Origin of the sequence: Promicromonospora sp. Populi, assembly GCF_041081105.1 — a bacterium.
In the GTDB taxonomy this organism is placed as follows: Bacteria; Actinomycetota; Actinomycetes; order Actinomycetales; family Cellulomonadaceae; genus Promicromonospora.
On sequence record NZ_CP163528.1, the window covers coordinates 2,682,637 to 2,913,322 of the forward strand.

The 230,686-nt window shown below is 71.5% G+C and carries 195 protein-coding genes, 1 tRNA gene and 1 pseudogene (2 of these 197 running past the window's edge); 85 read left to right on the top strand and 112 right to left on the bottom strand.

What is annotated here, in order from left to right:
- From AB1046_RS12140 to AB1046_RS12215, 16 genes are all read right to left on the bottom strand, one after another.
- Positions 1–32 carry the 5' end (the start) of a F0F1 ATP synthase subunit B gene (locus AB1046_RS12140; RefSeq protein ID WP_369369570.1) on the bottom strand. 571 nt of this gene lie to the left of the window's left edge, so the window shows 32 of its 603 coding nt (coding positions 1–32); its start codon is at positions 30–32; its stop codon lies beyond the left edge, outside the window.
- On the bottom strand, positions 32–274 hold the full coding sequence (locus tag AB1046_RS12145) for an ATP synthase F0 subunit C (RefSeq protein WP_369369571.1): 243 nt from the start codon (positions 272–274) through the stop codon (positions 32–34). The genes AB1046_RS12140 and AB1046_RS12145 overlap by 1 nt, the downstream gene beginning before the upstream one ends.
- Positions 275–396: 122 nt before the next feature.
- Positions 397–1,236 (bottom strand): F0F1 ATP synthase subunit A, encoded by an 840-nt coding sequence (gene atpB / locus AB1046_RS12150; RefSeq protein ID WP_369375673.1) that lies wholly within the window; start codon positions 1,234–1,236, stop codon positions 397–399.
- Between the two features lie 191 nt (positions 1,237–1,427).
- Positions 1,428–1,886 carry a hypothetical protein gene (locus AB1046_RS12155; protein ID WP_369369572.1) on the bottom strand — a complete coding sequence of 153 codons (459 nt, stop codon included), beginning with the start codon at positions 1,884–1,886 and terminating at the stop codon, positions 1,428–1,430.
- Positions 1,883–3,124, bottom strand: a complete 1,242-nt coding sequence (locus AB1046_RS12160; protein WP_369369573.1) for an MraY family glycosyltransferase — start codon at positions 3,122–3,124, stop codon at positions 1,883–1,885. The genes AB1046_RS12155 and AB1046_RS12160 overlap by 4 nt, the downstream gene beginning before the upstream one ends.
- A complete protein-coding gene (locus AB1046_RS12165) occupies positions 3,121–3,834 on the bottom strand; it encodes an L-threonylcarbamoyladenylate synthase (protein ID WP_369369574.1) in 714 nt (237 codons plus the stop codon). The genes AB1046_RS12160 and AB1046_RS12165 overlap by 4 nt, the downstream gene beginning before the upstream one ends.
- Positions 3,835–3,938: 104 nt before the next feature.
- Entirely contained in the window at positions 3,939–4,880 is a 942-nt protein-coding gene (gene prmC, locus AB1046_RS12170; RefSeq protein ID WP_369369575.1) for a peptide chain release factor N(5)-glutamine methyltransferase, read from the bottom strand.
- Positions 4,881–4,967: 87 nt separating this feature from the next.
- Positions 4,968–6,056, bottom strand: a complete 1,089-nt coding sequence (gene prfA / locus AB1046_RS12175) for a peptide chain release factor 1 (RefSeq protein ID WP_369369576.1) — start codon at positions 6,054–6,056, stop codon at positions 4,968–4,970.
- A 165-nt stretch (positions 6,057–6,221) separates the two neighbouring features.
- Positions 6,222–6,440: a 50S ribosomal protein L31 gene (rpmE, locus tag AB1046_RS12180; RefSeq protein ID WP_020017644.1), complete on the bottom strand. Its 219-nt coding sequence runs from the start codon at positions 6,438–6,440 to the stop codon at positions 6,222–6,224.
- Between the two features lie 135 nt (positions 6,441–6,575).
- Entirely contained in the window at positions 6,576–8,513 is a 1,938-nt protein-coding gene (gene rho / locus AB1046_RS12185; RefSeq protein WP_369369577.1) for a transcription termination factor Rho, read from the bottom strand.
- Positions 8,514–8,798: 285 nt separating this feature from the next.
- Positions 8,799–9,815, bottom strand: a complete 1,017-nt coding sequence (gene thrB / locus AB1046_RS12190; protein ID WP_369369578.1) for a homoserine kinase — start codon at positions 9,813–9,815, stop codon at positions 8,799–8,801.
- Positions 9,815–10,927 (bottom strand): threonine synthase, encoded by a 1,113-nt coding sequence (gene thrC / locus AB1046_RS12195; protein ID WP_369375675.1) that lies wholly within the window; start codon positions 10,925–10,927, stop codon positions 9,815–9,817. The genes thrB and thrC overlap by 1 nt, the downstream gene beginning before the upstream one ends.
- Before the next feature lie 13 nt (positions 10,928–10,940).
- On the bottom strand, positions 10,941–12,239 hold the full coding sequence (locus AB1046_RS12200; protein WP_369369579.1) for a homoserine dehydrogenase: 1,299 nt from the start codon (positions 12,237–12,239) through the stop codon (positions 10,941–10,943).
- A 232-nt stretch (positions 12,240–12,471) separates the two neighbouring features.
- Positions 12,472–15,432 (bottom strand): preprotein translocase subunit SecA, encoded by a 2,961-nt coding sequence (gene secA, locus AB1046_RS12205; protein WP_369369580.1) that lies wholly within the window; start codon positions 15,430–15,432, stop codon positions 12,472–12,474.
- A gap of 248 nt (positions 15,433–15,680) precedes the next feature.
- Complete coding sequence (locus AB1046_RS12210; RefSeq protein ID WP_369369581.1) at positions 15,681–17,351, bottom strand: cation:proton antiporter; 1,671 nt, start codon at positions 17,349–17,351, stop codon at positions 15,681–15,683.
- Positions 17,352–17,376: 25 nt separating this feature from the next.
- Entirely contained in the window at positions 17,377–18,639 is a 1,263-nt protein-coding gene (locus AB1046_RS12215) for a winged helix-turn-helix domain-containing protein (RefSeq protein ID WP_369369582.1), read from the bottom strand.
- A 100-nt stretch (positions 18,640–18,739) separates the two neighbouring features.
- On the opposite strand from AB1046_RS12215, the gene AB1046_RS12220 reads away from it, so the two are divergent.
- Together AB1046_RS12220 and raiA are read left to right on the top strand one after the other, a co-directional pair.
- Positions 18,740–19,534, top strand: coding sequence for a ComF family protein (locus AB1046_RS12220; RefSeq protein ID WP_369369583.1), 795 nt, complete (start codon positions 18,740–18,742; stop codon positions 19,532–19,534).
- Between the two features lie 241 nt (positions 19,535–19,775).
- Positions 19,776–20,450 (top strand): ribosome-associated translation inhibitor RaiA, encoded by a 675-nt coding sequence (gene raiA / locus AB1046_RS12225; RefSeq protein ID WP_369369584.1) that lies wholly within the window; start codon positions 19,776–19,778, stop codon positions 20,448–20,450.
- Positions 20,451–20,542: 92 nt separating this feature from the next.
- Here the strand turns inward: raiA and AB1046_RS12230 are convergent, their stop codons facing one another.
- From AB1046_RS12230 to mtrA, 3 genes are read right to left on the bottom strand one after another with little or no spacing between them, the layout of a single operon-like run.
- Complete coding sequence (locus AB1046_RS12230; protein ID WP_369369585.1) at positions 20,543–22,270, bottom strand: LpqB family beta-propeller domain-containing protein; 1,728 nt, start codon at positions 22,268–22,270, stop codon at positions 20,543–20,545.
- Positions 22,270–24,018 carry an MtrAB system histidine kinase MtrB gene (gene mtrB, locus AB1046_RS12235; RefSeq protein WP_369369586.1) on the bottom strand — a complete coding sequence of 583 codons (1,749 nt, stop codon included), beginning with the start codon at positions 24,016–24,018 and terminating at the stop codon, positions 22,270–22,272. Before mtrB ends, AB1046_RS12230 begins: the two co-directional genes overlap by 1 nt.
- Positions 24,018–24,698: an MtrAB system response regulator MtrA gene (mtrA, locus tag AB1046_RS12240; protein ID WP_369369587.1), complete on the bottom strand. Its 681-nt coding sequence runs from the start codon at positions 24,696–24,698 to the stop codon at positions 24,018–24,020. Before mtrA ends, mtrB begins: the two co-directional genes overlap by 1 nt.
- 157 nt (positions 24,699–24,855) lie before the next feature.
- Here mtrA and AB1046_RS12245 point away from each other — a divergent pair, with 157 nt between their 5' ends.
- From AB1046_RS12245 to AB1046_RS12260, 4 genes are all read left to right on the top strand, one after another.
- Positions 24,856–26,274 carry a sensor histidine kinase gene (locus AB1046_RS12245; protein WP_369369588.1) on the top strand — a complete coding sequence of 473 codons (1,419 nt, stop codon included), beginning with the start codon at positions 24,856–24,858 and terminating at the stop codon, positions 26,272–26,274.
- A 26-nt stretch (positions 26,275–26,300) separates the two neighbouring features.
- Complete coding sequence (locus AB1046_RS12250; RefSeq protein ID WP_369375677.1) at positions 26,301–26,957, top strand: response regulator; 657 nt, start codon at positions 26,301–26,303, stop codon at positions 26,955–26,957.
- Positions 26,958–27,174: 217 nt separating this feature from the next.
- Complete coding sequence (locus AB1046_RS12255; RefSeq protein ID WP_369369589.1) at positions 27,175–28,119, top strand: hypothetical protein; 945 nt, start codon at positions 27,175–27,177, stop codon at positions 28,117–28,119.
- On the top strand, positions 28,116–29,486 hold the full coding sequence (locus AB1046_RS12260) for a glycosyltransferase (RefSeq protein ID WP_369369590.1): 1,371 nt from the start codon (positions 28,116–28,118) through the stop codon (positions 29,484–29,486). Before AB1046_RS12255 ends, AB1046_RS12260 begins: the two co-directional genes overlap by 4 nt.
- Here AB1046_RS12260 and AB1046_RS12265 read toward each other — a convergent pair.
- From AB1046_RS12265 to AB1046_RS12290, 6 genes are all read right to left on the bottom strand, one after another.
- Positions 29,393–30,745, bottom strand: a complete 1,353-nt coding sequence (locus AB1046_RS12265; protein WP_369369591.1) for a DUF58 domain-containing protein — start codon at positions 30,743–30,745, stop codon at positions 29,393–29,395. The genes AB1046_RS12260 and AB1046_RS12265 overlap by 94 nt on opposite strands.
- An 11-nt stretch (positions 30,746–30,756) precedes the next feature.
- Positions 30,757–31,698, bottom strand: a complete 942-nt coding sequence (locus AB1046_RS12270; RefSeq protein WP_369375679.1) for an AAA family ATPase — start codon at positions 31,696–31,698, stop codon at positions 30,757–30,759.
- Between the two features lie 161 nt (positions 31,699–31,859).
- Positions 31,860–33,140, bottom strand: a complete 1,281-nt coding sequence (locus AB1046_RS12275; protein ID WP_369369592.1) for a DUF4350 domain-containing protein — start codon at positions 33,138–33,140, stop codon at positions 31,860–31,862.
- Positions 33,137–33,817, bottom strand: coding sequence for a DUF4129 domain-containing protein (locus AB1046_RS12280; protein ID WP_369369593.1), 681 nt, complete (start codon positions 33,815–33,817; stop codon positions 33,137–33,139). The genes AB1046_RS12275 and AB1046_RS12280 overlap by 4 nt, the downstream gene beginning before the upstream one ends.
- 1 nt (position 33,818) lies before the next feature.
- A complete protein-coding gene (locus AB1046_RS12285) occupies positions 33,819–35,012 on the bottom strand; it encodes a hypothetical protein (RefSeq protein WP_369369594.1) in 1,194 nt (397 codons plus the stop codon).
- Positions 35,013–35,122: 110 nt separating this feature from the next.
- Positions 35,123–36,112: a stage II sporulation protein M gene (locus AB1046_RS12290; protein WP_369369595.1), complete on the bottom strand. Its 990-nt coding sequence runs from the start codon at positions 36,110–36,112 to the stop codon at positions 35,123–35,125.
- Between the two features lie 53 nt (positions 36,113–36,165).
- Between AB1046_RS12290 and AB1046_RS12295 the strand changes: the two genes are divergently transcribed.
- Complete coding sequence (locus AB1046_RS12295) at positions 36,166–36,993, top strand: RDD family protein (RefSeq protein ID WP_369369596.1); 828 nt, start codon at positions 36,166–36,168, stop codon at positions 36,991–36,993.
- Between the two features lie 34 nt (positions 36,994–37,027).
- Here AB1046_RS12295 and AB1046_RS12300 read toward each other — a convergent pair whose 3' ends face one another.
- Complete coding sequence (locus tag AB1046_RS12300; protein ID WP_369369597.1) at positions 37,028–38,236, bottom strand: acyltransferase family protein; 1,209 nt, start codon at positions 38,234–38,236, stop codon at positions 37,028–37,030.
- An 83-nt stretch (positions 38,237–38,319) separates the two neighbouring features.
- On the bottom strand, positions 38,320–39,333 hold the full coding sequence (locus AB1046_RS12305; RefSeq protein ID WP_369369598.1) for an alpha/beta fold hydrolase: 1,014 nt from the start codon (positions 39,331–39,333) through the stop codon (positions 38,320–38,322).
- Between the two features lie 218 nt (positions 39,334–39,551).
- Here AB1046_RS12305 and AB1046_RS12310 point away from each other — a divergent pair, with 218 nt between their 5' ends.
- Complete coding sequence (locus AB1046_RS12310) at positions 39,552–40,736, top strand: glycosyltransferase (RefSeq protein ID WP_369369599.1); 1,185 nt, start codon at positions 39,552–39,554, stop codon at positions 40,734–40,736.
- Between the two features lie 97 nt (positions 40,737–40,833).
- On the opposite strand, the gene AB1046_RS12315 is transcribed toward AB1046_RS12310, so the two are convergent.
- On the bottom strand, positions 40,834–42,162 hold the full coding sequence (locus AB1046_RS12315) for an Nramp family divalent metal transporter (RefSeq protein ID WP_369369600.1): 1,329 nt from the start codon (positions 42,160–42,162) through the stop codon (positions 40,834–40,836).
- Between the two features lie 71 nt (positions 42,163–42,233).
- On the opposite strand from AB1046_RS12315, the gene AB1046_RS12320 reads away from it, so the two are divergent.
- The 5 genes from AB1046_RS12320 (at position 42,234) to AB1046_RS12340 (ending at position 45,605) form a co-directional block, all read left to right on the top strand.
- Positions 42,234–42,674 carry a hypothetical protein gene (locus tag AB1046_RS12320; RefSeq protein ID WP_369369601.1) on the top strand — a complete coding sequence of 147 codons (441 nt, stop codon included), beginning with the start codon at positions 42,234–42,236 and terminating at the stop codon, positions 42,672–42,674.
- Complete coding sequence (locus AB1046_RS12325) at positions 42,671–42,868, top strand: helix-turn-helix transcriptional regulator (RefSeq protein WP_369369602.1); 198 nt, start codon at positions 42,671–42,673, stop codon at positions 42,866–42,868. Before AB1046_RS12320 ends, AB1046_RS12325 begins: the two co-directional genes overlap by 4 nt.
- Before the next feature lie 118 nt (positions 42,869–42,986).
- Positions 42,987–44,795, top strand: coding sequence for a gamma-glutamyltransferase family protein (locus AB1046_RS12330; protein WP_369375681.1), 1,809 nt, complete (start codon positions 42,987–42,989; stop codon positions 44,793–44,795).
- Between the two features lie 92 nt (positions 44,796–44,887).
- Positions 44,888–45,247, top strand: coding sequence for a YidH family protein (locus tag AB1046_RS12335; protein WP_369369603.1), 360 nt, complete (start codon positions 44,888–44,890; stop codon positions 45,245–45,247).
- 13 nt (positions 45,248–45,260) lie between these two features.
- Positions 45,261–45,605: a DUF202 domain-containing protein gene (locus AB1046_RS12340; protein WP_369369604.1), complete on the top strand. Its 345-nt coding sequence runs from the start codon at positions 45,261–45,263 to the stop codon at positions 45,603–45,605.
- 24 nt (positions 45,606–45,629) lie between these two features.
- On the opposite strand, the gene AB1046_RS12345 is transcribed toward AB1046_RS12340, so the two are convergent.
- The 5 genes from AB1046_RS12345 to AB1046_RS12365 all read right to left on the bottom strand — a co-directional run bounded on the left by AB1046_RS12345 (position 45,630) and on the right by AB1046_RS12365 (position 49,710).
- Complete coding sequence (locus AB1046_RS12345) at positions 45,630–46,133, bottom strand: HIT family protein (RefSeq protein WP_369369605.1); 504 nt, start codon at positions 46,131–46,133, stop codon at positions 45,630–45,632.
- A gap of 16 nt (positions 46,134–46,149) precedes the next feature.
- Positions 46,150–46,707 (bottom strand): PIN domain-containing protein, encoded by a 558-nt coding sequence (locus tag AB1046_RS12350; RefSeq protein ID WP_369369606.1) that lies wholly within the window; start codon positions 46,705–46,707, stop codon positions 46,150–46,152.
- The gene (locus AB1046_RS12355; RefSeq protein ID WP_369369607.1) at positions 46,707–47,144 is read right to left on the bottom strand and encodes a helix-turn-helix domain-containing protein; all 438 of its coding nucleotides are present in this window, start codon (positions 47,142–47,144) and stop codon (positions 46,707–46,709) included. The genes AB1046_RS12350 and AB1046_RS12355 overlap by 1 nt, the downstream gene beginning before the upstream one ends.
- A gap of 257 nt (positions 47,145–47,401) precedes the next feature.
- Positions 47,402–48,982 carry an amidohydrolase gene (locus AB1046_RS12360; protein ID WP_369369608.1) on the bottom strand — a complete coding sequence of 527 codons (1,581 nt, stop codon included), beginning with the start codon at positions 48,980–48,982 and terminating at the stop codon, positions 47,402–47,404.
- Complete coding sequence (locus AB1046_RS12365) at positions 48,979–49,710, bottom strand: FMN-binding negative transcriptional regulator (protein ID WP_369369609.1); 732 nt, start codon at positions 49,708–49,710, stop codon at positions 48,979–48,981. The genes AB1046_RS12360 and AB1046_RS12365 overlap by 4 nt, the downstream gene beginning before the upstream one ends.
- Positions 49,711–49,810: 100 nt before the next feature.
- On the opposite strand from AB1046_RS12365, the gene AB1046_RS12370 reads away from it, so the two are divergent.
- Complete coding sequence (locus AB1046_RS12370) at positions 49,811–52,057, top strand: acyltransferase family protein (RefSeq protein WP_369369610.1); 2,247 nt, start codon at positions 49,811–49,813, stop codon at positions 52,055–52,057.
- Positions 52,058–52,100: 43 nt separating this feature from the next.
- The gene (locus tag AB1046_RS12375) at positions 52,101–53,165 is read left to right on the top strand and encodes an acyltransferase family protein (RefSeq protein WP_369369611.1); all 1,065 of its coding nucleotides are present in this window, start codon (positions 52,101–52,103) and stop codon (positions 53,163–53,165) included.
- On the opposite strand, the gene AB1046_RS12380 is transcribed toward AB1046_RS12375, so the two are convergent.
- Positions 53,125–55,218 carry an acyltransferase family protein gene (locus AB1046_RS12380; protein ID WP_369369612.1) on the bottom strand — a complete coding sequence of 698 codons (2,094 nt, stop codon included), beginning with the start codon at positions 55,216–55,218 and terminating at the stop codon, positions 53,125–53,127. The genes AB1046_RS12375 and AB1046_RS12380 overlap by 41 nt on opposite strands.
- A gap of 196 nt (positions 55,219–55,414) precedes the next feature.
- On the opposite strand from AB1046_RS12380, the gene AB1046_RS12385 reads away from it, so the two are divergent.
- A complete protein-coding gene (locus tag AB1046_RS12385; protein ID WP_369369613.1) occupies positions 55,415–56,932 on the top strand; it encodes a S8 family serine peptidase in 1,518 nt (505 codons plus the stop codon).
- A gap of 77 nt (positions 56,933–57,009) precedes the next feature.
- Here AB1046_RS12385 and cysN read toward each other — a convergent pair whose 3' ends face one another.
- The 3 genes from cysN to AB1046_RS12400 are packed head-to-tail and all read right to left on the bottom strand — an operon-like array spanning position 57,010 to position 60,122.
- Positions 57,010–58,326 carry a sulfate adenylyltransferase subunit CysN gene (gene cysN / locus AB1046_RS12390; protein WP_369369614.1) on the bottom strand — a complete coding sequence of 439 codons (1,317 nt, stop codon included), beginning with the start codon at positions 58,324–58,326 and terminating at the stop codon, positions 57,010–57,012.
- A complete protein-coding gene (cysD, locus tag AB1046_RS12395) occupies positions 58,326–59,228 on the bottom strand; it encodes a sulfate adenylyltransferase subunit CysD (RefSeq protein WP_369369615.1) in 903 nt (300 codons plus the stop codon). The genes cysN and cysD overlap by 1 nt, the downstream gene beginning before the upstream one ends.
- A gap of 3 nt (positions 59,229–59,231) precedes the next feature.
- Entirely contained in the window at positions 59,232–60,122 is an 891-nt protein-coding gene (locus AB1046_RS12400; RefSeq protein WP_369369616.1) for a 3'(2'),5'-bisphosphate nucleotidase CysQ, read from the bottom strand.
- Positions 60,123–60,361: 239 nt separating this feature from the next.
- Between AB1046_RS12400 and cysC the strand changes: the two genes are divergently transcribed.
- The gene (cysC, locus tag AB1046_RS12405; RefSeq protein WP_369369617.1) at positions 60,362–61,702 is read left to right on the top strand and encodes an adenylyl-sulfate kinase; all 1,341 of its coding nucleotides are present in this window, start codon (positions 60,362–60,364) and stop codon (positions 61,700–61,702) included.
- An 89-nt stretch (positions 61,703–61,791) separates the two neighbouring features.
- Here the strand turns inward: cysC and AB1046_RS12410 are convergent, their stop codons facing one another.
- A complete protein-coding gene (locus AB1046_RS12410; RefSeq protein WP_369369618.1) occupies positions 61,792–62,778 on the bottom strand; it encodes an ABC transporter ATP-binding protein in 987 nt (328 codons plus the stop codon).
- Complete coding sequence (locus AB1046_RS12415) at positions 62,771–63,760, bottom strand: ABC transporter permease (RefSeq protein ID WP_369369619.1); 990 nt, start codon at positions 63,758–63,760, stop codon at positions 62,771–62,773. The genes AB1046_RS12410 and AB1046_RS12415 overlap by 8 nt, the downstream gene beginning before the upstream one ends.
- Before the next feature lie 164 nt (positions 63,761–63,924).
- On the opposite strand from AB1046_RS12415, the gene AB1046_RS12420 reads away from it, so the two are divergent.
- Entirely contained in the window at positions 63,925–64,998 is a 1,074-nt protein-coding gene (locus AB1046_RS12420) for a hypothetical protein (protein WP_369369620.1), read from the top strand.
- Entirely contained in the window at positions 64,995–66,218 is a 1,224-nt protein-coding gene (locus AB1046_RS12425) for a DUF6716 putative glycosyltransferase (protein ID WP_369369621.1), read from the top strand. The genes AB1046_RS12420 and AB1046_RS12425 overlap by 4 nt, the downstream gene beginning before the upstream one ends.
- A 101-nt stretch (positions 66,219–66,319) precedes the next feature.
- Here AB1046_RS12425 and AB1046_RS12430 read toward each other — a convergent pair whose 3' ends face one another.
- From AB1046_RS12430 to AB1046_RS12440, 3 genes are all read right to left on the bottom strand, one after another.
- Positions 66,320–67,363 (bottom strand): glycosyltransferase family 2 protein, encoded by a 1,044-nt coding sequence (locus tag AB1046_RS12430; RefSeq protein WP_369369622.1) that lies wholly within the window; start codon positions 67,361–67,363, stop codon positions 66,320–66,322.
- Positions 67,364–67,568: 205 nt separating this feature from the next.
- Entirely contained in the window at positions 67,569–68,462 is an 894-nt protein-coding gene (locus AB1046_RS12435; RefSeq protein WP_357449041.1) for an N-acetylneuraminate synthase family protein, read from the bottom strand.
- 57 nt (positions 68,463–68,519) lie between these two features.
- Positions 68,520–69,764: an NTP transferase domain-containing protein gene (locus tag AB1046_RS12440; RefSeq protein ID WP_369369623.1), complete on the bottom strand. Its 1,245-nt coding sequence runs from the start codon at positions 69,762–69,764 to the stop codon at positions 68,520–68,522.
- A gap of 228 nt (positions 69,765–69,992) precedes the next feature.
- Between AB1046_RS12440 and AB1046_RS12445 the strand changes: the two genes are divergently transcribed.
- Both AB1046_RS12445 and AB1046_RS12450 read left to right on the top strand, forming a co-directional pair.
- Positions 69,993–72,125, top strand: coding sequence for a polysaccharide pyruvyl transferase family protein (locus AB1046_RS12445; protein WP_369369624.1), 2,133 nt, complete (start codon positions 69,993–69,995; stop codon positions 72,123–72,125).
- 55 nt (positions 72,126–72,180) lie between these two features.
- Complete coding sequence (locus tag AB1046_RS12450; protein WP_369369625.1) at positions 72,181–74,091, top strand: glycosyltransferase; 1,911 nt, start codon at positions 72,181–72,183, stop codon at positions 74,089–74,091.
- Between the two features lie 97 nt (positions 74,092–74,188).
- Here the strand turns inward: AB1046_RS12450 and AB1046_RS12455 are convergent, their stop codons facing one another.
- Both AB1046_RS12455 and AB1046_RS12460 read right to left on the bottom strand, forming a co-directional pair.
- Entirely contained in the window at positions 74,189–75,535 is a 1,347-nt protein-coding gene (locus tag AB1046_RS12455; RefSeq protein ID WP_369369626.1) for a polysaccharide pyruvyl transferase family protein, read from the bottom strand.
- 106 nt (positions 75,536–75,641) lie between these two features.
- Positions 75,642–76,577, bottom strand: coding sequence for a hypothetical protein (locus tag AB1046_RS12460; protein ID WP_369369627.1), 936 nt, complete (start codon positions 76,575–76,577; stop codon positions 75,642–75,644).
- Between the two features lie 105 nt (positions 76,578–76,682).
- Between AB1046_RS12460 and AB1046_RS12465 the strand changes: the two genes are divergently transcribed.
- Entirely contained in the window at positions 76,683–77,969 is a 1,287-nt protein-coding gene (locus AB1046_RS12465) for a SpoIID/LytB domain-containing protein (protein ID WP_369369628.1), read from the top strand.
- Positions 77,970–77,982: 13 nt separating this feature from the next.
- Here AB1046_RS12465 and AB1046_RS12470 read toward each other — a convergent pair whose 3' ends face one another.
- Together AB1046_RS12470 and AB1046_RS12475 are read right to left on the bottom strand one after the other, a co-directional pair.
- Positions 77,983–78,204: a Trm112 family protein gene (locus AB1046_RS12470; RefSeq protein ID WP_369369629.1), complete on the bottom strand. Its 222-nt coding sequence runs from the start codon at positions 78,202–78,204 to the stop codon at positions 77,983–77,985.
- Positions 78,201–79,673: a phosphomannomutase/phosphoglucomutase gene (locus AB1046_RS12475; RefSeq protein ID WP_369369630.1), complete on the bottom strand. Its 1,473-nt coding sequence runs from the start codon at positions 79,671–79,673 to the stop codon at positions 78,201–78,203. The genes AB1046_RS12470 and AB1046_RS12475 overlap by 4 nt, the downstream gene beginning before the upstream one ends.
- Positions 79,674–79,790: 117 nt before the next feature.
- Between AB1046_RS12475 and manA the strand changes: the two genes are divergently transcribed.
- Positions 79,791–81,059 (top strand): mannose-6-phosphate isomerase, class I, encoded by a 1,269-nt coding sequence (gene manA, locus AB1046_RS12480; protein ID WP_369369631.1) that lies wholly within the window; start codon positions 79,791–79,793, stop codon positions 81,057–81,059.
- A gap of 19 nt (positions 81,060–81,078) precedes the next feature.
- Here manA and AB1046_RS12485 read toward each other — a convergent pair whose 3' ends face one another.
- The 4 genes from AB1046_RS12485 to AB1046_RS12500 form a co-directional block, all read right to left on the bottom strand.
- Entirely contained in the window at positions 81,079–81,441 is a 363-nt protein-coding gene (locus tag AB1046_RS12485; RefSeq protein ID WP_369369632.1) for a DUF3499 domain-containing protein, read from the bottom strand.
- A gap of 165 nt (positions 81,442–81,606) precedes the next feature.
- Positions 81,607–82,443 carry a UPF0104 family protein gene (locus AB1046_RS12490; RefSeq protein ID WP_369369633.1) on the bottom strand — a complete coding sequence of 279 codons (837 nt, stop codon included), beginning with the start codon at positions 82,441–82,443 and terminating at the stop codon, positions 81,607–81,609.
- A gap of 44 nt (positions 82,444–82,487) precedes the next feature.
- Positions 82,488–83,609: a glycosyltransferase gene (locus AB1046_RS12495; RefSeq protein ID WP_369369634.1), complete on the bottom strand. Its 1,122-nt coding sequence runs from the start codon at positions 83,607–83,609 to the stop codon at positions 82,488–82,490.
- On the bottom strand, positions 83,609–84,667 hold the full coding sequence (locus AB1046_RS12500; protein ID WP_369369635.1) for a glycosyltransferase family 2 protein: 1,059 nt from the start codon (positions 84,665–84,667) through the stop codon (positions 83,609–83,611). Before AB1046_RS12500 ends, AB1046_RS12495 begins: the two co-directional genes overlap by 1 nt.
- A 151-nt stretch (positions 84,668–84,818) precedes the next feature.
- Here AB1046_RS12500 and AB1046_RS12505 point away from each other — a divergent pair, with 151 nt between their 5' ends.
- A complete protein-coding gene (locus AB1046_RS12505; RefSeq protein WP_369369636.1) occupies positions 84,819–86,474 on the top strand; it encodes a glycosyltransferase family 39 protein in 1,656 nt (551 codons plus the stop codon).
- 1,309 nt (positions 86,475–87,783) lie between these two features.
- Here the strand turns inward: AB1046_RS12505 and AB1046_RS12510 are convergent.
- Positions 87,784–89,451, bottom strand: coding sequence for a DUF2142 domain-containing protein (locus AB1046_RS12510; protein ID WP_369369637.1), 1,668 nt, complete (start codon positions 89,449–89,451; stop codon positions 87,784–87,786).
- A gap of 151 nt (positions 89,452–89,602) precedes the next feature.
- Between AB1046_RS12510 and AB1046_RS12515 the strand changes: the two genes are divergently transcribed.
- Positions 89,603–90,184 (top strand): metallopeptidase family protein, encoded by a 582-nt coding sequence (locus AB1046_RS12515; protein ID WP_369369638.1) that lies wholly within the window; start codon positions 89,603–89,605, stop codon positions 90,182–90,184.
- Positions 90,185–90,206: 22 nt separating this feature from the next.
- Here the strand turns inward: AB1046_RS12515 and AB1046_RS12520 are convergent, their stop codons facing one another.
- The 3 genes from AB1046_RS12520 to AB1046_RS12530 form a co-directional block, all read right to left on the bottom strand.
- Positions 90,207–91,823 (bottom strand): DUF5719 family protein, encoded by a 1,617-nt coding sequence (locus AB1046_RS12520; protein ID WP_369369639.1) that lies wholly within the window; start codon positions 91,821–91,823, stop codon positions 90,207–90,209.
- Entirely contained in the window at positions 91,820–95,245 is a 3,426-nt protein-coding gene (locus AB1046_RS12525; RefSeq protein WP_369369640.1) for a glycosyltransferase, read from the bottom strand. Before AB1046_RS12525 ends, AB1046_RS12520 begins: the two co-directional genes overlap by 4 nt.
- Before the next feature lie 76 nt (positions 95,246–95,321).
- Positions 95,322–95,666, bottom strand: coding sequence for a WhiB family transcriptional regulator (locus AB1046_RS12530; protein WP_369375683.1), 345 nt, complete (start codon positions 95,664–95,666; stop codon positions 95,322–95,324).
- Between the two features lie 285 nt (positions 95,667–95,951).
- Between AB1046_RS12530 and AB1046_RS12535 the strand changes: the two genes are divergently transcribed.
- The 3 genes from AB1046_RS12535 to AB1046_RS12545 all read left to right on the top strand — a co-directional run bounded on the left by AB1046_RS12535 (position 95,952) and on the right by AB1046_RS12545 (position 99,659).
- Positions 95,952–96,692 carry a TIGR03089 family protein gene (locus AB1046_RS12535; protein WP_369369641.1) on the top strand — a complete coding sequence of 247 codons (741 nt, stop codon included), beginning with the start codon at positions 95,952–95,954 and terminating at the stop codon, positions 96,690–96,692.
- A gap of 88 nt (positions 96,693–96,780) precedes the next feature.
- On the top strand, positions 96,781–98,088 hold the full coding sequence (locus AB1046_RS12540; protein ID WP_369369642.1) for an LCP family protein: 1,308 nt from the start codon (positions 96,781–96,783) through the stop codon (positions 98,086–98,088).
- Between the two features lie 2 nt (positions 98,089–98,090).
- On the top strand, positions 98,091–99,659 hold the full coding sequence (locus AB1046_RS12545; RefSeq protein ID WP_369369643.1) for an LCP family protein: 1,569 nt from the start codon (positions 98,091–98,093) through the stop codon (positions 99,657–99,659).
- A 21-nt stretch (positions 99,660–99,680) separates the two neighbouring features.
- Here the strand turns inward: AB1046_RS12545 and purE are convergent, their stop codons facing one another.
- The 4 genes from purE to AB1046_RS12565 form a co-directional block, all read right to left on the bottom strand.
- The gene (gene purE, locus AB1046_RS12550; RefSeq protein WP_369369644.1) at positions 99,681–100,190 is read right to left on the bottom strand and encodes a 5-(carboxyamino)imidazole ribonucleotide mutase; all 510 of its coding nucleotides are present in this window, start codon (positions 100,188–100,190) and stop codon (positions 99,681–99,683) included.
- Positions 100,187–101,362 carry a 5-(carboxyamino)imidazole ribonucleotide synthase gene (locus AB1046_RS12555; RefSeq protein ID WP_369375685.1) on the bottom strand — a complete coding sequence of 392 codons (1,176 nt, stop codon included), beginning with the start codon at positions 101,360–101,362 and terminating at the stop codon, positions 100,187–100,189. Before AB1046_RS12555 ends, purE begins: the two co-directional genes overlap by 4 nt.
- Before the next feature lie 101 nt (positions 101,363–101,463).
- Positions 101,464–102,819, bottom strand: coding sequence for a sensor histidine kinase (locus tag AB1046_RS12560; protein WP_369369645.1), 1,356 nt, complete (start codon positions 102,817–102,819; stop codon positions 101,464–101,466).
- Positions 102,820–102,823: 4 nt separating this feature from the next.
- Positions 102,824–103,507, bottom strand: coding sequence for a response regulator transcription factor (locus tag AB1046_RS12565; RefSeq protein WP_357483004.1), 684 nt, complete (start codon positions 103,505–103,507; stop codon positions 102,824–102,826).
- 152 nt (positions 103,508–103,659) lie between these two features.
- On the opposite strand from AB1046_RS12565, the gene AB1046_RS12570 reads away from it, so the two are divergent.
- Together AB1046_RS12570 and AB1046_RS12575 are read left to right on the top strand one after the other, a co-directional pair.
- Positions 103,660–105,189: a sensor histidine kinase gene (locus AB1046_RS12570; RefSeq protein ID WP_369369646.1), complete on the top strand. Its 1,530-nt coding sequence runs from the start codon at positions 103,660–103,662 to the stop codon at positions 105,187–105,189.
- Positions 105,186–105,890, top strand: coding sequence for a response regulator (locus AB1046_RS12575; protein ID WP_369369647.1), 705 nt, complete (start codon positions 105,186–105,188; stop codon positions 105,888–105,890). Before AB1046_RS12570 ends, AB1046_RS12575 begins: the two co-directional genes overlap by 4 nt.
- Before the next feature lie 7 nt (positions 105,891–105,897).
- Here AB1046_RS12575 and AB1046_RS12580 read toward each other — a convergent pair whose 3' ends face one another.
- Positions 105,898–108,546: an FtsX-like permease family protein gene (locus AB1046_RS12580; protein WP_369369648.1), complete on the bottom strand. Its 2,649-nt coding sequence runs from the start codon at positions 108,544–108,546 to the stop codon at positions 105,898–105,900.
- 55 nt (positions 108,547–108,601) lie between these two features.
- Positions 108,602–109,369, bottom strand: a complete 768-nt coding sequence (locus AB1046_RS12585) for an ABC transporter ATP-binding protein (protein WP_369369649.1) — start codon at positions 109,367–109,369, stop codon at positions 108,602–108,604.
- Positions 109,370–109,742: 373 nt separating this feature from the next.
- On the opposite strand from AB1046_RS12585, the gene AB1046_RS12590 reads away from it, so the two are divergent.
- On the top strand, positions 109,743–112,964 hold the full coding sequence (locus AB1046_RS12590; protein WP_369369650.1) for an FtsK/SpoIIIE domain-containing protein: 3,222 nt from the start codon (positions 109,743–109,745) through the stop codon (positions 112,962–112,964).
- On the opposite strand, the gene AB1046_RS12595 is transcribed toward AB1046_RS12590, so the two are convergent.
- Positions 112,912–113,169, bottom strand: a complete 258-nt coding sequence (locus AB1046_RS12595) for a hypothetical protein (protein WP_369369651.1) — start codon at positions 113,167–113,169, stop codon at positions 112,912–112,914. The genes AB1046_RS12590 and AB1046_RS12595 overlap by 53 nt on opposite strands.
- 451 nt (positions 113,170–113,620) lie before the next feature.
- On the opposite strand from AB1046_RS12595, the gene AB1046_RS12600 reads away from it, so the two are divergent.
- Positions 113,621–113,869, top strand: coding sequence for a WhiB family transcriptional regulator (locus tag AB1046_RS12600; protein WP_369369652.1), 249 nt, complete (start codon positions 113,621–113,623; stop codon positions 113,867–113,869).
- A 117-nt stretch (positions 113,870–113,986) separates the two neighbouring features.
- On the opposite strand, the pseudogene AB1046_RS12605 reads toward AB1046_RS12600, so the two are convergent.
- A pseudogene (locus AB1046_RS12605) lies at positions 113,987–115,472 on the bottom strand (sensor histidine kinase).
- Between the two features lie 169 nt (positions 115,473–115,641).
- Between AB1046_RS12605 and AB1046_RS12610 the strand changes: the two are divergent.
- The 7 genes from AB1046_RS12610 (at position 115,642) to AB1046_RS12640 (ending at position 123,994) form a co-directional block, all read left to right on the top strand.
- Entirely contained in the window at positions 115,642–116,166 is a 525-nt protein-coding gene (locus AB1046_RS12610) for a DUF2505 domain-containing protein (RefSeq protein WP_369369653.1), read from the top strand.
- Between the two features lie 298 nt (positions 116,167–116,464).
- Entirely contained in the window at positions 116,465–117,805 is a 1,341-nt protein-coding gene (locus AB1046_RS12615) for an ABC transporter substrate-binding protein (protein WP_369369654.1), read from the top strand.
- A gap of 154 nt (positions 117,806–117,959) precedes the next feature.
- Positions 117,960–119,282 carry an ABC transporter substrate-binding protein gene (locus AB1046_RS12620; protein WP_369369655.1) on the top strand — a complete coding sequence of 441 codons (1,323 nt, stop codon included), beginning with the start codon at positions 117,960–117,962 and terminating at the stop codon, positions 119,280–119,282.
- A 161-nt stretch (positions 119,283–119,443) separates the two neighbouring features.
- Complete coding sequence (locus tag AB1046_RS12625; RefSeq protein ID WP_369369656.1) at positions 119,444–120,469, top strand: carbohydrate ABC transporter permease; 1,026 nt, start codon at positions 119,444–119,446, stop codon at positions 120,467–120,469.
- Positions 120,466–121,383 carry a carbohydrate ABC transporter permease gene (locus AB1046_RS12630; protein WP_369369657.1) on the top strand — a complete coding sequence of 306 codons (918 nt, stop codon included), beginning with the start codon at positions 120,466–120,468 and terminating at the stop codon, positions 121,381–121,383. The genes AB1046_RS12625 and AB1046_RS12630 overlap by 4 nt, the downstream gene beginning before the upstream one ends.
- Positions 121,380–122,972 (top strand): GH1 family beta-glucosidase, encoded by a 1,593-nt coding sequence (locus tag AB1046_RS12635; protein WP_369369658.1) that lies wholly within the window; start codon positions 121,380–121,382, stop codon positions 122,970–122,972. Before AB1046_RS12630 ends, AB1046_RS12635 begins: the two co-directional genes overlap by 4 nt.
- A 29-nt stretch (positions 122,973–123,001) precedes the next feature.
- Positions 123,002–123,994: a LacI family DNA-binding transcriptional regulator gene (locus AB1046_RS12640; RefSeq protein ID WP_369369659.1), complete on the top strand. Its 993-nt coding sequence runs from the start codon at positions 123,002–123,004 to the stop codon at positions 123,992–123,994.
- Positions 123,995–124,003: 9 nt separating this feature from the next.
- Here the strand turns inward: AB1046_RS12640 and AB1046_RS12645 are convergent, their stop codons facing one another.
- A complete protein-coding gene (locus tag AB1046_RS12645) occupies positions 124,004–127,486 on the bottom strand; it encodes a bifunctional proline dehydrogenase/L-glutamate gamma-semialdehyde dehydrogenase (protein WP_369369660.1) in 3,483 nt (1,160 codons plus the stop codon).
- A 109-nt stretch (positions 127,487–127,595) separates the two neighbouring features.
- Between AB1046_RS12645 and AB1046_RS12650 the strand changes: the two genes are divergently transcribed.
- Positions 127,596–128,360, top strand: coding sequence for a helix-turn-helix domain-containing protein (locus AB1046_RS12650; protein WP_369369661.1), 765 nt, complete (start codon positions 127,596–127,598; stop codon positions 128,358–128,360).
- Positions 128,361–128,388: 28 nt separating this feature from the next.
- Here the strand turns inward: AB1046_RS12650 and AB1046_RS12655 are convergent, their stop codons facing one another.
- The gene (locus tag AB1046_RS12655) at positions 128,389–129,180 is read right to left on the bottom strand and encodes an ABC transporter permease (RefSeq protein WP_369369662.1); all 792 of its coding nucleotides are present in this window, start codon (positions 129,178–129,180) and stop codon (positions 128,389–128,391) included.
- Positions 129,128–130,144 carry an ATP-binding cassette domain-containing protein gene (locus AB1046_RS12660; RefSeq protein ID WP_369369663.1) on the bottom strand — a complete coding sequence of 339 codons (1,017 nt, stop codon included), beginning with the start codon at positions 130,142–130,144 and terminating at the stop codon, positions 129,128–129,130. The genes AB1046_RS12655 and AB1046_RS12660 overlap by 53 nt, the downstream gene beginning before the upstream one ends.
- A gap of 91 nt (positions 130,145–130,235) precedes the next feature.
- Here AB1046_RS12660 and AB1046_RS12665 point away from each other — a divergent pair, with 91 nt between their 5' ends.
- From AB1046_RS12665 to AB1046_RS12690, 6 genes are all read left to right on the top strand, one after another.
- Complete coding sequence (locus AB1046_RS12665) at positions 130,236–130,994, top strand: TetR/AcrR family transcriptional regulator (protein ID WP_369369664.1); 759 nt, start codon at positions 130,236–130,238, stop codon at positions 130,992–130,994.
- Positions 130,991–131,491, top strand: a complete 501-nt coding sequence (locus AB1046_RS12670; protein WP_369369665.1) for an AAA family ATPase — start codon at positions 130,991–130,993, stop codon at positions 131,489–131,491. Before AB1046_RS12665 ends, AB1046_RS12670 begins: the two co-directional genes overlap by 4 nt.
- 40 nt (positions 131,492–131,531) lie before the next feature.
- On the top strand, positions 131,532–131,798 hold the full coding sequence (locus AB1046_RS12675; RefSeq protein WP_369369666.1) for a type II toxin-antitoxin system Phd/YefM family antitoxin: 267 nt from the start codon (positions 131,532–131,534) through the stop codon (positions 131,796–131,798).
- A complete protein-coding gene (locus AB1046_RS12680) occupies positions 131,795–132,199 on the top strand; it encodes a PIN domain-containing protein (protein WP_369369667.1) in 405 nt (134 codons plus the stop codon). Before AB1046_RS12675 ends, AB1046_RS12680 begins: the two co-directional genes overlap by 4 nt.
- 357 nt (positions 132,200–132,556) lie before the next feature.
- Positions 132,557–133,864: a Glu/Leu/Phe/Val dehydrogenase gene (locus AB1046_RS12685; RefSeq protein WP_369369668.1), complete on the top strand. Its 1,308-nt coding sequence runs from the start codon at positions 132,557–132,559 to the stop codon at positions 133,862–133,864.
- Between the two features lie 141 nt (positions 133,865–134,005).
- Positions 134,006–134,950 (top strand): putative protein N(5)-glutamine methyltransferase, encoded by a 945-nt coding sequence (locus AB1046_RS12690; protein WP_369369669.1) that lies wholly within the window; start codon positions 134,006–134,008, stop codon positions 134,948–134,950.
- A 109-nt stretch (positions 134,951–135,059) separates the two neighbouring features.
- Here AB1046_RS12690 and hemQ read toward each other — a convergent pair whose 3' ends face one another.
- From hemQ to AB1046_RS12705, 3 genes are all read right to left on the bottom strand, one after another.
- Positions 135,060–135,809 (bottom strand): hydrogen peroxide-dependent heme synthase, encoded by a 750-nt coding sequence (hemQ, locus tag AB1046_RS12695; RefSeq protein ID WP_369369670.1) that lies wholly within the window; start codon positions 135,807–135,809, stop codon positions 135,060–135,062.
- A gap of 34 nt (positions 135,810–135,843) precedes the next feature.
- Positions 135,844–136,998: a ferrochelatase gene (locus tag AB1046_RS12700; protein WP_369369671.1), complete on the bottom strand. Its 1,155-nt coding sequence runs from the start codon at positions 136,996–136,998 to the stop codon at positions 135,844–135,846.
- Between the two features lie 133 nt (positions 136,999–137,131).
- Positions 137,132–138,010: a LysR family transcriptional regulator gene (locus AB1046_RS12705; protein ID WP_369369672.1), complete on the bottom strand. Its 879-nt coding sequence runs from the start codon at positions 138,008–138,010 to the stop codon at positions 137,132–137,134.
- 72 nt (positions 138,011–138,082) lie between these two features.
- Between AB1046_RS12705 and AB1046_RS12710 the strand changes: the two genes are divergently transcribed.
- The gene (locus AB1046_RS12710) at positions 138,083–139,354 is read left to right on the top strand and encodes an MFS transporter (protein WP_369369673.1); all 1,272 of its coding nucleotides are present in this window, start codon (positions 138,083–138,085) and stop codon (positions 139,352–139,354) included.
- A gap of 1 nt (position 139,355) precedes the next feature.
- On the opposite strand, the gene AB1046_RS12715 is transcribed toward AB1046_RS12710, so the two are convergent.
- Together AB1046_RS12715 and ald are read right to left on the bottom strand one after the other, a co-directional pair.
- The gene (locus tag AB1046_RS12715; RefSeq protein ID WP_369369674.1) at positions 139,356–140,513 is read right to left on the bottom strand and encodes a glycerate kinase; all 1,158 of its coding nucleotides are present in this window, start codon (positions 140,511–140,513) and stop codon (positions 139,356–139,358) included.
- A gap of 26 nt (positions 140,514–140,539) precedes the next feature.
- Complete coding sequence (gene ald, locus AB1046_RS12720) at positions 140,540–141,658, bottom strand: alanine dehydrogenase (protein WP_369369675.1); 1,119 nt, start codon at positions 141,656–141,658, stop codon at positions 140,540–140,542.
- 68 nt (positions 141,659–141,726) lie between these two features.
- Here ald and AB1046_RS12725 point away from each other — a divergent pair, with 68 nt between their 5' ends.
- Complete coding sequence (locus AB1046_RS12725; RefSeq protein ID WP_369369676.1) at positions 141,727–142,644, top strand: LysR family transcriptional regulator; 918 nt, start codon at positions 141,727–141,729, stop codon at positions 142,642–142,644.
- A gap of 40 nt (positions 142,645–142,684) precedes the next feature.
- Here AB1046_RS12725 and AB1046_RS12730 read toward each other — a convergent pair whose 3' ends face one another.
- Together AB1046_RS12730 and AB1046_RS12735 are read right to left on the bottom strand one after the other, a co-directional pair.
- The gene (locus AB1046_RS12730) at positions 142,685–143,152 is read right to left on the bottom strand and encodes a MarR family winged helix-turn-helix transcriptional regulator (RefSeq protein WP_369369677.1); all 468 of its coding nucleotides are present in this window, start codon (positions 143,150–143,152) and stop codon (positions 142,685–142,687) included.
- 183 nt (positions 143,153–143,335) lie between these two features.
- Positions 143,336–144,097, bottom strand: coding sequence for an isoprenyl transferase (locus AB1046_RS12735; protein WP_369369678.1), 762 nt, complete (start codon positions 144,095–144,097; stop codon positions 143,336–143,338).
- Between the two features lie 375 nt (positions 144,098–144,472).
- Between AB1046_RS12735 and AB1046_RS12740 the strand changes: the two genes are divergently transcribed.
- Positions 144,473–145,144: a hemolysin III family protein gene (locus AB1046_RS12740; protein WP_369375687.1), complete on the top strand. Its 672-nt coding sequence runs from the start codon at positions 144,473–144,475 to the stop codon at positions 145,142–145,144.
- Positions 145,145–145,155: 11 nt separating this feature from the next.
- Here AB1046_RS12740 and AB1046_RS12745 read toward each other — a convergent pair whose 3' ends face one another.
- Genes AB1046_RS12745 through mca form a run of 3 tightly spaced genes read right to left on the bottom strand, consistent with a single transcriptional unit; the run spans position 145,156 to position 147,261 of the window.
- A complete protein-coding gene (locus AB1046_RS12745) occupies positions 145,156–145,992 on the bottom strand; it encodes a carbon-nitrogen hydrolase family protein (RefSeq protein WP_369369679.1) in 837 nt (278 codons plus the stop codon).
- On the bottom strand, positions 145,985–146,377 hold the full coding sequence (locus AB1046_RS12750; RefSeq protein WP_369369680.1) for a hypothetical protein: 393 nt from the start codon (positions 146,375–146,377) through the stop codon (positions 145,985–145,987). The genes AB1046_RS12745 and AB1046_RS12750 overlap by 8 nt, the downstream gene beginning before the upstream one ends.
- Complete coding sequence (gene mca, locus AB1046_RS12755; RefSeq protein ID WP_369375689.1) at positions 146,374–147,261, bottom strand: mycothiol conjugate amidase Mca; 888 nt, start codon at positions 147,259–147,261, stop codon at positions 146,374–146,376. Before mca ends, AB1046_RS12750 begins: the two co-directional genes overlap by 4 nt.
- Positions 147,262–147,459: 198 nt before the next feature.
- On the opposite strand from mca, the gene AB1046_RS12760 reads away from it, so the two are divergent.
- Positions 147,460–147,957 carry a DUF4307 domain-containing protein gene (locus AB1046_RS12760; protein WP_369369681.1) on the top strand — a complete coding sequence of 166 codons (498 nt, stop codon included), beginning with the start codon at positions 147,460–147,462 and terminating at the stop codon, positions 147,955–147,957.
- Positions 147,958–148,161: 204 nt separating this feature from the next.
- On the top strand, positions 148,162–148,644 hold the full coding sequence (gene greA, locus AB1046_RS12765) for a transcription elongation factor GreA (RefSeq protein ID WP_369369682.1): 483 nt from the start codon (positions 148,162–148,164) through the stop codon (positions 148,642–148,644).
- Positions 148,645–148,715: 71 nt separating this feature from the next.
- Here the strand turns inward: greA and AB1046_RS12770 are convergent, their stop codons facing one another.
- The 4 genes from AB1046_RS12770 to AB1046_RS12785 all read right to left on the bottom strand — a co-directional run bounded on the left by AB1046_RS12770 (position 148,716) and on the right by AB1046_RS12785 (position 153,115).
- Positions 148,716–150,095: an RNA polymerase sigma factor gene (locus tag AB1046_RS12770; protein WP_369369683.1), complete on the bottom strand. Its 1,380-nt coding sequence runs from the start codon at positions 150,093–150,095 to the stop codon at positions 148,716–148,718.
- Positions 150,092–150,442 carry a YciI family protein gene (locus AB1046_RS12775; protein ID WP_369369684.1) on the bottom strand — a complete coding sequence of 117 codons (351 nt, stop codon included), beginning with the start codon at positions 150,440–150,442 and terminating at the stop codon, positions 150,092–150,094. The genes AB1046_RS12770 and AB1046_RS12775 overlap by 4 nt, the downstream gene beginning before the upstream one ends.
- Positions 150,443–150,551: 109 nt before the next feature.
- Positions 150,552–151,802 (bottom strand): threonine ammonia-lyase, encoded by a 1,251-nt coding sequence (gene ilvA / locus AB1046_RS12780; RefSeq protein ID WP_369369685.1) that lies wholly within the window; start codon positions 151,800–151,802, stop codon positions 150,552–150,554.
- A gap of 38 nt (positions 151,803–151,840) precedes the next feature.
- Positions 151,841–153,115, bottom strand: a complete 1,275-nt coding sequence (locus AB1046_RS12785; RefSeq protein WP_369369686.1) for an AI-2E family transporter — start codon at positions 153,113–153,115, stop codon at positions 151,841–151,843.
- A 202-nt stretch (positions 153,116–153,317) separates the two neighbouring features.
- Here AB1046_RS12785 and AB1046_RS12790 point away from each other — a divergent pair, with 202 nt between their 5' ends.
- From AB1046_RS12790 to AB1046_RS12800, 3 genes are read left to right on the top strand one after another with little or no spacing between them, the layout of a single operon-like run.
- The gene (locus AB1046_RS12790) at positions 153,318–155,663 is read left to right on the top strand and encodes a M6 family metalloprotease domain-containing protein (protein ID WP_369369687.1); all 2,346 of its coding nucleotides are present in this window, start codon (positions 153,318–153,320) and stop codon (positions 155,661–155,663) included.
- The gene (locus AB1046_RS12795; protein WP_369369688.1) at positions 155,660–156,121 is read left to right on the top strand and encodes a hypothetical protein; all 462 of its coding nucleotides are present in this window, start codon (positions 155,660–155,662) and stop codon (positions 156,119–156,121) included. Before AB1046_RS12790 ends, AB1046_RS12795 begins: the two co-directional genes overlap by 4 nt.
- Positions 156,118–156,666, top strand: coding sequence for a TlpA family protein disulfide reductase (locus AB1046_RS12800; RefSeq protein WP_369369689.1), 549 nt, complete (start codon positions 156,118–156,120; stop codon positions 156,664–156,666). Before AB1046_RS12795 ends, AB1046_RS12800 begins: the two co-directional genes overlap by 4 nt.
- 2 nt (positions 156,667–156,668) lie before the next feature.
- Here the strand turns inward: AB1046_RS12800 and AB1046_RS12805 are convergent, their stop codons facing one another.
- The 3 genes from AB1046_RS12805 to AB1046_RS12815 form a co-directional block, all read right to left on the bottom strand.
- On the bottom strand, positions 156,669–157,130 hold the full coding sequence (locus tag AB1046_RS12805) for a PucR family transcriptional regulator (RefSeq protein ID WP_369369690.1): 462 nt from the start codon (positions 157,128–157,130) through the stop codon (positions 156,669–156,671).
- Positions 157,131–157,222: 92 nt separating this feature from the next.
- Positions 157,223–157,831: a YdeI family protein gene (locus tag AB1046_RS12810; RefSeq protein ID WP_369369691.1), complete on the bottom strand. Its 609-nt coding sequence runs from the start codon at positions 157,829–157,831 to the stop codon at positions 157,223–157,225.
- Positions 157,832–157,841: 10 nt separating this feature from the next.
- Positions 157,842–158,621, bottom strand: a complete 780-nt coding sequence (locus AB1046_RS12815) for a metallophosphoesterase (protein ID WP_369369692.1) — start codon at positions 158,619–158,621, stop codon at positions 157,842–157,844.
- Between the two features lie 126 nt (positions 158,622–158,747).
- On the opposite strand from AB1046_RS12815, the gene AB1046_RS12820 reads away from it, so the two are divergent.
- The 5 genes from AB1046_RS12820 (at position 158,748) to AB1046_RS12840 (ending at position 166,024) form a co-directional block, all read left to right on the top strand.
- Positions 158,748–159,749: a hypothetical protein gene (locus tag AB1046_RS12820; protein WP_369369693.1), complete on the top strand. Its 1,002-nt coding sequence runs from the start codon at positions 158,748–158,750 to the stop codon at positions 159,747–159,749.
- Entirely contained in the window at positions 159,746–160,339 is a 594-nt protein-coding gene (locus AB1046_RS12825; RefSeq protein ID WP_369369694.1) for a hypothetical protein, read from the top strand. The genes AB1046_RS12820 and AB1046_RS12825 overlap by 4 nt, the downstream gene beginning before the upstream one ends.
- 109 nt (positions 160,340–160,448) lie before the next feature.
- Positions 160,449–161,051, top strand: a complete 603-nt coding sequence (locus AB1046_RS12830; RefSeq protein ID WP_369369695.1) for a pentapeptide repeat-containing protein — start codon at positions 160,449–160,451, stop codon at positions 161,049–161,051.
- A 121-nt stretch (positions 161,052–161,172) separates the two neighbouring features.
- A complete protein-coding gene (locus tag AB1046_RS12835; RefSeq protein WP_369369696.1) occupies positions 161,173–163,719 on the top strand; it encodes a glycoside hydrolase family 2 protein in 2,547 nt (848 codons plus the stop codon).
- 130 nt (positions 163,720–163,849) lie between these two features.
- Positions 163,850–166,024, top strand: a complete 2,175-nt coding sequence (locus AB1046_RS12840) for an alpha-galactosidase (protein ID WP_369369697.1) — start codon at positions 163,850–163,852, stop codon at positions 166,022–166,024.
- 92 nt (positions 166,025–166,116) lie between these two features.
- On the opposite strand, the gene AB1046_RS12845 is transcribed toward AB1046_RS12840, so the two are convergent.
- The 3 genes from AB1046_RS12845 to AB1046_RS12855 all read right to left on the bottom strand — a co-directional run bounded on the left by AB1046_RS12845 (position 166,117) and on the right by AB1046_RS12855 (position 168,668).
- Positions 166,117–166,671, bottom strand: coding sequence for a hypothetical protein (locus AB1046_RS12845; RefSeq protein ID WP_369369698.1), 555 nt, complete (start codon positions 166,669–166,671; stop codon positions 166,117–166,119).
- A 568-nt stretch (positions 166,672–167,239) separates the two neighbouring features.
- A complete protein-coding gene (locus tag AB1046_RS12850; protein WP_369375691.1) occupies positions 167,240–167,539 on the bottom strand; it encodes an LPXTG cell wall anchor domain-containing protein in 300 nt (99 codons plus the stop codon).
- Positions 167,540–167,678: 139 nt separating this feature from the next.
- Positions 167,679–168,668 carry a LysR family substrate-binding domain-containing protein gene (locus AB1046_RS12855; protein ID WP_369369699.1) on the bottom strand — a complete coding sequence of 330 codons (990 nt, stop codon included), beginning with the start codon at positions 168,666–168,668 and terminating at the stop codon, positions 167,679–167,681.
- Between the two features lie 136 nt (positions 168,669–168,804).
- Here AB1046_RS12855 and AB1046_RS12860 point away from each other — a divergent pair, with 136 nt between their 5' ends.
- The 3 genes from AB1046_RS12860 (at position 168,805) to AB1046_RS12870 (ending at position 172,699) form a co-directional block, all read left to right on the top strand.
- Entirely contained in the window at positions 168,805–169,206 is a 402-nt protein-coding gene (locus tag AB1046_RS12860; RefSeq protein ID WP_369369700.1) for a DUF5997 family protein, read from the top strand.
- A complete protein-coding gene (locus AB1046_RS12865; protein ID WP_369369701.1) occupies positions 169,203–170,615 on the top strand; it encodes a class I SAM-dependent methyltransferase in 1,413 nt (470 codons plus the stop codon). The genes AB1046_RS12860 and AB1046_RS12865 overlap by 4 nt, the downstream gene beginning before the upstream one ends.
- Before the next feature lie 86 nt (positions 170,616–170,701).
- Entirely contained in the window at positions 170,702–172,699 is a 1,998-nt protein-coding gene (locus tag AB1046_RS12870; protein WP_369369702.1) for an adenylyl cyclase, read from the top strand.
- 61 nt (positions 172,700–172,760) lie between these two features.
- On the opposite strand, the gene AB1046_RS12875 is transcribed toward AB1046_RS12870, so the two are convergent.
- Complete coding sequence (locus tag AB1046_RS12875) at positions 172,761–173,162, bottom strand: FKBP-type peptidyl-prolyl cis-trans isomerase (protein WP_369369703.1); 402 nt, start codon at positions 173,160–173,162, stop codon at positions 172,761–172,763.
- Positions 173,163–173,222: 60 nt separating this feature from the next.
- Positions 173,223–174,134 carry a LysR family transcriptional regulator gene (locus tag AB1046_RS12880; RefSeq protein ID WP_369369704.1) on the bottom strand — a complete coding sequence of 304 codons (912 nt, stop codon included), beginning with the start codon at positions 174,132–174,134 and terminating at the stop codon, positions 173,223–173,225.
- A gap of 83 nt (positions 174,135–174,217) precedes the next feature.
- On the opposite strand from AB1046_RS12880, the gene AB1046_RS12885 reads away from it, so the two are divergent.
- Positions 174,218–175,195, top strand: a complete 978-nt coding sequence (locus tag AB1046_RS12885; RefSeq protein WP_369369705.1) for a DMT family transporter — start codon at positions 174,218–174,220, stop codon at positions 175,193–175,195.
- 68 nt (positions 175,196–175,263) lie between these two features.
- On the opposite strand, the gene AB1046_RS12890 is transcribed toward AB1046_RS12885, so the two are convergent.
- Positions 175,264–176,607 (bottom strand): RNA polymerase sigma factor, encoded by a 1,344-nt coding sequence (locus AB1046_RS12890; RefSeq protein WP_369375693.1) that lies wholly within the window; start codon positions 176,605–176,607, stop codon positions 175,264–175,266.
- A complete protein-coding gene (locus tag AB1046_RS12895; protein ID WP_369369706.1) occupies positions 176,604–177,026 on the bottom strand; it encodes a YciI family protein in 423 nt (140 codons plus the stop codon). The genes AB1046_RS12890 and AB1046_RS12895 overlap by 4 nt, the downstream gene beginning before the upstream one ends.
- A gap of 178 nt (positions 177,027–177,204) precedes the next feature.
- On the opposite strand from AB1046_RS12895, the gene AB1046_RS12900 reads away from it, so the two are divergent.
- Positions 177,205–179,244 (top strand): glycoside hydrolase family 15 protein, encoded by a 2,040-nt coding sequence (locus AB1046_RS12900; RefSeq protein WP_369369707.1) that lies wholly within the window; start codon positions 177,205–177,207, stop codon positions 179,242–179,244.
- Positions 179,245–179,329: 85 nt separating this feature from the next.
- On the opposite strand, the gene AB1046_RS12905 is transcribed toward AB1046_RS12900, so the two are convergent.
- Complete coding sequence (locus AB1046_RS12905) at positions 179,330–180,232, bottom strand: Bax inhibitor-1/YccA family protein (protein WP_369369708.1); 903 nt, start codon at positions 180,230–180,232, stop codon at positions 179,330–179,332.
- 221 nt (positions 180,233–180,453) lie between these two features.
- Here AB1046_RS12905 and AB1046_RS12910 point away from each other — a divergent pair, with 221 nt between their 5' ends.
- A complete protein-coding gene (locus tag AB1046_RS12910; RefSeq protein WP_369369709.1) occupies positions 180,454–181,407 on the top strand; it encodes an ABC transporter ATP-binding protein in 954 nt (317 codons plus the stop codon).
- Complete coding sequence (locus tag AB1046_RS12915; protein ID WP_369369710.1) at positions 181,404–182,282, top strand: hypothetical protein; 879 nt, start codon at positions 181,404–181,406, stop codon at positions 182,280–182,282. Before AB1046_RS12910 ends, AB1046_RS12915 begins: the two co-directional genes overlap by 4 nt.
- A 41-nt stretch (positions 182,283–182,323) precedes the next feature.
- Here AB1046_RS12915 and AB1046_RS12920 read toward each other — a convergent pair whose 3' ends face one another.
- A complete protein-coding gene (locus tag AB1046_RS12920; RefSeq protein WP_369369711.1) occupies positions 182,324–186,226 on the bottom strand; it encodes an efflux RND transporter permease subunit in 3,903 nt (1,300 codons plus the stop codon).
- Between the two features lie 141 nt (positions 186,227–186,367).
- The gene (locus tag AB1046_RS12925; RefSeq protein WP_369369712.1) at positions 186,368–187,603 is read right to left on the bottom strand and encodes an MFS transporter; all 1,236 of its coding nucleotides are present in this window, start codon (positions 187,601–187,603) and stop codon (positions 186,368–186,370) included.
- A gap of 60 nt (positions 187,604–187,663) precedes the next feature.
- On the opposite strand from AB1046_RS12925, the gene AB1046_RS12930 reads away from it, so the two are divergent.
- The 4 genes from AB1046_RS12930 (at position 187,664) to AB1046_RS12945 (ending at position 189,930) form a co-directional block, all read left to right on the top strand.
- Positions 187,664–188,155 carry a MarR family transcriptional regulator gene (locus AB1046_RS12930; RefSeq protein ID WP_369369713.1) on the top strand — a complete coding sequence of 164 codons (492 nt, stop codon included), beginning with the start codon at positions 187,664–187,666 and terminating at the stop codon, positions 188,153–188,155.
- A 98-nt stretch (positions 188,156–188,253) separates the two neighbouring features.
- Complete coding sequence (locus AB1046_RS12935; RefSeq protein ID WP_369369714.1) at positions 188,254–188,469, top strand: hypothetical protein; 216 nt, start codon at positions 188,254–188,256, stop codon at positions 188,467–188,469.
- A gap of 41 nt (positions 188,470–188,510) precedes the next feature.
- On the top strand, positions 188,511–189,215 hold the full coding sequence (locus AB1046_RS12940; protein ID WP_369369715.1) for an ArsR/SmtB family transcription factor: 705 nt from the start codon (positions 188,511–188,513) through the stop codon (positions 189,213–189,215).
- Positions 189,216–189,327: 112 nt separating this feature from the next.
- The gene (locus AB1046_RS12945; RefSeq protein WP_369369716.1) at positions 189,328–189,930 is read left to right on the top strand and encodes a ClpP family protease; all 603 of its coding nucleotides are present in this window, start codon (positions 189,328–189,330) and stop codon (positions 189,928–189,930) included.
- A 41-nt stretch (positions 189,931–189,971) separates the two neighbouring features.
- Here AB1046_RS12945 and AB1046_RS12950 read toward each other — a convergent pair whose 3' ends face one another.
- A complete protein-coding gene (locus tag AB1046_RS12950; protein WP_369369717.1) occupies positions 189,972–190,466 on the bottom strand; it encodes a helix-turn-helix domain-containing protein in 495 nt (164 codons plus the stop codon).
- Positions 190,467–190,641: 175 nt separating this feature from the next.
- On the opposite strand from AB1046_RS12950, the gene AB1046_RS12955 reads away from it, so the two are divergent.
- The 3 genes from AB1046_RS12955 to AB1046_RS12965 are packed head-to-tail and all read left to right on the top strand — an operon-like array spanning position 190,642 to position 193,860.
- On the top strand, positions 190,642–192,885 hold the full coding sequence (locus tag AB1046_RS12955; RefSeq protein WP_369369718.1) for an excinuclease ABC subunit UvrA: 2,244 nt from the start codon (positions 190,642–190,644) through the stop codon (positions 192,883–192,885).
- Between the two features lie 10 nt (positions 192,886–192,895).
- A complete protein-coding gene (locus AB1046_RS12960) occupies positions 192,896–193,411 on the top strand; it encodes an NAD(P)-dependent oxidoreductase (RefSeq protein ID WP_369369719.1) in 516 nt (171 codons plus the stop codon).
- On the top strand, positions 193,408–193,860 hold the full coding sequence (locus tag AB1046_RS12965) for an NAD-binding protein (RefSeq protein ID WP_369369720.1): 453 nt from the start codon (positions 193,408–193,410) through the stop codon (positions 193,858–193,860). The genes AB1046_RS12960 and AB1046_RS12965 overlap by 4 nt, the downstream gene beginning before the upstream one ends.
- Positions 193,861–193,904: 44 nt before the next feature.
- On the opposite strand, the gene AB1046_RS12970 is transcribed toward AB1046_RS12965, so the two are convergent.
- From AB1046_RS12970 to eno, 6 genes are all read right to left on the bottom strand, one after another.
- Positions 193,905–193,978 (bottom strand) — tRNA-Leu (locus AB1046_RS12970).
- Between the two features lie 149 nt (positions 193,979–194,127).
- Complete coding sequence (locus tag AB1046_RS12975; protein ID WP_369369721.1) at positions 194,128–195,585, bottom strand: NAD(P)/FAD-dependent oxidoreductase; 1,458 nt, start codon at positions 195,583–195,585, stop codon at positions 194,128–194,130.
- 148 nt (positions 195,586–195,733) lie between these two features.
- A complete protein-coding gene (locus AB1046_RS12980) occupies positions 195,734–196,684 on the bottom strand; it encodes an exopolyphosphatase (RefSeq protein WP_369369722.1) in 951 nt (316 codons plus the stop codon).
- A gap of 37 nt (positions 196,685–196,721) precedes the next feature.
- Complete coding sequence (locus AB1046_RS12985; RefSeq protein WP_369369723.1) at positions 196,722–197,222, bottom strand: DUF501 domain-containing protein; 501 nt, start codon at positions 197,220–197,222, stop codon at positions 196,722–196,724.
- A gap of 40 nt (positions 197,223–197,262) precedes the next feature.
- Complete coding sequence (locus AB1046_RS12990) at positions 197,263–198,096, bottom strand: septum formation initiator family protein (protein ID WP_369369724.1); 834 nt, start codon at positions 198,094–198,096, stop codon at positions 197,263–197,265.
- Positions 198,097–198,280: 184 nt separating this feature from the next.
- Entirely contained in the window at positions 198,281–199,561 is a 1,281-nt protein-coding gene (eno, locus tag AB1046_RS12995) for a phosphopyruvate hydratase (protein WP_369369725.1), read from the bottom strand.
- A 297-nt stretch (positions 199,562–199,858) separates the two neighbouring features.
- Between eno and AB1046_RS13000 the strand changes: the two genes are divergently transcribed.
- From AB1046_RS13000 to AB1046_RS13040, 9 genes are all read left to right on the top strand, one after another.
- Positions 199,859–201,352, top strand: coding sequence for an ABC transporter permease (locus AB1046_RS13000; protein WP_369369726.1), 1,494 nt, complete (start codon positions 199,859–199,861; stop codon positions 201,350–201,352).
- Between the two features lie 24 nt (positions 201,353–201,376).
- Positions 201,377–202,054, top strand: a complete 678-nt coding sequence (locus tag AB1046_RS13005; RefSeq protein ID WP_369369727.1) for an ABC transporter ATP-binding protein — start codon at positions 201,377–201,379, stop codon at positions 202,052–202,054.
- Positions 202,055–202,253: 199 nt separating this feature from the next.
- Positions 202,254–203,876 carry an ABC transporter substrate-binding protein gene (locus AB1046_RS13010; RefSeq protein WP_369369728.1) on the top strand — a complete coding sequence of 541 codons (1,623 nt, stop codon included), beginning with the start codon at positions 202,254–202,256 and terminating at the stop codon, positions 203,874–203,876.
- A gap of 107 nt (positions 203,877–203,983) precedes the next feature.
- On the top strand, positions 203,984–204,988 hold the full coding sequence (locus AB1046_RS13015) for an ABC transporter permease (protein WP_369369729.1): 1,005 nt from the start codon (positions 203,984–203,986) through the stop codon (positions 204,986–204,988).
- 6 nt (positions 204,989–204,994) lie between these two features.
- Positions 204,995–205,924 carry an ABC transporter permease gene (locus AB1046_RS13020; protein ID WP_369369730.1) on the top strand — a complete coding sequence of 310 codons (930 nt, stop codon included), beginning with the start codon at positions 204,995–204,997 and terminating at the stop codon, positions 205,922–205,924.
- Positions 205,921–207,012, top strand: a complete 1,092-nt coding sequence (locus AB1046_RS13025) for an ABC transporter ATP-binding protein (RefSeq protein ID WP_369369731.1) — start codon at positions 205,921–205,923, stop codon at positions 207,010–207,012. Before AB1046_RS13020 ends, AB1046_RS13025 begins: the two co-directional genes overlap by 4 nt.
- Positions 207,005–208,174, top strand: a complete 1,170-nt coding sequence (locus AB1046_RS13030) for an ABC transporter ATP-binding protein (protein ID WP_369369732.1) — start codon at positions 207,005–207,007, stop codon at positions 208,172–208,174. Before AB1046_RS13025 ends, AB1046_RS13030 begins: the two co-directional genes overlap by 8 nt.
- Positions 208,171–208,884 carry a type 1 glutamine amidotransferase gene (locus tag AB1046_RS13035; protein ID WP_369369733.1) on the top strand — a complete coding sequence of 238 codons (714 nt, stop codon included), beginning with the start codon at positions 208,171–208,173 and terminating at the stop codon, positions 208,882–208,884. The genes AB1046_RS13030 and AB1046_RS13035 overlap by 4 nt, the downstream gene beginning before the upstream one ends.
- Before the next feature lie 28 nt (positions 208,885–208,912).
- A complete protein-coding gene (locus tag AB1046_RS13040) occupies positions 208,913–209,716 on the top strand; it encodes a serine hydrolase (RefSeq protein WP_369369734.1) in 804 nt (267 codons plus the stop codon).
- Between the two features lie 91 nt (positions 209,717–209,807).
- Here AB1046_RS13040 and AB1046_RS13045 read toward each other — a convergent pair whose 3' ends face one another.
- Positions 209,808–211,025 (bottom strand): kynureninase, encoded by a 1,218-nt coding sequence (locus AB1046_RS13045; RefSeq protein WP_369375695.1) that lies wholly within the window; start codon positions 211,023–211,025, stop codon positions 209,808–209,810.
- 226 nt (positions 211,026–211,251) lie between these two features.
- On the opposite strand from AB1046_RS13045, the gene AB1046_RS13050 reads away from it, so the two are divergent.
- Entirely contained in the window at positions 211,252–214,647 is a 3,396-nt protein-coding gene (locus AB1046_RS13050; RefSeq protein ID WP_369369735.1) for a discoidin domain-containing protein, read from the top strand.
- 89 nt (positions 214,648–214,736) lie between these two features.
- Here the strand turns inward: AB1046_RS13050 and AB1046_RS13055 are convergent, their stop codons facing one another.
- The 7 genes from AB1046_RS13055 to mfd all read right to left on the bottom strand — a co-directional run bounded on the left by AB1046_RS13055 (position 214,737) and on the right by mfd (position 222,849).
- Positions 214,737–215,615, bottom strand: coding sequence for a hydrolase (locus AB1046_RS13055; protein ID WP_369369736.1), 879 nt, complete (start codon positions 215,613–215,615; stop codon positions 214,737–214,739).
- Positions 215,608–216,468 carry a tryptophan 2,3-dioxygenase gene (gene kynA / locus AB1046_RS13060; protein WP_369369737.1) on the bottom strand — a complete coding sequence of 287 codons (861 nt, stop codon included), beginning with the start codon at positions 216,466–216,468 and terminating at the stop codon, positions 215,608–215,610. The genes AB1046_RS13055 and kynA overlap by 8 nt, the downstream gene beginning before the upstream one ends.
- Before the next feature lie 21 nt (positions 216,469–216,489).
- Positions 216,490–216,837, bottom strand: coding sequence for a HipA domain-containing protein (locus AB1046_RS13065; protein WP_369369738.1), 348 nt, complete (start codon positions 216,835–216,837; stop codon positions 216,490–216,492).
- Positions 216,813–217,742, bottom strand: a complete 930-nt coding sequence (locus AB1046_RS13070) for a type II toxin-antitoxin system HipA family toxin (RefSeq protein WP_369369739.1) — start codon at positions 217,740–217,742, stop codon at positions 216,813–216,815. Before AB1046_RS13070 ends, AB1046_RS13065 begins: the two co-directional genes overlap by 25 nt.
- Before the next feature lie 14 nt (positions 217,743–217,756).
- Complete coding sequence (locus AB1046_RS13075) at positions 217,757–218,059, bottom strand: helix-turn-helix transcriptional regulator (RefSeq protein WP_369369740.1); 303 nt, start codon at positions 218,057–218,059, stop codon at positions 217,757–217,759.
- A 169-nt stretch (positions 218,060–218,228) separates the two neighbouring features.
- Positions 218,229–219,137 carry an ABC transporter substrate-binding protein gene (locus tag AB1046_RS13080; protein WP_369369741.1) on the bottom strand — a complete coding sequence of 303 codons (909 nt, stop codon included), beginning with the start codon at positions 219,135–219,137 and terminating at the stop codon, positions 218,229–218,231.
- Between the two features lie 118 nt (positions 219,138–219,255).
- Positions 219,256–222,849 (bottom strand): transcription-repair coupling factor, encoded by a 3,594-nt coding sequence (mfd, locus tag AB1046_RS13085; protein ID WP_369369742.1) that lies wholly within the window; start codon positions 222,847–222,849, stop codon positions 219,256–219,258.
- A 157-nt stretch (positions 222,850–223,006) separates the two neighbouring features.
- On the opposite strand from mfd, the gene AB1046_RS13090 reads away from it, so the two are divergent.
- Positions 223,007–224,122, top strand: coding sequence for an acyltransferase family protein (locus tag AB1046_RS13090; protein WP_369369743.1), 1,116 nt, complete (start codon positions 223,007–223,009; stop codon positions 224,120–224,122).
- A gap of 167 nt (positions 224,123–224,289) precedes the next feature.
- Complete coding sequence (locus AB1046_RS13095; RefSeq protein WP_369369745.1) at positions 224,290–225,918, top strand: Coagulation factor 5/8 type domain-containing protein; 1,629 nt, start codon at positions 224,290–224,292, stop codon at positions 225,916–225,918.
- Positions 225,919–225,997: 79 nt separating this feature from the next.
- Here the strand turns inward: AB1046_RS13095 and pth are convergent, their stop codons facing one another.
- From pth to glmU, 5 genes are all read right to left on the bottom strand, one after another.
- Positions 225,998–226,603 (bottom strand): aminoacyl-tRNA hydrolase, encoded by a 606-nt coding sequence (pth, locus tag AB1046_RS13100; RefSeq protein ID WP_369369746.1) that lies wholly within the window; start codon positions 226,601–226,603, stop codon positions 225,998–226,000.
- 181 nt (positions 226,604–226,784) lie between these two features.
- Positions 226,785–227,390, bottom strand: a complete 606-nt coding sequence (locus AB1046_RS13105; RefSeq protein ID WP_369369747.1) for a 50S ribosomal protein L25/general stress protein Ctc — start codon at positions 227,388–227,390, stop codon at positions 226,785–226,787.
- Positions 227,391–227,593: 203 nt separating this feature from the next.
- Positions 227,594–228,799, bottom strand: a complete 1,206-nt coding sequence (locus AB1046_RS13110) for a glycosyltransferase (RefSeq protein WP_369369748.1) — start codon at positions 228,797–228,799, stop codon at positions 227,594–227,596.
- A 109-nt stretch (positions 228,800–228,908) separates the two neighbouring features.
- Positions 228,909–229,892, bottom strand: a complete 984-nt coding sequence (locus AB1046_RS13115) for a ribose-phosphate diphosphokinase (protein ID WP_369369749.1) — start codon at positions 229,890–229,892, stop codon at positions 228,909–228,911.
- Positions 229,892–230,686: the end of a bifunctional UDP-N-acetylglucosamine diphosphorylase/glucosamine-1-phosphate N-acetyltransferase GlmU gene (gene glmU, locus AB1046_RS13120; protein ID WP_369369750.1), read on the bottom strand. The gene runs 840 nt beyond the window's last position; only the last 795 of its 1,635 coding nucleotides appear in the window; its start codon lies off the right edge, out of view; its stop codon occupies positions 229,892–229,894. The genes AB1046_RS13115 and glmU overlap by 1 nt, the downstream gene beginning before the upstream one ends.

The following is a 230,686-nucleotide window of genomic DNA, read 5'->3' on the forward strand; positions in this document are numbered from 1 at the left end:
ACGACACCGGCAGCGCCCGAGAGCGCCGCCATCACGCCGGGAGTGCGGGGAAGAGGAAGCCGGCAACCAGGCCGAGGAGCGCGAGCACCTCGACGAACGCGACACCCAGGAACATCGTGGCGCGCAGCTGGCCGGCGACCTCAGGCTGGCGAGCCATGCCCTCGATCGTCTTGCCGATGAGGATACCGAGGCCGATACCAGGGCCGGTTGCGGCGAGGCCGTAGCCGACAGCGTTCAGGTTACCGGTGACCTCGGCGAGAGTGGTGACGTCCACTTGCGTCTTCCTTCCGTTGGGCGCCGAACCGGTCGGTACGGCGTCGCATGGTGTGCGGAGGCGCTGGTGCGCCCGTCGCGGGTTTGCCAGGTGAAGCTATGAAGCGTCGCCTGGAGGGGCTGTCAGTGCCCCTCCTCCAGCGACATGTTGATGTAGACCGCGGCCAGCAGCGCGAAGATGTACGCCTGCAGGAACGCGACCAGAAGCTCGAACAGGGTCACGAAGATGCCCGCCGGGAACGTGAGGACCCCGAAGACCATCAGCCCGGTGCCTGCCGAGTCCACGACGAAGAACTGCGTGGCGGCGAAGCAGAGCACCAGCATGATGTGGCCGGCGACCATGTTGGCCACGAGTCGCACCATCAGGGAGCCCGGACGGATGATCAGGATCTGCAGCAGCTCGATCGGCGTCAGGATGAAGTAGATCGGCCACGGCACACCGGGCGGGAACAGGTTCGCCTTGAGGTAGCCGCCCAGACCGTGCTTGCGGATGCCGACGGCCCAGTAGGTGACGAACACCCAGAGCGCCAGGAGCAGCGGCACACCGATCCGTGAGGTGGCAGCCAGGTTCAGCCCCGGGATCACACTCGTGAGGTTGAACGCCAGGATGGTGACGAAGATAGTGGTGAGCATGGGGATAAAACGCTTCGCGTTCTCCTTGCCCATGATCTCTTCGCCGATCTGCACCCGGACGAAGTCCAGCACATACTCGACCCCGGCCTGGAACCGGCCCGGCACGACCTTCGCCCGGCGCGCGGCGATCACGAAGATCGACAGCAGCACCAGCGTGGCGATGATGCGGATGATCCAGATGCGGTCGATCTGGAAGATGGTGCCCTCGAAGAGGATGGCCGACGGGAAGAAGTCGGTGATCGACGGCGTGTGGAAGCCGCCCTCACCCTCGTGGCCTTCAGTGGCGGCGAGGATTACGGACGTCGCGTACGTGGACAGGAGAACTCCCAGGTGGTCATTAGGCCCCGCGCGCGTATCCGCAATGTGGCGGAACGGGCGCGCCGTCGGGCCTGGCCGTCATGGATTCGTCGTAAGCCTAACCCATGTCGGGTGCGACTTTGGCCGTAGAACCGCATGACGCGGCCCCTTGTGATGTATTGCGCAATCCCGCGCGGGGTCACGGAGCGACCCAGACGGTGCGGTCAGGCCTTGGCGTCGGGCTGGACGTACGGGACCCGGCCGTCGCGCACCGCGCGGTAGTCGAGCACGGCGGAGCCGATGGCGCCGATCAGCACGACCGCCATGAGCACCCAGCGGTCGTAGAAGTCCTGCCGGGACAGCACGGCGAGCACCGCGACCAGGAAGACCATCTTGACGAGCCAGCCGCCCATCACGACGGCGCCCATGCTCACGGCACCCTTGCCGACGGTGAGCATCATGGAGACCACGGTGGCACCGGAGAACACGCCCGCCAGGGCCGCTCCGACCAGGGCCCCCCACACGCCCGGCAGCCCGGCGACGAAGTAGCCGATGACCGACCCAAGCACCGCGAGGACACCCACCAGGATCAACCCGTCCCGGGCCGCGGTACGCAGCATCGCGCGCTCGGCGACGATGGTGTCGTTCTCAGGCTGCGGCACGACGGGGTTCTGCTCGGTCATTCGACGGTCTCCTTGGTCTTTGGGATGCCGCCCTGACGAGCGGCGCCCTGCGGCGCAGCGCTCTGCGCGACGGGCTGCAGGGGCGGCCCGGCCACGGCGGCGGCGGGCACCCTCGGGGTCTGGCCGGAGAGCGCGACGTCGTCGTCCAGGAACCGCCCGCGGTGGCGCAGCGGGCCGAGGGTGGCCAGCAGCGCAAGCACCACGAACACCCCGGTCCAGACGAGCACGATCTCCCAGTCCCACTGCACCAGCGCCGCGGCGCTGAAGGCGAACACCGCGGTCCACACGTACAGGATGACGACGGCGCGGCGGTGGGAGTGGCCCAGGGCCAGCATGCGGTGGTGCAGGTGCATGCGGTCGGGCGCCATGGGCGACTTGCCCGCGGCCAGCCGCCGGATCACCGCGAGCCCCATGTCGAGCAGGGGCAGCATGAGCACCGCCACCGGGAGCAGCAGCGGGATGAACGCGGGCAGAGCCTGCGCGCCGGACATGAGTCCCGGCGGGATGTTCCCCGTCACGGTGATCGCGGCGCCCGCCATCACCAGGCCGATCAGCATCGACCCGGCGTCGCCCATGAAGATGTGCGCCGGGTGGAAGTTGTGCGGCAGGAACCCGATGCACACCCCCACCATCACGGCGAGCATGAGCGAGGCGATGCTGGCGTAGTTGTCCGGCGAGCCCAGCTGGGTGAGCCCGTAGGTGTACAGGAAGAACGCGGTGCCGCCGATCGCGACGATGCCCGCGGCCAGCCCGTCGAGGCCGTCGACGAAGTTCACCGCGTTCATGGCGATCACGATCACCAGGACGGTCACCACGAGCGACATGCGCGACGAAGTGATGGTCACGCCCGCGATCGGCATGGTGATGAGCTGGACACCCTGCAGTGCCATGAAGCCGGCCGCCAGCACCTGGCCGGCGAGCTTGGTGATCCAGTCGAGGTCCCACTTGTCGTCGGCCCAGCCGAGCGCGCACACGATCGCGGCGCCGCCGATGATGCCCCACGCCTGGGGATCCTCGAACACCTCCGCCAGGAACGGCATCTGCGAGGCCAGCAGGACCGGCACGATGATGCCGATGAGCATGGCGAGACCGCCGAGGCGGGGCGTCGGCACCGAGTGCACGTCGCGGGCCCGCACGGCCGAGATGGCGGAGGTCTTGAGCGCGACCCAGCGGGCGAACGGTGTGGTCAGGAACGTGACCGCGGCGGCCACGAGCATCAGGAGCAGGTACACCCTCACTCGTCGTCCTCCGCAGCCCCGGCCGGGGGCTCGCTCGGGTCGTCCTCCGGCTTCACCGGGAGTCCTTCGACGTCGGCTACCTCGCGCAGCGCCGCCAGCGTCACGGCACCCTCGCGGACTACCCGCAGCGTCTCGGCGGTCGCGTCCACGATCGTGGAGGCGACGCCGCCCGGCGCCACGCCCCCGTCGAGGTAGACGGCCACGGAGTCGCCGAGCTGACGCTCTGCGTCCTCGACGTCCAGCGCGGCCGGGCTGCCCGACTTGTTCGCGCTGGAGACGGCCAGCGGGCCGGTGCGCTTGAGCAGGGCCAGCGCGGCGGGATGGTCCGGCATCCGCAGGGCGACGGTGCCGCCCGTGTCGCCGAGGTCCCACTGCAGCGACGGCTGCGCGCGCAGGATGATCGTGAAACCGCCCGGCCAGAAGGCCTCGACGAGCCGGCGGGCGTCGTCGGGCACGTCGGTGGCGAGCCCGTCGAGGGTCGCCACCTCCCCCACCAGGACCGGCGGCGGCATCTGCCGGCCGCGGCCCTTGGCCGCGAGCAGGGCAGCCACCGCCGGCTCGTCGAACGCGTCGGCACCTATGCCGTACACGGTGTCGGTGGGCAGGACGACTAGGCCACCACGGGAGATCGCATGAACCGCCTCGTCGATCGCGGGTCCCCACGTCTGCGGGTCGGTGGCGTCGAGCACGGGATGCACAGGCACACTCACGCGCGACAGTCTTTCACGATCCGGCGGCTGCGCCCGCACCAACCAGCGATCCGGTCGGGATCCGCTCGGGTGGCCCGCTCAGGTGGCCCGATCAGGTGGCCCGGTCAGGGGATCCGGCGTGCTACCACCATGCGGGGCCGGCCCGTGAGGTCCTTGCGCGTCTCGGGCTCGCCGAACACCGGCCGTCCGTCGGCGTCGCGAGCGGCCGCGACCATCGCGCGCGCCGCCTCCGCCTGCACCTCCGCGTGCTCCATGACGTAGAGCCCGCCGGGCCGCAGCAGCCGGGCGGCCGCGTCAGTGATGCCGCGCGGCACCTCCAGCCCGTCCGGTCCCAGCCCGTACAGCGCGACGGCCGGGTCGTGCTCGGCGACCTCCGGGTCCACGGGCACGGCGTCCGGCGGCACGTACGGCGGGTTCGAGACGACGACGTCGGCCGTCCCGTCGATCCCGTACAGCGCGGTGCGGGCGTCGCCCTTGACGAGCCGCACGATCCGCTCGGGCGGCGGCTCCGGGCTGGCGCCCGGGTCCAGGCCCGCGGCGACGGCGCTGGCGGCGTCGACGTTGCGCGCCGCCCAGGCGTGCGCATCCTTGTCGAGCTCGACGGCGTGCACCCGCGCGCCCGGCACCTCCGTGGCCACGGCCAGCGCGATGGCCCCGGACCCGGTGCACAGGTCGACGACGACGGCAGCCGAGCCGCCGCGCTCACGGTTGACCCTGACCGCCTCGTCGATCGCCGCCTGCGCGACCTCCTCCGTCTCGGGCCTGGGCACAAAGACCCCCGGGCCCACCGCCAGCTCGAGATGCCGGAACGGCGCGACCCCGGTCAGGTGCTGCAGGGGTTCGCGCGCGGCCCGCCGGGCGATCAGGCCGGCGTAGACGAGCGCCACGTCGTCGGGCACGTCATGTCCCAGCACGAGCCGCCGTCGCAGCTCACCCCGATCCACGCCGAGCGCATGCGCCAGCAGCACCTCCGCGTCGAACTGGGGGGACGCCACCCCGGCCTCGACCAGCTCCTCGTGGGCCCACTTCAACAGCTGCTCGCTCACCGCGTTCCTCCCGCCACGACAAAAGCCTGCCCGACCGCGCCGAAAGCCGCCAGACCCGCCACCGAACCGGTAGTCCGAGGCAGTCCCTCAGACACCGGACGCAGCTGCCAGCCGGGCGGCCTCGTCGGCGTCGATCGCCGACCGCACGACGGGACCCAGGTCGCCGTCCAGCACCTGGTCGAGGTTGTACGCCTTGTAACCGGTGCGGTGGTCCACTATCCGGTTCTCGGGGTAGTTGTACGTGCGGATGCGCTCGGACCGGTCCACGGTGCGCACCTGAGAGCGACGCAGCTCGGCGGACTCGGCGGCCGCCGCCTCGGCCTGCGCGGCGAGCAGCCGGGCACGCAGCACCCGCATGGCCTGCTCGCGGTTCTGCAGCTGCGACTTCTCGTTCTGCATCGAGACGACGATCCCCGACGGCAGGTGCGTGATGCGCACCGCGGAGTCCGTGGTGTTGACCGACTGCCCGCCCGGGCCGGAGGAGCGGTAGACGTCGATGCGCAGGTCGTTCTGGTCGATCTCGAGCTCTCCCGGGTCGTCGACCTCGGGGAACACGAGGACCCCGGCCGCCGACGTGTGGATGCGGCCCTGGGACTCCGTGACCGGCACCCGCTGGACGCGGTGCACACCGCCCTCGTACTTGAGGCTGTGCCAGACCCCGTCCTCGGGACCCTGGACGTTCCTCGCCTTGACGGCGACCTGCACGTCCTTGTAACCCCCGAGATCGGACGCGGTGGCCTCCAGCAGCTGCGTGGACCAGCCCTGCTGCTCCGCGTACCGCAGGTACATGCGCAGCAGGTCGCCGGCGAACAGCGCGGACTCCTCGCCGCCCTCGCCCGCCTTGATCTCGAGGATGACGTCGCGGCCGTCGTCGGGGTCGCGGGGCACGAGCACGCGGCGCAGCTTCTCCTCCGCCACCGCCTCGGCCTCCTTGAGGCTGGGCAGCTCGGCGGCGAACGACGCGTCCTCGGTGGCCAGCTCGGCGGCGGCCTCGGCGTCGTCGTGCGCCTGCTCCCATGCGCGGTAGGCGCCCACCACCTGGTTGAGCTCGGCGTAGCGCCGGCCCAGCGTGCGGGCGCGGCCGGGATCGGCGTGCACGGCGGGGTCGGCAAGCACGGCCTCGATCTCAGCATGCTCACTGACCAGCGCCCCAACCCCGACAAACGCTTCGCTCACGGACTCTCTCCTTGGTTGTGGGCGCGATTCTTGCGAGTTTCTGTCCGTCTCAGGCGCAAGGATCGCGCCCACAACAAACCCGTGGGAAAGCAGCAGCGCCGGTGGTCTCGGTCCCGACTGCCCCTGGAGAGGTTGTCGGGCCGGACCACCGGCGCTGCGAGGTCGCTACTTGTCGGCGTCCTTCTTGCCGTAGCGCGCCTGGAACCGGGCCACGCGGCCACCGGTGTCCATGATCTTCTGCTTGCCCGTGTAGAACGGGTGGCAGGCGCTGCAGACGTCCGCGCTGATCTTGCCGGACGTCTCGGTGCTGCGCGTGGTGAAGGTGTTACCGCAGGTGCAGGTGACCTGGGTGACGACGTACTCGGGGTGGATTCCAGCCCTCATGTTGCTCCTTGGTGAGATGCCGCTGGGTCGCCCTGCAGAACCGCAGAGACGTGAACCAGCGAGCCAACCGATCATTCTGCCACTACCTCACCCGTGCGGGCGAGGGAGACTGGTGTGACGTGGGTCAGACGGACCTCAGACGGTCTCGCCCACGTTCTCGTCCTCCGTCAGACCGCCCGGCGTCGTCTTCTGCACGTGCAGCAGGAACTCGACGTTGGTCTTGGTCTTCTTGAGCTGCCCGAGCAGCAGCTCGGCTGCCTGGGTCTGGTCGAGCGCGCCCATGACGCGGCGCAGCTTGTAGACGATCGCGAGCTCGTCCTTCGACATGAGGATCTCCTCGCGCCGGGTGCTCGAGCCGTTGACGTCGATCGCCGGGAAGATGCGCTTCTCGGCCAGGGACCGCGAGAGCCGCAGCTCCATGTTTCCGGTGCCCTTGAACTCCTCGAAGATCACCTCGTCCATCTTCGAGCCGGTCTCGACCAGGGCCGTCGCGAGGATGGTCAGCGAGCCGCCGTCCTCGATGTTGCGGGCGGCGCCGAAGAACTTCTTGGGCGGGTAGAGCGCGGCGGCGTCCACACCACCGGACAGGATGCGGCCCGACGCCGGGGCGGCCAGGTTGTAGGCGCGCGACAGGCGGGTGATGCCGTCGAGCAGCACCACGACGTCCTGGCCCAGCTCCACGAGGCGCTTGGCGCGCTCGATCGCGAGCTCCGCGACCAGCGTGTGGTCGGAAGCGTGGCGGTCGAACGTCGAGGAGATGACCTCGCCCTTGACCGAGCGCTCGAAGTCGGTGACCTCTTCCGGCCGCTCGTCCACCAGCACGACCATGAGGTGGACCTCAGGGTTGTTGAGCGAGATCGCGTTGGCGATCTGCTGCATCATCAGCGTCTTGCCGGCCTTGGGCGGCGCGACGATGAGGCCGCGCTGGCCCTTGCCGATCGGGGCGACGATGTCGATCACGCGGGGCGTGAGCTTGGTCGCCTCCGGGTTCTCCAGACGCAGGCGCTCCTGCGGGTACAGCGGCGTCAGCTTGGTGAACTCGGGGCGCTCGCGCGCCTCCTCCGGCGTCATGCCGTTCACGGAGTCCAGGCGCACCAGGGCGTTGAACTTGTTCACGCGGGAGTTCTTGGTGCCGGCCGGCTGGGGCGGCGGCTCTTCGCCGTCGCGCGGCTGGCGGACGGCGCCGACGACGGCGTCGCCGCGGCGGAGGCCGCCCTTCTTGACCTGGTTCAGCGACACGTACACGTCGTTGTTGCCCGGCAGGTAGCCCGAGGTCCGCACGAACGCGTAGTTGTCGAGGATGTCGAGGATGCCGGCGACGGGCAGCAGCACGTCGTCGTCACGCACCTCGACGTTCTCGAGACCCGCGACGTCCGGCCCCTGGCGACCGCGGCCGCGCTTGCGGTCCCGGCCCCGGTCCCGGCCGCGACGGCGGCGCGAGTTGCGGTCCTCTTCGAGCTCGGCGGCGTTGCGGTCCGCGGTCCGGTCGGTGGTGCGCTCCACGTTCCGGTCGGCGGTGCGCTCCGCGGTGCGGTCGGCAGTACGGTCGGCAGTACGGTCGGCGGTCCGGGTGTTGCCCCGCTCCGCGTTGGCACCGCGCGCGCTCTGCCGGCCGTTGACGGACTGGCCGTTGCGGCCCTTGTCCTCGCCGGCCTTCTCGGCGCCCTCGGGGGCAGCCTGGCCGCGGCCGGAGCGGCGTCCGGCACCCTGCTCACGCGGGGCGGCGACGGCGTCGGCGAGCTGGGCCAGGCGAGCGGCCTTGTCGGCATCCGTGCTCGCGTCGGCGCGCACACCCGAGGTGGCGACCTCGGCGGCAGCGACCGGCACCTCGGCACGGGCGGAAATGTCGTTGTTCGCGGGCAGCTCCACGGCGGAGGCGGCACGGACGGGACGCTTCGTCGCGCCGCCCGTCTTCTCGCGGATCGTGTCCACGAGGTCGCTCTTGCGCATCCTGGAGGTGCCCTTCACGCCAAGGTCTCCGGCGAGTGCCTGGAGCTCGGCGAGGCGCATGCCGCTCAGCGATCCGGCCGTACGGCCGGTAGCTGAAGCAGCGTTTTCTGTGGTGTCTGTCACGAAGGACCCTTCCCCCTCGAACTGCGGCTGGTCGCGTGATCGCGGGCCGCGGGATGATGGGCGCCCGGCTCGATGTGGCCGAAGCGCGGAAAACCTCGCATCAGTGGTACGACGACGACGGCAGACGGGGGCGTTGTCTACGTTCTCGCGAGATGCGGTGGCCGTTGTTCACGGCCTGCTACGGGCACGGCTGAGCGGCAGAGACGTTACTGGATTAGGTGGTTGAGAACCGAAGTTCAGTCCGAGTTCCCGCCACCATGGCTCAGGACGTGCGATCCCGAAGGTTCACTGCATACTACCACCCCGTACTGCTGGCGATCCTGGTACAACCCGACTCGCGGTAGCACCTGACGGACCGGACGATAGCGCACCTGTGTTTCCGGAAATTCTCCGGGCTCGTGCACCCGTCAGGTCGATCCCTGGGCTCATCCGTCGCCAGCCGGCGGTCTCGTCCACCAGGTCGGCCAGGACGGCATCCCGGCGCTCCCTGTGCTCCGGCCCGGCGAGCACCAGGACGGTGGGCCCGGCACCCGAGACGGTGGCCGGGACGCCGGCGTCCCGCAGGGCCCGCATCAGCTCGCTGGACGCCCCGAGCACCGCCGCGCGGTAGGACTGGTGCAGCCGGTCCTCCGTGGCGTCGAACAGCAGCTCCGGGCGGCGCGCGAGGGCCTCGACCAGCAGCGCCGCGCGGCCCGCGGTGAAGGCAGCGTCCTCGTGCGAGACCAGGGCGGGCAGGGCCGCCCGGGCGCGGGCGGTAGCGAGCCGGGCATCAGGCACCAGCACGGTGGCCTCGATCGTGGGGTCGACATCCAGCCCGACGGCGCGCGGGCCGTCGTCGGTGGTCCACGCGACCGTGGCGCCACCCTGGATGGCGGGCGCGGCGTTGTCCGGGTGCCCCTCGAACTCGGTGGCCAGCCGCAGCACCGTGGCGGCGTCGATGGCCCGCGGGTCAGCCAGCAGGGCGCGCGCGGCGACGATCCCGGCCACCACTGCCGCCGACGACGACCCCAGCCCCCGGCCGTGCGGGATCACGTTGTGACACGTCATGTGGATGCCGGTGGGCACCGCGCCGGCCAGGTCCATGGTGCGGCGCAGGGCCCGCACCACCAGGTGGTCCTCCCCGAGGGGCACCTCCCCGGCACCCTCGCCGTCGACCTGCACCACCACCTCGTCGCTCGCCACGAGGCGTACCTCGACCTCGTCGTACAGGGCGAGGGCCAGGCCCAGTGAGTCGAACCCCGGTCCGAGGTTCGCGCTGGTGGCGGGCACCCTGACCCGCACGTGGTCGGCGCCGAGCTGCATCAGAGGGACAGCGCGTCGGCGATCGAGACGACGTCGGCGGACACCCGCACGGGTGTCACCTCGCCGCCGTCAGGTGTGCGCAGCGCCCAGCTCGGGTCCTTGAGCCCGTGGCCGGTCACGGTGATGGTGATGCGCGCGCCCGCGGGCACCAGGCCGCGCTCGTGCCGCGCCAGGAGGCCCGCGACGCCGGCGGCGGAGGCCGGTTCCACGAACACGCCCACCTCCGCCGAGAGGATCCGGTGCGCGGCGAGGATCTGCTCGTCGGTCACGGCCTCGATGACGCCCCCGGACGAGTCCCGGGCCTCCTCGGCCTGCTGCCAGGAGGCAGGGTTGCCGATGCGGATGGCGGTCGCGATCGTGTCCGGCTCGTCGATCGGGTGGCCCTTCACGATCGGTGCCGCGCCGGCGGCCTGGAAGCCCCACATGACGGGGGTCCTGCTCGCCACGCCCGCGTCGGCGTACTCGGTGAAGCCCTTCCAGTACGCCGTGATGTTCCCTGCGTTGCCCACGGGCAGCAGGTGGATGTCAGGGGCGTCGCCCAGCGCGTCCACGATCTCGAACGCGGCGGTCTTCTGCCCCTCGATGCGGTCCGGGTTGACCGAGTTCACGAGCTCCACCGGGTGGGTGTCCGCGAGCTTGCGGGCGGCCACCAGGCAGTCGTCGAAGTTGCCGTCCACCTGCAGCAGGCGCGCGCCGTGCGCGACCGCCTGGCTCAGCTTGCCCATGGCGATCTTGCCGTCCGGCACGAGGACGGCGCAGATCATGCCCGCGCGCGTCGCGTAGGCGGCGGCCGATGCCGACGTGTTGCCCGTCGACGCGCACACCACTACCCGGGCGCCGCGCCCGGCCGCCGCGGAGATCGCGGTGGTCATGCCGCGGTCCTTGAACGAGCCGGTCGGGTTCATGCCCTCGACCTTGACGTATACCTCGGCGCCGGTCCGCTCGGACAGCGCGGGGGCCGGCACCAGCGGCGTGCCGCCCTCGCCCAGCGTCACGATCTTCTGCTGCACGTGGTCGGGCAGCCGGTCGGCGTACTCGGCGATCACGCCGCGCCACAGGCGCGAGGCGGGGAGCGCGGCGGACGCGGCGGGAAGGTTCGGTTCAGCAGGCAGTACAGGCACGGGTTCAGCCTTCGACTCTCAGGACGGACGTGATCTCGCGGACCGGTTCGAGCGTGCGCACCGCCGCGATGGTGGCGGCCAGCGACGCCTCGCGGGCGGCGTGGGTGGTCAGGAGCAGCTCTGCGGTGCCCTCTGAGGGCCCAGTCTGGCGCATCGTGTCGATCGACACGCCGTGGTCCCCCACAACACCCGCGACCTGGGCGAGCACACCCGGGAGGTCGGCGACGAGCAGGCGGACCTGGTAGCGCGTCACCGCGGCATCGGCCGGCAGCAGCGGCCGTGCCGCGTAGATGGACTCCTGGGGGCCCTTGCCGCCGAGCACCCGGTGGCGCGCCGCCGCGACGACGTCGCCCAGCACCGCGGACGCCGTAGGCCTGCCGCCGGCGCCCTGACCGTAGAACATGAGCGGGCCCGCGGCGTCGGCCTCGACGAAGATCGCGTTGAACGCGCCCTTCACCCCCGCCAGCGGGTGCTCCAGCGGCACCAGGGCCGGGTGCACGCGCACGGACACGCCCTCACCGGTCTGCTCGGCGATGGCCAGCAGCTTCACGGCGTGGCCGGTCCGGGCCGCCCAGGCGACGTCGTCGGAGGTGACGCCCTTGATGCCCTCGCGGGCGACGTCGTCCGCAGAGACGCGGGTGTGGAAGGCGAGGCTGGCGAGGATCGCGGCCTTCGCCGCGGCGTCGTAGCCCTCGACGTCGGCCGTGGGGTCGGCCTCGGCGTAACCGAGCTCCTGCGCCTGCTTGACCGCCTCGTCGAGGTCGAGGCCGCTCGTGGCCATCTGGTCCAGCACGTAGTTCGTGGTGCCGTTGACGATGCCTAGGACACGGCGCACGTGGTCGCCCGCCAGGGACTCCCGCACCGGGCGCACGATCGGGATGGCGCCCGCCACGGCCGCCTCGTAGTAGATGTCGACGCCGGCGGAGTCGGCCGCCTTGTAGAGCGTGGGGCCGTCGGCCGCCAGGAGCGCCTTGTTCGCGGTCACCACGGCCGCGCCGGCCTCGATGGCCCGCAGCAGCAGGGTACGCGCGGGTTCGGTGCCGCCCATCACCTCGATGACGATGTCCGCGCCGTCCACGAGCGCCTCGGCGTCCTTGGTCAGGAGGTCACGCCGGACGACCGGGTCCCGGGGACGGTCCACGTCCTGGACCGCGATGCCGACGAGCTCCAGCGGGGCGCCGGCGCGCGCGGCGAGATCCGGGCCCTGCTCCAGGAGCATCCGGGCCACCTCCGTGCCCACGACGCCACAGCCGAGCAGTACTACACGCAGCCCGCGTGCGGGCTCGGGGACGTGGAAAGGCACAGCGATCCTGCTTTCGTATCCGGGAAACGGTCCGGTCAGGTGCCCTCCACACGGGAGCTCCGGACGTCTCGATCAGGGTAACCGGAGGCTCTGACACCCGGGGGGCTTGTCTCACGGCGGCGACCATCACGTGGAACGCACACCACGTGAAACAGGGGCACCCCCGACATAAACGCCGGGGGCACCTCTGTTCGGCACCGCATTCATCGCCGCGTTGGTCGCGCGGACGGCGTCAGACCTCGTTGACCCCGTGGCAGACCTTGTACTTCTTGCCCGAGCCGCACGGGCACTGGGCGTTGCGCGGCGTGCCGGGGAACGTGCGGCCGTCGCTCGTGGCGGCTGTCGCCTCGCCGTGCAGCGCGGCCCGACGACGGGCGCCGTCCGGGGACTGCATGAACGCCGAGCCCGAGCCGTCCTCGCTCGGCGCCGAGTACGTCAGCGACTGCGGCCGGTTCGGGGCGTCGAGGCCCTTCGCGAGCAGGATGGGCTCCGTCGCGGCGCCCGCCGCGCGGCGCTGGCGCGGCGCGGGCGGCTGACTCGGCTGGCCCTGCCGCGGCAGTGACGCGGGCTGTACCACTGGGATCTGCGTGGTCGGCGGCGCTTCCGGCTGTCCCGTGCCCAGGCGGCCACGCGGCGGCACCGGCGGAGAGGCGGGCAGATCCGAGCCGGCGTCGTCGGCCTGCTCCGCACCGGGCTGCTGGACGGTCACCTCGAGGTTGAACAGGAACCCGACCGACTCCTCCTTGATGGCGTCGGTCATGGCCTGGAACAGCTGGAAGCCCTCGCGCTGGTACTCGACCAGCGGGTCGCGCTGCGCCATGGCGCGCAGCCCGATGCCCTCCTTGAGGTAGTCCATCTCGTAGAGGTGCTCACGCCACTTGCGGTCCAGCACCGAGAGCACCACACGGCGTTCGAGCTGGCGCATGGCCGGGGCGGAGAGCTCGTCCTCGCGCGCCTGGTAGGCCACCCGCGCGTCGGACAGGATCTCCTCCAGCAGCATGTCGCCCGTGAGCCGCTCGATGCCGCCGGCCTCATCGGCGATCTCGTCGGGCGTCAGGGAGACCGGGTACACGGCCTTGAGCGCCGTCCACAGCGCGTCCAGGTCCCACTGCTCCGACGAACCCTCGGCCGTCGCGTTGGTCACGTACTCCGTGACCGTGTCGGTGAGGAAGTGCTGCACCTGCTCACGCAGGTCCTCGCCCTTGAGCACTCGCAGGCGCTCGGCATAGATGACGCTGCGCTGGCGCGAGAGGACGTCGTCGTACTTCAGGACGTTCTTGCGGATCTCGAAGTTGCGCGACTCCACCTGGCCCTGCGCGGACATGATGCCGCGGGTGACCATCTTGGACTCCAGCGGCATGTCGTCCGGGAACCCGGCCCGGTTCATCATCGACTCGGCGAGACCGGAGTTGAACAGGCGCATCAGGTCGTCCTGCATCGACAGGTAGAACCGGGACTCCCCCGGGTCACCCTGCCGGCCGGAGCGTCCGCGCAGCTGGTTGTCGATCCGGCGGGACTCGTGGCGCTCGGTGCCGAGCACGTAGAGGCCACCGGCGGCCTTCACCTCGTCGTGCTCCGTCGCGACGCGGGCCTTCGCCTTCTCCAGCGCCTCCGGCCAGGCCGCCTCGTACTCCTCGGGCGTCTCGACCGGGTCCAGGCCCCGCTCGGCGAGCTCGGACACCGCGAGATACTCGGCGTTGCCGCCGAGCATGATGTCGGTACCACGGCCGGCCATGTTCGTGGCGACCGTGACGGCGCCCTTGCGGCCCGCCATCGCGACGACCGCAGCCTCGCGCTCGTGCTCCTTGGCGTTGAGCACGTTGTGCGGCACGCCGGCCTTCTTCAGCTTGGCACTCAGGAGCTCGGACTTCTCGACGCTCGTGGTGCCCACCAGGACCGGCTGGCCGTAGGCGTGCCGCTCCAGGATGTCGGCGACGACCGCGTTGTACTTGCCGTCCTCGGCCTTGTAGACGAGGTCGGGCTGGTCCAGGCGCTGCGGGTCGTTGTTCGTCGGGATCGGCACGACGCCGAGCTTGTACGTGCCCTGGAACTCCGCGGCCTCGGTCTCGGCCGTACCGGTCATCCCGGAGAGCTTCTTGTACAGCCGGAAGTAGTTCTGGAGGGTGATCGTGGCGAGCGTCTGGTTCTCCGCCTTGATCTCCACCCCCTCCTTGGCCTCGATGGCCTGGTGCATGCCCTCGTTGTAGCGGCGCCCGGCGAGGATGCGGCCGGTGTGCTCGTCGACGATCATGACCTCGCCGTTCAGCACGACGTAGTCCTTGTCGCGCTTGAACAGCTCCTTGGCCTTGATGGCGTTGTTCAGGAACCCGATCAGCGGCGTGTTCAGCGACTCGTAGAGGTTGTCGATGCCGAGGTAGTCCTCGACCTTCGCGATGCCGGGCTCGAGCACGCCGACGGTGCGCTTCTTCTCGTCGACCTCGTAGTCGACGGTGGGCACCAGGCGGCGCACGACCTTGGCGAACTCGTTGTACCAGCGGTTCGCGTCACCGGCCGCAGGGCCGGAGATGATCAGCGGCGTGCGCGCCTCGTCGATGAGGATCGAGTCGACCTCGTCGACGATCGCGAAGTTGTGCCCGCGCTGCACCAGGTCGTCGGTGGACCAGGCCATGTTGTCGCGCAGGTAGTCGAAGCCGAACTCGTTGTTCGTGCCGTAGGTGATGTCCGCGGCATACATCTCACGGCGCTGGGCCGGGGTCTGGCCCGACAGGATCACCCCCGTCGTCATACCCATGAACCGGAAGACGCGGCCCATCAGGTCACCCTGGTACTTGGCCAGGTAGTCGTTGGTGGTGATGACGTGGACGCCGTCGCCCGACAAGGCGTTGAGGTACGCGGCGGTGGTCGCCACCAGCGTCTTGCCCTCACCGGTGCGCATCTCGGCGATGTTGCCGAGGTGCAGCGCCGCACCACCCATGATCTGGACGTCGAAGTGCCGCTGGCCGAGGGTGCGGTGAGCCGCCTCGCGGATCGCCGCGAACACCTCCGGCATGAGCTCGTCGAGAGTCGCGCCGTGCTCCAGCCGTTCCCGGAAACGTGCGGTCTCCTCACGCAGCTCGGTGTCGCTCAGCTCGACAAAGCTGGGCTCCAAGCGGTTGACCTGCTCAGCCACGGAATGCAGCTTCTTCAGGACACGTCCTTCGCCTATGCGCAGGACCTTGTCGAGGATGGACACGCGGGTTCTCCCAGGTCGTCGGTCAAGTTTCGCCGTCGTCCATCGTAGGCCGTAAACCTCGGCGAGAGGCCCAAAGAACCGACAGCAGACAGGCAGGTTCGCTCCAGGGGTAACGCTCGCAACACCCGCAGGGTTCCAGCTGCGGTCCAGCACGGCGGTTCCGGCGCAGTCGTTCCGACCGCCGGGGCCCGGACGGCGCGGTCAGGTTGGACCGGCTCGGTCAGGCCGGCGCGGTCAGGCCGGCTCGGTCAGGCCGGGCCGGCGCTGGCGGCCGGCTCGCCGTCGGACGCGGGACGTGCCCGACGTTCCGCCTGCGCGTCGCGCATCCGCTCGGCGGCCGCATAGCCGAGCGCCGCCTCGGCCGCCTCGTCGGCGAGCGCCAGGCCGGCCGTGCCGTACAGGTGGAAGACGGCGTCGGCGCCGTGCCGCTCGAGCTCGGCCACGTCGTCGTCGTACCGCGCGACGGCGGCGACCGTGCCGTCGAAGCCGCTCGCTCGCAGCTGGGACAGCGCGATGAGGTTCGCCGCGTGGAACGGCATGGCGAGGATCGCGAGCCGGACGGCGCCGGCGCTGCGGACCCGGCCCCAGAACTCGATGTCGGTCGCGTCGGCCTGCACCACGGTGAAGCCCTCGGTGCGCAGGGTGGTGACGCGCCCCGGGTCGTGCTCCACGCCGACGACGTCCATGCCGTAGTCGTCGCGCAGCTGCCGGACGGCGCCGCGGCCGACGCGGCCCATGCCGAGCACGAGCGCCTCGGCGCCGGACACGTCGATGAGCCGCTCCTCGTGGTGCAGCCACTCGTTGGGCTTGGACGGGAAGCGCTTGGCGAGCGCCATCGCGAACTCGTTGCCGCGGGTGTTGATGGCGGAGGACAGCACAAAGCTGGCGGCCACGGCGACGGCGAGCACCACCAGCCACTCGTCGTCCAGCAGACCGGTCTGGGAGCCGACGGCGACGACGATCAGGCCGAACTCCGAGTAGTTCGTCAGGACCAGCGCCGACAGGATCGCCGTGCGTTTGCGCAGGCGCAGCAGGCGCAGCAGCACGGCGGTCGCGATCGCCTGGAGCGGCAGCATGAGCAGCAGGAGCAGCCCGACCACCGCTGACTGCCAGGTCAGCTCACCGGCGAACCCGATCGACACGAAGAAGCCGACCAGCAGCAGCTCCTTGACCGTGAACAGGTTGCGCGACAGCTCCGTGGCGGCGGGGTGGCCGGCCAGGAGCATGCCCATGACGAGCGCGCCGAGGTCACCCTTGAGCCCGACGGCCTCGAACAGCGCGTAGCCGGGGCCCAGCGCGACCGCGACGCCGAACAGCGCCTGCAGCTCGCCGTGACCGACCCTGGACCACACCTTGCGCAGCAGCCAGGCCCCGGGGACCAGCAGCACGAGGGCGAACGCCCAAGGGCTCGGCGGGTGCTCGGAGGCCACGGACAGGAAGACGACGGCGATCAGGTCCTGCATGACCAGCACACCGATGGCGATCCGGCCGTAGAGGGCGGACTGGTCGGAGCGCGTGTCGAGCACCTTGATCACGAACACGGTGGACGAGAACGACAGGGCGAGCCCGAGCAGCGCGAGGACGCCCAGGCCCTCGCCGGCGAGCATCGAGAACCCGATCACGCCGAGCAGGCCGAGGAACCCGATGGCTATCGCGACGCTCACCAGGAGGTGGGCGACGGTGGTGAACCACACGTCCCTGCGCAGCAGCGTCTTGACGTCAAGCTTGAGCCCGATGCCGAAGAGCAGCAGGGTCACGCCCAGGTCGGCGATCGTCGCGAGGTAGTCCGGCTCCGCGACACCGGCCGCGTGGAGTGCGAACCCGGCCACCAGAAACCCGACCAGCGGCGGCAGCCGGAGCAGCACCGCACCGAGTCCGGCCGCAACCGTTGCCAACAGGAAAATCGCAGCGGTGACCATGGCAGGAGTTTAGTTGGCGCCTGTTTCAGGAAAGTGCCGCGGCCGAGCGCAGCGCGGGTGAAAGTGTGCCCTTGGCCTCGACTGTCACCCCGCCGAGACCGAGCCATCGTGCCATCGCGCCGAGCTCGGCCGCGAGGCGTTCCGGGGTGTCGCCGGTGAGCACCGGCTCGGCGTGCGCGGACTGGACACGCAGCACGCCCGCAGCGCGGTCTGCCTTGAGGTCCACCCGGGCGGTGAGCTGCGAGTCCTCGAGGAACGGCAGCACGTAGTAGCCGTCGACGCGCTGCGCGGCCGGTGTGTAGATCCCGATCCGGTAGCGCATGCCGAACAGTCGCTCCAGACGCTTGCGCTCCCACACCAGCGGGTCGAACGGCGCGAGCAGCGCCTGCCCCGTGGCCTGCCGCGGACGGGCAGCATCGCGGTGCAGGAACCACTGCTCGGACCCGCCGGCCACGCGGGCGGGCAGCAGCACCCCCTCGTCGACGAGGCCGGCCAAGGCCTGATCGGTCTCGCGGCCCTTGAGCCGGTAGTAGTCCTTGATGGAGCGCGCATCGCCGATCCCCTGCGCCCGCGCGCCGAGCTCCAGCAGGGCCCGCTTCGCGTCCGCCTCGGGCACCTCCGTGAGGGCCGATGCCGGCAGCACGCGTTCCGGCAGGTCGTAGAGCCGCTCGAACTGCGGGTTGCGCCCCGCCGAGACCACCTCGCCCGTGAAGAACAGGTGCTCCACCACCCGCTTCTCCGTGCTCCAGGACCACCAGGTGCCGCGCTTGTGCCGTACCGAGCGCCCGTCGGACACGAACCGGTCGTGGATCTGCGATGCCGACAGCGGCCCCTCCGCCGCCACGAGCTCGCGCACCTCCCGGACCTGCGGCGCGTCGGGCAGGCGCACGCCGTCCAGCTCGCCCCAGTCGTACCCCTGCGCGAACCAGCGCCGCCGGAACGCCAGGAGCGGCCAGGCGCTCGGCGGGACGTAGGCCGCCACGTGCGCCCAGCTCTCCACGAGGCGGCGGCCCGCGGCCGCCGACCGGGTCGCGCGCCCCGCGTGCTTGCCGGACACCGTGGCCCGGTCCAGCAGGTCCGTGTCGTACGGGCCGAGCCGCGCGAACAACGGAAGCTGGTGCGCGCGCGCCAGGACGTTCACCGAGTCGATCTGGAGCAGGCCCAGCCGGTCGATGACGGCCTGCACGTGCCGCATGGTGCGCGGCCCGTCGGAGCGCGGGCGGCTGAGGCCCTGCGCCGCGATGGCGATTCGCCGGGCCTGTTCGAGAGAAAGAGAGATCTGCTGCACACAAACATCGTGCCCTGACCCACTGACACTCCCATCCCGACCCATTGATCGGGGTTGTGGACAGGGGGCGCGGGGCGGCGGGGGCGGGGAGGGTGGTGGGGTGCAACCTGTCCGTGTCCTTGCCCGCCTGCTGCTGCCCGTCGCCTGTCCGTGCGGCGAGCTCGACGTGCCGTGGTGCGCGCGCTGCGCGGCCCTCCTGGCCGGCCCGCCCGTGCGGGCCGAGCATGGCGCGCCCCGCCTGGACCGGCTCGACGGCGTACCGCCCGTACCCGTGTGGGCACTGACGCCGTACACCGGGCCGGTGCGCGACCTCGTTGTGCACTGGAAGGACCGCGGACGGGCCGACCTCGACCGGCTGCTCGCGCCCGCGCTGCAGCGGGCGGCCGCGCGCCTCGGCCCGGCGCTCTCCCCAGCGCTCTCTTTCGCGCTACCTTCCGCGCTCCGTGGCGCACCGGTCGCCGTCGTACCCGTGCCCTCGACGGGCGCCGCACGCCGGGCCCGAGGCCGTGACCCCGTGGCGGTCCTGGCCCGGGCCGTGGCCCACGGCCTGCGCGACGCGGGGCTGCCCGCGCGCGTGGTGCCGGCCCTCGCCCGCCGCGGCTCCGCGCGGGACCAGGTGGGCCTCGGCGCCCGCGCCCGCGGCCGCAACCTGACGGGCACTGTCCGCATGACGAGACGCGGGATGCGAGCCCTTGAACAAAGATCTGTCTGTGTTCTTGTGGACGACGTCCTGACGACGGGAGCCACCCTGGCCGCCGCCGAACGGACCCTGGAGCGACACGGGCACGACGTTATCGGCGCAACAGTGCTGGCAGCGACGCCGCCCCCGGCACGCGTAGAGCGGGTGAAAGTTGGCGCATTGTCGGGCCCGGCCGAGAATCTGGCAAACACCTGAACGAGTGGCAGGTCGATGTCGTCTCGTTCACTATCTGTTGGGGCTGTCGTTACCCAGGGTCCGGAGTTAGCCTGGGGGTCCCACGCAGGATCCGAGCCTCGCCGATGTCGACGGGGTGAACGCGACGGGAGGTGGTTTGTGCCCGGCACCGGCAACAGGAGGTGCCATACCGAGTAGAGACGGGTGCACGCCGCCGGCAAGGGACGGTGTGGCCCAGTGTTCCCGGAGCGGAGTTACGCACATGGAAATTGTCGTTGTCGGCAGGCACACGGACGTGGCGGACCGGTTTCGCCAGCACGTTGAGGAGAAGCTCGCGAAGGTCGAGCTGCTCTCCCCGTACGTACGTCGGGTGGACGTGGAAGTCACGCACGAGAACAACCCGCGACTCTCCGAGAACCGTGAGCGAGTAGAGCTCACGCTGCGCGCGAAGGGGCCGGTGATCCGCGCCGAGGCCGCAGCGGACGACCGTTTCGGCGCCCTGGACCTCGCCATCGACAAGCTGAACGAGCGCCTCCGCCGTGCCCGTGACCGGCGCAAGGACCACCGGAACAACAAGGTGGACCCACCGGTGGACGTCCGCCCCCTTGCCGAGATCCTCACCGAGGACGCCAGCGTGTCCGCCGGTAGGACCGAGCCGCAGATCTCGACCCCCGCAGCGCTGTCCACGCCGGGTGACTCGGTCGAGACGACCATCGGCGACTCGCCGGTGGTGATCCGCCAGAAGCTGCACCACGCGGACCCGATGACCCTCGACGACGCCGTCTACGAGATGGAGATGGTGGGCCACGACTTCTACCTGTTCATCGACAAGGAGACGTCGCGCCCGTCGGTGCTCTACAAGCGCAAGGGCTGGGCCTTCGGTGTGATCCAGCTCGACAACCCGTGCGGCGCGGCTCCGGTCTCCGACCTGGGCTGACCTCGCCGAGCTAGCACAAGGGCGAGATGCGACCGCGGACCTGCCGCGGTTGCATCTCGCCCTTGTTCTGTCCTGCCTCCGGCAAGGCGGGATCAGCCCGGGAACGCCACGAGGTCGACGTCTTCGGCGAACGGCTGCCAGACCCCGGTCTCCTCGCGCTCCAGGGCGCCGCCCTCGGTGATCACCAGGATCCCCTGCTCGGTCACCCCGGCCGCGAGCTGCTCGACGGAGGTGAGCCCCGACAGCTGCCGCGACTCGCCGCCGGTACCGGCGAGCCCGCCGACGCCGGCCGTCCAGACGCCGGTGGTGCCCTCGGTGCCGTCGGCCAGGAGCGCGAGCGTGGTGATCCCGGACCAGCGCACCTCGCGGATGTTGCCGACGGGTGCGCCGACCGAGATCGGCGACACAAGATCGACCGGGTTGCCGGCGGTGTCCCGGACGACCCCGGCCACCTGTACCTGCGTGCCCGACGGCGCCTCGCTCACGATCGCGACGCGCGAGCCCTCCGGCGCCACCGACACGCTGATCACCCGGCGTCCGGCCAGCCAGCTGGGCGTCAGCGAGACCTCGCCGACCTCCGCGCGGTAGACCCGTAGGCGGCCCGTGATCCCGCTGGTCCAGACGGCGCCCATCTTGTCGACCGACGGCGCCGCCAGGTCCGACCCCGTGATGATCGTCTCCGCGCCGGCGTCGCCGGAGACGTCCACTATCTCGTCCGTGCCGTCCCGCACCACGATGGGCTCCGTCGCGGGGCTGATCGCGAGCGCCGTCGGGTCCATGCCCGCCAGGTCGACCGCACGGTCGGACTCGACGACCTCGCCGTCCTCCACGAGGTACAGGTGGCCGTCGATCATGGCCATGGGCCGGACGATAGTGGCCGGCAGGTCTACCTGGACCTGGTCGAGCGAGAGGCGGTTGGTGCCGCTGAACAGGTCCACGGGCACTGTCCGGCCGGACCCCTCGGAGAGGGTCTCGGAGAACTGTGCGGCGATCACTGCCCGCTGGTCGGCGGGGACGGCGCTGATCTGATCGCTCAGCCGGATGATGGCGGCCTCCCCGTCCCTGGCGTCCTGGACTGCCGGCGAGACGAGCTGCGTGCCCTCCGGTATGAGGGTCTGGGTGGCTCCCTGCAGCCACTCGGGCGGGCCGGCCAGCACCTGTTGCACGGCCGCGGTGCGCCAGCTGCGCCGCGGGAACCAGCGCAGGTCGGGCACGAGGCTGGTGATGTCGTTCGCGTCGGGGAAGAACAGGTGGGTCGCCCGGTACTGGTTCGCGAACAGGTTGGCGGACACCAGCACGCCGTTGTCGAGCGCGGAGATGCGCCACTCGCCGCCGTTGTTCACGAGGGTGAACCGGTAGGCCACCTCTCTCGGGTCGCCGACCTCGGTGTAGGCGCCGGCGCTGTCGAGGGTCGCGATGGTGGTCGCCCGCACGACGACCTCCACCGTGTCGCGGTCCTGGAGGTCCCCCGTGCCCTGTTCGAGCTGTTCCGGCACCGGAGCCTCGCGGACCACCCGTACCGACGTCTCCGGGTCCCAGGTCTCGGCGACGTCGTCGGTGAGGAACTCCCGGGCGGTCTGGAACTCTTCGGGGGACGTCGTGGCGGCCTGTGCCGCGCCCAGGAAACCGGACACGATCTGGTCCGGAGCCGCGCCGAGCGAGGGGCCCTTGGGCAGCATCGCGATGTCGACCTGTGCATCGACGTTCGCGTTGCCCACCCGCACGGGGCCCGACGTCGGGATCTGGGCGCAGGCTCCGAGCCCGACGGCAGTTGCCAGCGTGACGACGACGGCGACGGCCCTGGCCGCGGCTCTACGCATCAGTGCACCTCGACGTCGCTGGTCACGGGAACGTCCACATCGGGTTCGGACAGGTCGGGGATCGCCGTCGGCGTCGGGCCGGTCGAGGGGTTCACTACCGGGATCTGGCCGGTCCGGACGCCGGGCTCGTGCGAAGCGGGCGCCATCGTCACGGGCGGCTCGCCGATCTCGACGCCGGCGCTGCGCGGCAGCGTGAGCCGGAAGCTCGCGCCCTGCCCGGGGCGGCCCCACGCGTCGAGGCGCCCGGCGTGCAGGTGGGCGTCCTCCAGCGCGATCGCCAGGCCCAGGCCGGAGCCGCCGGTGGTGCGGGCGCGCGCCGGGTCGGCCCGCCAGAAGCGGTCGAAGACGTGCTCGACCTCCTGCTTGGTCATCCCGACGCCGTAGTCGCGCACGACGACGGCGACCGCGCGGTCGTCCTCGGCGACGGTGACCTCGACGGGCCGTTCCTCGGCGTGCTCGATCGCGTTGACGATGAGGTTGCGCAGGATGCGCTCGATCCGGCGCGGGTCGAAGTCGGCCGCGGCGTCGGCGTCGGGCAGGCGGACCGAGACCCGCACGTCCTTCGTGTCCGCCAGCGGCGCGGCCTGTTCCACGACCGACATGACCAGGTCGCGCAGGTCGCGGCGCTCGGCGTCGAGCACTGCCGCACCGGCGTCGAACCGGCTGATCTCCAGCAGGTCGGACAGGAGCGACTCGAAGCGGTCGATCTGGCCGAGGAGCAGCTCCGCCGAGCGGCCCGCGTCCTCGTCCAGCTGGTCGCGCGAGTCGTGGATGATCTCGCTCGCCATGCGGATGGTGGTGAGCGGGGTGCGCAGCTCGTGCGACACGTCGGAGACGAACCGGCGCTGCATGGTGGACAGGTCCTCCATGCGCCGGATCTGGTCCTGCAGGCTCTCGGCCATCTCGTTGAAGGAGCGCGCCAGGCTCGCCATCTCGTCGGTGCCGCGGGCACCCGGCATCCGCTCGGACAGGTGCCCCGCGGCGAGCCGCTCGGCCACGGTGGCGGCCCGGGTCACCGGGGTGACCGTCTGCCGTGCCATCGTCCAGGTGACGACGCCCAGCAGGGCCAGCATCCCGAACCCGCCCGCGAGCAGCACGCGGTGCACGAACGACAGCGTCTCCTGCTCGGGTTCCAGCGAGTAGAGGTAGTAGATCTCGTAGCTGGAGTCGGGCGCGGCCTGGATCGTGGAGCCCACGATGACGCCCGGGCGGACCGTGCCCGGGTCGTCCGGCGCCGGGATGCCCACCGCCTGCAGCACCTGGTCGTCGCCGGAGGCGAGGTTAGCCTCACGCAGCTCGTCGGTGATGACCACGTCCGTCAGGTCGGCCCGCGAGGCAACGTTGGCGACCTGGGCGGTGCCGCCCTCCTCCTGCAGCAGGAAGTACTCGTCCGCGGTGGAACCGCTCGTGGCCCCGAGCGTCGCGATGGTGTCGTTCAGCAGGACCTGCAGCTCGCCGTCCGACGTCGTCGCCGTCTCCGAGAAGCTCGCCGCCACCTGGGCCGTCAGGGCCGCGGCTTCCCCGTCGATCGCCGCGAGCCGCTGCTCGTAGATACCGTCCCGGACCGACGTCGACAGGTACAGCCCCAGCACGGCGATGGCCGCGAAGCCGATCGCGAGCGCAATGGTGACGACGCGCAGCTGCAGCGACGAGCGCCACTGGGCAACCGCACGGCGGGTACCCCGGACGGCGACTATCCGGGCCCGGGAGACCACCCGGCGCAGCCGTGCGACCAGGCCGGACGGCATCAGCGTGTCGCGCCCGCCTTGTAACCGACGCCGCGCACCGTCAGCACGATCTCCGGGTTCTCCGGGTCACGTTCGATCTTCGAGCGCAGGCGCTGGACGTGGACGTTGACCAGGCGCGTGTCGGCACTGTGCCGGTAGCCCCAGACGCGCTCCAGCAGCACCTCGCGCGTGAACACCTGCCAGGGCTTGCGGGCGAGCGCCACGAGCAGGTCGAACTCCAGCGGCGTGAGCGCGATGCGCTCGGCGTCCCGCATGACGGTGTGCCCGGTGACGTCGATCTCGACGTCGCCCACCACCAGGCGTTCGGGGCCCGGGTCCTCGCTGCGGCGCATGCGGGCCTTGATCCGGGCGACGAGCTCCTTGGGCTTGAACGGCTTGGACACGTAGTCGTCGGCGCCGGACTCCAGGCCCACCACGACGTCGAGCGTGTCCGACTTGGCCGTCAGCATGATGATCGGCACACCCGACTCGGCGCGGATCTCGCGGCAGACCTGCACGCCGTCCTTGCCGGGCAGCATCAGGTCGAGCAGCACCAGGTCCGGCTGGTGGGTGCGGAACATGCCCAGGGCGGAGTCCCCGTCGGCGCAGAAGACCGTCTCGATACCCTCGCCCTTGAGGACAATGCCGATCATCTCCGCCAGTGCGGTGTCGTCGTCGACGACAAGAACTCGTACCTTCATGCCCTCCAGTGTGCCAGGCGGGTCCAGTAAAACTGGCCCTGCGGCCGGGTTCGGCGCGGTGTCACCCCCGTTTCACCCCTCCGGGGGGACAGCCCCCGTCCCAAGTGACGGGCCGGCACCATGTTGTGCGCACCCCGCCAGGGGCGAACCTGGCAACATGACAACCATGACCGCCGACAGCCCCGCGGCGGGCTCCGCAGCGGGCCCCACGGCCCTCAGCAGGGCCGCGCGGCCGGGGCCGAACTTCCTGACCGCCCCGTTCGCGGGACGCACCTGGCGGGAGCAGGGCTACCTGACCCTCGTGCTCCTGCTCGCCCCGTTCGCCTTCACCTACGCGGTCTTCACCGTGAGCTTCACCGCGGGCGTCGCGGTCACCGTGGTCGGGCTGTTCGTGGCCGGCGCCGTGGTAGCCGGCGGCCGCGGCTGGGGCGCGATGTACCGCGGCCTCGCCCGCGACCTGCTCGACGTCGACGTGGCGGTTCCCGCCGGGTACGTGCGGCCCCGCGGGTTCTGGCGCACCCTCGGTTCCCTGCTCGGCGACGCCACGGGGTGGCGCGCCCTGCTCTTCATGTTCGTCACGTTCCCGCTCGCCATCGTCTCCTTCGTCACGAGCATCACGTTCCTGGCGACCGGCCTGGGCGGCCTGACCTACTGGTTCTGGTACCGGTTCCTGCCGCCGCAGCTCGGGACCGACGGCGAGATGCACGTCGGCGCGCAGTTCGGCCCGGCCTACTACGTGGACACGCCCTCGCGCATCGCGCTGGCCGCGCTGGCCGGCCTGCTGGTGCTCTTCTGCTGGCCGTGGATCACCCGGATGTTCGCCCTGCTCTTCCGGGTCCTGACCGTCGGCCTGCTGAGCCCCACCCGGGCGAGCCTGCGGGTCGCCGAGCTGGAGCGGTCCCGCACCGGCGCCGTGGACGACGCCGACGCCCGCCTGCGCAGCATCGAACGCGACCTGCACGACGGCACACAGGCCCGCCTGGTCGCCGTCGCCATGCAGCTCGGCGAGGCGCGCGAGCACCTGGCCGACGGCGGCGACGTCAACCAGGCCGCCGAGCTCGTCGGCACCGCCCACACCTCCACCAAGGAGGCCCTCACGGAGCTGCGCGAGCTGGCTCGCGGCATCCACCCGCCCGCGCTCGACAGCGGGCTCGCGATCGCGCTCGAGACCCTCGCCGCGCGCTCGGCACTACCGGTCACCGTGGACGTGGACCCGGGCGTGGAGGCCGACGGCCGCCTGGCCCCCGCCCTGGAGTCGATCGCCTACTTCACCGTCGCCGAGCTGGTCACCAACGCCGCGAAGCACGCGCGCGCCACCGGGGTGTACGTCCTGGTCGAGCAGGCTCGCAGCACCGCGGGCGAAGCCAGCGAAGCCGTGCGGATCCGGGTGCGCGACGACGGGCGCGGCGGCGCGGAGGTCGTCGCCCCCGACGGCTCGGGCCTGCGCTCCGGCCTGGCCGGCCTGGCCGAGCGGGTGCGCTCCGTCGACGGCACGTTCCACCTGTCCAGCCCCGTCGGCGGGCCTACGGTAGTGACCGTGACCCTGCCGACCACGAGCCGCCCTGGCCCCGCATGACCGGGCCGGACGCCGCGCCGACGAGCCTGCGGGTGCTCATCGCCGAGGACTCCGCGATCCTGCGCGACGGCCTCGCCGCCCTCCTGACGCGGCGGGGCCACACCGTGACCGCCGTCGGGGACGGTATGGCCCTGGAGCAGGAGGTGGCCCGCCTGGTAAGCGAGGAGTCGCTGCCCGACGTCGTCGTCGCGGACATCCGCATGCCGCCCAGCTTCACCGACGAGGGTCTGCGGGCCGTGCTGGGCCTGCGGGCCCGGCACCCGCGGCTGCCCGTGCTGCTGTTCTCGCAGTACGTGGAGACCCGGTACGCGAGCCGGCTGCTGTCCGGCGACGCGCGCGGCGTGGGGTACCTGCTCAAGGACCGCGTCGCCGACGTGCGGGACTTCGTCGACGCGCTCACCCGCGTGGCGCGCGGCGAGACGGTGCTCGACCCCGAGGTCGTCTCGCAGCTCATGGGCTCCGCCCGGCAGGACGACGACCTGGACCGCCTCACCGCACGCGAGCGTGAGGTGCTGGGCCTGATGGCCCAGGGCCGGTCCAACGGAGCGATCGCCGCGCTGCTGCATCTGTCGTACGGGGCCGTCGAGAAGAACGTCGCGGCCATCTTCACGAAGCTCGACCTGCCGCAGGACGCCGCCGACCACCGCCGGGTCCTCGCCGTGCTGCGTCACCTCGGGGTATGACCGGGGTGGGGGTTTGCCCCCCGGTCAAGCGGGGCTCCCCAGGGGTGATCTGGGGGGATCACCTGATATCGGTCTCCGCTCGATCCCGACATAGTGTGTGCATGACCGCGTTGAGGCCGGATCGACACCGCAAGTTCACCGCTCCGAGGCCGGACAACGGTTTTGAGCCCTTAAACTCACCGGGCATGACTCAGGAAGCCCACACCGGGGAGGCAGCGTGAACGACACCGTCACGGTCGTCACCCTCGTCGCTGTCGGTCTGGCCCTGATCGACGCCGTGCTCTTCGCAGCCAGCGCCACGCTGCAGCACCACGCCGTCTCGGACAAGCAGGCGGACGGGCACCTCTCCCTGCGGGGCCTGCTCAGCGTGGTCAAGCGCCGACGCTGGCAGGCAGGGGTGGCCCTGGGCGGTCTCGCGGTCCTGCTGCACGCGATCGCCCTGCTGCTGGCTCCCCTGCGCGTGGTCCAGCCCGTCGGTGTGCTCGCCGTCCCCATCGCGGTGCTGCTCACCGCCGCCCGCGTCCGGCTCCGGCCACCGCCGGGGGTGGTGATCGGAGCGGCGCTCGCCGTGACCGGCGTCGTCTCGTTCGTGATCATCTCCGCCGGATCCGTGACGAGCCACCCGCCCGAGGGTTCGGCGATAGTGGTGGCCTGCGTAGTCGTGGCCGCCGTCGTGCTGCTGCTGACGCTCGCCGGGCTGGCGACCCGCGGCTGGCTGCGCTGCGTCACCTACGCCACCGCGGCGGCAGCCGCGTTCGGCCTGGTCTCCGCACTGGTCCGCGCCGTCGCCCTGAGCGTAACGTCGGGCGAGGCCGGGCTGCTCGACCCGAGCACGCTGCTGGCGGCCGCAGTCGTCATCCTCGTCACCGTCGGTGGCGGCTGGCTCGTGCAGCAGGCCTACGCGGCGGGCGCCCCGGCGGTAGTCGTCGCCTCCCTGACCGTGGTGGACCCCATCGTCGCCGTGCTGCTCGGGGCGGTGCTGCTCGGCGAGGGAACCCAGACGCCGGTCGGCCTCTGGCTCGTGATGGGAGTGGCGACAGCCGCCGCCGTCGCCGGCGTCATCACGCTGGCCAAGTACCACCCGGACGCGGCGCCGCGTCCCAAGGCGACAGACTTACCGGCCATGGAGGCCCAGGACGCCCTGGAGGCGAGCCGGTCGTGACGAACGGCCTGCACGTCTGCATCTTCACCGACCAGCACCCGCAGACCCTCGGCGGTGCCCAGGCGTCCGTCGTCCTCCAGCGCACCTTCCTGGAGCGCGCCGGGCACACCGTGACGATCGTCGCCCCGCGGAACCCGGCGCCCGGCAGCCCCGACCCCGCCGTCGTCGAGCTGCCCGCGCTCACCCTGGCCCAGGGCCAGTACTCGGCGGTCCTGGCCGGCGCGGGGCTCGACGCCCGGATCGACCGGGCGCTCGCCGCCCGGGGCCCGGTCTCAGTAGTGCACCTGCAGGGCGACTTCTGGGGTGCCTGGCTCGGCAAGCGGTACGCGGCACGCCACCGGCTCCCGGTTGTGCTCACCACCCACACCAACGTGGACGCATCGTTCCGGGCAGTTGCCGGACCGGTCGCCGAGCTCGGCCTGCGCGCGGTCTCCGCCTGGCAGCGGCAGGTGACGGGCGAGAGGACCCGACGGTCCGGCAACGGCACCGGCTACGACTACCTGCGGGCACTCGCCGCCGGGGTCGGCTCGGTGGTCGCGCCCAGCGGCCACTTCGCCGCACGCCTGCGGCGCGCGGGCCTGTCCGTCACCGCCGTGATCCCCACGGGGGTCCACGACGACGACGTCGCTGCGTCCACCGGCCCCGCCCGCCCCACCCCGCGGCAGGACGACCGGGTGCGCCTCGTGTGGCTCGGCCGGTTCAGCGCCGAGAAGCGCCCGCTGGAGCTCATCGAGGCGCTCGCCGCCACGGACCGGCACATAGAGGCGGACCTGTACGGCACCGGCGTGCTGTTCGACCGCGCGGTACGCCGGGTACAGGCGCTCGGGCTGACGGACCGGGTCCGGCTGCACGGCGCCGTCGACCACTCGCGGGCGCTGCGCGCAATCGCGTCGGCCGACCTGCTGGTGCAGACCTCCCGGGGCTTCGAGACACAGGGGATGACCGTCTACGAGGCCCTCGCCCTGGGTGTTCCCGTGGTGGTCTGCGACCCGGACATCGCCGCTGAGCTGGGCGGCGCTGAGCTAGGCACCGCTGAGCTGACCAGCGCTGCCGAACCCGGGGCCGAACCCTGGGTCTGGTGCGCCGACGGACCCGAGCCCGGTTCGCTGGCCCGGGTCCTGACCGACTCCGCGCGCGCCGTCCGCTCGGCCGACGGCTCGCCGGTGCCCGCCGCGCTCTCGACCGGGCTGCTCCAGTCGGCGCAGACGCGGCGCCTGCTGGCGGTCTACGCCGACGCCATGCGGTCTGGAGCTGATCAGGGCCAGGGGGCCGGTCAGAGCCGCCCCGCCGCTTTGAGCGCCAGGTACTCGTCCGCCAGCCGCGGCGCCAGGTCGTCCGGCAGCGCCTCGACGACGTCGGCCCCGTAGCGGCGCAGCATCGTGGTCACGGCCGTGCGCTCCAGGTCGCCGCGCGCGGCGGCCGCGGCGTCGTAGACCTCGGCGACCGTCTCGCGGCCCGCGCGCAGCTCCGCGACCTCCTCGTCCGCGACGGACGCCACGACCACCGTGTGGTCGCGGGCGAGCTGGTCCACCACGGGCAGCAGGCCGTTCTCCACGGCCGCCGGGTCCAGCGTCGTGAGCAGCACGACGAGCGCGCGCTGCGTCATGCGGGTGCGCACCTGCGCGACCACGCCGGGCCAGTCGGTCTCCAGCAGCACCGGGTCGACGGTCGCCAGCGACTCAGCGATGGCGGGCATGAGCCGGGGCCCGGCCGCGCCGGCCACGCGCGAGCGCACCGTACGGTCGAACGCAACGAGCTCCACCCGGTCCCCCGCGTGCCCGGCCAGTGCCGCGAGCAGCAGCGACGCCTCGATGCTGGCGTCCAGCCGGGGGGCGCCCGTCGAGTCCGAGGCGCCCACGCGAGCAGCCGACGTGCGGCCCGTGTCCAGCACGATCAGCACCCGCCGGTCCCGCTCGGGACGCCACGTGCGCACCACCACCTCGCGGCGCCGGGCGGTCGCCCGCCAGTCGATCGAGCGGACGTCGTCACCCACCACGTACTCCCGCAGCGAGTCGAACTCCGTGCCCTCGCCGCGGATCTGCACCGCCGCGCGGCCGTCCATCTCGCGCAGCCGGGCCAGGCGCGACGGCAGGTGCTTGCGGCTGGCGAACTCGGGCAGCACCCGCAGGCGGCCCGGCACGGGCAGCGTCACCTGGCGGCCCGCCAGACCCAACGGCCCGAGGCTGCGAATGGTCACGCCGCCGGCAGCCCGATCGCCGCGCCGCGTCGGCACGAGCGTGGTGGGCAGGCGCGCGGCCTCGCCGTCGGGCAGGTTCACATGGTGGCGCCCGGCTCCGCCCGTCGCCGGGCGCACACGCTCGGTGCTTCCCCGTCCCGGACCGGCACCCGCCGACGGTCCCCACGCGTCGCGGACGACGGCGCGCAGCCGCCGGCCGGAGGCGTTGCGGATCACCAGCTCGCTGATGGCCTCGGAGCGCAGCCGTACCGAGCCCGGCACCCTGCGTTGCACCGCCACGCGCCGCGGCGAGGCGGCCACGACGACGTCGGCGACACAGAGCAGGACCACCAGGCCTGCCCACACCAGCACCGTCCCGTTCGCCGGCAGGAACAGCACCGGGATCACGCCGAGCCCCATCAGGGCGGCGGCCCGCCACGTCACGACCATGCGGGCGCCCCTCAGCGCGGCACGGGCACGGAGGCCAGCACCGTGTCCAGCACGCCCTCGGCGGTGACGCCCTCGAGCTCGGCCTCCGCGCGCAGCTGCACACGGTGGCGCAGTGTCGGGTGGGCGAGCGCCTTGATGTCGTCGGGCGTCACGAACGACCGTCCCGACAGCCACGCCCACGCCCGCGCCGTGCGCAGCAGCGCGGTGGCGCCGCGGGGCGAGACCCCGAGCGAGAGCGACGGCGAGAACCGGGTGGCGCGGCAGACGTCGACGGCGTACCCGAGCACCTCGCGCGACACCTGGACGCGGGCCACCTCGGCGCGGGCCCGCTCCAGGACCGCGGCGTCGGCCACGGGGGTGACACCGGCCGCCGCGAGGTTGCGCGGGTCGAAGCCGGCGGCGTGCCGGGCCAGGACCTCCACCTCCTGCTCGCGCTCGGGCAGCGGCAGCACCAGCTTGAGCAGGAACCGGTCGAGCTGTGCCTCGGGCAGCGAGTAGGTGCCCTCGTACTCGACGGGGTTCTGGGTGGCGATCACCATGAACGGGTCCGGCAGCGGGCGCGGTGTGCCGTCCACCGAGACCTGGCGCTCCTCCATCGCCTCCAGCAGGGACGCCTGGGTCTTGGGGGGCGTGCGGTTGATCTCGTCCGCCAGCACCAGGTTGGTGAACACCGGGCCCTCGCGGAACGAGAACTCCGCGGTGCGTGCGTCGTAGACGAGCGAGCCCGTGACATCGCCCGGCATGAGGTCGGGCGTGAACTGGATGCGCTTGGTGTCGAGCTTCAGGGCCGCCGACAGGGTGCGGACCAGGAGGGTCTTGGCAACACCGGGCACGCCCTCCAGGAGCACGTGCCCCTGGCACAGCAGGGCGATGAGCAGGCTGGTCACAGCCGCGTCCTGCCCGACGACGGCCTTGCCCACCTCCGTACGGACCGCTGCCAGCGCGGACCGCAGCTCGTGCGACGGGGCCGGCGGCTCCGGGGTCCGCGGCTCGGCCGGGACCGGCGGCTGGGGAGCCCCGTTCGGCTGGACCTCGTCCGAGGGGGCCACGGGCTGCTCGGCCGATTGTGCGCCTCGCTGCCCGGGCGTGGGCTGGTTGGGGAAGGCTGGTTCGGTCACGGTCGGTGGACCTCGCTCTCCAGGATGTCGAGTCGGCGCGCGAGCTCGGCGAGCGCGGCGTCGTCAGCGGGGGGTGGGCCGTAGAGCAGGTCTGCCACCTGCTGCGACGGGCGGTTGGTAGCGGCCACGACGGCATCGACCACGGTGTTCGCACCGGAGGATCGGGCCAGGCCGAGGCGGGAGGCGATCCGGTCGGCCGACGACGCGCGCAGTCCGGCGGCGGCGTGCCCGCGCGCGCGGGCGGCCCGGTACAGGCGGGCCCGTCCCCTGGTGGCCTCGGCCGACCGGACAAGCACCGGTAGGTCCTCGACGACCAGCGGGCCCAGGCGGCGCACGCGCCACAGGGCGAGCAGCACCGCGGCAAGCAAGGCAACGAGGGCGACGGGCGCGGAGCCCGGCGGCATCTGCGCGTTCACCTGGCCTTGCTCGGCGGGCGTGGGTGCGTCGTCGCCGGTGGTGACGTCCATCGGGTCCGGCACGAACCAGACGAGGTTCTCGTGCTGCCCCAGCATCCAGAGGGCGAGCGCCGCGTTGCCCTCCTGAAGGACCGTGCCGTTACGGAGCACCGCCGGGTCGTTGACCACGGTCACCGACCCGTCCGGAAAGTCCAGGTGCGCGTAGGCGAACGCGCCCAGGCCGTCGGGCCAGCACAGGACCGGGTGGACTAAGGAGGCGCTGGTGGACGTGTCGTACAGGCCGGGCGCCAGGTTCATCGCGCCTGCCGCCTGCGCGGCCGGGTCGTCGCACTGCGGCTCGACCGGGCCGGACGACTCGCCGTACGTGGTGTCGAGGGTGTTCCGGCTCAGGCCCGCGACCGTGCTGAAGTCCGGCTGGAGCAGAACGATGTCGGCTCCGGTGCCGCTCAGCGACGCGATCTGGTCGTCGGCGAAGAACGACGGGTTGGGCGTGACCAGGAGCGTGCTGCCCGGGCCGGCTGCCGCCACCGCGTCGGCCACGGTGGTGACGTGGGTGATCTGCACGCCCTGGTCCCTGAGCACCTCGGCCACGGCCATGCCGCCGCCCGGCTCCGGGTTGTCCGGTGCGTACGGGGCGGCCGACGTCGCCGGCCGCACCACCGCGAGGAACAGGACGAAGAGGGCAAGCACCACGATGACGAGCAGCGGCCAGCGCGACCGGCGCCATCTGCTCGCGGCACGCGACATGCCGGTGGTGTCGTCGCCGATGACAACGGGCGGCTCGTTGACGGCGCCCGTGGGCCGGGTGGCCACCGCGGGCGGCGTCGGGGCAGGCGGCTGGGGCAGGGCCGGGGCCGTCATCCGGACACCCCGGACCGGCTGTCGGCCGGTTCGTCGACGCCCGGCCCACCAACGCCAGACAGAGCCTGGGGCCGGGCCGCGGTCAGCTCGGCGTCGAGCGCGCGCAGTGCCGCGTCGTCGGCCGCCGTGGCGACCCGGTCGCCGTACTCGACGCCGTCGAACAGGTCGGCGCCGGAACGCAGGCCGGCAGCCTGGGCGGGCAGTCGCACACCCGCGTCGGCGGCGGCCTCCTGGGCCGTGCGTCCCGGGCGCGGCTCGATGATCACACGTTCCTCCAGGGAGCGGACGACCGCACGGAACCGCTCGACGGCCGCCGTGCGCCAGTCGCCCGAGGCCGCCGCGGCGTCAGCCGCGGAGCGCATCTGCGCTGCCGTGCGGGCGTCGTCGGTGCCCAGCACCTCGGCGGACCGCGTGCGGTTGCGCCCAAGGCGTACCGGCCCGGCCACCAGCCAGGCGATCACCAGGACCACCACGGCGATCACCGCGATGGTGATCCCGAGTGCCTGGCCCGACATCGACGCGCCGGCCCACTCGATCTCGCTCAGCCGCTCCAGGAACCACCCGATCGCGCGGGAGAGCAGCGACTCGCGCTCCGCGTACTCGGGGCGCTGCAGCTCGCTCGCGAGCCACTCGCGTGCGGTGTCCCGGTCCGGGACAACGGGCAGACCAGCCCTCATGTCACTTGTCCGCCGCCGCTGCGGCCGCGGCCTGCAGCTGCACGTCCAGTCCCTCGCGTCGCATCCGGGTGTCGATGTAGAGCAGGGCCATGACGCCGCCGAGGAACAGGACGCTCATGGCGCCGGTGATGACGTAGGTGACCCCGTAGCTGATGGCGAGGCCCACGCCGCTCCCCAGCACCGCGAACAGGCCCAGGACGAGGCTGATGGGAAACGCGACGATCTGGGCTATGAAACCCAGGATGACCGAGGTCAGCAGGTAGATGCCGAGCACCCGCCAGAACGTGCCGCGCGTCAGCTTCCAGGCGCGCTGGCACGTGGCCCAGAAGCCACCACCCTCGACCGCGAGCGCCGGCGGGATGAGCGCGACGCGGGTGAACACCCACACGCCACCCACCAGGATCGCGGCCAGCAGGAGGAACGCGCCGATGGCACCGAGCACCGGGTCGATGGCGAACAGCCCGACGGCGATACCGATTGCGACCGCGTAGGCCACGAGGCCCGCGAGCATGCTCAGGAGCGAGAAGCCGATGAGGAACCAGGCACGCTTGACCACGCGCGCCCAGGCCTCGGCGACCGTGATCTTGCGGCCGATGACCGAGTCGCTGACGGAGATCGCCATGACGCCCATGGCGAGCGGCGACGCGAGCGTGAGCAGGATGCCGGTGCCGATTGCCGAGCCGTAGGTCACGCCCAGCATGTCCTGCGTGAAGCCCATGTCGTCGAGAGCGGGGTCGGCCCCGATCTCGGCGAACAGGCTGCCGAACAGGTCCGTGAACCAGGTGATGAGCGGGATGCTGATCAGGGTGCCGATCGCGACGGCCACGACCACGACGATCGCCGTCAGGCCCAGCGTGACGCCCGGGTTGTGCCGGACGGCGCCGAACGCGCCGTCGTACAGCTCGCCCAGGCTGAGCGGGCGCAGGGGGACGATGCCGGGCTTGTCGGCCAGCGGCCGGTAGCCCGGGACGGGGCCGCCGGGGGTGTACTGCCCGTACTGGCTCTGGCCGTACTGACCCGTGGCCGGTGTGCCCGGCGCGGTGCCGTACTGGGGCTGCTCCGGGGCCGCCTGCGCGGCCGCGTCGTACCCGGGCGCGTACTGCCCGTACCGCGGCGGCTCGCCCCAACCGGCGGGCTGGGAGCCTGCGGGCTGCGGGGGCGCCGGCTGGTCGGGTGCGCTCTCGGGCGTGGTCATGGGGCGTGCTCCGGGTCTCGTCTCAAGTCGTGCCTGCGCCGCAACCCTAGTACGCGGTACTGACACCAGGCTGCGGTATCAGGCGCGCGGCGGGGGTCTCCGCGTAACCGTCACCCAGCCGTGACCACGGTCGCGCCGGCCTCGTGCTCCGCGAGGTCGCCGGTGGACCCGGCCCGGACGGCCCGGCCGCCCAGCACGTACACGTAGGCCCAGAACCCGGCCAGCACAATTGCGCCGATCACGATCTTGAGCCACCAGTACATCTGGGAGCCGGTGACGAATCCCTCCACGAGGCCCGAGACGCCGAGCGCCACGGTGAGCCCGATGACCGTGGTGATCAGTGCGCGCCCCTCGGCGGCCATGGCCACCGACCGCTTGCGGTGCCCCGGGTCGATGAGGGTCCAGAAGAGGCGCAGGCCCGCGGCGCCCGCGACGAAGATGCAGGTCAGCTCCAGCAGGCCGTGCGGCGCGATGAGCGTGAGGAACAGGTCGAGCTCGTCGTGGGCGGCCATCATGCCGCCGGTGGAACCGACGCCGACCGCGTTCTGCCAGAGCACGTTCAGGGTGAAGAAGCCCGTGATCCCGCCGGCCACGGCCAGCGCGGCGATCCGCGCGTTGTTGGTCCACACCACGCCGGCGAACTCGATGCCGGGGTCGTAGTAGGAGGCGAACGCGTTGTTCACGTACTCGTCCTGCTCTGACGGCGTCATCAGTGCGTTCAGCGCGTCCGTGTCAGTAGCTATGTAGACGCCCGCGACGACCGCGACGAGCACGCAGGCCGCCGTCACGGCGTGCGACCACCACCGGATCCGGTAGAACGCCGCGGGCAGCGACACCACGGCGAACCGCACCACCTCGTGCCACGCGGGCTCGTGCGATCCGGCGATGCGGGTGCGCGCCCGGTTGAGCACGTCCGACAAGCGCGTGACCAGCGCCGGGTCGGGTGCCGCCGACCGCACCGTCGACAGGTGGGTGGCTACCGACTGGTACAGCCGCACCAGCTCGTCGGACTCGGCGCCGTCCAGGCGACGCCGGGACGAGAGCTCCTTGAGACGGTCCCACTCTGCGGCGTGCACGGCGGTGAAGGCGTCGATATCCACGACGGTAGTCTGCCGCACAGGAGTCACGGCCCCACACGGCAGAAGGAGGAACCGTGCAGGACGGCATAGTCATCGGCGAGGGCGTGGTGCTCGACGCCCGCCCGGCATCGTTCATCACGCGCGCCATGGGCGCGATGCTCGACTTCATAGTGGTCGGCGTCGTCATCACGATCATCCTGATCGTGGCCGGGGTCTGGTTCTTCGAGGTCGCCACGCTGAGCGGGGACGTCGCGACGATCGTCTTGGCAGTGGCCAGCGCCGTGATCGTCGTGGGTGTGCCCGTCACCGTGGAGACGCTGTCGCGCGGCCGGTCCATCGGCAAGCTCGCCTCCGGCATCCGGGTGGTGCGCGACGACGGCGGCCCCGTCCGGTTCCGGCACGCACTGGTGCGCGCCCTCATCGGGGTGTTCGAGATCTGGCTGACGCTCGGCGGCGTCGCGGCGATCGCCTCGCTGGCCAACGCCAAGGGCAAGCGCCTCGGCGACCTGGCCGCCGGCACGTACGCCGTGCGGGTGCGGGGCGGCAGGCAGCCGTCGGCCCCGATAGTGATGCCGCAGTCGCTGGCCGCGTGGGCGCACACCGCCGACATGCGCCGCCTGCCGGACGGGCTGGCGCTCGCCGCCCGCCAGATGCTTGGCCGCGCCGCCCGCCTCGCCCCGGAGTCCCGGGCGCGGCTCGCCGACGACCTCGCCGGCAGCATCGAGCGCTACGTCGCCCCCGGGCCGCCGGCCGGCACCCACCCCGAGGCGTTCCTGCACGCGGTCCTCGCCGAGCGCCGCGAGCGGGAGCTCGCCGCCGGCCAGCGGGAGCGCAAGCGGGCCGAGGAGCAGGCGGAGCTGCTGCACCGCCTGCCGTTCGCGGTGGCGGACCCGCCGCGCTGAGCCGCGCTGAGCCGCCGTTGAGCACTGCGGTACGTCAGGCCCCCCGGGTGACCTGAGGGTCGAACTCCTTCGAGTCCCAGGTGGGCAGCAGGCCACGCGAGCGCAGCATGTCCGAGCAGCGCAGCAGCCCGGCCTGCACCGCCCTGCGCAGCGGGGCCGACGTCGGCCGCTCGACGCCGTAGTGGATCGCCAGGGCCAGGCCCAGGCTCAGCACGCCCGCCGCGAAGAGCGCGACCATACGCGTGGTCTCGTGGGCCAGCAGGTCGATCACCGCGTACCCGAACTGCGTGTGCACCAGGTACACGGGGTAGGTCAGGCCGCCGACCAGGCCGAGCACGGCCGCCAGGCGGCGCGGCGGCGCGGATCTGCCCCGCAGCGTCGTGGCCCAGACGGCGGCGACGCTCGCCAGCAGGATCAGCACGGTGACCACCGGGTTCACGGGGACGCCCTGCAGGTCGGAGGCGCGGCCGGCGGCCTCCAGGACCCGCAGCACGCACAGGACCAGCCCCCCGACGAGCAGCACGCCCGTGACCAGGTCGAACCCGTCGCGGTAGACCAGGAACAGCAGCATGCCCACGGCGAAGTACGGGGCATAGTTCGGCACGAGCAGGTCGGCGAGCCAGTGGGCGCCGAACTCCTGCGCGGCCCAGCCGACGAGCGGCCAGAGCGTGGCGAACGCCAGCACGCGGTTACGGGTCAGCGGGCCGAGCGCCAGCACCACGAGCACCAGCAGGTAGAACTTGAGCTCCACGAGCAGGGTCCAGAACACGACCTGGACTCCGGTGACCTCGAACAGGTCCTGCACCATCGTGAGGTTCACGAGGGTCTCCGTCAGGGTGGTCTGCCGCCCGCCCGACCACACCTGCTGCAGGCCCGCCGTCAGCACGATGCACGCCCAGTACGCCGGGAAGAGCCGGCCCACGCGGGAGGCGACGAAGCCCGCGACTCCGCGGCCGTCGGCGCTGAGCACGATCACGAACCCCGAGATCACGAAGAACAGCTCAACACCGAGCCAGCCGTACCGCGTGACCTCGTTGAGCAGCGGGAACGCCTCCGCTGGGTCGGTGCCCCAGTAGCCGGTAGCGGTCGACGTCGCGGTGAAGTGGTAGAGCAGCACCGCTGCCGCGGCGGCGAAGCGCAGGCCGTCCATGGCCACGAGCCGGCCGGATTTCCCGGGCGCACTGCCCGTGGTCGCAGGGCTCGATTCGGGCACGGAGGCTGGCGAGCTGTCACGACGGGTCATTGCCGCCGACCTTAGATCACAGATCGGTAACGGTCAAAAATCGCCCTACCAGGGCCAGACGCGACCTTTCACCTGATCTTCAATCACTGTTCATCCGGCACGCTCGCGGCCTCCAGAGCCGCGAGAAATTCGGCGGTCTCCCGGGCCACGTCGTCCGGCGCCTCGTAGTGCGCGAGGTGCCCGATCTGCGGGACGACGACGAGCCGCGCGTCGGCGAGCGCCGCCTGCAGGACCCGCTGGGACGGGAGCGGCGCGACGTCGTCGTTCTCGGACGCGATCAGCAGCGTTGGCGCGCTGATGCGCCCCGCGTAGGCCCCGACGTCGGTGCCTACGGAGGCGTAAAAGGCCTCCAGCAGCGTGCGCCGGTCGGCGAAGCCGGAGAAGTAGCGGTCGTGCTCCGCATGGATCCAGCGCCGCAGCTCCCGGTCGTCCGACGTGACCATTGCCACACTCGCGATTCGGGTGAACAACGGGTGACGAAGCAGCCCCGTGCCGAGGCGTTCGGGCAGCGCCGCGGCGAGCCGGTGCACCCCTACCGTCACCGCGCTCAGCGCCCGTCTGGGCCCGGCGAGCGCCGCCGTCGCGATGGGGTTGACCAGCACGAGCGCACGCACGGGAGGGGCGGCAGGCGCCGTCGCACCGGGGAGCGGCGCGGCCACGGTAGCGGCCGCCACTATCGACCCGAAGGAGTGCCCGGCCAGCACGGCGTCACCCTCGGGTGCGACCTCGGCGAGCAGCTCGGCGGTCCACGCGGCGTAGCCGGCGACGTCGTGCACACCGTCGTCGAGCGGCGCCGAAGCGCCGAACCCGGGCAAGTCCGGCACCCATACCTGCAGGTCAGGGCGTCGCCTGACGAGATGGGCGACGATCGGCTCCAGGCCGTGGTGGTCCCCGCGCAGCCCGTGCAGGAACACCAGACGCCGCGGTGCGTCAACCGCGCCGTACACACGGACGTGTGCTCGGGCGCCCCCGACCTCCACGTCCGCGTCGCGTACGGGTGTGCCTGCGACCAGCGCCGCGTACGGTTCGTACGTCGCGCCGTGCGGCGGCTGCTGCGGCAGCGCCGCGTGGGCGCGCTGGCTCGTGTCGGTATTCATCTCGCAGACCTTAAGCATTCGAACGGCTGCAGCGGGAGGGATCACCAAAAGATGGGGGTAAACCCCCATGTGATCCCGGGGGGAAACCTGGTGGCGGTGAAGGCCATTCTTAGGCCACCTTTGTCCCATGCAATTCCGCGATGATGTCCGCGGACGCTGAGAACTTCCATCCGAACGATCCCTTCGAGACTTCCCGAACCATCGAGAGGTACAGCACAGTGAACCTGCCTGGTACTCCCCGCACGATTCTGATCGGCGCCGAGACCTATCCGCCCGCCGTCAACGGAGCCGCCCGGTTCGCCGGAAGCCTGGCCACCGGCCTGGCGCGGCGGGGGTACGACGTGCACGTCGTCGCACCGTCGCCCACCGGCCGGCCGGTGCGCGAGGAGCGCGACGGGGTCGTGCTGCACGGCCTGCGCTCCCGGCGGTACCCGTCGCACGCGAACCTGCAGGTGTGCCTGCCGTGGGAGACGCGCCGCGGGGTCACGCAGATCCTCGAGGAGATCCGGCCCGACGTCGTGCACACCAACGGCAGCTTCATCCTCGGCCGCGCGGTCGTGGACGCGGCACACAAGGCCGGCCTGCCCCTGGTGGCCACCAACCACCTGATGCCGGAGAACCTGGTCGGCTACCTGCTGGTGCCCGGCGCGATGCACCGCACGGTCGGGCGCTGGCTCTGGCAGGACATCGGCCGGGTCTACGCGAAGGCCGACGTCGTCACGGCGCCCACCCCGCGCGCCGTCGACCTGCTGGCGCAGCACGCCGGCCTGAGCCACGCGATCCCGGTGTCCAACGGCATCGACACCGACCTGTACCCGACCCGGACCAGGGAGGACAGCGCCGAGCCGACCGTCCTGTTCGTGGGCCGGCTAGACCAGGAAAAGCGGGTCGACGAGATCATCCGGGCCTTCGCCCTGCTGCCCGCGGACCTGCCGGGCCGGCTCGAGATCATCGGCACCGGCGCGAAGGCCGAGGAATGGACGGCGCTCGCCGCCTCCTCCGGCGTCGCCCACCGGGTCCGGCTCCGCGGGTACGTGCCCGACGACGAGCTGCGCACCGCCTACTCCGAGGCCGACGTGTTCTGCATGCCGGGAGTGGCGGAGCTGCAGAGCCTGGTCACGCTCGAGGCGATGTCCTCCGGCCTGCCCGTGGTCGCCGCCGACGCGATGGCGCTGCCGCACCTGGTGCGGCCGGGCGTCAACGGCTGGCTCTACACCCCTGGCGACGTGCGCGAGCTGGCGAACCGGCTCGGCGACCTCCTGGCCGACGCCGGGCTGCGCCGCCGCATGGGCGCGGCCAGCCGGGAGCTGGTGGCGGCGCACGCCGTGGACGGGACCCTCGACGCGTTCGAGGGCATCTACGAGAAGGTCCGCGCCCTGCGCGAGACCCCGGCAGCCGCCTGATCCGTCAGACGTGTCGGACCCGCAGGCCACCTTCGCTGGCCTGCGGGTCCGACGTGTGAAGGGTCCGACGTGTGAAGGGTCCGACCCGTAAAGGGGGTCAGCCGCCGAAGAGCGGCGCCACCGCCTTCACCAGCTCGTTCCCGCCGAGAACCAGGAACATCGCTGCCACCAGGACCAGGATCACGTTGACCCACCAGCGGTTGCGCCACCGCTGCGGCACGGCCTTCGAGTTCATCAGGATCAGCAGCGTCAGCGCGAGGAACGGCATGAACAACGAGCCCAGCGCGCCGTAGACCACGACGAGCAGGATCGGCCGGTCGAGGAACAGCAGCGCCATCGGCGGGAACGTCAGCCACAGGATGTAGATCCGGTAGTAGGTGCCGCCGGCACCACGGCGCCGGTCGTCGCTCGGCAGGTTGCGCATGGTCGCGACGAAGTCGGCGAACATGAGCGACACGCCGTGCCAGACGCCGAGGATCGACGAGAACGTCGCGGCGAAGAACCCGACCAGGAACAGCGGCGCCATGAAGGACCCGTACCGCTGGGCGAGCACGTCCGCGAGGTCGACGAGGCCCTCCTCGCCGTCGGCCACCGCCATGCCTGCCGAGAACAGGAGCTCCGCGCCCACGATCAGCATCGAGACCACGAACACGCCCGACATGAAGTACGCCCACGCGTTGTCGATGCGCATGACGCGCATCCAGCGGGGTGTCACCCAGCCCTTCTCGGTGAGCCAGTAGCCGTAGGCGGCCAGGGTGATGGTGCCGCCGACGCCGCCCGCGAGGCCCAGCGTGTTCAGCACCGCGCCCTCGGGGATGATCGGCACAAGGCCGGCCGCGATCTCGCCGAGGTTCGGCGTCGTCAGCGCCGCCGAGCCCACCACGGTGACGAACATGACGCCGATGAGGACGGCCATGACGTTCTCGAACGGCTTGTACTTGCCGAACCAGACCAGCACCAGGCCCGCGACGCCGGAGATCATCGCCCAGTACCGGATGTCGACGGCCGGGAACAGGGCGTTCAGCGAGAGGCCGACACCGGACATCGCGGCGGCGCCGTAGCTGAAGCCCCACACCACGACGTAGATGCCGAAGTAGACGACGGCCCACAGGCCGAGCCCCTTCCAGCCGTCGAAGATGGTGCGGCCGGTGGCGAGCGTCCAGCGGCCCGCACCCTCCACCAGGGCGATCTTCACGACGACGCCGAGGATCACCGCCCACAGCAGGGCGTAGCCGTAGTTGCTGCCCGCGACCATCGTGGCGACGAGGTCACCGGCACCGATGCCGGTGGCCGCGACGACGAGGCCTGGGCCGATGATCCGCCAGCGGGGCTTCTCGATGGACCCGTCCAGCCCGGCGCCGTCGTCGTCGACGGATGCCGGACTCCCGGCCACAGGTTGCGAAGTGACCTCATTGTCCTTTTCCATGGCGCGACTGTACCCAGGGTTTCACCCGCCCGGAAGGAGCGCGCCCATGTCAAGCGTGCTTTACTAGAGCCATGAGTAAAGCAAACTTGACATCGAAGCAGCGGGCGCCCGTCACCCACTACGTGCTGGCCGGCTCGTTCGGCGCGGTCGCGACCATCGCCGTCGCGCTCCTGGTGGGCGCGACGAACCCCGGCGACTTCTGGCTCGCCGCCGGGATCGGCGCACTGTGCACGGCCTACCCGGCGGTCTCTCTCGGCGCGCGGATCTTCGTCTCGGAGCACACCGTCACCCGCGATGCGCACGGCACTCAGAGCGTGGAGTCGCTCTGGCTCAAGCAGGCGGGCGCCGGGGCGTTCCTCGACGTGCTGGTCGCGACGATCGTGGGGGCGGTAGTGCTCATGCTCGGCGGGTTCGACGTGCCGGCTCTGCCGGTCCTGCTGGCCCTCGTCGGGCTCAGCGTGGTCGACGCCGGTGCGCGCTACGCCGTGATCCGGCACCGCGCGCTGCGATGAAGAACGACCTGGCAGCCCGACGGCTCGAACGCGCGTGGACCCAGGCCGACCTGGCGAACGCCCTCGGCGTCTCCCGCCAGACAGTCATCTCGATCGAGCGAGGGCGGTTCGACCCGTCCCTGCCGCTGGCCTTCCTCATCGCCCGGACGTTCGGCGCGACGATCGAGGAGATCTTCACCCCGGACCCCGAGTGACCGCCGTGATTGCATACAGTCGTCCCTTTCAGACCCGGATTGGATTCCAGTGCGCACCGAGCCCTTCACCCCGCCCACCGCCCCGATCACCCGCCCCGACCTGACGGGCACGTTCGGGATGGTGGGCTCCACCCACTGGATCGCCACCGCGAGTGCCCAGTCCGTGCTCGAACGGGGCGGCAACGCCTTCGACGCCGTGGTGGCCGGCGCGTTCGTGCTGCACGTCGTGGAGCCGCACCTGAACGGGCCGGGCGGCGACATGACCGGCGTCTTCGTGACCGCCGAGGCGCCGTCGGCCCCGCGTGTCCTGGCGGGACAGGGGCCCGCGCCCGCGGGCGCCACGATCGAGCACTACCGCTCCGCAGGCCTCGACCTGGTCCCGGGCTCGGGGGCGCTGGCGGCGGCGGTACCGGGCAGCGTCGACGCGTGGCTGCTGCTCCTGCGCGACCACGGCACCTGGTCCCTGGCGGACGTCCTGGCCTACGCGATCGGGTACGCCCGCGACGGCCATCCGCTGCTGGAGCGGGTGAGCGGCACCCTGGGTGCGGTGGCGGACCTGTTCCGGGACCACTGGCCCAGCTCTGCGGCGCGCTGGCTGCCCGACGGCGAGGTACCGGCCCCTGGCACGGTGGTCACGAACCCCGAGTACGCAGACCTGCTGGACGCAGTAGTCGCGGCGGGCTCAGCGGCGACGAGCCGCGAGGAGGCGATCGACGCCGCCCGCGGCGCCTGGCGCGAGCGGGTAGGCGCGGCCGTCGAGGAGTTCTTCGCCACGCCCCACCGGCACTCGGACGGCGGCGATCACGCCGGCGTCCTGACCGCCGCCGACATCGAGGGCTTCGAGGCGTCCTACGAGGACGCGACGACCGCGACGTTCCGCGGGTACACGATCGCCAAGACCGGCGCGTGGGGCCAAGGTCCGGCACTGTTGGCCGCCCTCAAGATCCTGGAGGGGTTCGACGACGACGCCCTCGACCCGTCCACGGAGCTCGGCGCCCACACGGTCCTTGAGGCGCAGAAGCTGGCGATGGCGGACCGCGACGTCTGGTACGGCGATCCCGCCGCGGACGACGTGCCGCTGAGCTACCTGCTCAGCGAGGACTACGCGGCCGGGCGCCGGGCGCTGATCACCGACGCCGCGAGCCGCGAGCTGCGCCCCGGCGACGTGCCCGGCCGCCCGACGCCGCCCGCGCCGGTGCTGCGCACCGAGTACGCCACCAGCGCCCCGGCCGGGTCGCTGCCGGGCGCGCCCGGGGGCGGGGCCGCGGCCGGAGTCGGCGAGCCGACGGTGCCGGCACCCACCACCGAGCCCGACTCCCCCGAGCGCACCGGCGCCACGCGCGGCGACACGTGCCACATCGACGTCGTGGACCGGTGGGGCAACATAGTCTCGGCCACGCCGTCGGGCGGCTGGCTGCAGTCCTCGCCGACGGTGCCCGGCCTCGGCTTCTGTCTGGGCACGCGCCTGCAGATGACGTGGTTGGACGAGGCGTCGCCGTCGGCCCTGACCCCGGGGAGGCGGCCGCGGACCACGCTCACCCCCACCCTCGTGCTGCGCGACGGCGAGCCCGTGATCGCGCTCGGCTCCCCCGGCGGTGACCAGCAGGACCAGTGGCAGCTGCTGTTCCTGCTGCGGGTGCTGGTGGGCGGGTACACGCCGCAGCAGGCGATCGACGCGCCGGCCCTGCACACGACGTCGTTCCCCGGCTCGTTCTGGCCCCGCACCTGGACGCCCGGCGGAGCCGTGGTGGAGGACCGGCTCGGTGACGACATCATCGCGGGCCTGGAGCGTCGCGGGCACGTCGTGACGCGGGCCGGAGACTGGGCGCTGGGGCGACTGTCCGCGGTCACCCGCGACCCGGCCACCGGCCTCCTCGGCGCCGCCGCCAACCCGCGGGGAGCGCAGGGTTATGCCGCGGGGCGCTGACGCCCTGCGGCGGGTGTCAGCGGGCGCCGTTACGGTACCGGTGTGACGACGAGCGGCAAGGCCGAAGCGGTGCACAAGGGTCGAGCATCGTCATGACCGCCAAGAGATTTCCGCAGCGCGTCTACCGCGACGGCGAGGAGCCCGACCCCCGGTTCAGCCTCGCCAACGAGCGCACCTTCCTGGCCTGGCTGCGCACGGCCCTCGGGATGTACGCGGGTGCGTTTGCGCTCGAAGCGCTCGCGCTGCCCGCGGCGACCGGTTGGCGCGTGGCGGCGGCCGGGGTCTTCCTGGTCCTGGGCACGCTCGCCGCGGTCCAGGCGTGGTGGGGCTGGTCCGCCACCGAGACGGCGCTGCGGCTGGGCCGGCCGCTGCCCGGGCTAGCCGTCGGCGGGCTGCTCGTGGTGGGTCTTGTGGTCGCCGTCGCGCTCGTCACCATCGGGGTGTTCGTGTGAGCGAGGGCTTCGTGTGAGCGAGGAGCAGGGCGTCTTCGATCCCGGGCTCCAGACCGAGCGCACCCTTCTCGCGTGGCGCCGCACGTGCCTCGCCTTCGGCGTGGCCAGCATCGTGGCGATGCGCTTCACCGTGGAGACCGCCGGTGTCCTCGCCGTCTTCGCGGGGGTCGTCGGCGCCGGGCTCTCGGTCGCGGCCTACGTCGCCGCCGCGATCGGCTACCGCCGGGCCAACCGCGCACTGCGCCGCACCGGCTCGCTGGACCACGGAGCGGCCCCGATAGCCCTGGCCACCGCCGCCGCGCTGGTCCTGGGCGCCGCCTGCGGAACCTACCTGGTCCTCAGCGCCCTAAACCCCTGACCCTGGACCGCGACGCTCTCCCGCTCAGGCGAAATCTGTCGGGAGTTCCAGGGAAGCCCGGAGCCGGTCGGCATAGGGTGCTCGGTCCGAGGCAGGCACGTCGGCCGCGTCCAGGTGGCGCAGGTAGAGCTGGTCGCCCCGGTACCGCGGAAAGACGTGCACATGCAGGTGCCAGACGTCCTGGTCGCCGTCGGGCTCGTTGTGCTGCCGCGTCGAGACGCCGTCGCACCCGTAGGCCTGTTTCATCGCCACGGCGACTCGACGGGTCAGATCCCAGACCGCGTGCCCGACGTCGTCCGGTAGGTCGTACAGGTTCTCGTAGTGCCCGCGAGGGATCACCAGAACCGCGCCGGGATTTGCCGGCCACCACTTCGGCGAGATCCGGGCGTGGGCGAGGTCGCTCACGCCGACGACGTCGGTGGGCCGGTTCCGTTCGTCGAACACACCCTGCTGCAGCTGGCAGAAGGGGCACTGGTAGTCGCTGGGCTCATGGCTGACAAAAAGGCGGTCAGGAGGCAGCTCGCGCATCACGTTGCAGCGCGCCTCAGAAGTCCGACGGCCCACCGCGAATGAGGTCCGCGGTTCTCGGAGCCTCAACCGCAAGGCTCTTCAGCACAATCTCCGTGTCGCCGTTCTTCCAGGCGCGAGCGATCGCGTCAACGATCGCGGCGAGGACGGATGCGTGGTCCTGGAGGAGGCCCACCAGAAAATCGTCCGGATGTTCAGCGATCAGCCCGTACGGGACAAGGGCAGATGCGGGGAAGTCCCGGAGGTTCTTGGTCACGATTACCCTCGCCCCACCGGTGATCGCTGCAGCCATCACATGCCGATCGTCGACATCCGGCAGGTCGAGTGTGTTGATCAGTTCCTCATGCCCAGTGACTAGCACGTCCCGCAGAGCGCCGTTCATCAGTACCCGAGTTCTCTGCAGCCGGTCTGCACTAAGGTCGGGGCGATTGGCCTGGAGGTTCCGGAATGTCTCGTCCAGGATCTGCTCGCTCCACTTCGGGCGCACCAGCTGGGCCCGGCCGACGCGGATCAACACGTCACGCAACGTCGACGGGTAAAGCACGTTGGCGTCGCACAGCGCTACGACCGCCATCAGGTCAGACCGAGGTCATAGGTCTCCGCCGAGAGTTCGTCGACCGCAGCGAGGCGCTCCGCGTCATCGGCGCGCATGTACTCGACCAACGACGATGCCTTGACTCTGCGGTGCGTGCCCACCGTGCGGTAAGCAATCTTGCCCTGCTCCAGCAGCCCAATCAGGAACGGACGCGACACATTCAAGGCATCAGCAGCCTGCTGCGTGGTCAGTTCTGCCTGCGCTGGCAGCACGGTCACGCCTTCACCGTGCGCAAACGCGGCAAGCACCTGCGCGAGCGCACTGATGGCCGAGCGCGGCACGACGATGTCGGCGCCCTCGTCAAACTGGAGATGAACTGGACCCTCCGCGACTGCTGCAGCGTCCAGTGCGCGCAGCGCAGACCGAGCCAGCTCAGCATCAGCCGGTCCGGGGATGACAGGCGTTGCCTCACTCATAGCGGACCTCCATCGAAACAATCGAAGCAAACGCAACAATCGAATCATAGACGTTCGTTCCCGTGAAGGCCAGGACAACGAGCTCCAGCAGTCGCCCGATAGACGGGCTCCTCAACGGCGCGCAGGACGCCTGGATCTGTTCCTCACTCACCGCTTGACCGCGGATCCCATCAAGACGACCCCAGCACAATGCACCCGGTCATCGGCGTGTCGCGTGCAGTGTGTAGGGGTGGCCGGTCAAGGACGTCGTCGAGGCCTCAGAACGCGCGGTGGGTCCAGCGGCCCGCCAGCAGCGTGCCCGCGACCGGCATCTCGCGCAGAGCACCAGCATCCTCGGCGCCGATGGTGAGCGGGTCGGCGTCCAGGACTGCCAGGTCGGCCGGCGCACCCGCCGTCGGGAACAGGCCGCGGGCGTCCGTCGAGGCCTCCAGCGCCGTCCGGAGCCCGATCCGCTGCTCGGGGTGCCAGGCTGCGCGGCCGTCGCGTGAGCGGCTGACCGCCGCGGCGATCGCGAACCAGGGGTCGAGTGGCGCAACCGGGGCGTCCGAGCCCAGGGCGAGCACCGCACCGGCGTCGGCCAGGGACCCGTACGGGAAGGCGCGGCCGGTGCGGCCGGCCCAGTGCCGGTCGGCGATGTCGCGGTCGTCCATGGCGTGCTCGGGCTGGACCGACGCGACCACGCCGAGCGCGGCGAACCGGGCGAGGTCGGTGTCGTCGAGGAGCTGCGCGTGCTCGACCGAGCCGCGAGCGCCCGTTGCGGCGAACGCGTCCAGCGCCAGGGCGTTGGCGTGGTCGCCGATCGCGTGGATCGCGCACTGCAGGCCGCCGTCGTGGGCGCGCTTCATCAGCGGGACCAGCTCGTCCGGCGGGACCGAGAGGATGCCGTGCGCGTCGGCCCCGGTCAGACCGGGGTACGGGGCGTGGCAGTAGGCGGTGCGGGTGTTGAGCGAGCCGTCGGTGACCACCTTGAACGGCCCCTGCTCCAGCAGACCACCGCTGCCGGGCAGCACATCGCCGCTGCGCAGGCTCGCGGCCAGGACGTCGTCCAGCCAGGGGGTCCACACGCCGGCGCGCACCCGCAGCGCGTCGAACCCGGCGCCGAAGCGGCGGCGCCAGACCGAGAGGTTGTCGGTGATCTCCAGGTCGACGACGCCGACCACGCCCCGCGCCGCGGCGGCCGCGGCGGCGTCGGCCACCCAGGTGTCGGCGAGGTGGTCCGGCACGCGGTCGACGGCGGCGGCCAGCGGCAGCCACTCGCTCTCCCGCAGCACGCCCGTCGGATGCGCGCCGACGCCCACGAACCGCAGGCCCGCGGTGTTCAGCCAGGCACAGTGCAGGTCGCCGGAGACGAGGACCACCGGGGTGTCGCCCGCGACGTCGTCGAGCAAAGTGGCGGTCGGGACGTCTGGCCACAGGCCGTCCCGGAAGCCGTAGCCCACCAGGGCCGTCCCCGGCTCGAGCGGGCCTTCGGCGAGGCGGTCGCGCACGAGCCGGACTGCCTGGGCGGCAGATCCGGCGCCGGACAGGTCGAGCCGACGCCGCACGAGCGCCCACTGGGTGAGGTGTACGTGCTTGTCCCAGAGGCCGGGCAGGACGGTGCGGCCGTCGAGGTCGACGCGCTCCACCGGCCCTGCGCTCGCTCCAGCGTCTGGCTCGGCGTCCCCGGTTCCGGCGACGTTTCCGGTGACGTTTCCGGCGACGTCTCCGACGCCGACAGCGAGGGTGCCCGACGGCGCGACCGCGCGCACCCGGCCGTCCCGCAGCAGCAGGTCGACCGGCTCGGTGTGCCCGGCGAGGCGGGCGTTCGTGAGCAGCAGCGGTGCGGCCGCGGGGCTCATGCCGCGCCCCCGGTCCGCCCGACGGTGGGGCCGTCCGCAGCGTCCGCAGCGTCCGCAGCGTCCGCAGCGTCCGCGGTGACCGCGCCGTACGCGCCGTCGTCCCGGCGGTCGAGCTCGGCGCGCATCTCGGCGGCGAGCGCCGGCTGTGCGTAGTGCGGGTCCGACCCGAGCGCCACCACTACCCGTTCGGCGACGGCGCGCGGCTTGTCCTGGCTCAGCTTGGCCTTGCCCTGCCAGCGGGTGACGCGCAGGCGGAAGCCGGCGGCGCCCTTGGCGATACGCCGGGCATACTCCTCGACGCGGGGCAGCCGGACCGGGTCTGGCAGCGCCGACTCGTACCGGTCGACGGTGTCGGAAAGGATGCTGTACGACTCCTCCGGGCCCAGCAGCTCGACCGTGCAGTGCAGGTGCACGGCGACGTAGTTCCAGGTCGGGACCGCGGGCGTCAGGTCGTACCAGCCGGGCGACACGTAGCCGTGCGGGCCCTGCACGATCAGCAGCGACTCGCGGCCGCTGTCGAGCCCGTGCAGCACCTCGTCCGGCCGGCCGACGTGGCTGAGCAGGCTCATCGGCTCACCCGGCGGCGTCTCCTCCAGCAGGACTGGCAGGTGGGAGGCGACGGGGGCGCCGTCGTCGGCCACCGAGACGAGGGTGGCCCAGCCGTGCGTGCGGACCAGGTCCCGCACGCGGGCCTCGTCCTCGATCTGGTAGTCGCTGGTGTGGATCACGGTGCCATCGAACCATCGTGCGGGCCCGTTCCGGGCCATCGAGACCTGGCCGTTATCTGCGGTCAACCGGGCCGTAAAGCGGGCTCTCTACGGTACCGATGTGCCCCTGCCCCACTCAGCGAGCGCCAGCCCTGGATCGCCCCCGACCGACACAGGACCGGCAGGGCGGATCGGCGCCGTCGACGGCCTGCGTGGCCTCGCCCTGATCCTCGTGGTCGCGTTCCACCTGTTCGGCGACGGCCGGGTCTCCGGCGGCGTGGACGTGTTCCTGCTGCTGTCCGGGTTCTTCGTCACGGGTTCGTTGCTGCGCCGCGCAGAGACCGGGCGGCTGCGGCTCGCCGCGCACTACGCGCGCACGCTCACGCGGCTGCTGCCGGCGGCACTCGTCGTACTGGCCGCGGTCACCGTGGCGCTGCTCACGCTCGCACCCCGGATGCGCTGGTCGGGGGTCCTGCGGGAGATCGGGGCGTCCGCGACCTTCTGGGAGAACTGGGAGCTGGCTCGCGCCGCGCTCGCCTACGGTGCCGCCGGGCCCGACGCCAGCCCGCTGCAGCACTTCTGGTCGCTGTCGGTCCAGGGGCAGTTCTTCGCCGGCTGGCCGCTGGTGGTGCTGGGTGTGGTCGGCGTCGCGCAGCACCGCGCCCGGGCCGGGCGCACCCGGCTGACGCCCGGCGGGCTGCTCGCCACGGTCACCGGCGTCGCGACGGCGGCGTCCTTCGCCGGTGCGCTGTGGCTCGTCGCCGTGGACCAGCCGGTGGCCTACTTCAGCACGTTCACGCGGTTCTGGGAGCTCGGCGCGGGCGCGCTGCTCGCTCTGGCGCTCCGGCCGGGGCTGCGGTGGCGGGGCTCGGCACGGTGGCGAAGCTCGGCGTGGTCGCGGGGCATCCTCGGGTGGGCCGGGCTCGCCCTGGTGGTCGGCTCGGGATTCCTGGTCGACGGCGCCCGCGTGTTCCCCGGCGCCTGGACGCTGGTCCCCGTCGGCGGCGCCGCGCTCGTCCTGATCGCGACCGCTCCGGGTCCGACTCTGCAAAGCGCGGCGCCGCAGGACCCGACGAGGCCCGCCTGGGGCGTCGAGCGCGTCCTGGACAGCGCCCCGCTCCGGTTCGGCGCGCGCGTCTCGTACGCCCTGTACCTCTGGCACTGGCCGGTCCTGGTCTTCTGGCTGCTGGTGACCGGATTCCACCGGGCAGGGCCTGTCACCGCCGTCAGCGTCCTCACGGTCTCTGCGGTCCTCGCGTGGCTGACCACGCGATACGTCGCCGAACCGCTGCTCGCCCACGAGGCCCGCCGCGCCCGCCCGGCCCAGGAAACCCGCCCCGCCCGCCCGGCCCGCCCGGCCGGCGACGTCTCCCCCTCGGCCACCACCCCGCCGTCGGGCATCCGGACCCTCGCGGTGCTGACCGGCGCCGCCCTGCTGGTGCTGGGCGGCACCCAGGTCGCGGCCAACGCGCAGGAAGCGGCGGTGCGGCACGACCTCGCGGCGCTGCACGATCCCTCGCCCGACCACCCGGGCGCCGCCGCGCTCGCCCCCGACGCGCCGCTGACCGAGGCCTGGTCCGACGTCCCGTTCCGGCCTGCCACCTGGGTCGCGTTCGACGACCACCCGGACCGGCCGGACTGCGCGCAGAGCATCGAGCTGCCCGACCTGCTGGAGTGCACGGTGGTGGCAGCGGCGGAACCGACGGCCGTCGTCTATCTCGCCGGGGCCTCGCACGAGCAGCAGTACGAGGAGGCGTTTGTCGCGCTCGCCCGCCAGCACGGCTGGGAGCTGCGGGAGATGCTGAAGCACGGGTGTCGCCTCGCGGCGTCGGACGAGGGCGACCCGGAGCTCCCGCCGACCTGTGCCACGTGGAACGAGCGAGCGCTGGACGCCCTGGTCGCCGCCCGCCCGGACGCCGTGGTCGTGGTGGGCACCCGAACCCACGAGGACGGCTCGCCGGAGGAGGTGCTGCATGGCCAGGTCGACGCGTGGCAGATCCTGGCCGACGCCGGAGTCGGCGTGGTGACCGTGCGCGACAACCCCCGCTTCGAGTGGTTCGTACCCGAGTGCATGACGGGCGAGACCATCCCGGCCGCCTGCGGGCGGCCCCGCACCGAGCAGCTCGCCGCCACCTCACCCGTGCGGACCACGCCCGGGGTGCCGGCCGCCGCCGTCCACCTGGACCTGACCGACTCGATCTGCGGACCCGAGCTGTGCGAGGCGGTGGTCGGCAACGTGCTCGTCTACCGCGACGACGACCACCTGACCAACACGTACGTGCGCACCCTTGCGCCCGTCATCGACGAGCAGCTGCGGTCGGCCGCCCCCTGGTTGTTCGACGACGGGAAACCCGCCGGATCCGGGTAACCGACGACGGGAAACCCGCCGGATCCGGGTAACCTCTGCGGCGATGACCAGCACGCGGCACGACCCCGGACCAGACCAGCTCAAGGGCATCCTCATGGTGCTCGTGATCTTCGGGCACACGTTCTGGCAGGGCGTGGGCGACTCGTGGACCAAGTGGATGATCTACGGCTTCCACATGCCGATGTTCCTGTTCCTGTCCGGGTACATGATCTCGATGGTCCGGTTCGGCACCCGGCCGTGGGGCGACCTGCTGCGCCACTACTGGAAGCGGATGATCGCCGCGTGGCTCGTGGTCAGCGTGCTGTGGCTGGCGCTGCACGAGCCGGACGCCTTCGCCAGCCCCCAGGCGTTCCTCGAGGTGCTGCTCCTGCGCCCGGCGTTCCACCTCTGGTACGTGCCGATGCTGTTCCTGAGCGTGCTGCTGCTGCGCCTGCTGGGCCGGCCACTCAACGCCTCACCCCCGGCTCGAGCGGCGCTCGGTGTGGCCGCCGTCGCGGGGGCACTGCTGTTCCAGACCCCGCTGAAGGAGCTGGTCCCTCAGGTCGTGCTGGACAACGTCGACGCCCGGTACGCCGGGTACTTCGTGTGGATCCTGCTCGGCGTAGCGGTACGCAACGGCTGGTTCCCGCGCCTGAGCCTGTGGTGGATCGCGCCGGTGGTCGCGGTCGGCCTCGTCGCCCGGAGCTGGGTCTACACGTCGGACGCCGCCGGGCCCTGGTGGAGCGTCGTCGCGTTCACCGTGCTCTCCCTGGGCGCGTCGCTGTGTCTGCCGGCGCTCCGCGACGCCCTGCGCACGCCGCTGCCGATCGTCGGCGAGGGGCTGCGGACCATCGGCCACCACTCGCTGTACGTGTACCTGCTGCACCCGTTCGTCACCGACGCGCTGCACACCCCCGAGGTCGGCTGGGTGCGCTCGATGGTGCTCGGCGCCGCCGTCACCGTCGCGATCCTCGTGGCGAGCTGCATAGTGGCGGGCGTCCTGGAACCGGTGGGAGCGCGGCGCCGCCAGGGCCGCGACCATACGGTCGCGGCTCCTGACGGCGCGGTCACGGCTCCCGACGACGCGGTCACGGCTCCTGAGGCAGCACCTCGCGCAGCCGGTCGGTGAGCTGGTTCACATAGGTGACGGACACGTGGTTCGGGTCGCGGTAGGCGAGCACGTTCCCGATCACCGCGGGGCAGGCCCTCTCGTCGCAGAAGTAGTCGAAGAACTCCCCTACCTCGGCCCGCGGTGCGGCCTCCAGCGCGGCGGGGACGGTGTCCCGGCCGCCCAGGGCGTCCACCCGCGGCTGGTCGCACCGCGTCGGGTCGGCGTAGTGCACGGAGACGCACTCGATGATGTCGTCCCGCGCGTGCGGCGTGTCCCGCAGCACCACGACCTGCGAACCCAGGTCGGCGAGCTCGTTCCAGACCTCGGCGAGGCCCGCCGCGCCCGCGTACTCCTCCAGACCGCGCGGCTCGAGCACGTACGACTCCTGGTAGGCGGTGACCACGAGGTCGGGCGGGCTCTCCCGCAGTGCGACACGCGTGTGGGCATTGGCCTCGTTGCAGGCCTCGATCTCGGGCCCGCCGCCAACACGGCTGTCCGCGCTGTACGGGCACGCGGCGTGCAGGTAGGTGACCACGCGCCAGCCACGCTCGGTGGCGACCTCGATGATCGGCTCGGTGAACATCGCGGCGTGCGAGTCACCCACCACGGCCACGGTCGCCGTCGGGTTCTCGGTCTCGCCGAACTCGCACGTCCTCGTCACCGTGTCCCGCTGCGTCGACTGGCACGCTTCGATCTCAGGATCCTGGTCCTCGGCCGCCCTGATCGGGTTCGGCGCGATCGCGGTGCTCCCGGCGACAAACGGCGCGAGGCCCTGCTGGATCCCCTCGGGGACGGTCTCGTCCGCCGCGCTCGCGGCGGCCTGGGCGTTCTCGTCCCACTGCGCCATGATGCCCTGCACCCGCCACGGCAAGGTCAGGGCGAGCCCGGCCACCAGCACCATCGCGACGAGGGCGGCCACGAGCAGACGCCCGTCGGCCCGGAACCAGCGCACCGTCCGGACAGGCTGCTCCACGAGGACGTAGCTGGCGATCGCCATGGAGAACGAGGCCAGGAGGATCACCATGACGTCGGTGAACCTGGGGTCCCGTCCGGTGTAGACACCGAAGAAGACGATCACCGGGAAGTGCCACAGGTACAGCGAGTAGGAGACGTCGCCGATGCGCTGCACGCCCCACGACTCGGTGATCGTGCGCAGCGAGCCGGGGCCCGAGGTGCGGCCGGCCAGGATGACCGCGCACGCACCCAGCGTTGGCGCGAGGGCGGCGAGGCCGGGGAACGGTGTGCCGTCGTCGAACAGGCAGGCTGCCGCGACGATGGTCGCCGCGCCGAACACGGCGAGCGTGTTGCGCAGCGGCCCGAACCGCTGCGTGTCCCGGATCAGGAGGGCAAGGATGCCGCCGGCGGCGAGCTCCCAGACCCGGGTCAGCGTCGAGTAGTAGGCCACCGGGTCGTCAGCGAGCGACTGCCGGACGCCCCAGACCAGGGAGGCGACGAACACCGCGCCGAAGATGGCCAGCAGGATGCGGCGCAGCGTCTCGGGGTTCTTCACCACTATGCCGCCGCGCACCCCGCCCCAGATCCCGACCGCCAGCAGCACGAGCAGCGGCCAGAACAGATAGAACTGCTCCTCCACGCCCAGCGACCAGAAGTGCTGGAACGCGGTGGGGTCGTTGCTGGCCGCCTGGTAGTCGACGGCCTCGGCCGCGAGCGCCCAGTTCTCGACGTAGAACACGGAGGCGAGCGCCTGCCGCCACCATGTATCCACGAGAGAGGGCGGCAGCAGGACGAGCGAGAGCACGATCACGCCAACGGTCGCGACCAGGGAGGCCGGCAGGATGCGCCGAGCGCGGGCGGCCCAGAACTTCTTGAGGCTCACCGAGCCCGTGGTCGAGACCTCGCGCCACAGGTGGCCCGTGATGAGGAAGCCGGAGATCACGAAGAAGACGTCGACGCCGATGTAGCCGCCCGGCAGCACGGCTGGATCGATGTGGTAGAAGAGCACCAGAAGCACAGCGAGCGCCCGCAGCGCCTGGACCTCTGCACGGAACTTACGTGGGCGGACAGGAACCTCGGCGGCCCGGTCCGGCGTGGCGGCGGTTGCCGTCGTCATAGCCGTCATGGAGTGTCAGGTTCTTCGTCTCGGGGCCAAGGACGGGGGCCACTGTGCCACAAAAAATGTGGATGAAAAAGATCGTGTTTCGCACCTGTTTCTATTGTGCGGATGTGATGGCGATCCTGGTCAGAGCGCGTAGGTTGCCCTACGGGTCCCGCACGGGGACCCGTCATCACCCACAGGAGCGTGAACCATGCGCAACTCCCACTCCCGTAGAGCGTTCGCCGTCGTCACGGCAGCGACGCTCGCACTCACCGCGCTCGGCGGCGGCGTCGCCGCCTCGGCGGCCGACGAGCCCGAGTCCACCCCGGTCCCGATCGTCACGCCGGACGGTGCCCTGTTCTCCTACGTCGTGAACACGGAGCGCGCGAGCGTCGGCCAGACGCTGCTGGCCACCACTGCGATCAAGCGTGCCGACGGCGTAGTCGTGCAGAGCTGGCCGCAGATCGGCGTCGTAGTGGTGCACTCGGCCAACGGCTCGTTCCGCGAGGACGTGCTCGCGGCCGACCGCGTCGGCGTCATCGAGTCGGTCGGCGCGACCCGCACCGTGTCCCCCACCGAGGGCACACCCGGCGCACAGAGCGCGGCTGGTGTCCAGGCGAACAGGTCGGTCACGAGCCAGGCGCAGAAGGAGACCCCGGGTGACGCGGTGGACGAGCCGTCGGACGACGCGGGCGTCACCGTGGTGCCGGACCCGGGTGAGGCCACGCAGTGGGACATGTCCCTCATCAAGGCGGACCAGGCCATCACGATCAACCCGGGATCGTCCGACGTCGTCGTCGGTGTGCTCGACTCGGGCATCGACGCCTCGCACCCGGACCTGGCGACCCAGGTCGACGCAGACCTGTCGGTGAACTGCACCGACGGCGGCAAGCCGGACACCTCGGCGACCGGCTGGCTGCCCACCACGTCTGACCACGGCACACACGTGGCCGGCACGATCGCCGCTGCCGACAACGGCCTCGGTATCGTCGGCGTGGCCCCGGGCGTCACGATGGCCTCGGTCAAGGTCGTGAACGACGACGGGTTCATCTACCCCGAGTACGCGATCTGCGGCTTCGTCTGGGCGGGCCTGGAGCGCATGGACGTCACGAACAACTCGTACTACATCGACCCGTTCATGTACTGGTGCGAGGACCAGCCCGACCAGGCTGCCGCGAAGGAGGCCGTGCGCCGCGCGGTGGACTTCTCGACGAAGCGCGGCGTGGTGCACGCCGCCGCCGCGGGCAACGCCGCCACCGACCTGGCGAACAACACGACGGACGCGGCCAGCCCGAACGACTCGGCGGCGGTGCAGCGCGTGATCAACTCGGGCTGCGAGGACATCCCCACGGAGCTGGACGGCGTGGTGACGGTCTCGTCCATCACGTCCACCACCGCCCTGAGCTCGTTCTCGAACCGTGGCCTCGGCAAGATCGACGTCGCTGCCCCGGGCAGCGCCATCGTCTCTACCGAGCTCAACGGCACCTGGGACACCAAGAGCGGCACCTCGATGGCGTCCCCGCACGTCGCCGGCGTGCTGGCGCTCCTGAAGTCGGCGCACCCGCGCTGGAGCCCCGCGAAGCTGGAGGCGGCGGTCCGCACCCAGGCTGACGACCACGCGTGCAGCACCACCACGGCCGGTCCGGTCTGCGTGGGCGAGCTGGCGGAGAACAGCTTCTACGGCGACGGCATCACGGACGCCCTGGACGCGGTGACGGTCCGCAGGTAACCCCTCGCTGAGTGCGGGATGTCCGGCCTGTCGAGACGGTTCGACGGGCCGGGCACCCCGCACTCAACGCCGGCGGGTCAGTACTGGTGGGCGGCGGTGCCGATCATTCCCGCGGCGACCGTCTTGTTGGTCGCCTCGTCCACGAGGATGAAGGCCCCGGTCTGCCGGTTCTGCTGATAGGGGTCCACGAAGAGCGGCTGGGTCACGCGCAGCGTGATCCGGGCCATCTCGTTCAGCCTGATCTCTTCTGCGCCCTCGTCCCGGTGCAGCGTGTTGACGTCGACGCGGTAGCTGATGTTCTTGACCAGGGCGCGCGCCCACCGCGTGGTGTGCTTGATCGCGTACTTCTTGCCCTGCACCAGCGACTGCGCCTCGTCCATCCAGCAGATCTGCGCGTCGATGTCCTGCGTGACCGTGGGGACGTTGTTCGGGCGGCAGATCATGTCGCCCCGCGAGATGTCGATCTCGTCCGCCAGGCGCACCGTCACCGACATGGGCGGGTAGGCCTCCTGGACGGGGCCGTCGGCCGTGTCGATGGACGCGATGGTCGTCTCCAGACCGGCCGGCAGCGCCAGCACCCGGTCGCCCGGCTTCAGCACCCCGGACGCGACGGTGCCCGCGTAGCCGCGGTAGTCGCGCGCGTCGTTCTGCTGCGGCCGGATCACGTACTGCACCGGGAACCGGACGTCGACCAGGTTGCGGTCCGAGGCGACGTGCAGGCGCTCCAGGTGGCTGAGCAGCGGCGAGCCGTCGAACCAGGGCATCCGCTCGGACCTGTTCACCACGTTGTCGCCGGCCAGGGCGGACACCGGGATGAAGGTCAGGTCGGGCACCCGCAGCCGGGCCGCGAACTCGGTGAACTCGGCGCGGATCTTCTCGAAGACCTGCTCGTCGTAGTCGACCAGGTCCATCTTGTTCACGCAGACCACTATGTGCGGCACACCCAGCAGCGTTGCGAGGAACGTGTGCCGCCGGGACTGCTCGACGACGCCCTTGCGCGCGTCCACCAGGATCAGCGCTACGTCCGCCGTCGACGCGCCGGTGACCATGTTCCGCGTGTACTGGATGTGGCCCGGGGTGTCCGCGATGATGAACTTGCGCTTCGGCGTCGCGAAGTAGCGGTACGCCACGTCGATGGTGATGCCCTGCTCACGCTCGGCACGCAGGCCGTCCGTCAGGAGCGACAGGTCCGCGTAGTCGTTGCCGCGGTCCTTGCTGACCTGCTCCACCGACTCGAGCTGGTCGGCGAAGATCGACTTGCTGTCGAACAGCAGCCGGCCGATCAGGGTGGACTTGCCGTCGTCGACCGAGCCGGCAGTGGCGAACCGCAGGAGGTCGCCGGTGACGAGCTCGTTGCGCCCCTCCGAGGTGGCCTCGTCAAGAGTCGTCGTCATCAGAAGTAGCCTTCCTTCTTGCGGTCTTCCATGGCGGCCTCGCTCACCTTGTCGTCACCGCGCGTGGCGCCGCGCTCGGTCAGGCGCACGGCCGCGACCTCCTCGACGACGTCGCGGAGCGTGGCCGCGCTGGACTCGACGCACGCCGTGAGGTTCGCGTCGCCGACCGTGCGGTAGCGCGTGGAGACGACCTGGGCGGTCTCGCCGTCCTTGAGCGGCGTGAAGTCGTTGACCTCGTAGAGCATGCCGCTGCGCTCGACTACCTCGCGGTCCTTGGCGAGGTAGAGGTCGGGCAGGTCGATCTGCTCCGCCTCGATGTACGACCAGATGTCCAGCTCGGTCCAGTTGGACAGCGGGAACACGCGGATGGACTCACCCTGGTGGACGCGGCCGTTGTAGAGGTTCCAGATCTCCGGGCGCTGGTTCTTCGGGTCCCACTGGCCGAAGTCGTCGCGGAAGGAGAACACGCGCTCCTTGGCGCGGGCCTTCTCCTCGTCGCGCCGCCCGCCGCCGAACAGCGCGTCGAAGCCGTGCTTCTCCGCGGCCTCCAGCAGCACCGGGGTCTGGATCCGGTTGCGCGAGCCGTTGGGCTCCTCGCGCACCAGCCCGCGGTCGATGCCCTCCTGGACGGAGGCCACGACCAGCTGCACACCCGTGCGGTCCACCCAGCGGTCCCGGCAGTCGAGCACGGTCTGGAAGTTCAGCCCGGTGTCGACGTGCATGATCGGGAACGGGACGCGGGCCGGCGCGAACGCCTTGACGGCCAGGTGCAGCATGACGATGGAGTCCTTGCCGCCGGAGAACAGCAGGCAGGGCCGCTGCATCTCGGCCACCACCTCGCGCATGATGTGGATGCTCTCGGCCTCCAGGCTGCGCAGCTGGCTCAGAACGTGACTCTTCACTCCTCAAGCACCTACCTTGAAATCTGCCCCGGCCACGGACACGACACCAACGGTGCCGAGCAGCTCACGCAGGTGCGGAGCCAGAGCCGGGGGGCATACGAACAGGTCAGGGAGCCAGGGGCTCTCCCGGTTGTACTTGAGCTCGGATCCGTCGAGCCGAGTGCAGACGAGTCCCCGGGACCGCGCCACCGCGACCGGCGCCGCGGAGTCCCACTCGTACTGCCCACCTGAGTGGACATAAGCGTCAACTGTACCGTCGGCGACGGCCATCACCTTGACGCCGGCCGAGCCCATGGGCACCAGCTCGACGTCGTCGCGCTCGGCCAGGTCAGCAACGAAGGCGGGCGGGCGGCTCCGGCTCGCGGCGATCCGCAGCGGGCGCTTCCCGGCCAGGACCGCCGCGCTGTCGTCCGAGGGCAGCACGCCGTCCGCGGTGGCCAGGACCTGCCCGCGCGCGGGCAGCGCCACCGCTCCGACCGTGAGCCCGGCCCCGCGCTCCCAGAGCGCTATGTGGACGGCGAAGTCGTCGCGCCACCGCCCTGCGTCGGGTCCGTCGGCCTCGGATCCGTCGGCGTGCCGCTCGGCGAACTCGCGAGTGCCGTCGAGCGGGTCGATGATCCACACCCGATCCGCACCGGTGCGGGAGGCATCGTCCTTGGCCTCCTCCGAGAGCACCGCGTCGGCGGGCCGGGCCGCGGCCAGCGCGGCGGCGAGCCACGCCTGCGCCGCGGCGTCCCCCGCGTCCTTGAGCTCCTTGGCGACGAAGGAGCCACCGGCTGCGTCGACCTCGGCACGGAGCGCGAGGAGCACCTCCGCCGCTCCCGAGGCGAGTGCAAGGGCCAGGGCATCGTCGTCGAGCGAAGCCTGAGGGAGCGTGGGGGACGGGGCGTTCATCGATCTCCAGGGTGGACGTCTTCTCCGGCGATCCGGCCGTCCTGCGCGGCACCCGACAAGGGCCAAGATGCCGTGGGTGAAAGTCCGGCGGACGCGCCGAGGCTACCATTCCAGCATGCGATCCAGCGCCAGTGGGCCCATAATCACCCCTACCCACGCCAGGAGACGCTAATGCCCACTATCCCGATGAGATTCCTCGGGATTCGGGGATCCCGTGCGCTGACCCGGGAGGGCCGCCGGTGACCGGCTCCCTCGCCCGCGTCCTGTCCGACGCCGAGCTGGACCTCCTTGAGCTGGCCCTCGGCGGCGCGCTCCCGCCGTCGACCCTCGCGGCCGCCCTGCCGGACGTCCCGGCCGAGGTTGTGCTGACCGACGCCGAGAACACCCCGCTGGCCCGCCTCACCGCTGGGCCCGACGACGCTGCCGACGTCCTCGAGCCGCTCAAGCCGCTCGCCGCTGCGATCGGTCCGCACTGGGACGCCGCGCTGCGCCGTCCGGCCCGCGAGGTGCGGGCGGCCCTCGACGCGGCCTCCTTGGAAGACGCCGGGAGCCGCCTCGGCCTGGTCGTCACCGAGGTACCAACCCGCGAGGAGTCCGACGCCGCGGTGGCGCTCGCCTCCACCGGCACCGTGCTGCTGCTCGTGCCGGTCGCGCGCCGCGCGCCGGAGGCGGGCGTCGTCGGCGCCCCCGGGCTGGTGCGGGCGGCGCTGGGCCTGGCGGACACCCTGGCCGGACGCGTCGGGGCGCTGGTGACCACCGTCGTCGTGCCGTGGCCGGGGCTGGGACCTGGCTCAAGGTCCGGGCCGGGCTCCGGCTCCGGCTCCGACTCCGGCCACGACCACGGCCCGGGCGGGACGATGTTCGACGAGGTCGCCGCCGCCTACGGAGCCGCGCGTGTCGAGACGCTCGCCGCGCACCGCTCGCCGGCCACCGCCGAGCGGGTGGCGGCCCTGTCCCGCGTGCGGGACGACGCGGTGCGAGCCCTGTACCCGCCGGCGTCGGCCGCCGAGGTCGCCCGCGCGGCGGGCGGCGCGCACCGGCGGGGCGCCGTCGTGTTCTTCACGGGCCTGTCGGGGTCGGGCAAGTCGACGGTCGCGCGCGCCCTGGCCGCCGAGCTGGACGACGACGGCCTGGGCACCACCCTGCTCGACGGCGACGAGGTGCGCCACCACCTGTCGAAGGGCCTCGGGTTCGACCGCGAGTCCCGCGAGACCAACGTGGAACGCATCGGGTACGTGGCCGCGCTCGTGGCCAAGCACGGCGGGATCGCCGTCGCCGCGCCCATCGCGCCGTTCGCGGCCGGCCGGGCGAAGGTACGAGCCCTGGCCGAAGAGGCCGGCGCGCACTTCGTCCTGGTGCACGTCAGCACGCCGCTGGCGGTGTGCGAGGCCCGCGACCGCAAGGGCTTCTACGCCCGGGCCCGGGCCGGCGAGATCGCCGAGTTCACCGGCATCTCCTCGCCCTACGAGGAGCCGGCCGACGCCGAGCTCGTCATCGACACCACCGACACCCCGGTGCCCGACGCCGTGGAGACGGTGCGCCAATATCTGGCAACGCTGCTGACCGAACCGCGGGGGTAGCCGAGGTAGAAAGTCGGACCGGGCTCCTGACTCGGCGTACTTGGTACGCCGAGTCAGGAGCCCGGTCCGACTTTGCTCTACCTCAGCGGTTACGCGGTGGCCTCGGCCGTCTTGCGCGCTGCCTCTTCGGCCTTCTTCAGTGCTGCCTCTTCCGCCGCGCGCTTGCGCTGCAGCGCCCGACGGCGGGCCGGCCCCATGCCGGGGCGCTGCGCCCGCACGAAGTTCTTGTACGCGTCGGCGACCTCGTGCACAGGACCGTCCATGACGAGCTGGCCCTGGTGCATCCACAGCACGCGCGTGCACATCGCCTCGATGGTCGAGATCGAGTGGCTCACGAGGAACACGGTTCCCGCGTTGGCGCGGACGTCCTCGATGCGCGACTTGCTGCGCTCCTTGAAGGCGGCGTCGCCGGTGGCGAGAGCCTCGTCGATCATCAGGATGTCCGGCGAGGACGCCGAGGAGATCGCGAACCGCAGGCGCGCGCCCATGCCGGACGAGTACGTCCGCATCGGCAGGTAGACGAAGTCGCCGATGCCGGAGAACTCCACGACCTCGTCGAACCGCTCGTCGACCTGCTTGGGCGTGAGCCCGAGCGCGAGGCCGCCGATCATGATGTTGCGCTCACCCGTCAGCGACGGCATGAGCGCGGCGTTCACACCGAGCAGCGACGGCTCGCCCGAGACGTGCACGCTGCCGGACTTCGGGGGCATGAGCCCCGCGATCGCCCGCAGCATCGTGCTCTTGCCGGAGCCGTTGACACCGACGATCCCGACGGACTCCCCGTGCCGCACCGTGAAGGAGACCCCCCGCACGGCGTGCACCTCACTGACGGCTCCGACGTGCCGGCGTCCGGCCCGCAGCAGCCGCTTGTAGAAGGGCACCTTCACCTTGACATCGCGGACGACGGCGCCGTTCTCGGCCGCCTTCTTGGCGCTGCCGCCGATGACGCGGTAGACGACGTGCAGGTCGTCCACCACGAGGCACAGGCCGCCGAGATCGGTCTCGAGCGCCTCCTCCCCGGCGTCCTCGGGCTCGACCTCGAGGTCGAAGTCCATGTGGTCGTCGGCCTCAGTCACGTCCGTACCTCTCCTCGCCCCGCCAGAAGACGATGAAACCGATCACGAAGAACAGCACTGCCCACACGCCGCCGAGCACCCACATCAGGCCGCTGGGCGGGAAGGCCTCCTCCTGCATCAGCACGGAGCGCACCAGGTACAGGTAGACCGCGATGGGCTGGTAGTCCAGCACACCGGTGAAGATCGCCTTGGTCGTCTCGGAGACAGTCAGGTCCTCGATGTAGTGCGACACCGGGAAGATCACGCCGGACGCGTACATCAGCACCCGCATCACGAACCCGATGATGTTGTCGAGGTCGGGGATGCTGGCCACCAGCCGCGCCATGATGAACGCCAGACCCGTGTTGAAGATCCACATCAGCGCGACGGCCGCGGGCAGCAGCAGCCACCACCACGTCACGTGGACCATCTCGTACGTCGGGATGAAGCCGCTGAGCAGCGTGATGGCACACATCACGACGATCGCCGGGATGAGCGTGGTGAGCAGCGACAGCACGGTCGACATCGGCAGCACGGCGCGTGGGAAGTGCAGGGAGCGCAGGAGCTGCGTCTTGCCGCTGATCGACTTGGCGCCGCCACTCACGGAGGCCTCGACGAACCGGAACATGAAGACGCCGATCACGATGTACGCGATCGAGTTGCTCACCCCGCGGCTCAGGTGGAGCACGATGCCGAAGATCAGCACGTACACGGCCGCGTTGAGGATCGGGTTGAGCACTGCCCAGAGCTGGCCCAGGTAGTTGTTCTGGTTCTTGGCGTACGCCGTGGACGTCGCCAGGACCCGGATGAACGCCCAGCGACTCGCCAGGCTGCGGATGTACTCGCCGAGCGGCGGGCGGACGTTCAGGGGGCGTAGCCCGTACTGCTTCGCGAGAGCGAGCCGCTCCGCAGACGTCATGCTGGAGACGAGCGGCGGCGGCGGCTTCTTGGCATCGCCAGCGGCGGGCTTTGCCGGCGCCGCATCGGTAGTAGGTGTGCTCACGGTGCGTGAAATACCTGTCTGGTCGGGGGCACTGCCGGGGACGATCCGGCCGTTCGATCCTAGCGGGTCACAGACCCTAGCAGCGTGATCGGGAATCCTCGTCGGGGCCATGAGACCACACCGGACGGACCTCGCAAGACCCGTCACGTGAGAGACTGCACCGCGTGCAGCACCCCCGTCCCGCTCCTCGAACACCCGACCCGCACGCCGCGTCTGCACGTGTCGCCGGCGCCCTGGTCGAGTCGCCGCTGCAGCTGCTCTGCACGGTCGAAGCGCACGCCGCCGGGTACGGCGGAACCGAGACGCACGTGCACGTCCGCGACGACGTCCCCGCCCTGGGCGACGCCCTGGAGGCCGTCCGCGAGCTCGCCCTGCCCGAGGGGCTGACCTTCGACCTGGCGGGCCGGCGCAGCGCCCTGACTGCGCGCGAGCCCGTGTGGCTCGTAGGCGACGCCTTCTCCGGCCTCTTCCAGGCCACTGCCCCCCTGCGCCGCCCGGAGCGCATAGTCCTGGTCGACGACGGCCTGGCGACCCTCGAGCTGTGCCGCCTCCTGGTGCGCCGCGACCCGCTGGTCCGGATCGGCCGGCCGGCGCGCGCGCCCCGGCGTCGGCTCGGAGCCGTGGCCGCCGGCCGCCTGCGGTCGCTGGCCGCCGACGGCCGCGTGACGATCTTCACCGCACTCCCCCTCGGGCCCGACCTGGCCACCGGCCTGCGGGCGCAGGGCTTCGACGTGCGGCACAACGACTTCGGCTGGCTCACCACGCAGCCGGTCGAAGAGACGATCCCCGAGCCCACGATCGTCGTCGGCTCGGCGATGGCCGCCGACGGGCTGATCGATCCCCACCGGTACATCGACTGGATCAGGTCGCTGGCCAAGGAGTCGGCGCTGCGCTACTTCCCCCACCGCCGGCAGACGCCGGAGCTGCTCGCGGCCCTGGCGGAGACCGACGGCGTGACCGTGGACGCGCCCGGCGCGCCCGTCGAGATCCGGCTGCGCGGCCTGCGGGCCGGCCAGCGGGTGCTGAGCCTGCCGTCGACATCGACGATCCTGTTGACCACTATCATTTCACCGCTCGGTGTCCCCGTCACCGCGCTCGACGTGCCCGCCGACTGGTGGACCGCGCGCGCCTCGGCCGACCAGCGAGCACACCTGACCAGCGTCGTCGAGCTCGCCCGGCAAGCCCGGGCCGCAGCCGAGGACGTTAAGAAAACAGACTCCCCGGAGGCGAACGAATGACCATCCGCGTGCTCGCGGTCGCGGACAGCGACTCCTATCTGAAGTGGGCATGCGCGACGCTGGACAGGCTCGGCCCGGCCGACGAGGCCGGGCTCGACCGCTCGGCAGTGATCGTCAAGACGCCGATCGCGCCGACCACCAGTCAGATCGCCGCCGCAGTCGCGGGGTCTTCAGTGGTCCGTCCCGCCGTGCTGCCCGTCCGGGAGCTCGCCGCGCACATCCGTGAAAAGTCGCCCGACGTCGTGCTGATCGCCGCCACCGGCCCGGTCGCCGAGGTAGTGGCGCGCGCCATCGTCGCCGCCGCGGGGAAGCACCGTCCCGCGCTCATCACCGGCCTGCCGGGCATGGCGCTGCCCGCCACCCCCGAGGGCACGGGCTGGCGCCGCTGGTGCGACGCGTTCGTGGTGCACAGCCGCCTCGAGGTCGACGCCTACCGGGTGGCGTTCGCCGCGCACGGCGTCGCCCCGGAGGTGCCGCTGGCACGCCTGCCGTTCCTCGAGCACATGGCCACGAGCCTCGGCACCGAGCCGGTCAAGCGCGTCGTGTTCGCCGCGCAGGCCAAGGTGCCGGACAACCGGCCCGACCGCGTCACCCTCCTGGACCGCCTCGCGCGGCTCGCCGAGGAGGACTTCGAGGTCATCGTCAAGCTGCGCGCCCGCAAGGGCGAGCGGCAGACGCACAACGAGGCCTTCCCCTACGACGAGCTGTGGGACACGGAGCACGAGCGGCTCGGGCACCGCAGCGACGCGCTGCGGTTCGTCGACGGCCCCATGGCCGAGTGGCTGCAGGCCGGCTCGGCGCTCATGACCGTCAGCTCGACCGCCGCGATGGAGTCGCTGGCCCTGGACCTGTCCACGGTCATCATCGACGACTTCGGCGTGACCCCCGAGCTGCTCAACGCACCGTTCGCCGGCAGCGGCTGCGTGCTGCCGGTCGCTGCCGCCGCCGAGGCGTTCCGCACGGGTGGGCCGAAGCCGGATCCCGCCTGGCTCGAGGACAACTACCTGCACGGCACCGAGTCGGAGCTGCCGGCCACGGTCCGCGACCTGGCCGAGCGCCGCAGGGCCGGCACCCTGACCGACCTGCCAGAGGTCAAGCCGTGGCTCCGCACCCGCTACCTCCGCATGGCGCTGCAGATGTACCTGCCGAAGTTCGTCTACGACACGATCCGCCTCACCACTCGCCCGGCCCGCCTCCTGCTCCTGGACCGAAAGGCCTGAGACCAGTCGAGATCTGGTGTCTGCGGCGAGATCTGGTGGTGCGCCACCAGATCTCGCCGCAGACACCAGATCTCGCGGGATCGCCCGGGAGGGCGCGGGGGCTAGACGCCGTCGTCTACCCGGACTCGGTTTGTCAGGCCGCGGAGGAAGCCCGCGCCCCAGGCCATGTGCATGGTTACCAGGGTCGCCGGCAGGGCGAGCGCCGAGCGCAGGTCGAGCCGCGGCTGCCGCGTCGCGGCATGCACCGACGCGGCGAGCACACCCAGCAGGTACGCGGCCGGCGCCACGAGGCCGACCAGCACCAGGGGCAGCGAGCCCGCGATCGCCCCGGCCACGGCCAGCACGATCGAGGCGCCGAGCACTACGACGGCGGTCGGCGGGGCGAGGTACCGGGGGTTGGCGGTGCCGGGGTTGCGGCGCACCACCTCGCGACGCCACATGCCGGTACGCCAGAACTGCGTGGCGATGGCGCCCAGCGTCCGGCGCGGTTTGTACTCGACGACGAGCGACGGGTCGAACCACAGGAGGCTGCCGCTGTTGCGCAGCCGCAGGCACAGCTCCCAGTCCTGGGCCCGCACGTACACGGGCGAGTAGCCGCCCACACGCTCCAGCGCCTCGCGGCGGAAGGTGCCCAGGTAGACCGTCTCGGCCGGGCCGGCGGTGCCGCCCGTGTGGAACGACGCCGCACCCAGGCCCGCCGGGTGGGTCATCGCGCGCGCCACGGCCTTCTGGACCGGGGTGTCGCCGACGGGCAGCATGCGCCCGCCGACGCCGTCGGCCCCCGCTGCCTGGAGCGCGTCCACCGCACGGCGCACGTACGTGGGCTCGGCCACGGTGTGGCCGTCCACCCGGACGAAGATCGAGTGTCCCTCGGGCATGCGCTCCAGGCCTGCGTTCAGGCCGAGCGGCTTGGAGCCCGTCGGGTTGTCCACCACCGTGACGCGGCCGGTCTCGACCGCGAGCTTGTCCGCGATCTCACGCGTCCGGTCCTTCGACGGGCCTACCGCGAGCACCATGTGCAGCGGGTGCGGGTAGTCCTGGCCCAGGATCGAGCGCACCATCGCCTCGAGGTACGGCTCCTCGTCTCGTACGACGGCGACGACCGTCACCAACGGCATGCTCGCCGCCTCTACCCGCTCGGGCACGAGGCCCCCTCTCGCGATAGCTGGGCCGGTCCGGCCCGGACGTGTCCCGGGGCCTGCCGGACCCGGGTACATCAGAGGCGGGCACCGCGCGTGCGGCGCCCGCCTCCGAAAGTGAACAGCTACGGCTCAGACTCTATCGATCACGCCTGAGCCTGCGCTCCGGGCGAGTGCCTCCTCGGCCCTCACCCTGCGCTGCGTCTTCGGCTCAGGCGTCGACGCGACGCAGGCGCGACATCGGCGAGAACTCGCCGGGCATGACGCGCTTCTGGCCGTCGCCGAGCGCCTTCTCGAGGATGCGGATGTCGCGCACCAGGTTCTCGAGGCCCTTGGGCTCGAGCGAGGAGGCGTGGTCCGAGCCCCACATCGAGCGGTCGAGCGTGATGTGCCGCTCGACGGCGACTGCACCGAGCGCCACTGCGGCGATCGAGATCTGCAGACCGGTCTCGTGGCCCGAGTAGCCGACGGGCACGCCGTAGCGCTCCTGCAGCGTCGTGATGGTGCGCAGGTTCGCCTCCTCGGGGGGAAGCGGGTAGGTCGAGGTGGAGTGCAGGATCACGAGCTTGCTCGTGTCGAGGATCTCCACGGCGGCGTCGATCTGCTCCAGCGTCGACATCCCGGTCGACAGGATGATCGGCTTGCCGGTCGCGGCCAGGGCACGAAGCATCTCGTGGTCCGTGACCGAGGCGGAGGCGACCTTGTGGGTCGGCACGTTCATCTTCTCAAGGAAGTCCACCGACGGGGCGTCCCACGGAGAGGCGAACCACTGCACGCCCTTGTCCTTGGCGTACGCGTCGATCTCCGTGTACTCCGGCTCCTCGAACTCAACCTTGTACTTGTACTCGAGGTACGTCATCTCGCCCCAGGGCGTCTGACGGATCTTGTCGCGCTGGTCCTTCGGAGTACTGATCTCCGGAGTGCGCTTCTGGAACTTCACGGCCTGGCACCCGGCCTCGACCGCGACGTCGATCAGCTTCTTGGCGATCTCGACGTCACCGTTGTGGTTGATGCCGATCTCACCGATCACGTACACGGGCTGGTCGGCGCCCACCTGCAGGTCGCCAATGGTGACCGGCGCGGGCTGCGCGTTCGTCGCGCTCATAACAAGGTCCTTCCGAAAGGGTCGAGCACAGGTTAGTGCTGTTACGTGTCGTCGGGACTAACCGGTGACGACGGGGGTCTGGGCAGTTGCTGGACTTGTGGTGACTTCACCCGGACGCGCAGCGAGTATACGGTCACAGATCTCACGAATCGCACCGTTCCCGCCCTCGCGGGACAGTACGAGCCTGGCCTGAGCCTTGACCTCAGGGCGTGCGTCGGCTACCGCGACCGGCCACCCGACGACCGCCATCGCGGCGAGGTCGTTGATGTCGTTCCCGACGTAGGCGACCCGTGCCGGGTCGAGGTTCTGCTCGGCGATCCAGCCGCGCAGAGCGGTGGCCTTGTCCTCGATACCGTGCATGACCTGCACCTTCAGCTTGTCAGCACGCGAGGCCACCACCTTGTTGGTCTCGGTCGACAGGATGAGGAACGGCAGGCCCGTACGGCGCAGACGGGACACGCCCATGCCGTCGCCACGGCTCACCCGCACCTGCTCGGTGCCGTCCTGGTCGACGTAGGCGTGGTCGTCGGTGTGCACACCGTCGAAGTCTGTGACAAGCGCATCAACGTCGAGCGGCAGCGGCGCGGCGTCGCTCTCCTGGTCGACGAGCTGGCGGGCGAGCCAGAGGTCGCGCGGCTCGTCGATCTCGATGGACCACTCGGGTGCCAGCGGCTGGATGCCGACGTCGCCGAAGAAGCGGCGGCCGCTCTCCCGGAACCCATCGGTGCGCATCACGTAGAACGCACCGGTCTCCCGGAAGTGCGGGGCGCGCTCCTGGCGGCGCGGGCGGTACTCGGTGGTGTGGCCGACGGGCGTGGCGACGCCGTCGTCGACGCGCCACTGGAAGTCGTGGGTCTCGGAGACCGCGACCACCACGTCCTTCTCCCCCACCGTGACGCGGCGGATCGCCGTGTCCAGGTCCTCCGGGTCGATGAACGGCGAGGTGCACTGCACCAGAACGGTCACGGGCGGGATCTCCTGGGCGGGCAGGCCGCCGTCGCCGGCCTCGACGCGGTCGAGCACGTGCAGCATCGCGGACTCCGACGACGCCGTGCTGCCCGCGATCTCCGCGGGGCGAGCCACGACGCGCGCACCGTGCAAGCGGGCCTCGGCAGCGATCTCGTCGTGGTCGGTCGAGACGATGACCTCGGCCACCGAGGGGGCGGCGAGCGCCGCCTGGACTGCACGCCCGACGAGCGTGATCCCGTCCACCCGCGCGAGGTTCTTCAGGGGTACACCCTGCGAGCCTCCCCGGGCCGGGATAATGACAACGGCGGACGGGGTTTCACCGGGTAGGGACATACGTGGCACTCTCGCGGTTGAGTCGGGATGGATACGCCGTCCACAGTAGCGCTACCCACGCACTGCGACGCACACAGCGCCCGCACTCGGGCCCGCCCAAGGTGTGGGATCCTGCCGTTGCGCAGTGGTAGATCGCGTTCCTCAGAATCCTTGCCAGGATTTCCCCACCAAGCGGTGTGCGCGGCCTCGCAGGCCGGCGCGTCCGTGCCGAGAACGGAGACAGCTCGAGTGCCCGAATCCGAAGGTCGCAAGGCGAACGCCCCGCACGCCACCGGCGGCTTGTCTCGAGCAGTCACCCGACCTGAGCGGCGGGAGAACGCGCGGCGCACCACCGAGGTGATGCGTGCGCTGCAGGAGACGACAGGCTCGCGGCCGCAGCTCGACTCGTACATCACGCGCGAGCTCGCGAAGGGTCACCTGCCCTGGCACGAGGTCCGAAAGGTGCGGGCGACGGTGCTGGAGGCCGCCCACGCCGCGGTGGACCGCTGGGACCTGCGGGCGGCGACCCGGCTGACGGATCTCCTGCGGGCCGACTCGCCCGACCCGGAGGTGGGCCGCCTCACCGGTCTCCTCGCGGTGCTCGCCGGCGACGCAGAGGCCGCGGAGCAGGCCTTCTACCAGTCGTCCCGGGGCACGGGCTCCGTGGCGCGGCGCCAGACCAACGCGCGGCGCGCCGTCGAAGAGCTGCAGCAGTTCATGGACCTGAGAGCCGAGGTGCTCCGCCACGAGGGTCCGGCGGAGCTGGCCGAGCTGCGCGACGTCGCGGTGGCGTTGCCCGTCACGAAGCTGTCGGACGCCAGCACCGTCTTCGGACGTTATCTCTTGGCCTGCCTCACCCTGGACGTCACGGGTCCGCTGGCCGATCTTCTGGACGAGTTCGCGGACGCAGGCCGGCTGGAAGCACTGACCGCGCCGCCCGGCGTGCTCGACATGGCCGTCGGCAACGCCGAGTTCGTCGCGGCCGACGCCGACCACGCGGGCGCCCTCGGCCTGCTCCAGGGCACGTTCCGCACCTACGGCCTCGTCTCCGAGCGGTACCTCATGGCGCTCGGGAACTCGATGGCGGCGCTGAGCAGGTACGACAGTGCAGTGCGTGCCTTCAGGATCGCGAGCCCCGGCCCTGGTTCCGTCCGTGCGGCGCAGGTGTCCTGGGTCGTGCACGACGACGAGGCCGCGCACACGTTCGCGCGCCGCGCGCTGCGCCACGACATGCCGCGCTCGACGGTCCGCACGGTCCTGGGCCGGGTGGAGCATCCCGTGACGCCCCGGGAGGCGGACGCTCCCACGGGCGGCTTCGGTCACGTCGCCTTCTACGTGGACCGCGGGGAGAACTTCGGCGACATCGTGCTGCCCGACGCCGTCCGGGACGCGATCACCGAGCCCGCCGGGCCTACCGACTGGGTGCCCTTCCACGCCCACCAGGTGTTCGACGACGAGTTCGTCCGGATCGCGAACGCGCAGCGCGCACTCGTCGTCGGTGGTGGCGGGCTGTTCCTCCCGGACACGTCACCCAACGGGAACAGCGGCTGGCAGTGGAACGTACCGCCCGCCGCGCTCGATGCGGTGACGGTCCCCGTCTACGCGTTCGCCGTGGGCTTCAACCTCTTCACCGGGCAGCGGTTCAAGGGCGACCTGTTCCACCGCAGCCTGGTCGCCTTCGCGCGCAAGGCCGAGTTCCTCGGCCTGCGCAACACCGGCTCGATGGAGCGCGTGCGCGACCTGCTGCCCGCTGATCTCCAGGACAAGGTGCGCTTTGTGCCCTGCCCCACCACCGTGCTCGAGCACATCCGCCCCGGGTTGTCCGCCGGGAGCCCCGGCTCCGGCACGGTGCTGCTCAACGCGGCGTTCGACCGCAGCGAGCGGCGCTTCCGCGGCGGCTACGGGGAGTTCCTCACGCAGATCGTCGAGTTCGTGGAGAAGGCGAGCAAGGGTGGCGCGGACGTGCGGATCGCGGCGCACACGCGCGGCGACGTACGGCTCGCCAAGGATCTCGAGGCCGAGCACGACCTCTCGCTGCCCGTCGACGAGCTGCACACCATGGACCAGCCCGACGCCCTGGACGTCTACCGGCGGGCGTCGCTCGTGATCGGTATGCGCGGCCACGCGACGATGATCCCGTTCGGCGTGGGCACCCCGGTCCTGAGCATCGTGTCCCACCCGAAGATGAGGTTCTTCCTGCAGGACGTAGACCGGCTGGACTGGGGCTTCGAAGTGGGTGATCTTCACCTCGGTGCAGGGCTCGCCGAACGCACTCTCGACGTCCTGAACAGGGAAGACGCCTACCGATCCGACGTCGCCGACCGGCAGCAGGTCCTCCTGCCGCACGTCCGCTCCGCGGCCGCGGAACTTGCGAAGGGCTGACGGCCGCCCGGCCGCTAGACTCGTCCGGTCCCAGTACACCGAAAGGGAGTTATCGATGCCCACCATGCGGAGCGTGCCGCTCGGCCGTGAACCGGGCGACGCGGAGATCGCATCGTTCGCCGACCTGATCGACAGGCCCCTGCTCATCGTCGGCAACGGACCGTCGTCGGCTATGCCTCCCTACCACCGGATCCCTGCGGATGCGGTCGTCTTCCGGATGAACTGGTTCTTCCTGGAGAGCAACTACCACTTCGGCGACCGGGTGGACGCGTACTTCAGCGCCATCCCGAACGAGAAGCTGGAGAAGCTGCTGCAGGAGGAGGTACGCGCGGGACGCTACGACGTACGCCGGATCCTCAGCCCGATGCGCCACGCCGCGAACCGCGACGGCGACAAGTACGGCCTGGAGCCGATGCACGGGGTCGAGGAGCTGGACTCCTGGTCCATCCCGGCCCGGCACCCCCGTCTCGCCCGTGCCTTCATGAGCCGGCCGGGCCTGCCCACCACTGGCCTGCAGGCCCTGGCGTTCGGCCTCGGCGTCGGCTTCCGCGAGGTCTACCTCGCGGGTGTCGACCTGTACGAGTCCAAGGACAGCCGGTACGGCTACACGGTCACGCAGGCCGCGGAGTCCGCGCTCAAGGACAAGGACCTCACGCCGGGCTACGAGTCCGCGCACGGCCTGGACTCGGACCTCGCGTTCCTGCGCTCCTGCATCGCCGAGTTCCCGGACGCGACCATCCGTTCCGTGAGCCAGTCGGACACGCTGCACCTGTTCGTGCCGCAGGCCGACGACCTGACCGAGCGTCCGCACCTGACCCCCGAGGCCGTGCCGACGCTCGCGGTGTCCAAGGACACCCTGGACCTCGAGCTCCCCGAGGTCGGCGAGGACACCTCCGTCATCGTCCCCAAGGTCGACGGCCCGCTGTGGAAGGAGATCAACGGCCGCAAGTGCGCGTACGTCACCGTGGTCTCCGGTTCGTACCACCACGGCGCGCGCGCCCTGGCGAACTCGCTGCGCGAGCACTCGGACGTCCCGCTGATCGCGCTCGTGACGCCCGACGCAGACCGCGCCGCCCTGGCAGCCAGCGACATCCGGACCATCCAGATCCCCGGCATCCGGAACCCGATGAACTCGGGCGGCAACAAGATCCAGGCGCGCTTCGCGATGACATACACGAAGCTGCACGTGTTCCGGCTCGACTTCTTCGACCGCCTCGTCTACCTCGACAGCGACACCGTCGTGAAGGGGAGCCTGGACGACCTGTTCGAGGGCGACGACTTCGCCGCGGTGCCCGATGCGGGCCTCGACCTGCCCGACGGCAACGTGTTCAACTCCGGCGTCTTCGCGGTGAACCCGTCGCACGGGATGTTCGAGAAGATGATGTCGCAGCTCGGCCACACGACGTCGTACGACGGCGGTGACCAGGGCTTCCTCAACCAGTTCTTCTCCGACTGGCGCAAGCTGCCCCTGGAGTACAACACCACCAAGCGCATCTACTCCCACCACCCGCAGGTGTTCAACGACGAGGACGTCAAGGTCCTCCACTACGTGGGTCGCAAGCCGTGGGAGCCGACGTCGAAGGGCGAGCGGTACGACCAGCTGGACTTCGCCTGGCTCGACTACCTCTCGGACTGGGAGAAGAACGAGCTGGTGCGCGAGCTGCGCCACACCGCGGCGGGCGGCAAGCCGCCGGAGGCGGGCAGCAACAGCCCGTTCCGGCAGGCCCAGCAGGCCAACCGGACAAACAAGGCGAGCGAGGCCGTCCGCGTCCTCGAGGCAGTGGTCTCCGAGCGCGAGCTGACGTCGGGCGAGCTGCGCGAGCTCGCCAAGGCGTACCGCCGCCTGGGCCGGCACGACGACTGCGCGCGGGTCCTCAAGCAGGCCTACGCCATCGACCCGCGCCGCAGCGTGATGCGGGACATGATGCTGGCGCAGGCGCGCTCCATCAAGAAGAAGCTCACCTGAGAGACGACGCTGGGGCGGTGCGAACCAAGTGGTTCGCACCGCCCCAGCGTCGTTTCCGGCTGCTTCTACCCGGGCAAGGCCCGCCCGGGCTGGCCCGTCAGTTGCCGGCGAGCTTCTTGCGCAGCGGCCGCAGCCGCCGGCGCAGGCCCGCGGTCACCGACCTGCGCGGTTCGCCGACGGCGACACCGGCGGCCTCGAGGTCCTTGCGTGCCTTGGTCAGCTCGCGCTTGAGCCGGCCGTTGTCCTGCTCCAGCTTGTCGAACCGCATGGAGGAGTCGTACGCGCGCGCCGCGGTGCGGCGCTCCGGCGGCGTCAGCGCGCGGAACGACGGCGTGATCGTCTCGCCCGTGAGGCTCTTGTAGATGCCGGTGAGGTTGTCCAGCGACGTGTCGAAGAAACCCTGGCGGACGTCGGCGAGCTCCTTGCGCAGCTCAGGCTGGCGCTCGTGGGCCTCGTTGATGGTCTTGTACAGGGTGTCCTGGAAGTCGTCCTGGCGGGGGTCGATCGCCCACTCCGCGTGGCCGATGTCGGTCGCGAAGTAGCGGATCTTGTGGTGCACGTACAGGGACAGCGGGATCGTGCCCATGCCGAACGGCACCATCTGCGCGTGACCGCGCGTGCCAAGGATGATCGGCAGGCCGGCGAAGTACTCGATGCCCTGGTACAGGACGTCGCGGTTGCCCCACAGGACATGCTCGCTGCTGACGACGCCGCGCTCCGTGAGCCGGTCGTGGAAGCCCATGTCGGCACGCGCGTGCGGCACGCTCTCGATCCGCCAGCCCTCGCCGGAGAGCTTCTCCAGGACGTCGACCTGGTCCGCGTAGATCTTGTCGGCGTCGAACCCGGCGCGGGCCTGGCGCTTGCCCACGATCGACTCGGCCGAGATGCGGCGCTCGTGCGGGATCTCGTCCTGGAACAGGTCCGGGTACAGGAAGGACGACAGCGTCGTCGGGCAGGGCTGGTAAGTGACCCGGTCCCGGTTGGCCTCGGCGATGTAGGGCTTGATGGTCTCGACGGAACCGTGGTTGCGCAGGCCGAAGAACACCGACTTCTCGAGCGTCAGGTTGACGTGCTCGCGGAACGGGTCCGCGAAGTCGGCCTGGTCGATGAACCGGTTGTTGCCGACGGCGAAGATGATCAGCGGCTTCTCGATGCGGCGCAGCTGGTCGAGCGAGATGTTCCACTGCCAGCCGGAGCGCTGGTTCGGGTTCGTGTCGCTGAGGAAGAGGCCACCGCCGCCGATGACTACGGCATCGACGTTCTCGTTGATGAAGTCGACAAGGCGCGGCGTCACGGGGTCACGCAGCTGCCTGCTCTGGACGATCTCGAAAGCGTCCCCGCCCGCGAAGCCCTCGAAGAGCTCGCGTACGGTCTCGAACAGCAGGGTGTCCCCGTAGTTGCCGTAGGTCTTGATGTCGAAGTGGAACAGCCGAAGTCGCTTCATCGTGTCACGCGCCGGTTCTTGGAATGCACGGGCACCATCCTTGATCACTGTGGTCAGATCTGCCAAGCCCGCCGTCGGGACGGCGGAACGTCGTGGGCGGGTCGGGTCACTTCCCGCCGGGGAGATAGGGCGATTCGCCCCTGTTTACTGCTAGGTCCGCCGCGCCCTCGGTGAGGCCGCTCGTCACCAGCTCGTGCAGCGCCTTGTTCGACGGCGCGAGCGCGGTCAGCATCTCCTCCCGCTGCTCGGTGGTCAGAAGCAGCGGCGACCGATGGGTCACGTTAGAGAAGTTGGCGTCGAGGAACAACCGCAGCTTGCGGCGGTCCTCCACCTCGAGCTCGGCGTTGCCGACGAGCGCGAGCTTCAGCGCCGAATCAGAGTACCCGCGGTTGACCGCCTCGGTGTCGAAGGAGAACTTCGGCGCGACGTCGAGACCGGTCTGCTGGAAGAACTCCCGCACGAACGGCCGCGTGTGCAGCTCCTTGATCCCCTCGAAGTAGTTGACGCGTACCTCCGAGCCCGCCGGGATCGACGCCTTGATCTTCTCGACCAGGTGGTCCCACCGCAGGTTCTCGGGGATCACGGGCTCCATGAACTCCGGGAAGGACTTTGTGGAGCCCACCCGGACCGTCTGCAGGTAAGAGCTCTCGACGAACCGGTCCTGGCGGCGCACGTACAGCAGCACCGTGGTGCGCTCCGGCTGCAGCACGTCGTGGGCGATCCGCAGCACGCTGTCCGCGGGCCCGTACAGCGGGCCGGTCCGGAACGAGTGCACCGAGGCCAGGATGTCCTCGTGTGAGATGACCAGGCTCTCGTGCGTCGCCGCGTCCCGGACCATCTCGAAGGCCCTCGTCACGTTGCCGAGCCGCGCGCCCCGACGACGCCACCGGGTGTGGTAGCCCTCGGTGAGATCGTCGAAATCGTTCCGGATCAGCACGTCGTAGCCGCGCCGGGCGATCGCCTCTCGATTCGCACGCAGCGCCTTCTGGACCAGCGTCGTGCCGGTCTTGTGGGCGCCCACGTGCAGGACGAGGTGCTTCACGGGAATCAGCCTTTCGGGACGGATGACGCCCCGAGGATACATGCGGCCCCCGGGTGCCTTCTGTGCCGTCGTGATGCACAGTAGGCAGGAGGAAAAGGGAGCACAATGAACATCCCATCGCACCACTGGGGCCGCCTGCTCCTGGCGCTCGTCCTGGCGGCCACGTCGCTCGTCGCAGCCCCAGGAACCGCAAGCGCGGCGGTGCCCGACAGGTTCGTGATCGTGGGTTCCGGCTATGGGCACGGCATCGGGATGCCGCAGTACGGCGCCTACGAGATGTCCCGGCGGGGCAGCTCCGCCACCGGGATACTGGCCCACTACTACCGGAACACCGTGGCTGCGCCGGTGACCACCAAGGCGCTGATCGACGTCCAGGTCTACGGGCCGGAGCCTTATTCGTTCTCGGGCTACGCCGACACCAAGGCCACGAAGGTCAAGGTGAGCGGCGGCGGGTGGCGGCTGCGCGTGGGTGAGCGGACCGTCGCCTCCGGCCCGGCGGGCACGCTGGGCGTCTCGACGTCGAAGGGCGACGTCGCGGTGCGCACCCCGGACGGCGTGACCCATAAACACGACCAGCTGGTGCTGCAGTGGGCAGGCACTCCCTATTTCAAGCCCGGCGCGAGCCCGGCGACGGTGACCATCGCCGGCGCGCACGGCTCCTACCGGTACGGGCGGCTACTGCTGAGCGCGTCGAAGGGCGTGGCGAACATCGTCAACCGGCTGCGGCTCAACACCCAGTACCTGTACGGGCTCGCCGAGATGCCCGCCTCCTGGGGCAAGACCGGTGGCCAGCAGGCGCTGCGCGCCCAGGCCGTCGTCGCCCGGTCGTATGCGGTGGTGAAGATGAGGAGCTGGAACCGCACGTGCCGGTGCCACGTCGTGGACGACGTGCGGAACCAGCAGTTCTCCGGGTGGAAGAAGGCGTCCGGCTTCGCGAGCGAGAACTGGCGCAAGGCGGTCAACTCGACCAGCACCTCGCTCACCAGAGGGAGCGTCCTGATGCATGGCGGCAGGACGGTCACCACCCACTACTACTCCTCCAGCGGCGGCCGCACAGCGAACTCGGAGGACGTGTGGTCGTCGGTGGTCCGGTACGAGCGGTCGGTCACCGACCCGTACTCGAAGGCTGCGCCCGGCAACAAGTATGCGAGCTGGGAGCGCGGGATCACGCAGGCCCAGGCGCGGAAGCTGTTCGGGCTGGGCAGCGTCGCGTCGATCCGCGTCACGGACCGGTACTCGAGCGGTCAGGCCAAGACGCTGGTGGCGAAGTCACCGAACGGGGCCACCAAGAGCATCTCGGGCAAGGCCGACAAGGTCCGGTCAGTGGTCGGCGCACGCACCGTCCGGGGCAGCGTGCCGTCCTCCTGGTTCACGGCCATCCGCGCGGGCTGACGTGTGCGCACCGCTAGCTGAGCGGGCGGGCGTCCGACTCCAGCAGGACCGGGATACCGTCGCGCACCGGGTAGGCGAGCGGCCGCTCGGCGTCGGTCGAGTGCAGCTCCGGCTCACCGCCGGGCCCGACGCCGTCCACCAGGGTCGCCCCGGTGACGGGGCAGCGCAGGATCTCGCGCACCCACGGCTCCAGCGGTTCGCTCTTGGTCGTGCTCACGGGCTTGGCGGTGCTCACAGGACCTCTTCTCCCTCGGTCGGGCCGTCGGCCGACTCACGCACGAGCGACAGGACGTCGTCGCGCACCTTCTCCATGATGTCCTCGTCGACGGCCTCGACGTTGAGCCGCAGCAGGGGCTCGGTGTTGGACGCGCGCAGGTTGAACCACCACTGCGGGTGGGAGTCCCAGTGCGACACGGTGACTCCGTCGAGCGTGTCGACGACGATCCCCGGGTAGGCCGCCCGGTAGGCGTCGAGCACCCGCTCGGTGGCGGCAGCGGCGTCGGGCACTGTCGAGTTGATCTCCCCCGAGCCGTAATAGGGCTCGAACATCTCGGCCAGCTCGGACATCGTGTGGTCCTGCGTGCTCAGCGCGGCCAGGACGTGCAGGGCCGCCAGCATGCCGGTGTCCGCGAACCAGAAGTCGCGGAAGTAGTAGTGGGCGCTGTGCTCCCCGCCGAACACCGCGCCGTGCTCGGCCATCTGCGCCTTGATGAAGGAGTGGCCCACGCGGGTGCGCACCGTCGTCGCGCCGGCCGAGGACAGCAGGTCCGGGACCGCGCGCGAGGTGATGAGGTTGTGGATCACCGTGGGGGTGCGGCCCGCGGCCAGCTCCTTGGTGACCTCGGCCAGCCCCACCAGGGCGGTGATCGCCGACGGCGAGACGGCGCCGCCGCGCTCGTCCACGACGAAGCACCGGTCGGCGTCGCCGTCGAACGCGAGGCCCAGGTCCGCCTCGTTCGCCACGACGGCAGCCTGCAGGTCGATCAGGTTGCTCGGCTCCAGCGGGTTGGCCTCGTGGTTGGGGAAGGTGCCGTCCAGCTCGAAGAACAGCGGCACGATCTGCAGCGGCAGCCCGGGCAGGCCCGCGGCGTCGCCGAGGACGGCGGGCACGGTGAGGCCCCCCATTCCGTTGCCCGCGTCGACGACCACCTTGAGCGGCCGTGCCGCGGACAGGTCCACCAGCGAGCGCAGGAATCCGGCGTAGTCCGCGAGCAGGTCCTTTTCGCTGATCTGCCCGACGTCGGACACCGGCTCCGGGACCTCGCCGTCGAGATAACCCTGGGCCAGCTCCCGGACCTCAGCCAGGCCGGTCTCCTGCCCCACGGGGCGGGCGCCCGACCGGCACAGCTTGATCCCGTTGTAGCGGGCCGGGTTGTGGCTCGCGGTGAACATCGCGCCCGGGAGGTCCAGCTGCCCCGATGCGAAGTACAGGCCGTCGGTCGAGCACAGCCCGATCAGCGTCACGTCCACGCCGGCCGAGGTCAGGCCCTGCGCGAACGCGTCCACCAGCTCTGGGCCGGAGTCCCGCATGTCGCGGCCGATCACGGTTCCGGGTCGCCCGGAGTCGCCCGGGGCGGCGTCGGGGATCACCACCACCCTGGCGAACGCCGCTCCCAGAGCCCGCGCCACCTCCGGCGACAGCTCGTCGGGGACGACGCCACGCACGTCGTATGCCTTGATCACTCGGCTGAGGTCCACAGTCACACGGTCAGCGTACGCGGCGCCGCGACGTCGGCCGAGCAGTGCAGGAGCCCGCCCGCGCACCCCGTCCGCGCACACCTTCTCCAGAACCGGGTCGTATCTGGGGGCTATCCTTGCGCGGTGCTAGCCGTCGCCCAATTCCACGCCCCGCTCCCGCTGACCAACAAGATCCAGCGGTACGACTGGGGTTCCGTCGACGCGATCCCGAACCTGCTCAGTGCCGAGCCCGACGGGGAGCCGCAGGCGGAGATGTGGCTCGGCGCGCACGCCAGCGCGCCGTCGGTCAGCCGGATCCTGCGCGACGGCGCGGGCACCGGCGACGACGCAGCTGACGAGGTCGCCCTCGACCGCCTGGTCCGCGAGGCGCCCGTGCAGACGCTCGGCCACCGGGTCGCGGAGCAGTTCGGCCCGCGCCTCCCTTACCTGCTCAAGGTGCTGGCCGCGCGCAAGGCGCTGTCCCTGCAGGTGCACCCCTCGCCACGGCAGGCCCGGGAGGGCTTCGCCCGCGAGAACAAGGCCGGGATGGGGCTCAACTCGCCGAAGCGGTCGTTCAAGGACGACCAGCACAAGCCCGAGATGATCGTCGCGCTGTCGCAGTTCGAGGGGCTGGCGGGCTTCCGCACGCCGCGCATCATCCTGGACGTGCTGGACGGCCTGTCGGGCAAGATGGTCGACGCCGTCCGCACCGCGCTGCTGCACGACCGCAGCCACGACGGCATGCGCGAGGCGTTCAACCACCTGCTGTCCGCGCGCGCCGACGAGGCCTGCGCCGCCGACATCCAGGACACCCTCGACTCGGTGCGGGCCCGCCTGGCGGCCGGCTCCCCGTTCGAGCGCGCCGACCGCACGGTGATCGATCTCGCCGAGCAGCACCCCGGCGACCCGGGCGCCATCGCGTCCCTCATGCTCAACCGGTTCTCGCTCGAGCCGGGCGAGGCGGCGTTCACGCCCGCGGGCGTGGTGCACGCCTACCTGTCCGGGCTGGGCATCGAGATCATGGCCAGCTCCGACAACGTGCTGCGCGCCGGGCTGACCACCAAGCTCGTCGACGAGGAGAACCTCGTCCACTGCACGTCGTTCGCCCCGCAGCAGCCGTCCGCCCCCGAGATCACGACGTCGGGCAGCCGCGGCCAGGTGCACACCTACCGCGTGCCGGTTACGGAGTTCGCGCTCACGACGGCCGACGTCGACCCGACCGAGCCGGTCGCGCTGCCCGCAACGGGCCCGCGCATCCTGCTGTGCCTGGACGGCGAGCTGGAGCTGGCCGCCGACCGCTCCGAGGCAGGGCCGCAGCGCCTGGCCCAGGGCGACTCGGTCTTCGTCCCGCACGACGCGGGCAACCTGGAGCTCTCGGGCGCGGGCCACGCGGTCTGCGCCTGGGTCCCGTAGGTCGCGTTGGTTGTGGGCGTCAGGCTGTGTTGTCGTCGTCCGCGCGGAGGACTCTTAGGTGCCCTCGGCGCGCTGTCTCCGTGACCGACGGCGGCTCCGCCGGGCGGCGCACCCGTCCGGCCTCGCGGACGGCGTCGGCCAGGGCCGACAGGTCGTCCGGGCTCGGCCCGGCGTCCTCGAACTCCGGCATGAGGCGCAGTACTTCCCAGCCGCGCGGCGCCGTCAGCCGCGCGGCGTGCTCCGCGCACAGGTCGTAGCTGTGGGGCTCAGCCAGGTGCGCAAGCGGGCCCAGTACCGCTGTCGAGTCCGCGTACACGTATGTGAGCGTCGCTACGGCCGCGTTGGTGCAGGCCGAGCGCGAACACTGTCTCACCGATCTCACGCGCCGAGAGTACGCCGCTGACCGGGCGTGACGCGCCGAACACGCCGGGCAATCAGGGGCGTAACGGCGGGGGTGCGGCGGCACGACGGCGAACCCCGCGCGCGAGCAGCAGGCCCGCTCCCGCGAAGGCCAGGTCGACCACCGTCAGGACCACCCTGCTGACGATTACCGCCAGCCCCGCCGCAGGCCCCGGCAGTGCCCCAGCGAGCACCGCGGCGAGCACCACCTCGCGCACGCCGGCCCGGCCGGCGCGACCACGAACAGGAACCCCGCGGTCCAGGCGAGCGCCCAGCCGCCGGTCGCCAGGGCGAAGGTCCGGGCCGTCAGCGGCATACCGAGCCCGGTGCAGAGCACCCACAGCTGCAGCCCGGCCACCAGCCACCCGGCAACCGACCAGGCGGCGGCACGGCCCAGGCCGCCCCACGTCATCGGGTGCTCCAGCGCGCCACGCCCGGCGACCCGCACGGCCAGCCCGATCAGCCGGTTCAGCACCGGCGGGACGAGCACAACAACGACGAGGGGCGCCACCCACACCACCCAGGACCACGCGCCCAGCGCGCCGGCGGAGACGAACGGCAGCGCCGCCGCGCCCACCGCTGCACCGGAAGCTACCGATACGGCGACGGCCACCAGCATGGACGCGGCCGACCGGCTGCGCGGCACACTGTGGCCCGCTCCCACCTCCGCGGCGGCGACGACGTTCCACACGCCGCCCGGCACGTACTTGCCGAGCTGGCTGATCCCGAACACCGTGACCGCGCTGCGCAGCGAGAGCGGCGAACCCAGGTCGGCGAGGATCGCGCGCCAGGCCAGCAGCGTGCACCACACGTACACGGCACCCAGGACGGCGACGCCCACCAGCTCCGTCGCGGACAGGTCGGCCGCCGCGCGGAGCAGGGGCGCACGGTTGCTCAGCACGTACCAGACGGCCAGCCCGAGCGCGATCACGAGGAAGCCCCACCGCACCCACCGGGACCGCAGCACGGCGAGGGTTCCCCGCACGAGCCTCTGCCCGGGGCTCGCAGTACGGCTCGCGGCCTCGGCGCTCACAACGCGCCCCGGTCGCGCAGCCGGGCGGCCAGCGGCTCGGTGACCACCTGAGGACGGATCCTCCTCCGGCCGCGTGCCGCACGCTCGCGGGCGATCGCGAGCACGGCGGGGTCGCCGAGCTCGGCCAGCCGGGCGGCGAGCGCCCCGGGGTTCGCCACCGGGACCAGCTCGACGTTCTCCCCCAGCGCCCGTCGCTGGGGCGGGGTGTCCGAGGTGACGACGACGCAGCCCGCCGCGAGCCCCTGGTACACCTTGTTCGGCACCACGCGCATGCCCTTCGGGGTATCGCTGAAGATGCCCAGGCAGACCTGGTGCCCGGCGACGAGGGCGGGCAGTGCGTCGGGCTCGACCCAGTCGTGCCAGGTCACGCCCGGAGTCTGCGCCAGGATCTCGCGCGTCTCGGGCAGGTCCTGGCCGGCGCCGACCATCGTCACGCGCAGCGCGGCGCCTGCCGCGACGGCGTCGCGCACCGCCTCGGCGATGACGGGGGCGCCCTGCAGCGGGGTGTACAGCCCGAAGAAGACGACGGACAGCTCGCTCGCGCTGGTCGAGCTCGCGCTGGTCGAGCCCTCGCGAGTCGCTTCCTCGCCCGCCGTCCGCCATGCGTCCGGGGCGCCGACCAGCACGACCACACCCTTGTCCGGGTCGGCCAGCATCTGTCGATGCTCCTCGGTATCGGTCACGACGACGTCGGCGCACGCGACGGCCAGGCGGTCCAGCCCGGTCAGCAGCCGTACGCGCAGGCCCGCGGCCCCGCGGTCCGTCGCCGTGTCACCGGCGAAGACGAGGTGGTCGAGCACCACCACCGAGCGCGGGTAGAGCAGCCGCGCCAGGACCACGTCGAAGTGCCCCAGGTATCCGACGAGCACCGCCGCGGGCCGGCCCTCCGCGCGCCGCAGGCGCACGGCGTCGCGCACAAGAGCGGCCCAGCAGCGCAGCAGGCGACCCACCAGCACCGGCAGCCGCCACGGCTGCTGGAGCATACGCACGCGTTCGGCGGTGGTCAGGCCGAGGGGATGGTTCAGCTCGGTGACCTTCACCCCGTGGGCGCGCAGCCCGGCGACGAGGACGGCGATGCGGGGGTGCCGTGCGGCGTCGTAGGTGCCGAACGCGATCACTACACGCCCGCCGGGACGTCCGCGAGGCCGGTGTCGGAAGGCCCGGAGGGCTGCGCCCGGTCGATGGGCACAGTGCGACGGACGGTGCGGGGGTCGGTGCGGGGGTCGGATGCCGCCGTCGTGCCGTACTGGACCTCCTTGAGGCGTTCCAGCGTCTCCTCGAGCAGCACCCGGTTGGTGCGTTGCAGGTCGGCCAGCACAAGGAGGGCAAAGCTGAGCAGCGCCCCCACCATGGAGGTCGCCCCGAGCACTATCGACTGGATGTGCTGCCCGCCGGTGCCCTCCGCGAGGAGCACGGCGTACCGGCCGAAGGGGATCGCCGCGCCGAGCGCGAACAGCAGCCCGAGCGTGATGAACACCGTGTGCGGCTTGAACATCACGTAGGACCGGCTGATCGCCTGCGCCGACTTGCCGATGTGCTGCCACATGCTCGTGAAGAGCCGCGACTCGCGGGTCTTCGCGTTCGTGGTGACCGGCACGCTCTCGATCCGCAGCCGCTTGTTCCCGGCCTGGATGATCGTCTCCATGCAGTAGCTGAACTGCGTGACGACGTTGAGCCGCATCAGCGCCGAGCGCGAGTAGGCGCGGAAGCCGCTGGCGGCGTCGGGCAGGTCGGTGCCGGCGGCGAAGTTCACGACCTCGCTGCCCACCTTCTGCAGCGTCTTCTTCAGCGGGGAGAAGTGCTCGATGGTGCCGGTCTGCCGGTCCGCGATCACGATGTCGGCGTCGCCGAGCACCACGGGCTCCACCAGGTCGCCGATCCGTTCCTGCGGGTACTGGTTGTCACCGTCGGTGTTCACGACGATGTCCGCACCGTGCCGCAGCGCGTAGTCGACGCCGTCCCTGAACGACCGGGCCAGCCCCATGTTCCTGGGGTGGTGCACGAAGTGACGCACGCCTAGGCGACGCGCGACTTCAACAGTGCCGTCTGTGGACCCGTCATCGATGACCAGGATTTCAATCTCATCGATTCCTGGGATATTCCTGGGAATCGTGGCAAGCACCAGAGGAAGAGTTTCTTCCTCGTTCAAGCAAGGAATCTGCACAAACAGCTTCATGGCCCTGTGCTTTCAATTAGCAGTGAGTGGCGTCACAAGCGTATAAGCGGCAGATGACCAGAGTGTGAACGCTGTGTGCCATTGAATGACTGTTATAGGGCCGTGACCACACAACCCCGACCGGCCCCCAGGGCGCGGCTACTCTGCTCGCGTGACCCGACCCCGCACGGTCCCGGTCGTCGTGTGGCTGATCATGCTCCTGCACCTCGCGGTCATGCTCGTCTCGACTGCCGTCTTCCCCAATGTTCGCTCACCCGACGAGCGCCAGCACGTGGACCTCATCCTCCAGGTGCGGCAGGGCGACGCCTGGCCGTGGCCCGGGCCGGGCACCTCGTTCGTCACCCAGGGGGTGACGGCGGGCGGGTTCGTCGAGTCCGACAGCCTCGACGGGCCGCTCCACCTGGCGGACCGCCAGGACCTGCCGCCGCGTGACCAGCGCCCCTCGTACCTCGAGGCCGGCGGGTCCGCAACGCTGACCACCGAGACGGCCAGGGGCGGCATCCAGCCGGTGTTCAACCAGCTCGTCCAGCACCCGCCGCTGTACTACCTGCTCGGCGCGGGTGTGGTCTCGCTGGTGCCCGACTGGCAGGACGCGCCGATGGACCAGGTGTGGCTGACCCTGCGCTGGTGGAACGCGCTGCTCGCGCTGCCGCTGCCCCTGCTGCTGTTCGCTGCCGCGCGCCGGCTGCGGCTCCCCGAGCCGCTCCCGGTCGCCGCCTCGCTCGTGCCGCTCGCGGTCCCCGAGCTGACGCACCTGGAGTCGGCGGTCAACAACGACAACCTCCTGGTGGTCCTCGGGGCGTGCGCCACGCTGCTGGTGGTCCGGGTCCTCACCGGGGACCTCAGCCGCCGCACTGCCGCACTGCTCGGGCTCGTCACCACGCTCGCGCTCCTGACCAAAGGCCTCGCTCTGATGTTCCCCGCGTGGATCGCCCTGGCCTACCTCGTCGCCGCGTGGACGCACCGCGAACGGCTCCGCGCCGCCGCGGTGTCACTGCTGGTGGTCGCGGTCTGCACCCTGCCCGGTCTGGCCTGGTGGGTACGCAACGTGGTGGTCCACGGCATGCTGCAGCCGCACGGCACGCACGCCACCCCGCCGGACCTCACCCCGGTCTACGGGTGGTCCGACGGCGGCATCACCTGGCTCGGGCGGTTCGCCGAGCGTATGACTACGCTGTTCTTCGTGCAGGACCACGCGCCCGGACCGATGCACGCTTATCTGTGGCAGCCCGAGCTGGATGCCTCCTGGTGGATGGCCCGCGTGGCGCTGGTAGTGGTCCTCGCCGGGATCGTCGCCGCCCTGGTGCGCCGCCCGGTGCCCCGGCTCGTCGCGCTCGTGCTGCTGTTCCCCGTGCCTGCGCTGGCAGGGATCGTCGCCCGCGGGTCGTGGCAGCAGTTCGCCGCCTTCCACGACTTCGGCGCCGCCCTGCAGGGCCGCTACCTGTACCCGGGCCTGGTGGGCCTGATGGTCGTCGCGGTCGCCGGCGCCGCGGTGCTGCGGCCCGCGTGGCGCCGGGCGGTGCCCCTGGCGCTGCTGGTCCTGGCGGCCGGCATGCACCTGACCTTCCAGCGCGACGCCTGGCGCCTGTACTGGATGCCGCGCGACGACGGGCCGGGAGCGTTCGCCCAGGCGCTGGCCGCCGTCGGCCACTGGTACGCGTTCCCGAGCGTTGTGCTCGTGGCACTGGTCGCGGCCGGCCTGGCCCTGACTCTCGTCGTAGCCGGGTCGCTCGCCCGCACCGCCCTCGGGGAGCGGCGGCCCGGCAGTCCCGCCCCGGTGGGCGCCGACCCGATGCTGGCCGCATGATCCGCATGACCCGCTTCCTTGCCCAGCTCTCCCCCCGCCTCGACGGACGGGCGGAGCGGCTCGCCGTCCTCGCCGCGGTGCTCTCCGGTCTGCTGCTGGCCCTGACCGTCGCGCTCGCCGACCCGCCCTACGCGACCGGCGACGAGCCGCCACACGTCGACTACGCCTACCAGGTCTGGCACGGCGAGCTGCCCGTCTTCGAGGAGGGCCTGGAACTGCGGCCCGACGGCGCGTGGCTCGCCCCCGTGCAGTGGACCGCCCAGCACCCGCCGCTGTACTACCTGCTGATCGCCCCGCTGGTGGGCCCGCTGGCGGACGCCGGGCAACCCGTCGCCGCGGTCTACGCCGCGCGCGGCGTGAACGTGCTGCTCAGCGGGGTCTTTGTGCTCGCGGCCTGGTGGAGCGCCCGGCGCCTGGCCCGGCCGGGCAGCGTGCTGCCGCCGCTCGTCGGCTTCCTCGCGGGCGCCATGGCCGCCGCCGCGCACGTGGGCGGCAGCGCCTACAACGACCTGCTGGCCGCCGTCCTGGTCACCGTCCTGTTCGGGCTGGCCGGGACGGCAGTCCGGCGCGGGCTCGACGCGCGGCTGATCGCCCTGATCTCCCTCGTCGCGGCGGCGTGCGCGCTCACCCGGCTGTCCGCCGCCATGATTGCCGCCGTGGTGGCGGGTGTCGCCCTGGCGGCGGGGGCGATCCGAGCCGCACGGGGCAAGGGCAGGTGGGGGCACGTGGTCGCCCTCGCGCTGGCCGGTCCGGGGGCCGTGCTGGCCACAAGCGGCTGGTTCTACCTGCGCAACCTGGCGCTGACCGGCACCATCACCGGCTCACACTTCGACTGGGCGCTGGCGAACCAGAACCGGACGGAGCGCCCGGTGTGGGCGGTGCTGATCGACCCGGTGACCTGGGCTCGCCTGCCCGACCTGTTCTGGTGGGCCGGGCGCCTGCCGCCGACCACACCGCTCACGGTCACCACGCTCGTGGTCACCGCGACGCTGCTCGTCTGGACGCCCCTGGTGATCGCGCTGGTCACGGCGGTCCGACGCCGCACATCGCTGGTCGAAGCGTCGCTGGCCGGCGCCCTGCCGGTCATCGCGGTGCTCGTCTCGGTCTCGGTCCAGGTCGCGTACGCCGCCAACAGCGGCGGTGTCTACCCGCGATACCTGCTGGTCGTGTCGGTCCCCCTGTGCCTGGGGATCGCAGCGGGCCTGGCCGTGCGGCCCCGCCTGCTCGTACCCGCCTGGACCGCGGTGACCCTGCTCGACCTCGCCGTCTGGCTGTCGGTCGAGCTGGCCACACCAGCGAAGCCGGGGCTCTACAGCGAGCTGCCGCTGCCCGCCGCCGTGGTGGGTGTCGCCGCGGCCGCCGCGGTTGTCTGCTCGGCGGCGCTCGCGCTCAGAGCCGTCCGGGAGATCGGTATGACCCGCGCGAACCGTCCGGACGCCACCACCGCGGCGGCACCCACCACCACGACCACCGAGACGACCAGCGCGAGCTGAAGGCCGCTCAGGGGGCTCCACCCGGCCCAGCGCGCCGCGGCGTCGGCCACCGACTGCCCCGGCCCCTGGTAGAAGCCCCAGAACCCGTACGCGAGCCCGCTCGCCGCGGCCGCGCACGCCGCGCCGGTCACCCAGGGCACCGCTTCGCGCAGGCGCGGCCCCAGGAGCGCGAGCAGGCCCACCCCGGTCCCGGCCGCCAGGGCCAGCAGGCCCGCGAACAGGTACCGCCCCTGCACAGCCGAGATCCACCCGTGCGCCGCGTAGTCCGGCCAGGCGTTGACCAGGACGCCGCACCAGAGCGCCACCGGCAGCAGCAGCAGGACGGCGATCGCGCGCCGCGCGGGACCCCGCACCACCGCTGCCGCGCACAGACCAGCCACCACAACGGCGGCGGTCCAGAAGACGACGTCGGGCAGGCGGATCTCCAGCCAGCCGAAGTTGCCGAAGAACGACCGGGTCAGGCTGGTGACCACGGTCCGCACGAAGTACCAGAGGCCGTTCGGCTCCGGGTCGTCGAGGAACCGGTCCGGGATGCCGACGGGCTGCACCGTCCCCAGCACCAGCAGGTTGCGCAGCCACCACCAGCCGCCGATCGCGAAGGCCGCAGCACCGGCGACGAGCACACCGGCCACCCGCCGGCCGCGCGGGCCGGAGGCCACCAGGTACGCGGCCACGACCACGGGCAGCGCGAACGCCGCCATGACCTTGGTGAGCAGGCCGACGCCGACCGCGACGCCGATCCCGGCCGCCGTCCGCAGCCGCAGGTCGCCCGTGAGGACCCGGGCGCACAGGTATCCGGTCACCGCGCCCGTGAGCGTGATGAGCGCGTCGTTGGTGACGCTGCCCATGATGTGGCCCACCTGCGGCACGAACAGCGTGAACGACGCCGCGACGAGTGCCGCCGGGCGCGAGTCGACCAGCCGGCGCACGGCCGCGGCGGTCAGCAGCGGCAGGGGAAGCAGGAGGGCGACGTCGAACAGCCGCAGTGTCAGGAGCTGCAGGTCCCACCGCGCCTCGGCCATCCCCGTGGCGTGCAGCACGCCGGCCGCCACCGCGTAGTACAGCGGCGGGTGCTGCGTCATCTGGTCTACTACCTCGACGTCCAGCCCACTCGTGTCGGTCCCGGGCGGCAGCGGGTCGGCGAGGGCGTTCTCGCTGGTGACCACTACGCGCTCGTCGTCCCTGGTGGGCTGGGCGTCGACGAACGGGGGCACGCCGACTCGGTCGAGATGCCGGCCGGGGACGTCCGTCGCCAGCGCCGCCTGCTCACGCGCCTCGGTGACGGCTGGTCCCACCAGCGCCTCGCCGGCCGCGGGCCAGCCGCCGCCGTACGCGAGCCGGAGCACGCTGTTCACGTGCTGTGGCTCGTCGGGAGCCCGGAACGCCGGGGTCAGGACCGCCCAGAGCACACCGACCAGCGCGACGAGCGCAGTGATCAGAACAAGAGCCCGGCGGTACGCCGCCTCGGCAGGATCGTCGCGCACACGCACAGGATAGGGGCCTGGGCACCGGACCCGCCCCCGCTGCGCCCTCCCTGCGCTACAACCTGCACCGAGTCCGGTCCATTGCTCCACGTATCGCCCCGACTTCGTGGCGGTGACCAACCACTGCGCCGATCGGACGTATCGTCAGTGGGTGCCTCCGTTCTCTCCTCGTGGCCGGAACCGGCGGTCGGGCCGCGGCCCCGCCCCTGCCAGTGGCTCCGCCAGCAGCTCGGCCGCCGGCCCCAAGGCCACGCAGGCCGACCTGCTCCGGCTCGCAGCCACCCCCACCGGTGAGCCCGGCCAGGCGCCCGGGGCGTTCGGCCCCCGGCGCAGGGACCGGCGCGGCAGAGGCCTGCGCGGCCCGATGCTCCCGCCCGGCTCGCCGGCGCACCGCACGCGCGCCCAGCGGTTCGACGACCTCGTGCTCGACGTCGTCGACGACCTCGACCGCACGTGGGCGGCTCACCTGCGCGGCACCGAGTTCGCGGTGGAGGACGTGCCGCCGTCGGACCCCGCACCGTGGGAGGACGGCGGTGTGCCGCTGGGCCGGTTCTTCCCCGCGGACTCCGGGCGCCCCGGGCGCGTGGTGGTCTACCGCCGCCCCGTAGAGGTCCGGGCGTTCGACACGGACGACCTCGCCGACCTGGTGCGCGACGTCGTGGTCGAGCAGGTGGCCCACCTGCTCGCCCGCACGCCGGAGGAGATAGACCCGAACTTCGGCGAGCGGTCCTGAGGGTCCGGGTTCGGGGTCAGACCTAGCCGACGGCGTCCACGCGGCGCACCCGCACGTCCCCGCCGGCCGCGAGCGGCGCCGTGGGTGCCAGCACCGAGAAGAGCGACGGGTCGCCGGTGTCTACCAGGCGTACCGACCACACGACCCCGGGCCCCGCGGCACTCTGCTCCGCGACCACCGCCACGGTGTCACCGAGCTCCGCCAGCTCGGACGACCCCAGCTCGACCGTGCCCCCGGTGGGCACCTCGACCGTGCGCGTCCAGGCCTCCTCGCCGTCCGGCCCGACGCCGCGGAGCGTCACCTCGGCGGCGCCCGACGCGTCCTCGATCTGCTCGGGGTCGCGCTCGTCGGGCACGCCGCTCAGCGTCACCGCGTAGTCGGCGTCGGACGGGATCGCGACCGCGCCGTCGGCCACGGCGCCCGTCGCGGGCACCACCTGCCCGGGCAGCCAGGCCCGGTCGTACGGGTCGTCGTCGAGAACCGCGGCCACACCCTCGCTCCCGGCGGCGCTGCCCTGGCGGTCCAGGGCCGCGCCGGCGACGACTGGCACGTCGGCGTCCACGACCACCGTGTAGGCACCCTCCGGTAGCCCGCCGAGCGGCAGGGTGGTGACCTGGCCGGGTTCGAGGGCCACCTCCTCGCCGCCGCGCAGCCGGACCGGACCGTCGGGGCCGAGCACCGCGAGGTGCGCCGTGCCGGCCTCGGCGCCGGGCGCCAGCAGGTCGAGGCGTGGCGCGTGCGGGTCGTCGACCGCCTCGCCGGTGCTGAGCACACCCGGCACCGCCGTCGTGGACGCGGGCGCGCCACCGGCCACGATCAGGTCGGCACCCGCGGGCACCAGCCCGTCGATCCGGTGGTGCTGCACGTAGGCGCCCACTCGTCCGCCCTCGGCGGTGACATGCAGCGCGAGCCGGCCCTGGTCGGGTGCGATGGCCTCCAGCATGGTGACCACCTGCTCCCCCGGCGGCACGACGACGAGCGACTGGCTGCCGAGCACCACCGGCCCGGACGCGCCCCAGGCCTGCAGCGTCACGGTGGCCGGCGTGCGTCCAGGGTTCTGCAGCACCAGGCGGCCGCTCGAACCGACCGAGGTGCTGCCACCCACCAGCCAGTGCTCGACGGCGGGCAGGGTGCACGGCCCGGCGACCAGGCCGCGCAGGTCACCGTCGGTGGTCACGGAGGCGACCGTCCCGGTGGCGTAGGTCGCGCTGCCGGGGGTCACCCGGAGCTGCCGGGCCCCGGCCAGCTCGCCCGCACGCACCTCGGCGTCGGAGCCCGCCTCCAGCGGGCCAGTGAGCTCCGCGGACTGCGCCCCGTCGAGCGTGGTGATCGAGGGCACCTCCCCTGCGGCCCCGCCCAGCACCGCCGCGGTCAGCGACGTGGTGGTCTCGACCGGCGTCGCGCTGAACTCGTCGTCGCCGACCTCCGGCTGGGCCAGCTCCGCCGGCATCGGGCAGACCAGCCCGGTCTCGGCAGCGGCCACGGGGACGGCGTGCGAGTCATCCGCGGCGAGCGCCGGGACGTGCCCGGTGCCGTCCGTAAGGGCGAGGGCCGTTACTGCCATCGCGCACAGCAGGCCGCCCACCGCTGCCGCTGCCCGCCGGGCGGCCGGCGGGACCGTGGACCTCGTGCGCTTCATCGAATCCTCCTGCGGCCCACCGGCAGGGCCAGGAGGGCGAAGACCACCAGCGTGAACGTCGTGAGCACCAGCCATGCGGTGCGGTGCGGGGCCTCGTACCGGACCACGAGGTGCCCCGCGTCGGCACCCAGCGTGAAGGCCTGCAGGCCGTCGGTCCGGTCCGCCGCTACCGGCTCCAGCCGGCGCCCGTCGAGGGTGGCGTGCCAGCCCGACCCGGCGGCCTCCGCCAGCACGACGACGCGCGCCGCGCCGCCCGCCGGCACATCGCCCCGGACCGTCGTACCGGCCGAAGGCAGCAGCTGCCGCGTGCGGCCGGCCTCCTCGATGCGTGCCCAGCCGGGTGCGGGCTCGTCGGCAGGGGCGACGCGCCAGACGGAGACCGCCTGCCCCTCGGTCACTCGGCTCATGCCGGGCACCATGTCGAGGGTCGCCACGAGGTCACCCGCGGTGCGCCCCGACCCGGCGTCCGTACCCGCGCTGGTGTCGCCGCCGGTGCGGACCTGCACCGCGCCGATCCCCAGGCCCGCCAGCTGCTGCGGCACACCGTCGGTCGTGCCCGAGACGAGCGCGGCGACCGCCGCGTCCAGCGTGCCGGTCGGGCCGGCGGCCTGGTCCTCGTCCGCGTTCTGGGCCGCGTCGGCGTTCTGGGCCGCGTCGGCGTCCGCGGCCACCCTGGCCGCCACCGATGTATCGGCGAGCTGCGAGCCGTCGGCCCGCAGGAGCGCGTACTCCACGGTGCCGTCAGCCTCTGAGGAGAACCCGACCTCGAGCACCCGCGCCTGCCTGGGCGGTGCCTGCATCTGCTGACCGACGGCGGGCACCACCGGGTCTGTGGTCACGTGCAGCATCCCGGCCCGACCGCCGTCCGCGATGTTCCCGGAGCCGGACAGCCAGGCGGCCGCCTGCGCGGCGGGGAGCAGCACCCCGACCGTCACGAGTGCGACTACCGCTACCCGCCGCGCCGCACCACGGGCGCCACGCCACGCCACGCCGTGGGCTGCGAGCAGGCCCGCCCCCGCGAGGGCGGCGGTGCCCAGGCCGAGGAGCAGCAGCGACAGCCCGGGGCCGGACCACCGGCCGTCATACCTCGCGACGACCGCCACGGCGAGCCCCGCGGCCGCGACCAGCCAGCCCACCAGCGACGTGGCCGCGAGATGCCTTGCGGCGCCCGCAGCCTCCTTGCGGCCGATCCCGAGGAGCGCGGCCACCAGACCGAGCACCGCCAGCGCGAGCAGCAGCACTCCCGCCGCCCACGGGCCGGCCGCCACGACGGCACGGACCACGAGGAGCGCGCCGCCGCCGTCGGGCACGTCGAACCAGGGCGTGGGCGAGGCCGGTAGGCCGAGCAGCAGCTCAAGACCCGAGGCGTTCCCCTGCGCCGGGACGCCGGGACCGGCGAGCGGCTCGGCGGTCAGGAGGCCGCGGTCGCCGTCGCGCAGCGCCGTCCACCACAGCGGGGCGCCGACCACGAGCGCGGGCGCGATCGTGAGGGCCAGGTAGCCGCGGCGATGCGGCGCGATGAGCGTGGCACCGGCCAGCACCAGGACGGCGGCCGGCAGCAGCGCGGGCGCGCCTGCCACGACACAGGCGAGCAGCAGCCCGCCCGCGCCCACAGCACCGAGCGACGCGGAGCCGGTCCGGACCGGACGCGCGGCGGCGCCGACCTCCTCCACGACGGCGCCGTCCGGCGGCCCGAGCCGGTCGACCGCCTGGGCGCCCACCGCGCGCACCAGCGCGACAGCCGTCCAGGGCAGCAGCGTGTGCGCCACGACGGCGCCGAGCAGGCCGCCGTCCAGCGCCCCCAGGAACGCCGGGGCGACCGTCCACGCGAGTGCCGCGAGCGCCCGCAGCCACACCGAGCGCGTCACGGTGCCCGCGGCGGCCCAGGCGCCGATCGCGGCGACCGGCAGCGCCAGCAGGAGCATCGCGTCCACCGCGTGCTGCAGCGACCCGCCCACCAGCGCCGACACGCCCGTCAGCACAAACAGCAGCGGGTCCGCGGGCGCCGCGGCGCCGAGGCCGTCGCGTACCCAGCCGGACGACGCTGCCGACCAGGCGGACGCCGTCGACCCGCTCGCGGGGAGCAGCGCCCCGCCGACCAGCCGGCCGCCCGCCGCGAGCGCGCCCAGTGCAGGCCCGAACAGCACGGCGGCCAGGCCCACGGCAGACAGCACGACCACGCCGAGCGCCGAGCGCCGCCGGACGGCCAGGACCTGCAGCTCGGCCTGCTCCAGCTCGGACGGCGCGGCGTCGACCCTTATGGCCTCCCCGCGGGCGAGCCGCTTGTCGCGCCGCTCCGCGGCGACCTCGCGCCAGGTGCCCAGCAGGGGCCGCAGCACGCTGCGCGGCACCGTCGAGGTGCGCGCGATCCGGCGTCGGGTACGCAGCAGGCGACCCAGCCGGAACACCGCCCACAGCGGCGCGAACAACTCGTCGCGCGCTCGGTCGGGGTGCTTCATGGCCAGCCGGTAGCTCGCGGCGAACGGCGCCCACACCACCATCGCGAGCATCGCGAACGGCAGCAGCCAGGGCGCTACCGACGTCAGCCGCAGGTGCAGCTGGCCGCGGCGGCGCGCGCCGGCCGACCCGGGCGTGTGCAGGGCGACCTGCGCGTGCCGCACCACGGCGTCGGGCACAACAACGACGCGGTGGCCGGCGAGCCGCACCCGGCGGCAGAAGTCGGTCGAGTCCCCGAACTGCCCGTAGGCCGGGTCGGTGCCGCCGACCTCGTGCCACACCGACGCGCGGACCAGCGCCCCGGCGAGCCCGACGGCGAGGACGTCCTCGCGCGCGTCGTGCTGGCCCTGGTCGATCTCCGTGTCGTCGATCCCCGTCATCCGGCGGCCGAGCGGCGAGACGGTGTGGCCCACCTCGACGAGCACCCCCCGGTCGGACACCTCCGGGTCGAGCGGCACCCCGTCCGGGCCCGTCTCCCAGCGCCGCTGCTTGCAGCCCGCCACGGCCACCGCGTTGGAGTGCTCCACCGAACGCGTGAGCGCGGCCAGGGCGCCGGGGGCCGGGGCGGAGTCGTCGTGCAGGAGCCAGAGCCAGCCGCGCTCCGGGGTACCGATCGCGGCGAGCGCGGCCGTGATGGCGTCACCGAAGGTGCGGGCGCCCGCACCGGCCAGGTACCGGGCGCCGCCGAGCTGCAGGTCCTGGTGACCCGACGTCGCGGGGGCGGTGTCGACGTCGACCACCACAACGGAGTCCGGGGTGCGGGACTGGTTCCGCAGCGCCGCGAGCGTTGCGGCGAGGTAGGGACTGCTGCCGCGGGTCACCACCACGGCGGTCACCGTGACCGCTACCGGGGCGAGGGTGGACGGCTGGGCGGGGACCTTGGCCCACACCGGTCCCACCACGGCCTCGTGGGGGCCCCGGTCCGGGCTGGGAGCCGACAGGCTGTCGGTGTGTGGAGCGCTCATCTCGCTTCACATGATGCGGCGCGTCGGTGCCGACACGCCGCAGACGCGCCGGGCGACGCTCAGGCTCTGCTTGTCCTTAAACGGCGCGGCGCTTCAGCTTGCGGCGCTCGCGCTCCGAGAGACCGCCCCAGATACCGAACCGCTCGTCGTTCTCCAGCGCGTAGTCCAGGCACTCGGCCCGCACCTCGCAGCCGGAGCAGACCTTCTTGGCCTCGCGGGTGGACCCGCCCTTCTCCGGGAAGAAGGCCTCCGGGTCGGTCTGCGCGCACAGGGCACGCTCCTGCCAGCCGAGCAGCGAGTCGTCGGGCTCGTTCAGCAGGTACAGCTCGCCGAAAAGCGGCAGGACCGGCGCGACAACCGGTTCCACCTCGTTTTCGGCATCAGTCGGGAACTCCACGTCCGATTCCAGCATGTTCCACATGACGAGTCCCTCCATGCCGTGTCCGTGCTCCGAGGCCGTGCCGGCCGACTGGCTTGCATCTTCGTGGCCCCGTTGCGTATGCGCTACGAAAACTGCATACATGGAATTACACGCGTGTCGCCTGGAGTCGTCAAGCGGAAATGTGCTATCGCCCACTGGTTCCACGGGTAATTCACGAGTCCTTCCGCAGGTCGTGGTGCACGTCTGACCCGTAGCCCGCCAATTACCAGCCAGATTGTCTTGGCGAGTCGCCACGCCGGGGCCCCGCGACCCTAGGGTGAACTCATGCAGATCGCGCCCCGCAGCGGCGGCCCCGTGCCCGACGTCGCCTCCCTCCTCGCCCGCCTCGCCGCCGACGGCGGTCGCCCGCGCCTCACCTGGTACGGCGACGACGGCGAGCGCGTCGAGCTCTCCGGCGCGGTGCTGGCCAACTGGGCGAGCAAGACCGTCAACCTGCTCGTCGAGGAGTTCGACGCCGCGCCCGGCACCCGGATCGTCGTCGACCTGCCCGTGCACTGGCGCACCGCCGTGTGGGCGCTGGCGGCCTGGCGCGCGGGGGTAACGGTGGCGCTGCCCGACGCCGGGGACGCGGCGCAGCCGGACGTGATCGTCACCGACGGCCCCGATCGCTGGGCCGGCGCTGGAGCTGACCTCGTCGTCGTCTCCCTGCCCGCCCTCGCCCGCCGGTACGACGGCGACCTGCCCGCCGGCGCGATCGACGCCGCGTCCGCGGTGATGACGTACGGCGACGCGATCGGCTGGGTGCCCGAGGTCGACCCAGGCCAGGACGCCCTGGTGACGGCCGCGGGCGCCGTCGGGCACAAGGAGCTGGTGCCCGAGCCCGGCTCCGGGGCGCGCGTCATGGTGGACGGCCGGGGAGCTGTCGCGGACGTCCTGCGCGAGCTGCTCGGCGTCTGGGCGGGCGGCGGCTCCGTCGTCCTTACCTCGGCGGCGACCGCCGCCGAGCTGGAGCGCGACGAGCCCCGCCTGACCCGGCTGCTGAGCACCGAGCAGGCCCAGGCCTGATCGCGTCCGGCCTTCTCCACGAACCCTCTACGGTCCGCCCCCTGCCGGAGCGCCGCCGTGCAACACCCAGCCTCTAGGATCGGTGGTCGTGACATTTCCCGACTTCAGCGCCCCGGGGGCGACGAACCCAGTCAAAGGGCCGTCCCATGCCCGGACCCTGAAGCAGGCGGGCGGTAGCGCGTCCCGCGTGGTCGGGATGGTGCTCGTCGCGGCATTCTCGCTCGCCGCCGCAGGCGGGGCTGCGGCCGTGACCAACCTGACCGGCAACATCGACACGGCCGAGATGACGGTGCTCGGGTCGGACCGGCCCGAGGTGGTGCTGCCCGAGGACCCGAACGCGGGTACCCCGCTGAACATCGTGCTCATGGGCAGCGACTCGCGCAGCGGGGCCAACGATGCCCTCGCCGGCGGCGGGGAGATGGGCGCCCGGTCCGACACCACCATCGTCATGCACATCTCGGGCGACCGGTCCCGGGTCGAGCTGGTCTCGATCCCCCGCGACTCCACGGTGGACGTACCGAGCTGCACGACGTCGGAGGGCGCCACCACTGCCGAGCTGTACGGCACCAAGTTCAACGCCGCCTTCTCCCAGGGTGTACAGGCCGGGGGCGACGTCGCATCCGGGGCGCTGTGCACCGTCAAGACGATCGAGCAGCTCACCGGCGTGTTCATCAACGGGTTCATGGTCGTCGACTTCGCCGGCTTCTCCTCGATGATCGACGCCGTGGGCGGTGTCGACGTCTGCGTCGAGGAGCCGATCTACTCCGAGAAGGCGAACAACCTCACCCTCGATCCCGGCGTCCACACGCTCCAGGGGGTCACGGCCCTCGACTATGCCCGCGCGCGCACCGGTACGGGCCTGGGCGACGGGTCCGACCTGGGTCGCATCGGCCGGCAGCAGGAGGTCCTGGCCTCGCTCGCCCGCAAGGTGCTGAGCCAAGAGGTGCTGACCAACCCGGCAAAGACCCTCAATTTCCTCAATGCCGTGACCGACTCGCTCACCATGAACGAGGAGCTGGCCAGCATCGACGGACTCGCCGGGTTGGCTTACTCCATGCGCGCCGTACGGCCTGACACGATCACGTTCATGACCGTCCCCAACGAGTACGACCCGACCAACGCGGCTAACGTCGTGTGGACGGACGAGGCCGTGACTCTGTGGGACAACGTCAAGAACGACCGGCCGGTCGTAGCCGCCCCCGACGCCCCCTCGGCGAACGCTTCGGCGTCCGCGCCCACGGGCGACCAGGGCACGGGCGGCGACGACACGGCCTCCACCACGGGGACGGACACCGGGACCGGGGACGCCCCCGAGCCCACGCCCACCCCGACCGAGATCAAGCAGGCCGGTGAAGAGGCCTTCACCGGCGCCGACACCACAAAGGTCTGCGGCTAGCCATGTCAGATCCCAGAACGTCGGACCGTTCGGCCCGAGAGGCCGACGACGACGTGACGCGCGTCCGGATCCCGCCCAGCTTCACGCCGCAGGGCGGAAGCGGGCGTCCGGGCGCCGACGACGCCATCCCGGTCGGTGACACGGGCGAGCGTCCGCGCATCGCGCCGGGTGCGGCGCCGGACAGGGAGCAGGGCGCGCTCGAGAACGCGGAGACCCCCGGCGTCGGGGTCCCCGGCGTCGGCGGCGCGCACCGCATCGGACGGCCGGAGGGCTCGGCCGACGCGCGCAGCGAACCACGTATCCGTAGACAGTCTTCCCGGGAGGTACCGGTGTCCGGCCAGCGCAACAATCCCCCGCCCATCCCACCGCGGAGGTCGGGGATGCCGGCTCGCAACGAGTCGGCCGGACCCCCGCGATCCATCCCGCCGCGCACGGCTCCGTCGACCGGCCAGCCGCCCCAGGCGATCCCGCCGGGTCGCCCGGTCCGGGCGAGCGCGGGTCCCGTGCGCCCGACGCCGGTGCGGCAGACGCCGCGGCCGGCAGCGGCAGGCGGCGGCCGGGGCGGGAACTACCCCGCGGGCGTCGCCTCCGGCGGGCGCGGCGGGCGCGGCGGCAACAACATCCGGATCCGCAAGGGCCGGGTGGCCGGCGTGATCGCGGTGCTGGTGGTGCTCGCGATCCTCGCGTGGCCGATCGGGCTCCTGATCTGGGCCGACGGCAGGATCCAGCACGTCGAGGCCCTGTCCGGTGCGGCGAACACGCCGGGCACGACCTACCTGCTCGCGGGTTCGGACGCGCGCGGCTCCGGCGGCATCGACGACTCCACGAGCGGCGCCCGTACGGACACGATCATGCTGCTGCACGAGCCCACGTCGGGCCCGGTGGCGCTCATCTCGCTCCCGCGCGACACCTACACGGAGATCCCGGGCAACGGCGCGAACAAGATCAACGCCGCGTACGCCTTCGGCGGGGCACCGCTGCTGGTCCAGACCGTGGAGGCACTCAGCGGGCTGACCGTCGACCACTACGTCGAGGTCGGCTTCGGTGGCGTCGTGGGCGTCGTGGACGCCGTCGGCGGCGTGGAACTCTGCTACGACGACCCCGTGCACGACGTGGACTCGAAGCTCGAATGGCCGGGCGGCTGCAACGTCGCGGACGGTGCGACAGCCCTCGCGTTCGCCCGCATGCGGAAGGCCGACCCGACGGGCGACATCGGCCGCGCCGAGCGTCAGCAGCAGGTCATCGCGCAGATCGGCCAGAAGGTCGCGGACCCGGCGATCCTGCTCAACCCGGCCTCGCAGGTCAGCCTCGCCGACGCCGGCCTGGGCGCGCTCGTGACCGACACCAACTCCGGGATCATCGACCTCGTGCGGCTGGGCCTCGCGTTCCGCTCCGCGAACGGCGACGACGGCGTGACCGGCACCCCGCCGATCGCCAGCATCGGCTACCGGACACCCACCGGCGCCTCGGCCGTCCTGCTCGACGAGAACCTGACCCCCCAGTTCTGGACCGACATCCGCGAGGGCAACTACACGGCAGGCGAGCAGGTAGGCGGCATGCCGGGCTCCTGACCCCTCCTTGGTTGTGGGCGGTCAGAGCTGGGCGCGGAGCTTGGCGCCCTTGGCGTGGGCGACCTTGCTCAGCTCCGCCTGGAACGCCTCCATACGGTCCCGCAGGGCCGTCGCCTCGGCGTCCACACCGGAGGCCAGGATGCGCGCGGCGAGCAGGCCCGCGTTCCGCGCGCCGCCGATCGACACGGTCGCGACCGGTACGCCGGCCGGCATCTGCACTATCGACAGCAGCGAGTCCATGCCGTCGAGGTACTTCAGCGGCACCGGCACCCCGATCACGGGCAGCGGCGTCACCGACGCCAGCATGCCGGGCAGGTGCGCGGCGCCGCCCGCGCCCGCGATGATCACGCGCAGGCCGCGGCCCGCGGCCTGCCGCCCATAGTCGATCATCTCGGTGGGCATGCGGTGGGCGGACACGACGTCGACCTCGACCGGCACGTCGAACTCGCCCAGCGCCTCTGCGGCCGCCTGCATGACCGGCCAGTCGGAGTCCGAGCCCATCACGATGCCGACCTGCGGGTTGCTGCTCATGCCTTCGCCTCTTCCTCGATGGTGATCCGGACAGGCTCGCCCCTCAGCAGCGCAGCCGCCGCGACGGCCCGACGCCGGACCTCGTCGAGGTCGTCGCCGCTCACGTTCACGTGCCCCAGCTTGCGGCCCGGCCGGATGCCCTTGCCGTACAGGTTGACGCGCGCCTCGGGGAACGCGGCGAGCAGCTCCGGCAGCGCGTCGGTGAGCTCGTCCAGCGTGGACCCGAGCACGTTCGCCATGACGGTCCAGGCAGCGGTCGGCTCGGTGGCACCCAGCGGCAGGTCCAGCACCGCTCGCAGGTGCTGCTCGAACTGGCTGGTCACGGCGCCGTCAATGGTCCAGTGGCCGCTGTTGTGCGGGCGCATCGCGAGCTCGTTGACCAGCACGGTCGGCGCCCCGTCCGGCCCAGTCACCTCGAACATCTCGACGGCCAGCACGCCGGTCACGTCCAGCCCGTCGGCCACCGTCGTCGCGATCTGCCGCGCACGCTCGTCGAGCCCGGCCGACAGCCCGGGCGCCGGGGCGATCACCTCGGAGCACACCCCGTCGCGCTGCACCGACTCGACGACGGGCCACGCCCGCACCTCGCCCGACGGCCGCCGGGCCACGAGGGCGGCCAGCTCGCGCGTGAAGGGCACCTTCTCCTCGACCAGCAGGGGCGGCCCGCCGTCGGCCACTGCCGCGAACCAGTCGGCGACGTCGTCCGCGGACGAGACCACGCGCACACCCTTGCCGTCGTAACCACCGCGGGACGTCTTCACGACGGCGGTGCCGCCCACCTCCGTCAGAAAGGCCGCAAGGGCGGTCCGCCCCTCCTGCGGGGACGACGACGGCAGCGGAGCCCACCGCGGGCACGGCACACCCAGCTCCGTGAGCCGCTGCCGCATCACGATCTTGTCCTGCGCCTGCACGAGCGCGTGCGGGCCGGGGCGCACCGGCGTCCCGTGCTCGATGAGGTCTGTGAGCAGGGCATTCGGCACGTGCTCGTGCTCGAAGGTCAGCACGTCGGCCGGACGGCCGGCGTCGGCAGGCGCGATGAGCGAGCGGATCGCCGCCTCGTCCCACGCCTCGCCCACCGGCGCGTCCGTGACGACCTGCGCCGCCGACGACGCCGGGTCCTCCACCAGGACACGCAGCCGGATGCCGAGCTCACCGGCGGCGGGAGCCATCATGCGGCCCAGCTGCCCGCCCCCGACAACCGCGACGACGGGCGGACCGGACGGGCGGGGACCTGCTGCACTGAAGTCGGTTGTTGCGCTCACGTCGGTGAAGCCTACCGGCGGCCGCGGCCCTTCCTCTGGCCGAAGCTGGAGATCTTCGACCCGACCGGCAGCACCTGGTGCGGGTCGAGCGTCTTCGGCACACCCGAGAGGAACACGGAGAACACCGGCGGGGTGCGCTGGGTGAGCTGGAGGTTGCCGCCGTCGGCCGCGACGAGATCGCGGGCCAGGGCGAGGCCGAGGCCCGTCCCATCACCCGACGTGACGCCGCGCTCGAAGATCCTGCCCTGCATGTCCTCGGGCACACCGTTGCCCTCGTCCGAGACCTCGACGGCCATCGCACCGCGCTGGCCCTCCCGGATCCGGAGGGTGGTGGTGCCGTCACCGTGCTTGAGCGAGTTCTCCAGCAGCGTGGACAGCACCTGGGCGAGTGCACCGGGGGTCGCCAGGACCCGCGCGCCGCCGGAGTCGACGACGTTCAGGTGGCGACCCGCCCGCTCGAACGACTCGCCCCACTCCTCCTCCTGCTGGTGGAAGATCAACATGACGTCCACGGACTCCGTGGTGCCGCCCTGCGCGCGCCGCGACCGCGTGAGCAGGTCGTCGACCACACCGACCAGCCGCTCCACCTGCTCGAGCGAGATCCGGGCCTCTTCCTGCACCTCGGGCTCGGTGGAGGTCATGGTGATCTCCTCCAGGCGCATCGTCAGTGCCGTGAGCGGGGTGCGGAGCTGGTGCGAGGCGTCCGAGGTGAACTGCCGCTCCACCGCGAGCCGGGCCGCCAGCCGGTCGGAGCTGCGCGCCAGCTCGGCCGCGACCAGGTCGATCTCCTCGACGCCGGACGGGTCCAGACGTGGACGCACCTGTCCCGCGCCGAGCTGTTCGGCTGACGCAGCGAGGTACACAAACGGCTGCGCCAAGCGGTTCGCCTGCCAGGCGGCCGTGACGGCGCCCGCGGCGAACGCGCCGACACTGCCGAACACAACGAGCACCACGACGTTGATCGCCTTGATGTACGCCGGCCAGGCCGAGACGGAGACCACGACGCCCATGACGGGCTGCTCCTCGGACGTGAGCCCTCGGTCGATGGTGGGGCCGGCCACGGGCTCGCCCGAGATCAGCTGCTCACCGTTCGGCTGGTTCACCGTCACATAGGCGAGGACGTCGTTGGGCTGAGGTTGCACCGCGCGGTCCACGACCGACTGGTCGACGAACCCGGCGTCGGCGGCCGAGCGGTTGCGCTCGTAAGAGTTGACGGCGGAGGCCAAGAGGTCCTGCGCCCGGGTCTCGACTCGCTGGATTTCCTGGCCGTAGATGTACCGGGCACCGAAGATCGCGAGCGGGATGCCCAGGAGCAGGACGGCGACCGCAACCGCGGCGATCGTCGCCTGCAGCACGCGGGCGCGCATCTGGCTAGCTCGCCCCGATCTCGAAGCGGAAACCGAGACCGCGCACGGTGGAGACGTAACGCGGTGCGTTCGCGTCGTCACCGAGCTTGCGGCGCAGCCAGGACACGTGCATGTCCAGCGTCTTGGTCGAGCCGACCGGGTCGGAGCCCCACACGTCGCGCATCAGCGTGTCGCGGACGACGACGGAGCCAGCGTTCTGCACGAGGACGCGCAGGAGGTCGAACTCCTTCGTGGTCAGGTGCAGCTCTCGCTCGCCCTGGAAGGCACGGTGCGCGGACACGTCCACGCGGACGTCCTGTGCATGCAGCTCCTCCTCCTCGCCGGTCTCGCCGTGCGAGCGGCGCAGGAGCGCCCGCACACGTGCGAGCAGCTCAGCCAGGCGGAAGGGCTTGGTGACGTAGTCGTCGGCACCGGCGTCAAGGCCTACGACGAGGTCGACCTCGTCGGCACGGGCAGTCAGCACCAGGACGGGCACGGTGAGGCCATTGGCCCTGATCTCGCGCGCGACATCAAGCCCATCCATATCGGGGAGGCCCAGGTCCAGAACTACGATGTCCGCACCGGTCGAGCTCTCGATCGCACCTTTGCCGGTTCCTTGCACGACAACGTCGTATCCCTCACGGGAGAGCGCTCGTGCCAACGGCTCGGCAATGGCCGGGTCGTCTTCGGCTAGGAGTACGTGAGTCATTTCGCCATCGTAGGGCATAACCGACGCTGTGGCGCTACCCGGGCACGCATACGATGCCCACTCCACCGAATCCTTTCGGCAGAGGCCGCCATGGCGCAAGTGCTACCACGGTATGACGCGCCCGCGCAACGGTTCCACCTACGCTGACCTGCATGGGTTGGTACGAGCGGTGGGCGCAATGGTCTGAACGGTACCGGTTCGTGTTCGACCTCGTCCTGACGGTCGTCGCGTGGCTGTTTGTCATGGTCCTGTCGGCGTCGGGTTCCTACGGCCTTTCGGGTACGGAGTCCGCGCTCCTCGCCGCCGCCGTGCTCGCACCGCTCCCCTGGTGCCGCACGCGGCCCGTCGCCTCGTGCGTAGCGATGTTCGTCGTGTGCATGCTGCAGGTCACCGCTCTCGGTCTGCCCGTGTTTCTCCCGGCCGACCTCGCCGTGCTGGTGTCGATGTACTGCGTCACCGTCTACGGCCCGCGGTGGGCATACCTGATGGCGTGCGGGATGACGATGATCGGCGCCGTCACCGTCGGCGTCGGGATGTGGGCCCGGTACCCCGGGGACTCACTGGCGAGCACCATCCCCGCCATCATCCTGATCATGGCCCTCCTCGCCTGCTCCTTCGCCTTCGGCCTGCTCCGCCGGTCCCGGCGCGCGATGCTCGTGGCCATGCGCGACCGCGCCGACCGGCTGGAGATCGAGCGCGACCAGCAGGCGCAGATCGCCACGGCCGCCGAGCGGGCCCGCATCGCCCGCGAGATGCACGACATCGTGGCCCACTCCCTGTCCGTGGTGATCGCGCAGGCCGACGGCGGGCGGTACGCCGCGGCCGCCGACCCGGCAGCCGCCGAGCGGTCCCTCAACACGATCGCCGAGACGGGCCGCGCGGCACTCGCCGACATGCGCCGCCTGCTCGGTGTGCTGCGGGAAGGGCCGGGCCGGGTGACCACGCCGCTGGGCCTGGTCGCGCCGGACGACACGCCCGCCCGACGCCGGACGCCGGCGGCCGGGCCGGTCACGAGGGCCGAGTCGAGGGCGAGCTCGGCGGCCCCAGGGAGCCCCCCGAGCGGCGGCGCCGGGCTCGGGGACGACCCGGTGGCGGCAGCGCCGTCGTCGGGCAGCGCCGCCCCCCTGCGACCCCAGCCCGATGCCACCGACATCGGCGACCTGGTCAGCCAGGCCCGCGACGACGGCCTCAAGGTCTCCTGGGCGCGGGTGGGTGTCGAGCGGCGGCTGCCGCCCGGCGTCGGGCTCACGCTGTTCCGGGTGTGCCAGGAGGCGCTCACCAACGTGCGCAAGCACGCCGGCCCCCGGCCCGCCGTCACCGTCCTGCTGCGCTGGGGCGAGGACCAGGTGGAGCTGCGCGTGGACGACGACGGCCGCGGCCTGGCGGCCGACGGCTCGCCGGATCCCGCGGAACCTTCGCCCTCGGCCGGATACGGTCTGCTCGGGATGCGCGAGCGCGCCGAGATGTTCGGCGGGACGCTCACCGCCGGGCCCCGCCGGGGCGGCGGCTACTCGGTCCGGTTCGTCGTGCCGATCCCGCGGTCGTCCGACGTCGTGCCCAGCCTGCCCCAGGACGAACCCGACGCCGGGCAGCCGGACGCTGCACCCGCTCCGCCCGAGGACCGAGCCTCCCGGGCCGCCCAGGCCCAGGCCGATCTGGACAACACCCAAGGAGCACGATGACCTACGCCCCTGACGCCTCCGCACCGGTGCGGGTAGCGCTCGTCGACGACCAGCCGCTGGTCCGCGCCGGCCTGCGCATGGTGATCGACTCGCAGCCCGACCTGCGGGTGGTCGTCGAGGCCGACGACGGCCGCGACGCGCTGCGCCTGCTGGCCACGACCGTCTCCGACGTCGTGCTGATGGACGTGCGTATGCCGGGGATGGACGGGCTGACCGCCACCCGGGCGCTCCTGGCCGACGGCGGCCGGGCCGCGGCGGGCGACCCGCGCGTCGTCGTGCTGACGACGTTCGACCTGGACGAGTACGTGCTCGACGCCATCCGGGCGGGAGCCAGCGGGTTCCTGCTCAAGGACGCCCAGCCGGAGGAGCTGCTCACCGCGATCCGCACGGTGCACCAGGGTGACGCGGTGATCGCGCCGTCGTCCACCCGACGGCTGATGGAGCGACTGGTCACGGCGCTGCCGCCCGAGGAGGCGGCGGGTCCGCAGGAGGCGCTGGCCGCGCTCACGGGACGGGAGCGCGAGGTGCTCGTGCTCATGGCCCGCGGCCGGTCCAACACGGAGATCGGGTCCGACCTGTTCGTCGCGGAGGCGACGGTCAAGACGCACGTGGGCCGCATCCTGGCCAAGCTGAACGCCCGCGACCGAGTCCAGGCGGTGGTGACGGCCTACGAGACGGGCCTGGTCCGCCCGGGCACGTAGGCCCCGTCTAGTCCGTAGCCAGGGCGGTCAGCGGGCGGGTGCGGGTGGCAGCTCTTGCGGGGATCACCGAGGCGGCCAGGCCGGCGACCAGGGCCACGGCCAGGACGGTGGTGATCTCGGCCCACGGGACCACGAGCGGCACCCGGCCGAGGACGGACAGCGCAGTGGTGGCGCCCGCCCACCCGTACACCAGGCCGAGCACAACGCCGAGCACCGCACCCACTGCCGCGATGACCAGGCCCTCGACGGCGAGCGTCGCCCGGAGCTGGCCCTTGGAGAGCCCGATGGCCCGCAGCACGGCGTTCTCCCGGGTGCGGTCGATGACGGACAGCGACAGGGTGTTGGCCACGCCGATCAGGGCGATGAGCACGGCGACGGCGAGCAGCCCGACCACTATCGAGAGGATCGCGTCGATGATCTGCTGATAGGCCGACCGTTCGACGACGATCCCGGCGATCCCGACCGTCTCCCCGGTGGTGGAGACCGCCTCCTGCACGGCGGAGACGACCTGACCGGCGTCGCGGCCGTCGTCGACCGCCGCCCACACCTCGCCGGCCGCCAGTCCCGGGGCGAAGGCCGCGAGGTCCTGCGGCGTCACATAGGCCCGGTCGGCCTGGGAGTCGGTGTGCGCGACGTCCAGCGTGATCTCGCCGCCCGGCCCGGTGAGCTCAAGGGTGTCGAGGCCTTCCAGGCCGTACAGCGTGGCCGCCCGTTCCGGGACGACGACGGTGCCGGGCCGCAGCCGTTCGGCGTCGACCGGCGTGTTCGCGACGGACCGCAGGTCCGCCGGGTCGACGGCGGCGACCTGCACCGGCCGGCCCTCGTCCGCCCGCTGGGCGGACACGTTCGTCACCTCGATCACGGCACCGAGCCCGTCGACGCCGTCCAGGGCGTTGATCACGGCGGCGGGCACCGCGGTGGCCGCACCGGTGTCGTCGTACGTGGTGCTGGTGACCTGGAGGTCGACGGGGAAGCGCGCGTCCAGCTCGTCGTCCATGGCGACGCGCGCGCTGGCGGCCCCCGTCGTCATCATGGAGACGAGCGTGACGCCGATGAGCAGCGCGGTGGACGTCGCGGCCGTGCGGCGCGGGTTGCGCAGCGCGTTGGCCGAGGCCAGGCGGGCCGCCGGACCCCCGACGCCCGCGAGCCTGCCGAAGGTGGCGGCGACCTGGGGCAGCCAGAAGACTGAGCCGACGATGACGCCGACGAACGACACGGAGCCGCCGAGCACCGTGGCGAACAGCCCGGCGTCGATCCGGCCGGCCATCCCGAGGGCCACACCGACGGCCATCGCCGCGAGCCCGCCGAGCGTGGCGATCCCGGCGAACACCGCCCGGGCACGGCCGGTCCCAGAGGCCCCGGGGGCGTCAGCGGGACGCAGGGCGGCGAGCGGGGCGACGTGTGACGCGGCCCGCGCCGGGGCGAGCGCCGCGGCCAGCGTCACGAGCAGGCCCACACCGAGCGGCACGAGGAGCTCGGCGGCGGTCGGGACGACCGTCCGCGGCAGCGCCACCCCGAGGTCGAAGCTCGGCGCGACCAGGAGTCCGGCCTGCACGAGCAGGGACCCGACGACGACCCCCGCCACCGAGGCGAGGACACCGAGGATCGCCGCCTCCAGCAGGACGCTCCGGTAGACCTGCCCGGTGCTGGCGCCCACGCAGCGCAGCAGGGCGAGCGTGTGCGACCGCTGCGCGACGAGGACCTGGAAGGTGTTGGTGATGACGAGCCCCGCCACCACCAGGGACACCGCGGCCAGCGCCAGGGCGAACACGAGGTAGAGGATGTTCTGGCCGCCCGAGATCGCCGAGACCACATCCTCCGCGTACTCCTCGGGGGTGGTGACCCCGGTCGCGGTCGGGACGGCGGCGGCGAGGGCGGCCCGGGCAGTGGCGAGGGCGGCTGTGTCGTCGGCCGCGCCGTCTGCTGCGCCGTCGGCCCCGCCGGCGGGCTGGTCGAGGGCGACGACCAGCGTCCGCATGCCTGGCGGCCCGGCGGCACCCGCCTCGGCGGCGAGGCGCTTCTCCAGCGCCTCCGGGGTGACGACGGCGACGCCGCCGCCCGCGGCAAAGGTGCCCAGCGGGTCGTCGACGAGGCCGGACACCGTCAGCTGCTCGCTGACCTCCTGGCCGCCGTAGCACTCGGCGCCGTTCTCGTCCGTAGCGGGCCGGCCGCCCCGCAGGCAGCGGGTCGACGCGATGGTGTCGCCCACGCCCACCCCGAAGAGCTCGGCGACCTCCACGGGGAGCACCAGGCGGTCGGGACCGTCCGCCCAGGCGCCGTCGGCCAGGACCAGCGGCGACAGCCGCGGGTCCGAGGGGGTCGCGACGAGCGACTGGTAGACGGTCCTGCCGCCGTGGCTGAGCTCCGCGTAAGCGCCGCGGAACCCGTCGGCCGCCGCTACCCCGTCTACCGCGCGTACCGCGTCGACGTCCGCCGAGGTCATGTTTCCCCCACGGTCGAAGACCACGAGGTCCGCGTCGGCGTACTGTGCGGCGACCTGGTCGTACGTGGTGCGGGTGATGACGGTGCCCGCCTGCAGCGTCGCGGCCACGAACGCGGTGCTGATGACGATGGCGACACCTGCGGCGGCGAGCCGGCCGGCGCTGCGGCGCATCTGGGCCAGCGCGAGGCGGACGGTGGGGTCGGTGCTCGGCACGCGAGTCACTCCCTCGCGAGTGCCGCCACCGGGAGGTCAGGTGTGGGCCCGGCCATCAGGCAGCCGCCCCTCTGGTGACGATGGCGGGTTCGAGGGTGCGTAGGGCGTCCAGGCCGGCCATCGCGGACTCGGGTGTCGGGTCGGAGATGTCGCCCGCGATCCGGCCGTCCGCGATCAATACCACCCGGTCCGCGTACGCGGCCGCCGACGGGTCATGCGTGACCATGATGATCGTGCGCCCCAGCTCCCGGACCGAACGCCGCAGGAAGGACAGGACCTCGGCGCCGGAGCGGGAGTCGAGGTTGCCGGTCGGCTCGTCCGCGAACACCACGTCCGGCTGCGCGATCAACGCCCGGGCGATCGCGACGCGCTGCTGCTGCCCGCCCGAGAGCTCCCCGGGGCGGTGGGTCAACCGGCCACCCAGCCCGAGGGTCTCGATCAGGGTGTTGAACCAGGCCCGGTCCACCGTGCCGCCGGCCAGCTCGACCGGCAGGGTGATGTTCTGCTCCGCGGTAAACATCGGCAACAGGTTGAACTGCTGGAACACGAACCCCACCCGGTCGCGACGCAACCGCGTCAGCGCCTTGTCCCCCAGACCGGTGATCTCCGTCTCCCCGAGAAACGCCTGCCCACCCGTGGCGGTGTCCAACCCGGCCAGCAGGTGCATCAGCGTCGACTTACCCGACCCCGACGGCCCCATGATCGCGGTAAACCGACCCTGCTCGAAGTCAACATCCACCCCGTCCAACGCCCGCACCACCGCCTCACCCCCGCCATACGTCTTCGCCAGACCCCGAGCACGAACAGCACGAGTTGTGTCCACGAGAATCTCCTCGGTTCGATCAGGCTGCCGGTGGTACGTGCGGACCGCCGGTGGCGGCCCGCACCGGGCGGTGCTCGCGGGAGATGACCCCGCGTGCTGCCCGGAAGTGGTCCGGCCTTCCCGGGATGGACCCCGGTACGGCCGGCAGTGACGAACCTACGGAGCCGGGACGGCCCGGGGCATCGGGCGTTGGCCTGATCCTTGCTGGGGTCTGTCATCCCCTGGTCGTACATCTGGTCGGCCCGGGGTAGGGGCACTCACCCAGGGGTTGTGCCGTAGGGAGCGCAACGCCGCGCCTGTGGAAACCAGGTCCGTGCACAGGGCGCCCGCTCCTGGACCCGCTCCGGGTGGGCGCGCGGCGAGGCTGGGTGCCATGACCCGAACCTCGATGTCCGACGGCGCGGTGCGCGTGACCCTGCACCCGGGCGAGGACGTGCTCCTGCGCCCGGGAGCCCGGCTCGGCGACGTCCGCGCGCCCCTCGCCGCCCTCACCAGACGCCCCGAGCTGCGGTACACGCCGCTCACGGTCGACGGCGCGTGCCTGGCCGACAACCAGGTGGTCGGCGAGCGCCCGCTGCTGCCCGGTGCCGTCCTGCAGGTCGCGAGCACGGACTCACCCGGGCGTACGACGGCGGCTCGCTCCTGGCCGGCGTCCGGCGGGGCGTGGACGGCGTCCGGCGGGGCGTGGCTCGTCGCCCGCGTGACCGGGCCCGACGCCGGGGCGATGGTCGGCGTCGACGGTCCGTGGGCCGCGGCCCGGGCCTGGGTCCGGCTGCGCCCGGGCGGGCGGCTCGCGGTCCGCCGAGCGGGCGGTCCCGCGACGTGGCTCGCGCCTCGTCCCGAGCCTGGGCTGGGGCCTGGCGGCGTCCCCTGGGCGCTCGCGCTGCTCCCGGCGATTGCGTCCCTGGGCCTCGCCGCGGCCCTGCGCCAACCGCTCCTGGCGGTGTTTGCGCTGCTAGGCCTGGTTGTGGCGGTCCCGCAGCTGCGTGCCGCCCGACAGCGAGCCGCGGCCCACGGCGCCGTCCGGGACCGGTCGCGCGAGGTTCCCGGCCCGGCCCGGCTCCTGGGGTTCGCGCACGCCGCGCTCCAGGTCTCCCCCGGCGCCTGGGCTGCGGCGCGGGAGGCGCACGCGACTGCCCAGGCCGTCAGCCGGGCTCCGGTTCCGTCTCCGGTTCCATCTGCGATTGGAGTTCTGGTTGGAGCTCCGGTTGGAGCTCCGGTTGGAGCTCAGGGTCGGGCTCAGGACGGCGACGCCTGGGACCAGCTGTTGCACGACGGCGCCGTCGCCGTGCTCGGGCCCGACGACCTGGCCCGCTCGGTCGCCCGCGCGCTCGTCGCCGGTCTCGCCGCCCGGGGTGCGACCGTGCGGGTCGGGGCTGCGGCCCCGGGCTGGTGCTGGGCCCGCTGGCTCCCGGACGGCGGGCCGCTGGTCCTGGTGACCGATCGCGCGCCCGGCAACGACCACACGAGGGCGGCCACGGCCTCGGCCCTCGCCGGACCAGCGCTCGACGCGCCGGCGGCAGGCTTCGTGGTCTCCGTCGGAGCCGTCCCGCCCGGTTGCCGCGCAGTGGTCCGGGTGCTCGACGCTCACCGCGTGCGAATCACCGGGCCCGACGGCGCGGAGCGAGTAACCCCGCTCGTCGGCGTCACGGCCGATTGGGCCGAGCGCCTGGCCCGGCTGCTCGCCGGTGCCGCCTGGCTCGGCCGGACCTCGGCCGCCCTGCACGGTTCCGCCGTCGAGCCAGCGGAGCAAGCCCTCCGGCCCGGCCTCCTGCCCGGCCTCTTGCCCGACGTCGTGCCCCTGACCAGGGCGCACGACCTGTCCACGGCACCCGGACCGGAAGCCGTCGCCGCGAGGTGGGCCGACGCCCGCACGTGGGCCGTGCCGCTCGGCATCGGCGTCGACGGCGCGCCCGTCTGTCTCGACCTGGTGCGCGACGGACCGCACCTGCTCGTCGCCGGCACCACCGGCTCGGGCAAGTCGGAGCTGCTGCAGACACTCGTGCTCGGGCTCGCGCTGACGCGGTCGCCCGACGACCTGGCCCTCGTGCTGGTGGACTTCAAGGGCGGCGCGAGCCTCGGCGTCTGCCCGGGGCTGCCGCACGTGGTCGGCCAGGTCACCGACCTGGAGCCGGGGCTGGCCGCCCGGGCCCTCGCCGGGCTCCGCGCGGAGCTGCGCCGTCGCGAGCGGATCCTGGCTGCCCGGTCGGTGCCCGACGTCGCCGCCCTGCCGACCGGCACGCTCCCTCGGCTGGTGGTGGTGATCGACGAGTTCCGCGCTCTGGCCGACGACCTGCCCCAGTTCCTGCCCGCCCTGCTGCGGGTCGCCGCCCAGGGGCGGTCGCTCGGCGTGCACCTGGTGCTCGCTACGCAGCGCCCCGGCGGAGCGGTCGGGCCCGACCTGCAGGCCAACGTCAGCGCGCGCGTCGCGCTCCGGGTCACCGACGCGCTGGAGTCGCGTGACGTGCTCGACGACCCCGCGGCCGCACACATCTCGACTGCGACACCGGGACGGGCGCTGCTGCGCCTGGGGTCGGCCCCACCCGTGCTGCTCCAGTGCGCCCGGGCCACGGCCCCGCCGATGGCCGAGCCGCCGCTGGTACGGCGCGCTCCGGCGTGGCTCGGTCGGACGTGGCCCGATCCGGCACGGCCCGATCCGGCACGGCCCGATCGGGCCGGGACTGTGCCGGTGAGCGCCTCCGCGGCCCTGCGCGGACACGTGCCCGGCGGTCCGGCTGTGCCTGCACTGCCCGACGTCGCCACGCTCGTGGCCGAGGCAGCCCGCGAGGCGGCGCGAGCACTGGGTCACGTGCCGGGCGCCCCGCCATGGCAGCCGCCGCTCCCCCGGCAGGCCACCGGCGCGGACCTGCCCCCGGCCACCCGGCGGAGCCGGGCCGGCCTTGTGCTCGCCCTCGGCGACGACCCGGACCTGCAGCGGCGCACCGCCGTCGTCTGGGACCCGCGCGACGGTCATCTCGCGATCCTCGGGCGGGCCCGTTCAGGACGCACCACGGCGCTCATCACCCTCGCTCTGGCCGCCCTGCGCCAGGGATGGGCGGTGCACGGGATCGCCCGCGACGCGAGACCGCTCGCCGCCCTGCGGCACCACCCCGGCTACGGCCGGACCATCCACCCGGATGACGCCGCGGCGATAGCCCACCTGCTGTCCGACGCCGCCCCGGCCGGCGATCGAAAGCCGGTGCCCGACGGATCCCCGGACGCGAGTCAGGAGCGCAGCGCCCGCACCCTGGTCCTCGTCGACGGCGCCGAGGACGTGCGGGGCACACTGCCGCCCGCGGCGCTGCGACCGGGAGTCGCGTTCGCGCTCTCGGCCGACGGCCCGTCGCTGGGCGGTCTGGCGGCACGGGTCGGGCCGCGCCTGGTGCTGCTCAGCACGGACCGCTCGGCCGACGTCGTGCTGGGGGCACCGGTCGCGCTCGCGGGCTCGGGCGGACCGCCGGGCCGGGCCGCGTGGTGCGGCCGGGGAGATCCGGTGCTGTGCCAGGTGCTGGTGCCTGACGGCCCTCCGGGGCGGTCCGGGATCAGTCCTCGGAGCCGGTCGCCGACGTCACGGCGACGACCGAGGGAGTCATGAGCAGGCCGCCCACCAGCAGGGCGAGCACAAGCGCCACCCAGCCGCCCACCACCGTGATCCCGGTCCCGCTGCCGATCGCGGCGACGGATCCGATGAGCTGAAAAAGCTGCCAGGTCACGACGGGACCGCGGCCGGAACGGCGGCCCCGGAGAAGTGCCCGGCAGGACACCACGAGCACCCAGGCAACTCCAAGGAGAAAGAGCACCAGAAAGAGGCTTACTCCCAAGGACGTGGAACCACCTGTAAGGATTTCACCAAGAAGCACTACTGAGAAAGCAACGAAGCCGATGACCTCGACGATGACACCGATCACGAGGGCGCTGAGAAACGGCGGAACGCTGCGGGCGAAAATGGCTTTCAGTACTGGCACGACGGGCTAGAATACCGGTGAGCGGCCTATTCACAACAGTGTGACGGATCCCTCAGGGTTCACGGCTGAGAAACTTCGCCGTAACCCCTTGTGCGACTGTTCACGAGCGTGTGAACCTAGTTGCAGCAATCCACCACACCTCGAACTGACCCCCGTCGGTCACCGTCTGGCGCACAGCGATCGGAAAACGATCCACAACCAGACCTGTGCACCCCAGACGCACGATGACGACGCTCCCAGATGGCGAGCCGGACGGCGGGTAGTTCCTTCCAAGGAGTACGTGACCATGGACTGGCGCCACCGCGCAGCATGTCTCGAAGAAGACCCCGAACTGTTCTTCCCGATCGGCAACACGGGTCCCGCCCTTCTGCAGATCGAGGAGGCCAAGGCAGTGTGCCGTCGTTGCGACGTCGTAGACACCTGCCTCAAGTGGGCAATTGACTCCGGTCAGGACGCCGGTGTCTGGGGCGGTATGAGCGAGGACGAGCGCCGCGCGCTCAAGCGCCGCACTGCGCGCGCTCGTCGCGCGGGCTGACCCAGCACGGGTTGATCCAGCCGAGACGTTTCGCCGCGAGCCGCGCCTGAGCACTCCCCCTTCGCTCAGGCACGGCTCGCGTCTTTTTTCGCGCTCCGGTCCGGACTACCCGCCCGGTCAGATCCGCAAAGAGTCGTTCACCCGCAACACCAGCTGCAGCTCCACCTGCGTGCCGCCGCCCTCGCGGGTCGACCACTCGATGGTCCCCCCGAGCTCGTTGGTCACCAGCGTGCGCACGATCTGCGTGCCCAGACCGCTGCCGGGGCCACGCCCGCCCTCGCCACCGTTCTGGGGCAGCCCGACGCCGTCGTCGGCCACGATCACCCGCAGGGCGGAGTCCTGCCGCTCCACACCGATCTCGACGGTGCCCACCGCGCGTCCCACGAACCCGTGCTCGACGGCGTTGGTCACCAGCTCCGTGAGCACGAGGGCGAGCGGAGTCGCGTCCTGGGCGGGCACCATGCCGAACGATCCCGTGCGCACCGTGCGGACCGAGGTGGACGACGCGGAAGCGACGTCGGCCGTGAGCCGCAGGGCCCTGCCGACCATGTCGTCGAGCTCGACCTGCTCGTCCAGGGTCTGCGAGAGGCTCTCGTGCACCAGGGCGATGGTCGAGACCCGCCGCATGGCCTCCTCGAGCGCTTCCTTCGCGGCCTGGCACGTCCATCCGTCGGGCCTGGAGCCGCAGCAGCGCGGCGACGGTCTGCAGGTTGTTCTTGACCCGGTGGTGGATCTCCCGGATCGTCGCGTCCTTGGTGATCAGCTCCCGTTCACGACGGCGCAGCTCGGACACGTCGCGGCACAACAGCACCGCGCCGATGCGCTGACCACGGTCGGTGAGCGGCATCGCCCGCAGCGACAGCGACACCCCGTGCGCCTCGATGTCGGTGCGCCATGGCGCGCGGCCCATCACGACGAGCGGCAGCGACTCGTCCACGGGCTTGAGCTGCTCGATCAGGTTGGCCGTCACCTCGACGAGCGACTGCCCCACCAGCGGCCCGATCACACCGAGCCGGTGGAAGCACGACAGGGCGTTCGGGCTGGCGTAGAGCACCTCGCCCTCGGAGTTGAGGCGGATCAGGCCGTCACCCACACGCGGGGCTCCGCGCCGCGATCCGGTCGCCGCGTTCGGCAGGGGGAACTCACCCCGCGGGATCATCGCCACCAGGTCGTCGGCGGCCTCGACGTAGTTCAGCTCCAGGCGCGACGGCGTCCGACCGGAGCCGAGGTTGGTCTGCCGCGCGATCACGGCCACCGCCGTGTCCTTGTGGACCACGGGGACCGCCTCCTCCCGCACGGCGTACGCGCCGAACCAGCGCGGCTCGCGGGCGCGCTGCGCCTTGGCCTCGGCCATCGCCTTCGCCAGCTGCGGGCGCTGCCCCTCCGGCGCGAAGGAGCCGACTATGTCGTCGTAGTGCACGGTCGCGCCCGTCGAGGGGCGGCACTGCGCGATGGCGACGAACCGCCCGTCGTCGGTGGGCAGCCACAGCACAAGGTCGGCGAACGCCAGGTCCGAGACCACCTGCCAGTCGCCGACCAGGAGATGCAGCCACTCGACGTCGGCCGGCTCGAGGTCGGCGTGCTCAAGGATCAGGTCACTCATCGCGGACACGCGCCCAGCCTATGCCGGAACAGCCCATGGCCCGCCGGGGAAGCGGTGTGCGCCCTGCCTCATCTGCACCCGCATCGGCACCCGTGCGTATCCGACGCGAGCAAGGTGTCCGTTAGAGTTCGACCACCGGCATGCCCCGTCGGCGCGAGGAGGAAAGCCCGTGCACCTGACCGTGGACCTGACGTTCCCCGCCACCATCGAAGACGTCTCCGCGATGCTCGCGGACGAGTCGTTCGTACGATGGCGCGCCCAGCGTTCCACCGGTTCCGTGAACGGCGCGGTCGAGCAGGCCGACGTCACCGGCACCGCGGCCGACGGCTTCACAGTGGTCGTGCGGCGCACCCTCCCGACCGACATCATCCCCGTGCAGGCCCGCCCGTTCGTGGGCGCGCACCTCGAGATCCGCCAGGCCGAGGCCTGGGAGGCGGCGTCCGACGGCCGTCGCGCGGGCACAGTAGCCGTCGAGATCCTCGGCGCCCCGGTACGGGTCACCGCCACGGCGGCCCTTGCCACTCTGCCCGACGGCGGCACGCGCCTCACCTACGCGGGTGAAGTTCGCGCCACCGTTCCCCTCTTCGGGACGGTGATCGAGGAAGCTGCGGTCAGCGCGGTCCGCACTACCCTCGAGACCGAGGCGGAAGCCGGACGTGACTGGCTCGCCGGCAAGCGAACGGGCACGGCCTGAGCCGGCCCGCTCCGAACCCTGGATGACCTGCATGGATGAACTTCCGGATTGACTCGCCAGCAGTGCCTGACACCGTGGCCAGGCCGACTGCTGACGAAATCTTTCCCGTTCTGGCGCAACTTTGGCATTTCGGACAACGTTTCCCAATTGAGACGTGATGTTCGTTTCAGCCACTGCCCTTTTCGCGCGGCGAGTGCTACAAACCTGAGCGAACATTCGTGTCGGATGTGGACGAGTTTGTGCTCTGATATCGCTCTCACGCATCGACACACACGCGTTCCGATCATGAGGAGTCCCAGTGCCCAGCAAACACGGACCGGTCCGAAGCCGGACCGTCGCCCCCCGACGCGCGGTCCTCGCGACGCTCGCGGCCGTCGTCCTGCCCGTCACCGGCTGCGGCTCGCTCCTGGGCGACAGTCCCGCAAGCCCCGGGGACGACGGCCCGATCACCCTCACCGTCTCCACGTTCAACGACTTCGGGTACACCGACGAGCTGCTCGCCCAGTACACGGAGGCGAACCCGAACGTCACGGTCGAGCACATCGTGGCCCCGACCTCCGACGAGGCGCGCCTGCAGATGCTCAAGGCGTTCACCACGGGTGACGGCTCCGAGCTCGCGGACGTCGTTGCGGCCGAGGTCGACTGGATGCCCGAGCTGATGCAGCACTCGGACCTCTTCGAGGACCTGACCGACGACGAGGTCACCAAGCGCTGGGTGGACTGGAAGGTGGCCCAGGCCACAACGCCGGACGGCAAGCTGCTGGGCTACGGCACGGACATCGGCCCCGAGGCGATCTGCTACCGCGCCGACCTGTTCGAGGCGGCCGGCCTGCCGACCGACCGCACCGAGGTCGCGCAGCTGCTCGGCGGCGACGGCGCCACGTGGGAGCGCTACTTCGAGGTGGGCCGTCAGTTCTCCGAGCAGTCCGACGTCGCCTGGTTCGACGGCGCCACCGGCACGTTCCAGGGCATGGTCAACCAGCTTCCCGCCGCGTTCGAGGACCCTGCGACGCAGCAGCCCACCGACCTCGCGACCAACAACGAGGTCCGGGCGGTCTACGACCAGATCACCGGGGCCATCGACGCCGGGCTGTCGGCCGGCCTCGCGCAGTGGTCCCCCGAGTGGGCCGCCGGGTTCCAGTCGGACGCTTTCGCGACCATGCTCTGCCCCGGCTGGATGATGGGGCCGATCGAGTCGTACTCGGCCGGAGTGCAGGGCTGGGACGTCGCCAACGTGTTCCCCGGTGGCGGCGGTAACTGGGGCGGCTCGTTCCTGGCCGTCCCGTCCGCGAGCCCGTATCCCGAGGAGGCGAAGAAGCTCGCCGCCTGGCTCACCGCACCCGAGCAGCAGACCCAGGCCTTCACGACGGCGGGCACGTTCCCGTCGCAGCTCGAGGCGCAGAGCTCCGAGACGGTCCAGGCCTACACCAACCCGTTCTTCGCCAACGCTCCGGTGGGCAAGATCTTCACCGAGCGGGCCCAGTCCATCAACGGTGCGCCGTACAAGGGCCAGTACTACTTCGCCATCCGCGACGAGGTGAACACCGCGCTGACCGCTGTCGACACCGGAAGCGTCGGGCCGGAGACGGCCTGGAACCAGGCCGTGCAGACGGTCGAGGACCTGCGGGTGCAGCAGTGAGGGGCGCAGTCTTCGCCCCCGCCGTCTCTTGACACCACACGGTAGACACCGGAACTATCAGTGCCGCCCGTGGAAGCGCTACCACACCCACCCACGGTGGTGGAAGCGCTGCCAGCGAGCCGCAGCCCCAGACCGCACGACAAGGGAGTCCCCAGTGCTGAGCACTACCCGACCCACGCGGCGCACCGCCGCCCGCACCCTCCAGGTGACCGCCGGTGCCGCCGCCGTAGCCCTCGCCCTCACCGCCTGCGGTGGTGGATCTGACGAAGGATCCGGCGAGGAAGACGGTCCCATCACGCTGACTGTCGCGACGTTCAACGACTTTGGCTACACCGACGAGATGCTCGACGCGTACACGGACGAGCACCCGAACGTGACCGTCGAGCACGTCAAGGCTGCCACCACCGACGACGCCCGCAGCAACATGACCACCAAGCTCGCCGCCGGCGGCGAGGGACTGGCGGACATCGAGGCCATCGAGGTCGACTGGCTGCCCGAGCTCACGCAGTACCCCGACCTGTTCACGGACCTGGCCGACCCCGAGCTGGACGGCCGCTGGGTGGACTGGAAGGTCCAGCAGGCCACCACGCCCGACGGCAAGATCATCGGCTACGGCACCGACATCGGCCCGGAGGCAATCTGCTACCGCGCCGACCTGTTCGAGGAGGCCGGCCTGCCGACCGACCGCGAGGAGGTCGCCGAGCTCCTGGGCGGCGCCGACGCGACGTGGGAGGACTACTTCGCCGCGGGCCGCGAGTTCGTGGCCGAGTCGGACGCCGCCTGGTACGACAGTGCCGCCGGCACCTTCCAGGGCATGATCAACCAGCTTCCCGCCGCGTTCGAGGACCCCGAGACCGGTGAGCCCAAGGACCTCGGGACCAACACCGAGGTCGAGGACATCTACACCGAGATCGCCGGCTCGGTCGACGACGACCTGTCGGCCGGCCTGGAGCAGTGGGGCGACGACTGGGTCGCCGGCTTCCAGGCGGACGCCTTCGCCACCATGCTCTGCCCGGCCTGGATGACCGGTCCGATCGAGCAGAACTCCGGTGGTATCGAGGGCTGGGACATCGCCGACGTCTTCCCCGGCGGCGGCGGCAACTGGGGCGGCTCGTTCCTGACCGTCCCGGCCTCGGGCGAGAACACCGAGGCGGCCAAGGAGCTCGCCGCGTGGCTGACCGCGCCCGAGCAGCAGACCTCTGCGTTCGAGACCTCCGGCACGTTCCCGTCGCAGATCGAGGCGCAGGACTCCGAGGCCGTCCAGAGCTTCACCAACCCGTTCTTCAACGACGCGCCGGTGGGTCAGATCTTCTCGACCCGCGCCCAGGCGATCGACGGCGCCCCGTTCAAGGGCGCGAACTACTTCGCCATCCGTGACGAGGTCACGAACGCGCTCAACCGCATCGACATCACGAAGTCGCAGGACACCCAGGAGTCCTGGGACGAGGCCGTCGAGAAGGCCGCAGCCCTCGGCTGAATGACCTGACCGCCACACAGGCTTGGTTGTGGGCGTGATCGTTGCCACTACGTGCCCGCTATGGGCGCAACGATCACGCCCACAACCAAGCTCTTGTGTCTGGCGTGTTTGGCACGCATTGACCAACCGACGATGACGCGGCGGAAGACCGGGAAGATGACATGGCTGTCCTGACACCTCAACGATCGACACCGGGCTCCGGTGCACCACAGCGCGGACCGCGCAGGCTCGGGTTCTCCCAGCGACTCGGCCGCTGGGACGTGAAGCTCTCTCCGTACCTGTACATCTCGCCATTCTTCATCCTGTTCGCGGTGACCGGCCTGTTCCCGCTCGGCTACACGGCGTTCGTGTCGCTGCACGAGTGGAGCCTGCTCGGCGGCCAGGGCGAGTTCGTGGGCCTGCAGAACTTCACCGACGTGCTCAGCCAGCCCGACTTCTGGAAGTCGCTGGCCAACACGCTGTCGATCTTCGTCCTGTCCTCGGTACCGCAGGTGATCGTCGCGGTCACCATCGCCGCCCTGCTGGACCAGAACCTGCGCTCGGCGACCTTCTGGCGCATGGGCGTCCTGATCCCCTACGTCGTGGCGCCCGTCGCGGTGTCGATGATCTTCGGCCGCCTGTACGCCGACCAGTACGGCCTGATCAACTCCCTGCTCGGCCTGATCGGGCTGGACCCGGTCGCCTGGCACGGCGACCGGCTCGCCAGCCACGTCGCCATCGCGAGCATCGTCAACTACCGCTGGGTCGGCTACAACGCGCTGATCTTCCTCGCCGCGATGCAGGCCGTGCCGCGCGACCTCTACGAGGCTGCGGTGATCGACGGCGCGGGCCGCGTGCGCCAGTTCTTCTCCATCACCGTGCCGCAGATCCGCGCCACCATCATCTTCGTCGTCATCACCTCCACCATCGGCGGCCTGCAGATCTTCGACGAGGTCCGCATGTACGACGCCACCGGCCTCGGCGGCCCCGACCGGAACTGGATGACCACGGTCCTGTACCTGTACGACGTCGCGTGGGGCAACCAGCACAGCCTCGGCAGGGCATCGGCCGTGGCCTGGATGCTGTTCCTCCTGATCGTCGTGATCGGCATGGTGAACTTCCTGATCACCCGCCAGATCTCGACGTCGGGCACGGTCGGCAAGAAGTCGAAGCGCACCAGCACCAGCACCAGCAGGGGGAATGCATGAGCTCCGTCGCCGTCACCGCCCAGACCGCCGGCCCGGCGGCCGCCAAGGTCGCCGCCCGCCGCCGGAGAGGCGCCGCCTCCGGGAGCACCACCCGGCGCGCCAGCTGGGTGGTCTACGCCCTGCTCGGGATCACGCTGCTGATCTCGATCTTCCCGCTGTACTTCACGCTGCTGCTGGGCTCCTCCGACCCGGTCGAGATCTCGCGCAACCCCGTGCCGCAGTGGCTGCCCGACCTCTCGCTGTTCACCCAGTTCGCAACCGTCATCGAATCGACCCAGATCAACTTCTGGCGGGCGCTGGCCAACTCCCTGATCATCGCGGTCCTCGTCTCCGCGGCGGTCGTGCTGTTCTCCACGCTGGCCGGGTACTCGTTCGCGAAGCTCCGCTTCCGCGGCCGTGGCCCGCTGCTGGTTTTTGTCATCGCGACGATGGCGGTCCCGACCCAGCTCGGCGTCATCCCGATGTACATCCTGATGTCGGACCTCGACTGGATCGGCAAGCTCCAGGCCGTCATCGTGCCCGCGCTGGTCAGCGCGTTCGGCGTCTTCTGGATGACGCAGTACCTGTCCGAGGCGCTGCCCTACGAGCTGATCGAGGCCGCCCGGGTGGACGGCGCCTCGATGCTCCGGACGTTCTGGAGCATCGCGCTGCCTGCCGCGCGCCCGGCCGCCGCGATGCTAGGCCTGTTCACGTTCGTCCAGCAGTGGACCAACTTCTTCTGGCCCTCGATCGTGCTGAACTCGGAGAATCCGACGCTGCCACTGGTCGTAAAATCGCTGCAGTCGAACTACTTCGTGGACTACTCGCTGGTCATGGGCGGGGTGTTCCTCGTGACGCTCCCCCTGCTGGTGATCTTCGCGTTCGTCGGCAAGCAGCTCGTCGCGGGCATCATGCAGGGGGCGGTGAAGGGATGACCACGCTGAGCTTCAAGACCGGCGCCGGCTTGCACCGCGTGCCCGCCCCTGGTTTCGCCCTGCCGTACACGCCGACGACGCCGCGCACCGCGCCGTCGTCGAACACAGACGGCGCTGTCCCCTTCCCGGAAGGTTTCCTGTGGGGCGCGGCCACCGCCGCCTACCAGGTGGAGGGTGCCGCCCACACTGACGGCCGCGAGGACTCCGTGTGGGACGTGTTCGCGAAGGTCCCCGGCGCCGTCCTGAACCAGGAGGACGGCGAGGTCGCCTGCGACCAGTACCACCGCTACCCGGCCGACGTCGCGCTGATGAAGGACCTGGGTATCAAGGCGTACCGGTTCTCGACGTCGTGGGCCCGGGTGGTCCCCGGGGGGCGCGAGGTCAACCCCGCCGGACTCGCGTACTACGACCGGCTCGTGGACGAGCTGCTCGGTGCGGACATCCTGCCCTGGCTCACGCTGTACCACTGGGACCTGCCGCAGGCGATCGAGGCCGAGTCGAACGGGTGGGTCAACCGCGACACCGCGTACCGGTTCCGCGACTATGCGGTGACCATGCACGAGGCGATCGGCGACCGGGTCGACGTGTGGACCACGCTCAACGAGCCCTGGTGCGCGGCGTTCCTCGGCTACACGGGCGGGCAGCACGCGCCGGGCCGGCAGTCCCGCGAGGACGGCGTCGCGGCCGCGCACCACCTCATGCTGGCCCACGGCCTGGCCATCGAGGCGCTGCGTGAACGGGCAACTAAGGCAGACCCGATCAATCTTGGAATCACGCTCAACTTCGAGATCGAGGACCCGGTAGACCCGGACGACCCCGCCGACGTCGACGCCGCACGCCGGCTCGACGGCGGGATCACGCGTTTCTTCGCGGACCCGATCCTGCGCGGTGCGTACCCGCAGGACGTGCTGGAGGACGTGCGCGAGTACGGCCTGGAGCAGCACATCCAGGACGGCGACCTGGAGATCATCTCGGCGCCCATCGACTCGCTCGGCGTGAACTATTACCACGGCAACGCCGTGGCCGCGGTGCCCCCCGAGCACCCGCTGGACGGTGGCGCACCCGTGTCCCGGCCGTCGTCGTCCCCGTTCCCGGGTGGCGACGGCGCGTACACGCACCCGCGCGGCCTGCCCGTCACGGCCCAGAACTGGGAGGTCCAGCCCGAGGGCCTCACCCGGCTCCTGCTGCGCCTGCAGCGGGACTACACGGGGCCGCGCGGCATCGCGCTGTACGTGACGGAGAACGGCAGCGCCTACGAGGACGCCGTCGGCCCGGACGGGTTCGTGGACGACCAGGACCGCCTGGCGTTCATCGACGTGCACCTGCGCGCCGTCAAGGACGCCATCGACGAGGGCGCCGACGTGCGCGGCTACTTCGGCTGGTCGCTGCTCGACAACTACGAGTGGGCGTGGGGCTACGGCAAGCGCTTCGGGCTGGTGCGGGTCGACTTCGAGACGCAGGAGCGGACTGTGAAGGCGTCGGGCCGCTGGTACGGTCAGGTTGCACGGGACAATATCGTTCCTGAGCTGTCGACGACGCCCGGGCAGGAGCCCGGCGACGGCGGAGAAAGGGCGGTTCCCAAGGCGTGACGACCTCAGGCCCACCAACCCTGGACGACGTGGCCCAGGCGGCAGGCGTGTCCCGGTCGACAGCGTCACGTGCCATCAACGGTGGCCTGCGAGTCTCGCCCGAGGCCCAGGCGGCGGTGGACGACGCCGTCGCCCAGCTCGGGTATGCGCCGAACCGGGCTGCCCGGTCGCTGGTGACCCGGCGGACCGACTCGATAGCCCTCGTGGTGCCCGAGCCGGACCAGCGGATCCTCACCGACCCGTTCCTCTCCGGCATCCTCGCGGGGGTCAGCGAGGGGCTGTCCGGCACGGACCTCCAGCTTGTGCTGCTGCTCGCCCGGCCGGGCGAGCAGCGCGGGCGGGTGGGGCGCTACCTGCGCAGCGGGCACGTGGACGGCGTCATCGTGGCCTCGCACCACCGGGGCGACCACCTGGAGTCGCAGCTCAGCCAGGCCCAGCTCCCCGCCGTCTTCGTGGGGCGCCTGTTCGAGCCCGACCCGTTGTTCTCGCGCGGGCTGCGTTACGTCGACGTCGACAACGTGACGGGCGGGCGCATCGCCACCCAGCGGATGATCGATCGCGGCCGACGGCGCATCGGCACGATCACGGGCCCGCTGGACATGCCCGCCGGCGTGGACCGGATGGTCGGCTGGCAGGACGCGCTGCGCGACGCCGGGCTGTCCGACGACGCCGTCGTCGAGAGCGACTTCACCATGGCCGGGGCGCTGGTCGCGGCCGCCCGGCTGCTGGACCAGCATCCCGACCTGGACGGGATCTTCGCCGCCTCCGACCTCATGGCCGAGGCGACGCTGCGGGTGCTCGCCGAGCGCGGGCGGTCCGTACCGGGCGACGTCTCGGTGGTCGGGTTCGACGACCTGGGCATCGCCGAGACCACCTCGCCGCGGCTCACCACCGTGCACAACCCGGTTGTGCAGATGGTGGGAGCCGCGACGAGCATGCTCGTGGACCTGGTCGCCGGCCGCCCGGTTCGCGACGAGCGCCGGATCTTCGCCCCCCGCCTGATCGAGGGCGACTCGGCCTGAGCCCGACCGTTAGGCCGTGCGCTGGTGGCCGTAGCGGTGCATCGTGCGGCTCACCGCCTGCTCGCGGAGCATCGTCAGGAGCTCGCGGCGGCCGCTCGCCAGCACCGGGGCGTCCAGCACCGTGACCGAGCCCAGGCGGCTCGCGGCCGCGTCCCGCAGCCCGGGTGCGTCACCCAGCACGCGGATCCGGCCGGTCACCTGGCCGTCGGCGACGGCCTCGGCGAACGCCTCGTCAGTCGTCTCCGGCCCGACGACGACCGCCGGCACCCCCGCACGCCTGGCGGCAGCGAGCACGCGCTGCACCTCGACGTCCGGCGCGCCGGTCCCGACCCGCACCGTGATGCCCGGGACCGGCCGGTAGCGGAACACGTTCGTCTCGACGCCGAGCGCCGACGGGTCCTGCGCCTGGGAAAACTCGGTGAGCCACGCGCGGTCGTCGTCGGCCCGGGCCCAGGAGAGCCAGCCCGCCGGATCCGCGGTGCGCGAGGGCACTCCGGGCGCGTCCTCCCACCGGCCGAGCTGCGCGACGTAGTTGGGGCCGCCCGCCTTGGCGCCGGAGCCCACCACCGAGGCCTTCCAGCCGCCGAACGACTGACGCTGCACGATCGCGCCGGTGATGTGCCGGTTCACGTACGCGTTGCCGACCTCGACCCGGTCGAGCCAGTGCTCCACCTCGGCGTCGTCCAGGGAGTGGATGCCGCCGGTGAGGCCGAACGACACAGCGTTCTGCAGCTCGAGCGCCTCGTCCAGGGTGCGCGCCGTCATGACACCCAGCACCGGGCCGAAGGCCTCGGTGAGGTGGAAGAACGAGCCGGGGCGGACGCCGTCGCGCACCCCGGGGGTCCACAGGCGGCCCTTGCCGAGGCCCGCCTCCTGCGCCACCGCGTCGAGGCGGCGCGGCCGCACGAGCCAGGTCTCGCCCGCCTCCAGCGTGGTCAGGGCGCGCAGCAGCTTGCCCTGCGCGGGCTCGGTCAGCGGCCCCATCACGGTCGCCAGGTCGGTAGCGGGCCCGACGGCGAGCGACGCCACGGCGTCGACCAGCTGGCGCCGGAACCGCTCACCGGTGGTGGTGCGCGGGTCGCCCACCGAGCCGACGAGGATCACGAGCGACGCCGCTGAGCACTTCTGCCCCGCGTGCCCGAACGCGGAGCGCACCACGTCGGCGACGGCCAGGTCGAGGTCGGCCGAGGGCGTCACGATGATCGCGTTCTTGCCCGAGGTCTCGGCGAGCACCGGCAGCTCGGGCCGCCAGGACGCGAACATCTCGGCGGTCTCGATGGCGCCAGTCAGGATCACGCGGGACACGCCGTCGTGCGTCACGAGGCGACGGCCGAGGTCGCCGTCGGGCACGCGGACGAACTGCGCGACGTCGCGGGCGAGCGCCGGGTCGAGCCCGATCTCGGTGGCGACCTCGTCGAGGGCGGCGTGCACGGCCTCCACCGCGATCTCCAGGCAGCGCGGCGTAGGCGGCGCGGGCTTGGCGATCACCGCGGAGCCGGACGCGAGGCCCGCGAGCACACCCCCGATGGGGATAGCGACGGGGAAGTTCCACGGCGGAGTGACGAGCGTGACGCCGTCCGGCGTGAAGTGGGCGCCCGGCCACGCCTCCGACGTCGGGTCGAGCGCCTCGGCGGCCTGCGCGTAGTACGCGGCGAAGTCCACGGCCTCGCTGACCTCGGGGTCCGCCTCGGCGACGGTCTTGCCGGCCTCGTGCACCATGGCGGCCACGAGATCCGTGCGTGCGGCCTCGAGATGCTGAGCCGCGGCGCGGAGCACACGGCCCCGGTCCAGCGGGTCCACCTTGGCCCAGGCCGCGCCCGCCCGGCGGGCGAGCGCCACCACGTCGTCCACCTGCGCGGGCGTGGACAGCGGCTCCGCGAGCGCCGGCACGTAGCCGGACTGCGGGCCGATGACCTGCTTTGCCCAGGCGCGGTGCTCGGCGACGGCGGGGTCGGTGTCGGCGGCGTTGCGGAACGGGCCGGTCACCGGCTGCGGCGCGGGGCGCGGGCGGCGACGCGGGGCGACGTCGTCGGGCGAGTAGTCAACGCCCAGAGCGACGGACGCGCGGAACGCGGCCTCCTGCCGGTCCATCGGGGAGCCGGTCCCGACGAGCTCGGCCCGCTCGGGGGCGAATGCCGCGTGCAGGAAGTTCTGCTCCGTGGCGTTCTCCTCCAGGCGGCGCACGAGGTAGGAGATCGCGACGTCGAAGTCCTCGTCGCGCACGACCGGCGTGTAGAGCACCACGTGGCCGTCGTCCTTGGCGACCTCGTCGCGGACCGCCGCGGCCTCGGTCGGGGCCATGCCCTGCAGCATCTCGATGTCGAGCGCCTCGGAGACGCCACGCGCCCGGCCGAGCAGGATCGCGAGCGCCACGTGGAACAGGTTGTGCGACGCCGCACCGATGCGGACGGCGTGCGCGCGCTCGGGGCGCAGCGCGTGGTCGAGCATCCGGACGTAGTTGGCGTCGACGTCGGGCTTGGTCGGGTACGGCGCCTGGGCCCAGTCGTGCAGGGTGGCCTCGACGTGCTCCATCGCGAGGTTCGCGCCCTTGACGATGCGCACCTTGATGCGCGCGCCGCCGTCGGCCACGCGTGCGATGGCGAAGTTGGTGAGGCTGTCCAGAGCGCCCAGGGCGTCGGGCAGGTAGGCCTGCAGCACGATGCCGGCCTCGAGGTCGCGGAACTCCTCGAGGGCCAGGATCTGGGTGAAGACCGCGGTCGTCAGGGCGAGGTCGCGGTACTCCTCCATGTCGAGGTTGAGGAAGACGCCGTGGTCGCGTGCGGCGCGGTACAGCGGCAGGAGCTGTTCGACGACGCGGTCGCGGGAGCCGTCGAGGTCCCACGTGACGAGCTGCGCGGCGACGCTGGAGACCTTGACCGAGACGTAGTCGACGTCGGGGCGCTCGACCAGCGCGATGGTGCGGGCCAAGCGGGCTGCGGCCTCGTCCTTGCCGAGGACCGCCTCGCCGAGGAGGTTCACGTTGAGGGTGTAGCCCTCGGCCCGGGTGCGGGCGAGGTGGGCCGTGAGCCCGTTGCCGGCGTCGGCGACGAGGTGGCCCACGAGCTGGCGCAGTCGGGCGCGGGCGGCGGGCACCACGATGCCGGGGAACACGGGCGCGGCCAGGGCGCCGGCCCGGAACAGGGTGCGGTCGACCGGGCTGAGGAACGTGGCGCTGCCGGCCTTCTTGCCGAGGCGGGCCAGGGCCTTCGCGGCGACGAACGTGTCCTGCGGGCGAGCGACGTCGTCGACGAACCCGACGGCGAGCTCCAGGCCGGCCGGGTCGGACACGAGGGCGCCCAGGGCGGCGGAGGCGCGGGCGACGGCCCTGTCGGTCTTCGATGCGCCGGTCTTCGATGCGCCGGTGCTCGATCCGCCGGTGCTCGCGGCATGGGTGGCGCCGGAGCCGGTAGCGGTGTCGATCCAGGTCCTGGCGAGGGCTACGGCGTCCTCGACCAGGGTCGTAGCGCTCCCGCGCTGGGCAGAGGTCTTCATGACACCAGGGTGCACCCGGCGCCCGGGGTGTGTATTGGCAGGATCACTCGCGATCCGCGCTGGTTTCGGCCAAGCGACCGGCGGCGCGCCGCGTAGCATCTGAGATTCGATGAGCAACCCCGACAGCGGTGCCGCTCGGCCTGAGGCGAAGGCCCTGCTGGCCGCACTGAACCCCGCCATGGTCGCCCTCATGGACGAGCTGTCCGGCGTCATGTTCTGCGCCAAGGACGCCGACGGGCGCTACGTGCTCGTCAACCAGGTCTTTGTGGGGCGCACGCGGGAGCGGTCGCGCCGCGACGTGATCGGCAAGCGCGCCGCCGACCTGTTCGTCCCCGAGCTCGCCGAACGGTACGAGAACCAGGACGCGCGAGTGCGCGCCACCGACAAGCCGCTCCGGGGCGAGCTGGAGCTGATCCGGCACGTCGGCGGGGCGCCCGGCTGGTTCCTCACCTCGAAGCTGCCCCTGCACGACGAGTCCGGCGCCTACGTGGGCCTCGTGTCCGTGTCGCAGGACCTGCGCTCCGGCGACGCCGACGACGCGACCATCCAGGCCATGGCCCGCCTGCGCGGCGCCGTCGAGGACCTGCTGGAGCGCGGCGAGGTGCCCTCGGTGGCCGACCTGGCCGCGCTCGCCGGGTTGGCCCCGGCGGCCCTGGACCGGCGGGTGCGCCGGGTGTTCGGCATCTCGCCGCGGCAGCTTGTGCTGCGACTGCGGGTCGACCGGGCAGCACACCTGCTGACCTCGTCCGCCGTGCCCCTGGCGGACGTCGCGACCGCCGCGGGCTTCTACGACCAGCCGTCGTTCACCCGCACGTTCGCGCGGCTGACGGGCGAGACGCCGTCGTCGTTCCGGAGCCGGTCGCGACGCGCCTGAAGCGCGCCGCGACCGGCCCGGACCGCCGTCAGCGGGACAGCCGCCGATAGGCGCGTGCGGTCAGGGGCACGAACACCAGCGTGAGCACGGCTGGCCACAGCACCGCCAGCAGGAGGGCGTTGTCGGCCAGGACTCCTCCGGTGATGCCGGTCGGGTTGCCGAACAGCTCACGGCAGGCGGCCGCCGTCGCGGAGATCGGGTTCCATTGCGCCAGGACGGCCAGCCACGTGGGCATCGACTCGGGGGCGACCAGCACGTTGGACAGGAACCCGATGGGCCACACGAGGATCTGCACCGCGGTGACGCCACCCTCTCCGCGGAACGAGAGCCCGAGGAATACCCCGAGCACCAGCATCCCGAACCGCAGCCACAGCAGCAGCACGATCGCGAGCACCGTGGCACCCAGGCTGCCGGACGCGCGCCACCCGATGAGCAGCCCGCCGACCATGAGCACCGCCAGCTCCGCGGCGGAGTTCATCAGGTCGGCGCCCGCCCGGCCGAGCGGCACGGCAGCGCCGCTGATCGGCAGCGACCGGAACCGGTCGGTGACGCCCTTCTTCGAGTCGTTGGCAATGGCACTCATCGTGGCCTCGATGCCGAACATCATCGACAGCGCGAAGATCCCCGGCAGCAGGTAGGGCAGGTAGTCCCCGCCTCCGGGCAGGTCGATCGCCCCGCCCATGAGGTAGCCGAAGACCAGCACGAGCATGATCGAGAACGCGATCCCGAAGATGGGGGTCCACGGCTCCCGCTGCCAGTGCTTGAGGTCACGCAGGGTGATCACCCAGCTCTGCCGCAGGGTGGCGGCTACGGCGTTCATCGGTTTGCTCCTTCGGTTTGTGCGGTCTCTTGCGCGGGGCCGGCACGGCGGTGAGGTCCAGGAACACCTCGTCGAGGGTCGGCCGGCGCAGCAGGATGTCGTCGACCACCAGGCCGGCGGCATCCAGGGCGCGGACGACGCCGGTCAGCGCCGCCGCCCCGCCGTCTGGCCCCGCCTCGACGGTGACCTGCCGGAGCTCCGCGTCGGCGGTGCCGCCGAGTGCGGCGGCCAGCCGGTCCAGGTCGGCGTGCGCCGGCGCCGTGACGAGCACCCGATCACCGCCGAGGCGCCGCTTGAGCTCCTGGGCGGTGCCCTCCGCCACTACCCGGCCGGTGTTCATCACGGTGATCCGGTCGGCGAGCTGGTCCGCCTCGTCGAGGTACTGGGTGGTGAGCAGGACGGTTGTACCGGCAGCCACGACCTGGCGGATGGTCTGCCAGACCTCGTTGCGGGCGCGGGGATCCAGCCCGGTTGTGGGCTCGTCCAGGAACAGCAGTGCCGGACGGCGGATGAGGCCGGCGGCGATGTCGAGGCGGCGGCGCATCCCGCCCGAGTAGGTGGACACCTTGCGGTCGGCGGCGTCCAGCAGGCCGAAGGTGCCGAGCAGCTCGTCGGCCCGCTCGCGCGCGGCGGACTTCGGCAGTCCGTACAGCCGACCGAACATCACGAGGTTCTCGCGGCCGAACAGGATCTCGTCGAGCGCCGCGTGCTGGCCGACCAGCCCGACGGAGGCCCGGACGGCGGCGGGTTCGCGGCGCGCGTCGTGGCCCGCGACGCGCACCTCGCCCTCGTCGCACCGGGTGAGTGTGGCGAAGGTGTTGACGGCAGTGCTCTTGCCGGCCCCGTTGGGGCCGAGCAGCGCGTGGACGGCGCCGGTCTCGATCTCGAGGTCAAAACCGTCAAGGGCGTGGGTGTCGCCGTACCGCTTACGCAGTCCGCGGGCGACCAGGGGTGGGACGGACACAGTGTGCTCCATTTCCGTACGGCGTACGACTAACAACCGAGCCAGCGTAGCATCTATTCCGTACGTCGTACGAAAAAGTTACGGTGGACTCATGTCGGACCACCCGGACCCAGTCCTCCGCCTCCTGTGGCGCTACGACGACGGCGCTGCGCCGTCGACCCGGCGGGGCCGGAAGCAGCGGCTGACCGTGGACGACGTCGTCGACGGGGCGATGCGGATCGCCGACCGCGACGGGCTGAACGGCCTGACCATGCGCCTGCTCGCCTCCGACCTCGGGCTCGGCGCCATGAGCCTGTACACCTACGTCCCCGGGCGGGACGAGCTCGTCGTGCTGATGGTGGACCGGGCGCTCGGCCGCCGGGAGCTGCCCGCCATGCCGGACGACCTGCCCGGCCGTTTGGCCCTGATCGCGCGTGTGCAGTACGAGATCTGCCAGGACCATCCGTGGCTGCTGGATGTCTACGGGCTGCGGGCCTGGGTGGGGCCGGGCGCGTCCGACCTCTACGAGTGGCAGCTCTCGGGGATCGACGGTGTTGGCCTCGACGACATCGAGATGGACCAGACTGTCGCGCTGCTCACGTCCTTCGCCGGCAGCGTCGTGCGCGCACAGCAGCGCATGCGGCAGGACGAGCGGACGTCGGGGCTGACCCAGGCCGAATGGTGGGCGGCGAACGCCGACGAGCTCGACGTGGTGATGGCCGGGCGCAAGTACCCGCTGGCCGGACGGGTCGGCACCTCCGCCGGCGAGGCCTATCAGGCGGCCACGGACCCCGCCCGGGAGATGGAGTTCGGGCTCGCCCGGATAATCGACGGCCTGATCTCGCACATCAAGAGCAAGCAGAGACCGTGAGCAGCCCGATCCTGCTCCTGCTCAACGGCTTGCCCGCCAGCGGGAAGTCGACAGCGGCGCAGGCATGGGCAGCGCACCGTCCGGGCACCCTGGTGCTTGAGATCGACCTGATCAAGACACTGGTCAGCGGGGATGACGCCGCAGTCCTGGGACGCTCGCTCGCCCATGCCATGGCTGAGGCTCATCTCCTGTCGGGTCACGACGTGGTGGTACCCCAGCTCACCGCCAGGATCAGCAACCTGGTGCCGTTCGAGAAGGTCGCGACGCGCGCTCGTGCGGCGCTCGTCCACGTCCTGCTCGACGTGGACCCCGAGACGCTCCACCGCAGGGTCATGTCCGACGACGCGCGGCACCGCGACGGACTCGATGAACAGCAGCTCACCGATTACTCGGCCGGGCTCCGGGACGTTGCGCGCACACGAGATGTCGCCCGGGTTGATACCGCGCAGCTCACCACGGACGAGGTTGTAACCGAGCTCGAGCGCCTGCACGGCTGACGCGTAGCGCAGAAGTGTCTACATTTGTATGCTTGTAGACATGAACAGCGTCAGCATCGCAGAGCTCCGGCAAAACCCGACGCCCGTGCTCGACGCCGTCGAGCGCGGCGAGACGTACGTCGTGACGCGATACCGCAAGGAGATCGCACGGCTGGTGCCGGTCGTCGACCGCCGGCCGGTCTCCGGTCGGGACGTCATGGCCGCATTGCGCCGGACGCCGCTCGAGGACGGTTCCTGGGCCGACGAGATCGCGGCGGACCGCGCCGCCTTCGACGCCGAGTGGGTCGACCCCTGGGGCGACGAGTGAACGCGCTGCTGGACACGAACATCCTCATCTCGATCGCGGCCTCGGATGAGACGACGCCGGACCTCAGCGACTTCGACAGCCTCTTCGTCAGCTCGCTCACCTGGAACGAGCTGACATTGGGGACGCACCAGGTCAAGGCACTGCAGGAGTACAAGCGTCGGGCAGCCCGCATCCAGGCTCTCAAGAAGACCCTCGGTCGGGGCCTCCCGTTCGACGACGACTGTGACGAGATGTACGACGAGCTGCTCGTCCGCGTCGGACAGCGCAGCGGCACACCGAAGGCTCACCGCTTCGACCGCATGATCGCGGCCACTGCGATGGCCCACGAGCTTGTGCTGGTCACGCGCAACATCGACGACTTCAAGATATTCGAGGGGATGCTCGACGTAGTGGAGCGCTGAGAGTCATGTAGCGCCGAGCCGCCGGGACCGGTCGCGCGGCGTCCGGCGCGAAACGATCCTTGCGCGATCCGCACAACGAACGCTGTGGATCACAGGTGGGCCGGGACCACGACGGCGCGCAGCCCAGCCGCATAACCTCGACACCATGACGTCGCTCTCCCTGCAACCCGAAAGTTTGCAGGGCACTGCCTTTTTCCGGGAGAACCAATCATTACCGGAAAATTACCGGATAGACCCCTGGCCGTAGCGCACCGCCACACATCGAAGCGATACGGTGATACCGAGGCGCAAACCCCGCGCCGCGCAGCCCGCGCCCCGCTCCCCAGCGGTCAAGCGCCGTTCTCCCCGGAGGACCACGTGACGACGACAACGACGTCCACTCCCACATCACCACCCAGCTTCGCTCCGTCCGGATCTCCCACGGAAGGCTCGGCACTCGCTACAGCGCACGCCCAGCTCGCCACGGCGGCGGAGATCCTCGGTTACGACGACGGCCTGCACCGGATGCTCGCCACACCACGGCGTGAGATCCACGTCGCGGTGCCGCTGCGTCGCGACACCGGCGAGACCGTCCTGTTCCACGGCTTCCGCGTGCAGCACAACGTGAGCCTCGGTCCGGGCAAGGGTGGTCTGCGTTACCACCCCTCGGTCGACGTCGACGAGGTGCGGGCACTGGCCATGTGGATGACCTGGAAGTGTGCGGTGGTCAACCTGCCGTACGGTGGCGCCAAGGGCGGCGTCGCCATCGACCCCCGCGCCTACTCCCAGTCCGAGCTGGAGCGCGTGACCCGCCGGTACACGTCGGAGATCATGCCGATGATCGGCCCGGACACCGACATCATGGCCCCCGACATGGGCACCGACGCCCAGACGATGGCCTGGGTGATGGACACCTACTCGGTCAACCGCGGGTACACCATCCCGGCAGTCGTCACGGGTAAGCCCCTGGCGGTCGGCGGCTCGCTGGGCCGCGGCACCGCGACGTCGGCGGGCATCGTGCACGTCACGAACTCCGCGCTCGCCGAGGCAGGCATCGCCCTGGGCGACGTGTCCGTCGCCATCCAGGGCTTCGGCAAGGTCGGTTCGCACGCGGCGGAGATCTTCGCTGCGCGCGGCGCGCGCGTCGTCGCCGTCAGCGACCAGTACGGCGGCATCCGGGCGGACGACGGCCTCGACGTGCCCCGGCTCATGGAGCACGTGCAGCGCACGGGCTCGGTCGTGGGCTTCGCCGACTCGGACCCGGTCTCCAACACGGATCTGCTGGGGCTCGACGTCGACGTGCTGGTCCCGGCCGCGATCGAGGGTGTGCTCGACGAGACCACCGCCAGCACCGTCAAGGCCCGCTGGGTGGTCGAGGGCGCCAACGGCCCGACGACGGCGGCGGGTGACGCCCTGCTCGCGAAGAACGACGTGACAGTGGTCCCGGACGTTCTCGCCAACGCGGGCGGCGTGGTCGTCTCCTACTTCGAGTGGGTCCAGGCGAACCAGACGTACTGGTGGACCGAGCAGGAGATCGCAGACAAGCTGGAGCACCGCATGACCACCGCGTTCGGCGAGGTCTCCGCGCTGGCCAAGCGCGAAGGCCTGTCGCTGCGCGACGCAGCGCTCGTGATCGGCGTCAAGCGGGTCGCCGAGGCCCACCAGATCCGGGGCCTCTACCCCTGACGCGCAGCTGAGGCTCGGCTCGGCCGAGTCCGCTTTGAGAACGACTTTGGGGTACCGATTCGACGTCGAATCGGTACCCCAAAGTCGTTCTCAAGACGGACCGCCGGTTCCCGGTCCGACGGCCTCGCCTAGGCTCGCGGCGTGGATGAACTTGTCGCGCGGCTGCGCGCTGCCGGCTGTGTCTTCGCCGAGGACGAGGCGCGGATCCTCACCGAGGCCGCCGGCGGCGACGCTGCGCGCCTCGAAGAGCTGACCGCCGCGCGCGTCCGCGGGCTGCCCTTGGAGCACCTCGTCGGCTGGGCCGAGCTCGACGGCCGCCGCTGGCTCGTGGCGCCCGGCGTATTCGTGCCGCGGCAACGCTCGGAGCTGCTCGTTCGAGAAGCGGCAGAACGTGCGGTGGCGGGTGCGACCGGCACGTCGGGTGCGACCGGCACGTCGGGTGCGACCGGCACGGTCAGCACGGACGACGGCGGGACAGGCGCCGGTCGCGTGCTCCTGGTCGACCTGTGCTGCGGGTGCGGCGCGCTTGGCGGCGCGGTCGCGGCTCGCCTCCTAGTTGCGGGGCATGACGTCGAGGTGCACGCAGCCGACGTCGACCCGGCAGCCGTGACCTGCGCGCACGACAACCTCAAGGCGCTGGCCGACAACGCTCCCAGCGCATCACGTGTTCTCGCTCCGCCGGGGCGCTCCCCGGAGACCCCGGAGCGCGGCCGGCTCACGGCGCACACCTACACGGGCGAGCTCGCCCAGCCGCTCCCGGCCGACGTGTGGGGGCGCGTCGACGTCGTCGTCGCGAACGCGCCCTATGTGCCGACCGAGGCGATCGGGATGATGCCGCCCGAGGCCCGCGAGCACGAGCCGCACGCAGCCCTCGACGGCGGGGACGACGGACTAGCGATCCTGCGCCGCGTGATCAACCTGGCCCCGGCCCTCCTGCGCCCGGGCGGCCACCTGCTTGTCGAGACGGGCGAGACCCAGGTGAGCGCCGCCGTCGAACACATGACGACAGCCGGGCTGATCGCGACCGTCCTGACGGACGACGACCTGGGCGCGACGGCCCTGCTAGCCACCCGCCCCCGGACCTGACGACCCGGTCGCCCAACCCCCTTCGAGCCCTAAGTTTCTTCGCTTTCAAGGGCCTCAAAGCGAAGAAACTTAGGGCTCGAAGAGAAGCTTCGGACCGCCCGCAGCAGGGTTAGCTCAGGGGTTGGCGGGATGCCCACGACTCCAGGGTGGTGCGGGGGCCCGTGAAGAACGGGATCTCCTCGCGCACGTGGCGGCGGGCCTCGGTCGCGCGCAGGTCGCGCATCAGGTCGACGATGCGGTGCAGCTCGTCGGCCTCGAACGCGAGGATCCACTCGTAGTCGCCGAGCGCGAACGCCGAGACGGTGTTGGCGCGGACGTCCTTGTAGCCTGCGGCCGCCATGCCGTGGTCGCGCAGCATGGTGCGGCGCTCGGCGTCGGGCAGCAGGTACCAGTCGTAGGACCGCACGAACGGGTAGACGCAGATGTAGCCGCGCGGGGCCTCGCCCGCGAGGAACGCGGGGACGTGCCCGCGGTTGAACTCGGCGGGGCGGTGCAGCGCGGCGACCGACCACACGGGCTCCAGCGAGCGGCCCAGCTCGGACGCGCGCAGCCGCTGGTAGGCGCCCTGCACGGCCTCGATCGACGGGCCGTGGGTCCAGAGCATCAGGTCGGCGTCGGAGCGCAGGCCGCCCACGTCGTACCAGCCTCGGGTCACCAGGTCGCCCTCGGTCGCGGCCGGGTCGGAGCCCCCGCCGACGGCGGCCTCGGCGTCGGCCACGACCGCCTTGCGCTCGGCCTCGTCGGCCGGGAGAGTCTCCGTCACGGAGAAGACCGAGAACATCGTGTACCGGATGTTGTCGTTGATGGCGGCCGTGTCGATCTCGTGGCCGGAGTCCCCGTGGACGTGTATGTCGTTCATATGGTGCCTCTCGAACTTGGCCGTCCCGCAGGACTCAGGAGTACAGGTCAGTGCTGCACAGCGCCGGGATACCGCTCGGCTCGCCGTCGCGGCGCAGGCAGCAGCCCGGCGCGCAGACCGAGCGGAGGGCCGGCAGCGAGCCTACGGTCGCCTCGGTGACATCTTCGCCGCGGGCCAGCGCCGCGCGCTCCAGCAGCAGGTCCACCAGGCCGCTGACGAAGGGCTCGCGGGTGCCCACCGTGCCGGCCCGCACGGCGGTCATGCCGAGGCCGTCCGCGGTGGCCAGCGCCTCGGTGTCCAGGTCGTACGCCACCTCCATGTGGTCGGAGATGAACCCGATCGGCGACAGGACCACGTTGCGCAGGCCGTCGGCCGCGAGGGCCTCCAGGTGGTCGTTCACGTCCGGCTCGAGCCACGGCTGGCTGGGCGGGCCGGACCGTGAGCAGTAGACCAGGTCCCAGGGCACCTCGTGGCCGAGACGCTCGGCGACCTCCGCGGCGACGACCCCGGCGAGGTCCAGGTGCTGCTCGGAGTACGTGGCGTGCGAGATCCGCGACGCCGCCTCCATGGTGTCCGGGATCGAGTGCGTCACGAACACCAGCTTCGCGTCGGCCCCCGAGCCGCCCTTGGCCGCGAGCTCGGCGTACGCCTCGACGACGGCGTCGACGTTGGCCCGCACGAAGCCCGGGTGGTTGAAGTAGGCGCGGATCTTGTCGAACTGCACGCCCGTCGAGCCATCGGGGCCGAGCTGTCCGCGCTTGTCCAGCGTGGTCGCGAGGTCCTCGCGGTACTGGCGGCAGCCCGAGTACGACGAGTAGGCACTGGTCACGAGCGCGACGGCGCGCTGGGCACCCAGCTTCTCCAGCTCGTCGACGGCGTCGTTCGTGTACGGCGCCCAGTTGCGGTTGCCCCACACGACGGGCAGGTCGATGCCCCGCGTGGCGAGCTCGGCCTCGAGCGCCGCCTTGAGCGCGAGGTTCTGCTCGTTGATGGGGCTCTTGCCGCCGAACCCGTAGTAGTGCTCGCCCACCTGCTCGAGCCGCTCGTCCGGGATGCCCTTGCCCGCGGTGACGTTGCGCAGGAACGGCACCACGTCCTCGGGCTGGTTCGGGCCACCGAAGGAGTAGAGCAGCAGGGCGTCGTACGGCGCGGCGTCGTGCGCCGCAGGCTGGGGGGAGTTCGCGGGCATGCCCACATCTTTCCACCGTCGCGGGCGCCGCTCCGCCCGAAGAGAGGCGAACGGGACGTGACATCGATGCGACGTCCTGTCAGAACAGCCCGCACGTGCCGGACCGCGGGCCAGTGACCTGTAGGTCGGACACTCACCGCCCGGCGTGCACGTTTCCCGTCCGCAGGCGCTCCCGCAGGCCGGGGAGCGCGTCGACCAGGCTCGACGGCGCCGGGTTCCGGGTCACCATCGAGAGCGTCACCCGTCCGCGAGTCGGCGCGGGCACGGTCCGGTCGCCCGGCGCGGCATACCAGCGCGCCACCATGTCGGGCACGACGGCGGCGCAGCGCCGCTCGCGTGCCGTCCGCACCGCCGCCTCCGCGGTTGCTCCGGGCCGAGCGTGCGCACCGAGCTCGGTGAGCCGCCGGTGCAGGGCGTCGGCCGTGAGATCCAGCGGGCAGTAGATCACGGTCTGCCCGCTGTAGGGGCGCCGGCCCGCGCTGGGTCCGGGGGCGCCGTCGGGCAGCAGTGTGACCAGGTCGTGGCGACCCACCTCCGTGACCAGCAGGCCGCGCGCGATCGGGACCTGCTTCGCTATCGACACGAACGCTGCGTCGAGCGTGCCCCGCTCCACCCACTCCAGCAGCCGGGGCCCGTGCTCCACCTCCGGCTGCACCACTACGTCGTCGAGCAGCACGTCGAGCGCCGCGAACAGCGTGCCCGCGATGCTCGGGAACGCCCCGACCGAAACGGTGCGCGACTGCGCCGCCGACAACGTCCGCTCGACGATCGCGCCCAGGTGGTCGAGCACGTGCGCCGCCTGCTCGCAGAACTCTCGCCCCGCCGCCGTCGGCCGCGCGCCAGTGGTGTCCCGGTCGAAGAGCGGGACCCCCACACGGCGCTCCAGCGCGGAGAGCCGCTGGCTCGCGGACGGCTGGCTGACCAACAGCTCACGCGCGGCGGCACCCAGCGAGCCGTGCCGCGCGACGGCATCGACCAGGCGAAGGTCGTCGACCGCTGGGTATGAGCTCATAGCCCCAGGTTATGTCGAGCCGTCTGCGATCGACACCTACCGGGCGCTCCGGGAGGCCCGCAGGATGGCGCTGTGCGCCACCCACACCTCGTCACGCTGACCGCCACGACCTTCGTCACCTGGACCGGCCAGCGCATCACCGCCGTCGCGCTGCCGCTGGTCGCGCTCGATCAGACGGGCGACGCCTGGACCACCGGGCTCGTCGGTGGCTTCGCCGGGCTGCCGCTGCTCACCTCCGCGTGGTGGGGACGGCGGCTGCGGTCGCGCCTGACGTCGGGGCGGTCGCTGGCGCTCGTGCTCGCGATCCAGGTGCTCGGGCTGGTGCTGGTGCCGGTCGCGGCGGCGACCGTCGGCGTGGGCGCGGTGGTCCTGTGCGCGGCGGGGCTGGTCACAGGCGCGACGGCGGCCATGCTCGCGCCCGCACAGCGCGCCCTGACCGCCGACCTGGCCGAGCTCCCTGGCAACGCACCCGGCGTCGGCGCCCGGGCGCTGGCCTGGCAGGACCTCGCGCACCGGTCGTCCATGATCTTCGCGCCCGCGCTCGGCGCGTGGTTGCTGGTCACCTGGGGCGCCGAGCCGCTGCTGTGGTGCGAGGCCGCGGCGGTCGCGCTGAGCGCGGCGGCGATGCTGACCGTCCCGGCCGCCTCAACTTCGGCGGCGGCGGAACCTGACGAGACCGTACCGGCCGAACCCGCGCCGTCCGTGCGCGCCGTGCTGCGGGCCCACCCCGACCTGGCGGTCGGCATCGGGCTTGCGGGGATCGGCGGCATCACCTGGTTCGCCTTCACGCTGGGCCTTGCGCTGCTCGGCGCCGAGCTCGACCGGCCGGGCGAGCTGATCGCGGCCGGCATGGCGGGCTACGGCGCCGCGACCGTCGGTGTGTCCTTCGTCGTGCCACTCGTGGTGCACCGGGTGCCGCGCATCCCGGCGATCCTCGTCTCGTGGGTGATGCTCGGGGTCGCGTACCTGGCGCTGCCGCTGGCCGCGCCGAACCTGCTCGCGGTCGGCCTGGTGTCCGCCGTCGGCGGCCTGACCATGCCGTTCGGGATCGCGGCGCTCAATGCGCTCATCGTGGATCGGACGACGGGCGCCGAGCGCCGGACCGCGTTCACCGCGGAGACGGTGCTGCACAACGGCGGCGCCTCGGCGGGGCTGCTCGTGGGCGGGGCCCTGATCGGGGCGTTCGGCGCCGGACCGATCCTGGTGGTGACCGGCCTGATCCAGGTGATCGCGGCTGTCGCGGCGGCGCTGTGGCTGAAGTCGGCAGGTTCCGGTGTGGTCGGCAGTTGGCATCGAGATCGGTCCAGCGCTGGACCGATCTCGATGCCAACTGCCGACCGGTGAGTCAAACTGCCGACCGCGCGGCGGTGGCCAGGCTCGTGACGGCGGCGGCCAGGTCGCGCAGGCGGGGCGCCGTGCGTGAGATCAGGCTGTCCAGGTCGACCGGGCCGGGCGCGATCGAGAACGCCGCGGCGATCCCGGCGGCACGCGCCTGCGCCTCCGGGAGCAGCACCTGGCCGGCCAGCACCACGACGGGCGGCCGGGTCGGGGACGCGGCGGCGAGGCGTGCGACGCCGTCGGCCACTTTGCCGCCCAGCGACTGGGAGTCGAAGGACCCCTCCCCCGTGATCACCAGGTCGGCGTCCGCGAGCGCGGCAGGCAGGCCCACGGCTTCGGCGACGAGGACCGCCCCGGGGGTGGTCTCGGCGCCGAGCACGGCGATCAGGCCGGCGGGGACACCGCCCGCCGCGCCGGCGCCAGGGAGCTCGGCCACCGTGACACCGGTCTCTTGCAACAGCACCCCGGCCCAGTGCCGCAGCGCGTCGTCGAGGTAGTCGGCCGTGCCGTCGCGCGCGCCCTTCTGCGGCCCGAACACCTGAGCCGCGCCGTGCTCGCCCACGAGCGGGTTCGTGACGTCGACGGCGAGCCGCCAGCGCACCTCGCGCGCCCGCGGGTGCAGCCCGGACAGGTCGAGGGAAGCCACCGAGGCGAGTCCTTCCCCGCCGTCGGGCACCTGCTCGCCGTCGGTGCCGAGGAGGCGGGCGCCCAGGCTGGTCAGGATGCCGGATCCGCCGTCGGTGGAGGCCGAGCCACCCAGGCAGAGGATGATCTCCGCGACACCGGCGTCGAGCGCAGCGAGCGCCAGGTCTCCGGTGCCGCGCGTGTGCGCGTGCAACGGCTGCAGGGGCGCGTCGGCCACACCTGGCAGGCCGCTGGCCTCGGCGAGCTCGACCACCGCGGTGTGCCCGTCGGGCGAGACCGCCCACCGGGCCGTCGTCGGCCGGCCGATCGCGTCCACCGTCTCGGTGAACAGCGCTTCCCCGCCCCAGACGGCGAGCAGCGCGTCGAGGGTGCCCTCACCGCCGTCGGCCATGGGCAGGCGTGTCACGACGGCGTCCGGGGCGGCGTCCAGCACCCCGTCCGCGACCGCGGACGCTACCTCGGCAGCGGACAGGCTGCCCTTGAACGAGTCGGGGCAGACGACGACGCGCAGCGGCTTCACGCGCCGATCGTAGGCTGTGGGAGGCGTCAGGCAGCCAGAATTTCGGCGACCGGGACGAAGTCGGCGCCCAGCGCGGCGGCGACGCCCGGGTTGGTGATGCGCCCCGCGTGCGTGCTCAGGCCGCCGGCGAGCGCCGCGTCGGCACGCATCGCGTCCCGCCAGCCCTTGTCCGCGAGCGCGACGACGTACGGCAGGGTCGCGTTGGTCAGCGCGCGCGTCGAGGTCGCGGGTACGGCCCCGGGCATGTTCGCGACGCAGTAGTAGAGGGTGTCGTGGACCGCGAAGGTCGGGGCGTCGTGCGTGGTGGGGTGGGAGTGCTCGAAGCAGCCGCCCTGGTCGATGGCGATGTCGACGAGCACGGCGCCCGGCTTCATGGCCTTGACCATGGTGTCGGTCACGAGCTTGGGCGCGGCGGCACCGGGGACGAGGACGGACCCGATGACGAGGTCGGCGGACTCGACCTGCTCCGCCAGCTCGTAGGCGGTGGACACGCGGGTGGCGACGGCGCCGCCGAAGCGGGCCTCGAGCCGGCGCAGGGCGGGCAGGGACACGTCGAGGACGGTGACGTCGGCGCCCATGCCGAGCGCGTTCGCGGCCGCGTGCTCGCCGGCGACACCGCCGCCGATCACTACGACCTTCGCCTTGGGGGTGCCGGGCACGCCGCCCATCAGCACGCCCGTGCCGCCCTGGGGACGCATCAGGTGGTAGGCCCCCACCTGCGCGGACAGCCGCCCGGCGACCTCGCTCATGGGGCTGAGCAGCGGGAGCGAGCGGTCGGGCAGCTGGACGGTCTCGTACGCGATGGCGGTGGTGCCCGCGGCGAGCAGCGCGTCGGTGCACGGCTTGGACGCCGCGAGGTGCAGGTAGGTGAAGAGGGTCAGGTCCGGCCGCATGAGCGAGTACTCGGGCTCGATCGGCTCCTTGACCTTGATCAGCAGGTCGGCCGAGCCCCAGACCTCCTCGGCCGTCTCCACGGTGCGCGCGCCGGCGAGCCGGTACGCGTCGTCGCTGAAGCCGGAGCCCTGCCCCGCACCGGCCTGTACCAGCACGTTGTGGCCGCGACGGGCCAGCTCGTGGGCACCGGCGGGCGTGAGCGCGACCCGGCTCTCGTTGTTCTTGATCTCTGTGGGGACGCCGACGTTCATAAGGTGACCGTAATCACTCGACGGTGTGCGGGTCCAGATCACGTTCCCGAATAGATTGTTCGGCGCTCATGAACAATGATGAGGGCATGCTCAACCCCTGGCGACTGCGTCTGCTGCACCAGCTGCACCTCCTCGGCACGGTGCGCGCCGTCGCCGAAGCGACCCACATGAGCCCGTCGAGCGTCTCCCAGCAGCTGGCCACGCTGGAGACCGAGGCGAAGGCGCAGCTCTTCGAACGCGTCGGACGACGCATCCGGCTGACCCCCGCCGGCATCACGCTCGCCGGCCACGCCTCCGAGATCCTCGACCGGATCGCCACCGCCGAGGCCGACATCGCCGGCCTGCACTCGGAGGCCACCGGAGTGGTGCGGCTGGCCGCGTTCACCAGCGCCTTCCACGGCATAGTGGTGCCGGCCGTCGCGGCCCTCACCCAGCAGCATCCCCGGATCTCGGTGGAGCTCACCGAGGCGGAACCCCTGGTCAGCCGCCCTGCGCTGCAGCGTGGCGAGGTGGACGTGGCCGTCTGCGCGGACTTCCCGGACGCGCCCGTCCCGCCCGACGCCGATCTTGTGCGCCTGCCCCTGACCGGTGACCGCGTGGTGCTCGTGACGGCGCGCAACACGATCACGAGCGACCGCTCCGGGCGCGTCGACCTGGCCGGCCTCGCGGACGAGCCCTGGGCGTTCGAGCATCCCGGCGCCCACCTCGCTGACCTGGCCGAACGCCTCTGTCGGCGCGCCGGCTTCACGCCCAGGACGGTGGCCCGGTTCGAGAGTCACGGCACGTTGCTGAGCCACGTCGAGGCCGGGCTGTCGGTCACGCTGCTGCCGCTGCTGGCCGTCCACGACCGGTACGTCGTGCGCACGCTGGACCTCGTCGACCCGCCCCGCCGCGACATCCACATCCTGGCGCGCCGCACCACCATGGACCGGGCAGCGGTGCGCGTGGTGGTGGAGGCCCTACGCCACCAGGCGCGTTCCGCCTGATCAGCGGGGTCGGCCGGGTCAGCCAGCCGGGTGGGCTGGGTCAGAAGTCGTCGATGTCGAGCTGGGCCGCTCGCAGGTTCTCCGTCAGCCGGCGCAGCTCCAGGAGCTCGTCCGCGTCCATCGCGGGAGTCACGTAGTGCGCGATCGACCGCACGTGCCGGCGCCCGAGCTCCTTCTGAGTGGTGGCCCCCTCCTCGGTGAGGCTGACCAGGACGCCGCGGCCGTCGTCGGGCGAGGGGTGCCGCTTGACCAGGCCACGCTTCTCCAGCCGCTCCACCATGCGGGACAGGGAGGACTGGGCCATGAGGATGTTCTCGTTGAGCTCGCGCAGCCGAAGCGTCTCGGTGGGCGCGACCGACAGGGTGAACAGCACGTCGTACTCGCGCATGCTCAGGTCGCCCCAGATGTCATCCGCCAGGAGCCGGCGCATCACGGCCACCTGGGCGCGAAAAAGCGACTCCCATGCCTCCGCTGCCTCTCGCGCCGACGGCAGACGTCCCTCGGTCATCTAGCGCGCCTCCCACGTCATCCTCGGCACGGTACCCGACTGAACTTTCGCTCACCTACCCGGGCGCGTGGTGGCGAATTTCGCCATACGGATAGCATCGCCCGGCGGGCCGTGCCACCGGCGTTCCGGAGGCACGCCAAAGACACCCCGGAGCCATCCCTGGGTGCCGTGCGACGCCCGAGGTCAGCGCCCGAGCCGGCGCTCTCTGAGAGAGAAGTCGCGCAGCGCCCGCAGGAAGTCCACCCGCCGGAACGCGGGCCAGTACGCCTCGCAGAAATAGAACTCGCTGTGCTGGCTCTGCCACATCAGGAACCCGCTGATGCGCTGCTCGCCCGAGGTCCGGATGACCAGCTCCGGGTCCGGCTGACCCTTCGTGTACAGGTGCTCGGTGATGTGCTCGACGTCGATCGACTCAGCGAGATCGGCGAGGGTGGCCCCGTCCTTCGCGCGCTCGGTGAGGTAGGAGCGGACGGCGTCGGCGATCTCCGTGCGGCCGCCGTACCCGATCGCGACGTTGACCTGCAGGCCCTTCACGCCCGCGGTCCGGTCGGCTGCGGCCCGCAGCGCGCTGGCGAGGCGCGCAGGCAGCAGATCGAGCCGCCCGATGACCCGCAGGCGCCAGCGCCCGGACTCGGCAAGGTCGGAGACAGCGTCCTCGATGATGTCCAGGAGGTTGCTGAGCTCATCGGCCGACCGGCTCAGGTTGTCCGTGGACAGCATCCACAGCGTGACGACCTCGATACCCAGCGACTCGGCCCAGCCGAGGAACTCGGTGATCTTGTCGGCGCCCCTACGGTGTCCCGTGGCCGCGGTCTCACCGAACGAACGCGCCCAGCGGCGATTGCCGTCGAGCATCACGCCGATGTGCCGGGGCAGCGTCGCCCCGTGCAGGGCGAAGGCCAGACGTCGCTCGTAGAGGCGGTACAGCGGGCTGGGCAGGCGCACGGATACCTCAGTGTGTAGGGCCGTGGGGCCGCGAGGGTGCGGTCCGCACGACGGCGCTGACGCTGGGCTCAAGCACCCGGCAGGACGTGGACAAAGGTACCCCTCGAAACCGAGCGTTCCCGCCCGCCTGGGCCCTTCGGGGAGGCAGATGAGGCGACTCCCGCGAACCCGGCGCAGTATCTTCACAAGGCCCTTGTCGGGCCGCCGAACCCCTAACCTACGCTAGAGTAAGTTACGCAACCGTAGGTAGCGCCCCGGCCATTGTGGCGGCGCCGGTTGCCGCAAGTAGAGGAGACCAGTGTGGTAGCTCGAACTGACGGGCCGGACAGCTCGGAAGGCCCCCTGACGGGCGTCACGAACAAGGTCGACGACGTCGTGCAGGGCATCTCCACCTCGGTGTCCGAGATCGAGAAGAAGATCAAGCCCCGGCTGCGCGGCTGGATCCACGCGGGCACGTTCCCGTTCGCCCTGGCCACCAGCATCGTGCTCATCGTGCTGGCCCCGACCATGGCGGGCAAGGTGTCCGCGGCCGTGTTCGGCCTGAGCGCCTGCCTCCTGTTCGGCGTCTCCGCGGTGTACCACCGCGGCAACTGGTCGCCCCGGACCGAGGCGGTGCTGCGGCGCCTCGACCACACCAACATCTTCCTCATCATCGCGGGTACGTACACGCCGCTCGCAGTGCTGCTCCTGCCCCAGAGCCAGGCGACGGTGCTGCTCGCGCTGGTGTGGGGCGGCGCGCTGCTCGGACTGCTGGCCCGCATCTTCTGGCTGAACGCGCCCCGCTGGGTCTACGTGCCCGTCTACCTGGCGCTCGGCTGGGTCGCGGTCGCCTACATGGGTGCGTTCTGGGCCACGGGCGGCCCGGCCGTCGTCTGGCTCATCATCGCGGGCGGCGTGGCCTACACCGCCGGCGCGATCGTGTACGGCACCAAGAAGCCCGACCCGAGCCCTGCCTGGTTCGGCTTCCACGAGATCTTCCACGTGTGCACCGTGCTCGGTTTCGCGTGCCACGTGGTCGCGATCTACCTGGCGAACCTCGCGATCTGACGCCGAAGTCGTCAGGAGCCCGTCGGCACCACCGTGTAGCGGCGGTTCGCCAGCGACGGGTTGGTCTTGCGGACCGCCGCGAGCGGTGCTGGGTCCAGGTCGACGGTGCGGTACGCCTCCTCCTCGCCCATCTCCAGGCCCACGACGCCGTCCGGGCCCACCAGCAGCGTGTGGCCGGTGACGGTCTTGCCCGCCATGCCCACGCCGATCACGACCGCGGTGTTCTCGATCGCTCGCGCCCGTAGCAGCGTGCGCCAGTGGTCGGCCTTGAGCGGGCCCGCGACCCAGGCCGCGGGGTACACCAGGACGTCCGCGCCGGCGTCGACCAGCCGGCGGGCAGACTCCGGGAACCGCAGGTCGTAGCAGGTCAGCACCCCGAAAGTGAGCCCGCCCAGGCGCAAGGTGACCGGATCGGCGTCGGCAGGGCCCGGCTCGAGCAGCTCCGACTCCTGGTACCCGAACGCGTCATACAGGTGGACCTTGCGGTAGACGCCGGCGATCTGGCCCGCGCCATCGACCACGACCAGGGCATTCGCCGCGCGGACACCGTCGGAACCCGGCAGCGTGACGCCGGCGATCGCGGCGATCCCGTGCTTGCGCGCCCTGGCCCGCAGGAGCGTGACGAACGGGCCGTCGAGCTGCTCCGCATGCTCCGGCCCCACGCCGTGCGAACTGTAGGCGGAGGCGTACTCCGGGAGCACCAGAAGGTTCGCCTGAACCTGCTCAGCCGCCTTGAACGCGTCCAGCACAAGCTGGCGGTTGGCGGCGTGGTCGTCCGAGATCGCCACCTGCGCGACCGTCACCCGGACCACGCCGGCCGCCGAGTCGGGCCCGGCGCGCTCAGCCACCCGAACCACCGCGCTCGCTGGTGGAAGGCCCGCTGGTGGCCGACCCGTCGGCGGGGTCCTTGCCTGTGTCGGCGGCCGCGTCTGGCGAACCGGCGGGCTCGGCGGCGCCGAACTCGGGTTCCCCGTCCGTGCGCCGGAAGGCGATGCCCTCGGGCTCGGCGATCGGCAGACCCTGCTGACGGGCGTTGTAGCCGGCCCGGCGCAGGTGCTTGCTCATGTTCAGGAACAGCAGCACGCAGGCCACGGCCAGGGCGAAGGTGACGAGGAAGCCGATGAGCCCCGGCGAGACCTGCCACTCCTCCAGGCCTGGGCGCAGCTGGCCTTCGGTGGGGTTCGGTGACGGCTCCGTCGCGCGAGCGAGCGCGCCGGCGAGCAGCGGGCTCATGCGGGCACCTCCGCGCGGATTCCCTCGAACAGGTCGCTCTCGTACTCGCCGCGTGCCCGCTCGGGCAACGGCACACGGGACTCCGCAAGCTCGTACTCGTCCCAGGGCCACACGTCGACCTCGAGGTCACGCGGCACCGCGAAGAAGAATCCCTTGGGGTCGATCTGCGAGGCGTGCGCCGTCAGGGCGGCGTCGCGGTTGGTGAAGTAGTCGGCCACCGGCACCAGCGTGGTCACCTGACGCTCCGGGACCTCGTGCGCGTCGCGCGACTCGACCCAGTCGCCGAACGGCGACTCCAGCCCGGCGCCCTCGATGGCCTCGTGCACCGCGCGGATCCGCTTCATCGAGAACCCGTGGTTGTAGTAGAGCTTGAGCGGCTCCCACGGCTCGCCCGTACCCGGGTAGCGCTCCGGGTCGCCCGCGGCGTGGAACGCCTCGAACGACACCTCGTGGCACTTGATGTGGTCGGGGTGGGGGTAACCGCCCGAAGGGTCGTAGGTGGTGATCACGTGCGGCCGGAACTCGCGCACCGCCTGCACCAGCGGCGCGGCGGCCTCCTCCAGCGGGACCAGCGCGAAGCACCCCTCCGGCAACGGGGGCAGCGGGTCGCCCTCGGGCAGGCCCGAGTCCACAAAACCCAGCCACTGCTGACGCACGCCCATCGCCTCGGCGGCCTGGGCCATCTCCAGCTGCCGAACGGCGCGGCGGCCCTCGATCGACTCGAACTCGTGACCCTCGGGCACCTCGAACGACGGGTTCAGGATGTCGCCCCGTTCGCCCCCGGTACACGTCACGACGAGGACCTCCACCCCCTCTGCGGCGTAGCGGGCCATTGTGGCGGCGCCCTTGCTCGACTCGTCGTCCGGGTGCGCGTGCACCGCCATCAGACGGAGCGGCTCGCGCTCGGGTACGGACACTGGGTCCTCCTGTGTGTGCCGGGGGTATGGAACGAGGCTGGGACAATCACTCACAGACAGTCTGCGCACAGAGAGTCCGCGCACAGACAAGCAATCACATGGACCATGATCGTCCAGGGACAATCTTGCTACGAACCACTGACACCTCGATCCAAGCGAGCCGTGATGACTGACCCAGACCCCGCCGCCCCGGCCGTACCCACGCCCGCGCCGGCCCCAGACCTGGCCGAACGGTACGGCCGCGCCCGGCGGGGAGCACCGCAGGCCGGCGGGGACGACCCGTGGGACGAGAGCGATGGCGTCCGGCCCCGGCCGAAGCTCTCCGTGGGCGCCCGGATCGCCGTCACTCTGGCCCTCGCGGCCGGCGTCGCGATCGCCGCGTGGTTCACGATCGTCGACACCCAGCGCGACCCCGTGACCTTCACCGACGTCGGGTTCGTCGTGGTGAGCCCGGAGGAGGTCGAGGTGACGTTCGACGTCAGCATGCCGCCGCAGACCGAGGCCGTGTGCACGTTGACCGCTCTGAGCCCGAGCTTCGCGGAGGTCGGCGCGATCGACGTCGAGGTCGGCCCGGACGCCGCTCGGACCACCCGGCACACCGTCACCGTCGCTACGACGGAGCTCGCGACCACCGGCGTCGTCGACCACTGCGACCTGCGCTGACAGTCCGCTGCAGCGAGCGCGGCCGCGTCCGCTCACAGCGGAAACCGGGAATGTCCGGGCAAGTCTTTCCCGCCAATTGGTATTCTGGTCGTTTCACACGCTGTGTTGACCGGCTGACGCGCGTGCCCGATCCGCTCCGTCGGCCGGGCTTGGCGCGCTGCCGTAACTGTGGCTCAACCGAGCAACGACGAAAGGAGAGCCCCCGTGGCCGACACTTCTGTCACCTGGCTCACCCAGGAGGCGCACGACAAGCTCAAGGCTGAGCTGGAGCATCTCTCCGGCCCCTACCGGGCGGAGATCACGGAGCGCATCGCCGCTGCTCGCGACGAGGGTGACCTCAAGGAGAACGGCGGATATCACGCCGCTCGCGAGGAGCAGGGCAAGAACGAGCTGCGCATCCTCGAGCTCACCGAGAAGCTCCGGAACGTCCAGGTCGGCATTCCGGCCGACGACGGCACCGTCGAGCCGGGCATGGTCGTGACCGCCCTCGTCGCAGGCGACGAGATGAACTTCCTGTTCGGCTCGCGCGAGATGGCGGGGTCCACGGACCTCGACGTCTACTCGCCGACGTCGCCGCTGGGCGCCGCGATCGCCGGCAAGTCGATCGGCACCAAGACCAGCTACCACGCCCCCAACGGGCGGGACATCCCCGTGGAGATCACGGGCGCGAAGCCCTTCCAGGGCTGACCTGGCACGGCACGACAGAGCGCCTGGCCCCGTCCGATCCGGTCCCCCCGGAATGGACGGGGCCAGGCGCTCTAGCTCGTGCTCCGCGGCTCGTTCGTCGTCCGCAGCTCCGCGAGCCGACGGCGCAACAGCCTGCGGTCCCCCTCCCGGTCGACCTGGTCGAGCGCGCGCTGGTACTCCGCAGCGGCCTCGGCCGGTCGCCCCGCGCGCCGCAGGAGGTCCGCCCGCATCGCCGGGAGCAGGTGGTACGCCGCCAGCTCGGGCGCGGACGCGACGTCGTCGAGTGCGGCCAGGCCCGCGTCGGGCCCTCTGGACATGCCCACCGCCACCGCCCGGTTGAGCGCCACCACCGGCGAGCGCGTCTTGTCCAGCAGGACGTCGTAGAGGGCCTCGATCTCGGCCCAGTCCGTCTCGTCGGCCGACGCCGCGCGCGCGTGCAGCGCCGCGATCGCCGCCTGCACCTGGTACGGCCCGGCGCGGCGGGCCGCGAGGGCGTCGTCGAGCACCGCCAGCCCCTCCGCGATCTCGGCGTGCTGCCAGAGCGACCGGTCCTGCTCCTCGATCGTGCGCGGCGTCGCCTGGGTGAGTGGTGCCGCCGGAGTGTGCGACGTCGCCTCCGAGACCGCCTCCAGCCGGGCTCGCCGCCGCGCGTGCTGGAGCAGCAGCAGCGCGAGCAGCCCGCGCGCCTCCGGCTCATCAGGTAGGAGGCGCGCGACGAGCCGGGCACCGCGGATCGCGTCATCGGCCAGCGCACGCCGGGCCTCGGCGCCAGCGTCGTCGTCAGCGGGCTCCGCCCAGGCGTCGTAGCCCTCGGTGAACAGCACGTACAGCACGGCCAGCACCGCGGAGACCCGCTCGCGCAGCAGCTCGGACGGTGGGACGCGGAACGTGATCCCCGTGCTCCGGATCTTGCGCTTGGCCCGGGTCAGGCGCTGGGCCATCGTGGTCTCGGGCACCAGGAAGGCCCGGGCCACCTGCGCCGTCGTCATGCCCGTGAGGGACCGCAGGGTGAGCGCCACCCGGCCCTCCAGGGGCAGGGCCGGGTGGCAGCAGGCGAAGATCAGGCGCAGCAGGTCGCCGTCGGGATCCTCCGGTTCGACGCCGGTCCAACCGGCGCCGGTGTCCACGACGGCGGCCGCCTCGGCGGCCGGGTCGGCGGAGGCCGCCGGGGCGAGCCGCTCGGTGAGCCGCGCCGCGGCCATCACCTTCTCCGCCTCGACCTTGCGCCGCCGCAACCGGTCCAGCGCACGGTTGCGCGCGGTGCTGGTGAGCCATGCGCCGGGACGGTCTGGCACGCCGTCGCGCTGCCAGGTGCGCAGCGCGATCGCGAACGCCTCCTGGGCGCAGTCCTCCGCGAGGTCGAGGTCGCCCGTGCTGCGGGCGACGGCGGCGAGCACGCGGCCCCACTCGTCGCGGAAGGCGACGGTGACCGCGTGCCCGACGTCGGTCACGCCTCGGCGCCGTCGAGGTCGAGCGGCCAGAACGGGCGCAGCTCGAGCGCGCCCGTGAACGCCATCGGGTGGGCGGCCGCGATCCGGATGGCCTCGTCGAGGTCGGGGGCGTCGAGGATGTCGAAGCCCGCGATGACCTCCTTGGTCTCGGTGAACGGGCCGTCGGTGACGACCACCTCGCCGGACCGCACCTGCACGCCGACGGCATCGGCGGGCGGCCGCAGCCGGTCACCGATGATCGCGCGGCCGGTGTCGTAGGTGTCGCGGACCCAGTTCTCGATGGTGGGTACGTCGCCCGGGTCGGCCGGGGCGTCGGGGGTGGACAGGACGAGCATGAGGTAACGCATGGTGTGCTCCCTTCCGGGGAGGTCCCCGGACTCATGGTGGCGCGGACCGGTCGGCCGCGTCACCCTGACGACGAACGGGAATCCGCCTGCACGACACCCCGAGCAAAGCTCACACGACGGCGACCTCGAAGCCCTCGGACTCCAGCCGCTCCACGACCGCCGCCCGGTGGTCGGTGCCCTTGGTCTCGAGCTGCAGGTTGACCGAGACCTCGGACACCGAGAGCGAGACGTCGGTGCGTGTGTGGTCGACCGCCACGATGTTGGCCCCGGCCGCGGCGATGGTCTCCACGAGCCGGGCGAGCGCACCCGGCCGGTCCGTCAGCCGCACCTGCAGCTTCAGGTATCGCCCCGCCGCGACGAGGCCGTGCTGCACCACACGGAGCAGCACGAGCGGGTCGATGTTCCCGCCCGACAGCACGGCGACGACCGGTCCCTCGAACACGCCGGGCCCGGCGGCCATGATGCCCGCGACGCCGGCCGCTCCCGCGGGCTCGACCATCAGCTTCGAGCGCTCCAGCACCGCCAGCAGCGCGCGCGAGAGCTGGTCCTCGGTGACCGTCCGCACCTCGACGCCCTGCTTCTGCACGATCCCGAACGGCACGTCGCCCGGCAGCCCCACGGCGATGCCGTCGGCCATGGTGGAGCCGAGCACACCCGCTATGGGTTTGCCGGCCTTCAGCGACCCCGGGTAGGCCGCAGCCGACGCCGCCTGCACACCCACTACCTTCACGTGCGGCGCGATCTCGGCGAGCACGGCCGCGATCCCGGCGACGAGCCCGCCTCCGCCCAGCGGCACGACGACGGTCGCGACGTCCGGCACCTGCTGGAGGATCTCCAGGGCAACGGTGCCCTGGCCGGCCACGACGTCGACGTGGTCGAACGGGTGGATGAGTACCCGGCCCGACCGCGCGGCCTCGACCCGGGCGGCGGCGAGCGCCTCGTCCACGGACGAGCCGACCATCCGCACCTCAGCCCCGTAGCCGCGGGTCGCGGCAACCTTGGGCAGGGCGGCGTCGACCGGCATGTAGACGACGGTGCTGATGCCGAGCATCCCGGCGGCGAGCGCGACGCCCTGCGCGTGGTTCCCGGCCGAGGCCGCCACGACGCCGCGCTCCCGTTCAGCGGCGGACAGCCGCGAGAGCCGCACGTACGCACCGCGGACCTTGAAGGACCCGGCACGCTGCAGGTTCTCGCACTTGAGCAGCACCTTTGTGCCGGCGATCGTGGAGAGCGCACGGCTCTCGGTGACAGGGGTACGAGTGATGACGCCGTCGAGCAGGTCGGCGGCAGCGCGGGCGTCGTCGGCGGTCACCGTGAGGTGGCCGCCGTAGGACTCCAGGTCGAACGGATCCAAGGGCACAGCGGGCATGTTGCCCGACTGCGCCCCCAGATGCACGTTCAGCGCTTCGGATCACCCTCCGGCGCGTCCCGGTTCTCGTCGCTGCCGACGTCGGCGAGCGCCGTCTCGGTGACCGCTCCGGTGGTGGCGGAGGCTCCGCGGCGCAGCCGGATCGGTGGCGCGTCGGCGGCGCGCCATCGGATCGGCAGGGCGTCCTCGTCGCCGAGCTCGGGGAACTTGTCGTGCCCGTTCAGGTACAGGATCACGGTGTTCAGCACGGCTACCAGCGGCACGGCGAACAGGGCGCCCACGATGCCCGCGGCGTACGACCCGGCAGCCACGGCGAGGATCACCGCCACCGGGTGCAGCGAGACGGCCTGGCCCATGAGGAACGGCTGCAGCGCGTGCGACTCGATCTGCTGCACCAGCAGCACCACGCCGAGCATGATGAGGGCCGCGACCCAGCCGTTCGAGACAAGCACCACGACGACTGCGATGGCGCCCGTGACGATGGCACCGACCACCGGTACGAACGACCCGACGAACACGAGGATGCCGATCGGCAGGGCGAGCGACGGGACGAAGAACACCGCGCCGATCCCGATACCGACGGCGTCCACGGCGGCGACGAGGATCTGCGTGCGGGTGTAGGCGGCCAGGGTGACGGCGCCGCGGCGGCCTGCCTGGTTTACCTGTTCACGGGAGGACCGCGGGAGCAGGCCGACGATCCAGCCCCAGATGCCGCGCGGGTCGTGCAGGAAGAAGAACGTGCAGAACAGCGCGATCAGCGCGCCGACCAGGACGCTGCCCGCGGTGGCGGCGGCGCCGAGGGCACCGCTCACGATGGCACCCTGCTGCGCTTCGAGCTGGTCGAGGATGTCCTGGCTGTAGCTCTGCAGCTGGTCCTCCAGCCCGAACGTCGCCGAGAGCTGGGACCACAGCTCGTTGAAGCCGCTGACGGCCTGGGTGCGCAGGTCGGCGAACCCGTTGGCGATCGACTGACCGGCCAGGGTGATCAGGCCGGCGACCACCACGATCAGGCCGACCAGCGAGAGCCCGGCGGAAAGTGCCCGCGGGAGGCGCAGCCGCTCGTTCAGCAGGCGCCGCACCGGCGTCAGCATGATTGTCAGCAGCAGGGCCACCGCGACCGGGATCACGATGGTCTTGAGCAGGGCCAGGAGCCACAGTGCCGCGGCGACGAACGCCCCGATGAGCAGGATGCGCCACGACCAGGAGGCGGCAGCGCGGATCGCCGGCGGGACCGCCCCTGCCTCGTCGCTGTGTGGCGTGCTGATCTGGTCTGACGTCACGCTGGTCTCCTCGTTCTGCGGCACGGTTCAAACCTTAGGGGAGCACACCGACACGCCCCTGGCCTGCCCACGCGCCGCACGGAAGGTACACGGTGCGCTCACCGGTCCGACAGATGTCGGAAGGAACACCCGACACGTGACCGAAGACGGCGCGCCCCGGCGCTCGTAGCCTCGCGGCACGGCCCGCTCCGGGCCGTGTCCCGGACGACCCCGGAGGGCGGCCCGCATGAGGCTCCGATCTGGCTCACCACTGACCCACGGATCCTTGGCCGCAGGACCGGTCTTCCGGTGGACGGCGGCCGTCGCCGCCGTGACCGCGATCGCCGTCTCGCTCACCCTTCCCCTCGCGGAGGCGACGTCGACCACGGAGGCGACCGACCCGGCGTCGGGCAGCCCGATCGCCGCGCCTGACCCCCAGGACTGGAAGGACCAGGCCGACATGACCTGGGAGGACTACACCCCGGTGCGGCCTGCGGAGTGGAATTCGGCTCAGGACTCGCAGGGCAGCGAGGTGCAGTACCGGACCGCCGTGATCCTGGTGGAGTTCGAGGACCAGCCGTTCCTCATCACGCAGGACCCGCAGTCGCACCCGTTCGGCAACCCGCAGAGCGGGTTCCAGCCGGTAGCGCCCGGGGACGTGAGCCAGTGGTTCTACGACTACTACGCCACGCCGAACGAGTACAACGGCGGTCAGACCCTGCACGGGTACTGGATGGAGGACAGCCACGGCAAGATCGGCGTCGACGTCGAGGTGTTCGGCCCGTACGAACTGCCCGGCAAGTTGCACGAGTACGGGTACAGCGGCTCGTTCAACGCGCCGATCGAGGAGTTCTGCCCGCAGGGCGACGACTGCACCAAGGACATCCGGACGGCCGGTTTCGCAGCCTGGCACGAGGACATGGGCGGCTGCGCGGAGCGGCTCTGCGGCTTCGACAACGCCTTCTGGGTGACGGCGGGGCACGACGAGTCCTCCACGTGGGAGGAGTTCGGGCAGATGATGTTCGAGTCCCCCGAGGAGATCCCGGACGCGCTGGGACCGCCGCGCGACGCGAACGGCGAGCCGCCGCTCAACCAGAACGGCGACCCCATGCCGAACTGGGCACCCACCCGGTACGTAGACTGGACCTCGTGGCGAGCGGCGGCCAACCACTGGCCCAACGCCGGCGACGGCACCTCGACCCAGGCGGAGAGCTCGGGTCTCAGCGTGTTCGCGCACGAGTTCAGCCACCTGCGCGACCTGCCGGACAACTACAACAACCCGTTCGCGGACAACACCCGCGCCTACACCGGCTACTGGGAGATGATGAGCCGCGGCACGTTCAACGGCCCCGGTGGCACCCACAACCGGTGGCAGATCCCGAACGCCGGCGGCTCCGCGCTCGGGCCGCACCACATGCTCCACTTCAAGCAGGACCTGGGTGTGCTCACCGCGGACGACCAGGTCCTGGTGACCCGGTCCGAGCTGGCAGAGCAAGGCCCGGCGGTCGCGACCCTGAAGGCCCGCTCCTCGGTGCCGGACGGCGACAAGGTCGGCCTCGAGGTGACGCTCGACGGCGGGTACACCCCCGGTCAGTGCGCCGCCGACATCCCGGAGGGCGCGGACTTCTGGTGCCCGGACGGCACGAGCTGGACCGACTTCACGATGGAGGTCACCGACCGGGTTGGCAACGACTCGTTCACCGCCGGCCACGGTGTGCTCCTCGCGCAGAACCAGCCCAACGACTTCCCGAGCGAGTGGGTAGTAGACGCCAACCCCGAGAACATCAACCGCATCGACTACTACCGCCCGGACGGCACCCCCGTCCCGGTGGTGCGCGGCGATCCCCGCCAGCTCGACGACGGCACGTTCCACGCGGGCACCGGGTCGGGCAGCGCGTACGAGTACGTGGACGAGCCCAACAACCTGCACGTGTACGTGCTGGACGCCGCGCGCGACGACGAGGGCGCGCTGACCTACGACGTCGCGGTGCGTAACCTCTCGGCCGCGGGGGCGTTCGAGCGCGGGGCACGGCTCGGCCGGGCCGAGCAGCACCCCGTCGGCGACGGCACCACGCTGGTGAACGTGCCCCTGCGGAACACGGGCGAGGCCGGCGACGGCGTGTTCGGCTCGGACGTCTACCGGATCTCGGCCTCCGTCAGGGGCCGGGGCTGGGACGTGACGCTCCCCTACGAGGTCACGGCCGTAGAGGCGGGTGGCACCCTGCCCGTCTCCGCCTATGCGACGGCGTCCGACGGCGCGGCGCGGACCGCGACCCTGACGCTGACCGTCACGAGCGAGTCCGACCCGAGCGTCACGAAGACCGTCCGGGTGCCGCTGCGGGCCACGCCGCCGAGCGTGCGCTCCCTGTCCGGACTGGTGGACGACTACCAGGACCGCGGCGTGCTCACCCGTAGCGAGACCCGCCGGCTGGAGGCGCTGCTGCGGACCGCGAGCCACGGGTCCGGCCCCGCGGCGGACGCGGCGCTCGCACGGTTTGCGCAGGAAGCGGCGGGGCTCGCCGACGTCGGGCAGCGCAACCTCGCCGCCGCAGCGCTCTCCGCTGCGGCCGGCGACGTGCGGGACGCGGAGTGACCCTGAGGTCCATCAGCTCGGGGCGCCGGGCGGTCCTGCGCGGCGTTGGCCTTGCTGTGGGCCTTGGGCTGGCTGGGCTGCTCACCGGGTGCTCCGGCGTCGCCGCCGGCGCCGAGACCCAGACGCTGCGCCTGGTGGTCCCGGACGCGAACATCCGCACGCCGTCCGACCCTTGCTCGGGGGCGCGCGCCTTCCGGTACGCGCACCCGGAGGCCGCCTACGAGGTGGTCGCCGGCGACGTCGTGCTCGCCGCCGGAGCGCTCCCCGAGGGACGGGCCGAGAAGGCGTTCTCGATCGACCTCGGGTCCGAGCGGCAGCCCACGGTCTGCGTGATGTCGCTCGTGGTGCCGGCCTCGGTCGACCTGGCGGACGCCGAGCTGATGATCGGCGAGCATGGACCCGTGCCCATCGTGCCCAACCCCGCCTTCGACGACGCGCCCGAGGCGGTGCTGCGATGAGGAACGCGCTCGCGGCCCTGCTCACGGCGCTGCTCCTCGCGACCTCCCTCGCGGGCTGCGCCGGAACTCCGCGGGGCCAGCTACCCGGCCCGGTTCCCTCGGGCGTCGAGTTCCGCGCCGCGCCGGCCGACGCTCCTCCGGCGCCCGGGCTCAGCCTGGAGCTGACCGATGGAACCACGCTGGACCTGGCCGAGCAGTGGCACGAGCGGCCCGTCGTCCTGGTGTTCTTCGAGACCTGGTGCACCCGTTGCGAGGCTCAGCAGGGCCCGATCAACAACGTGGTCGAGGAGTACACGGACGAGGTGCTGTTCGTCGGCGTCGCAAACCTCTCGGATGCCGACGACGTCGCGGCCTACGTCGAGGAGAACGACATCACCTACCCCGTCGCAGTGGACCCGACCGGCGACGCGTGGCTCATGTACGCGGTCGCCGAGGCGCCGCTCGTGGCGCTGGTCAGCAAGGACGGGAGCCTGCTGCGCGGCTGGCCCGAGGGTGTGACGGGGCGCGAGCTCAGCACGACGATCGCGGACCTAGCGGTGGGCTGAGCTCAGGATCCGGCCAGCCGCCCTGCGGCCCGGGCGACCTTGAGCGCCAGGTGCAGGGCGAGGCGCTCCGTGCCGTCCTTCAGGTCGGTCCCGGCTAGCAGCTCGACGCGCTGCAGCCGGTAGTAGAGCGAGGTGCGGTGCAGGTGCAGGGCCTCGGCCGTCGCCTGTGCGCTGCACGCGAGCTCCAGGTACGTCTCCAGCGTGTGCAGCAGGGGCGCGGCCTCCGGCAGGTCGAGCAGCGCTTCGAGGCCGGGGTGCACCGCCACGCCGTCGGCGGCAAGTCGCGCGGCCACCACGTCGAGGGAGCCGACCGCCGTCGCGGGGGTGGACTCCGGCCGGGCCAGGAGGCGGACCTTCGGAACGCCAGCGGGGCGGACGACTCCGGGCAATACCTCCGGCGCCGTGGGAACGAACGTGACGAGCACGTCCCCCGTGTCCAGCCGCAGTACGACTTCGCTGTCCACGACCCTCCCCCGTCTCGGCCTCGACCCGGGGACTCTATTGGAGTTTTCGGGTGAATCTCAAGGGCGGTTCCTGGGCAGTTCCTGGTCGAGACTCAGTCGCCTTGGCCGTCCAGCTTCCGCTTCTGCGGGTGGACGGTCTCGCCCCGCTCCAGCATGCCGACAAACTTGGCGACGTTCCGCGCCCTGGTCTCCGGCTTCTTGACGGCCGTGATCCGGAACAGGATCGCGAACCGGTTCTGGGCCGTGAGGATCTCGAACATCGCCGCCGCGCGCGGGCTGGCCGCGAGCGCCTCGGTGAGGTCGGGCGGCACTTCGAAGTTCTTGCTGCCCTCGTACGCGACCTCCCATCGACCGTCGGCCTTCGCCTTGTCGATCTCCTCCTGGCCGCGGGCGCGCATGCGGCCCTCGGTGATCAGGCGGTCCACGATCCGCACGTTCCGTGCCGACCAGCGGCTGCGCGACCTGCGGGGGCAGAACCGCTGCAGAGACGTGCTGTCGTCCCGGCCGCGGGCCTGTGCGTCGATCCATCCGCTGCACAGCGCCTCGTCGAGCGCCTCGTCGCGGGTCAGGCTCGTCGGCCCGGCCTTCCCCTTGCGCGCGAGGATCAGCCAGACGCCGTCCGACATCGCCTCGTGCTCGTCGAGCCAGGCGCGCCAGGCGGCGGCGTCGGTGATCAGCAGCTCGGGGTCGGTGTCGGCCATGGAGAGGACGCTACGCCGGACCACTGACATCGCGGCCGTCCCTCGGCCCGAACGCTCGCAGCGCATCGGCGTCGCTGTTGGCCGACGTCACGTACTCCCGCGCCCACTCCTCCGCAGCGGGATACGCGCTTCCGGCGGCGACAGCGGCCACGGCGGCCTCGACGTCGACGGGCGTGTGCCGCAGCTCGACCTGGCCGTCCCGCAGGAGCGCCCACGACCCGCCCGCGCGGCCGTACGGCATGCCGATGCTGCCCGGGTTGATGCACAGGCGCCGGTCGACGAGTCGCACGAACGGCATGTGGGTGTGGCCCATGACGACGGTCGCGACGGCGGGGTCGAGCCCGCCGAGCACCTCGGCCCAGCGCTCCAGGGAGGAGTCGACGAGCACCACCTCCTCGTCGTCGCGCGGGGTGGCGTGGCAGAACAGGACCCGGCCGAAACCACGGACGGTCAGCTCCGCGGGATACGGCAGGCCGGCGAGCAGTGCGACGTCGTCGTGTCGAAGCTGGGCCGCGGCCCAGGGCGCTACCGGATCGGGGATGTCCGTGGTGCCGCCCCGGGCGAGCGACACGAGCTCACGGTCCGCGTTCCCGCGCACCAGCAGGGCCCGGTCGCCCAGGGACCGGAGGCGGTCCAGCACCTCGACGGGCTGCGGGCCGGCGGCGTGGTCACCGGTGACGACCACGCGGTCGGCGGCGACCACGTCGGGCTCCGCGAGGACCGCCTCCAGGACGGGCAGGACCCCGTGGATGTCCGACAGGACGGCTACCGCTGAGACCTCGCTGTTCATGTGCCGACCTTGGCGCCTGCCTCGCGGCCGTACCACTGGGATCTGCCGTCGGCAGAATGAGCAGACGCGCTCGCGCCGTAGCGGAAAGTGATCTAGAGTATAAGCAATAGGCAGGAAAGGTGTCTGATGCTTATCACCGAACCCTGGTCAACTATCGCCGAGCGGTTAGGGCTGGTCGCCACCGCACCGTCATCGGAGAGCGACGCTGACGTCGTACTCAGGGGCGTCGACTGGCCGACCACCGCCTATCGCATCAAGGTCTTTCCCACGCCGCTCCGTCCGGCGGGAATCCACAGTCATGCGGCGGCGGCACGCAAACAAGGCCTTCGACTCCTGGTCGTCGTTCCCACCGCGAGTGCCGGTGTCAGGCGGGCCGCACTGGACGAGAACGTGTCGCTACTCGTCGTCCCCTCGTCACCACGAACTCCTGTCACAGGTTTCTTGTACTCGTCGGCCGGGTTGCGCAACCTGGCGGATCCCGTCACCGCATCGGAACCGGGCAGACGTCCGGGTCGCGTTCCCTGGGCGACGTACGCCGTCGGGTTTGAACTGCTCGAGACGCCCGACGTGTCGCAATACGCCCTGGCGCAGCGGATCGGCGTCACACAACCACGAGTCAGCCAGGCGCTACGGGATATGGGTGCCGCGATTCGACGCACCCGTACCGGATGGGAGGCGCAGTCACCTGACGAACTCGCCGACTGGCTCCTGTCCCGCTATCCATGGCGACCGAAGATGGCAACCTCCTGGCTCACCCTCGATGCACCTGTGGCCGCCGCCCAACGCACCGCGGCCCATCTGACGGAGCAGGGCATCGAGCATGCGATCGGCGGCGACGTCGCAGCCGACTCGTTCGCACCCTGGTCCCGGCCAGCAACCGCCTGGATCTGGACGACAACACCCGTCGATCTCCAGGAGACCAGCGCCACCCCGACGACTGCGGGAGCAGCAAACCTCTTCCTCGCCGTCTCCGACGACCCGTACCTCCTGAAGTCGGCCAGGCGTGCTGAGAACGGTGCCTCAATGCTCCCACCATGGCGAGTGTGGATCGACCTCGTCCATCAGGGACACGACGACGCCGCCCTCGCCCTCCGCCGACACCTCGCAGCGCAAGGAACTTCCACATGACCACTCTCCAACTAGCTTCGCCGTCCGTCGCGACCGACGGCGCCTGGCTCGCGGCAGCCGACGTCGCCGCGATCAGCGCGTCGCTCGGTATCGAGTACCGCTTCGTCCGCGGCGACCCCGACGAGCGACGCGTCATCGATGTGCTCGTCCCGTCGTCTGGCGGCAAGCACCAACCCAATCAGCAGCTTGGTTCCCTGGTCGTTGATGCTGTGCCCGGCCTGTCGCTCGCTCTCGCTCTACCTGCCACGGAAGTGGTTCTGGCCGCCCACCTGAGCACGGGGAGGACCGTTGACCTGTCCCTGCTGCTCCCCGACGTTCGCGCCGCGCTCATCCTCAAGTCGTATGCATACCGGGAACGCCTCACGGACCGGGACGCCGTCGACGTCTGGAGGCTTCTCGAGTCCGCGGAAAACGCGGGTCTCGAAGCCAGCGACTGGCCTCCCCGTGTGAGCGGGCGCGAGGCGGCGGCGTACCTGCACCAGTTCTTCGGCGCCGCTGGCGCACCAGGCGCACGGCGGGCATCGCCAGCACCTGCCACGCAGGCACGAGTTCGTCTCCTTGTGCAGAAACTCGTACCCAGGCCAGAGTGAGAGCGGCGGACCGCCACCGCTCTCGCCGGCGTTGTCCCGTTCCCGGGCGCCGCCTGACGCACCCGGCCGGCCCGCGGGAGTGTCAGAGTGACCCCGTAGGGTCGGCCGCATGATCCGAATGCCCGCTACCGAGCGCTCCGTCACCAACGAGGACTGGTACGCCCGCGACCTGTCCGGCGAGGAACACGCGGCGACGCTGTTCGCCGACGTGGACATGACGGAGGCCACGGGGACGGGCGCCACGTTCGACTCGTGCGTGTTCCGCGGTGTGCGCTTCAACAGCGCGCACCTCACGGAGTTCGCGTTCACGTCGTGCGTCTTCGACGCCTGCGTCTTCTTCGATGCCACGCTGGAACGCTGCAAGCTGGTGGGCTCGCAGTTCAACGACTGCCGGTTCGACCTGCTCAAGGTCGACGGCGGCAACTGGTCGTTCACCGACCTGCACCGTGCCGCCCTCGCGGGTGCGCAGTTCGACGGCGTCCGCTTCCGCGAGGCCGACCTGGCCGGGATCAAGGCGACCGGGATCGTGCTGGTCGGCTGCGACCTGTCGGGTGCGGACCTCGAACAAGCCGACCTCACCAACGCCGACCTGCGCGGCAGCGACCTGTCCACGCTCGACCCGCTCAAGGCGAACGTCACCGGAGCGGTGGTCAGCGAGGCCCAGGCGATCCTGCTGGCAGAGATGCTCGGCCTGGTTGTGCGGCCCGACTGACCAGGCCCGACGGCCGTGCGGACCGCCCAGTGATATCGGTTCGATCGGACACACTTATCGGCCATATGCTCGGGTCCGCTCGCACACGCTACTGGGCATTGCTCTGGGAGGACGACGATCGATGAAGATCAGCCGCGACCTGACCGACTGGACCCTGACCGCTACCGGCGGCCCCGTCCCGGCGGATCTTGCCGGGGTCCCCGTCCCTGCGACGGTCCCGGGCACGAGCCACACCGCCCTGCTGGAGCAGGGGCTCATCCCCGACCCGTATCTCGGCACCAACGAGACGTCGCTCGCCTGGATGAAGCGCGCCACCTGGCGGTACGCCACGGTCCTCGACGAGCCGGCCGCGGCGCCCGACGAGCGCGTCGACCTGCTCTTCGAGGGCATCGACACGGTGGCCGCAGTCGCCGTCGACACGGACGTGGAGCGAACCGGCGTCAGCCAGGGCCGCACCCACCTGGGCCGTACCGCGAACATGCACCGCTCCTACCGGTACGACGTACGTGAGCTCGTCGGGACGCCGGCCAACCTCGTGGTAGACCTCGACTCGGCGCTCGAGACCGCCGAGGCCGAGGAGCAGCGCCTCGGCACCCGGCCCATGGCCTACGGCCAGCCGTTCAACATGGTGCGCAAGATGGCCTGCTCCTTCGGCTGGGACTGGGGCCCCGACCTGCAGACGGCCGGCCTGTGGAAGCCCGTGCGGGTGCAGCGCTGGCGGGTGGCGCGGCTGGCCCGAGTGACGCCGCTGGTGACGGTGGCCGACGACGGCACGGGGCTGGTCGACGTGCGGGTCGAGGTCGAGACCTCTGGCCTGTCCGTCTCCGGGCCGCTCATCGTCGACGTCACCGTCGGGGGCCGGGGACAGACCATCGGGTCGTACGGCGGCGACGACTCTGCCCACATCAAGGACTTCACCGGGCAGCTCGAGGTGCCCGACGTCGACCTGTGGTGGCCGGCCGGGCACGGCGAGCAGCCCCTGTACCCGATCGAGGTGACCCTCTACGAGGGCAACGGTGAGGACCGCTCGGAGCCGCTGGACGCATGGTCCGGCCGGGTCGCGTTCCGCACCGTCGAGGTGGACCGGAGCCGCGACGAGCACGGCACGAGCTTTACGTTCCTGATCAACGGCAAGCCGATATTCGCTCGGGGGGCCAACTGGATCCCCGACGACCACCTGCTGACCAGGATCACGCGCGAGCGCCTCGAACAGCGCGTTGACCAGGCGCTGGGCGCGAATCTCAACATGCTGCGGGTGTGGGGCGGCGGCATCTACGAGTCGGACGACTTCTACGACGTCTGCGACGAGAAGGGCGTCCTGGTCTGGCAGGACATCCTGCTGGCCTGCGCCGCCTACCCCGAGGAAGACCCGCACTGGGCCGAGTTCGAGGCCGAGCTGCGGGAGAACGCGGCCCGCCTGGCGCCGCACCCGTCACTGGTGCTGTGGAACGGCAACAACGAGAACATCTGGGGCCACGAGGACTGGGACTGGAAGGAGCCGCTGGGCGACCTCACGTGGGGCGCCGGCTACTACTACGAGCTCTTCCCGAGGGTCCTGGCCGAGGTCGACCCGACCCGGCCCTACTCGAACGGCTCGCCCTACTCCCCCGGGTTCACACCCGAGGAGATGCACCCCAACGACCCGAACCACGGCACGCACCACCAGTGGGACGTCTGGAACAAGGTCGACTACACGCACTACCGCGACGACGTGCCCCGGTTCGCGTCGGAGTTCGGGTTCCAGGGCCCGGCGACCTGGGCCACGACCGCGCGGGCCATCCTTCCTGACAACGCCGGCGCTCCTGACAGCGCTGACGTACCGGAGGGCTTCAAGGATTCCGAGGTCTTCCTGCTGCACCAGAAGGCCGGGGGCGGCAATGAAAAGCTCGACCACGGGCTCGCCCCGCACCTGGGTATCCCCGACGACTTCGTCGACTGGCACTGGGCCACGCAGCTCAACCAGGCGCGCGCGATCCAGTACGCCCTGGAGCACTACCGGTCGTGGTGGCCGCGGACCGCGGGCGCGATCGTGTGGCAGCTCAACGACTGCTGGCCCGTGACCTCCTGGGCGGCCATCGACGGCGACGGCCGGCGCAAACCGCTCTGGTACGCGATGCGCCACGCGTTCGCCGACCGGGTGGTGACCGTGCAGCCCCGCGGCGACGGGCTCGTCGCCGCGCTGGTCAACGACACCGACGCGCCGTGGACCGGGCAGGTGGACGCCGCCCGGACCACGCTGAGTGGTGAGGTGCTGGCGGCGTCGGGCAGCGAAGTTTCCGTACCGCCACGTTCGGTGACGCTGGTCCCGTTGGCGGACGACCTGAACACCGCGGCCGACGTGACGAACGAGGTGCTGGTCGTGACCCTCGGCGACGTGCGCGGGATCCACACGTGGGTGGAGAGCAAGGACCTCACGCTCGATCCCGCCCCGGTGCGCACCACCGTCACCGCCGAGGACGGCGGTTACCGCGTGGAGGTGACCGCCACGTCACTGGCGCTGGGGGTGTCGCTGCTGGTCGACCGACTCGACCCGGACGCGCAGGTCGACGAGCAGGTGATCGACCTGCCGGCGGGTACAACGACGGTGTTCCACGTGACGACCGCCGGCCGAGACCCGGCGGCGCTGACCTCACGGCCGGTGCTCCGCACGGAAAACGACCTGTCGTAGCCAACCAGATTGGTTGTGGGCGGGATCGTTGCGCCTAAGCCGGGCGAATGATCGCAAGGATCGCGCCCACAACAAAGATCTTGATGTCGGTGACCGCGCGTACCGTGTGGTCCAGGGGCGGGAGGACAGCATGAACATGATCGACGAGGGCTCCAGCTGGTCGGTGCTGCGGCGGGACGGCGTGGCGCTCGTGGTCGCGCACCCCGCGCGGGGTCTGCCGCTGGTGCTCCACTGGGGTGCCGATCTGGGCGCCCTGGCACCCGCTGACCTGCTGGCACTTGACGCGGCGACCAGCCGCCAGACCGCGCCCGGCACGCTCGACGCCGCCTGGCGTCCGTCGCTGCTGCCGCAGGAGTCGGACGGCTGGGCAGGCCGCCCGGGCCTGCTCGTGGTGTCGGACGGCGTCCCGCTGTTCCCGCGCTGGACCGTCGACGAGGCGGAGCGGGACATCGCGGAGCTGACGGTCACGGCCCGGGACACCGACCTGGGGCTCACGCTGCGGTCGCGCCTGGAGATCGGCGCGGGCGGGCTGGTGCTGCTGTGGCACGAGCTCACCAACAACGGCCAGAGCCCGGTGGACGTGCACTGGCTCGAGGCCACGCTGCCCGTCCCGCGATCGGCGGACCAGCTGACTCAGTTCAGCGGCCGCTGGTCTCGCGAGAAGCTGCCGGTCACCACGGGTATGCCGGCCGGCAGCACGGCCCGCCAGACCCGGCGCGGGCGGTCGGGCCACGACGCGCCGTGGGTGACGGTGGCGTCCTCCGGAGCACCACGAAACCGGACCGGCGAGGCGTGGGCGACCCACCTGGGCTGGAGCTCCGACGTCACCCATCGGGTCGACCACCTGACCGAGCACACCACGCTCCTCGGGGCGGGCGAGCTGGTGCGGCCGGGCGAGGTCCGCTTGGCGCCGGGCGAGTCCTACCGCACACCGGTCGCGTACTTCGCCTGGTCGCCCGCGGGCCTGGACGGCGTCGCGGACCGGTTCCACACGTGGCTGCGGGCACGCCCGCAGCACGTGACGAGCCCGCGTCCGCTGGTGCTGAACACCTGGGAGGCCGTGTACTTCGACCACTCCCCGGCCAAGCTGGAGCGGCTCGCGCGGCGCGCCGCCGCGGTGGGTGTCGAGCGCTTTGTGCTCGACGACGGCTGGTTCCACTCCCGGCGCGACGACACCGCCGGGCTGGGCGACTGGGTGGTCGATCACGACGTCTGGCCCGAGGGACTGGAACCGCTCGCCGGCCTGGTGCACGAGCTCGGCATGGAATTCGGGCTGTGGTTCGAGCCCGAGATGGTCAACCTGGACTCCGACCTGGCGCGCGCCCACCCGGAGTGGATCCTGTCGAACCCGGCCGCCGTGCCGTCGCCCGACGGGCTGTCGTTCCGCACGCAGTACGTGCTGGACCTCGCGAACCCCGACGCGTGGGAGCACGTGCGCGCCCAGATCTCGGCCCTGGTGGCGGAGCTGGGGATCAACTTCATCAAGTGGGACCACAACCGGGACCTCACCGAGCCCGTCCACGTCGGCGCGGACGGCGTGGCGCGGCCCGGTACCCACGTGCAGACGCTGGCCGCGTACGCCCTGATCGCGCGACTCAAGGCGGACCATCGGGGGCTGGAGATCGAGTCGTGCTCCTCTGGCGGCGCGCGGACCGACCTGGGGATCCTGCAGGTCACCGACCGAGTCTGGGCCTCGGACTCGAACGACCCGGTGGAGCGGCAGGACATCCAGCGCTGGACGTCGCTCGTGCTGCCGCCCGAGCTGATCGGCGCGCACGTGGGCCCCTCGCCGTCGCACTCGTCGGGGCGGACCACCGAGCTCTCCTACCGGGTGGCCACGGCCCTGCAGGGACACGCCGGTTTCGAATGGGACCTGCTGGCCACCACCGACGACGAGCTGGCCACCGTGACGGCGTACGCCGCGCTCTACAAGGAGCTCCGCTCGCTGGTACACACCGGCACGGTCGTGCACGCCGACGTCGTCGACCCGGCGCTGCGGGTCACAGGGTTCGTCTCACCCGACCGGATGGCGGGCGTATGGACCGTCGCGTCGGTGGCGTCGCCGGAGGACGCGTTGATCGAGCGCCTGCGGCTCGACGGCCTCGACCCCACCCGGCGATACAGCGTGCGGGTGCGCGACGAGGTGGGCACCGCGCAGTGGCTGGGCGGGATCACCCCGGGCTGGCTGGGCAAGGACGCGACGGACATCCCCGGCTCGGTGCTGACCGACGTCGGGCTGCAGCTACCCACCCTCTGGCCGATGCAGGCGCTGATCATCCAGGTGACCGCCACGCCGGCGGAGTAGACGACCGCGAAGCAGAGCAGCTTGAGACAGAAGCTGGGCGAGACAGGACCGGAGGTTCGGTTCCGTCTCGCCCAGGTTCCGCTTGCCTCGGCCTAACCCGTCGAAGCGAGCTTGTTCGGTGGGCTCTGCTCACTGGTAGGCACCGGCTTTTCGGACGGTTCCGGCGTCTTCACCGGCGTCGGCTCCTCGGACGGTTCGGGTGTAGGCGTCGGCTCGTCGGACGGCGTCGGCGTCGGGGTCGGCTCCTCAGATGGCGTCGGCGTGGGCGTCGGCGTCGGAGTGGGAGTCGGTGTGGGAGTCGGTGTGGGAGTCGACACCGGCTCGTAGATCACCGTGTAGTGGCTGATGTCCTTGCCGGTCGAGTGCGTGATCGTCACCTCGGTGACCGGTGGGTCGAAGTAGATGAACTCCGGCCCGTCTCCCTGCTGGGCGGATCCGGCCTTCACGCAGTAGCCCGTGATGACCATGCCCTCGGGGGCCGTGACGGTTACGGACGGGTGGTTCCCGACCACCTCAACCTTGCCGTCTGCGGGGCAGACGTTTTCCTCGGCTGCTGAAACCGGTCCTGCACTCGCCACCGCCGTGGCCGTGGCGTAGAGGCCGAGCGCCAGGAGCGCAGCGGCTCCCAGCGCGGATATACGTTTCATCTCGGTGGTCCTTTTGTCTCGGTGGAGAGCGCGCAATAACCGGTATAGCGCGCCTATCACTTTGACGGTAGATCCGGCCGTGGTTCCATGCAATGGAATCAAACGGACATATCTATTCGTAAGCAAGAACAGTCGCGAGCTCGATATCCGCTCCGCATCCAAGCTGCCGGATCAAAATGCGTGCACACGAATGCACTGGCGTATCCATTTTCGCCTCGCACGGCTCCGACCAGTGTTCACGCCTACCAGGAGCCGGGGACCAGCGCTGATGCACTCGCTACGCCGGCCACAATCTCGCTCACCGCGCGCCATTGCATGGTTTCAAACCAAGAATTGCTGGCCGAACGCGACCAGAACGCGGCGCTTCGCGGCGCGCTGTCCATTTCGCTGCGGGTTCGAAAACCCGGCTAAACCCACCCAGGCCGAACGAGCACCGCACTAGCAGAAATTCACCCCGGATCGAAAGAATTCACCCGCTCATAAAGAAGGGCGAGCACCTGGGCGATGCCACGCCTCGAGCCGGGGCTCAGGCCAGGTGACCGCCACGCCGGCCACGTAGGCGCGTCCGTCAGCCGTCGAACACGCCCTTGCGCCGGAGCACAGTGAGGGTCACGCCACCGCCGACGAGGGCGATCGCGATGAGCGCGAAACCGATCGCGGAGCTGGTCCCGGTCGCGGCGAGCTCCTCGCGCTCGTCCTCGACGGACGGTGCGACGTCGGCCTCGACGGGGTTGACGGCGTCGGCGAGGTATCCGATGTCCACGCTCAGCCGCTGGTCGGAGGCGGTGGACAGCGGTGTGGCGAGTGCGGCGCCCGGCGAGGCGACAAGGCCGGCGGCGAGGAGCGCAGAGGCTCCCATGACGGTCATCTTGCGCACTGAGCGCTCCTCACGGTCCGGTAGTCACGCCCGATACCGGGCACGACTACCGGATCGTAGCGACGATGGCGCGGAACGCCAATATCGGTCCATCTCGGTAAAATCTCTTACACGGGGCTTGGCTCTCGCCCTACCGGCCTTTGCCCTTTTTCTTGCCCTTCGACGCCGGGCGCGCGCCCTTGCCCCGCTGCACACCGCCGCGAGCGCCGCCCTTCGCTCCGGTGCCCTTCGCCCCGCTGGCCTTCGCCCCGCCACGCCCGGCGCCGGAACGCGCCCTGGCCCCGCCGGTTGCGCCCGATGTGCTCTTCCCGTTCCGCGCGGCCTTCCCGGTCGCCGCGGTCGTCCCGCCGTCCTCGGCCGGTCGAGCAGCCGACGGGCCGCCGCGGCCCCGTGAGCTGTTGACGGTGCGGCCGCGGACGATCCCGATGAGCTCCTCGACCAGGTCCGTGGTGCGGTCGGTCGGCCAGACCAGACCCACCGGCGCCGTCGGCCCGTCGACGAGGGGGCGGTAGGTCACGTCCTTGCGGCGGTGCAGCCGCGCGAGCGACAACGGCAGCACGGCCAGGCCCACGTTCGCCGCGACGGTCGCGACGACGTCGGCAGTGGTCGGGAGGGGATCCAGCGGGTTGCCGTCCGGGTCGGCAGGCGGGATCCCCGGGACCTGGACGACGGCGAAGAGGACGTCGTCCGCGGGGACCCAGACGGTCTCCTCGGCGATGTCGGCGCTGGAGACGGTCTCGTCCTCGTCGAGGGCCGCGAGCACGTGGTCCCGCGAGAAGCACACCACCGACGCCTCCTCGTAGAGCGGGATGGCGGAGAACACGTCCTTGTTGACCGGGAGACGCCCGATAGCGGCGTCTGCCTCCCCCGCCTCCAGCGCGGAAGCGACTACCGCGGACTCAACCTGCACCAGCTCCAAGTGCACGTCGGGCAGCCGCTCACGCCAGACGCTCGCCCACTTCCCGGGTGTCGCGCCGGGCACGTAGGCGAGGCGGAAGCGCGGCACGTCCGGGTCGACGTCGGCGGCCTCGGCGGTCGTCACGACGTCGCCGCCGGTCACCTCCGCGGACGGGTGGTCTGCAGGGACGGGCGGTCCGACGTCGGGCACGGGCTGGCTCACGTGCCAAGGCTACGGGCCCAGCGCCGGGGCGGCCGTCGGGCTGCCGGAGGCATCCGCGCAGGAGGCCGGTCGGCAAGCGGCGAGGATCACGTCCGCTGTGGAGAGCGCGGGGAGCGTGCGCCGATACCCTGGGACCATGAGTTCCTCCTTCTCCTCGCAGCGGTTCAAGCCGTCCAACGCCGCCAAGCGACTCGGCGTCTACCTGCCTGCCACCCCGCAGGAGTTCCAGGACACCCCGATCACGCGCGCGGAGCTGGAGGAGCTGGAGACCAACCCGCCCGAGTGGCTGGCCGACCTGCGCCGCAACGGCCCGCACCCGCGGCCGGTCGTTGCGGGGCGCCTCGGCGTCTCGATCGCGGGCCTGGCCCGCGGCGGCGTCACCGAGCCGCTGACCACCGAGCAGATCAACGAGCTCCGCGACGATCCGCCGGCCTGGCTGACCCAGGAGCGCGAGATCGCCGCACAGGTGCGTGCCGAGGAGGACCGCGTCGAGGAGGAGCGCAAGGCCGCGGACAAGAAGGCCCGCTCCACGCGGTGAGTCCCGAGGTCGACGCCGTCCTCGCCCGGCTGATCCCCTACCCCGAGGACGGCTCGCGAGCAGACGGCCCCGTCGCCGTGGACGCGACCGACCGGCTCCTGCTCGACGAGGCCGCCGCGCTGATCGAGCAGGACCCGAGCGGCGTCGTGGTGATCGGTGACCGGTTCGGCGCCCTGACCTTGGGCGCCCTCGCGCTCGGCGCCGACGGCGTCCGGGGGCACCAGGACGCGATCACGGCCGAGGCGGCGCTGTCCGCCAACTCCGCACTGGCGTCCAAGGACTTGTGGGACGGGCATGCACGGGCCGCAGCGAACGCGCCGGTCCCGCAGGAACCCGGACCGCTGGGATTGACCGGGTACGACAAGTTCGAGCCCAACCTGCTCAAGGGCGCGCGGCTCGTGCTGCTCCAGCTGCCGGCGTCGCTGGCGGAGCTGACCGAGATCGCCGAGCACGTGGCCCGGTACGCGGACCCGGCGGTGACGTTGCTTGCCGGCGGCCGGGTCAAGCACATGACGCACGCGATGAACGACGTGCTCAGCGCATCGTTCGCCCAGGTCAGCGCCTCGCTCGCGCGGCAGAAGTCGCGGCTGCTGATCGCCCGGGAGCCGCGGTCCGACGTCGGGCCGCTGACGTACCCGGTGACGGCCCGGCTGACCGACCGGGAGATCCTGGCCGCGATCGCCCCGCGAGGCGACAACCCCGCCCAACCCACCCCCGCGGGCCTGACCGTCGTCGCGCACGGGGCCGCCTTCGCCGGTGCCACGCTCGACCACGGCACACGCTTCCTCCTTGCGCAGGCCCACCGCTGGCCCGACCTGTCAGATGCCCAGGTCTCCCCGGCGGCCTCCACGGCTGAGACGCAGGCCGCACCTGGAGCCACCGACACTCCCAGCACCCCCATCCCCGGCATGGACGCCCACCCGGTCGCCGTCGACCTCGGCTGCGGCACCGGCATCCTCGCCACGGTCCTGGCGCTGCGCTTCCCCGACGCTCACGTGCTCGCGACGGACCGGAGCGCGGCCGCCTGCGCCTCGGCCGCCGCGACGCTCGCCGCGAACGGCGTCGGGCCCAGACGTACCGCGGACGGCGTCCTGCACACGGTCGTGCGAGGCGACGCCGGGGACTTGCTCCCGATCCCCGACGGCTCGGCGGACCTCGTGCTGCTCAACCCGCCGTTCCACGACCGCGCCGCGCTGAGCACGGACGCGGCGCACCGCATGTTCGCCGCCGCAGGTCGCATCCTGCGCGACGGCGGCGAGCTGTGGACCGTCTTCAACACGGGGCTGCACTACCGCCCGGCGCTGGAACGCGCCGTCGGGCCGACGGAGCACATCGCCCAGGACCGGAAGTTCACCGTGGTACGGAGTCTGCGGAGACCACTTACTGTCCCACCCGAGGTACGCGGCTAGCCTGGCTGGGCGCTCGGACGGGCGCATTCGCACCGGCAGCGCGACCGGTCTCCACCGGGCCTGCCCCGAGCCCGAAGGACCTGTCAATGAGGACACTTCGCACCACCCTGCGCGGCGCCGCCGTCGCGGCGGTCGCAGCTTCGCTCGCCGCGGGTGCCGCGGTCACCGCGCTGCCTGCCACCGCCGCGCCGACCGCCACCGTCGAGGGCAGAGTCATGGCAAAGGCCTCCCCGACAAAGTCCGACGCCGCACAGGCGGCGACCTCGAACAAGAACCCGAACCAGAGCCCCAGAAAGGCCGCCGTCGACCCGGACTTCGGGCCCAACGTCACGTTCATCAACCCGACCTGGACCACTGACCGGATCAACCAGTTCCTCGACACCGTGAACGACGAGGCGGAGTTCAGCCTCGACCGGCACCAGGTGTTCTTCGAGCCCGGCACCTACGGCAGCGCCGCCGGACAGGACAACCCGGCCACCGCGACCGGCATCGTGAACGCCAACGTGGGCTACTACGAGTCGATATCGGGCCTGGGCGGGCAGCCGGGTGACGTGCTGATCAACGGCGCCCTGCACGTCGAGCCCGTCGTCGGCTGCCCCAACAGCCCTTGGGCGTGCGGCGACCCGGGCTCGCTGACCCGGTTCTGGCGTTCCATGTCGAACCTCGCGTTCAACCCGATCCAGCGCCCCGTGGGCGCCGACGCCGGCCTGCCTTATCCGGCCGGCGTGGCCGATCCCCACCAGATGCGCTGGGCCGTGTCCCAGGCGGCACCGATGCGCCGGGTCGACATCCGGGGCAGCCTGACTGTCTTCGGCCGGTACGGCGAGTTCGCCTCCGGCGGCTATCTCGCCAACTCCCGGGTGTCCGGCACCATCGCCACCGGCTCGCAGCAGCAGTGGTTCACCCGCAACAGCCAGGTGGGTGTCTGGGACGGCGGCGTCTGGAACATGGTGTTCTCCGGCGTCCAGGGCGCTCCGGCCACGGACTTCGGGCAGGTGCTGCCGAACAACGCGCGCGGCGTCAAGACGACCGTCGCGAGCACACCGGTGAGCCGGGAGGCCCCGTTCCTGTTCCGCGGCACCGACGGTGAGCTCAAGGTCTTCGTCCCGAACGCCAGGACGAACAGCCAGGGCGTGGACTGGGGCACGGGCGCGGCGTCGGGCCGCACCATCCCGATCACCGACGTGTACGTGGCCCGCTCGGGCGTCGACACGGCCGCCACCATCAACGCGGCGGTCTCGTCGGGCAAGCACCTGCTGCTCACGCCGGGTGTGTACAACCTCAACGCCCCGATCCAGGTCAACCGGGCCCGGACCGTGGTGCTGGGGCTCGGCTACGCGTCGCTCACCCCGACGGCGGGCAACGCCGCCATCCAGATCGGCGACGTCCCGGGCGTCGTCGTCGCCGGGATCACCGTGGACGCGAACGTGCCGGAGTCCGCCACCCTGGTGCGCGTCGGCACCCCCGGCAACGGGGCCGGCTTCGCCACCGACCCGACCACGCTCAGCGACGTGTTCGTCCGCGTGGGCGGCCCCTGGGTCGGCAAGGCGGACACCTCGATCGAGGTGAACAGCGACTTCACGCTGCTCGACCACATCTGGGCGTGGCGCGGGGACCACGGGCAGGGCATCGGGTGGGGCACCAACACCGGCGCGCACGGCGTGGTGGTCAACGGCGACGACGTCACCGCGACCGGCCTGTTCGTGGAGCACTACCAGGAGAACCAGACGATCTGGAACGGTGAGCGCGGGCGCACGATCTTCTACCAGAGCGAGATCCCGTACGACCCGCCGTCCCAGGCCGCCTTCATGGACGGGAGTCGGCTGGGCTACGCCTCGTACCGGGTGGCGGACAACGTGACCAGCCACGAGGCGATCGGCCTGGGGGTGTACTCGTTCTTCAACCAGGGGGTGGACATCCGGGTCGAGTCCGGGATCCAGACGCCGAACAGGCCGAACGTCCGGTTCCGGTCCATGACGAGCGTGTTCCTCAACGGCTCGGGCGGCCTGAACCACGTCATCAACAACACGGGCGCCCCGGCGGTGGGCAGCTTCGCCTCCCCACAGGTGATCGCCTACCCGTAGACAGTTGAGTGCGGGGTACCTGTTGGGACAGCACCAACAGATACCCCGCACTCAGCAAGCCCTACTTGACGTCGACGACGTCCACGACGAAGACCAGCGTGTCCCCGCCGCCGATGCCGGCCTGCGGCACGCCACGCGCACCGTAGCCGTGCTCCGGCGGGATCGAGAGCAGCAGGCGCGAGCCGACGTTCTGGCCCACCATGCCCTTGTCCCAGCCACCGATGACGGCGCCGACGCCGATCGGGAAGTCGATGGTCGTGCCGCGGTCGTACGAGTTGTCGAAGACGTGGCCGCCCCAGGTCTGGCCCAGGTAGTTCACCACGATGGTGCGCCCGGACTCGACGACCGGACCGTTGCCCTCAGCGATTACCTGCACCTGCAGGCCGGAGGGTGCATCGCCCTCGGGGAACGTCAGCTCCGGCTTGTCACCGAAGGCGCCGGAGGCGGTAGGAAGCGTGGTCACGAGGATTACCTCTCGATCGGGGTGACGCCGGATACGCCCCGGCGTCGGTACCCGAACACCCTATGCGGCCACCACGGCGGCCCGCGAAGCGACGGCAACCCGCCGCATCGCCTCCAGGGCGGCGATGGCGGGCGGTGTGTGCGCGACGGCGTCCTGCAGCACCGCGTAGATCGAGCGCACCGGGGTGGGCCGCACCACGGGCACCGCGATGGTGCCGGGCGGGAGCTGGACGGTGCCGAGCTCGGGCAGCACGGTCATGCCGATCCCGGCCTCCACGAACGCGACGGCGGTCGGGTAGTCGTGCGCCTCGACGTGGAACGTGGGGCTGAACCCGGCGGCCGTGCAGGCTTCCAGGAGGTTGCGGCGGCACCAGCCTCGGGCGAAGTCGTTGTCGACCCAGCGCTCGTCCTGCAGCTCGGCGAGCTCGATCTCGGCGCGGCCGGCGAACGGGTGGCTCCGCGGCAGTACGACGAGGTACGGGTCGTCGAGGAGATGGTGCGCGGTGAAGCCGCTCCCGGGGTCGAACCCGGTCTGCCCGACGGCCACCTGCAGGTCGGCCCGGTCCTCGGTCTTGTCCGGGATGTGCTCGGACAGCTCCAGGTCCAGCCGCACTCCGGGAAACTCGACGGTCAAGGTGCGGACGACGTCGGGCAGCCACGCCGAGCCGACCGAAGCGAAGTACGCGATCGAGAGCGAGCCCGTGCGGCCGGCGCGCAGGTCGGCGACCATGGACTCCGCCTCGCCGAGCCGTTCGAGCACCCCGTCGGCCTGCGCGGCGAGCGCATGGCCCGCGGCGGTGGGCCGGATGCCGCGGCCGTGCCGCGCCAGGAGCTTGAGCCCGGTCTCCCGCTGCAGCGCGGAGACATGCTGACTGACAGCGGACGGTGTGTAGCCGAGATTGGCCGCCGCCGCACCGATGGATCCGGAGGCGACGACGGAGCGGAAGACGCGGAGGCGGTGGACGTCAAGCATGCACTCCACTGTACAGCGAGACTGAATTCAGATGTAGAAACAGTCGCTGGTGCTTCATGGTGGTCCGGGGCCACCATCGCACCATGACGAACACCGCGGCCGATACCCGCCAGACGACGCACCGCGGCGCGGACGAGGCTTCGGAGATGCCCCTGATCGCCCCGCCGGCCCCGGCTGCGCCACCCGCCCCGCCCACCACGAACCGCTATCTCGTCCCGGCGGCAGCCGCGGTGACCGTCGTGCTCTGGGCGTCCGCCTTCATCGGAATCCGGGCCGCCGGCCAGGACTTCTCCCCCGGCGCACTCGCCCTGGGCCGGATCTTCGTCGGCACGCTCGCGCTCACGATCATCGCCGGGCTCGCGGGCAAGCTGCGGCTGCCGCGCGGCCGGACGCTGGTGGGCGTCGTCGTCTGGGGAGTGCTGTGGTTCGGGCTGTACAACCTCGCCCTGAACGCTGCGGAGCGCACGCTGGACGCGGGCACCGCGGCCCTCGTCGTCGGGCTCGCACCCATCCTCATCGCGGTGTTCGCCGGGATCTCGCTCGGCGAGGGCTTCCCCGCGCGACTCCTGCTGGGCATCGGTATCGCGTTCGCGGGCGTCGCGGGCATCGCCCTGGCCACCTCCAGCGGCGCCTCCGACACGATCAGCGTCGCCCTCGGGCTGGTCGCCGCCGTCGTCTACGCCGGGAGCACCATCCTGCAGAAGCGCCTGTTGCCGAAGGTCGACTCCCTGACCATGACCTGGCTGGGCTGCCTGGCCGGCACGGTCGCGTGCCTCCCGTTCACGCCGGCGCTCCTCGACGGCCTCGCCACGGCCCCGACGTCGGCCACCCTGAGCGTGGTCTACCTGGGCGTGTTCCCCACCGCCATCGCGTTCGTCACCTGGGGCTTCGCCCTCACTCGGACGACGGCGGGCCGGCTGGGCGCGGCGACGTACGCGGCCGCGCCGCTAGCGGTCCTCATGTCCTGGGCCCTCCTAGGCGAGGTCCCGACGCCGGTCGCGCTGATCGGCGGCACGCTGTGCCTGGCGGGCGTGCTGGTGGCGACGCTCCGCCTCCGCTGAGGCGTCCGATCGGCCGCCCTTTCGAGTCCTAGGTTTCTTCGCTCTCAGCCGTCCGAAAGCGAAGAAACCTAGGACTCGAAGGAGCGGGCCTTACGCTCCAGCACCGAACGCTCCGCGGCGTTGCCGCACAGCTCGGCCGCGCGGAGGTACTCACCCCGGGCCTCGGCCGTGCGGCCCAGGCGCGCCAGCAGCTCGCCGCGCACGCCGGGCAGCAGGTGCGATCCGGCGAGCACACCCCGGTCGGCCAGAGAGTCCACGGCACGCAGCCCGACGTCGGGCCCGTGCGCCATCGCGACCGCCACCGCCCGGTTCAGGTCGACCACCGGCGACGGCGCGAGGCGGCCGAGCGCCTCGTAGAGCACGACTATCCGCTCCCAGTCGGTCTCCGGCACCGAACGGGCCACGGCGTGACACTCCGCTATCGAGGCCTGCAGGGCGTACGCGCCCATGCCCGCCGGACCGACGGCCCCGCGCAACGCTGCGCGGCCCCGGATGATCGCCGCCCGGTCCCAGCGACGCCGGTCCTGGTCTTCCAGGAGGATCGGCTCCCCCGACGGCCCCACCCGGGCCGGGAACCGCGCCGCCGTCAGCTCCATCAGTGCCAGCAGGCCGAACGTCTCCGGTTCGGGCGCGAGCCGGGTCAGCACCCGGGCCAGGCGCGCGGCCTCGTGGGCCAGTTCGTGCCGGATCCAGTCCTCGCCCGACGTCGCGGACGAGCCCTCGGTGAAGATCACGTACAGCACACCACGCACCGACGAGAGCCGGGCGGCCCGGTCCGCGCCGTCGGGCACCTCGAACGGGACCCGGGCCGCCCCGATCGTCTTCTTCGCTCGGGTGATGCGGGCCTGCACCGTCGCGACGGGGGTGAGGAAGGCGCGGGCGATCTCGTCGCTCGTCAGGCCGCCCACAACACGCAGCGTCAGCGCGATCCGCGCCTCCCGGGACAGCACGGGGTGGCAGGACACGAACATGAGGGCGAGCACGTCGTCGTCGATCCGGTCGGGATCGAACATCCCGGGGTCAGAACCCTGTTCACCTGCGACGACGCCCGGTCCGGGCCGTGCCGAGGGGGCGGCGGCACCCGATACCGCCTCCCCCTCGGCCAGGCCGTGCGCGAGTGCGGCGTACCGCTCGTCCCGGCCCGAGCGACGTCGGAAGGCGTCGATCGCCCGACGCCGCGACGTCGCGATGAGCCACGCCGCGCCGTCGCGCGGCATGCCGTCGCGCGGCCAGGAGACGAGCGCCTCGGCGAGCGCCTCCTGAGCCACGTCCTCGGCGAGCTCGAAGTCGCGGGTGTAGCGGGTGAGCGCGCCCACGATGCGCGCCGACTCGATCCGCCAGACCGCCTCGACGGCCCGCCGCGCGGCGTCCTCGCCGTCGGCCGGATCCGGGACCGGATCCTGCTCGCTCAGAGCTGGCCGGTCGACTCGCGCCACGCGCGCTCCTTCTGGACGTGCTCGTTGTCCTGCGGGAAGTCGTCCATCTGCTGTACCCGGCGGATCTCGAGCTTGCTCCCCGGCCCGGCCAGCGGTGCCCGCTTGGCCCACTCGATCGCCTCCTCCTTGGAGGCGACGTCGACGATCCAGAAGCCGTTGAACAGCTCCTTGGTCTCGCCGTACGGACCGTCGGTCACGACGGGTGTCTCGGACGAGTAGTCGACGACGACGGACTCGGTAGCGTCCGTGAGGCCCTCGCCGGCGACGAGCACGCCCGCCTGGATCATGTCCTCGTTGAACTTGCCCATGTCGTTCATGATCTTCTCGAAGTCCATGTCCTCGTAGACGGCCATCGTCTCGTCTGTCGAGCGCATGATCAGCATGTACTTCGTCATGGTTCCTTCTCCTGTGGTCTGGGGCCCCTGATGGGACCTTCTCACTCCTAGGTCGAACGGGAAACCCCGGGATCGACACGGCCGTAAAACTCTCTTGCCGAGGGCACGGCCGGGCGTTTCGGACACCACGTCGGCCCGGTTTGCCACGCGCGCGGAACGTAGTGAACCCTTGAGTCTCATGACGCTCGAATCGATTGAGTCGCTGGGGGCCGACGTCGACGCCCCACCGACATCCGCCACCTCCCGCCGGCGGCGCAAGTCGCCGGACAAGCCCGCGAACCCGGGCCCGGCGACGGGACAGACGTCGAGCGAACCCGCCGCCTCGCGCGTGTGGGACGGGCGCAGCAAGTTCCCGCACATCGGCGAGTACGGGTTCCTCTCGGACTGCGAGGCCAACGCGCTGATCGCGCCGTCGGGCAGCGTGGAGTGGATGTGCATCCCCCGTCCCGACTCGCCCAGCATCTTCGCCAAGATCCTTGACCGCGGGGCCGGCCACTTCCGCGTGGGGCCGCACGGTGTGCGCGTGCCCGTGGCACGCCGCTACCTGCCCGGCACGCTCATCCTCGAAACGACGTGGCAGACGGAGACCGGCTGGCTCGTGGTGCGCGACGCCATGCTGATGGGCCCGTGGCACGACCTCGAGTCACGCTCCGGCACGCACCGCCGCACGCCTACGGACGACGACGCCGAGCACATCCTGCTGCGCACCATCAAGTGCGTGTCGGGCACGGTGGACCTCGAGGTCGAGTGCGAGCCGCGCCCGGACTACGCGCGGTCCGACGTCGACTGGGAGTACGAGAACAGCGGGTACTCCGCGGTGGTGGCCCACATCGGCGACTCCAACCCGGACCTGCACATGCGCTCCAGCCTGCGGTTCGGCCTGGAGGGCAAGCGGGCCACGGCGCGTACCCGGATGACCCACGGAGACGAGCAGTTCGTCGCGATGTCCTGGGGCTCGCAGAACCCGCCGACCAGCTACAAGGAGGCGCTCGACGCCATGTGGCGCACCGAGCGGTTCTGGCGCGACTGGATCACGCAGGGCCAGTTCCCCGACCACCCGTGGCGCGTCTACCTGCAGCGGTCCGCGCTGACCCTGAAGGGGCTGACCTACTCCCCCACGGGCGCGCTGATCGCGGCGGCGACCACGTCCCTGCCCGAGACCCCGGGCGGGGAGCGCAACTGGGACTACCGGTACGCGTGGATCCGCGACTCGACGTTCGCGCTCTGGGGGCTGTACACCCTGGGCCTGGAACGCGAGGCCAACGACTTCTTCGCGTTCATCCAGGACGTCTGCCGCGACAACCGGCAGCTCCAGATCATGTACGGGGTGGGCGGCGAGGAGACGCTGGAGGAGTTCGAGCTGCCGCACCTGTCCGGCTACGAGGGGGCGCAGCCCGTGCGGGTCGGCAACGCCGCGTACGACCAGCGCCAGCACGACGTGTGGGGCGCGGTGCTCGACTCCGTGTGGCTGCACGCCAAGTCGCGCGACCAGCTGCCCGAGTCGCTGTGGCCCATCCTCAAGCGGCAGGTCGAGGAGGCCGCGAAGCACTGGCACGAGCCCGACCGCGGCATCTGGGAGGTGCGCGGCGAGCCGCAGCACTTCACCAGCTCCAAGCTCATGTGCTGGGTAGCGATGGACCGCGGCGCCAAGCTCGCCCGGCTGTACGACGAGCCCGACTACGCCAAGTCGTGGCAGAAGATAGCCGACGAGATCTTCGAGGACATCTGCACCAGGGGTGTGGACGAGCGCGGCGTCTTCACGCAGCGTTACGGCGACCCGGCGCTCGACGCGTCGCTGCTGCTCGTGCCGCTCCTGCGGTTCCTGCCGCCCGACGACGAGCGTGTACGGGCGACCGTGCTGGCCATCGCGGACGAGCTCACCGAGGACGGCCTGGTGCTGCGATACCGCACCGACGAGACCGACGACGGGCTGCGGGGCGAGGAGGGCTCGTTCACCATCTGCTCGTTCTGGCTCGTGTCCGCGCTGGTCGAGATCGGCGAGGTGGAGCGGGCCCGGGCGCTGTGCGAGCGGCTGCTCGGCTACGCGTCCTCGCTCGACCTCTACGCCGAGGAGATCGACCCGGGCAGCGGCAGGCACCTGGGGAACTTCCCGCAGGCGTTCACGCACCTGGCCCTGATCAACGCCGTCATGCACGTGATCAAGGCGGAGAGCGGCGATGCGGAGAAGGGGTACTTCGGGGCTCCTCGGCCGGTCTGAGCTCGCCCGCTGAACATGACTGAGGCGTGAACCCCGGAAGGGGTTCACGCCTCAGTCATCTAGGACCTACAGCTGGCCAGGAGTGTTAGTCGCGGCTGAAGCTGCTGATGATCGCCACGAGGCGGAGCAGCTCCAGGTACAGCCAGATCAGCGTCACGAGCAGGCCGAAGGCCGCCGACCAAGCCATCTTGGCGGGAGCACCGGCCTCGACGCCCCGCTTGATGGAGTCGAAGTCGACGATCAGCGAGGCGGCCGCGAGGCCGACGGCGATGATGCCGACGATCACGCCGATCGGCCCGGCACGCATACCGAAGCCGTCCAGCACACCCGTCAGCAGCAGCACGAAGTTGATGAGGCTGAACAGGGCGTACCCGATCAGGGCGAACATCAGCCAGCGCGTGAACTTCGCGGTGACCCGCACCCGGCCGCTCTTGAAGAGGAACAGGCTCACGGCGAACACGGAGATCGTGCCGATGACGGCCTGCGTCACCGCGCCCTCGAACGCCGTGTTGTAGTACAGCGAGATCGCGCCGAGGAACGCACCCTGGAACACCGTGTAGAGCACGATGAGCGCGGGGCTCGGGTTCCGCTTGAACGCGTTGACCAGGCCAAGGACCAGGCCGGCGATCGCGCCCACGATCATGACGGTGCCCAGCAGCGCCGGCGGAACAAGCGTCCACGTCGCCGCAGCCACCACAACCAGGAGAGCGAGCAGCCCACCGGTCTTGATGATCACGTCGTCGTAGGTCAGCCGCTTCGTGTCCGCCGTGGTGGCGGACGGCGACTGGTACATCGCGTTGAGGTCGGCCGCATCAGTCGGCTGCTGACCCGCGGCGCCGTACTGACCGTACTGGCCAGGCTGCGGCGCGGTGCCATATGCGGGAGTCTGGTTGGGGTAGGTGGCGGTGCCGCCGCGGCGTGCGCCTGCAGCACCGGTGCGACGGGGCTCACCGAAGACGTCGCTTCTTGAAAAGACGGGGTTGCTCATCTGCTCCTCCTGGTCTGTCTGACCATCCTAGGGAACGCTGGGACGGGCTCAGGAGTTCCCGGGTCATTCCAAGGGATGAAGCGGGTCCGCCCAAGGGATGATCCGGGCCGGTAAAGGGTGCGGCGGCCGCCGTCGGCTCCCTACTCTCGTAGTAACAACCAGACTTGATGTGACCGCCCAGCGACCCCAGACCACGAGCCTGTCAGATGGAAGGGTTATTGATGATCGAGGCCAGAGGCCTGACGAAGAAGTACGGCGCCAAGACGGCCGTGAACGACATCTCGTTCACCGTACAGCCGGGCCAGGTGACAGGCTTCCTGGGCCCGAACGGCGCCGGCAAGTCGACCACCATGCGCATGATCGTTGGGCTGGACCGGCCAACAGCCGGCACGGTCACCGTGAACGGCAAGCCGTACGCCGCGCACCGTCGTCCGCTGGCGGAGGTCGGCGCACTGCTCGACGCGAAGGCCGTGCACACCGGCCGGACGGCACGTAACCACCTGCTCGCCATGGCTGCCACGCACGGCATCGCGACCAAGCGCGTCGACGAGGTGATCGAGCTCACAGGTCTGCGCCCCGTCGCGACCAAGCGGGTGGGCGGCTTCTCGCTCGGCATGGGCCAGCGCCTCGGCATCGCGGCGGCCCTGCTCGGCGACCCGCGCACGCTGATCCTCGACGAGCCCGTCAACGGCCTGGACCCCGAGGGTGTGCTCTGGGTGCGCAACATCGCGAAGTTCCTGGCCTCCGAGGGGCGCACGGTCTTCCTGTCCAGCCACCTGATGAGCGAGGTCGCGCTCACGGCCGACCACGTGCTCGTGATCGGCAAGGGCCGCATCCTCGCCGACGCCCCGGTCGCCGAGATCGTCGACGGCGCGGAGCGCAAGCTGATCCGGGTGCGGTCGCCTCAGGCCACGGTGCTCGCGGAGCTGCTGAAAGGCACGAACGCCCAGGTGGACGCCATCGAGCCCGGCCTGCTGGAGATCCGCGGCACCGACGCGGCCACCGTCGGCGAGCTCGCCGCCTCAGCCCGGGTCGTGCTGCACGAGCTCACGCCCGTCGCGTCCACGCTCGAAGAGGCGTACATGTCGCTGACCGCCGACTCGGTGGAGTACCAGTCCGAGGACATGACCGCCCACGCCGGCGCGACGTCCGACCTTGAGGGGAGCAAGGCATGAGCGCGACGATCACCGCTCCGGCGAGCGGACCGGTCTCGGGCCCGACGACGCACACCCCCGTGAAGAGGGTGACCTTCTGGCGGGTGCTGCACTCGGAGTGGATCAAGCTGTGGACACTGCGCTCGACGTGGTGGACGCTCGGCCCGACCGTCGTGGTGATGGTGGGCTTCGCCTTTGCGTTGGCGCTCGTGGCGCGGTTCATCAGTGAGCAGATGGCCGATGTGCCCGATGCCCAGGCCGCGGGCGGGCTGCTACCGGGCACTGCCGTCGTAGCTGGTGGGTACGACACCGCCGCGCTCGTCGTCGCGGTGCTGGGCTGCATGATCATCACGGGCGAGTACAGCACCGGGATGATCCGCTCCACCTTTGCCGCGGTGCCCGACCGGCTCACCGCCTTCTTCGCGAAGGCCCTTGTTCTCGCCGGGGTCACTGCCGTGCTGACGATCGTGTCGCTCGCGGTCGCGTGGGCAGTGACCTACCCGATCCTCGACGGTATCGACTCCACCGTCGACTTCTCGGACAGCACACAGGTGCGGCAGCTCGGTGGCGTCGTCATCTATGTCGTTCTGGTGGCGCTCTTCTCCCTCGGGATCGGCACGCTGCTGCGCCATACCGCAGGCGCGATCTTCACCGTGGCTGCGCTGTTCTTCGTAGTACCCACGATCTTCGCGGGCGTGGTCGCCTTCGCCAGCAACATCGACTGGGTCGTCTGGGTGACCAAGCTGTTGCCCAGCATCGCGGGCGCGCAGATCACCCCGAACGGCGGGACGTTCGAAGGCGCGCTCGAACCTTGGGTAGGTATAAGCGTGCTGGCCGGCTACACGGCGCTGGTGCTGGCGGGTGCGGCGACGCGCCTGAAGCTCCAGGACGCATAGGGCTGACGCCAGTTCTCGGTTGGCCCGCTCGGCCTGTCCCGTCAGTCGAGCGGGTGCGGCCAGACCGGAGGCGGCGCGGCCGGACGCCGGTACTCCGGCTGAGGCTCGGGTTCCGGCTCCGGCTGCCACTGGGCCGGCCGCGCAGGCTGCTGGGGTTGCGGTGCGTACTGCTGGGGCTGCGGGGCGAACTGCGGCGGCGGTGCGTACCGCGGCGCCTGTTGGGCCGGTGCCTGCCGGGGCGCCGGCGTGTGCTGCGGCGCCGGCGCGTACCGCGGCGCCCGTTGCTGCCCGGTCGGCGCGGCCTGCGGCGGCCAGGCCTGAGGCGCCGGCTGGGCCGTCGTCGGCTGGGCGGGCTGGGCGGGCTGGGCGGCCTGGGCGGCCTGGGCCGGCGTCGGCTTGCTGTGCCGGGCCCGACGTCCCTGCTCCGGCTGCGTCCAGGCGCCGGACGAGACGGGCGCGGGCTCTCTGATCGGCGGCCAGCTGTCTCCCGCCGGACCACTCATCGGAGCCGCCACACCCGCCGGAATCGGCTCACTCAATGGAGCCGGGCTCCCATACGGGCCATCGGCCTGCGGGCTGCCGGCGTACGGACCGTCGGCGAGCGGGCTGCCCGCGTACGGACCGCCGCTGTACGGGCCACCGGCCTGCAGGCGGCCCGCCTGCGCCTGCTGTCGGCGCTGCGCCGCGGCCTGCCGCCCGACGGTCTGGAACGCACCCGTCGCCACGCTGGGGAAGGCTCCCGTCAGCGGGCTGCGGGCGGTCCGGCCGGCCGCCTCGTTCGCGGCCCGGCGCCGTTCGGCCCGGCGCTCGAAGATCGTGTAGATCACCGGCACCACGTACAGCGTGAGCAGGGTCGAGGACACGAGCCCGCCGATCACCACCAGCGCGAGCGGCTGCGAGATGAACGCGCCACCACCGGTCAGGCCGACGCCCATCGGCGTCAGCGCGAAGACCGTGGCCAGCGCCGTCATCACGATGGGGCGCAGTCGCTTGCGGGCGCCCTCGCGCACCGCCTCGTCGAGGCCCATGCCGTCGTGGCGGTACTGGTTGATCAGGTCGATCAGCACGATCGCGTTGGAGACCACGATGCCCACCAGCAGCAGCGTGCCGATCAGCGCGGGGACGCCCAGCGGTGTGTCGGTGGCGACCAGCGCCACGAGGGCACCCACTGCGGCGAACGGGATCGAGACCAGCAGGATGAACGGCTGCGCGAGGCTCCGGAAGGCCGCCACCATCACGATGAACACCAGCGCGATCGCGGCCAGCAGCGCCATGCCCAGGTCGTTGAAGGCGTCCGCCTGGTCGGCCGCCGCGCCGCCCACCGAGACCGTGGCGCCGGCCGGCAGGTCGATCGACGCGATCTCGGCGTTCACGGCCTCGGTTGCGGCACCGAGGTCGTCACCGGAGGGCGTCACCGAGACGGTGGCGGAGCGGTCGCCGTCGATCCGGCTGATCGACGTCGGAGTATCGGCGACCACCACGTCCCCGACATCGTTCAACGGCACGACGCCGGCCGCGGTCGGCACCGGGATCTCGCCGATCTCGGCGATCGTGGTCGGCACGGCACCGGCAGTGAGGATCACGCTGACGGGCCCCTCCGCGGTCTGCAGCTCACCGATCTCCCGCGAGCCGGTCATCGCCGCGGACGCGATCCCCGTGACCTGCGTCTCGGTGAGCCCGTACGTCGCCGCCGCCTCGCGATCGACGGTCACCTCGACGATCTCCTGCGCGGCGGCAAGGTCGTTGCTCACCTCGGCAACGCCGTCGACCGCACTCATCGCGTCCTGAAGCTGCTGTGTGGCCTCGGCCAGCGTCGCATCGTCCCGCGCCCGGACCACCAGGTCGATCGCCGAGGCTCCCACGGAGTCACCTGCGGAGACGGTGATCTCGGTCGCGGGCGCCTCGGCCAGCGGTTCGACGGCGGCGCGGATGTCCGACGCCGCGGCCGCGCCGTCGGCGTCCGCGTCGAGGGTGACGGCGAACGACGCCCTGAGCCCGGCGCTCGCGCCGCCGAACGCCGCCATCGACATGTCACCACCGCCGCCGACGGTGGCCTGCACGCTGTCGACGGCGTCGACGTCGGCCAGCGCAGTCTCCACCCGCTGAGCCGCCTCGTCCTGGCCCGCGAGCGACGTGCCGGGCGCGTAGTGCTCCGTGACGGTCACGGTGTCCTGCCCGCTGTCCCCGAGAAAGCTGGTCTCCATGTTCGGGACGAGGGTGGCAGTGCCACCGAGCACAGCGAGCGCCAGCACGATGGTGACGGCGGGCCGCCTGAGCGCGCCCCTTAGCGTCGGCACGTAGATGCGCTGCCAGATGCCGCGGCTCTCCTTCTCCTCGGCGGCGGCGCGTGCGATCGCCGCCCCGCGGCCGGCCGTCTTCTTCGGGGGGCGGATGAACCAGTAGGCCAGCACCGGGACGATCGTCAGGGCCACGACCAGCGAGGCGAGCATCGCGATCGACACGGTCAGGGCGAACGGCCGGAACAGCTCCCCCACCATGCCGCCCACGAACGCGATCGGGAGGAACACGGCCACGGTGCAGATGGTGGAGGCCGCGATGGCCCCGCCCACCTCGCGCACGGCCGCGAGGATGGCCGCAGTCTTCTCCTCGCCGTAGGACATGTGCCGCTTGATGTTCTCGATCACCACGATCGCGTCGTCGACGACGCGGCCGATCGAGATGGTGAGCGCGCCGAGCGTCAGGATGTTCAGCGTGTAGCCGGCTGCGCTCATCACGATGAACGTCACCGCCAGCGACAACGGGATGGAGATCGCGGAGACCAGCGTGGACCGCATCGACATCAGGAAGACGAGGATGACGATGACGGCGAACAGCAGGCCGAGGCCGCCCTCCGTGGCCAGGCCGTGGATCGAGTCCTCGATGAACGGGGCCTGGTCGAACACGACCGCCGTCTGGATGTCGCGGTCGGTCAGCGTGTCCGCGACCTCCGGCTCGACAAGCGCGTCCTCGATCGCGTGCGACACCTCGACGGTGTTGGCCTCGGGGGTCTTGGTGATCGCCAGGCCGAGGGACGGCGAGCCGTCGAGCCGGGAGTACGACGTCGCCTCCACCGGCGCGAGCTGTACGGCCGCGACCTCGCCCAGCAGGACGGGGCTGTCCGGCGGGACCGGTTCGGTGGGCAGGGCGCCCGTAGCCGCGTTACCCGCGGCTGCGCCTGCACCCGCGCCCGGAGCGGCGGCCCCGCCCGGGATGACGGGGAGCTGCTTGAGCTGGTCGACCATGTCGATGGGGTTGCCGAGCTGGACGGACCAGGCGCGGTCGCCCTCCGTGATCTCGCCGGCCGGCATGACCACGCCGTTGTCCTGCAGCACCGTGGTCAGGTCCTCCGGCGTAAGACCGGCCGCCGTGAGCTCCGCGTCGTCGGGCGCGATGTGGACCTCGGTCTCGCTCTGTCCGGTCACGGAGACCGAGCGGACGCCGTCGACGTCTTCCAGCGCCGGCACGATGACGTTCTCGACCGTGTCGGCGAGGGCGTTGGGGCTCTCGTCGCCCGACACGGCCATCTGGACCACCGGCACGTCGTCGACGGACCCGGTGGTGACCTGCGGCTCGACACCGTTGGGCAGGGCGGCCTGGATACCCGCTATGGCGGTCTGGAGGCGCTGGGTGGCGGTCTCCATGTCGGTGCCATAGCTGAGCTCGACAGTGGTCAGCGAGATGCCGGTGGACGCCGTCGAACGGACCGAGGCGACCCCGTCGATCGAGGTGATGGCCTCCTCGATCACGTCGGTGACCTGCTCTTCGACGACCTCGGGCGACGATCCCGGGTACAGCGCGCTCACGATCCCCGTGGGGAGCTGGAGGGACGGGATCAGCTCCTGCTTCAGCGAGGTCATGCTCAGCACCCCGAATACAGCTATCGCGATCGTCACCAACGCCACGACGGCGCGGTTCGCGAGGGACAGCCGAGCGAGATGGAACACGAAGACTCCACGGTGCGGGCGAGGATCGGGCATACGGAGCGACGCCGCCGTCGTGGCCTGTACGGACCAACGGGGTGAAACCGACCGAGGTCACAGAGTAGGGCAGTATGCTCCACCCGCGGCAAGCCCAACCGTGGTTGGTCAAAGCTCGACCATGGCCTCCTCGGGTGTGCCCTCGACCTGCTTCGCGACCCGGTTCCAGCGCTGCCAGAGCACCCGTTCCCCGAGTGGGCGAGCCATGAGGTGGGCCGTCACCAAGAAAACGACCACGCCGACGAGCAGGACGGCCGCCGCGACCCAGAACGGTGCCGCGGGTCCGACGGCCTCGGCGAGCAGGCCGGCCACTACCGGGGCGGGAGCCGCGAAGCCCCACCGGACCAGGTTGAACGCGCCGGTGGTGACGCGACGGTCCGGGTCGCCGAGGGCGAGGGACAGGTCGGTGAGGTTCGCGTTCGCGATACCCATGAACACACCGGCCACGATGGTCGCGACGATCGAGCCGGCGGTCCCGACCCCGATCGCGAGCACAGCCACGCAGGCAAGCACGCCGACGACGGCGACGCCGACCGTCTGCACGAACCCGATCGCGTGCGCCAGCCGGTGGCCGACCGCGAGGATGCCGACGGCCACACCGATACCCCAGGCGGTGAAGACCAGGCCGAGCGGCACGACGTCGAGCCCGAGGAACACCGGCACGTACCCGAGCACCACGAAGAACACGAAGTTGTAGGCAGCGGTCACGACCGCGAGCGCCAGGAAGCCCGGCTTGCGGAACAGCCCGAAGATCTGGCCCACCTGCAGCGGAGCGGGCTTCTCAGCCGGGTCCTTGAGCCGGGTGACGGAGACCAGCAGGGCGACGATCATGAGCAGACCGCAGACGAAGAACGGCACCCGCCAGCTGATGTACCCCAGGAGCCCGCCGATCAGCGGCCCGATCGCGAACCCGAGCCCCACGCAGGTCTCGAACAGGCCCACCACCCACTCCCGGTCCTTCGCGAGCGAGACCAGCAGCACCATGGCGGTGGCGAAGAACATCGCGTTGCCGAGGCCCCACACCCCACGGAGCACCGCGAGCTGGATGATGTTGCCGCTCAGCGCGGCCAGCACCGCCGCGATCGCCACCAGCGTGACGCCGGCCGCCAGGATCTTCTTGTACCCGAACCTCCCCGTCGCCATCACCGCGGGGATCATGCCGATCGCCATGACCGCGATGTACGCGGTGAACAGCAGCTCGATCTCCCAGATGGTGGCGCCGATCTCCGCGCCGATGACGGGCAGGATCGGGTCCACGACCGCGATCCCCGCGATGGCGAAGAACGCGGTCATTGCCGTGGCGTAGATGGCTGTCTTGTTCGGCTCGTCGCGCGTGGTAGCCACACAAACCCCCTCAAATCAATTTACCTGTACCGTGCAGGTATATGCCTGTAGGCTACACCTATGTCGAAGACGACGGAAGAGGGCGGCGAGGACGCGCTGCCCGACGACCGCACGTTGTCCCGGGTCGAGCTACAGCTCGCGCTCCTGCTGCGGCGCGCGGAGCGCGCTGGTGCGATCCGCGCGGGCCACACCCCCGCGCTCGAGCGATCGGGCTACCTGCTGCTCCAGGCGCTCACGACCCAGGGCCCGCTCGGCATCAACGCGCTCGCCGTGCGCCAGGGACTCGACGCGTCCACCGTGACACGCCAGGTGGTCAGCCTGGAACGGGCCGGGTTCGCCCGGCGGGACCGCGACCCGGACGACGGGCGGGCCGTGCTGGTGGAGGCCACGCCGGCGGGCGAGGCCCAGCTGGAGCGCGAGCGCACGCGGCGCATCGCCATGTACGACCGGATCCTCTCCGACTGGTCTCCCTTCGAGCGCGCCCTGCTCGCGGAGCTGCTGGAGCGGCTCAACCAGGACATGGACGCTTTCCGGCGCGACCCGGACGACTGAGCACCGTCCAAAGAACTCGTTGCAAACATATCCTTGCAAAGAAGTGTTGGCGTGCGTAGGGTGGGCATATCAGCCAACCCCGAGCCAGGAGAACCTCGATGAGCGTCTACGCACCGGCCGCCCGCTCCGTCTTCCCCCAGTCCGTCGAGCTGCGTCGCACGGCCCCGTCCGCTGCCGCCCGGCGACCCGTCGCGCAGAGCCCGCGCGACCGTGAGGCACAGCGCCGTGAGATCGAGCGTGCCGCCCGCCAACGTGCCCAGGCAGAGCGCGTACGGGACAACCTGGCGGCGCGCCACCCCCTCTCCCTGCGGTGAGCGTCCGGTCTCGCTGACGGGGAGTGGGTAACGTCCTGTCCATGGCGACAGCACGCAAGGACTCACCGGGACAGCCAACAGGGCAGGACGCTCCAGACCTGTCGGCGCCGCCCGCGTTGCGCGTCGCACCGGACCGGGCCGACCTCTCGACCGCGGGCCCGCCCGCGGAGCTGGGCCCCGAGGCTCTGCGCGCGCTCGCCCATCCCCTGCGCATCCGCATCCTCGACCTCCTGCCGATCCGCGGGCCGCTCACGGCCAGCAAGCTGGGTGAGATCGTCGGCGAGTCCAGCGGCTCGACGAGCTATCACCTGCGCCAGCTCGCCAAGCACGGCCTTGTCCGCGAGGTCGAGGGCAAGGGCACCGCGCGCGAGCGCTGGTGGGAACGCACACCTGGCGGGTTCAGCATCTCCAGCGCGGGAAAGGACTCGGCAGTCGGCCGGCAGACCGCCGAGGCCGTCAACATGGAGTTCCTGCGCCTGCGCCACGAGAGAGTGATGGCCTTCGTCCGCGCAGGACAGGACATGGACGACGAGACCCTGAACTCGTGGCTGGGGACCGCCACCTTCTTCACGAGCAACAAGTGGGCCACACCCGAACAGATGGCGGCAGTGGTCAAGGCGTGGGACCAGTTCGTCGCCGAGCACATCGAACCGTTGAGCAGCCAGGAAGGTGTACCCGGGGCCCTGCCGTTCGAGGTCCATTTCGACGCCTTCTCGGCGGTCGACGCGGAGGGCAACCCGCTCTGACGCGGCCGTCGAGGCGCCGCGTCCGGAGCTGACCTTGCGTCTCTGCCGTCAGCAGATCTGCGGCGGGCAGAGATCCCTGTGCGTCGAGCGGCCGCCCCGTCATGGTGGGCGTATGACCGAGACCATCCAGGCCCAGCCCTTCGAAGACCACCTCGCCGCACGGCTGCTGCACCAGCGGATCGTGCTGATCGGCAGCGAGATCGACGACGCCGTCGCCAACCGCGTGACCGCGCAGCTCCTGCTGATCTCTGCTGAGGACTCAGCGGCCGACATCAGCCTCTACATCAACTCCCCCGGCGGCTCCATCAGCGCCGGCCTCGCCGTCTACGACACCATGAAGCTGCTGCCGAACGACGTCTCGACGGTTGCCGTCGGGTTCGCCGGGAGCATGGGCCAGTTCCTGCTCGCCTCGGGCACCCCGGGCAAGCGCTATGCGCTGCCGCACGCGCGGATCATGATGCACCAGCCGGCGGGCGGCATCGGTGGCACGGCGACCGACGTCGTCATCCAGGCCGAGAACATCCGGTACGTCAAGGACGTGGTGACCCGGCTGCAGTCCGAGCACACCGGCCAGAGCGTCGAGACGATCGCCGCGGACTCGGAGCGCGACCGCTGGTTCACCGCCGAGCAGGCGCTGGCCTACGGGATGATCGACAAGATCGTGGACCAGGTGAACGACGTCCGGCCGGGCGGCAGGCGGCGCGCCGGTCTCTGAGGTCTCTGACCGGCGCGGTCCTCAGGGTTCTGACGGAAGCCTCAGGCCGCCAGCAGCACGGCCTCGCCTCGCCGCCCGACGGCGGAGGTGCTGGCCGGCGCCGCCTGCCCTGTCTGCAGGGGGTGGCGGGACGACGAGAACCCTGCGGTACGACGGGCAGCGGACGACAGGACGCGAACTCGGCGGCTCTCCTCCTGCGCCGCCAACGCGAGCGCGAGCTCTGCCCACGCGCGCTCCACCAGGTCGACGAGGCGCATGCCGAGCGCATCGCAGACCGCGGCGAGCACCTCGGAGGATGCCTCCTTGCGCCCCCGTTCGACCTCGGACAGGTAGGCGGTCGAGACCCGGGCGTCCGTGGCGACGTCTGCCAGTGTGCGGCGCTGCTCACGGCGCGTACGCCGCAGGATGCCACCCACCAGGTCACGCAACAGTGGTTCGCGGGTGTGTTCCAGCGTTCCGGGTCTGCTTCCCGGTGCGCCGTCGTCCGTGGTGCCGAGCCCAGCAGTACGTGCAGTACCTATTGAGATCATTGCCATCCGCCCACTCCCGCCGTTGGTACCCGTCACGCTACCCAACCCCACTGACACTGCGGGTCGTTCCGCCATCTGCTGCTGGCGTAACGCCGCGGGGCTCGCCACGGATGCGGCCCGGCGCAGCCGGGTGCGTGTCAGTGGCTCCTGGCACGATTGGACCACCGACCAGGAAAGGACAGTGGTGTTCGGATCTATCGAGGTGCGCGGGGCCCGTGAGAACAACCTGCAGGGCGTCTCTGTCGACATCCCCAAGCGGAAGCTCACGGTGTTCACCGGGGTTTCCGGCTCGGGCAAGAGCTCGCTCGTGTTCGGCACGGTCGCCGCCGAGTCACGGCGGCTGATCGACGAAACCTACTCGGCTTTTCTCCAGGGGTTCATGGCTTCGCGCCCCCGACCCGACGTCGACACCCTGTCGAACCTGTCGGCGGCGATCGTCGTGGACCAGGAGCCCATGGGGGCCAACGCCCGCTCGACGGTCGGCACCGCCACGGACGCCTACACGATGCTGCGTGTGATCTGGTCGCGTCTCGGCCAGCCATATGTCGGCGGGTCGAACGTCTTCTCGTTCAACGACCCGCAGGGCATGTGCGGCACCTGTGAGGGACTCGGCCGCGTCTCCGCGGTCGACACCGAAGCCCTCGTCGACCGCAGCAAGTCGCTGAACGAGGGCGCCATCACGTTCCCCAACTTCGGCGTCGGCACCTGGTACTGGAAGGTCTACGCCGACTCCGGCCTGTTCGATGCAGACAAGCCGCTGGCGGACTACAGCGACATCGAGTGGCACGACCTGATGCACGGCGACGAGCGCAAGATCGTCTCCAGCGGCCTCAACCTCACCTACGAGTCCCTGGTCCCCAAGATCACGCGGCTCTACCTGCTCAAGGACGTCGAGTCGATGAAGGGCGCCATGCGGGCGGCCGTCGACCGGCTCGCGACGTTCACGTCGTGCCCGGACTGCGGCGGCACCCGGCTCAACGACCGGGCCCGGTCGTCGCTCGTCAAGGGCAAGCACATCGGCGAGGCCGCGGCCATGCAGCTCACGGACCTGGCCGAGCTGGTGCACGACCTCGCGGACCCGAACGTCCAGCCCATCCTCGACGGCCTCAACGACCTGCTCGCCACGTTCGAGCAGATCGGCCTCGGGTACCTCTCGCTGGACCGGGAGTCGTCGTCGCTGTCCGGGGGCGAGGCACAGCGCACCAAGATGGTGCGGCACATGGGTTCCGCCCTGACGGACATGACCTACGTGTTCGACGAGCCGACCATCGGCCTGCACCCGCACGACGTGCGGCAGATGAACGCCCTGCTCCAGCGCCTGCGGGACAAGGGCAACACGGTGCTCGTCGTGGAGCACAAGCCCGAGGTGATGGCGGCTGCGGACCACCTCGTCGACATGGGGCCGGGCGCCGGGACCCACGGCGGCACGGTGGTCTACCAGGGCGACATCGAAGGGCTCCGGAACTCCGGCACGGCCACGGGCAAGCACCTGGACCGAGCCGTCGCCCTCAAGGCCACGCCCCGCACGCCGACGGGGGTGCTCCGGATCGAGCACGCGAACCTGCACAACCTCCAGGACGTCTCGGTCGAGGTCCCGCTCGGTGTGCTCGTCGCGGTGACGGGTGTGGCTGGTTCGGGCAAGAGCTCGCTCATCCACGGCTGCCTGCCGCGCGACGGCGTCACCTTTGTGGACCAGTCGGTCATCCGCGGGTCGCGGCGCTCCAACCCCGCCACCTACACGGGGATCCTCGAACCCATCCGCAAGCAGTACGCGCGCGCGAACGGGGTCAAGCCCGCGCTGTTCAGCGCGAACTCGGCCGGTGCGTGCCCGGCGTGCAAGGGCGTGGGCCTCATCTACACGGACCTCGCCTTCATGGCGGGCGTCGCCAGCTTGTGCGAGGCCTGCGGGGGCAAGCGGTTCACCGACGAGGTGCTGGGTTACACCCTGCGCGGCAAGAGCATCGCCGACGTGCTCGACATGTCCGTCGAGGAGGCCCTCGGCTTCTTCACGGAGAAGTCGGTGCTCCCGATGCTGTCCCGCCTGTCCGACGTCGGGCTGGACTACATCTCCCTCGGCCAGCACCTCAACACCCTCTCGGGCGGCGAGCGGCAGCGGCTCAAGCTCGCGATCGAGATGGGCGGCGACACCCCGGCGTTTGTGCTCGACGAGCCCACCGCCGGCCTGCACATGCAGGACGTCGACAACCTGGCCGGGCTCCTCGACCGCCTCGTCGACTCCGGGCGGTCCGTCATCGTGGTGGAGCACAACCTGTCGGTTGTCGCCCGTGCGGACTGGGTGATCGACATGGGCCCCGGTGGTGGGCACGACGGCGGCCGCGTCGTCTTCGAGGGCACCCCCGCCGACCTGGCGCGTCAGGAGGCGTCGCTGACCGGCCGGCATCTCGCGGAGCTCGTGGCCGGGTAGTTTCTCGATCATGACCCCTATGACGGACACCCCGGGAACGGCGGGCCCGGCCTCGGACCTGCCCGACAAGCGGGTCGGGTTCATCGGCCTCGGCGTCATGGGCCAGCCGATGGCCCTCAACCTCGCCCGCGCCGGCGTCGAGCTGATCGTCTGGAACCGTACGCCTGAGCGGGCGGCGCCGCTCCGCGCCTCCGGCGCCGTCGTCGCCAATTCTGTGGACGAGGTGTTTGACGGTGCGCCGACGGTGCTCCTGATGCTTGCGAATGAAGAGGTCACCGATCAGGTGCTCGGCCGAGGCACCCCCGACTTTGCTCGACGCGTCGCCGGTCATCTGGTCGTCTCGAGCGGCTCCGTCTCACCCGGCTACTCCCGGGGGCTCGCTGCCGACATCCACAGTGCGGGAGGCAGATTCGTCGAGTCGCCGGTCTCCGGCTCGCGGGGCCGGCCGAGGCCGGGACGCTCATCGGCCTTCTCGGCGGTGACCAGGACGACGTCGAACAGGCGATCCCGCTGCTCGCCCCGATGACGAACGAGACGATCTGGTGCGGCCCGGTCGGCAACGGGGCGCTGATGAAGCTCTCGGTGAACCACTACCTCAATGTCACGGTCGCGGCCCTCGCCGAGGCCACCCACTTCGCCGACAGCCACGACCTAGGCCGCGCCCTGTTCCAGAGGGCCATCATGGCGGGGCCGATGGCGAGCGAGATCGCCCGAGTGAAGCTGGAGCAGCTCGTCACCGCGGACTTCGAGGTGCGCGCGGCGGTGACCGACGTATTTGCCAGCACGCGGCTGATCGCGGATGCGGCACGCGGGAGCGGGATCGCCTCACCGTTGCTCGACCTGGCCAGCGACCTCTATCGCGAGACCGTGGAGCACGGCAACGGGCGACGCGACATGATCGCCGTCATCGACGCCATCGAGGCACGCACCCGTGCTCACGCGGACGGGCAAGAATTAGGCCGCGCTCCCAGCTGACGGTGGCATCAACAGGCTCTCGGCGCACAAGGTCTTCCGCTGGGTGCCCCCACCCGGATTCGAACCGGGACTGTGCCGGGTTTAAGCCGGCTGCCTCTGCCAGTTGGGCTATGGGGGCCCACCTCAGAGAATACCGAGTTCGGTCAGTTGCACGGCGCCGGCGCCGAGTTCGGTCGGTTGCTTCGAGATCGGTCAAGTGATTGACCGATCTCGAAGCAACCGACCGAACTCGAACCCCGCAGACGACCGGCGCGAAACGCAACCGGGTCAGGCCTTCGCGCCCGTCTCTGCCCGCTCGGCGGACGACTCCGCCTTCTGCTCGACCTTCTCGCCCGCCGGCTTCGGCGGCACGGAGGCGCTGCGGAACTCCTGGCGCGGGTCGTGCAGGGAGCCCAGCGAGACCAGCTCGCGGCCCATGAGGAACTGGCCGATCCAGCCGATCAGGATGCGGACCTTGCGGTTCCCGGTCGGCATCGCCATGACGTGGTAGCCGCGGTGGGCGACCCAGGCGAGGAACCCGCGCAGCTTGATGAAGCCGAAAAGCTCAGCGACGCCCTTGTAGAGCCCCAGCGACGCGACCACACCGACGTTCTTGTGGTTGTAGTCGACGGCGGGCTTGTCCTTGTACAGCGCCACGATGTTGTCGGCCAGCCGCACGGCCTCGCGGATCGCGTGCTGCGCGTTCGGCGGGCAGAACTTTCCGGGGTTGAGCACGTCCGGCACCGCGGCGCAGTCGCCCGCGGCCCAGGCGCCCTCGATGATCTCCCCGTCCTGGGTCGCGACCTGCAGCGTGGGGAGCACGATGGCGCGGCCCAGCTTGTCGACCGGGAGGTCGGACGCCTCCTTGAGGACCGGGTTCGCCTTGACGCCGGCGGTCCACACGATCGTGTCGGTGTCGAACTCGACGCCGGTCGAGGTCACCACGTGCCCGTCCACGCAGGACGAGAGGAACGTGTTGAGGTGGAACTCGATGCCGCGCTTCTTCATCTCCGCGAGGGCGTACTCGCCCATCGGCTCCGTGACCTCGGGCAGGATCCGGCCGGCGCCCTCGATCATGACGAACCGCAGGTCGGACGCCTCGATCGTGTCGTACTGCCGCGTCGCGTACCGCGCCATGTCCTCGATCTCGGCGAGGGCCTCGATGCCGGCGAACCCGCCGCCCACGAAGGTGAACGTGAGCATGCGCTTGCGCAGGTCCGTGTCCCAGGTGGAGGACGCGACGTCCATGCGGTTGATGACGTGGTTCCGGACCGCGATGGCCTCTTCCACGTTCTTGAAGCCGATCGCCGCCTCCGCGAGGCCCGGGATGGGCAGCGTGCGGGAGACCGAGCCGAGGCCGACGACCAGCTGGTCGTACGTGACCTCGTACTCGTCGCCCTCCTCGGGCTGGATCTTCACGGCCTTGCGCCCGTGCTCGATGGCGGTGACCTTGCCCTGCAGCACGTCGATGCCCTTGAGGGCCTTGCGGTGCGGGGCAACAACGTCGCGGGCGTCGATCGAGCCCGCCGCTGCCTCCGGCAGGAAGGGCGCGTACGTCATGTAGGGCCGCGGGTCGACGACCACGATGGCCGCCTCCCGCTTCTTCAGCTTCTTACGCAGGCGGCGCGCCACGTAGAGGCCGACGGACCCGCCGCCGAGCACCACGATGCGCGGCACCTTCCGCGGGCGCGGCGTGCTCGCCGCATCGGAAGCATGGCTGACCGAGGTCAGGTCGTTCTGAGGCATGATTCCCAGAGTACCGCTCGGTGCCTGCCCGTATCGACACGACAAAGAGCGGCGTGTGCGTGAGGCACACCACGCCGTCGTCGCCGCTGTCAGGAACTTCCTCGATCCTCTGGCCTCCCCAACGGACGAGCACCGCCGGAGGTTCCCGTCACACCATGGACAGGGCGATCCCGTCGAGGATGTCCTGCTCGCTGGTCACCACGTGGGTCAGAGTCCCGCCCTCGGCCTCGACGTCCGCCACGACCCGCGTGATCACCTCGGACCACACGAGGGCCCCGGCAGCGATCACGTCGACCCGCCCCGGGTGCAGAAAACCCATGGCGGTCCGCTCGGCTCGCGGCGCGGCGAGCAGCGCGGCGCAGGAGGCCAGCACCGCCGCGACCGGCAGCTCCGCCTGGTTCACGCGCTCGCGCTGGTACTCGGCCAGCCCCAGTGCGTGCGCGGTCACGGTCGTGATCGAACCGGCCAGCCCCACCAGCGTGCCGGTCTTGCCGAGCGGCACCACGCGGGCCGCGTCGTCCAGGTGGGCGCGCACGTCCGCGCGGGCCGTGTCGATCTCGCCCACCGACGGCGGATCGCTGTGCAGGTGCCGCTCAGTCATCCGAACCGAACCGACATCCATCGAGAAGCTCGCCTCAACAGAGCCCGTGCCGAGGACCAGCTCGGTCGATCCACCGCCGAGGTCGACCACGAGGAACGGCCCCGCGTGTGCCTCGGCGACGGCGCCGGTGGCGCCGCGGAACGACAGCTGCGCCTCCTCGGCACCGCTGATCACCTCGACGTCGACACCGAGCGCGGCCCGCACGCCGTCGAAGAACGCGTCGCGGTTCCGCGCGTCCCGCGTGGCCGACGTCGCGACGAACCGCACCCGCTGCGCGCCCGCGGCCTCGATCACCGCCGCGTACCCGCGGGTCGCCGCGAGCGTCCGCTCCAGCGCCTCCGGAGCGAGCTCGCCGGTGCGGTCGACACCCTGGCCCAGCCGCACCACCTCCATGCGGCGGTCGAGCTCGGTGAGGTTTCCGGCGTCGTCGACGTCCGCGACGAGCAGGCGGATCGAGTTGGTGCCGCAGTCGATCGCGGCCACACGAGAGGAAGTCACGCGAAGATTCTCCCCCAGCCGCAGCCCAAGGCGGGGGTCAGCAGGTGCAGCGGTCCGGGCGCCAGGTGTCCCGCGCCAGGGCGAGCGCCTCGTCGCCGAGCGGGTTCACACCCGGGCCCGCGGCAAGGGCGTGCGCGAACAGCACGTGCAGGCACTTGACCCGGGTAGGCATACCGCCGGCGGAGATGCCGTCGATCTCGTCCACGTGGCCGATCGCCTCGCGCTGCGCGAGGTAGTGCTCGTGGGCCTTCCGGTACGCGGCGGCCAGCTCCTCGTCGGACTCCAGCCGCTCTGTCATCTCCTTCATCACCCCGTTCGCCTCCAGCGTCGAGGCGGCGGCCACCGCTCCGGGGTGCGTCAGGTAGAAGACGGTCGGGAACGGGGTGCCGTCGGGCAGCCGGGGCGCGGTGCGCGCCACGGTCGGACGCCCGCACACGCAGCGCGCCGCGATGCCCACAACGCCCCGCGGCTCCCGGCCGAGCTGCTCGGCCAGGACACGCAGATCGTCGTCGGACACGGTGTCGATCACGGAGTTCACCGCACCATTGTCCCCCAGCCCAGGAGCAGGCCGACGAGGCCTACTCGCCGCCCGCTATCCGCAGCGAGTCCCACACGGTTGTGTACCAGGGCGACGCCGCGTCCTCGGACGCTCCGGGCGACGGCTCGACGACCCCGGGCTCCGGCTGCTCCGGCTGCACGGAGTCGGTGTCGAGCGGGCGCCACACCTTGTCCCCCGGCATGACGAACCGCAAGCGCGACCGCGCCTGCTCGATCACGTACGACGGGTCCTCCCAGCGGGTCAGCTCCGTCTCGAGCTCGTCCCGCTGGGCCTGCTGCTCGCTCAGCTCGGACCGCAGGTCACGGAGCTCGGCCTGCTGCGTCACGACGGCGCGCACGGTCGGCAGCAGCAGCACCACCGCGAGGAGCACCACCACGGACAGCACCATCGCGCGGACCGTCAGGACCTCCGGCAGCACAAGCCCGAAGCTGCCCCGCTTACGGTCGGCGCGCGGCGGGGGCACGCTGCCGGTAACCGTGCGGCGGCGCGGCTGGGTAGGTCGTTTCACTCCGCTGCCCGACGTCGGACGCGCTCCCCGCGGAGCGGCCGCACCCGAACGCGCGGCGGGCCGTGCGGGCGTGCGGGCCGCGGGGGTACGGCGGCTCGCCGACGACGGCGTGGCGGGCTTCCGGGCGGACGACGTCCCCGAGGCGGACCCGGCGGGTGTGGACCCGGACTTCTTCGGCGCCCCCTTGCCCTTCGCCGGCGTCGACCCCTTGCCCTTTGCGCCACCCTTCGCGCCCGAGGAACCCGAGGATCCCGCGCCCGAACCGGCGCGCGGCGCCGGCGACGGGCGCGCACCCGAGTCGCGCGCCGCACCCGAGGGCCGCGCCGGGCGACGTGAGGAAGGCATGGGTCGATTGTGCCGATTCGCCGACCCTTTGTACCGCCATTACCTCCGGCGCGCCGTGTGTCGAACCTGTGGAACGCGAAAGTCCGCCCCGACCAAGCGGGCCGGCATGCGTTTCGCGTGAAAAGCATGCCGAACCGCTTGATCAAAGCGGACTCCCGGCGAGGGGCAGCGAGGGCCCCGGGGCTCAGCCCTGGAAGCGGGGGAACGCCGACCGGCCGGCGTAGGTGCCGGCCTCGTCGAGCGCCTCTTCGATGCGCAGGAGCTGGTTGTACTTGGCGATGCGCTCGCCACGGGCGGAGGCACCGGTCTTGATCTGGCCGGCGTTCGTCGCCACGGACAGGTCCGCGATGGTGGTGTCCTCGGTCTCGCCGGAGCGGTGCGAGGTCATCGTGGTGAAGCCGTTGCGCTGGGCCAGCTCCACGGCGTCGAGCGTCTCGGTGAGCGTGCCGATCTGGTTGAGCTTCACCAGCAGCGAGTTCGCCGCCTTGAGCTCGATGCCCTTGGCGAGGCGCTCGGGGTTGGTGACGAACAGGTCGTCGCCCACGATCTGCACCTTGTCGCCGACCTTGCCCATGAGCCCGGCCCAGGCGTCCCACTCGTCCTCGGACAGCGGGTCCTCGATCGAGACCAGCGGGTAGTCCGCGACGAGCTGCTCGTAGTACGCGACGAGCTCGTCCGAGGTCTTCTTGCCACCCTCGAACGCGTACACGCCGTCGGAGAAGAACTCCGTGGCGGCCACGTCGAGCGCGAGGGCGACGTCCGTGCCCGGCTTGAGGCCCGCGCGCTCGATGGCGACGAGGATCAGGTCGAGCGCTTCACGGTTGCTGGAGAGGTTCGGCGCGAAGCCGCCCTCGTCGCCCAGGCCGGTGCTCAGGCCCTTCTCCTTCAGCACGGACTTGAGTGCGTGGTACACCTCGGTGCCGGTGCGCAGCGCCTCCTTGAAGGTCGGTGCGCCGATCGGGGCGACCATGAACTCCTGGATGTCCACGTTCGAGTCCGCGTGGGACCCGCCGTTCAGGATGTTCATCATCGGCACGGGCAGCACGTGGGCGTTCGGGCCGCCCACGTAGCGGAACAGGTCCAGGCCCGAGCTCTTGGCGGCGGCCTTCGCGACGGCGAGGGACACGCCCAGGATCGCGTTCGCGCCCAGCTTGCCCTTGTTCGGGGTGCCGTCCAGGTCCAGGAGCACCTGGTCGATGATGCGCTGCTCCTCGGCGTCGTACCCGACGAGCTCGGGGGCGATCTCGTCGTTGACGGCCGCGACCGCCTTCTCGACACCCTTGCCCAGGTACCGGGACTTGTCGCCGTCACGCAGCTCGACGGCCTCGAACGCGCCGGTCGAGGCGCCGGACGGGACCGCCGCACGGGCGAAGGTGTCGTCGTCCAGGACGATCTCGACCTCCACGGTGGGGTTGCCGCGCGAGTCGAGGATCTCGCGTGCTCCAACGGCTTCGATGCTAGCCAACGGGGTCTCCTTCTAAGGATGTTGCTCGGAGGTTACGGCCCTCAGCCTAGAACGTCCGGGGACGGGGCGGGGAACCGTCCACAGGGCCGCAGTTCACAGGGTCACCACAGGTTAGGAACAGCGCCGCCACAGAAGCAGTACCTAGCGTTCCCGCTGTCCGGCGCAGGCCGCCCCACGGAGCCACCCGCTCCGCCCGCTCGCCCACGACCCCAGGGCCCAGCGGCACTACCCCGCGAGGCGGTCTGCGCGGACACCAGATTCCCCCGCACGTCCCCTCCGGACCCCAGGCAGGAGCCCATGTTCTTCACCTATCTGCGCAGAGAGCTGCGCAACCGACGCAAGCAGACCGTCGTGGTGGCGATCGGCCTCGCGGTAGCAATCGCGCTGGTCATCGTCGTCAACTCGGTATCGACCGGCGTCAGGGACGCGCAGTCCGAGGTGCTCGAGTCCGTATACGGCGTCGGCACCGACGTCACCGTGACCCAGCCCGCTGAGCGCGGCGAGGGCGGACCCGGCCGCTTCGAGTTCGGCCAGGAGGACGGCGAGACGACCGAGGAAGGCACCGAAAGCCTCTCGCAGGACCGCCTCACCGCCGCGATGGGGTCGACGGCGTTCGCCGCCACCGCCCTGGACTCCGTGGCCGGCCTGGACCACGTGTCTGGCGTCGCCGCGACGCTCGACCTGCAGAACATGTCGTTCGCCGGCGAGGTGCCTGCACAAGCGGAGGCACCCACCACAGAGGAGGAGGCCCCGCCCGCCGGCGGACGAGGGGGCGGTGGGTCCGCGTTCGAGATCGACCAGTTCACGGTCACGGGCATCGACCCTGACGCTGCCGCCGTCGGGCCGCTGACCACCGTCGAGGTGGCCGACGGCCGGACCCTCGCGGCGGACGACGAGAACGTCGCGGTCCTGGATGCCACGTACGCCGAGACCTCCGAGCTCGCCGTCGGCGACACGATCACGGTGGGCGGTGAAGACCTGGACATCGTCGGCATCGTCACGTCCACGACGGGCGACGGCGTCGCGACGGCGTCCGACGTCTACGTGCCGCTCGCCACGGCCCAGACCCTCGCGGACCTCGCCGACCAGGTCACCGACGTCTACGTACAGGTCGACTCGGCCGAGAACGTCGACGCCGTGGCCGCCGCGATCGAGAGCGAGCTGCCCGACGCCTCGGTGAGCACCCAGTCGGACCTCGCCGCGGGCGTGACCGGATCCCTCTCCACGGCGTCCGACCTGGTCGGCACGCTCGGCACCTGGCTGAGCGCCATCGTGCTCGCGGCGGCGTTCGGCCTCGCAATCCTGTTCACCGTCTCCGGCGTGAACCGCCGCACGCGTGAGCTCGGCACCCTCAAGGCGATCGGCTGGAGCCGGAACCGCGTGGTGGGGCAGGTCGCCGGCGAGTCCGTCGTGCAGGGCCTGATCGGCGGCGTAGCGGGCCTCGCGCTCGGCGCGCTGGCGGTGTGGGTGGTGAACCTCGCGGGCATCACGCTGAGCGGCGCCTCGGGCGGCTTCACCATGGCCGGCCCGCGGATGGGCGGCGGGGGCGCGGCCGAGGGCGCCACGCTGCCGGAGGGCGCCGCGCCCCCGGCCGGCGGAGGCGGCGGCTTCGGTGCGATGGCCGACGCCGCGAACAGCGCCGTCGACGTTGTGCTCCAGGCACCGGTGAGCCTGTGGATAGTGCTGGCCGCCATCGGGCTGGCGGTGCTGGGTGGCCTGCTCGCCGGCGTCGTCGGCGGACAGCGCGCGGCGAAGCTGCGCCCCGCCGAAGCCCTCCGTTCCCTCGCGTGAATCTGACCGAGAAGAGGTAGACCCATGTATCAGATCGACGACCTGACCAAGACATACCGCCAGGGCAAGCGCGAGGTGCGGGCGCTGAAGGGAGTGTCCCTGACGATCGGCGACGGCGAGCTGGTCGCTGTCCAGGGCCCGACGGGCGGCGGCAAGTCCACGCTGCTGCAGATGCTCGGGGGCCTGGACCGGCCGACGTCGGGCAAGGTCCAGCTCGACGGGCAGGACCTCGCCGGGATGAGCGACGCGCAGCTCACCGCCGCACGGGCCGAGACCATCGGCTTCGTGTTCCAGAACTTCAACCTCATCCCCACGCTGACCGCACTGGAGAACGTGGAGACGGCGCTCGTGCCGTCGGGGATCGCGCGGCAGACCCGGACGGCACGGGCGATGGCCGCGCTCGAGTCGCTGGGGCTTGGCGACCGGGGCGACCACCTGCCAGGTGAGCTGTCGGGCGGGCAGCAGCAGCGGGTAGCGATCGCCCGGGCGCTCGTGAAAAACCCGAAGGTGCTGCTGGCCGACGAGCCCACCGGCAACCTCGACGAGGAGACCCGCGACGAGATCGTGGACCTCATCATCGGCCTGTGGAAGGACCAGGGGCTGACGATCGTGCTGGTCACGCACGACTCCGTGGTGGCAAAGCGGGCCCCCCGCCGGCTGCGGATCGCGAAGGGCGCGGTGAAGGAGATGCCGGTGGCCTGAGCGCCCCCTTCAGTGTCAGACCCTCAGGCCACACTGGTGGCCTGAGGGTCTGACCCGTCGGAGCAGGAGCGCAAGGCAAGGAGCCTCGGTCAATCGTTACAGACGATTAACAGGAGTTTCCGAGCGACCCAACTCCCGCGGCGATATGGTCCAGACCTCCCCGCCGTAAGACGGGGGAGACCAACTGGGAGGCAAATCAGTGAGGCAAGCACGCATCGCCACCTTCGTCGCAGGGGCGGCCGTGGTGGCCCTGACCGTCACCGGGTGCACCCCGGACGACACCGCCGAGGAAGACGGACCGGTCACCCTGAACCTGACGACCAGCCAGGACATGGAGACGCTCTTCCCGGGCGACTCCGGCATCAACGACAGCATCGGGGTGCTCGACGTCGTCTACGACGGCTTGGTCCGCTACGACCCGGAGACCACGGAGCCCTACAACTACGTGGCCGAGTCGATCGAGTCCGACGACAACACCGTCTGGACCATCACGATCAAGCCCGACCTGACGTTCCAGAACGGTGAGCCCGTCGACGCCGCTGCGTTCGCCCGCTCCTGGAACTACACGGCCGGCCACCCCGAGCTGTACAGCAACTACTTCTTCGAGCGCTTCGCGGGCTACGAGGACATGCAGGACGAGCTCGACGACGAGGGCGAGACCGTCGAGGAGAGCCCCGTCGAGGAGCTGTCGGGCCTGACGGTCGTGGACGACCTCACGCTCGAGGTCACGCTCAACGCGCCCTTCGCGGGCTTCGCCACGATGCTCGGCTACACGGGCTTCTACCCCATCGCCGAGGAGTGCCTCGCCGACGTCGCAGCCTGCTCTGTCATGCCGATCGGCAACGGTCCGTTCCAGATCACGGAGTGGGAGCAGGGTGTCTCCCTCGATGCCGAGCGCTGGACCGACTACCCGCTGGACGAGACGCCGGGGAGCATCGACGCCATCAACTGGCGGGAGTACTCGGGTGCATCGTCCTGGTCCGACTTCGAGACCGGCGACGTCGACGTCAGCTACCCGGCGCCGGCCGACCTGGCCGCGGCGCAGGAGGACCCCGAGCTCTCCGAGCGGCTCGCGCAGGCACCGGGCGCTGCCCTGACCTACATCGGCTTCCCGCTGTACGAGGACGGCCCGTGGCAGGACATCGAGTTCCGCAAGGCGATCTCCATGGCGATCGACCGCGACACCATCATCGAGAACCTGTCGGGCGGCCTGGCCGCCCCGGCGGACTCGTGGGTCGTGCCGGACGGCGTGCCCGGCGGCGTGGCCGGCACGTGCGAGTGGTGCACGTTCGACCCGGAGGCGGCGCAGGCCGCGCTGGAGGCGGCCGGCGGCTGGCCCGAGGGCGAGACGCTGACCATCTCGCTGGGTGACGACGAGGAAGAGATCGAGTACTTCCAGGCGATCGGTAACTCCATCGAGGCCACCCTCGGCATCCCGTACGAGCTCGCGCCGAACCCGGACTACTTCAGCGTCCGGTCCGCGCAGGGCTTCGACGGCATCTTCCGGAACAACTGGTTCCCGGACTACCCGCTGAACGAGAACTACCTGGCCTTCTACGCCGTGGGCGAGGAAGGCGCGGGCAACTTCGGCTGGTACAGCGAGGAGTTCGAGGCCAAGCTCGCGGAGGGTGACCGGGCAGCGACCCTCGACGAGGCGGTGGTCCTGTACCAGGAGGCCGAGGCGATCCTCGCCGAGGAGTTCCCGACCATCCCGTTCCGGTTCAACGTCGGCGCCGAGTACTACAGCGAGCGCCTGGACAACGTCGTGCTCGACCCGTTCAGCGGTGCGGTCAAGGTCCGCCTCCTCACGATCACGGAGTAACCCGTACGCCGAGTCAGTGCCGTGGTCCGACCGCGGCACTGACTCGGCGGCTGAACAATTGCCGCGGTCGGACCACGGCACTGACTCGGCGTTACCTGAGGAGACACATGGGGCGCTACATCCTCCGCCGTGTCGCGCAGGCGGTGGGCATGCTGTTCCTGGTGATGTTCGTGCTGCACCTGCTCACGACGCTCGCCATCCAGCTCAACGGCAATCCCGCCCTCGCGTTCTTCGGCGACAAGATTCCCTCGGCGGCGCAGCTCGCCGCCGTCGAGCAGCGGTTCGGGCTCGACGACCCCTGCTACGACCAGGCCGGCAACCCGTGCTTCGGGCCGTTCGTCGAGCGGCTCGGCCAGTACGCGCAGGGTGACTTCGGCACCAACCTGCGGGGGCGCGAGGTGACGGACATCGTCGCCAGCGCCGCCCCGAACACGCTGCGCCTCTTTGTCATGGTCACGATCACGTGGCTCCTGCTGGGCATGGTGCTCGGCTCGGTCGCCGCGCGGTGGCGTGGCTCGCCGTCGGACCACGGCATTCGCCTGACGTCGGTGCTCATCGACGCCCTGCCGGTGTTTGTGCTGCTCCTGGTCTACAAGGAGATCGTGACCGTACCGCTGAGCACCTGGTCCGAGGAAACCTTCGGCGAGAACAGCTGGCCGCCGTACTGGTTCAAGCCGTCGTTCGACCCGGAGCACCCGTGGGCCACGATCGCGGTGCCCGGCATCCTGCTGGGCCTGGCCGGTTCGGCCGCGTTCATCCGCCTGGTGCGCGCGAGCCAGCTCGAGTCGTACACCGGTGACCATGTGCGGACCGCGCGGTCGAAGGGGCTGACCGAGGGGCGCGTCGTGCTGCACCACGTGGTGCGCAACTCGTCGATCCCCGTGGTGACCGCCGTAGGCCTCACGTTCGCGGAGGCCCTGAGCGGCGCCGTCATCACCGAGGGCATCATGAACATCTACGGGATGGGCGGCGTCCTGTGGGACGCGGTGCGGAACAGCGACGTCGGCCTGGTGCTCGGCATCGTGACCATCCTGACCGCCGTGACGGTAGTGGTGATGATCGTCGTCGACATCGCCTATGCCGCGCTCGACCCGAGGATCCGTTATGAGTGAGGCACCATGAGCGAGGCAGCGTCCGCCGCGACCGGGGCCGTCGCCGGCGCCGCGTCCCGCACCCTGGCGTCGGACGCATGGCGCAGCCTGCGCCGCCGGCCCGACGTCATCGTCTCCAGCCTGATCATCCTGTTCTTCACGGTGCTTGCCGTGTTCCCCGGGCTGTTCACCTCGGTGAGCCCGCGGCACTGCGTCATCAGCGACGCCAAGATCAGGCCGCAGGGTTTCGGCAACCAGTTCCCGCTTGGCACGGACACCTTCGGGTGCGACACCCTGGCCCAGCTCGCGCACGGTTCCAGGCCGTCGCTGCTGCTCGCCCTGGTGGTGGTCGGCACCGCGCTGGTCATCGGGGTGACTCTGGGCCTGCTCGCCGGGTTCTACCTGGGCTGGGTCGACTTCCTGGTGTCGCGCACCGTGGAGGTCTTCCTGGTGATCCCGTACCTGCTGGCGGCGATGCTGCTGCTGAGCCTGTTCAAGAACGTGGACCTCGGCTCGGGCACGTTCTCCACGATCATGCTGCCCGCGATCGTGCTGACCCTGTTCGGCTGGATGGGCTACGCCCGGTACGTCCGGGCGAGCGTCCTGGAGGCCAAGAACCTCGACTACGTCACGGCCGCCCGCGCCCTGGGCGCGTCCGACCTGCGGATCATGTTCCGACACGTCCTGCCCAACGCGATCGGCCCGGTCACGGCGCTGATCCCGACGGCGATCGCCGGCGTCATCGGCGCGGAGGCCGTGCTGGCGTTCCTCGGCATCGGCGTGCGACCGCCCGCCATCTCCTGGGGAATCATGATCGAGAACGGTTCGTCATGGGTGCTCGGCGGATACCCGCACATGCTGCTGCTGCCGCTCGGCTGCCTGCTCGCGACGGTGCTGTCCCTGGTGGTGCTAGGCGACGCCCTGCGCGACGCCCTGGACCCGAGGCTCACGGCATGAGCGCCGCCACCAGCCCGGCATCGAGCCCGGCCACGACCCCGCCGTCGGGCACTCCCCTCCTTGAGGTCACCGACCTCGCCGTCGAGTTCCGTACGCCCGACGGCGCCGTGCGCGCCGTCGACGGGCTGTCCTACCGCGTGGAGGCGGGCCGCACGCTCGCGATCGTGGGCGAGTCCGGCTCAGGCAAGTCCGTGTCGTCGCTGGCTGTGCTGGGCCTGCTCCCGGACAACGCGCGCGTCACTCGCGGGACGGTCCGCCTGGCCGGCACCGACCTGCTCGCCCTGAGCCGCAAGGTGCACCGCGCCCGTTGCGGCGAGCAGGTGGCGATGGTGTTCCAGGACGCACTGGCCGCGCTCAACCCCGTGCACACCGTGGGCTACCAGCTCACGGAGGCGCTGCGGGCGCGGCGCGGGCTGTCGCGCGGGGACGCCCGCAGGCGGGCGGTCGAGCTGCTCGACCTGGTCAAGGTGCCGAACGCGAAGGCCCGCATCAAGGAGTACCCCCACCAGTTCTCCGGCGGTATGCGGCAGCGCGTCATGATCGCGACGGCGCTGGCGATGGACCCGGACGTGCTCATCGCCGACGAGCCCACCACGGCTCTCGACGTCACCGTCCAGGCGCAGGTGTTGCGCCTGCTCGCGGAGATCCAGGCGGAGCGGCACATGGGCCTGGTGCTGATCACGCACGACCTGGGCGTCGTGGCCGGCGTCGCCGACGACGTGACGGTGATGTACGCGGGCCGCGCCGTCGAGCAGGCGCCCGTCGTGCCCGCCTACACCACCCCCGCGCACCCGTACACCCGAGCGCTCCTGCGCTCGATCCCGTCGGCTGCCGGGACGGGGCGCCTGCCCGTGATCCCGGGCCGCCCGCCGAGCCCCGCCGCGAGACCGGCGGGCTGCCCGTTCCACCCGCGCTGCGACGCCGTGCGCGACGTGTGCCGCACCGAGGTGCCGCCGCTGGTCACCCCGGCGCCGGGCCGCACGTCGGCCTGCCACTTCGCGACGGACATCATGGCGGGGCGGGAACCACGGCCCGACGCCGAAGCGCCGGCCCCGGCCGAACCGGACACCGGAGGATCCGATGACTGAGCCGAAGGCGGAGACCGAGCCTGTGCTCGAGGTGCGCGACCTCGTCAAGCACTACCCGGTGCGGAGCGGCCTGCTGCGCCGTTCGAGCAGCGCAGTGAAGGCGGTCGACGGCGTCTCCCTCCGCCTGGACCGGGGACGCACCCTGGGGCTGGTAGGCGAGTCCGGTTCGGGCAAGTCGACGCTCGCGCGCGTGCTGGTCGGCATCGAGCGGCCGACGTCGGGCGAGGTGCTCGTGGACGGCGAGGACGTGACGCGCCTGTCCCGGGCCGGCCGCAAGCGGCTGCGCCGGGACGTCCAGATGGTGTTCCAGGATCCGTACACCTCGCTGAACCCGCGGATGTCAGTGGGCGAGATAGTGGGTGAGCCGTTCGCGATCCACGGCATCGCCCCGACCGGGGGCCGCCGGGCCGCGGTGGGCGAGCTGCTGGAGCTCGTCGGCCTGGAGCCCGAGCACGCGGGCCGGTACCCGCACCAGTTCTCGGGTGGGCAGCGGCAGCGCATCGGGATCGCCCGCGCGCTCGCCCTGCGGCCGAGGATCCTGGTGTGCGACGAGCCGGTCTCGGCGCTCGACGTCTCGGTGCAGGGCCAGGTCATCAACCTCCTGGAAGACCTCCAGGAGGAGCTGGGTCTGTCGTACCTGTTCGTGGCGCACGATCTCGGCGTCGTGCGGCACATCGCCCACGACGTCGCCGTGATGTACCTGGGGCGCATCGTCGAGCAGGGGCTCGAGCCCGAGGTGTACGACGGCGCACAGCACCCGTACACGCAGGCGCTCCTGTCGGCGGTGCCCGTGCCGGACCCGTCGGTGCGGCTGGTGCCGGCCACTCGCTCGGCGGGATCGGCCGAAGACGGATCGACGTCAACCAGCCGCGAGATAGTGCTGGAGGGCGATCCGCCCTCACCGGTCGACCCGCCGTCGGGCTGCCCGTTCCACACGCGCTGCTGGCTCGCGCCGACGCTGCCGGAGGCCGACGCCGCCCCGCGGCGGGTCCCCGTGGTGTGCGAGACCCAGGTGCCGGTGCTGGTCGCGCACCCCGAGGCAGGCGGGTCGACGGCGGCCGGTTCCGACGCTGCCGGGTCCAACGCAGCCACGTCCACGGCGGCCCACGTCGCCGCCTGTCACTTCGCGCGGGAGCTGGTCAGCCCCGGGGTCGGCGCATGACACGCGTCCTGGTGGTCCTGAACTCCCCCACGAGCTCGATGGGCCGGCTCGAGCAATGGCTCCCGGAGGCCGGCATCGAGCCGGTCCTGACCCCCGCTGCCGAGCTTCCCGAAAGTCTCGACGGTTTTGCGGGCGTCGTCCTGCTGGGCGGCGGCTTCATGCCCGACGACGACGCGGGCCACCCGTTCCTGCCGCGCGAGCGCGCCCTGACCGGCCAGGCGCTGGACGACGGCGTGCCGTTGCTCGGCCTCTGCCTCGGCGGCCAGCTGCTGGCACACGTCGCGGGCGGCCGTGTGACTGCGCGGTCCGGAGAGACGGAGCGCGGCATGTGCCCGCTCACGGTGCTGCCCGCCGCCGTCGGCGATCCGGTCTTCGGCGACCTGCCGGGGGTGCCGAACGGGCCCCTGTGGATGATCGAGAACCACGAGGACTCGGTCACCACGCTGCCGCCGTCGGCGACACTGCTGGTCACGAGCGGGGACTGCCCGATCCAGGCGTTCCGGGTGGGTGAGCGGGCCTGGGGCATGCAGTTCCACCCCGAGGCGCGGCCGGAGCGCATCGCAGCCTGGGACGAGGCGGCGCTCTCGGAGCAGGGCATCGACCGCGCAGAGCTGACCGAGGCGGCGCTGGTCCACGCCGCCGAGAACGAGGCGCAGTCGCGCGCGCTGGCCCGCGCCTGGACCGACGTCGTGCACAAGAACGCGAGGTAGGGCGAAGATCGACGAGAGGACGGACCAGATGGTGTCGACAGGGACACACAGCGACGGGTTGCCCACGCTGGCCTACCGGATCGCGCGGGCGTCGGGCGAGGTGCTCGCCGCGCGCCAGGACCACCTGGACTTCTACGCGGCCTCCACGGTGAAGCTCGCCGTGCTGGTCGCCGCGGCGCGCGCGCTCGACTCCGGCACGGCGAGCCTGGACGAGACGTGCATCGCGACCCGGACCTTCACCTCGCAGGTCCCTGGCGCGGGTGAGTACACGATCGAGCCCGACGACGTCGACACCGGCCTCCCGCCCGACGGCACCCCCATGCCGCTGGGCGACGTGATCAACCGGATGATCGTCGTCTCCTCCAACGAGGCCACCAACATCGTGGCCGAGCGGGTGGGGCTGGCCGCCGTCAACCAGGCGCTGGCCGACGCCGGAGCGACCCGCTCGACGTTCGGCCGCAAGTACTCCGACCTGGCCGCCGAGCAGGCCGGCGCCTCGCACCGCACTACCGCTGCTGACCTGTGCCTGCTCATGTCCGCAGTGGTGACGGGTGGGGTCGCGAGCCCGGAGCGGACCGCCTGGATGTGTGAGCTGCTCGGCCGCCAGACCGACCGCCAGCTCACCGCCGCGGTCCCGGGCCCCGGCGAGCCCGGCGCCGTCCCGTTCGGCTCCAAGTCCGGCTGGGTGGACGGCATCCGGCACGACGTCGCATTCGTGGGCGAGCCGGGACCGGACGCGCTGGTGATCGCCGTCTGCACCCGCGGCTACGACGAGCAGGCCGCCGAGGAAACCCTCAAGTCCCTGGGCGCCCTGGCGATCGCCCTGTCGTAACCGGACCGCAGTCGATCCCCTTCGAGTCCTAAGTTTCTTTGCTTTGCGGCCCCTCAAAGCGAAGAAACTTAGGACTCGAAAGGGATCGGGCTCAGCCCAGGAGGTCTCGGATCACCCAGAGGCCGTTCGCCACCTCCGTGAAGCTTGTGCTCAGCGGGGAGAGGCCCACGCGCAGGCCCTGCGGGGGGCGGAAGTCGGGCACCACACCCCGCGCCCAGGCCTCCGCGACCACCCGCTTGAAGTCCGGGTGGTCGAGCATGACGTGGCTCCCCCGGCGCTCGGGGTCCCGCGGTGAGGCGACGCGCACGCCCGCCAGGTACTCGTCGACGACCTCGATGGCGAACCCGGTCAGAGCCTGCGACTTCGCACGGACCGCAGGCATGCCCGCCTCCGAGATGAGCGCGAGCATGTCGCGCATCGGCAGCATGCCGATCACCGGCGGAGTCCCGCTGATGAGCTGCCGGATCCCAGCGGCGGGCTCGTAGTCCGGGCCCATCGCGAACGGGTCGGCGGCGCCCATCCAGCCCTGCACCGGCTGCCGCACCTCGTCCTGCAGACCGGCGGCCAGGTAGGCGAAGGCAGGTGAGCCCGGCCCGCCGTTCAGGTACTTGTAGGTGCAGCCGACGGCGATGTCCACGCCGTCGGCATCCAGGTCCAGCGGGACCGAGCCCGCCGAGTGGCACAGGTCCCACAGGACGAGCGCCCCGGCGTCGTGCACGATCCGCGTGATCGCGGGCAGGTCCGCGATGTACCCGGACTTGTAGGCAACGTGGCTGAGCAGCACGAGCGCGGTGTCCGGCCCGACGGCGGCCGCCACCTCCTCGGGCGTGACGCCGCTCTCGGCGTCGGGCGTGATCCACCGCAGCTCCAGGCCGCGTTCCGCGGCGATGCCCTGCAGCACGAACCGGTCCGTGGGGAAGTTCTCGGTGTCGGCGACGATCACACGGCGGCCCGGCCGGGCGTCAACAGCGGCGCGGGCCAGCTTGTAGAGCAGCACCGTCGTCGAGTCGGCGACGACGGTCTGTCCCGCCGCCGCACCGAGCGCCACCCGGCCGAGCGTGTCGCCGAGCTCGGTCGGCGCGTCCATCCAGCCCTCGTCCCAGGACCGGATCAGGCGCGCCGCCCACGGCCCGTCCACGAAGGACGCCAGCCGCTCGCGGGTGGCGGTCAGCGGCCTGCCCAGCGAGTTGCCGTCGAGGTAGGCGATCAGGCCCTCGCTCGGCGCAAAGAGGTCACGGTAGCGGGCGAGCGGATCGGCGGCGTCGAGCGCGGCGGCGCGGTCAAGCAGGCCAGCGGGCAGGTCAGGCAGGTCGGGCAGCTCGGCGGGGCGGTCTGCAGAGGGGGCGAGATCGGTCACGGGCGCTCCAGGTCGTTCGGTTCCGGCCCGAGCGTACGTCCTGCGCCAGGCTGCTCGGCCCGAACCCTTGACGCCCCAACGATCCCGTCAGTAATGTCCATGCCACCGGAGCGCAAGAACTCGACAAGAGCCTGCGCTTTTGTGCACAGAACCATGGCAAGTACCCAAGGTCAATCTGGTGACGACGACCGTCGACGACGACGGCAGATCGGGGACGCTGATGTTCCGCTCCACCAACCGCCACGCGCTCAGACCGGGGCTCGCTCCCAGCCTCATGGCAGTACTCACCGCCGCCGCCCTCGGCGCGTCGGTGCTCGTACCCACCTCCGCCACGGCGGCCGTCGCGGCCGTCGTCCTCTCCGCGGGCAAGCCCGCCGCGGCGAGCAGCAACAACGGCTCCTACCAGGCCGGCAACCTCACCGACGGAAACCAGTCCACGTACTGGGAGTCGACCAACAACAGCTTCCCGCAGTGGGCCCAGATCGACCTCGGCGCCGGGGCCACCGTCGAGCAGGTGGTGCTCAAGCTTCCCGCCTCCTGGGAGGCCCGGACGCAGACGCTGTCGATACAGGCCGGCGCCGACGGCGCGACCTTCACCACGCTCGCCGCGAGCGCCCAGCGACAGTTCAACCCGACTTCGGGCAACACGGTGACCATCGACGTCCCGGACACACAGGCGCGCTACGTGCGGGTCTCCGTGACGGCCAACACGGGCTGGCCCGCGGGCCAGCTCTCGGAGCTCGAGGTGCACGGCACGCCCGGCGATGTCGACCCGGAGGAGCCGGTCGAGGGCATCGACCTGGCCCCGGGCCGTCCCATCGTTGCCTCGTCGACCGAGTGGACCTATGTCGCGGCGAACGCCAACGACGGCAACACCAGCACCTACTGGGAGGGTGCGGGCGGTCAGTACCCGAGCACGCTCGCGGTGACGCTGGAGTCCGCAGCCCAGCTCAGCGACATCGTCGTGAAGCTGCCGCCGGCCACCGCCTGGGGGGCACGGACCCAGACCTTCTCGGTCCAGGGCCGCACTGGAGCGAGCGATGCATGGACCACGATCGCGCCGTCGGCCGCTCGTGCCTTCTCGCCCGCGACGGGCAACACCGTGACCATCCCGGTCACCGGCACCGCGCGGGAGGTGCGTCTCCAGTTCACCGGGAACACCGGGGCCGGTAACGGCCAGGTGGCGGAGTTCCAGGTGTTCGGCGCGCCGGCGGCCAACCCGAACCTCACGGTCACCGGCATCACGGCGAACCCGGCGACACCGACCGAGTCCAACCCGGTGGCCCTGTCCGCCACCGTGCGGAACATCGGCACGCTGCCGTCCGCGGCCACCGACGTGGCGTTCAGCCTCAACGGCAACACCGTGGGTACCGGCCAGGTCGGCGCTCTCGCCGCAGGTGCACAGGCCACGGTCACCGCGAACATCGGCGCACGCCCGGCCGGGTCGTATCAGCTCGGCGCAGTGGCCGACCCGTCGGGCACCGTGACCGAGCAGTCCGAGAACGACAACAGCTACACGCGGCCGGACCCGCTGGTGGTCACGGAGACCGCCAGCGCCGACCTGGTCCCGACCGTGTCGTGGACACCGAGCACCCCGACGGCGGGCGAGACCGTCACCTTCTCGGCGACGATCGCGAATCGGGGCACCCTCGCGACCTCTTCCGGCGCGCACGGCCTCACCCTTGTCATGCGGAACAGCAGCGGTTCGGTGGTGCGCACCCTCACCGGATCGGTCTCCGGTGCCATCGCGGCCGGGGCCACCAGCCAGAGCGTGAACCTGGGCACCTGGCCTGCGGCGAACGGCTCGTACGACGTCACCCTCACCGCGGCCAACGACCCGGCGGAGGTCGAGGCCAGGCGCGCCAACAACGTGGTGACCCAGTCGCTGTTCGTCGGCCTCGGCGCGAACATGCCGTTCGACACCTACGAGGCGGAGGACGGCGTGACCGGCGGCGGGGCTACCGCCATCGGGCCGAACCGGGTGGTCGGCGACCTCGCCGGCGAGGCGTCCGGGCGCCGGGCCGTCACGCTCGACGCGACCGGCGAGTACGTCCAGTGGACCACGCGAGCCCCCACCAACTCCCTGGTGGTGCGGTTCTCCATGCCCGACTCCGCTGGCGGCGGGGGCACGAACTCCACGCTCGCGGTCTACGTCGACGGTGTGTTCCTCAGGAACATCGACCTGACCTCGCGGTACGCGTGGCTGTACGGCAACGAGGCAAACCCCGGCAACCAGCCGGGCCAGGGCGCCCCGCGGCACATCTACGACGAGGCCAACACCCTGCTCGGCACCACCGTCGCGGCGGGGCACACCATCCGGCTGCAGAAGACGGCGAGCAACACCAGCACGTACACCGTCGACTTCGTCGACCTGGAGCAGGTCTCGGCCCAGGCCAACCCCGACCCGGCGCGGTACGTGGTGCCCACCGGGTTCACGCACCAGGACGTGCAGAACGCGCTCGACCGGTTCCGGATGGACACCACCGGCAACCTGGCCGGCGTCTACCTCCCCGCCGGTGACTACCAGACCGCCAGCAAGTTCCAGGTCTACGGCAGGGCGGTCGACATCGTGGGCGCCGGGCCGTGGTTCACCAAGTTCCATGCGCCGGCAGGGCAGGAGAACACCGACATCGGGTTCCGGGCCGAGGGCACCGCGAGCGGCTCGACGTTCCGTGACTTCTCGTACTTCGGCAACTACACCTCACGGATCGACGGCCCCGGCAAGGTCTTCGACTTCGCGAACGTGTCGAACATGACCATCGACAACATCTGGGTCGAGCACATGATCTGCATGTTCTGGGCCGCCAACATGGACGGCTCGGAGATCGTGGACTCGCGGATCCGGAACACGTTCGCCGACGCCCTGAACATGACCAACGGCAGCGCGAACAACCACGTGCACAACAACCAGGCACGGGGTACCGGGGACGACTCGTTCGCACTGTTCGCCGCCACGGACGCCGGGGGCAGCGGCCAGCGGGGCAACGTGTTCGAGAACCTCACGTCCACGAACACCTGGCGGGCCGCTGGCCTGGCCGTCTACGGCGGGCAGGACAACACGTTCCGCAACATCTACATCGCGGACACGCTGGTCTACTCGGGCATCACGATCAGCTCGCTGGACTTCGGGTACCCGATGGAGGGATTCGGCCCCGCGCCGACAACCTTCGAGAACATCTCAGTGGTGCGCTCCGGCGGGCACTTCTGGGGTGCGCAGGTGTTCCCGGCGGTGTGGCTGTTCTCCGCATCGAGGACGTTCACCGCGATCCGGGTGAACAACCTCAGCATCGTGGATCCGACGTACTCGGGAATCATGTTCCAGACCAACTACGTCGGTGGCCAACCGACCAACCCGATCCAGGACACGGTGTTCACCAACACGTCGATCACCGGTGCTCAGCGCAGCGGTGACGCGTACGACGCCAAGTCCGGTTACGGCCTCTGGGCCAACCCGCTGCCGGAGGCGGGTCAGGGCCCGGCCGTCGGCTCGGTGACGTTCAACGGCCTGACGTTCTCGAACAACTTCCGCGACATCGAGAACACGACGTCCACCTTCACGATCAACCGCAACTGACCCTCCCACTCTGACTCGCCGTACCAGCGACGGCGAGTCAGAGCGGTGGTCGGACCGGGCCACTGACTCGCCGCACCTGGTGCGGCGAGTCAGTGGCCCGGTTCCGTTTCGGTCGCGTCTGGGAGACGAGTGGCCGCGCGGAGCCAGGTGATCAGGTCCGGCGCCGTCTCCGGGAGCGGTAGCGGCGCGGTCAGGGCAAGGGCCGACGGCGGGGCGAGAACCGCACGCAGCAGCGACTCCCCTTCGAGCACCCGCCCGAGCAGCCCGATCTCACGCTCGTTCACGCCGACCGGCGTCGGCCCGTTGCCCATGTCCGTGCCGTAGACGAGCGTGCCGCCCGCCGCGACGAACATTCGGGCATTGTCGAGCGCCCGCTCCAGGCCGAACGAGCCACCCGGCCCGTCGTGGATCGCGAAGGTGGAGATCCACGTCATGTGCGTCGCCCGCGCGATCACGGCGTCGGGCAGCGTCTCGGTCCACGGCACGTGCACCAGCGTGTCCGCGCCGGCGTCGATCGCGCGCTCGGCCTGCCCCGCACCCTCGGCGTGCACAACCACCGGCAGCCCCGCCGCGTGCGCCTCGGCGACGAGTGCCCGCAGCACGTCGTCGGGCAGCAGGGGCAAACCCGAGTGCAGGGCGACCTTGATCGCGAACCCGCCCCCGGCGGCGACGTCGGCCACCGCCTCGGCGGCGGCGCGCGGCGAGGCGATGTGCCGCACCGCGGCGGCAGGCGCCCAGGAGCGCCCGGTCGGATACCCGCCGGGCGCGGTGTGGAACGGCCCGGCATAACGCACCCGGACGCCCGACGGCGGCGCGGCGGCCCAGGTGACCGCCTCGCGCGGGTCCCAGCCCAGGTCGTGCACCTCGGTGACCGTGCTCCCGGCCAGGAGCTCTCGGTCGACCAGGCCCAGGTGCACGTGGTGGTCGACGACACCCGGGAGCATCGTCGACGGCGTGCCCTCAGGCACCGAGCGGGCCGTCGATCTCGGTGCGCACCGAGATGAGCTCCGGGAAGAATGTGAGGTCCAGGGCCCGCTTCAGGAAGCCGACGCCGCTGGAGCCGCCCGTACCGGTCTTGAAGCCGATGGTGCGCTGCACCGTGCGCAGGTGGCGGAACCGCCAGAGCTGGAACGCGTCCTCGATGTCGACCAGGTCCTCGCACGCCTCGTACAGCTCCCAGTTGCCGTGCGGGTCCTCGTAGATCGACTTGAAGACCGCGATCAGTTCCGGGTGCTCGACCCAGGCCTGGGTGACGTCGCGGTCCAGGATCTCGGCCGGGACCTCGTGCCCTCGCCGGGCCAGCAGGCGCAGGAACGCGTCGTAGACGGTGGGCTCGCCGAGCAGCTGCGCCAGCAGGGCGTGCACCTCGGGCTTGTCCCGGAAGACCTGGAGCATCCCGGCGTTCTTGTTGCCGAGCAGGAACTCCACCGCGCGGTACTGGTGCGACTGGAAGCCCGAGGACTGCCCCAGCGAACCCCGGAACTCGGCATACTCGCTGGGCGTGAGGGTCGCCAGGACGGACCACTGCTCGGTGATGGTGCGCTGGATGTGCTTCACGCGGGCCAGGCCCTTGAGCGCCCGCGACAGGTCGTCGGAGTCGAGGAACCGCCGCACGGCGCGCAGCTCGTGCACCACCAGCTTGAGCCACAGCTCGGTGGTCTGGTGCTGGATGATGAACAGCAGCTCGTCGTGGTGCGGCGGGTCGCTCATCGGGTGCTGTGCGGAAAGGAGCGCGTCCAGCCCCAGGTAGGAGCCGTAGTCCATCTCGTCGCGGAAGTCCGTGCGGATGGAGGCCTCGATGGGCCGGGTGTTACCAGTCACGCCCCGAGCCTAGCCCCGGGCTCAGGCGGCCTGAGCCTCGGCGTGGTTCGGGTTCTCGAACGCCTCCGCCATCAGCGCTATCTCTTCGGGCGGCAGGCTCATGTCCCGGGCGATGCGGGTCCAGCCCGACGTCGCTGCCGCCACCTCGGCGAGCACCCGCCGGGCGTCGTCCTGCCTCAGGCCGTAGGAGTCCGCCGTGGCCAGCAGTGTCCGCACGTCCCGGTCGATGCGGGTACCGCCCGGGCGCAGCGGCGTCGACTCCGCAACGGCGAACGGGTTGGGGTTCACGTCGAACAGCGGCGACAGCGACCAGCCGTCCGCGCGGCGCAGGAACCCGTGGTTCTTCATGTGGTCGTCCACGTTGCGCACGAGCAGGGTGAACGCGACGCGGCGGAACAGGTCGTGCCCGTCGGTGGCGGGCCTGCCGAGTGGTCCGCCAGCGTCTCGGCGAGCGTCCGATAGTCGATGACCTCGAAGAACGCCTTCTGCGTAAGGCTGTCGGCCGACAGGAAGCCGATCCGGCCGCCGTCCGGCCGCCGGTCGAAGCGGCGCGTCAGCAGGATCGACCGGGACGGGCCGATCCGGTGCAGCCGCGCCACGGGCACCTCGATGCCGGCGTTCGAGGCCAGCCGGAGCGTCAGGTACTCCCAGGCCTGGACGTCCCACCGGTCGCTGCTCTCGGGCAGCTTCGCCATCCACAGGTCGCCCGCTGGGTCCTTCACGGTCACCTTCGGGCGCGCGCCGCCCATCGAGGTCCCGGCCGCGACGAGGAGGCGCACGTCGTGATCGGTCTCCCGGTGCTGCGCGACGGCGTCCGCGGCGTCGGTCAGCGACGGCAGGTCCACCAGGTCGGGGACCTCGGCGCGCGGCGGCCCCATGAACGTCTTGCCCTCGTCGAGGGAGAAGCGCAGCGCGCCCAGGCGGGTCTCGTCCTGCACACCGAGCAGGAAGTCCACCTCGGTCAGCGTCATGAACCCCCGGCCCTCCGCGCGGGCGGCGCGGCGCTCCGCGTTGAACAGCAGGGTGCGGCCCCACTGGTCGGGCTGGCAGTCCGCGAGGACACCGAACAGCGGCCGGTCGCTGCCCGAGGGAATGTTCCCCGGCGTCAGCGGCAGCTCGGGGCACAGGGCGTACGCGCGCGGGTCGCGCAGGTACGCAGCGGCATAGCGGAACGTGCAGCCCACCAGGGCACCGCCCCGGTTGAGGTGCATGTCGAGGTCACCGGCGCGGGTCTGGCCCCCGCCGGGCAGCTCGACCTCGACATGTATCGACAACGGTGCTCACTTCCTCAGCTGGTCACTCGTACACGCTGCGGCAGGGCCCGTTCCGCGTGGAACCGGCCCATCTCGGTGGTGAGCGGGTCGCTCGCGCCGACGATGGCATCGGCCACGCCGAGCACACGCAGCACAGCGAACGTGTTCTCGAGGCTGACCGTTCCGGTGCCCGTCTCGATGGCGCGCAGCGTGGTGCGGGTGATGCCCGCACGGTCGGCGACGAGCTGGGCCGTGAGGCCGTGGATCTTGCGCCAGGCGCGGAGGTGGTCACCGAGTGAGGCGAGGTCGCGCTGGGTACGGAGGGATGTTCTGGCCATGATGGCTCCTTTCGGTTACCAGGTTAACCGACGAGCCTCGTAACGGTCACTAGGCTGACCGCTATTTCTCGGGACTACGCCTGGACGGCCCCGGGCGGGGCTCCGGACATGCAGAACGGGCCGCCCCACGATGTGGGACGGCCCGTTGTGCGCGTGGGTCAGCTGTACGTCACTGGCCGTTGATCGTGGCCCGTTCCAGCGCTCCCGCCGAGAGCTCGTGCTGCGCGAGGATGTCGGCGTAGGTGCCGTCGTCGATCAGGCTCTGCAGGGCGGCCTGGTAGGCCCGCACCAGCTCGACGTCGCCCTTCAGGAACACGAAGCCCAGCGGCGACGGGTTGATGACCTCTGCGTTCGCCACCTCGAAGACGTCGCCCGAGCCGACCTGCCTCGCGTTGTAGGCGCCGGTGGACCACTGGGTGAGCTCGGCGTCCGCGTTGCCCTCCTGGACCTGCGCGAGCGCGTCGGCATCGGTGTCGAACCGGAGCACCTCGACCGGCGCGGCCTGGCACTCCGCAACGTTCAGCCCGGCGAGCGCCTCGTCCTGGGTCGATCCGGTCAGCACGGCCACCGTAAGACCGCAGAGGTCCGCAAGGGTCGTGATCCCGCCGGGGTTGCCGGCCGGGACCATGATCGCGTCGCTGTCGTTGTAGTAGTCCACGAAGTCGTAGTCCACCTGGCGCTCAGCGGTGTCCGACATCGCCGCGGCGATCACGTCGACGTTGTTCGCGTACAGCTCGCCCAGCAGAGAGTCGAACAGCGTGTCGTGGAACGTGTACTTCAGGCCGAGCCGGTCCGAGGCGGCATCGAACAGGTCGATCTCGAAGCCGACGATGCGGCCGGCCTCGTTCGTGTACTCGAAGGGCGGGTAGCCCGACTCGGTGCCGACGGTGATCCGCGTGGCCTCCCCCCGTAGCTCGCCGGGGAGCAGGGCGCGTAGCTCGGCCTGCGCCTCGACCTCGGGCGTTGCGCCCTCAGCCGCCTGCGGCGAGTCGATCGAGCAGCCAGCCATCAGCGCTCCGAGCGCGGACGCTGCCGCGATCGAGCCGATGACCGCACGCGCGCGGTGTCCGAGAGCCATGCGGGGTCCTCCACACAAAAAAGACAAGATGAGCGGGTTACGCGGGTGGAGCCTATACGGTCCCCGACAGTTGCCGTGAATTCGAGTTTCACCTATGCCCACCGCGGCGCCGCCGCGGTCAGGCAGTGGTGCCGACCTTAGCCGCCGCACCAACGTCCGCCAGAATCACCGCATCGATGAGGCCGCGCGCCCACTCCAGCACCTCGGTGCCGCGCAGCGGCCGCCCGCCGATCCGCGCGGTGGTGGGGAACGGCACGAGGACCGCCCGGATGGCGGGCTTGAGGATGGTCCCGGGATAGAGCCGCTTGAGCCGCAGCTGCGCCGACTCGGGGAGGTTCATCGGGGCGAACCGGATGTACTTGCCCTGAGCGGTGATGTCCGTGAGCTCCGCGCGGCGGGCGTGGTTGCGGAATGCGGCGACGTCGAACAGCGCGCCGGCGACCTCGGGCAGTGCGCCGTAGCGGTCGGTGAGCTCCGCACGCACCTCGTCGAGCGCCGCGGCGTCGTGCGCGGTGGCGATCTTCTTGTACGCCTCCAGCCGCAGCCGCTCCGTGGCGATGTAGGACTCGGGCAGGTGGGCGTCGACGGGCAGCTCGATGGTGACCTCGGGCGTCTCCTCCTCGGCGTCCCCGCGGAAGGCGGAGACGGCCTCGCCGACCATGCGCACGTAGAGGTCGAACCCGACGCCGGCGATGTGGCCGGACTGCTCGCCGCCGAGCAGGTTGCCCGCCCCGCGGATCTCGAGGTCCTTCATGGCGATCTGCATGCCCGCGCCGAGGTCGGTGTGGGCGGCCATGGTGGCCAGCCGGTCGTGCGCCGTCTCGGTGAGCGGCTTCTCCGGCGGGTAGAGGAAGTACGCGTACGCCCGCTCGCGTCCGCGGCCGACCCGCCCGCGGAGCTGGTGCAGCTGGGACAGGCCCAGCATGTCGGAGCGCTCCAGGATCAGGGTGTTGGCGTTGGAGATGTCCAGGCCGGTCTCGATGATCGTGGTGCACACCAGGACGTCGAGCTCCTTCTCCCAGAAGCCGCGGATGACCTGGTCGAGCTGGTGCTCGCTCATCTTGCCGTGGGCGACGCCGATGCGGGCCTCGGGCACCAGCTCGTTCAGCCGGGAGGCGGTGCGCTGGATGGTCTCGACCTTGTTGTGCACGTAGAAGACCTGGCCCTCGCGCAGCAGCTCCCGCCGCAGCGCAGCGGCGATCTGCTTCTCCTCGAAGGCGCCCACGTAGGTGAGCACCGGGTGCCGCTCCTCCGGGGGCGTGGCCAGGGTGGACATCTCGCGGATGCCGGTGACCGCCATCTCGAGCGTGCGCGGGATCGGCGTGGCGGACATGGCCAGCACGTCGACGTTGGTGCGCAGCTGCTTGAGCGTCTCCTTGTGCTCGACGCCGAAGCGCTGCTCCTCGTCGATGACCACCAGGCCCAGGTCCTTGAAGACGACGGAACCGGTGATGAGGCGGTGAGTGCCGATGACGACGTCGACCGTGCCGTCCTTGAGCCCGGCGAGCGTCTCCTCGGACTCCTTGGCCGACTGGAAGCGGCTGAGCGCCCGCACGGTGACGGGGAACCCGGTGTACCGCTCGGAGAAGGTCTCGAAGTGCTGCTGCACCAGCAGCGTGGTGGGGACCAGGATCGCCACCTGCTTGCCGTCCTGCACCGCCTTGAACGCGGCCCGGATGGCGATCTCCGTCTTGCCGTACCCGACGTCGCCGCACACCAGGCGGTCCATCGGCACCGACTTCTCCATGTCGGCCTTGACCTCGTCGATGGTCGCGAGCTGGTCCGGCGTCTCGACGTACGCGAAGGCGTCCTCCAGCTCGCGCTGCCACGGGGTGTCGGGGCCGTAGGCGTGGCCCTGCGTCGCCATCCGGGCGCTGTAGAGCTTGATCAGCTCACTGGCGATCTCCCGGACGTGCTTGCGGGCCTTCGCCTTGGTGTTCTTCCAGTCGGAGCCACCCATCTTGGACAGCGACGGCGACTCCCCGCCGGTGTACTTGGTGACCTGGTCGAGCTGGTCGGTGGGCACGAACAGCCGGTCGCCGGGCTGGCCGCGCTTGCTGCTCGCGTACTCGATGACGAGGTACTCGCGGGTGGCCCGGTTGCCGGCGGTGCCCATGGTGCGCTGGGCCATCTCGACGAACCGGCCGACACCGTGCTGCTCGTGCACCACGAAGTCGCCGGCCTTGAGCTGGAGCGGGTCCACGACGTTCCGGCGGCGGCTGGGCATCTTGCGCATGTCGCGTGTGCCCGAGCCGGCCCGCCCGGTCAGGTCCTGCTCGGAGAAGACGGCGAGCTTGAGCTCGGGCGCCACGAACCCCTTGCCCGCCCCACCCGCCAGGACCTGCACGACGCCGGGCTCCGGCTCCTCCTCCAGCGAGACCGAGAGCCGGGCGGCGGTGCCCGCCGCCGAGAGTTGTTCCGTCATGCGCTTCGCCGGGCCGTGGCCCTCGGTGGTCAGCACGAGCCGCCAGCTCGCGACCTGCAGGCCGTGCACGTCGTCCAGGGCGCGCGCGAGGTCGCCGCGGTACGACTCGACGTCCCGCGCGCCGATGGTGAACACCGACTCGTCACCCCCGGCGGCCAGGTCGTCGTCGGCGAGCTCCAGGTCCTGCGTGAAGGCCGACAGGGTCCACCAGCCGAGGCCGCGCCGGGCGGCGATCTCGCGCACCTCGGCGAACGTGGCGAAGGACGCGGCGGACAGGTCGATCGGCGTCGCGCCGCCGGCTACCGCGCCCGCCCACGCGGCGGCGAGGAACTCGTCGGTGGTCGCGACGAGGTCGTGCGCACGACGCCGCACGCGCTCCGGCTCGTCGATCACGAGCAGCGCATCCTCGGGTACAAGCTCCAGGACGGGGAGCATGCGGTCCACGAGCACCGGCGCGAGCGACTCCATACCCTCGACGGCGACACCCGCGGCGAGCTTGTCGAGCATCTCGACCGCGCCCGGCAGGGTCTGGACCAGGTCCGCGGCGCGCGCCCGGACGGCGTCGGTCAGCAGGATCTCGCGGCACGGCGGAGCCCAGAGCCCACGCTCCGCGATCTCCAGGCTGCGCTGGTCGGCGACGGAGAACCAGCGGATCTCCGTGATCTCGTCGCCCCAGAACTCGCACCGCAGCGGGTGGTCCTCCGTGGGCGGGAAGATGTCGAGGATCCCGCCGCGCACGGCGAACTCGCCGCGCCGCTCGACCATGTCGACGCGGGTGTACGCGGCGGCGGTGAGCCGCTCGGCGACGTCGGTCAGGTCTGCCGTGGCGCCGATCTCCAGCTGGACCGGTTCCAGCTCCCCCAGGCCGTCGATGACGGGCTGCAGCAGCGCCCGGACCGGCATCACCAGGAGGCGGATCGCGCCCGCCTGCCCGTGCCCCTGCGCCGGGTGAGCCAGCCGGCGGAACACCGCGAGACGCTTGGCCACCGTGTCCGCGCGCGGGCTGAGCCGCTCGTGCGGCAGCGTCTCCCAGGCGGGCAGCACCGCTACGTCGTCGGCCCGGTCCTCCGGCAGGTAGCCGCGCAGGCTCGTGGCCAGGTCGTCCGCCTCACGGCCCGTCGCGGTGACCACCACGAGCGGGCGCCGCTCGGCGGCGGCCACCAGCAACGGCGGGCGCACGCCCGCCGGCCCCACCACGTCCACGAACCCGCGGGTGCGCACGTGTTCCATCGCGGCGGAGGCGCCGGGATCACGCAGGAGGGTGGGGAGCAGACCAGTGAGGTTCATGGAGGCAAGTCCTTCGAGGGCGCACGACGACGGGCCCATCACGGGCACGACCCGGTGAGGGGTCGCTCTGTGGGGGGCTCGTCCCAGGCTACTCCGGGCCACCGACAGCGTAAGGATTCGTTTCCGATGTCCGCCGCTGCACGTACGATGACCGGCGATGTTCACCCCTTCCGGATCCCCGCGACACGCAGGTGCGGCGGCACGGGGGCGCGACGCCGTCGTCGACCGGCACGCCCCCGTGCGCCTCGCCTGGCCCGACGCCGCCCGCGGTCTCGCCATCTCACTCGTCGTGCTCTACCACGCGACCAACTGGACGGCGTCGACCGGCTACGACGTGAGCGTGCTGCGGGAGGTCAACGAGACGCTGCGCAGCCTGCGGATGCCCCTGTTCTTCGCCGTGTCCGGCATGTTCGCCGCGAAGTGGGTCACGGTGCCGTGGTCCCGCCTGGCCCGCGGCAAGCTGCTCTTCTTCGCCTGGGTGTTCGTCCTGTGGGAGCCGATCTCCCTCGTGGTCCGCCTGCTCACGGGCTACTACCAGGTGGCCGACGCCGACTGGGGCACCGTGGCCCACCACCTCGCCTGGTCGCTGCTGGTCCCCCGCTCCGAGCTGTGGTTCATCTGGACGCTGGCGGCGTTCTTCGTGATCGCGCGGGCGCTACGACGGGTACCTGCGCCGATCCAGCTGGTGCTCGCCGCGGCCGTGAGCGCGTGGGCGCTGGCCGGCTGGGAACCGGAGAGCATCGCTTGGCGGGGCACCGCGCAGTTCGTGGTGTTCTTCCTCGGCGGGCTGCACCTGCGCCCGCTGCTCGAACGGTTCGCCGAGCGGGTCGCCCACGGGATCGGCTGGCTGTGGGCGGTGGGCGCCGTCGCTGTCTGGCTCGGGATCCAGGTCGGGGTGCGGCAGCTCGGCTTCTCCGACGTCCCCGGGCTCTATCTGCTGGCCAACATCGCTGGTGTGCCGGCCGGGGTGGCGGTGAGCGTGCTCGCGTCCCGGGTGCCCGGCGCCCGGTATCTGCCCAGGTCACTCGGGCTGGAGTGGATCGGCTCGCGGACCCTGCCCGTGTTCGTCACCCACACCTCCGTGGTGCTCGGGCTGCTCTTCCTGCTGTACAGCAACGCGATCTGGATCCCGGCGCCGCAGTCGCAGTGGCTGCCGGTGGCGCTCTGGGCGGCGGCGATCGCCGTCGGGCTGGGGCTGGGTGCCCTGGCCCCGCGGATCGGGGCACGCTGGCTGTTCGCGCCGCCGAGATGGCTGTCGGGCGCCAAACCTTAACGTGACCGACATCTACCCTTTGCGTGACCTGGACTGTTACTGTGTCGCAGTCAGCAACGGCAACGACGCCGTAGCGACCGGCGGAGCCGCGGCCTCGCCCTGGCCCAGCGGGAGGTCATGTGCAACGCCTGCGACGCATCCGACGAACGACCGTTCTTGTTACCGCGGTGGCGGTCACCTGCCTCACCGCGACGACGCTGGTGACCCCGGCGTCCGCCATTGACACCGCCGGGCAACAGCCCGCCGCCCTGGCCGAGCCCGTGCTCCCCAGCCCGGAGTCCGAGGTCAACGCCACCGGCACGCCCTTCACCGGCACCCGGCCCGACGGGACGGTGTACGGGCTCATCGACGCGCACAGCCACATGTTCATGCAGGACGGCATGGGCGGCGCCGCCGTCTGCGGCAAGGTCTTCTCGGCGGACGGCGTCGCGGCCGCGCTGCAGGACTGCCCGTCGCACGAGCCGGACGGCGCCGGCGCCCTGCTGGAGAACCTGACCCGGAACGGCTCGCCGTTCGGCACGCACGACACCACGGGCTGGCCCACCTTCACGGACTGGCCCGCCTACGACTCGCTCACCCACCAGCAGATGTACTACCGCTGGGTGGAGCGGGCCTGGCGCGGCGGACAGCGGGTGCTCGTCAACGATCTGGTCACCAACGGCCTGCTGTGCTCCATCAACCCGGGCACCTACCAGAGCTGCGACGAGATGACGGCGATCCGGCTCCAGGCGCAGGACACCTACGACCTGCAGGCCTACGTCGACGCGCAGTACGGCGGGCCGGGCCGCGGCTGGTTCCGGATCGTCACCACCAGCGAGCAGGCGCGGCAGGTGATCGAGGAGGGCAAGCTCGCCGTCGTGCTCGGCGTCGAGACGTCGGAGCCGTTCGGCTGCAAGCAGACCCTGCGGATCCCGCACTGCTCGCGCGCCGACATCGACGCGGGCCTCGACGAGCTCTACGACCTGGGCGTGCGCTCGATGTACCTGTGCCACAAGTTCGACAACGCGCTGTGCGGCGTGCGGTTCGACGCCGGGAGCATGGGCACCATCATCAACGCCGGCCAGTTCCTCTCCACCGGCACCTGGTGGGACGCACGCTCCTGCCCCGCGGACCAGCCGCACGACAACAACCCGGGCAACGGCGAGCTCCCGCCCGCGCTGGAGGACGACCTGCCGCCCGTGCTCCCCCTCTACCCGCCCGGGACCCTCTGCAACACGAAGGGGCTGAGCAGTCTCGGCGCCTACGCCGTCCGCGGTCTGGTCGAGCGCGGCATGATGGTCGAGATCGACCACATGAGCGCGAAGGCCGCCGACCAGACCCTCGACATCCTCGAGGCGGAGGACTACCCCGGCGTCCTGTCGACGCACTCCTGGATGGACGAGAGGTACCTCGACCGGCTCTACGCGCTCGGTGGGTTCGCGACCATCTACGGGCACGCCGCCGAGGAGTTCGTCGCGGAGTACAACCGCACCGCGCCGGTACGCGACCAGTACGGCGCCGGGATCGGGTTCGGCTTCGACATGAACGGGTTCGGCGGCACGCCGCCGCCCCGGGACGACGCCGCGGGAACCGGAGTCACCTACCCGTTCCGGTCGTTCGACGGCGGGACGCTGCTCGACCGGCAGACGACCGGCGAACGCACCTGGGACATCAACGTGGACGGTGTTCCGCACTACGGGCTGGTGCCCGACTTCGTCGAGGACCTGCGCCTCGTGGGCGGCCAGGACCTCATCGACGACCTGGCCCGCGGCCCGGAGAGCTACCTGACGACGTGGGCGGGGGCGGAGGCGCACTGAGCCGCGTCCGCCGGGTGAGCAGCTCCGGTGGCCGGGCCTGTCGAGAGCTGGGTCTCGACAGGCCGGGCCACCGCGAGCATCAGGCCTTGGCTACGTGGTACTTGCCCTGGGCGGCCAGCAGGCCCTCCGTCACCAGCAGCTCGACGGCGTCGGCGGCGTCGTCGACCAGGATCGGCAGGTCCTTCTTCTCGGTCCCGGCGAAGTCGCGCAGCACGTAGTCCGCCGTGTCCATCCGGCCGGGTGGGCGGCCGACGCCGACGCGCACCCGGTGGTAGTCCTTGGTCCCGAGCGCCTTGGTGGTGTCGCGCAGCCCGTTGTGGCCGCCCTCGCCCCCGCCGATCTTGAGCTTGATCGTGTCGAAGGGGATGTCCACCTCGTCGTGCACCATGACCACCTGGTCGGGCTCGACGTCGTAGTACTTCGCGAGCGCGCTGACCGGGCCACCGGAGGTGTTCATGTAGGTGGTCGGCTTGGCGAGGATCACGCGCGGGCCCGGCGCCCCGCCGGGCAGCACGCCGAGGCGCGCCTCGGCGACGACGGCCTGCGCGCGCGGGTGCTTGGAGAACCGCGCGCCGGTGCGCTCGGCGAGCAGGTCCAGCACCATCTGGCCCACGTTGTGCCGGTTGCCGGCGTACTTGGGACCGGGGTTGCCGAGCCCGACGACGAGCCAGGGCCGGTCGCTCATGTCACGTTCCTTTCAGGACGACGGAGACCTTGCGCGGCAGCAGAGACCTGCACGCGGAAAGCGGCCGGGCCGAGGCAGAACCCGGCGCCACGCACGATCTTCTCGTGCGGGCGTCCGCAGGTTCCACCTCGGCCCGGTGTGCTCCGGCTCACGCCAGGACGCCCTTGGGGCGCCGGGAGGCTCAGCCCTCCGAGGAAGCCTCGGCCGGCGACTCGGCGGACGCCGCCGACTCGTCGTCGTCGCTCGCCTCGCCGCGCGGCTCGGTGACGAGCACAACGACGGCCTGCGGGTCGGTGAGCAGCGTCGAGCCCTCCGGGAGGGTGACGTCGCCGGCGTGGATCTGCGCGCCGGTCTCGAGGCCCTCGATGGAGACCTCGACGGACTCGGGCAGGTGCGTGGCCTCGGCCTCGACCGACAGAGTCTGCTCCTCGACGAGGTGGATGGTGCCGGGGGCCGACTCGCCCACGATGTTCACGGTGATGTCGACGGTGATCTTCTCGCCGGCGCGCACGACCTGCAGGTCGATGTGCTCGATGACGTTGCGGACCGGGTCGCGCTGGACGTCCTTGGCGACGGCCAGCTGGCCCTTGCCGTCCAGGTCGATGTTCAGCAGCACGTTGGTCTGGCGCAGCGCCAGCATGGTCGCGTGGCCCGGCAGCGTGACATGCACCGGTTCGCCGCCGTGCCCGTAAAGGACGGCGGGGATCTTGCTCTCGCGGCGGATGCGGCGGGCGGCACCCTTGCCGAACTCGGTACGGGACTCAGCGGCGAGCTTGATCTCGGCCATGGCAATTCACTCCTGGAAGGTCTGTGTGCAACTCGATGGGCGGCTGCGTCGGCGCGGGACACGTGACGGACGCGGAGCGGCCACGTGGAGGAGCTCCATCCAGGGCCACCGACGGCCGCCCAGTCGATCACGGACGCCGGCCGAGTGCTTGCGGGATCATCTCCCGCCGCGGCCGTCAGGCGTCCCTCGCCGAGGCAACCTGGCTACTGTACCCGCTCGTCGGCCCGGTCCGCACCGACTGGCGGTGTGACGCCGATCGCCGGCTGCGTGCGACGCGGCTTGTAGACCACTTGGACATGGAAGACGAACCGCAGGAGGAACGCGACGACGAGCGTGACGGCCTGCACCAGCACCGGCCACATGCCCGTGTACTCGACCAGCCACCACAGCACGGGCAGGCGGATCGCCGCCTCGGTGCCGTTGAACGCGAACGAGTGCGCGAACCGCGACCAGGCACCGCGCCCCTCGTTCCGCAGGTCGCGGAACACGAACCGCTCCTGCAGCAGGAAGTTGATCAGGATCGTCACGGCGGCAGAGATCACCGCACCCACCACGTAGTGCACGCTCAGCACGGTGAGCAGCCACAGGATGACGATGTTGAGCACCGCACCGAAGCCGCCGATGATCGCGAACCGCGACATCCGCCCGAACCGCAGCGCCGCGAGCTGCTCCAGGTAGCGCAGCCCGGTCTTGAAGGTCGCCTTGGAGTGCCCGGCGTACCGCTCGCCGAACACGAACGGCTCCTCGCCCACGACCAGGGTGTTGCGGGCCAGGAGCTCGAGCAGGATCTTGAAGCCCCGCGGGTGCAGCGCGTCGAGGTCCAGCCGGTCGACCCGGGTGGCGAAGAACCCGGTGAGCGGGTCCGTCACGTTGCGCAGCCGCACCGGGAACATCGACCGCGCCAGCAGCGCCGAGGCGATCGAGACGCCGTGCCGCCACCAGCCGTCCAGGCCGCCGGCGTCGCCGTCGCCGGTGTACCGGGAGGCGACGACGATGTCGAAGCCCGACTCGCGCCCACGTGTCACGAGCGCGGGCACCAGCTCCGGCGGATGCTGCAGGTCGCCGTCCATGACGACCGCCCACTCGGTGCGCACCGTCCGCAGCCCGGCCACGACGGCGCCGCTCAGCCCGTCCTTCCGCTCCTCGCGGTGCATCAGCCGCACCGGGACGGGCGCGGTGGCCGCGACCTCGCGGATCCGGTCCGGGGTGTCGTCGGTCGAGTCGTCGACAAAGAGGATCTCGGCCAGGTCGGGGGCACCTACGGGTGCCGGGCCGCCCTCGGGACCGTGCTCGACGCCGGAGGCGCGACCGCCGTCGGGCAGCACTCCGAACGCGGCGCACAGCCGCTCGGTGAGCGCCCGTACGTTAGGTCCCTCGTTGAACGTCGGGACCACGACGGTGACGGCCACTGACCCTCCCAGATCGATGTCAAGACACGGTCCTCCGTTGACCGCGTCCGAGTCAAGTTTCGCCCGGGATAAACGACGGGCTCGAACTCAGCGAGGAGAGTCTCTCAGATCACGAGTTGCCCTCGAAGAGCGAGGTCACCGACCCGTCGGAGTGGACCTCGTTGATCGCAGACGCGATCAGCGGTGCGATAGAGAGCACCTTGAGGGTGTCGAACCGACGGTCTTCGTCGATCGGCAGGGTGTCGGTGACGACGACCTCGCGCGCCCCGCAGTCCATGAGCCGCTGCTTGGCCGGACCGGAGAGCACTCCGTGCGTCGCCGCGACGGTGACCGACTTGGCGCCCGCGGCCATGATCACCTTGACCGCCTCGGCGATGGTGCCGCCGGTGTCGATGAGGTCGTCCACCAGCACGCAGTCCCGGCCCTCGACGTCGCCCACCACGCGGTTGGCGACGGACTGGTTGGGTCGCGTGACGTCGCGCGTCTTGTGCACGAACGCCAGCGGGCCGCCGCCCAGCTTGGAGGCCCAGATCTCGGCGACCCGGATGCGGCCGGCGTCGGGCGAGACGACGGTGACGTTGTCGACGTCGACGCGGGTACGCACATAGTCGATGAGGATCGGCAACGCCCACAGGTGGTCCACCGGCCCATCGAAGAAGCCCTGGATCTGCGCGGTGTGCAGGTCGACGCTCATCAGGCGGTCCGCGCCCGCCGTCTTGAACAGGTCGGCCACCAGGCGGGCCGAGATCGGCTCGCGGCCGCGGCCCTTCTTGTCCTGCCGCGCGTAGCCGAAGAACGGCGCGACGACGGTGACGGAGTGCGCCGAGGCGCGCTTGGCGGCGTCGACCATGAGCAGCTGCTCCATGATCCACTGGTTGACCGGCATGGTGTGCGACTGCAGCAGGAACAGGTCCATGCCGCGCACCGACTCGCTGAAGCGCACGTAGGTCTCGCTGTTCGCGAAGTCGTACGCGGTCACACCGAGCAGGTCGATGCCCAGCTCCTTCGCGACGTTCGTCGCCAGCTCGGGGTGTGCGCGTCCCGATGCGAGGACGAGCGGATGGCGGTTCGGGCCGGGAACGATGCTGGTCATCAGTGGGTCTTTCCTTCCTTTTCGGCCCCGGCAACCGGGGCCTGGTCGGCCGGCTCGGCCTGGTCGGCCGCGGCCTGCGGGGACACGGAGGCACCCGCCGCATTCTGCTGGGCGAGCTGTCGCTGCGCCTGGTCGCCGAGCACTCCGCGCTGGGTCCTCGCAGCCGCGTCGGCCGCGGCCGTCCCCGGCCGACGCCGGGCGACCCAGCCGTCGATGTTGCGCTGCTGCCCGGCGGTGACGCCGAGGGCGCCCGCGGGCACGTCGCGCCGGATCACGGACCCGGCGGCGGTGTAGGCGCCGTCGCCCACCGTGACGGGGGCGACGAACATGTTGTCCGCGCCGGTGCGCGCGTGCGAGCCGATCACCGTGCGGTGCTTGTGCACACCGTCGTAGTTCACGGTCACCGACGCCGCACCGATGTTGGTGTGCTCGCCGATCGTGGCGTCACCCACGTAGGAGAGGTGCGGCACCTTGCTGCCCTCGCCGATCTCGGCGTTCTTGGTCTCAACGAACGTTCCGATCTTGCCCTTGCGGCCCAGGTTGGTGCCGGGACGCAGGTAGGCGAACGGTCCGACGGACGCGTCCTCGCCGATGACCGCGAGCGACCCGTGGGTGCGGATCACCGTCGCGCCCACACCCACCTCGACGTCGGTCAACGTGGTGTCCGGGCCGATCGTGGCGCCCGTGGCGACGATGGTGGCCCCCTTGAGCTGCGTGTTCGGCAGGAGCGTGACGTCGGGGGCGAGCTCGACGTCGACGTCGATCCACGTGGTGGCCGGGTCCTGGACGGTGAC

Coding starts and splice junctions, on each gene's coding strand:
- AB1046_RS12945 (WP_369369716.1), top strand. CDS start 189,328: ATGACCGAGACCATCCAGGCCCAGCCCTTCGAAGACCACCTCGCCGCA.
- ald (WP_369369675.1), bottom strand. CDS start 141,658: ATGAACGTCGGCGTCCCCACAGAGATCAAGAACAACGAGAGCCGGGTC.
- AB1046_RS12705 (WP_369369672.1), bottom strand. CDS start 138,010: ATGAGCTCATACCCAGCGGTCGACGACCTTCGCCTGGTCGATGCCGTC.
- AB1046_RS12965 (WP_369369720.1), top strand. CDS start 193,408: ATGACGAACGAGACGATCTGGTGCGGCCCGGTCGGCAACGGGGCGCTG.
- AB1046_RS12440 (WP_369369623.1), bottom strand. CDS start 69,764: ATGTCCCTACCCGGTGAAACCCCGTCCGCCGTTGTCATTATCCCGGCC.
- AB1046_RS12280 (WP_369369593.1), bottom strand. CDS start 33,817: ATGAGGGCTGGTCTGCCCGTTGTCCCGGACCGGGACACCGCACGCGAG.
- AB1046_RS12825 (WP_369369694.1), top strand. CDS start 159,746: ATGACCACTCTCCAACTAGCTTCGCCGTCCGTCGCGACCGACGGCGCC.
- AB1046_RS12265 (WP_369369591.1), bottom strand. CDS start 30,745: ATGGTCGTGACGTGGCGGGCCGCCGCCCTGATGGGGCTCGGCGTGATC.
- AB1046_RS12790 (WP_369369687.1), top strand. CDS start 153,318: ATGAGGCTCCGATCTGGCTCACCACTGACCCACGGATCCTTGGCCGCA.
- AB1046_RS12835 (WP_369369696.1), top strand. CDS start 161,173: ATGAAGATCAGCCGCGACCTGACCGACTGGACCCTGACCGCTACCGGC.
- AB1046_RS12560 (WP_369369645.1), bottom strand. CDS start 102,819: ATGCGCGCCCGCGTGCTGCAGGCGACGATCGCCGCGGTTGCGGTCGCC.
- AB1046_RS12570 (WP_369369646.1), top strand. CDS start 103,660: ATGGGTTGGTACGAGCGGTGGGCGCAATGGTCTGAACGGTACCGGTTC.
- AB1046_RS12450 (WP_369369625.1), top strand. CDS start 72,181: ATGCCCACCATGCGGAGCGTGCCGCTCGGCCGTGAACCGGGCGACGCG.
- AB1046_RS12800 (WP_369369689.1), top strand. CDS start 156,118: ATGAGGAACGCGCTCGCGGCCCTGCTCACGGCGCTGCTCCTCGCGACC.
- AB1046_RS13025 (WP_369369731.1), top strand. CDS start 205,921: ATGAGCGCCGCCACCAGCCCGGCATCGAGCCCGGCCACGACCCCGCCG.
- AB1046_RS12355 (WP_369369607.1), bottom strand. CDS start 47,144: ATGAGTGAGGCAACGCCTGTCATCCCCGGACCGGCTGATGCTGAGCTG.
- AB1046_RS12895 (WP_369369706.1), bottom strand. CDS start 177,026: ATGACGAAGTACATGCTGATCATGCGCTCGACAGACGAGACGATGGCC.
- AB1046_RS12935 (WP_369369714.1), top strand. CDS start 188,254: ATGAGCGTCTACGCACCGGCCGCCCGCTCCGTCTTCCCCCAGTCCGTC.
- AB1046_RS12870 (WP_369369702.1), top strand. CDS start 170,702: ATGAGGACACTTCGCACCACCCTGCGCGGCGCCGCCGTCGCGGCGGTC.
- AB1046_RS12590 (WP_369369650.1), top strand. CDS start 109,743: ATGACCCGAACCTCGATGTCCGACGGCGCGGTGCGCGTGACCCTGCAC.
- mca (WP_369375689.1), bottom strand. CDS start 147,261: ATGGCGGTGCACGCGCACCCGGACGACGAGTCGAGCAAGGGCGCCGCC.
- AB1046_RS12325 (WP_369369602.1), top strand. CDS start 42,671: ATGAAGAACGACCTGGCAGCCCGACGGCTCGAACGCGCGTGGACCCAG.
- AB1046_RS12665 (WP_369369664.1), top strand. CDS start 130,236: ATGTCGGACCACCCGGACCCAGTCCTCCGCCTCCTGTGGCGCTACGAC.
- AB1046_RS12455 (WP_369369626.1), bottom strand. CDS start 75,535: ATGAAGCGACTTCGGCTGTTCCACTTCGACATCAAGACCTACGGCAAC.
- hemQ (WP_369369670.1), bottom strand. CDS start 135,809: ATGAACGACATACACGTCCACGGGGACTCCGGCCACGAGATCGACACG.
- AB1046_RS12915 (WP_369369710.1), top strand. CDS start 181,404: ATGAGCGCGACGATCACCGCTCCGGCGAGCGGACCGGTCTCGGGCCCG.
- raiA (WP_369369584.1), top strand. CDS start 19,776: ATGGAAATTGTCGTTGTCGGCAGGCACACGGACGTGGCGGACCGGTTT.
- AB1046_RS12730 (WP_369369677.1), bottom strand. CDS start 143,152: ATGACCGAGGGACGTCTGCCGTCGGCGCGAGAGGCAGCGGAGGCATGG.
- AB1046_RS12810 (WP_369369691.1), bottom strand. CDS start 157,831: ATGGCCGACACCGACCCCGAGCTGCTGATCACCGACGCCGCCGCCTGG.
- AB1046_RS12465 (WP_369369628.1), top strand. CDS start 76,683: ATGAACATCCCATCGCACCACTGGGGCCGCCTGCTCCTGGCGCTCGTC.
- AB1046_RS12400 (WP_369369616.1), bottom strand. CDS start 60,122: ATGAACGCCCCGTCCCCCACGCTCCCTCAGGCTTCGCTCGACGACGAT.
- AB1046_RS12555 (WP_369375685.1), bottom strand. CDS start 101,362: ATGATGGCTCCCGCCGCCGGTGAGCTCGGCATCCGGCTGCGTGTCCTG.
- AB1046_RS12230 (WP_369369585.1), bottom strand. CDS start 22,270: ATGCGTAGAGCCGCGGCCAGGGCCGTCGCCGTCGTCGTCACGCTGGCA.
- AB1046_RS13105 (WP_369369747.1), bottom strand. CDS start 227,390: ATGGCCGAGATCAAGCTCGCCGCTGAGTCCCGTACCGAGTTCGGCAAG.
- AB1046_RS12525 (WP_369369640.1), bottom strand. CDS start 95,245: ATGAGCGCTCCACACACCGACAGCCTGTCGGCTCCCAGCCCGGACCGG.
- AB1046_RS13040 (WP_369369734.1), top strand. CDS start 208,913: ATGGTGTCGACAGGGACACACAGCGACGGGTTGCCCACGCTGGCCTAC.
- purE (WP_369369644.1), bottom strand. CDS start 100,190: ATGAGCAGCAACCCGCAGGTCGGCATCGTGATGGGCTCGGACTCCGAC.
- AB1046_RS12575 (WP_369369647.1), top strand. CDS start 105,186: ATGACCTACGCCCCTGACGCCTCCGCACCGGTGCGGGTAGCGCTCGTC.
- AB1046_RS12425 (WP_369369621.1), top strand. CDS start 64,995: ATGACCATCCGCGTGCTCGCGGTCGCGGACAGCGACTCCTATCTGAAG.
- AB1046_RS12725 (WP_369369676.1), top strand. CDS start 141,727: ATGAACAATGATGAGGGCATGCTCAACCCCTGGCGACTGCGTCTGCTG.
- AB1046_RS12315 (WP_369369600.1), bottom strand. CDS start 42,162: ATGGAAAAGGACAATGAGGTCACTTCGCAACCTGTGGCCGGGAGTCCG.
- AB1046_RS13115 (WP_369369749.1), bottom strand. CDS start 229,892: ATGACCAGCATCGTTCCCGGCCCGAACCGCCATCCGCTCGTCCTCGCA.
- AB1046_RS12600 (WP_369369652.1), top strand. CDS start 113,621: ATGGACTGGCGCCACCGCGCAGCATGTCTCGAAGAAGACCCCGAACTG.
- AB1046_RS13030 (WP_369369732.1), top strand. CDS start 207,005: ATGACTGAGCCGAAGGCGGAGACCGAGCCTGTGCTCGAGGTGCGCGAC.
- AB1046_RS13000 (WP_369369726.1), top strand. CDS start 199,859: ATGTTCTTCACCTATCTGCGCAGAGAGCTGCGCAACCGACGCAAGCAG.
- AB1046_RS13035 (WP_369369733.1), top strand. CDS start 208,171: ATGACACGCGTCCTGGTGGTCCTGAACTCCCCCACGAGCTCGATGGGC.
- AB1046_RS12760 (WP_369369681.1), top strand. CDS start 147,460: ATGACTGACCCAGACCCCGCCGCCCCGGCCGTACCCACGCCCGCGCCG.
- AB1046_RS12815 (WP_369369692.1), bottom strand. CDS start 158,621: ATGAACAGCGAGGTCTCAGCGGTAGCCGTCCTGTCGGACATCCACGGG.
- AB1046_RS12285 (WP_369369594.1), bottom strand. CDS start 35,012: ATGACCACGCCCGAGAGCGCACCCGACCAGCCGGCGCCCCCGCAGCCC.
- AB1046_RS12625 (WP_369369656.1), top strand. CDS start 119,444: ATGGCTGTCCTGACACCTCAACGATCGACACCGGGCTCCGGTGCACCA.
- AB1046_RS13075 (WP_369369740.1), bottom strand. CDS start 218,059: ATGGCCAGAACATCCCTCCGTACCCAGCGCGACCTCGCCTCACTCGGT.
- AB1046_RS12155 (WP_369369572.1), bottom strand. CDS start 1,886: ATGACCGAGCAGAACCCCGTCGTGCCGCAGCCTGAGAACGACACCATC.
- AB1046_RS12950 (WP_369369717.1), bottom strand. CDS start 190,466: ATGGCAATGATCTCAATAGGTACTGCACGTACTGCTGGGCTCGGCACC.
- AB1046_RS12880 (WP_369369704.1), bottom strand. CDS start 174,134: ATGCTTGACGTCCACCGCCTCCGCGTCTTCCGCTCCGTCGTCGCCTCC.
- AB1046_RS12700 (WP_369369671.1), bottom strand. CDS start 136,998: ATGCCCGCGAACTCCCCCCAGCCTGCGGCGCACGACGCCGCGCCGTAC.
- AB1046_RS12905 (WP_369369708.1), bottom strand. CDS start 180,232: ATGAGCAACCCCGTCTTTTCAAGAAGCGACGTCTTCGGTGAGCCCCGT.
- AB1046_RS12275 (WP_369369592.1), bottom strand. CDS start 33,140: ATGACGGCCCCGGCCCTGCCCCAGCCGCCTGCCCCGACGCCGCCCGCG.
- AB1046_RS12500 (WP_369369635.1), bottom strand. CDS start 84,667: ATGAAGCTGTTTGTGCAGATTCCTTGCTTGAACGAGGAAGAAACTCTT.
- AB1046_RS12645 (WP_369369660.1), bottom strand. CDS start 127,486: ATGAAGACCTCTGCCCAGCGCGGGAGCGCTACGACCCTGGTCGAGGAC.
- AB1046_RS12940 (WP_369369715.1), top strand. CDS start 188,511: ATGGCGACAGCACGCAAGGACTCACCGGGACAGCCAACAGGGCAGGAC.
- AB1046_RS12210 (WP_369369581.1), bottom strand. CDS start 17,351: ATGGTCACCGCTGCGATTTTCCTGTTGGCAACGGTTGCGGCCGGACTC.
- mtrA (WP_369369587.1), bottom strand. CDS start 24,698: ATGAAGGTACGAGTTCTTGTCGTCGACGACGACACCGCACTGGCGGAG.
- AB1046_RS12360 (WP_369369608.1), bottom strand. CDS start 48,982: ATGAGCCCCGCGGCCGCACCGCTGCTGCTCACGAACGCCCGCCTCGCC.
- AB1046_RS12845 (WP_369369698.1), bottom strand. CDS start 166,671: ATGAAACGTATATCCGCGCTGGGAGCCGCTGCGCTCCTGGCGCTCGGC.
- AB1046_RS12635 (WP_369369658.1), top strand. CDS start 121,380: ATGACCACGCTGAGCTTCAAGACCGGCGCCGGCTTGCACCGCGTGCCC.
- AB1046_RS12830 (WP_369369695.1), top strand. CDS start 160,449: ATGATCCGAATGCCCGCTACCGAGCGCTCCGTCACCAACGAGGACTGG.
- pth (WP_369369746.1), bottom strand. CDS start 226,603: ATGAGCGACCGGCCCTGGCTCGTCGTCGGGCTCGGCAACCCCGGTCCC.
- AB1046_RS12775 (WP_369369684.1), bottom strand. CDS start 150,442: ATGCGTTACCTCATGCTCGTCCTGTCCACCCCCGACGCCCCGGCCGAC.
- AB1046_RS12840 (WP_369369697.1), top strand. CDS start 163,850: ATGAACATGATCGACGAGGGCTCCAGCTGGTCGGTGCTGCGGCGGGAC.
- AB1046_RS12330 (WP_369375681.1), top strand. CDS start 42,987: ATGGTGGGCTCCACCCACTGGATCGCCACCGCGAGTGCCCAGTCCGTG.
- AB1046_RS13015 (WP_369369729.1), top strand. CDS start 203,984: ATGGGGCGCTACATCCTCCGCCGTGTCGCGCAGGCGGTGGGCATGCTG.
- AB1046_RS12335 (WP_369369603.1), top strand. CDS start 44,888: ATGACCGCCAAGAGATTTCCGCAGCGCGTCTACCGCGACGGCGAGGAG.
- mfd (WP_369369742.1), bottom strand. CDS start 222,849: ATGAACCTCACTGGTCTGCTCCCCACCCTCCTGCGTGATCCCGGCGCC.
- AB1046_RS12435 (WP_357449041.1), bottom strand. CDS start 68,462: ATGAGCGCGACGAACGCGCAGCCCGCGCCGGTCACCATTGGCGACCTG.
- AB1046_RS12910 (WP_369369709.1), top strand. CDS start 180,454: ATGATCGAGGCCAGAGGCCTGACGAAGAAGTACGGCGCCAAGACGGCC.
- AB1046_RS13005 (WP_369369727.1), top strand. CDS start 201,377: ATGTATCAGATCGACGACCTGACCAAGACATACCGCCAGGGCAAGCGC.
- AB1046_RS12850 (WP_369375691.1), bottom strand. CDS start 167,539: ATGACCGTCATGGGAGCCTCTGCGCTCCTCGCCGCCGGCCTTGTCGCC.
- AB1046_RS12975 (WP_369369721.1), bottom strand. CDS start 195,585: ATGCCTCAGAACGACCTGACCTCGGTCAGCCATGCTTCCGATGCGGCG.
- AB1046_RS12990 (WP_369369724.1), bottom strand. CDS start 198,096: ATGCCTTCCTCACGTCGCCCGGCGCGGCCCTCGGGTGCGGCGCGCGAC.
- mtrB (WP_369369586.1), bottom strand. CDS start 24,018: ATGCCGTCCGGCCTGGTCGCACGGCTGCGCCGGGTGGTCTCCCGGGCC.
- AB1046_RS12520 (WP_369369639.1), bottom strand. CDS start 91,823: ATGAAGCGCACGAGGTCCACGGTCCCGCCGGCCGCCCGGCGGGCAGCG.
- cysN (WP_369369614.1), bottom strand. CDS start 58,326: ATGACGACGACTCTTGACGAGGCCACCTCGGAGGGGCGCAACGAGCTC.
- AB1046_RS12320 (WP_369369601.1), top strand. CDS start 42,234: ATGAGTAAAGCAAACTTGACATCGAAGCAGCGGGCGCCCGTCACCCAC.
- AB1046_RS12960 (WP_369369719.1), top strand. CDS start 192,896: ATGACCCCTATGACGGACACCCCGGGAACGGCGGGCCCGGCCTCGGAC.
- AB1046_RS12305 (WP_369369598.1), bottom strand. CDS start 39,333: ATGAATACCGACACGAGCCAGCGCGCCCACGCGGCGCTGCCGCAGCAG.
- AB1046_RS12565 (WP_357483004.1), bottom strand. CDS start 103,507: ATGACTCACGTACTCCTAGCCGAAGACGACCCGGCCATTGCCGAGCCG.
- thrB (WP_369369578.1), bottom strand. CDS start 9,815: ATGCAGCTCGGCGCCGACCACGTGCGGGTCAGGGTGCCCGCCACCAGC.
- AB1046_RS12350 (WP_369369606.1), bottom strand. CDS start 46,707: ATGGCGGTCGTAGCGCTGTGCGACGCCAACGTGCTTTACCCGTCGACG.
- AB1046_RS12750 (WP_369369680.1), bottom strand. CDS start 146,377: ATGAGCCCGCTGCTCGCCGGCGCGCTCGCTCGCGCGACGGAGCCGTCA.
- AB1046_RS12900 (WP_369369707.1), top strand. CDS start 177,205: ATGACGCTCGAATCGATTGAGTCGCTGGGGGCCGACGTCGACGCCCCA.
- AB1046_RS12885 (WP_369369705.1), top strand. CDS start 174,218: ATGACGAACACCGCGGCCGATACCCGCCAGACGACGCACCGCGGCGCG.
- AB1046_RS12650 (WP_369369661.1), top strand. CDS start 127,596: ATGAGCAACCCCGACAGCGGTGCCGCTCGGCCTGAGGCGAAGGCCCTG.
- AB1046_RS12245 (WP_369369588.1), top strand. CDS start 24,856: ATGACAACCATGACCGCCGACAGCCCCGCGGCGGGCTCCGCAGCGGGC.
- AB1046_RS12300 (WP_369369597.1), bottom strand. CDS start 38,236: ATGACCCGTCGTGACAGCTCGCCAGCCTCCGTGCCCGAATCGAGCCCT.
- AB1046_RS12535 (WP_369369641.1), top strand. CDS start 95,952: ATGCAGATCGCGCCCCGCAGCGGCGGCCCCGTGCCCGACGTCGCCTCC.
- AB1046_RS12385 (WP_369369613.1), top strand. CDS start 55,415: ATGCGCAACTCCCACTCCCGTAGAGCGTTCGCCGTCGTCACGGCAGCG.
- AB1046_RS12375 (WP_369369611.1), top strand. CDS start 52,101: ATGACCAGCACGCGGCACGACCCCGGACCAGACCAGCTCAAGGGCATC.
- AB1046_RS12345 (WP_369369605.1), bottom strand. CDS start 46,133: ATGCGCGAGCTGCCTCCTGACCGCCTTTTTGTCAGCCATGAGCCCAGC.
- AB1046_RS12675 (WP_369369666.1), top strand. CDS start 131,532: ATGAACAGCGTCAGCATCGCAGAGCTCCGGCAAAACCCGACGCCCGTG.
- AB1046_RS12380 (WP_369369612.1), bottom strand. CDS start 55,218: ATGACGACGGCAACCGCCGCCACGCCGGACCGGGCCGCCGAGGTTCCT.
- AB1046_RS13020 (WP_369369730.1), top strand. CDS start 204,995: ATGAGCGAGGCAGCGTCCGCCGCGACCGGGGCCGTCGCCGGCGCCGCG.
- AB1046_RS12820 (WP_369369693.1), top strand. CDS start 158,748: ATGCTTATCACCGAACCCTGGTCAACTATCGCCGAGCGGTTAGGGCTG.
- AB1046_RS12860 (WP_369369700.1), top strand. CDS start 168,805: ATGAGTTCCTCCTTCTCCTCGCAGCGGTTCAAGCCGTCCAACGCCGCC.
- rpmE (WP_020017644.1), bottom strand. CDS start 6,440: ATGAGGGCTGGAATCCACCCCGAGTACGTCGTCACCCAGGTCACCTGC.
- AB1046_RS12530 (WP_369375683.1), bottom strand. CDS start 95,666: ATGTGGAACATGCTGGAATCGGACGTGGAGTTCCCGACTGATGCCGAA.
- AB1046_RS12545 (WP_369369643.1), top strand. CDS start 98,091: ATGTCAGATCCCAGAACGTCGGACCGTTCGGCCCGAGAGGCCGACGAC.
- AB1046_RS13080 (WP_369369741.1), bottom strand. CDS start 219,137: ATGGCTCTCGGACACCGCGCGCGTGCGGTCATCGGCTCGATCGCGGCA.
- AB1046_RS12630 (WP_369369657.1), top strand. CDS start 120,466: ATGAGCTCCGTCGCCGTCACCGCCCAGACCGCCGGCCCGGCGGCCGCC.
- AB1046_RS12655 (WP_369369662.1), bottom strand. CDS start 129,180: ATGAACGCCGTAGCCGCCACCCTGCGGCAGAGCTGGGTGATCACCCTG.
- AB1046_RS13090 (WP_369369743.1), top strand. CDS start 223,007: ATGTTCACCCCTTCCGGATCCCCGCGACACGCAGGTGCGGCGGCACGG.
- AB1046_RS12930 (WP_369369713.1), top strand. CDS start 187,664: ATGTCGAAGACGACGGAAGAGGGCGGCGAGGACGCGCTGCCCGACGAC.